The organism is Brevundimonas sp. PAMC22021 (assembly GCF_019443405.1).
Taxonomy (GTDB): Bacteria; Pseudomonadota; Alphaproteobacteria; order Caulobacterales; family Caulobacteraceae; genus Brevundimonas.
In genome coordinates this window covers 901962-1129867 of record NZ_CP080376.1, presented here as the reverse complement: position 1 = coordinate 1129867, position 227906 = coordinate 901962, and the positions used below count along the sequence as shown (strand labels likewise).

Genomic DNA, 227906 nt, shown 5'->3' with positions numbered 1-227906 from the left:
CCTGGAAGAGCGCGGCTTCATCCGCCGGCTGGCGCACCGGGCGCGTGCGCTGGAGGTCACCAAGCTGCCGGAGCAGGCCAGCGCCGCCTCAGGCCGTGCGCGCCAGCCTTTCCGCCCGGACGTCATCGATGGCGGCGGTGTTCGCAGCCCGGCGCCCCAGGCCGCCAACGACACGCGCGAGCTGCCGCTGCTGGGCAAGATCGCCGCCGGCACGCCGATCGCCGCCATCCAGCACGAACGCGAACGCATGCCTGTGCCCGAGTCGATGCTGGGGTCGGGAGACCACTACGTTCTCGAGATCGAAGGGGATTCGATGATCGAGGCCGGCATCCTCGACGGCGACTTGGTGGTGATCCGGCGCGGCGACACCGCCAATAGTGGCGAGATCGTAGTGGCGCTGGTCGAAGGCGAAGAAGCGACGCTGAAGCGCCTCCGTCGTCGCGGCGGCTCCGTGGCGCTTGAGCCCGCAAACCGCAACTACGAGACCCGCATCTTCGGCCCGGATCAGGTGGCGGTTCAGGGCAAGCTGGTCGGCCTCATGCGCCGCTATCACTGAAATCGGGATCGGGGCGGCGGCTCCAGGGCCGGTCGCCTCGAACGTCGCCGCTCCAACGGGCTTTCCAGGCGCCACCGTGGCTGCGCCAGAGCTCCACGGCGCCCCGCTCGAAATCCACGGCGTCCAGCAGCAGCCGATTCTCGCAGGTTCTCGGCAAGGATGTGACGGCAGCGCGCACGCTGACGACCGGAGCCGCCTGACACAGGGCCTCCAGCGCCGCCACATCCGGGGCCTTGCGGCCCCACCATAGGGCGACTGGGGCCTCCGTCGCTGCCTCTGGCCGGCAGGAAAAGCGGGTGCAGACCCATCCCTCCGCCGGCCTGTCGGCAAGAGCCAAGCCGCGTCGTCTGGACCACAGCTCGCTGGCGAAGGCGCCGACGCCCGGACGCAGCGCGACCGCTTCGTCACCCTGGCTGAAGGCCGCGACCGCGCCTCCATCCGCAATCCACAGGTCGGGTGCAGGCGGACGGGGCCAGAGCAGGACGGCGGCGGCGAACGGCAGGCCGATCCAGCGCCACCGTCCTCGCCAAAGGCACAGAAACAGCACCCCGAGGAAGGAGATCGCCAGCACCGCGTCCGGTGCGCTGGCGATGGTTCGCACCGCCCCCGGCAGGCTCGCGGTCCAGGCGCCGATCGCCAGCATGGCGTCCACGCCCCAGCCGGTCACCACAAGGAAGGGCGCGCCCAGACCTACGGGCTCCAGCAGCGCGCCCAACGCCAGAAACGGCATCATCACGAAGTCGGAGATCGGCGCGGTGACCAGATTGGCGAGTAGGCCATAGGTCGCTGTTCGATTGAAGTGCTGGATCGCAAATGGTGCGGTGGCGAGACCCGCGACCAGGCTGGCGGCGACGGCGGCGGTCAGCCAGCCGCCCGCGCGCTGCACGGCCAGGATCGACCAGGGCGCGGAAATCTCCCGCAATCGTCTGGGCCACGCCTCGACCAGAGCGACCAGGGCGGCCGTCGCGGCGAACGACATCTGAAAGCCGGGCGTGACGATCGCCTGCGGGTGCAGCAGCAGGACGATCATGGCCGCGACCGCGAGCGCATGCATGGTGATCGCCTGTCGATCCAGCAGAATGGCGACAAAGGCGATGGAGGCGGTGATCGCCGCCCGCTCTGCCGGAGGCGGCGCGCCCGACACGACCAGATAGGCCGAGACCGCCATCAGGCTCGCCACCGCCGCGACCTTCTTGCCCGAAACCCGCAGCGCCAGCCACGGCCAGGCCGCGACCAGCAGGCGTACGGCGAAAAAGGCGAATCCGCCGACCACGGCCATGTGCAAGCCGGAGATCGACAGGATGTGCGCCAGGCCTGAGGCCCGCATCATCTCCTGGTCCTCGCGCACGATCCACGTCTCGTGCCCCGTGGTCATGGCGGCGGCGACGCCTCCCGTGCGCTCGCCCAGCCGCGCGACGATGCGCTGCGCCAGATCAAAGCGCGCCGCATTGATCGCCATCTCCAGCCGCAGCCGCCATCCGGGCGGCGCCAGTTCGGCCCGACGCGTCTCACCCAGCGCAAACGCCACGCCGCCCAGCCCCTCGAAGAAGGCGTTGCGGCCGAAGTCATAGGCGCCCGGGGCGGCCGGCGCCGGCGGCGGGTTCAGAATGGCGAACAGCCGCACCGCTTCGCCCGGCTCCGGCGGCGAGCCCCGCACCGTTGCGCGAAGCCGAACCGGCGTCTGCTCCGACGCGAGCCCGCGAACGCGCACGGGCGCCACGATCACGCGATGGCCGCGTTCGCCGGGCGTATCGACGTCCACGACCCAGCCCTCGACCACCGTGGCCTCCGACATGGCCGGCGCGATCGGCGCCTCGATGGTCATCGTCTTCAGTCGCGCATTGGCCATGCCCGCGGCCATCACCGCCAGCATCAGCAGGGGCCAGGTCCAGGCGCGGCTTCGCCCCGCTCGTTTCACGATCCCCCAGGCTGCAAACAGCACGGCCGCCGCGATCGCCAGCGGCCACAACGGCGGCTCGAACCTGAGCGCGAAATAGAGGCCGCATCCGCCGCCGAACGCCACCGGCGTCCACATCGCCCATCGACTCTCCTGAGAGGCGACCGCCTGGGCCAGGCTGATCCATAGCCGCGTCCAGGGGCTGGGCTTTGGCGAGGCGGGGCGTATAAGGGCCTCGCTTACGGACCCTCCCCCCATGATCGCCTCTTCCTCGACCGTCGTCACCCGCTTTGCCCCCTCGCCCACCGGCTACCTTCACATTGGAGGGGCGCGGACGGCGCTTTTCAACTGGCTTTACGCCAAGGGCCGCGGCGGCCGCTTCCTGATTCGCATCGAGGATACCGACCGCGAACGCTCTACCGAGGACGCCGTGCAGGCCATCTTCGACGGCCTCAGCTGGCTGGAGCTGTTCGCCGACGAAGAGCCGGTGTTCCAGTTCAGCCGCGCCGACCGCCACCGCGAGGTAGTGGATCAGCTGCTGGAGAAAGGTCACGCCTACCGCGACTTCACCTCTCCACAGGAGACGACGCGGCTGCGCGACGAGGCCAAGGCCGAGAAGCGCACGTTCGAATCGCCCTGGCGCGACCGCGAGCCGACCGTCGATGATCTGGCGCTGGCGCACGTGGTGCGATTCCGCCGCCCGCAGGGCGCGACCGTCACCGTCGATGACGAGGTGCAGGGCGCCGTCAGCTGGTCGACGGCGGATCTCGACGACCTGGTGCTGCTGCGTTCGGACGGCGCCCCGACCTACAATCTGGCCGTGGTGGTGGACGATCACGACATGGGCGTGACCCATGTCATCCGCGGCGACGACCACCTGAACAACGCCGCGCGCCAGAGCCTGATCTATGACGCGCTGGACTGGCTGCGCCCGACATTCGCCCACATCCCGCTGATCCACGGTCCGGACGGGGCCAAGCTGTCCAAGCGCCACGGGGCCCAGGCGGTTCACGAATACGCCGAGATGGGCTATCTGCCCGAGGCGATGCGAAACTATCTCGCCCGCCTCGGCTGGGCGCATGGCGACAACGAGCTGTTCTCCGACGCGCAGGCGCTGGAGTGGTTCGACCTGGGGGGCGTCGGCAAGGCGCCGGCGCGGCTGGATTTCGACAAGCTGGCGCACGTCAACGGCCACTGGCTGCGGCTTGGCGACGACGAGCGTCTTGCCAAGCTGGCGCTCGACGTGCATCTGGCGCGTGGCCGCAGCCTGGCCGAAGACGACGAGGCGCGGCTGCAAAGGGCTATGCCTTTCGTCAAGGATCGCGCCAAGACGGTGCTGGAGCTGGCGGACCAGACCACATTCGTACTGGTGGCCCGCCCGCTGTCGCTGGACGAAAAGGCCAGGAAACCCCTGACCGAAGAGGCCCTGGAGCGGCTCCGACGCCTGCGCGCCCGCCTTGATCTGTTCCAATCCTGGGACGTGTTCGCGCTCGAGGCCGATCTGAAGGCCTTTGCCGAGGAAGAGGGCGTGGGCTTCGGCAAGATCGGCCCCGCTCTGCGGGCGGTCCTGACCGCCGGCCATCCTTCGCCCGACATCGCCCGCATCCTGTCGGCGCTCGGACGCGACGAAAGTCTGGGGCGCTTGGATGATGCGCTGCAAGGGCTTAAGTGATCACCCATAACCACAAGGCGACCGGCGCTCCCCCGCGACCGGCCGTAGATGCAAAGGGGCATTCATGACTGATCAAGGCAAACCCGCCGGCTCGGCGACCTTCACGCTTGGCGAAACCTCCGTCGAGCTTCCGGTCCTCGCCGGTTCGACGGGTCCGGACGTCGTCGACATCCGCAAGCTCTACGGCGCGACTGGCGCCTTCACCTTTGATCCGGGCTTCACCTCGACCGCGTCGTGCGAATCGGGCCTGACCTACATCGACGGCGACGCGGGCGTGCTGCTGCACCGCGGCTATCCGATCGACCAGCTGGCGTCGCAGTCGAACTTCCTGGAAGTCTGCCATCTGCTGCTGCACGGCGAACTGCCCACGGCGGCCGAATACGAGACCTTCGAGCAGAACGTGACGCGGCACACCATGCTGCACGCCCAGTTCGACCGCTTCTTCGAAGGCTTCCGCCGCGACGCCCACCCGATGGCGATCATGGTCGGCACCGTCGGCGCCCTGTCGGCCTTCTACCACGACAGCCTGGACATTCACGATCCGGTGCAGCGCGACATCTCGGCCATCCGCCTGATCGCCAAGATGCCGACCATCGCCGCACGCGCCTATAAGTACCACGTCGGCCAACCGTTCGTGTCGCCGCGCAACGACCTGAGCTACGCCGAGAACTTCCTGCGCATGTGCTTCGCCGTGCCGGCCGAGGACTACCAGGTCGATCCGGCGCTGGTGCGCGCCATGGATCGCATCTTCATCCTGCACGCCGACCACGAGCAGAACGCCTCGACCTCGACCGTCCGCCTGGCCGGTTCGTCGGGCGCCAATCCGTTCGCCTGCATCGCGGCCGGCATCGCCTGCCTGTGGGGCCCGTCGCACGGCGGCGCCAACGAAGAAGCGCTGAACATGCTGCGCGAGATCGGCACGCCCGACCGCATCCCCGAGTTCATCGAGGGCGTGAAGGCCCGCAAGTACAAGCTGATGGGCTTTGGCCATCGCGTGTACAAGAACTACGATCCACGCGCCAAGGTGATGCAGCAGTCGGCCTATGAGGTGCTGGCCGCGACGGGCCGCGAGAACGATCCGCTGTTCCAGGTCGCCAAGGAGCTGGAGGCCGTCGCCCTGAACGACGAGTTCTTCACCTCGCGCAAGCTGTTCCCGAACGTCGACTTCTATTCGGGCATCACCCTGTCGGCGATGGGCTTCCCCACCACCATGTTCACCGTGCTGTTCGCCCTGGCCCGCACCGTCGGCTGGATCGCGCAGTGGCAGGAAATGATGGCCGATCCGTCACAAAAGATCGGCCGCCCGCGCCAGCTGTACACCGGCCCGACCGAGCGCGACTACGTTTCGATCGATCAGCGCGGCTGAGGATAAGGCGCCGTATCGGACCCAGAGCGATGCGGCGCCGTCTTTCTTGCACGACGCTTAGCGCCCTTCAGCGATCACCTTCAGCACCGCGTTCGCCGCGAGTTCCGACGGGTCGTGCGTTCCGCGTCCCATCTTCTCCAGCGCCGCCGTCTGCGCCTCGGCCTGCGACTTCGCCGCCCCTGGATCGGTGAGGAGTCGATGCAGCGCCCGCGCCAGGCGTTCCGGCGTCGCGGCGTCCTGGATGAATTCGGGCGCGATCTCGCGGCCTGCGGCGATGTTGAACAGGGTTATGAAGGGCGCAGTGACGATCCGCCGGGCGATGGCGTAGCTGATCGCGCCGATGCGGTAGGCGATCACCATGGGCGTTTGAGCCAGCGCGACCTCGAGTGTGACCGTGCCGCTGGTCGCCAGTGCCGCTGTGCTCGCCTTCATGGCGTCGTACTTCTCGGCCTCATCGACGAGGTGGACACGGAACGGCCAGGCGGCGACGCGGCTTGCTACGTCCACCGCGACCATGGCGGAGGCTACGACGGCGATCTGGAGATCGGGCATGTCCGCCTTCAGCCGCACCGCCGTCTGCTCGTAGACGGGCGTCATCCGTGCGATCTCGCCCGGCCGGCTTCCCGGCAGGATCAGAAGCAGGGGCGCCGCAGCGCCGATCCCGTAACGCATGCGAAAACCGGCGCCGTCCGCCGCATCCAGATTCAGGTTCAGCGCCTGTGATCCCACGACCGTCGTCGGCAAGCCCTCGTGCTCGAACCAGGGCGCGTCGAAGCTGTAGAGCGCCAGAAGGTGATCGACCGTCCGAGCCAACGTCGCGGCTCGCTTCGGGCGAGACGCCCACACCTGCGGCCCGACGTATTTGATCAGGGGCGTCCTCGGCGACGCCTGCCGGATCGCGCGCGCCACACGGAAGGTGAAGCCCCAGCTGTCGATCAGCACCACGGCGTCGGGTCGCTCCTGCGCCGCCAGATCCGCCGCTTCCCTTACGCGCCGGCGTACCCGGCCATAGGCCGCCAAGGCCTCGGTCACGCCCACGATGGCCAGCTCGGAGATGTCGAAGGGGCTGTTCACCCCTTCCGCCGCCATCTGCGGTCCGCCGACGCCGACAAGGATCAGTTGGTCACCCAGCTTCGCCTTCAGCGCCCGCGCCAGTCCCGCGCCCAAGGCGTCGCCCGACGCCTCGGCCGCGACCAGCATGATCTTCACCGCGCCTGTCCCCAGACAAACAGGCCCAGGCGGTCGGCGGCGGCGATGATGGCCTGCCGGTCGATCAGGATCAGCCGACCTTCGATCCCCGCGACGCCCGCCAGACCGGCCTCGGCCGCGAGTTCGATCGTGCGCGCACCGATCACCGGCATGTCCACGCGCAGGTCCTGGATCGGCTTGGGCGCCTTGGCCAAGACGCCCTTGCGATCGGAATGCGAGCCGCGAAGGTCCGCCGGAAGGCTGGCGACGCGGTGCAACATGGCGTCGGTGCCCTCCTGCGCCTCCACCGCCAGCACAAGACCCTCGCAGACGACGGCCCCCTGCCCGATGTCGAGCTCGCCCGATCGCTCCGCGACATGCAGCCCCTTGATCAGATCCGCGGTCTGCTCCGACGTGGGCTGGACCCGTCCGAGCGCCCCGGCCGACAGCGTCTCGCCGCCGAGGATGTCGTCGGCGCCTTCCACGGCGAATCCTTCGGCCTCGAACACCGACAGGATCTTGCGCAGCAAGGCGTCGTCGCCCTGGCTGGCCGCCTTGATGATGGCCGGCAACAGAGTCGCGCCTTTAAAGTCGGGCTTCAGCGTCTTGAAGTCGGGGCGACTGACGTTGCCGGCGAGGCAGACCGCCGTGCAGCCCTCCCGCTTCATCGCCTTCAGTATGCCGCCGATCTCGGCCATGCCGAAGTCCGCGCCGGGCCAGCGCGCCAGCGCGTGATCGGCGAAGCCCGCCAGCCGGATCACGAACAGTTTGCGCCCCTCGGCCTCGCACCGGTGCGCCACCGCCAGCGGCAGGTCGCCGCCCCCTGCGATCAGGCCCAGCCGGCTCATTCGCCCGGCAGGCACAGCGGCCGCTTGCCGCCCTCGCGGATGAAGGCGACGATCTCCATGATCTCCGGCAGGTCAGCGTAGGCCTCAGCCACGCGGCCGATCCGGCCGGCGAACTCGCCCGCGCCCTCGAACAGGTCGCGATAGGCCGCCAGCAGCCGCCGCAACTGGTCCTTGCCGTAGCCTTTGCGCTTCAGCCCGATCAGGTTGAGCCCATGCAGACGGGCGTGGTTGCCCCAGGCCGAGCCATAGGGGATCACGTCCCGCGTCACCGCCGCCAGCCCGCCGACGATGGCGCCCTGCCCGACCCGGCCGTTCTGGTGCACGGCGCACAGCCCGCCCAGAAAGACGCGGTCGCCGACATGAGCATGCCCGCCCAGAGTGGCGTTGTTGGCCATCACGACATTGTCGCCCACCACGCAGTCATGGCCGACATGCGCGCCCGTCATGAACAGGTTGTTGGAGCCGACGACCGTCACGCCCGTCCCCTGCGGCGTTCCTCGGTTAAAGGTGCAGTGCTCGCGGATCAGATTGTTGATCCCGATCTCCAGCCGCACCGACTCGCCCTTGTAGCCGTTGTGCTGCGGGTCCCCGCCGATCACGGCGAAGGGGTGGATGATCGTGCCCGCGCCGACGTCCGTGTCCTGCTGCACCACCACATGGCTGATCAGCCGCACGCCTGCGGCCAGCACGACGTTCGGACCGACCGTGCACCACGGCCCGATCTCCACGTCCTGAGCGATCCGGGCCGAAGCGTCGAGAATGGCGGTGGGATGGATGGTCATGCGGCGGCCGGCTGATCGACCTCGACCACCATGGCCATGAACTCGGCCTCGGCCGCCAGCTTGCCGTCGATGAAGGTCTCGCCGCGGAACTTGTAGGCGTCGCCGCGCGCCCTGATAACCTTGACCTCCATCCGCAGCTGGTCGCCCGGCCGCGCGGGCTTGCGGAAGCGCACACCGTCGATGGACATGAACATGATGACCTTGTCGGCCACCGCGACGTCCAGGGTCTTCGACATCAGAAGCGCGCCCGTCTGCGCCATTGCCTCCACGATCAGCACGCCGGGCATTACGGGATCGATGGGGAAGTGCCCGGGGAAGAAGGGCTCGTTGTGGGAAACGTTCTTGACGCCGGTGATCGAGGTGGCGGGGACGAAGTCCTCGGCCTTGTCCACCAGGAGGAAGGGATAGCGGTGCGGCAGCCGCCGCATCACTTCGGCGTAATCGATCTTGCCGTCCGCTTCGCTCATGATTCCCTGGGTCCCTTGCGTGAAGAGACCTGTTTGGCGAGCCAGACCGCCTCGCGCAAGGACTGGCGGATCGGCTTGGCGGGATAGCCGGACCAGGTCTCGCCCGGCGGGATATCGGCCAACACGCCGCCGCCGGCCGCCACGCGCGCGCCCTCGCCGATGGTGATGTGATCGCCCACGCCCGCACGGCCGCCGAACATGACGTTGTCACCCGTGGTGACGGAGCCCGCGACGCCCGTATGCGCCGCCATCAGGTTGTTGCGGCCGATGACGCAGTTGTGGGCGATCATCACCAGATTATCGATCTTGGTGTTTTCGCCCACGACAGTGTCGTCAAAGGCGCCGCGATCGATGCAGCTGTTGGCGCCGACCGTCACCCCATCCTGAAGGATGACCCGACCCAGCTGCGGGACGTCCACTGGACCGTTGCGCGAACCTGCCGCGCCGAAGCCCGCTTCGCCAACTCGCGCCCCCGACAGTATCTTCACGCGGTCCCCGATCAGCGCGAAACCGATGGAGACGTTGGAGCCGATCAGGCCATCGCGCCCGATCTGCACGCCGGTCCCGATCACGGTGTTGGCGCCGATCCGCGTGCCGCGCCCGATGCGAACGCCGTGACCCAGGACCACGCCGGGGCCGATCCGGACGCTGTCGTCCTCGGCCGCTTCCTCCGGTGTAATCGCGGCGTCCAGCAGCAGGGGCTGGTGCAGCAGGGCCGAAGCGCGAGCCCAGCTGGCCTGCGGTTCGGCCGAAACGATCACCGCCGCACCGGCAGGCGCCGCATCCGCCGCCGCCGGATGAACGATCACGCAGCCGGCCCGCGTTTCGGCCAACTGCGCGGCGAACTTGCGGTCCGCCAGAAACGCGATCGCGCCCTCGTCCGCCGAGGACAGGGGCGCGACCGATCGGATGATCCGCTCCCCGCCCCTTCCGACCTCGGCCCCGATCCGCGACGCGATGTCCGCGACGGAAAGGGGCTCCAGCGCCTGGAAGAAGCGGGGATCGGGCATGGGCGCTTAGTTGGCGGCGGCCGGAGCGGCCGACTGCTGCGCCGGAACCTGCAGGCGGTTGAAGCTCAGCGTCGGCAGGGCGGTGTTCAGGCGCTGGATGGCCAGGTCGGTGATGTCGTGCGCCGGGTTCATGATGAAGACGCTTTCACGGTCGATCAGCATGCCGCAGCCGCGCTCCTGATAGGCGGCGACCAGGATGGGCGACAGCGCCTGGGTGATGGCCTGGCGCTGGGTGGCCAGGGTGTAGCGCAGTTCGTTCTCGCGGGTGGCTTCCAGCTGCTGGGCTTCCTGAGCGCGCTGTTGCAGCGCCTGGCGACGCTCTTGCAACTGATCGGCCGGCAGGCTGGCGCCCGACGATTGCAGCGACTGCGCCTCGGTCTGGAGTTGCTGGGCGTAGGGCGCGAGCTCGCCCTGAACTTCCTGCGCCAGCTGCTGCATGCGCGTATCGACCGCCTGGCCGACGCTGGACTGTGCCAGCAGGCGGGCGTTGTGGAAGACGCACAGGCCGGGGATCTGCGGACCCGGGTTCTGCGGCTGGGCCGGGGCGGCGGCCTGCTGGGCCGTGGCGGCGGAGGCGAGAAGCGAGGCTGCGGCCGTCGCGGAGATGATCAGAGACTTCATGACGTTTCCTTGGGTGCGAGCCGTTCTGGCCTGCGGTTTAGAACTGGGTGGAGGTCGAGAAGCGGAAGCTCTCGGTCTTGTCGTAGTCTTCCTTGGCGAGAACCTTGGCCAGGTCGAACCTGATCGGACCCATCGGCGAACGCCAGTGGATGCTGATGCCGGCCGAGGCGCGCAGCGAGGCCTCGTCGGCGATGGTGGTGTCGCGCAGGCCCTGATCCGTCAGCTTGTAGCGGTCGTCGAGACCACTCAGCGTGCCGACGTCGGAGAACAGCGAGGTGCGGATGCCATACTGCTCGGGCAGGAAGTTCGGCAGCGTCAGCTCCACCGTGCCGATGGCGTAGAAGTTGCCGCCCAGCGCGTCGGTCGTGGTCAGGTCTCGCGGCCCCATGCCGGCGGTCTCGAAGCCGCGGAAGGTGTTGCCGCCCTTGAAGAAGCGGTCGCTGATCCGGATCGCATCGCCATTCCAGCCCGAGATGTAGCCGGCCTGGCCGCGGACGCTGACCACCCACGATGGCGTGATGCCGTAGTACCAGGTCGCGTCGCCTTCGGTCTTCAGATAGTTCACGTCGCCGCCGAGGCCCGCCAAGTCCTGAACCAGCGTGCCGGACCAGCCGCGCGTCGGCCGGATCGGATCGTTCAGGTAGCTGAGCTGCAGCGTGTAGCCCACCGACGAGTTCAGGAAGGAGCCGATCTGGTCGCACAACGCGGACGAACCAAGGCTGCCCGTGCTCGAACAGAAGTTGTTCGGCACGATGATCTCGTCGTCCTTCAGGAAGTAGCGCGCACTGAACAGGGCGTTCTGGTTCAGCGGATAAGACAGCCGCAGGCCAGCTCCTGTCGAGCGGTAGTCGTATGATGAATATTCGCTGAGATCGTAGCGCGAGTGGAACAGGTCAAAGCCCGCGCGCAGATCGCGGCCCAGGAACTTGGGCTCGGTGAAGCGGAAGTCCACCTGCTGGCGCAGCGAGCCCCACTCCAGGCGCGCCACCACGTTCTGGCCGCGACCGCGGAAGTTGCGCTCGCTGATCCCCAGGTTGACCGTGAAGGAGTCGACCGAGCTGAAGCCCGCGCCGACCGACAGCTCGCCCGTGGGCTGCTCTTCGACGGTGACGTTGACGACCGAGCGGTCCGGCGCCGAGCCTTGCGTCTCCGCGACCGTGACGTCCTTGAAGAAGCCCAGCGCCCGCAGGTTGTTGCGCGACCGCTCCAGCAGGGCGCGGTTGAAGGCGTCGCCTTCCGTCAGCACGATCTCGCGACGGATGACCGGGTCGATGGTGCGCGTGTTTCCGACGACGTTGATCCGCTCGATATAGACGCGCTGGCCTTCGGAGACGTTGAAGGTCACATCGACCGTGTCGGTGTCCGGGTTGGCGCGGTAGGTCGGATTGATGTCGACAAAGGCGTAGCCGGCCGAGCCGGCCGCAAAGGTCAGGGCGTCGACCGCCTGCTCGATCTTGTCGCTCTGATACAGGTCGCCGCTGCGGATCGGCACCAGCGCCTTCAGGAAATCGGCGTTCAGCCGCTCGTTCTCGGTGACGACCTCCACCTCGCCGAAGTTGTAGCGGTCGCCTTCATCCAGCGTCAGCGTCAGCGCGAAGGCCTTGTCGTCCGGCTGCAGCTCGGCCACCGACGAGATGATGCGGAAGTCGTAGAAGCCGCGATTGGTGTAGAATTTGCGCAGCTGCTCCTGGTCGTACTCGAGGCGGTTGGGGTCGTAGTTGTCGTTGTTGGAGAAGAACTTCCACCAGCGCGACCGCTCGGTCACCATCACGTCGCGCACGTCATTGTCCGAAAAGGCGCGGTTGCCCAGGACGTTCACGGCGCTGATACCGGTCTGCGGTCCCTCGTCGATCTCGAAGATCACATCGACGCGGTTCTGCTCCAGTTGCACCAGCTTGGGCGTCACGGTCGCGGAGATGCGGCCTTGCAGGCGATACAGCTCGACGATGGAGCCCACGTCTTCCTGCACCTTGGCGCGGGTGTAGATGCCGCGCGGCTTGAGCGTGACCTCTTCGTTCAGCTTGTCCTCGCGGACCGCGCTGTTCCCCTCGAACACCACCTGGTTGATGATCGGGTTCTCCACGATCTGGACGATCAGGTCGCCGTTCTGCACGCCCAGCTGAACGTCGGCGAACAGGCCGGTGCGGTTCAGGGTGCGCACCGCCACGTCCAGGACGGTGGCGTCGACCGTGTCGCCCGGCTGGATCGGCAGGTAGGACAGGACCGTGGTCTGGTCGATACGCTCGGCGCCGCGCACCAGGATGCGGTTGACCCGCACCTGCTCGACCGCCGCCGTCGCCACGCCCTGGGTCGCGCCCTGCGCGGCTGCCCCCTGTGCTGCAGGCGCTTGCGGCGCAGGCTGGCCCGTCGCCGGAGCGCCCTGTGGCGGCGGAGCGTCTTGCGACGCCGGGACCGAGGGCTGAGGCGCGGCCGTTTGCGCCGTCGTGCCGGAGGAAGGCGTGGGCGCGGGCGGTCCCGGGTTGACGACGGGCGCCGGTGCGGCTGATCCAGCGTTCGAGGGTATGGCGACCGGCGCGGTCTGGGCCAGCGCGGGCGTCGCCAGTCCGGCGGCGATCACAAGCGCGACCATGCTGGAACGAGCGCCGAGGCGGGCGGAGGCGCTGGGGATCATCTGGGTCATTCGGGAAACCATCGGGGGCTGGCGTCGGCTCAACTGACGAGCCCGCCGAGGAATTTGAACAGGTTGAGCTTCTGCAGGTCGTTCCAAGTCGCGAACAACATCAATCCCGCCAGCAACGCAAGACCGACCCGGTAGCCCGCCTCCTGATACCGCGCGGCGACCGGCTGTCGCGCCACGGCTTCGTAGCCGTAGAACAACAGGTGGCCGCCATCCAGGATCGGGATGGGCAGGAGGTTTAGAAAGCCGATTCCGATCGAAAGTATGGCGGCGAAGCTTGTCAGCGTCAGCAGCAGATTGGCCGCGATCGCCCACGGATCGGGATTGGCGTCCACGGCGGCGTTGGTCAGGGCGCCCGACGCCTTGGCGATGCCGAGCGGCCCGCTGAGCTGGTCGCCGGACTCCCGCCCCGTGACGATGCGACCGAGGTAGGTCAGGGTCGTGCCCAGCACCGCGCCCGTCTCCCGGACACCCCTGCCCGCCGCTTCGATTGGATTGTAGCGGACGTGGCGCACATCGCCGCGCGAGGCGCCGAGGCCCAGGCCGATACGGCCGATGCTGACCCGGCCGGCGATGGGGTCCTGCTCCACCCGCCGCTCGGGCGTGGCGACCAGCTGCACCACGGCGCCGCCCCGTTCCACGGTAAAGCGAACCGGATCGCCGCTGGACAGAGAGACGACCCGCGTGACCTCCGAGCCGTCCTCAATGGCGCGACCGTTGACGCCGGTGATCAGGTCGCCGTTGCGGAAACCGGCGGCGGCGGCCGGCGAGTTCGGCTGCACCTGGATCACGCGCGCGGGGGTCATGCTGACGCCCACCACGCTGAACAGCACGGTGAAGATGGCGATAGCCAGAACGAAGTTGGCGGCCGGTCCCGCCGCGACCACCAGCGCGCGCTGCCACACCGGCTTGAAATGGAAATAGTCGCGCTCGGCGCCCGCGCCCTCGCGGGCGATGATGTCGGCCTTCAAGGCGTCCAGCCCGCGCCGATCAGGCACGCTGGAAGCGTCGAGGTCGCCGGAGAATTTGACGTAGCCGCCCAGCGGCAGCCAGCCGACCCGCCATTCGACGCCGTTGCGGTCGGTGCGGCGAAAGACAGCGCGGCCGAACCCGATCGCGAACCGATCGATCTTCACGCTAAAGGCGCGCGCGACCGAGAAGTGGCCCAGCTCGTGGATGGTGACGATGGCCGTCAGCACCAGCAGGAATGGCACGACATAGGTGATGACCTGCGTCAGGGCGCCCAACATGCTCTTGTACGTCTCCCCTGTGGCCGGTCAGGCCGCGATCGCGAGCGTCGACACGACGCCCTCGGCGATCCGCCGCGCCTCCGCATCGACCGACAGGGCCGAGACGCAGGCGTCGCCGGAGCCGAAGGCCAAGCCCTCGCGCATCGAACGATCAAGGGTTTCGGCGACGACTGCGGCAATATTGAGAAAGCCGAGCCGTCCGTCCAGAAAGGCCCAGGCGGCGACCTCGTTGGCGGCGTTGAAGATGGCCGGCGCCGCACCGCCCTCGGTCAACGCCTGGCGCGCCAGAGACAGCGCCGGGAAGCGGGCCTCGTCCGGCGCCTCGAACGTCAGCTTGCCCAGCGAGGCGAGATCAAGCTTCGGCGCCGGCCAGGCGATCCGCTCGGGCCAGGCCAGAGCGCAGGCGATCGGCGTGCGCATGTCCGGCGGACCCAACTGCGCCAAAGTGGAGCCGTCGATGTATTCGACCAGGCTGTGGATGATCGATTCCGGGTGCACCACCACGTCGATCCGCTCGGCCGCCATGCCGAACAGATAGGCGGCCTCGATCATCTCCAGGCCCTTGTTGGCCATGGTGGCGCTGTCGACCGAAATCTTGGCGCCCATCGACCAGTTCGGATGCGCCACCGCCTCGCGCGGCGTCACCGCCGCCATGCGGGAGAGCGGCGTCTGCCGGAACGGCCCCCCAGACGCGGTCAGTATCAGCTTCTCGACCTGGTGCGGCGCGTCGGCGGGAAACACCTGAAAGATGGCGGAATGCTCAGAATCGACGGGGATCAGCCGTCCGCCGGCCGCGCGGACCCGCTGCATCAGCGCCGGCCCGCAGCAGACGAGGCTTTCCTTGTTGGCCAGCGCCAGCACGCCGCCGTTCGCCGCCGCCGCCCACGCGGAACGCAGGCCGGCCGCGCCGACGATCGAGGCCATGATCCATTCCGACGGGCGCGACGCGGCCTCGACGACCGCCTCATCGCCGGCCGCCGCATCGGTATCCGTGCCGGCGAGCGCTTCTCGCAACTCGCCAAGCCGCGCCGGATCGGCCGTCACCGCGATCCTGGGTTTCCAGCGCCGCGCCTGTTCGGCCAGGCGCGCGATGTTGGCGCCGCCGGTCAGGGCCTCGACCTCGAACGCGCCCGTGCCCGTCTCCTCGGCCCGCGCCATCAGGTCCAGCGTCGAAGAGCCCACCGATCCGGTCGAGCCCAGCACGCTCACGCGCCTGCGGATCATGCGCCGCGCTCCAGCATCAGGACGATCAGCCGTCCGGCCGACACGACGACCACGGCGAACATCATGCCGTCGACCCGATCCAGCAGCCCGCCATGGCCGGGGATCAGCGATCCCGCGTCTTTGACCCCAAACCGACGCTTCAGCGCCGATTCCCACAGGTCCCCGCCCATGGTCGCCAACGCCGCAGCCAGCCCCAGAGCCGCGCCCCAGAACACGTTCAGCCGCCCCATTTCCAGCCACGCCGCCATCCCCGCTCCCGCTAGCGTGCCGGCCAGCAGCCCGCCGACAAAGCCGGACCAGGTCTTGTTGGGCGAGAAACGCGGCCACAGCTTGGGCCCGCCCAGCAACGAGCCGACCAGATAGGCCATGATGTCGGAGGCCCAGGCGACGGCGAACACCAGCACCGTCCAATGCAGGCCGATGGGATTGTCGACGTCGCGCAGCCAGATCAACAGCACCGCCGGCCAGCCGAGATAAAGCACGCCATAGGCGGCGTTGACCGCTTCCTGGCCCCGGCTGCGGGCGTAAAGCCCTGCGGCGGCCGCGCCGAACACCAGCATGACGAACGCCACCGACATGACGCCGAAATGCGCGCTGACCACGCCGGCGATCAGGCCCAGCGCCACGGCGGCGGCCACGGCGCGCCAGGCGGCCGGCGCGCTCATCATCGCCCATTCCGCGGCTAGCAGCACACAGGCGAGGACCATCAGGGCCAGGAACCAGACGCCGCCCGCCCAGGTCGCCAGCACGGCCGCCGGGGCCAGCACGACGGCCGAAGCGGTTCTCAGCCCGATGTCCCCGACCTTGATCGCCATCAGCCCGCCACGCGCGCCGGCGCCGCCTGCAGCCCGCCATAACGACGCTCACGCCCGCCGAACTGCGCCACCGCCTCCGCCAGCGCCTGGGGGCCGTAGTCGGGCCACAGGATGTCCTGGAACACCAACTCGGCATAGGCGGCCTCCCACAGGAGGAAGTTCGACAGCCGCTGCTCGCCCGACGTGCGCACGATCAGGTCCAGCGGCGGCGCGGCCGAAGTGGCCAGGTTGCCCTGCAGCGCCTCTTCGGTGATCGGCCCCACCGGCTCGCCCGCCATCAGCCGGTCGATGTGCTTCTGGGCCGCGTCCACCACGTCGGCCCGGGCGCCGTAGTTGAAGGCGACCTGCAACAGGAAGCGGTCGTTGTTCGCCGTCTGGGCTTCGGCCCGCTCGATGATGGCGGCGATGTCGCTCGGGAGTCCACGCCGCCGCCCCAGGATGCGCAGGCGCACCCCTTCGCGATCCAGCCGGTTCAGGTCGCTGGCCACATAGGAGCGCACCAGCCCCATCAGGTCGGACACCTCCTCTTCCGGCCGCGCCCAGTTCTCGGTCGAGAAGCCGAACACCGTCAGACACTCGATGCCGAGATCGGGCGCCGCCTGGATCGTGCGCTTCAGGGCCTGGACGCCCTCGCGGTGCCCCATGGCGCGCGGCAGGCCGCGCTGCTTGGCCCATCGCCCGTTGCCGTCCATGATCAGGGCGACATGGCGCGGACCCGCAGGACGCGAGCCGGCAAGAGGCGCGGCGGTCGTGGCCGTCATCGTGATAAGCGTCCCTTGCCCGGCCTCATTCGCCTCAGACCTGCATGATCTCTTGTTCCTTGGCCTTCAAGGTCTCGTCGATGCGCTTGATGGCGGCGTCGGTGTCCTTCTGGACCTCGGTCTCCATCTTCTTTTGTTCGTCCTGGCTGATCTCGGACGCCTTTTCGGCCTTCTTCAGGTCGTCGTTGGCGTCGCGGCGGACATTGCGCACGGCGATCTTCTGCTGCTCAGCGTACTTGCCGGCCAGCTTGACCAGGTCCTTGCGGCGCTCTTCGGTCAATGGCGGGATCGGGATGCGCAGGGTCTGGCCGTCCACGATCGGGTTCAGGCCCAGGCCCGCCGCGCGGATCGCCTTCTCGACCGAAACCACCATGCCCTTGTCCCAGACGCTGACCGAGATCATGCGCGGCTCCGGCACGCTGATGGCCGCCACCGCGTTCAGCGGCGAGGTCGAGCCATAGGCCTCGACCTGCACGGGATCCAGCAGTCCGGCGTTAGCCCGCCCGGTGCGCAGCCCTGCGAAGTCGTCCTTCAGCGCGGCGACCGACTTGTCCATACGATCGCGATAGGTTTTCAGGTCAGGCTTGGCCATGGCGTAAGCGTCCTCTTCTGGCAGTCTTCCGGCGGTCAGGCCGGCGTATCGGTGATGACCGTGAACGTGCCTTCGCCCGTCAGGGTCCGGCGGATCGCCTTATCCTCACGGATGGAGAAGACCACGATCGGTATGCCCGTGTCGCGCATCATGGCGATGGCCGATGCGTCCATGACCCGCAAGTCCTTGGCCAGCACGTCCTGGTAGGTCAGAGTCTCATAGCGGGTGGCGGACGGGTCCTTCTTGGGATCGGCCGTGTAGACGCCGTCCACGCTGGTGCCCTTCAGCAGCGCGTCGCAGCCCATTTCGGCCGCGCGCAGGGCCGCGCCCGAGTCGGTCGTGAAGAAGGGCGCGCCGACGCCGGCCGCGAAGATCACAACCCTGCCCTTTTCCAGGTGCCTCAGCGCGCGGCGGCGGATGTAGGGCTCGGCGATCGCAGCCATTGGGATGGCGCTCTGGACCCGCGTGGAGACGCCGATCTTCTCCAGCGCCGACTGCATCGCCAGCGCATTCATGATGGTCGCCAGCATGCCCATGTAGTCGGCCTGGGCCCGCTCCATCCCCGCCGCCGCCTTGGACAGACCGCGAAAGATGTTGCCGCCGCCGATCACCAGGCAGATCTCGACGCCCTCGCGGACCACCTCGGCCACAGCCGCAGCCACCACGTCCACCGTCTTCATGTCGACGCCAAAGGACTGATCGCCCATCAGCACCTCGCCGGACACCTTCAGCAGCACGCGCTTGTAGCGGAACTCGGCGGGGGCGTCGGGCATGCAGGATAATCCGTGAACTGCGGCGCCGCGCGGGAATCGGGCGGCTCCATATAAACGAAGGGCGCGCCGGCCTTCAAAGCCGAACGCGCCCGAATGCGTATTTCTCCTCCCTGTTCGCGAAGCGCACGGGGAGGTGGATCGGCGCACAGCGCCGAGACGGAGGGGTTTGTCCGGTTTTGGACCGTCACCCCTCCACCGCTTCGCGGTCCCCTCCCCATCGCAGATGGGGAGGATAATCTGGACCTTACTGACCGCCCATCATCGAGGCGACTTCCGAGGCGAAGTCCGGTCCTTCGACCTTTTCCACGCCCTCGCCCAGAGCCAGGCGAACAAATCCGGCAAGCTTCAGGTTGGCGGAGCCGAGCTCCTTGCCCGAGTTGGCGACCAGCTGCTCGATGGTCACATCCGGGTCCATGACGAACGGCTGCTTGGTCAGCACCACGTCCTTCTGGAACTTGGCGATCTGGCCCGACACGATCTTGTCGATCATGTTTTCCGGACGACCTTCTTCCTTGGCCTTTTCGGTCAGGACCTGGCGTTCCTTCTCGATCGCGGCGGGATCCAGGTCGTCGGTGTTCAGCGACAGCGGCGAGGTGGCGGCCACGTGCATGGCGATCTTGCGGCCCAGCTCACGCAGCGCCGTCTTGTCGCCCGCGCCTTCCAGCGCGACCAGCACACCGATGCGGCCGACGCCCGGCGACACGGCGTTGTGGACGTAGGTCGAGACCACGCCCTCTTCGACCGACAGGCGAGCGGCGCGACGCAGCTGCATGTTCTCGCCGATGGTGGCGATCATGTTGGTCACTTCGTTCTGGACCGTCTTGCCCGTTTCCAGCTCGGCGCCGTGCAGCGCCTCGATGGAGTGATGCTCCAGGCCCAGTTCGGCGAACCGCTTGGCCGCGCCCTGGAACAGGTCGTTGCGCGCGACGAAGTCCGTCTCGGCGTTGAACTCGATGGCGGCGGCGATTTCGCCCTTGCCGTCTTCACGCGAGGCGACGGCGACCAGGCCCTCGGCGGCGACGCGGTCGGCCTTCTTGGCGGCCTTGGACAGCCCCTTGGCGCGCAGCCAGTCGATGGCGGCTTCGATGTTTCCGTCGTTTTCCTGCAAGGCCTTCTTGCAGTCCATCATGCCGACGCCCGAACGCTCGCGAAGCTCCTTCACGAGGGCGGCAGTGATCTCGGCCATGTTCTTCTCCTATGGGATTCGTATGCGGGAACGGCCGGACTGACTTAGCCCGGCCGTGTAACAGTTCAACAGGCGGCGCCGACAGCGCGGGCGCCGCCCGATAAAGGCGATCAGCCCGTGGCCTGCTCGGTCTCGACCGCGTCCAGCGCCTCGGTATTGGCCGCGGCATCCGCGCTGGCCAGCAGTTCGTCGGCGGCGCCTTCGGTACCGGCCGGAGCCGCGTCAGCCTCGACCGGCGCCGAAGCTTCGGCCAGCATCGGCTCGACCGGATTCTCCGACGCGCCCAGGTCGATGCCCTGCGCCGAAGCGCCGGCGGCCAGACCGTCCAGCACGGCGTCGGCGACCAGGTCGCAGTAGGTCTGGATCGCACGGGCGGCGTCGTCGTTGCCCGGCACCGGATAGGTGATGCCGTCCGGATCGGAGTTGGTGTCCAGGATGGCGATGATCGGGATGTTCAGCTTGCGGGCTTCCTGGATCGCGATCGCTTCCTTGTTGGTGTCGATCACGAACATGATGTCCGGGATCGAACCCATGTCCTTGATGCCGCCCAGCGACAGCTCAAGCTTGTCCTTCTCGCGCTGCAGGTTCAACAGCTCCTTCTTGACCCGGCCTTCGCCGCCGTTCTCGAGAATGCCTTCCAGCTCGCGCAGGCGAGCGATCGAGCCCGACACGGTGCGCCAGTTGGTCAGGGTGCCGCCGAGCCAGCGGTTGTTCATGTAGTATTGGGCGCAGCGCTTGGCCGCTTCCGCCACCGGGTCCGAGGCCTGGCGCTTGGTGCCGACGAACAGCACGCGACCGCCCTTGGCCGCCACGTCGCGCACGGCGACCAGCGCCTGGTGCAGCAGAGGCATGGTCTGCGACAGGTCGATGATGTGGATGTTGGAGCGCGATCCGAAGATGTAGCGGTCCATCTTCGGATTCCAGCGGTGCGTCTGGTGACCGAAGTGCGCGCCGGCTTCCAGCAGGGTGCGCATCGAGAATTCAGGCAGAGCCATGATCGTTCAGTCCTTTTTCCGATCAAACGTGGCGCGGACGATTAAAGGTCGAATGGACCCTCGGAATGGTGCGGATCGGGATGTCTCCCCGAGGCGCGCCACGCCCGCGTTGCGAAATGCGGGGCCGATGTAGTCGGGATCGGCCCACAAGGCAAGCTGGATGCGAAAAGGGCGGCTCTTGCGAGCCGCCCTCTTCCTGTAACCGATCGGACGATCAGTTCATGCCGTTGCGCAGTTCCTGCGCGCGTTGCAGGTGCATCTCGATCTTGGGGACCACTTCGCGGGCCAGGGCGGCCAGTTGCGGCGTTTCCGTGTGGTCCGAGAAGCCGCGATGCAGCGTCAGGGCCTCGTTGTGCGCGGCGATCTGCTGATCGAGATAGACGCGGTCGAAGTCCGCCGCCGAGGCCGCGCGCAGGTTGTCCAGCATGCCCATGCGACGCTGGTCCAGCGCCGTCGGCATGGCGACGTTCGGGGCCTCGGCCGGCGCGCGCTGCTTCAGCATGGCGGTGGAGGCGGTGTGATCGGTCGTGATCATGGCCGCCAGCGCCTTCACGTCCGCGTTGGCGGACTTCTCGTTCGCGATCTTGGCGGATTCGAGCTCGAACATGTCGGCCATGGCTGCGGACGGCACGTAGGAGTCCACAGTGTTGGCGCCCAGCGTGGCGGCCGAGGTCTGACCCACGGCGGCGGACGTCGCGTCCTGCACCGCATTGGCCGGCTCGGTCTGACCGGGCGCTTCCGAGTTCTGGTTGCAGGCGGCGAGAAGCGCCAGCGAGGCGACACTGATGATGGCGATCTGTTTCATTGGAACGTCTCCCTATGGTCTAGGCAGAACCCTTCACGCCCCCGTGAAGTTCCGGCTTCAGTCGCTCGTCAGCCGATACTCGAGATCGTACAGGTGCCGGCCGCCCTCGATCTTCAGGTGGAAGACGCCGCTGATGCCGGTCAGGTCGCCGTCTCCGGAGCCCGGAACGATGGTGATCGACAACTCCTGCGCGCCCTTATCCATCAGGCCGCGATGCACCAGCATGAAGCCGCCCGACCGCCCGTCCAGCGTTCCATTCACCCGTTCCAGAGCGACATAGGCGCCGGACTGTTCGGCGTTCATGACGCCCAGCATCTCGCCGGCGCCCGTGGCTTCAAGCCCGCCCCGAAATGTCTTGGCCAGGATCATGCGACCTGGCCCGCCGGCCGATGCGTCGGCGCCGGGTTCCACCGGCGTGATCTTGACGTCGAACTCGCCGGTCGCATGCCGCGCCGTTGCCGCCGATCGAGTCATCTCCGCTCCTCCTCCACCTTCAACGCCCGTCGCGAGCAGCGACAGCGCCATCACCATCCCGGGCATCAGGCGTCCTCCAGCATGACGACGCCTGGCGCGGACTTCAGCGCGCCGCGCAACGCGCCGTCCAGCTTGTAGCGACCCGGCAGCTTCATCTCGACCTCGCGGCCCTTCTCCAGCGAGGCGATCAGAGACACCTCCCCGCCCTTGCCTATGGCGCCCGATCGCGCGCGTTCCAGCCGCGCCCGGAGCGCCGCGGCGTCCGCCGAGCGCGCCGACACATGGATGCGCAGGCCGATGCCGGCGTCGTCCAGCAGCCCCTCCATGCGGGTCGCGTCGTCCCCGAAGAAGCGCACCTCCCCGTCCGAAGCCTTGGCGCGCACCTTGACCATAACGGAGGCGCCCGGCTCCAGCACCTCGCGGCAGCGACGCAGTTGCTCGGGCGGAAACAGGCACTCGAACTCGCCGGTGGGGTCCGAGAAGGTGACAAAGGCGAACTTCTCGCCGGTCCGGGCGCTGGCGCGCTCCTGCTTGCGCCGCACCACTCCGGCCATCTGGAAGGCCTCGTGCCCGGCCTCTGCGCGTTGGGTGGCCTCGGCCACGAAGGTCACGCGCTTGCGACGCAGCGCCGGCTCCATGTCTTCCAGCGGATGGCCGGACAGGTAGAAGCCGACCGCCGCCAGCTCCTGGTCCAACCGCTCGGGCCCGACCCAGGGCTCGACGCTCTTCAGCCGCGGCCTGGCCGCATGCGCCTGATCGCCGCCAAACAGGCTGACCTGCGCCGACGCACGCTCGGCGGCCACGCTCTGGCAATAGGCCATCAGCACGTCGGCCTGTTCGACCAGCTGGCGGCGGTTCTGATGGATGCTGTCGAAGGCGCCGGCCTTGGCCAGTCCTTCCAGCGCCCGCTTGTTGACGCAGCGCGGGTCGACCCGCTCCAGGAAGTCGAAGATGTCGGCGAAGCGCCCGCCCTGTTCGCGCACCTCCACCACGTGGCGCATGGCCTCCAGTCCCACGTTGCGTATGGCGCCCAGGGCATAGAGCACCGCGCCCTGCCCCTTCTCCCACGACACGTCGAAGTCGGCGCTGGAGGCGTTCACGTCCGGCGCCCGCACCGGCACCTCGAACCGCCGTGCGTCCTGGTAGAAGACCGCCAGCTTGTCGGTGTTCGACAGGTCCAGGCTCATGGATGCGGCGAAGAACTCCACCGGATGGTTGGCCTTGAGCCAGCCAGTCTGGAACGAGATCAGCGCATAGGCCGCCGCGTGCGACTTGTTGAAACCGTAGCCCGCGAACTTGGCCACCAGATCGAAGATGCCGCCGGACTGGCTCTCGGACACCGACTTCTCGGATGCGCCCTTGACGAAGCGCGCCCGCTGGAAGTCCATCTCCTCCTTCTTCTTTTTGCCCATGGCGCGACGCAGAAGGTCGGCCTCGCCCAGCGAATAGCCGGCCAGGATTTGGGCGATCTTCATCACCTGTTCCTGGTAGATGATGACGCCGTAGGTCTCGGTCAGCACCTCTGTCAGGCTGGGATGCAGGTAGTCCACCTCGGCCCGGCCGAACTTGCGGTCGATATAGGTGTCGATCATCTCCATCGGCCCCGGTCGATAGAGAGAGATCAGGGCGGTGATCTCCTCGATGGAGCCGCAGCGCATCTTGCGCAGCGTGTCGCGCATGCCCTGGGATTCCAGCTGGAACACGCCCACCGTCTGGCCGGAGGCCATTAGTTCATAGGTGCGCTCGTCGTCCAGCGGCAGCTGGTTCCACGACGGCCCGGCGCCCCGGCGCGTCAGATAGCCATGCGCGCGGTCCAGCACCGTCAGGGTCTTGAGCCCCAGGAAGTCGAACTTCACCAGGCCCGCCGGCTCGACCCACTTCATGTTGAACTGGCTGGCCGGGATGGTGGATCGCGGGTCCTGGTACAGCGGCACAAGCTCGGTCAGCGGCCGGTCGCCGATGACGATGCCGGCCGCGTGGGTCGAAGCGTTGCGATACAGCCCCTCCAGCTCCAGCGCCGTTTCCAGCAGCGCCTTGACGGAGGCTTCCGCGTCGCGCGCCTCCTTCAGCCGGGGCTCCAGATCGATGGCCTGCGCCAGGGTCACCGGATTGGCGGGGTTGGCCGGGACCATCTTGGCCAGCCGGTCCACCTGCCCCAGCGGCATCTGCAGAACGCGGCCGACGTCGCGCAGCACCGCGCGCGCCTGCAGCGTGCCGAAGGTGATGATCTGGGCGACCCGGTCCTTGCCGTAGCGGTCCTGGACGTAGTCGATCACCTCCTCGCGCCGCTCCTGGCAGAAGTCGATGTCGAAGTCGGGCATGGACACCCGCTCGGGGTTCAGGAACCGCTCGAACAGCAGGCCGAATCGCAAGGGATCAAGGTCGGTGATGGTCAGGGCCCAGGCGACCAGCGATCCGGCGCCCGATCCCCGGCCCGGTCCCACGGGGATGCCGTGCTGCTTGGCCCATTTGATGAAGTCGGAGACGATCAGGAAGTAACCGGGAAAGCCCATCTGCTGGATGATGCCGACTTCCCACTCCAGCCGGGCCCAGTACTCCTCTTCCGGAGCCGCCGGCGTGACCTCCGTCAGCCGGACCTTGAGACCCTCGCGCGCCTGGTGCGCCAGCTCGTCCGGCTCGGATCGTCCTGCGCCGGTGTCGAACCGCGGCAGGATTGGCTTGTGCGTCTTGACCAGAAAGGCGCAGCGGCGCGCGATATCCAAGGTGTTGTCGCACGCCTCGGGAAGGTCGGCGAACAGCTGGCGCATCGCCTCCGCCGACTTGAACCAGTGCTCGCCGGTGATCCGCCGGCGCTCCTCCTGGCCGGTGAAGGCGCCGTCGGCGATGCACAGCAGGGCGTCGTGCGATTTCGCCTGCGCCGCCTTGGCATAATAGACATCGTTGGTTGCGACCAGTGGCGCGTCGTTGTCGTAGGCCCAGCCGACCAGCCCCGGCTCGGCGCGACGTTCGTCATCCAGGCCGTGGCGCTGAAGCTCCACGTAGAAGCGATCGCCAAAGGCCGCGCGCATGGCGCTCAGCGCCGCGTGCGCGTCCTCGGCCTTGCCCTGGACGAACAGCGGATCGACCGGCCCGTCGGGTCCGCCCGACAGCAGGATCAGCCCTTCGGATCGCGCTGCGACCATGCTCCAGGGCACGCCGGGCTCGGCCATCTCGCCGGCGTCGAGGTAGGCGGCCGATGACAGGGCGCACAGGTTCAGCCAGCCCGCCTCGTTCTGCGCCAACAGCACGACCGTCGGCGTCTTGGCCCAGCGCGTGCTGACTTGGCCGCCGATGCCCAGCACCGGCAGGGCGCAGGCCACGATCGGCTGAACGCCCGCCTCCTTGGCTGTCTGGCTGAACTCCAGCGCGCCAAACAGATTGGCGCGGTCGGCCACCGCCACCGCCGGCATGCCGGCGTCGGCCGCCATCCGGCCGATCTTGCTCGCCTTGATCGCGCCTTCCAGCAGCGAATAGGCCGAGCGCACCCGCAGATGGACAAAGCCGGATTTGGCGGGATCGGACACGGCTCACCTCATGCGGAGAAGCGACTCAGACCGTCAGCAGAGCCGCTTGCCAGACCATCCAGACAAAGCCGCCGCACGATGCAAGCGACAGCATATCCCTCATCAGACGCGGCATGGCCTTATCCCCAGATCAACCTGTGTGTTCCGGGAATGTTCTATGTTCCGCTTCCGTTCTCGTCAAGTCCTGCATCTTTCATGGGCGCGTCAGCGTATTCTGATCATGCCTCAGTCGAGATTGTAGATGGCCGTGCGATCAGCACCCTATGTGACCAGCGCGCTCGTGTTCGTGCTCACGTGCTCAAGCCAACAACACCGCGCCCAGGCGGCCCCGCCGCCGCCATCGCTTGGGCTTCAGACCGCCGTCTTCGCCGGCGGGTGTTTCTGGTCCACAGAGAAGGCTTTCGACGGCGTCCCGGGCGTGCGCTCGGCCGTGTCCGGCTTCATCGGCGGGCATACGCCCCGTCCTTCCTACAACCAAGTGGTGCGAGGCGGGACCGGCCACCGCGAGGCGGTTCAGGTCACCTTCGATCCACGCGTGGTCAGCTACCGCGCGCTAGTCGACCGCTACTGGCGCACGATCGATCCCACGGACCGACATGGCCAGTTCTGCGATCAAGGCCCGTCCTATCGCACGGCCGTATACGCCACGCCCGCGCAGAAGTCGGCGGCTGACGCCTCACGTCTGGCCGCGACCCGGGCGCTGCCTCGCCGTGTCTTCATCACCCCGGTTCTGGCGAACGCCCGCTTCTGGCCGGCGGGTTCTGAGCACCAGGATTTCGCCCGCCGCAATCCGGCTCGCTACGAAGCCTATCGCATCGGTTGCCGACGCACAGCGCGGCTGACAGCCGTCTGGGGCTCGGCCGCCGTCGGCTGAAGCGCGGTCAGTAGGCGTGACTCTCCGCCGCGCGTTGCTCCAGATGGCCGTCCTTCAGCGCGAACACCCGGTCCATGTGGCCGGCCAGCTCCATATTGTGCGTGGCGATCAGAGCGGCGACGCCGGTGGTCTTGGCAAGGGTGCGTAGCGCCTCGAATACCGCCTGGCTGGTCGCGGGATCGAGGTTGCCGGTCGGCTCGTCGGCCAGCAGCAGGCGCGGCTTGTTGGCCAGCGACCGAGCGATGGCGACGCGCTGCTGCTCCCCGCCCGAAAGCTGGGCCGGTTGGTGCGTCAGGCGTTCGCCGAGGCCGAGCGCGCTCAGCGTCTCCTCCGCGCGCCTGCGCGCCTCGGCCTGGGACAGGCCGGCGATGCGCATCGGCAAGGCCACGTTGTCGCGGGCGTCGAACTCGGGCAGCAGGTGGTGGAACTGGTAGACGAAGCCGATCCGCGACAGGCGCAGGCGCGTGCGCGTCCGCTCGTCCAGCGCGCCGACGTTCTCGCCATCGATCATCACCGTGCCGGCGGTCGGCCGCTCCAAGAGGCCCGCAGCGTGCAGCAGCGACGACTTGCCGGATCCGGAGGGCCCGATCAGCCCGACCAGTTCGCCCGGATGCACGTCGAGGTCTACGCCCTTCAGCACGGTCAGGCCGCCCTGGGCGGTGGGATAGGTGCGGGTCAGGCCCCGCACCGACAGCACCGGCGACTTACTCATAACGCAGGGCCTCCACCGGATCGATGCGCGAGGCGCGCCAGGAGGGCGGCAGGCTGGCGATGCAGCTCATCAGCAGCGCCCAGAACGCCGTCCAGCTCACGTCCACCGGATCGACCAGCGCCGGGATGCTGTCCAGCATGTAGACGTCCGAGTTGAACAGCTGCACGCCCAGCAGGGCCTCCAGGAAGTGCTGGATGGCGGCGATGTTCAGGCAGAACACCAGCCCCAGCACCAGGCCCGCGACCGTGCCCGCAACCCCGATGGCGGCGCCCGCCATGAAGAAGACGCGCAGAATGGATGACGGGCTGGCGCCGATGGTGCGCAGGATGGCGATGTCGCGCCCCTTGTTCTTCACCAGCATGACGATGCCGGAGATGATGTTCATGGCCGCAATGGCGACGACGAGGCCCAGGATGATGCTCATCGCCACCCGCTCGACCCGCAACGCGCCGTAGAAGGCGGCCAGGCGGTCGCGCCAGTCGGTAATGGCGGCGCCCGGCCCTGCGGCTTCACGGATCGGCTGGATCAGCTGGCCGACCTCGTCCGGCTTGGCCACCTTGACCTCCAGCGCATCCCACACGCCCTCCTTGCCGAAGAACAGCTGATGCTGCTCCAGCGGCATGAAGATGAACGCCTGGTCGAACTCGGACGTCCCCGAACTGAAGACGCCGCCGACGATGTAGGTCTTTTCCAGCCCGCCGAGATTTCCGAACGCGCTGTCCGCGCCCGTCGGCGAATACAGGGTGATCGGATCCCCGACCCGCACGCCGTTGGCGTCGGCCATGGCCTTGCCGATCAGCACGCGGTCGCCGCCGTAGGCGCCCTGGCCGAAGCTGCGCCGCGCCTCTTCCGACAGGCTGCGATAGACATAGGTGTTGGCGGGCAGGTCCTGAGGCCGCACGCCCTTGACGATGGCGCCGGTTGTGAAGCCGCCGACGCGCACCAGGCTCTGCGCCTCGTTCAGCACCGACACGCTGACCACGCCGGGGACCTCGGCGATCCGGCGGAGGCGCGCCTCACGATCTTCCGACACCAGCACGGACCCTTGCACATACATGTGCCCGTTGAAGCTCAGCATCCGGTCCAGCAGGGTGGAGCGGAAGCCGGCCATGATGCTCATCACGCTGATCAGCACCGCGACCGCCAGCATGATGCCGATGAAGCTGATCACGGCGATAGTGGCGACGCCGCCTTCCTTGCGCTTGGCGCGCAGGTAGCGGAGCGCCAGCCCGATCTCCCAGGCGGAAAACGCGCCCGCCGGCTTGCCGGACGCTGAAACAGGCCCGCTCAAGCCGAGAGCCTTTGCAGGGCTTCATCCAGCGAAACGGAGACCTTTTCGCCCGTCGCCCGACGCTTCAGCTCGACCAAGCCGTCCGCCAGCCCCTTCGGACCAATGGTCAGCTGCCAGGGCACGCCGATCAGGTCGGCGGTGGCGAACTTGCCGCCCGGACGCTCGTCGGTGTCGTCATAGAGCACGTCCTTGCCGAGCGCCTCCAGACGGGACACCGCGTCCTCGCAGGCGCTCGAGACCGCCGCATCGTTGGCGCGCAGGTTGATGACGACCACGTCGAACGGCGCAACCGAATCCGGCCAGATGATGCCGCCCTCGTCGTGTCCGGCCTCGATGATGGCCCCCAGCAGCCGCGAGACGCCGACGCCATAGCTGCCCATGTGGACCGGCCGGTCCACGCCGTCGGGTCCCGCCACGATGGCCTTCATCGGAGCGGAGTATTTCGTGCCGAAATAGAAGATGTGACCGACCTCGATGCCGCGCGCCGACAGGCGGTCGTCCTCGGCCGTCTCGCCTTCGAAGCGAGCGGCGTCGTGCATTTCCTCGGTCGCGGCGTACAGCGCGGTGCGCTCATCGACGATCGCCTGCAGGTCGTTCCAGTCCACGTCCGCGCCCGGCGCCGGCATTTCCACCAGCTTTCGGTCGCAGAAGACGGCGCTTTCGCCGGTGTCGGCCAGCACGATGAACTCGTGGCTCAAGTCGCCGCCGATCGGGCCGGTGTCGGCGCGCATCGGCACCGCCTTCAGTCCCAGCCGCGCGAAGGTGTTCAGATAGGCCACGAACATGCGGTTGTAGGCCCGGCGCGCCGCCGCCTCGTCGATGTCGAACGAGTAGGCGTCCTTCATCAGAAACTCGCGCCCGCGCATGACGCCAAAGCGCGGCCGGCGCTCGTCGCGGAACTTCCACTGAATGTGAAACAGGTTCAGCGGCAGCGACTTGTAGCTCTTCACATAGGCGCGGAAGATGTCGGTGACCATTTCCTCGTTGGTCGGGCCGTACAGCAACTCCCGCTCATGCCGGTCGGTGATGCGCAGCATCTCGGGGCCGTATGCGTCGTAGCGGCCGCTCTCGCGCCACAGGTCGGCCAGCTGCAAGGTCGGCATCAGCAGCTCGACCGCGCCCGCCCGCTCCTGCTCCTCGCGCACGATCCGCTCGATCTTGCGCAGCACCCGCAGCCCCAGCGGCAGCCAGGCGTAGATGCCGGCGGCCTCCTGCTTGATCATGCCGGCGCGCAGCATCAGCTGGTGCGAAACGATCTGCGCGTCCGAAGGCGCTTCCTTCAGCGTGGGCAGGAAATAGCGCGACAGGCGCATGGGCGGGGAATCCTGAAAGGCGAGATGAACACCGGCTTTAGCCGGTGGTTGGGGGCAAAAGCTAGGCCGCGGCTACAGGTTCGGCGCCACGCGCGAAAAGTCCGGCAGCGGCAGCCAGCCGGTGTAGATCACCACCATCACCACGATCCAGGCGATCGCCGACACCCAGGTGGTGGTGATGAACTTGCGCTTCAGGTTCGGCGTCGCCGGCGCGCCCCATTGTGCGCCGTCCGTCGGCGGCTCGTGCGTCTCACGCGAGGTTCCCAGCGGCAGCACCGCGAAAAGCACGGTCCACCACAGCACCAGATAGACGCCGATCATGGTGACGGGGCCGATGGGCATGGGGGCAACTCCGCTGGCCGGCTTTGACCGCGCCGGTCCCGGCGGTCTAACGGATAGAGCTCCTCCCGACGAGACCTCCGATGCCGCAGATCACCCTGGAATTCTCAAAGTCCCTGGATCATGTCGACTGGCGAGCGGTCGCCCTCGACATCCACAATGCCTGCGTCGACATCGCCGAGACCAAGCTGTCGATGTGCAAGACACGGCTGGTCCGGCTCGAGCACACCGTGATCGCGGACGGTGCGCCCGAGCAGGCGATGGCCCATTGCGAGATCCGCCTGCTGCCAGGACGCACCGCTGATCAGAAGTCGCGTCTCGGCGACGCCGCGCTGGAGCGCCTGCAGGGCGCGTTGTCCGAGCAGCCCGGCCCCCTGTCCATTTCATGCGAAGTGCTGGAGCTGGACGGCGAGACCTATCGAAAGGTCGTGCGCCCCGCCTAGCCGCAGCTGGCGCCAAAGCCGGGTGCGCGCAGGGCCAGCAGAATGGACGATCGCTGCGCCTGGGTGATCGCGCCGGCTGACTGCAGCACACAGCCGACCGCCGTGTTGGAGTTGGGCGCCAGCAGGCCGTAGCGTCGCCGCTCCGCCTCGATGCGCGCCCGCGAGCCTTGCAGCGTCGCCACCGCTCCGGCGATCCGCCCGGGGTCGTCCGTGATCCGCGTCATCTCGTGCAGCGCCTCGCCGGAGCTGGGGAAATCATAGGCGTCCGGCGTGAACGGCGCGACCTCTGCCGCCAGAAGATAGGGATCGAGATCAACGCCGAACTTGGCGTTCTGGCTGGCCGAGAACGAGATCGCAGGCCCGTCCTGCGGCACCACCAGGATGTAGGCGTGGCGTGGAAACAGCAGATAGTGCGCCAGGTACTTGGTGACCTGAACCAGGGGCGAACCATCCGGTCCCAGCGCGTGCACGCCGATGTAGACGCCGGGCGGAATCGCGCGACCGTCGATCCGCCCGTTCATCGCCAGGATACGGTCGGTCATGACGTGGCTGAGCAGGACGACGCCGTCGTCCGCCTCGCGCTCGAAATAGGCGCGGATGGCGTCGGTGGTCGGCTCCGGTCCCAGGTCGCGGCCATAGACGGCGGGGAAGGCCTGCGGCGACATCGGGCGGCCGTCCGGCGGGCTGAACCACAGCACGCGCAGTTCGTGCACCGTCCGCGCCAGCGGGTCCTCGCCGCGAAAGGTCGTCAGGCTGAGGGTCAGATTGACCACGGCGAACAGCGCGATCAGCCCGGCCAGCGCCTGCCCGGCGATCACCGCCCAGCGACGCCATCCATGCAGTGGATGGCGAGCCTGCCGCACACGCCGCAACAGGCGTTCACCACGCCCGGCCCTTTCGCCGCCCATCGTGCCTCCTTGCCGTCACGCCACCGAATGCGACGCAACGGCAAAGGTTGCCGTCAGACGCGCAGGACCACGGTCTCCACGATCGGGCGGCGATCCCAGATCTGCTGGCTCGCCTTCTTCAGGGTGCGCGCCACCGCCTGCTCGATGACGTATTCGTCCTCCAGCGCCTCACCCTTCAGGCTCCGGACCACCTGCTCGACCCGCTCGGCCAGATCATCCAGCGCGTCGCCCAGCGGCGTCGCCGGATCACCGGGAAGGCCCACGCTGCGCACGTCGATGTCACTGACGATGCGACCGCGCTTGTCCAAGGCGAAGCTGACGATCAGCACGCCATTGGTTGAGGCATGACGGCGCTCCTTCAGCGCCTCGCCCTGTTCGGTCACCAGCATGCCGCCGTCGACATAGAGACGGCCGTTCGGCACCTCGTCGATGATGGCGGCGGGACCAGGCGCCAGGCGCACCAGGTCGCCGTTGCGGGGCGTCACCGTCTCCGGCACGCCCAGATCGCTGGCCAGATTGGCGTGCTCCAGCAGGAAGCGCCGAACCCCGTGCGTCGGCACGGCGATCTGCGGGCGCGCCCAGGCGTACATCTGCTTCAACTCGTCCCGGCAGGGGTGGCCGGACACGTGGATGCCGGGGTGATCCTTTTCGGTGTAGAGCCGCACGCCGCGGTCGGCCAGCTTGTCCTGCAACCGCCCGATCTGCAGCTCGTTGCCCGGGATCTGGCGCGACGAGAAGATGCAGTGATCGCCCAGCCCCAGCTTGACGGTCGGGTGGGTGCCCTCCGCCACGCGCGACAAGGCGGCGCGCGGCTCGCCCTGGCTGCCGGTGCACAGATACAGGATCTGGTCGGCCGGCCAGACGCGGGCCTCCTCGTCCGACAGGAAGGGCTTCACGTCCTGCAGAAGGCCGATGTGCTTGGCCGCCGCCGTGATCCGGTGCATCGACCGCCCGGCCAGAGACACCCGGCGTCCCGCGGCCTCTGCCGCCCGGATCACGCTGTCCATGCGCGCGACGTTGGAGGCGAAGCAGCCAACGGCCACCCTGCCCTTCAGCCCGCCTATCAGCCTCGTCAGCGCCTCGCGCACTCCGCCTTCCGAACCCGCCACGCCATCCACGAACACGTTGGTGGAATCGCACACCATGGCCAGCACGCCCTCGTCGCCGAGCGCGGTGATGGCGTCCTGATCGGTGCGCGAGCCGATCACCGGCTCATCGTCGATCTTCCAGTCGCCGGTGTGGAACACGGTGCCCAGAGGCGTGCGGATCGCCAGGCCGTTCGGCTCGGCGATCGAGTGCGTCACCGTCACCATGGTGACCTGGAACGGCCCCAGGTCGATGGTCCCGCCGACCGGCACCTCGTGGATCGTCGTTTGATCCAGAACGCCGGCTTCGCGCAGCTTGTCCTTGATCAGATAGGCGGTGAACGGCGTCGCGTAGATCGGCGCCTTGATGCGCGACCACAGCCAGCCTAGGGCGCCGATATGGTCCTCGTGCGCGTGGGTCAGCACGATGGCGCGGATGTTCTCGCCCTGCAGAAAGGTCGGGTCGGGCACGATCACATCCACGCCCGGCGTCGACAGGTCGCCAAAGGTGACCCCCACGTCGACGATCAGCCATTCGCGGTTCGCCTCTGGCCCATAGCCATAGGCGTTCAGGTTCATTCCCACCTCGTCCGAGCCGCCCAGCGGCAGGAAGACGAGTTCGTCGTTCGTTTGCTTTGTCATTCAGCCGTAAGATGGGTGTTCCGCCGCCAGATTTCGAGAAGGCCGCGGATGGTGAGATCGGAATCGAAATGGTCGATGCTGTCGGTCGCGCCCTCGAACAGGGACGCGACGCCGCCGGTGCCGATCACGGTCATGGGCCTGGCCCACTCCGTCTTGATGCGGGCGACCAGCCCCTCGATCAGCGCGATATAGCCCCAGAACACGCCCGACTGCATGTTGGAGACCGTGTCCTTGCCGATGATGGTCTGCGGCTTCTGGATGGCGATGCGCGGCAGCATGGCCGCTGCCTCGTGCAGCGCCTGTAGGCTCAGATTGATGCCTGGCGCGATGATCCCGCCCTCAAAGGCGCCGTCCGCCGCCACCACGTCAAAGGTGGTCGCCGTGCCGCTGTCGATCACGATCAGGTCGCCGGGATAGCGCATGTGCGCGCCCACCGCGTTGACCAGCCGGTCCGCGCCCGCCTCGCTGGGCTTCAGGATGCGCGGCTGCGGCCCGATGCTGACGTTATCGCCGATCACCAGGGGCTCGACCCGCAGATAGCGGCGCGAGAGGTTGCGCAGGTTGAAGATCGATTGCGGCACCACGCTGGAGATGATGCAACCGGTCAGGGCGTCGAAGCGCATGCCCTTCAGGTCCATCAGCTGGCTCAGCCACACCGCATATTCGTCGGCCGTGCGTCGCGAGTCCGTCGCCGCCCGCCACTGGGCGATCCATTCCGCGCCGTCGTGGATGGCGAACAGCGTGTTGGTGTTGCCCTGCTCGATCGCCAGCAGCATCAGGCCGCCTCGCCAAAGAAGACATCGCCGGCCGAAATCCGTCGCAACGTCCCGTCCGCCAGTCTCAGCCGCAGGGCGCCATCAGCCTCGACGCCGTCCGCCGTGCCTTCCAGCGTCTCGGACCCCAGCCGCGCGACGCAAGGCCCGTTCAGGCCCCTGGTGCGGTCGGTCCAGGCGTCCAACACCGGTTGAAAGCCCATCTGGTCCCAGCGCGCCTGCCAGGCCGAGACGCTGTCCACGAGACGCCCCAGCGCCGCCTCGAAGGCCGGAGCTTCGGTCCCGGCCAAACCGATTGCGGTCGCCGGCCGCTCGGTGCCCTCCGGCGCATGGGCCAGGTTGATCCCGATGCCGACCGCCAGCCACAGCCCGCCCGACGCATGGACGCCGCTTTCGACCAGGATACCGGCGACCTTGACGCCGTCCAGCATCACGTCGTTGGGCCATTTGATGCTGACGCGCTCTCGACCGGCGTAGCCGTCCAGCATCTCGGCCGCCGCCAGCGCCGCCACAAACGTTACCTGCGCCGCCTCCGCAGGCGTTCGCGCCGTTCGCATCAGCAGGGTGGCGGCCAGGTTGCCGCTGTCGCTTTCCCAGCGACGTCCCCGACGCCCCCGGCCCTCGCTCTGGCGACGCGCCGCGATCCACAGGGGACCTGTCTCGCCCGCCTCCGCCCGACGCCGCGCCTCCGCATTGGTCGAGTCGACGGTCTCCAGGATCAGGACGGGCGGCAGGTCGCCCAACTCAGCGCAGGCCGAAGCCGACCGCCGCCGCCCGCGCCGCCGGTTCGATCCACGGCAGGGCGATCAACACGACCGGGAAGGAAACCGCGGCCGCCGCCCAGGCCACCGACTTGGCCTCGACCGGCGACTTGTCGAACGGCACGTCGTCGACAGGCGCATCGAACCACATCAGCTTGATCAGGCGCAGATAGTAGAAGGCGGCCACGACCGAGGCGACCAGGCCGGCCACCGCCACGCCCACCATCACCGGGCTGGCGTCCGCCGCCGCGCCAAAGACGTAGAACTTGCTCCAGAAGCCCGAGAAAGGCGGCATGCCCAGCACCGACAGCGACAGCACGGTCAACGCCACCGCCGTCAGCGGCCGGTCCCGCTTCAGCCCCGCCAGGTCGGCGATGCGCCGCACCGGACGGCCGCTCTTGGACAGCGACAAAAGCACGCCGAAGAAGCCGAACTGGTCGACGACATACAGGGTCATGAAGATCAGCATGGCCTGCACGCCGATCGCCGTGCCCGCCGCGACGCCCAGCAGCGCATAGCCGATGTTGATGATCGACGAATAGGCCAGGAGCCGCTGCAGATCCTTCTGACCCAGCCCGCCGAACGCGCCCACGGCGAACGACAGCACCGAGATGATCAGCAGCACCTGCGACCACTGGTCGTGCGACTGGGCAAAGCCTCCGTCCAGCGCGCGTGCGATCAGGACCATGGCCGCGACCTTGGGTGCAGTGGCGAACAGGGCCACCACGGGGGTCGGCGCGCCCTCGTAGACGTCCGGCGTCCACATGTGGAACGGCGCGGCCGAGACCTTGAACGCCAGGCCGCAAATCAGGAACACCAGGCCGAACACCAGGCCCGGCGACGGGTTGTCGGCGGCGAAGGCGGCGATCTCGTCGAACCGCATGGTGCCGGCGAAGCCGTAGATCAGGCTCGCGCCATACAGCAGCAGACCCGACGACAGCGCGCCCAGCACGAAATACTTCAGGCCCGCCTCGGACGCCCTCAGGTCGTTGCGGTGATAGGCGGCCAGCACATACAGCGCCAGCGAATGCAGCTCGATGCCGACATACATCGAGATCAGGTCGCCCGACGACGCCATCATGCCCATGCCGACGGAGGCCAGCACGATCAGCACCGGATATTCGAACTTGGCGATGCGCGCGCGGTGCATCCAGCCGTCGCCCAGCACGATGGCGACGGCGGCCGCGAGGTAGATCACCACCTTGCCGTACACGGCCAGGCCGTCGGCCACATAGGCCCCGTTGAAGGCGCGACCCAGCGGGCCGGTCGCCGCCAGGATCGCGGCCACGATCAGCAGCGCGATCGACAGCAGCGACACCAGGCGCGCGCTCTTTTCGCCGCCGAACGCGCCGATCATCAGCAGCACCAGGCCGCCGATGGCGAGCGTCAGCTCCGACGAGGCGATGTGAAGGGCGGAGGACAGATCAGGCATTCTTCAGTCTCACCCGCCGATCGCGACGCGATAGGCGTTGGTCAGGGCCTCGACGGCGGGCCCGGTGTAGTCGAGGACGGCGGCGGGATAGACGCCCAGCCAGATCGTGCCGACGATCAGCGGCACGAACAGCAAGAGCTCGCGCTTGTCGATGTCCGTGATGGCCGCGAGCTTCGGATTGGTGATCTCGCCGAACATCACGCTGCGGTACAGCGTCAGGGCGTAGACCGCCGAGAAGATCACGCCCGAGGCCGCCACCAGCGCCGCCCAGGTCGAGGCCTGATAGGCCCCCGTCATGGTCAGCACTTCGCCGATGAAGCCCGAGGTGCCCGGCAGGCCGACGTTGGCCATGGTGAACATCAGGAAGATGGCCGCGAACCACGGCATCCTGGACGTCAGGCCGCCGTAGAAGGCGATCTCGCGGGTGTGCATCCGATCGTAGACCACGCCCACGCACAGGAACAGCGCGCCCGAGATCAGGCCGTGGCTGATCATCTGGAACACCGCACCCTGCATGCCCTGCTCGTTGCCCGAGAAGATGCCAAGCGTCACAAAGCCCATGTGCGCCACCGACGAGTAGGCGATCAGCTTCTTGATGTCGGTCTGCCGCCACGCGACCAGCGAGGTATAGACGATGGCGATCACCGACAGGGTGAAGACCAGCGGCCGGAACGCCTCGGAAGCATCCGGAAACATCGGCACATTGAACAGGATGAAGCCGTAGCCGCCGAGTTTCAGCAGGATGCCGGCCAGGATCACCGAGCCCGCGGTCGGCGCCTGAACGTGGGCGTCGGGCAGCCAGGTATGCACCGGCCACATCGGCATCTTCACCGCGAAGGAGGCGAAGAAGGCCAGCCACAGCAGCGGCTGCACCGCCGGCGAGAAGGCGTAGGTCTTCAGTTCCGGAATGCTGGTGGTGCCCGCCTCGAACGACATCCACAGCATGGCCAGCAGCATGAGCACGCTACCCAGCAGCGTATACAGGAAGAATTTGTACGCCGCGTAGATGCGGTTCTGGCCGCCCCAGATGCCGATGATCAGGAACATCGGCACCAGGGTGCCTTCGAAGAAGATGTAGAACAGGAACAGGTCCAGCGCCGTAAACACGCCGATGACCAGCGTTTCCAGGATCAGGAAGGCGATCATGTATTCGACGACGCGCGTCTCGATCGAGCGCCAGCTGGCCAGGATGCAGATCGGCATCAAAAAGGCGGTCAGCAGCACGAACAGGATCGACACCCCGTCCACGCCCAGGTGGTAGCTGGCCCCCGCGAACCAGGGGACCATCTCCACGAACTGGTATCCAGGGTTTGACGGATTGAAACCGGCGACCAGCACGACGGACACCGCCAGCACGACCAGCGTCGTGATCAGGGCGATCCAGCGCGCGGCGGGCGCGGCGGCCTCCTGCGTCTTCGATCCCAGGCGCGCGGCGAAGATCGCGGCGGCGCCCAGCAGCGGCAGGAATGTAACGAGGCTCAGGATGTAGGGCACGATACTCAGGCTCCCCACGCGAGGATGGCGAAGGTGAGCAGGCCAGCCACCCCGAGCAGCATCACGAAGGCATAGTAGTAGACGAAACCGGACTGGAACTTCGACAGCCAACCGGCGGACTTCAGCGAGGCCCAGGCGGCGCCGTTCGGCCCCAGGCCATCAATGATCTTCACGTCACCGACCTTGTAGAAGACCTCGCCGACGGCGCGCGCGCCGCGCACGAAGATGAAGTCGTAGGCCTCGTCGAACCACCACTTGTTGTAGAGGAAACGATAGACCAGCCCGTTGCGAGCCGCCATGCGCCGGGCCATGCCTTCACGCAGCACGTAGATCCAGATGGCGAAGGCGGCGCCGATCAGCGTCAGGATCAGCGGCGACCACTTTACCCAGGTCGGGACCTCGTGGCTCTCGTGCAGCACGTGGTTGCCCTCGCCGATGAAGATGGCGCCGCGCCAGAACTCGCCCTCGTGGTGGCCGATGAAGTAGGGCGCGAAGACCAGGCCCGCGGCGACCGCGCCGATCGACAGCAGGATCAGCGGCGCCAGCATCACCCACGGGCTTTCGTGCGGATGCAGCGGGCCATGGTGATGATGGTCGTCATGCGCATGATCGGCATGCGTCGAGTGCGTAACGGCGTGGCCGTGATCGTCCGCATCCGGCAGCGGCTCGGAGTGGGTTTCCAGTTGCGCGTGCGTGGCGTGGTCGTCGGCGTGATGCGCCTCGCCCTCTTCCTTCCACACAGGCTTGTTGTGGAAGGTCATGAACACCAGACGCCACGAATAGTAGGACGTCAGGCCCGCCGCGAAGATGCCGATAAAGAAGGCGAACAGGCCGACCGCCGAATGCCCGGTCGTCGCGGCCGCGAAGGCGCTCTCGATGATCGAGTCCTTGGAATAGAAGCCGGCGAAGCCGCCCACGCCCGGGATGCCCAGGCCGGTGATGGCGATCGTGCCGATAGTCATCACCGCATAGGTGACCGGCAGCAGCTTCCACAGCCCGCCCATCTTCCGCATGTCCTGCTCATGGTGCATGCCGTGGATCACCGACCCGGCGCCCAGGAACAGCAGGGCCTTGAAGAAGGCGTGGGTGAACAGGTGGAACATGGCCGCCTGATAGGCGCCGACGCCCGCCGCAAAGAACATGTAGCCCAGCTGCGAACAGGTAGAATAGGCGATGACCCGCTTGATGTCGTTCTGCGTCAGACCGACGGTCGCGGCGAACAGGGCCGTGATCGCGCCGATGATGGCGATGATCTGGCTGGCGCCCGGCGCATATTCATAGATCGGGCTCAGCAGGCAGACCATGTAGACGCCGGCGGTAACCATGGTCGCGGCGTGGATCAGGGCGGACACCGGCGTCGGGCCCTCCATCGCGTCCGGCAGCCAGGTGTGCAGGAAGAACTGCGCCGACTTGCCCATGGCCCCGATGAACAGCAGGAAGCCGGCAAGATCGAGGGCCGACCACTGGACGCCCAGAAACTCCCACGTCGTGCCGGCGCGCTCGCCGATCAGCGGGAACAGCTCGGCGAACTCGATGGTGCCGTACATCCAGAACACGGTCATGATGCCGAGCACGAAGCCGAAGTCGCCGACCCGGTTGACCACGAAGGCCTTGATCGCGGCGGCGCTGGCGGTCGGCTTCTTGAACCAGAAGCCGATCAGCAGATAGGACGCGAGCCCCACCCCTTCCCAGCCGAAGAAGATCTGCATGAAGTCGGCGGCCGTCACCAGCGCCAGCATCATGAAGGTGAACAGGCTCAGATAGGCGAAGAAACGCGGACGGCTGTCGTCCTCGGCCATGTACCCCCAGGAATACAAGTGAACCAGTGACGACACGCTGGTCACCACGATCAGCATGGTGGCCGACAGGGCGTCCACGCGGATCGACCAGGCCGACTGGAAGTCGCCCACGTTGATGAAGGGCAGGAGGCGGACCGTGAAGGCCTCCATGTGCCCCCAGGTCCAGGCGCCGAACACCGTCCAGGCGACGATGCACGAGAAGAACAGGAGGCCGGTCGTGACCGCCTGCGACGGGATGTTCCCGATGCGGCGGCCGAAGAAGCCGGCGATGGCGGCGCCCAGAAGCGGGGCGAAGACGCCGAGGATGACGAGGGTCTGGATAGGCACTTGCAGGTCAGCCCTTCATCACGGAGGCGTCGTCGACCGCGATGTCGCCGCGGTTGCGGAAGAAGGTCACCAGGATCGCCAGGCCCACAGCCGCTTCCGCCGCCGCGACGGTCAGCACGAACATGGCCATGATCTGCCCGGAGATGTCGTTCAGATAGGTCGAGAAGGCGACGAAGTTGATGTTCACCGCCAGCAGGATCAGCTCGATCGACATCAGGATGATGATGATGTTCTTCCTGTTCACGAAGATGCCGAACACGCCAATGGTGAACAGGATGGCGGCGACCGCCAGGTAGTGGGTCAGGCCGATCATCACAGAAGCTCCTCGGCCGAGAGGCCCTGACCCGTCGCGGCCGGCTTGATCTCGACGGACTTGCGGCGGTCGCGATTGACCTGGTCGCCAGGGTTCTGGCGCTTGATGTGCGGCTTGTGGCGCAGCGTCAGGGTGATCGCCCCGATCATGGCGATCAGCAGCACCACGCCCGCCGCCTGGAAGAAGTAGATGTAGTCGGTGTAGAGCACCCGGCCGATCGCCTCGACATTGGTCACGTCAGGCCCCGGCGCGCCGGGCGCGCTCGCGCCGTTCGCCGCGCCGCCCTGCACCACGGCCACCGACACCATGATCATCTCTGCCAGCAGCACCGCGGCGATGATGCCGCCCAGCGGCAGGTAGCGGGCGTAGTCGGCGCGCAGGCGGGCGAAGTCGACGTCCAGCATCATGACCACGAACAGGAACAGCACCGCGACCGCGCCGACGTAGACCACGACCAGCAGCATGGCCAGGAACTCGGCGCCCAGCAGCACGAACAGCCCGGCCGACGAGAAGAAGGACAAGATCAGCCACAGCACGCTGTGAACCGGGTTGCGGGCGCTGACGACCAGCAGGGCCGAAACCACGGCCACCGTCGCCAGCAGATAGAAGGCTAGGCCTTGCATGTCGGGACAGAGCCCCTTTCCGTCTTCATGCCGCCGATCCGTGAATCGCCGGCCGTTCCAAGCGAGGAGCGCCTTAGCGGTAAGGCGCGTCCAGTTCCAGATTCTTCGCGATCACCCGCTCCCAGCGGTCGCCGTTATTCAGCAGCCGCTCCTTGTTGTAGAGCAGCTCCTCGCGCGTCTCGACCGTGAACTCCTGGTTCGGACCCTCGACGATGGCGTCCACCGGGCAGGCTTCCTGGCACAGGCCGCAGTAGATGCATTTCACCATGTCGATGTCGTAGCGCGTGGTGCGGCGGCTGCCGTCGGCGCGCGGCTCGGACTCGATGGTGATGGCCTGTGCCGGGCAGATGGCCTCGCACAGCTTGCAGGCGATGCAGCGTTCCTCGCCGTTCGGATAGCGGCGCAGCGCGTGTTCGCCGCGGAACCGAGGCGACTGCGGATTGCGCTCGAACGGATAGTTCACGGTCGCCTTCGGCCGCGCCATGTACTTCAGCGACAGGCCGACGGCGCCGATGACGTCCAGCATCATCGCGCCCTTGGTCGCCTGGACGATACGGGTGAACATCAGAAACGGTCCTTGGGAGCGGGGGCCGCTCCATTCGTCGGGGTTTGGTCCGGCTTGGGCTGGGCGTCGCGCCACTGACGCTCGATGGCGTCCTGGCGGCGCTGCCACTGATAGCCGGACGTCGGCATGGCTTCGTACGGCTGCGCGCAGGCGGCGGCCAGCGGCGCGAGCAGGCTCGCTATCAGCAGAGCGCGCATCACGATCCCACCACGAACACGCGCCAGGCCGAGACGATGATCACCGCGACCAGCGAGGCCGGCAGGAAGATCTTCCATCCCAGCCGCATCAGCTGATCGTAGCGATAGCGCGGCACGAACGCCTTCACCATCGAGATCATCGCGAACCAGAACACCGTCTTGGCCACGAACGTCAGGAAGTAGATCGTGTACTCGAGCCAGCCCGGCAGCGCGTCCAGCCAACCCTGTGGCACGCCCGGGTTCCAGCCGCCGAAGAACAGCAGGCTGATCATCGCCGACATGAAGACGATGTTGACGTACTCGCCCATCATGAACAGCAGGTACGGCGTCGAGCTGTATTCCACCTGATAGCCGGCCACGAGTTCGGACTCGGCTTCCGGCAGGTCGAACGGCGGCCGGTTCGTCTCGGCCAGCGCCGAGATGAAGAAGATGATCGACATCGGGAACAGGATCACCACCAGCGGCCAGGTGCCCGCCCCGCCGCCGAAGCCGTACCAGTTCCAGAACATGCCCTGCTGGTTCAGCACGATTTGAGACAGGTTCATGGTGCCGGCCAGGATGATCACATTGATGATGATCAGACCCAGCGACACCTCATAGGACACCATCTGCGCCGCCGACCGGAGCGAACCCAGGAACGGATACTTCGAGTTGGACGCCCATCCGCCCATGATGATGCCGTAGACGCCCAGCGACGACACCGCGAAGATGTACAGGATGCCGACGTTCAGGTCGGACACCACCCAGCCGGGCGCGAACGGGATCACCGCCCAGGCCATGAAGGCGAGGATCACGGTGATGATCGGCGCGATGATGAACACCGTCTTGTCCGCGCCAGCCGGGATCACGACCTCCTTCAGCACGAACTTCAGCATGTCGGCGAAGGACTGCAGCAGGCCGAACGGCCCAACCACGTTGGGTCCTTTCCGCATCTGCACGCCGGCCCAGATCTTGCGGTCGGCCAGCAGCAGGAAGGCCACGGCCACCAGCACGCCGACGGTGATCAGCAGCACCTGGCCCAGCGTCATCAGCGTCCAGCCGATCGGCGTGGCCCAGAAGGAAACGGGATCCATGTGTTCTTACTCCGCCGCGATCGCGACCGGCGCCGACCGCTGGGCGGACAGCTCGGCCATGGTCGTGCTGGCGCGCGCGATCGGGTTGGACAGGTAGGGGTCGACGACGATCGAGCGGAAGGCGCGGTCGCCCAGCTCGCCCGCACGGCCAAGCGCGCCAAGGTCGAAGGCTTGCGGCGCGGGCAGATAGTCGATCCGGCCGAACGTCGGATGATCGCCCATCAGCTTGCCGCGAAGCTGCTCCAGCGTGTCGTAAGGCAGGGTGTGGCCGACGCGCGCCGACAGCGCCCGGATGATGGCCCAGTCCTCCTTGGCCTCGCCCTTCGGAAACACCACGCGTTCGGCCATCTGCACCCGGCCCTCGGTGTTGACGTAGAGGCCCGACTTCTCGGTATAGGCCGCGCCCGGCAGGATCACGTCGGCGCCGTGCGCGCCCCGGTCGCCGTGGCTGCCCAGATAGACGCGGAAGGCGTCGGAGCCCGTCGGATCGACCTCGTCTGCACCCAAGAGGAACAGCACGTCCAGCGCGCCCGGCTTCAGCATATCTGCAACCGTCAGCCCGCCGTCGCCGGGCACAAAGCCCATGTCCAAGCCAGCCACGCGCGCCGCCGCGTGATGCAGCACGTTGAAGCCGTTCCATCCATCGGCGATCACGCCGATCTCGCCCGCCAGCTTGCCCAGCTGGGCCAGCACGGCCTCGCCGCCTTCGCCGATCAGGGCCGAGGCGCCGACGATGATCGCCGGACGTTTGGCGTTGGTCAGGAAGTCGCGCGCCGCCTTCGGCAGGTCGGCCAGGGTCCGCGCGCCCGCGCCCAGATAGTGATGATCGAACGTCAGGTCGGCGGCCTCGCCGATCAGGCCGATCTCCATGTCGCCCTTCAGCCATGCCTTGCGCAGGCGGGCGTTCAGCAGCGGCGCCTCCACGCGGGGATTGACGCCGACCAGCAGCACCGCGTCCGCATCTTCGATGCCTTGCAGGCCCGAGTTGAACAGCCAGCCCTCGCGCGGGCCATATCCGAGCGCCGCGCCGTCCTGGCGGCAGTCGGTGTTGGCCGAGCCGAGCGCGCGGAACAGGTCCAGCGTCGCCTTCATCGACTCGGCGTCCTGCAGGTCGCCGGCGATCACGCCGATGCGGTCGGCCGCCGCCGCTTTCAGCCTTTCGGCCACGGCGTTCAGCGCCTCGTCCCAGCTTGCCGGCTGCAGCTTGCCGTCCAGCCGCACCCACGGCCGATCCAGCCGACGCGTCTGCAGGCCGTCGACGACATAGCGGCTCTTGTCAGACAACCACTCCTCGTTGATGCCTTCGTGCACGCGCGGCAGCACCCGCATCACCTCGGCGCCGCGCGCTTGGGCCGAGATGTTGGAGCCAAGCGCGTCCATGACGTCGATGGTCTCGGTCTTCTTCAGTTCCCAGGGACGATAGTGGTACTGCCACGGCCGGTGCGTCAGGGCGCCGACGGGGCACAGGTCGTTGACGTTGCCCGACAGCTCCGACCCGACCGACTTCTCCAGATAGGTCGTGATTTCGGCGTCCTCGCCGCGCGAGATCATGCCGATGTCCGGCACGCCCGCGACCTCGGTGATGAAGCGGACGCAACGCGTGCACTGGATGCAGCGCGTCATATAGGTCTTGATCGTCGGACCCATGTTCTTGTTCTCGACCGCGCGCTTGTTCTCGGCGTAGCGAGAGCCGTCGCGGCCATAGCCCATGGCCTGGTCCTGCAGGTCGCATTCGCCGCCCTGGTCGCAGATCGGGCAGTCCAGCGGGTGGTTGATGAGCAGGAACTCCATCACCCCTTCGCGCGCCTTCTTCACCATCGGCGTGTCGGTGAAGATTTCCTGGCCGTCGGCGGCCGGCAGGGCGCACGACGCCTGCGGCTTGGGCGGGCCGGGCTTCACCTCGACCAGGCACATGCGGCAGTTGCCGGCGATGGACAGTCGTTCGTGGTAGCAGAAACGCGGAATCTCGTGCCCGGCGCGCTCGGCGACCTGCAGCACGGACATGCCGGGCTCGAACTCGGTTTCGACGCCGTTGACCTTGGCGACTGGCATCAGCGGGCCTCTTCTTCAGCGGGAACGGTCAACTCCGACCGATCCGTCGTCCCATCGGGGAGAGTCTGGGTAATGGCGATGCGCGGCCCGTCCAGGGCGTAGCGGATCACCGGATCGCCGGACTGGTTCATCCAGCGAACCAGGGCGGCGTCGGGAAGGTCGAGCGGCTTCCACACGATCAGCTCGCCATCGACGCGGCAGTCGGCGCGCATCCGCCCGCCATCGACCGGGGCGCGCCAGGAGGCGTGAACCACCTCGCCCTCCACACCGTCGATCGCCACCGCAGCAGCGTCCTGCCCGTGGATGGCCGCCAGCCCCGCGCGGCACACGCGGCGCAGATCGACGGCCGACAGAACCGCCGGCGCGGCAGCGGCCGCATCCGAAGCCGGCGGGTTGGCCGACACCTGTTCCGCCGGCGTCGGCGCAGGCTCGCGCTCGCCGCAGGCGGCGAGGACGAACGCTCCGATGACCATGGCGAACGAGAACCGCATCCCTACTCCGCCGCGATCGCGTGGCCGGCGAAGTTGGCGCGACGGCTGCGGTAGGAGGAGATGCGCTCTTCGATCTCGTGGCGGAAATGCCGGATCAGGCCCTGCACCGGCCAGGCGGCGGCGTCGCCGAGCGCGCAGATGGTGTGACCTTCGATTTGGGTCGAGACTTCCAGCAGCAGATCGATCTCCGACGGATCGGCCTCGCCGATGGCCATCCGCTCCAGCACGCGCCACATCCAGCCGGTGCCCTCGCGGCACGGCGTGCACTGGCCGCAGCTCTCGTGCTTGTAGAAGTAGCTGATCCGGGCGATCGCCTTCACCAGGTCGGTGGACTGGTCCATCACGATCACCGCCGCGGTGCCGAGGCCCGAGCGCATGTCGCGCAGGGAATCGAAGTCCATCAGCGCCGTTTCCGACATCTCGCGGGTGATCAGCGGCACCGACGAACCGCCCGGGATCACGGCCTTCAGATTGTCCCAGCCGCCGCGCACGCCGCCGCAGTGCTCTTCCAGCAGCTGCTTCAGCGGGATCGACATGGCCTCCTCGACCACGCAAGGCTGGTTCACATGGCCCGAGATGGCCATCAGCTTGGTGCCGGTGTTGTTCGGCCGGCCGAAGCCCGCGAACCACTGATGACCCCGACGCAAAATCGTGCCGACGACGGCGATGGATTCCACGTTGTTCACCGTGGTCGGGCAGCCGTACAGGCCCGCGCCCGCCGGGAACGGCGGCTTCAGGCGGGGCTGGCCCTTCTTGCCTTCCAGGCTTTCCAGCAGCGCCGTCTCTTCGCCGCAGATGTAGGCGCCCGCGCCGTGGTGGATGTAGACGTCGAAGTCCCAGCCGTGGACGTTGTTCTTGCCGATCAGCCCGGCCTCGTAGGCCTGCTTGACCGCCGCTTCCATGCGCTCGCGCTCGAGCACATATTCGCCGCGCAGATAGATGTAGCAGGCGTGCGCCTGCATGGCGAAGGACGCGATCAGGCAGCCTTCGATCAGCAGTTGGGGATCATGGCGCATGATCTCCCGGTCCTTGCAGGTGCCGGGTTCGGACTCATCGGCATTGACCACCAGATAGTGAGGCCGGTCCTTCACCTCCTTGGGCATGAAGGACCACTTCAGGCCGGTGGAAAAGCCGGCGCCGCCGCGACCGCGCAGGCCGGACGCCTTGACGTTGTTGATGATCCAGTCGCGGCCAAGGTCCAGCATGTCCTTGGTGGCGTTCCAGCAGCCGCGCGCCTTCGCCCCCTCCAGCGTCCAGTCCTGGAAGCCGTACAGGTTGGTGAAGATGCGGTCCTTGTCTTCGAGGATTCCGACCATGGGTCCTTAAAGTCCTTCCGCCATGCGGCGCTTGTGCAGGCGCGTGCGTTGGAACACAGCGACGAGATAGCAGACCCAGCCCGCCGCCAGCAGCGCATAGGCGCCGACGATCGTCTGTCCGGCGAGGGGCGATCCGGCGTCGCGCGCCAGCAGCACCCAGATCGCGCCCAGCACGATCAGGGCCAGTCCGCCCCAGCGGAACTTCCACCCGGTCCGGCGCAGCTCGCGACGATAGTCGGCCCTGCCCTGCTCGCTGTTGAGATCCGGCGCGCTCATCACGCCGGCTCTTTGGCCGGCTCGGGGTCCGAGTTCGGCAGCTTGGCGATCGGCTGGGCCGCGCGACCGTCGTACAGCGTCTCATCCAGCAGGGTCTTGGCGCCGCCCTGCGGCTCGGACGAGCGACGTCCGGCGTAGCTGCCCGGTTGCGGCGTCTTGCCGGCTTTGAAGTCGTCGATGACCTGCGCCATCGTCTCGGCGGTCAGGTCCTCGAAATAGTAGTCGTTGATCTGGGCCATCGGCGCGTTGGAGCAGGCGCCCAGGCACTCGACCTCTTGCCAGGTGAAGCCGCCGTCGGCCGACAGGTGATCCTTGGGACCGATCTTTTCCTTGCAGACGCGCATCAGGTCGCCGGCGCCCCGCAGCATGCATGGCGTGGTCCCGCACACCTGGATCAGGGCCGTCTTCCCGACCGGCTCCAGCATGAACATGGTGTAGAAGGTCGCAACCTCCAGCACCCGGATGAAGGGCATGCCCAGCATCTCGCCGATCGCGCGGATCGCCGGCTCGGAGACCCAGCCTTCCTGCTTCTGCACCAGCCACAGGATCGGGATCACCGCCGACTGGCGGCGCTCGGCCGGATATTTGGCGATCCACCAGTTCGCCTTCTCCATCGTCGCGTCCGCGAACGTGAACGAGGCCGGCTGTTCCTTGGCGAGGCGACGGACGCTCATCGGTCCACTTCTCCGAAAACGATGTCGAGCGAGCCGAGGATGGCGGACACGTCGGCCAGCTGGTGGCCGCGGTTCATCCAGTCCATCGCCTGCAGGTGACGATAGCCGGGCGCCGAGATCTTGACCCGGTACGGCTTGTTGGTGCCGTCCGACACCAGATAGACGCCGAACTCGCCTTTGGGCGCCTCGACCGAGGCGAACACCTCGCCTTCCGGCGTGCGGAAGCCCTCTGTGTAGAGCTTGAAGTGGTGGATCAGCGATTCCATCGACCGCTTCATCTCGCCGCGGCGAGGCGGGGTGATCTTGTTGTCCTCGGCCAGGACCGGCGCGCCGGGGCAGTTGCGCAGCTTGTGGATGCACTGCTCCATGATGCGCACCGACTGCTTCATCTCCTCGACGCGAACCAGATAGCGATCCCAGCAGTCGCCGTTCTTGCCGACCACCACGTCGAATTCCATCTCGGCGTAGCACTCGTAGGGCTGCGACTTGCGCAGGTCCCAGGCGACGTTGGAGCCGCGCAGCATCACGCCGGTGAAGGCCCAGTCCAAGGCGTCCTTCTTGGACACCACGCCGATATCGACGTTGCGCTGCTTGAAGATGCGGTTCTCGGTGACCAGCGCCTCGATGTCCTTCAGCGCAGCCGGGAACTCGGCGCACCAGCGGCCGATGTCGTCGATCAGGTCCGGCGACAGGTCCTGGTGGACCCCGCCCGGGCGGAAATAGTTGGCGTGCAGGCGGGCGCCGGAGGCCCGCTCATAGAACACCATCAGCTTTTCGCGTTCCTCGAAGCCCCAGAGCGGCGGCGTCAGCGCGCCGACGTCCATGGCCTGGGTCGTCACGTTCAGCATGTGCGACAGGATGCGGCCGATCTCAGAATACAGCACCCGGATCAGCTGCGCCCGGTAAGGCACCTCCAGGCCCAGCAGCCGCTCGATCGCCAGGCAGAAGGCGTGCTCCTGGTTCATCGGCGAGACGTAGTCCAGCCGGTCCAGATAGGGCACGTTCTGCAGATAGGTCCGCGACTCCATCAGCTTTTCGGTGCCGCGATGCAGCAGGCCGATGTGCGGGTCGACCCTCTCCACGATCTCGCCGTCCAGCTCCAGCACCAGGCGCAGCACGCCGTGCGCGGCCGGGTGTTGAGGGCCGAAGTTGATGGTGAACTTGCGGTCGTCCATCGCCCGCGCGTGATCGGTCAGGCCGTCGTCGAACACCTGGGTGTCGGTTCCTGCCAGAGGCCGCTCTTGCGGGCGGTTCACGGGATGAAGATCGTCGGCCATCAGCGGGCAGCCTTTTCGTCGCCGGGCAGCACGGGCGCCGGATACTCCGCGCCTTCCCACGGCGACAGGAAGTCGAACTGGCGGAACTCCTGCGTCAGCTTGACGGGTTCGTAGACGACGCGCTTCTGCTCTTCGTCGTAGCGGACCTCGACATAGCCGGTCATGGGGAAGTCCTTGCGCAGCGGATGCCCCTCGAAGCCGTAGTCCGTCAGCAGTCGGCGCATGTCCGGATTGCCCTCGAACAGCATGCCGTACATGTCAAACGCCTCACGCTCGAACCAGCCGGCGGCCGGATACACCTCGACGGCGGTCGGCACGGGCTTCACCTCGTCGGTCGAGACCTTGACCCGCACGCGCGTGTTCCGGGTCATCGACAGCAGATGGTAGACCACCTCGAACCGCTCGCGCCGGTCCGGATAGTCGACGCCGCACAGGTCCAGCAGCTGCTGGAACCCGAAGCGGTCTCGCAGGCCCAGCAGCACCTCGGCGATCCGCTCGCGCGGCGCGACCAGCGTCAGTTCGCCGAACGCCACCTGCGCCTCGACGCCCAGCGCACCCACCAGCTCGGCGCCCAGCGGCGTCAGCAGCGTCTCCTGTTCGGCCTGAACTGCGAGAGAGGTCATCGCTCGATCGTCCCCGTCCGCCGGATCTTCTTCTGCAGCTGCAGCAGCCCGTACAGCAGCCCCTCCGCCGTCGGCGGGCACCCGGGCACGTAGACATCCACCGGCACCACGCGGTCGCAACCGCGAACGACGCTGTAGCTGTAGTGGTAGTACCCGCCGCCGTTGGCGCAGCTGCCCATCGAGACCACGTAGCGCGGGTCCGGCATCTGGTCGTAGACCTTGCGCAGGGGCGCGGCCATCTTGTTGGTCAGGGTGCCGGCGACGATCATCAGGTCCGACTGGCGCGGGCTGGCGCGCGGCGCCATGCCGAACCGCTCCACGTCATAGCGCGGCATCGACATCTGGATCATTTCGACGGCGCAGCACGCCAGGCCGAAGGTCATCCACATCAGCGAACCCGTTCGCGACCAGTTGATCACGTCGTCCAGGCTGGAGACCAGAAAGCCCCGTTCGCCCAGCTCGGTATTCACCTGCTCGAAGAACTTGTCGTGGATGGCGGGGTCGTAACCCTCGACGGTCGACCGTGCGCCGGAACCGGCGGGGATCAGCGGGCTGGAAGGCGCGATCACTCCCATTCCAGGGCTCCCTTCTTCCATTCGTAGATAAAGCCGACCGTCAGGACGCCCAGAAACGCCATCATCGACCAGAAGGCGAAGATCATCTCGCCGCGCGCCAGGTCGAACATCGACACCGCCCATGGGAACAGGAAGGCCACTTCCAGGTCGAAGATGATGAACAGGATCGACACCAGGTAGAAGCGCACGTCGAACTTCATGCGCGCATCGTCAAAGGCGTTGAAGCCGCACTCATAGGCCGACAGCTTCTCGGTGTCCGGGTTCTTCGGCGCCAGCACAAGCGGCAGCACGACGAACAGCACGCCGATCAGCAGCGCCACACCCGCGAAGATGATGGTCGCGAGATATTCGAGGAGAAATTCGTTCATTCCGGAGGCCTCGCCCGCCAGGGGGAGAGGCGGGATTCGGCGCTTCTTAGACCCATCGTTCGCGCGGTTCAAACCCCAGCGAACTAAAGGTTTTTGTTGAGAATGGCTCGCAGCATAGCGCGCCTTTGTCGCAGGGGCGGCGCTTGCCCGCACCCTCCCACTTGCGGCCTATGAACGTGGGGTTTTCACAAGGGATTATCGCTCATGGGGCTGGCCAGCCGCGTCCTGAACGGCATCGAACGGTTCGGCAACCGCCTGCCCGATCCGGTCTTCCTGTTCCTCTGGCTCATCCTGGGGCTGATCGGCCTCAGCCTGGTCGGCGCGGCGCTGGACTGGTCGGCAATCAATCCGGTAACCAACGAGGTGCTGACGGCCCAGAGCCTGTTGTCACCCGAGAACCTGGAGCGGCTGATCATCGGCATGCCGAAGACGCTGGCGGAGTTTCCGCCTCTCGGCATCGTTATCACCATCATCTATGGTGCCTCGGTCGCGGAGCGCACCGGCCTGTTCGCCACCGCCATCCGCGGCGCCCTGCTGAACGCGCCGCGCGCCATCCTTACGCCGGTCGTGGTGATCACCGGCATGGTGTCGCACCACGCGTCCGACGCCTCATACGTAGTGGTGATTCCGTTGGCGGCCGTGATCTTCGCAGCGGCTGGGCGGCATCCGCTGGCGGGGCTGGCCGCCGGTTTCGCGGCGGTTTCGGGCGGATATGCCGGCAACCTGTTCCCGGGCGCCAGCGATGCGCTGATCCTGGGCATCACCGAGCCGGCCGCGCACCTGATCGACCCGTCCTATTCGGTGAACATCGCCGGCAACTGGTTCTTCATCGTCGGCGTCGTGATCGTCTTCACCCCCGTCGTCTGGTTCATCACCGACCGCATCATCGAGCCGCGTCTGGGCCCCTGGTCACCCGCCTCCAGCGCGCCGGCCGAGCCGTCGGAGAAGCAGCCCCTGTCCGCGATGGAGAAGCGAGGCCTGCTTTGGGCCGGTCTGACGATCCTGGCCATGATCGCACTGTGGGCGCTGATCACCGCCCTGCCCGCTTCGCCCTTCGTCGATCCCGAGGCCGAGCCGGCCCAGCGCTTCAACCCGCTGTACCGTTCGCTGGTCGCCTTCTTCGCCATCACCTTCTTCGCCACCGGGGCGGCCTTCGGAGCCGGCTCCGGCTCGATCCGCTCGCACCGCGACCTGGTGCGGATGATGGGCGAAGGCATTTCGCAGCTCGCGCCCTACATCGTGCTGGCCTTCTTCGCCGCGCATTTCGTGGCCATGTTCAACTGGTCGGGATTGGGACCGATCCTGGCGGTGAACGCGGCCGCAGCCCTTCAGCAGGTCGCCCTGCCGACGCCGCTGCTGTTGATCAGCGTGGTTCTGGTCTCCTGCGTCTTCGACCTGTTCATCGGCTCGGCCTCGGCGAAATGGTCGGCGCTGGCGCCCATCGTCGTGCCGATGTTCATGCTGCTGGGCATCTCGCCGGAGATGACCACGGCCGCCTACCGCATGGGTGATTCGGTCACCAACATCGCCACGCCCCTGATGAGCTACTTCCCGCTGATCCTGACCTTCGCCCAGCGGTGGGACCCGCGATTCGGCCTGGGCTCGCTGATGGCGACCATGCTGCCTTACGCCGCCGCCTTCCTGGTCGCCGGCCTGATGATGGTTGCGGCCTGGGTCGCGCTGGACCTGCCGCTGGGGCCGGGCGTGGGCGTGCATTACGAGCCGCCGCCGCCCGCCGTGGCCGGCCAGGCGCCCGCCGACGGCGGACTTCTGGGACCTGACACGCCGCCACAGCCGGCGGCCGTCGCGCCCGTGCGCTGACAACGCCATTTCCGCCGAAAGCCCGCTTGACGCGCCTGACCAGCCGACCTAAACGACGCCCCTCGCCGCGGCGCACCAGCGCAACGGTGTGGGAAATGCGGGTGTAGCTCAGTTGGTTAGAGTGCCGGCCTGTCACGCCGGAGGTCGCGGGTTCGAGCCCCGTCACTCGCGCCACTCTCTCTAGAGATAGAAGAGTGGCGCAACCGCCTTTTCCAAGACAGCTTTCGAAACAGCTCAAAAGTTTCGACCGGGTATGCGGGTGTAGCTCAGTTGGTTAGAGTGCCGGCCTGTCACGCCGGAGGTCGCGGGTTCGAGCCCCGTCACTCGCGCCACTTCTCCTGATTGCGGGAAGAAGTGGCGCAGCCCCTCTCCTTACCTCTCTAATCTGCTGACGGCATACGGGCGTTCAGTGGACCGCCCAGTCGCCGTCCGGCTGCACGAACGCCGCCTCACCCGTCAGGTCGCCGTAGACCATGCACAGGTCCTCGAACACGCGGCTCCAGGCGAACTGTTCAACGGTGTGGATGCGCGCTGCCTGACCGACGGCCTCGATGTCGCGCTGGAACAGGGCCTCGACGGCCTCGGCGTATTGCGCGGGATCGGCGGAGGCGGCCAGCTGCCCGACGTCAGCCGTGACCGTCTCGGCCACGCCGCCGGCGTTGACCCCGACGACGGGCCTTCCGCAGGCCATGGCCTCCAGCACGATCAGGCCGAACGGCTCCTTGTCGTTGGCATGCACGAAGGCGTCGCAGCTGGCGATGATCCGCGCCACCGCCTTGGGGTCTCTCTCGTACGGCAGGGCGATCACCCGATCCTCGGGCGGCATGCCGGTCCCGGCGCCGACCAGCACCAGGTGATAGGGCGCGCCCAGCTTCTGGACCGCCTCGATCAGCACATCGATGTTCTTCTCTTTGGCGGGTCGCCCGGCGAAGCACAGCAGGCGGGCATCCGCGCCCAGCCCAAGCTTCTTCAGCAGCCAGTCGCGGTCGCGTCGGCCGGGGTGGAAGGTGTCGATCTCCACCCCCAGTGGACGGATCACGATGTTCTCGACGCCGGCCTCTTCCAGTCGCTGGGCGATGAATCGGCTCGGCGACACGACACGGTCAAACTGGGAGAACAGCCGCGCCCAGCGCTTCTCGACCGGCTTCTTGGCCCATTCGCCAAAGTGCAGCGCAGCCAAGCCTGCCGGATCGGAATGGCAAAAGCCGACCACGGGACACCCCGCCCTCTGGCCCGCCTCGATCGCGGCCTGACCCGGCGTATAGGGGTCGCCCGCCTCAATGATCGACGGCCGGGTCGAGGCGAGCCACGCGCCCCACCGCTTGACCGAACTGGGCCAGCGATAGCCGTCGCCGAACGGCAGCTTGGTCGCGCGCAGCTTGATGATTCCGTCAGCGCCCGGATCGTGACGCGCGCCCGGGACCACCAGCGAATGAGCCACGCCTGGCCGGTGGTCGGCGAGCCAGGCCTTTTTCGACATCAGATATCGCTTCACCCCTCCGGATCGGGGTGCATACAGCATGGTGGTGTCCACGAGCCGTGGGCGGGGATCGGCGGCCGACGCCTTCACTCGCCTCAGCGTCTCCGACACTTCTTCGTCCAGCCCGGGAATCAGCCGCAGCTCGCTCTCCTGAACGTCGGTGTCGATCATGCTCATCGTCAGGCCCTCGGCGGTCGCGGGCTCAGCAACGTGCTGAGCCGGAATTTGGATGCGTCGGGGGGTGCGTCGAGCCGTCATCTGCAGGCGGATAGGCCGAGCCAGAGCCAAGCTCAAGAGGCGAGACCACGCCTTGCAATCGCCTCAAATTCGAGAAACTTGGGGCATGGCGGACCGGACCCTGTTAGAGGGTCGCCCACGTCCGTGCGCGTCACCAGGGGTTCTGTCCGAATGCGTATCTTGCTTGCGACCGCGGCCGCGATCGCTCCTCTGACCGTCGCCGCCGGCGCTCACGCCCAACAGGTGATCTCGACCGCGCGCACCACGCCCATTGCGACGGCCACGGCCACGGGCACCGCTCCAGATGCAGTGCGCATCGCCAGCGGCGGGTCCGTCGCGGTAACCAGCGGCGCGGCCGTGACGCTGAACTCGAGCCACACGGTCGATATCGACAATGGCGGCTCGGTCACCATGACCAATGCGGCCGACGGCGCGACCGGCGTGCTCGCCAATGGCGGCAACTCGGGCTCGGTGCTGGTCGGCGGCGCGATCAACATCACCGATTCGATCAATCAGGCCGATTACAAGGACACCGACAGCGACGGCGACCTCGACGGACCGTTCGCGGCGGGCACGGACCGTTATGGCGTGCGCGTCGTGGGCGTGGCGCCTCTCACTGGCGACGTTCGGATCGAGACCGGCGCGACCATCTCGGTCGAGGGCAATCAGAGCGGCGGCGTCTATGTCGGTGCGCCGCTGAACGGCTCGTTGCAGAACCTGGGCACCATCACCACGCTCGGCGACGGCAGCTATGGCGTCCGCACCGTCGGCGACGTCAGCGGCAATGTGGACGTTCTCGGCGCCGTCACGGCGACGGGCGGCGGCGCGACGGCCGTGTCGCTGGAAGGCGACACCGGCGGCCAGGTCAAAATTCAGGGCACGATCAGCGCAACGGGCTACCGCTACACGACGCCGCCCCCCGCTAGGCCGACAACCGGCACGGTCACCAACGAGCTTCTGTATCTTGAAGACCTCGACGCCGACGACCTGCTGCAGGGCGGCCCGGCGGTTGCGATCGCCGGCAACGCCGTACGCGGCGTGGTGCTGGACCGCGCCCCGGCTTACGGCACGGGCGGCCTTGAGGGTGACGACGACGGCGACAGCGTCAAGAACGGCGACGAGGACGACGATCGTGATGGCACGATCAACCGCAACGACACCGATCGCGATGGCGACGGCATCTTGGACGCCAGCGAAGGCACGGCGGCGCTGACCTCTCTGGGCGGCGCCCCCGCCCTGCAGATCGGCTCCACCAGCCAGGTCGTCAGCCTCGGCGCGGCGGGCGCTGGCGACAGCGCCTATGGCCTGATAAACCGGGGAACCGTCACCGCCAGCGGCATCTACGCCGATGTGGACGCCCGTGGGATCCAGTTGGGCGTGGCCGGCGGACAGGCTGTCGCCATCGCCGGCGGCGTCCGCAATGAGGGCACCGTCACCGCGTCGGCGCTGAAGGCCGACGCCACAGCCGTTTCGGCCTTGGCCAACGTCACGGCGCCCGCCCTGATCAACACCGGAACGATCCAGTCCGCCGTGACCAGCGACGGCAAAGACACTGCGGCGGGCGTCTTGGTCGGCGCCGGCGCCAACGTCGGCAGCCTGACCAACTCCGGCGCCATCACGGCCGTGGTCGCCGGCAACCACGGCGATTCCGTCGCTGTCCGCGACCTGTCGGGCAGCCTGACCTCTGTCACGAACTCGGGCGCGATCGGCGCGGGCCGCACGGTCAACACCGCCGACACCACGGCGGTCGACGGCCAGCAGATCGCACTCGACCTCGCCGCCAATACCAGCGGCGTCACCGTCCGCCAGTTCGGCGTGCGCGCCGCGACCGGCAGCACCGCGACCGACACCGACGGCGACGGCGTGCCGGACGCCGCCGAACCGACCATCGTCGGTCAGGTCCGTCTCGGCTCAGGCGCTGACACCTTCAACGTCGAGAACGGCACGGTGATCGGCGACATCAGCTTCGGCGCCGGCGCCGATGCGCTGAACATCACTGGCGGCGGGGCCGTGACCGGCGCGATCCGCGATGCCGACGGCGCCCTTGCCCTCAACGTCGCCAACGGAACGCTGCAGGCCAGCCAGACCACGGCGACCAACATCTCCAGCCTGAATGTCGGCGCGGACGGCGCGCTGATCCTGACGGTGGATCCCACCCAGAGCGCCCCCAGCGGTTTCAACGTCAGTGGAAACGCCACCCTGGCAAACGGCGCGGCGCTCGGCGTGCGCTTCTCCTCGCTGCTGCAGGAGCCTGAGCGGTTCACGGTGGTGCAGGCCGGCTCGCTGAACGTCGGCGCGCTGGATCAGTCCGCCCTGACGGACAACTCCCCCTACCTCTATGTTGTCTCGGCCACGGCCGATGCGGCGGCCGGCCGGCTCTATATCGACGCTCGTCGCCGCACCGCCGAAGAGGCTCAGCTCGGCGCGGTCGAGGCCTCCGCCTTCGACGCCGTTTATGGCGCGCTGGGGCAGAACCAGACGCTCCAGGACCTGTTCGTGCGTCAGACCACGCGCGACGGCTTCATCAACGCCTATGAACAACTGCTGCCCGATCACTCGGGCGGTCCGCTGATGTCGCTGGCCAGCGGCGTGGATGCGGTGACCCGCGCCCTGACCGGCCGCAACACTTCGGCTGCGGCGGGCGAAACCAGCGCCTGGGTGCAGGAGATCAACTTCTACGCCGACAAGGACCGCACCGATTCCTACGGCTTCACCTCCGAGGGCTTCGGCGTCGCCGGCGGCGTCGAGCGCGGCACGCGCCTGGGCGCCTTTGGCGTCTCGGCGGCCTTTACCTCTTCGGACATCGAGGACCCCGAGGCTCAGGCCGAGGAAGTCCTCTCGGCCAATCTTCTGGAGCTCGGCCTCTACTGGCGCGCGCAGGGCCAGTACTGGACGACCTGGGCGCGAGCCGCCGGAGGCTACGCCAGCTTTAACGCCGATCGTTCTTTGGTCGCCGACGGCGTTTATCTGAACAACGAGTCCGAGTGGCATGGCTGGTCGGTGGCCGCCGCTGGTGGCGCCTCCTACGAACGTCGTTTCGGTCGCTGGAACATCAGACCCGAGGCCTACGTCGAATACTTCGGCCTGACCGAGGACGCGCGCACCGAGAGCGGCGGCGGCGACGGTTTCGATCTCGATATCGACGAGCGCGACGGCCACATGTTCTCGGCTGTGGCGGCCATGAACGTAGGCTATGGCTTCGGCCGCGACGGCTGGGTGCGCCCGGAACTGCGCGTGGGCTATCGCCAGAACATCTCCTACGACGCCGGCGAGACCATCGCCCGCTTCGCCAGCGGCGGCCCCAGCTTCACTCTCGATCCCGAAGGCATCGAGGGCGGCGGCCTGATCCTCGGATTCCGCCTCAACGTCGGCAACGAGTTGGGCATGCTGTCGTTGACCGGCGACGCCGAGATGCTGGAGGACTACGTCCGCTATTCGCTGCTGCTCCGCGCCAGCTTCCGCTTCTGATCAGACGCCCCGCCAAACAGAAAGGGCCGCCGGAGCGATCCGGCGGCCCTTTTTCTTGTGCGATGGTAGGCGGCGACGGGTTCGAACCGCCGACCCTCTCGGTGTAAACGAGATGCTCTGACCAGCTGAGCTAGCCGCCCTCATCCATCGGTGCTGCGCTTATTGCTCGTCCGGACCTATCCGTTCAAGGCGCTTTTCAAGCCTTCACCGGGGCGAAACCGCGCGGTGCGGGACGCTGGACGGGCGATAGTCTCGCCCGTCTGCGGATTGCGCGCCAAACCCGCCTTGCGCTCGGCCATGACGAAGCTGCCGAAGCCGGTCAGGCGCACGTCGCGGCCGGCGCTGAGCGACTCGGTCACGCCGTCGGTGAAAGCCTCCAGCGCCAGCTTCGCCTGCTCGCGGCTGATGCCCCCCGCCGCCGCCATACGCCCGATCAGCTCCAGCTTGGTCATGTCAGATGTGGATCACACGCCCATAGGCGTCCAGCGCCGCCTCGTGCATGGCCTCCGACATGGTTGGGTGCGGATACACCGTTCCGTGCAGATCCTCTTCCGTCGCCTCCATGGTGATGGCGGTGACATAGCCCTGGATCATCTCGGTCACCTCGGCGCCGATCATGTGCGCGCCGATCAAGGCGCCGGTCTGGGCGTCGAAGATGGTCTTGACGAAGCCGTCAGTGTCGCCCGAGGCGATAGCCTTGCCGTTCACGCGGAAGGGGAAGCGGCCGACCTTGACCTCGCGTCCCGTCGCCTTGGCAGCCTGTTCGGTCAGGCCGACCGAGGCCACCTGCGGCTGGGCATAGGTGCAGCCGGCGATCGGCGACACCACCTGCGGCGTCTTGAAGCCAGCGATATGCTCCGCGCAGTGGATCCCCTCGTGCGAAGCCTTGTGCGCCAGCCACGGGGCGCCCGCGCAGTCGCCGATGGCGTACAGACCCTTCACATTGGTCTCGCAGTGAGGCCCGGCCTTGATGTGGCCGCGGTCCAGTTCGACGCCCAGCGCCTCCAGGCCGATGTCGTCGGTGTTGGCGGTGATGCCGACGGCGGAGATGCACACTTCGGCCGACAGCGTCTCGGCCTTGCCACCGACTTCCACATCGACTTTCACGCCGTTTGCGTCCTTGGACACCTTGGTGACCTTTGCGCCGATGCGAAACTTCATGCCGCGCTTCTCGAACGATTTCTGCGCCGCCTTGGAAACCTCTTCGTCCTCGACCGGCATGATGCGGTCCAAAGCCTCGACCACGGTCACCTCGCAGCCGAGGGCGCGATAGAAGCTGCCGAACTCGATGCCGATGGCGCCCGAGCCGATCACCACGATGGACTTCGGCATGAACTTGGGCGCCATGGCCTCGCGGTAGGCCCAGATGCGTTCGCCGTCGGCCTCAAGTCCGATCTGCGGCAAGGCGCGCGCGCGGGCGCCGACGGCCAGCATGACCGACTTGGCTTCCACCGTGCGCGATCCGCCAGCCTTGAGCGCAATCACCACCTTCGGCGCAGCCGAGCCCTTCTCCAGCTTGGCCGTGCCTTCGATCACCTCGATCTTGTTCTTCTTCATCAAGAAGCCGACGCCCTGATTCAGCTGCTTGGCCACCCCGCGCGACCGCTGGATGATGGCGTCGAAGTCGAAGCCGATCTTTTCCGCCGACAGGCCGTAGTCCTTGAGGTGCGACAGGCTTTCGTACTTTTCGCCCGACTTCAGCAGCGCCTTGGTGGGGATGCAGCCCCAATTCAGGCAGATGCCGCCTAGGTTCTCCCGCTCCACGATGGCGGTCTTCAGGCCCAGCTGTGAGGCGCGGATCGCCGCGACATAGCCGCCGGGACCCGAGCCGATGACGATAAGGTCGAAGGTGTCAGCCATGGTCAGAGCAGTTTCTCGATATCGGCCTGGATGGCCTTCGGTTCGGTCTGGGGCGCGTAGCGGGCGACAACCTGCCCCTCGCGGTCGATCAGGAACTTGGTGAAGTTCCACTTGATGGCTCGGGACCCGAGGAAGCCCCGCTTCTGCTCGGTCAGCCAGGCATAGAGCGGATGGCGGTTCGGCCCGTTCACCTCGACCTTGTCGAACAGCGGAAAGCCTACGTCATAGGTCAGGCTGCAGAAGGCGGCGATCTCGGAGGCGCGGCCCGGCTCCTGGGCACCGAACTGATTGCACGGGAAACCCAGCACCTCGAACGGCTGATCGGCGAAGGCGCGATGCAACGCCTCCAGACCCTCGTACTGCGGCGTGAACCCGCATTTGGACGCCGTGTTGACGATCAGCAGGGCCTGCCCGCGCCACCTGTCCAGCGACACCTCGGCGCCGTCGAGGGCGCGGGCGGAGAAGTCATAGACCGAGGTCATGACCGCTCTCGCCTCACGCCAGCATGGTGACGGGATCTTCGATCAGCGGCTTGAACGCCTGCAGGAGGCGAGCGCCCGTTGCGCCATCGACCACGCGGTGGTCGCAGGTGACGGTGACGGTCATCACGGTGGCCACGGCCAGTTGGCCGTTCTTGACCACAGGCCGTTGCTCGCCAGCGCCCACGCTCATGATCGCGCCCTGCGGCTCGTTGATGATCGAGCTGAACTGCTTGATGCCGAACATGCCCAGGTTCGAGACGGAGAAGGTGCCGCCCTGGAACTCCTCCGGCTTCAGCTTGCGCTCGCGCGCCCGCTTGGCGAGGTCCTTCGACTCCGTGGCGATCTGCGACAGGGTCTTGGTTTCGGCCTTGCGGATGATCGGCGTGATCAGGCCGCCTTCGATGGCGACCGCCATGGCCACGTCCGCATTGTGGTGCAGGGCAATGCCTTCGGGCGAATAGGAGGCGTTGGCCTCGGGCACGGCCTTCAGCGCTATGGCGGCGGCCTTGATGACGAAGTCGTTGACCGAGACCTTGACGCCGGACTTCTCCAGCAGGGCGTTGACGCGAGCGCGCGCGGCCAGAAGCGCATCGATCTCGACATCGATCGTCAGCGGGAAATGCGGCACGGCGTTGACGCTGTCGACCATGCGGCGAGCAATGGCCTTGCGCATGCCGTCCAGCGGGATCAGGTCGTAGCTGCCGTCCGGGATGCCCATCTGCGCAAGCGTCTGCACCTTGCGCGGCTCGGCGGACGGAGCGGAGGTCTGCTGCGCCGCAGCCGGAGCGCCGGTTCCCTGCCCCGCGCCTTCCACGTCGCGCCTGACGATGCGGCCATGAGGGCCGGAGCCCTTGATCGACTTCAGGTCCAGCCCGGCCTGGGCCGCGAGGCGGCGCGCCAGAGGCGAGGCGAAGACGCGCTCGCCCTGCGGCCTGGACAACGTCGAGTCCGATCCGCCCTGAGGCGTCAGCACCTGCTGCGCCGACTTCACCCCGTCGGGGGTAGCCACCGCGTCGCCGCTTTCGTGTCCAGCAGGAGCCGGCTTGGCGTCAGATGACGTCGGCGAGGATGGCGATGGCTCAGGCTTTGCGTCCTCAGCCTTCGGAGCCGGCTTCGGCGCCGCGGCGCCGCCTTCGTCCTTCAGTCGCGCGATGGGCGTGTTGACCTTCACGTTCTCGGCGCCCTCGGCCACGAGGATTTCCAGCACCTCGCCCTCATCGACGGCCTCTACCTCCATGGTCGCCTTGTCGGTCTCGATCTCGGCGATGACGTCGCCGGCGGAGACCACGTCGCCGACCTTGACGTGCCATTTGGCGAGCACGCCCTCCTCCATCGTGGGGGACAGGGCGGGCATCAGGATGTCGGTCATCAGGCTTTTCCCCCAGCTTGAGCGACCGGCTCGGCGACGGTGCGGACATTGTCCGCCTTCACCACCTCGCTGATCCCCTCGAGGATACGATTATAGGCGGCCGTTTCATCATGGCCGTGACGGACGGCATAGCCATGCGCCATGTGACGGGCCGCGTAGGCCAGCAGCCGCCCGAACTGGATGGGATCGTTGAAGGCCGGCTTCACGGACATCACCGGCTCGTTCTTCGACCACCACATGCGCAGCACCTCAATGGCCTGTGGATCGGCCGCGACGCTGTCCGGCGTCGTCATCACAAAGGCCGATGGATCGCCGGCCTCCTGATCGAAGTCGTTGGGTGCGCTCAAGCGACCACCTGCTTCACCGCCTTGATGATCTTGTCGACGCCAGGCAGCGACAGGGCTTCCAGGTTGGCGGCGTAGGGCAGCGGCACGTCTTCCTGGTGCACGCGCAGCGGCGGCGCATCCAGATAGTCGAAGGCGTGCTCGATCACGCGGGCCACCACTTCGGCGCCGACGCCCATCGGCCCCCAGCCTTCCTCGGCCGAGACCAGGCGGTTGGTCTTCTTGACGCTTTCGATGATGGTCTCGTGGTCCAGGGGACGCAGGGTCCGCAAATCCACGACCTCGGCCTCGATGCCCTCCTCCGCCAGCTTCTCGGCGGCGGCGAGCGCAAAGCCGACCATGCGGCTGTGGGCGGTGATGGTGACGTCCTTGCCCTCGCGGCGGACCTTGGCCTTGCCGATCGGGAGGACGTAGTCCTCGACCTCCGGCACGTCGAACTCGAGCCCGTACATCATCTCGTGCTCAAGGAAGACGATGGGGTTCGGATCGCGGATGGCGGCCTTGAGCAGGCCCTTGGCGTCAGCAGCATCGTAGGGCGCGATGACCTTCAGCCCAGGCACCTGGGCGTACCATGCCGAATAATCCTGGCTGTGCTGAGCCCCGACCCGACTGGCCGCGCCATTCGGACCGCGGAAGACGATGGGCGCGCGGATCTGGCCGCCCGACATGTACAGCGTCTTGGCCGCCGAGTTGATGATGTGGTCGATCGCCTGCATGGCGAAGTTGAAGGTCATGAACTCGACGATCGGCTTGAGGCCGCTCATCGCCGCACCCACGCCGAGACCCGCAAAGCCGTGCTCGGTGATCGGGGTGTCCACCACGCGACGATCGCCGAACTCCTGCAGCAGCTCGCGGCTGACCTTGTAAGCGCCCTGGTACTGCGCCACCTCCTCGCCGATCAGGAAGACGTTCTCGTCGCGGCGCATCTCCTCGGCCATGGCGTCGCGCAGGGCGTCGCGGATTGTGGTCTTGACCAGCTTGGCGTCGGCCGGAATCTCCGGGTCCTTCAGCGTCTCCTTCGGGGTCACCGGCGTCGCGCCCTCGCCTTCCGGCTGCGGTTTGGCGGCTTCGGGAGGAGACTTCTCGGGATCGCCCGCCTTTTGCTCGTCGGCGCCGTCCTTGGCCACCGCCGAAGAGGCCGAGGCCGCGTTGGTTGCGGGCGACGCGCCCGCGTCATCGCCCGACAGGCGCGCGATGGGCGTGTTGACCTTTACGTTCTCGGCGCCCTCGGCCACGAGGATTTCCAGCACCTCGCCCTCGTCGACGGCCTCCACCTCCATGGTCGCCTTGTCGGTCTCGATCTCGGCGATCACCTGGCCGGCCGACACGGTGTCGCCCGCCTTGATGTGCCACTTGGTCAGCGTGCCCTCTTCCATCGTGGGGGACAGCGCCGGCATCAGAATGTCGGTCACGGATCAGGCCTCCACGTAGACGTCGGTATAGAGCTCGGACGGGTCCGGCTCCGGGCTCTCTTGAGCGAATTGAACGGATTCCGCCACGATGGCCTTGATCTCGGCGTCGATGGCCTTGAGCTCCTCTTCGGTCGCGTTGGCGGCCTGAAGCAGGGTCTTGATGTGGTCGATGGGGTCGCGGGTCTTCTTGACCTCATCGACCTCTTCCTTGGTCCGGTACTTGGCCGGATCGGACATCGAGTGGCCGCGATAGCGGTAGGTCTTCACTTCCAGGATGTAGGGGCCTTCGCCGTTGCGGGCGCGCTCCACTGCCTTCTTGACCGCGTCGCGCACGGCGATCACGTCCATGCCGTCGACCTGTTCGCCCGGAATGCCGAAGCTGGCGCCCCGCTGCGACAGCTGCGTCGTGGCCGACGAGCGCTCGATGCTCGTGCCCATGGCGTACTGGTTGTTCTCTATGATGTAGATGGCCGGCAGCTTCCACAGCTGCGCCATGTTGAAGCTCTCGTAGACCTGACCCTGGTTGGCCGCGCCGTCGCCGAAGTAGATGAAGGCGACCGAGTCGTCGCCCCGGTACTTGCCGGCGAACGCCAGGCCGGTGCCCAGCGCCACTTGGGCGCCGACGATGCCGTGACCGCCATAGAAGCCGGTCGGCACGTCGAACATGTGCATCGAGCCGCCCTTGCCCTTGGACGAGCCGCCGATACGGCCGGTCAACTCGGCCATCACTTCCTTGGGATCCATGCCGGCGGCCAGCATGTGGCCGTGGTCGCGGTAGCCCGTGATGATCTTGTCGTGGCCCTGCTTGACGCTTTCCTGCACGCCCACCGCCACTGCCTCCTGGCCGATATACAGGTGGCAGAAGCCGCCGATCAGGCCCATGCCGTACAGTTGGCCCGCGCGCTCCTCGAAGCGGCGGATCAGCACCATCTCGCGATAGAAGCGCAGCAGGTCTTCCTTGGACGCGGGCGGCGGCGTGTTGGGGATGGAGTCAGGGGTCTTCTGGGCGGCTTTCGCCATCGGGCGTCTCCCGGCAACGGCCCCGAACCGGGAGGCCTTCTTGTCGTTACGGAAGGGGGCTTTAGCAGCCTTCCTTTGCGGGATGCAAAGGGAAGACGGCCCGGCTGTAACAATAGTTCAAGAGGCGGCGACGGGCGCCGAAACCGGTTTCGGCGCCGAGACGCGGATGACGTAGTCGCGCGGGTCCGAGAAGCCCAGCACGGCGCGCGCGCGCTCCTCCAGCAGGTCGCGCGACAGGCTGTCGGTGCGCAGGTAGCGGACGCGGACCTCCAGGTCCCGGCGCTGCTCGGTCAGCTGGGCCAACTGCTGCTCGCGCTGGCGCAGCAAGGCGTCACGCTCGCCGCCGCTCAGCAGGCCGCGCTCGCCCGTCAGAGCCTGCACGCCCAGGTAGCCGATCAGCAAGGCAAGTACGATGGACAGGCGGTACGGCTTCATCTTGTCGAGCACTACGGACGCTCCTTCTGAGCGCAGAACACAGTCAACGGACTGTGGCCGAAAATGCCTAACGAACCGTAGCTTGACCGTTGAGATCGGCTCCCGTCGCTGATCGCGCCGGGAGCCGAATCATCCTCAGCGCGACAGCAGCATGCCGTCGCCGTAGTAGACGCCTTGATCGCCCAGCATCTCTTCCAGGCGCAGCAGCTGGTTGTACTTGGCCACCCGGTCCGAACGCGCCAGAGAGCCGGTCTTGATCTGTCCGCAGTTGGTGGCGACGGCCAGGTCCGCGATCGTCGAATCCTCGGTCTCGCCTGAACGGTGGCTCATCACGGCGGTGTAGCCGGCGCGGTGCGCCATATCGACCGCATCCAGGGTCTCGGACAGGGTGCCGATCTGGTTGACCTTGATCAGGATGGAGTTCGCCAGGCCCTCGCCGATGCCGGCGGCCAGGCGGGCGGGATTGGTCACGAACAGGTCGTCGCCGACCAGCTGGATGCGGTCCCCCAGGCGCTCGGTCAGCAGCTTCCAGCCTTCGAAATCGTCCTCGGCCATGCCGTCCTCGATCGAGACGATCGGGAAGCGTTCGCACAGATCGACCAGGTAGGCGGCCATGCCGTCGGCATCCAGGGACTTGCCCTCGCCGGTCAAGGCGTACTTGCCTTCCTTGAAGAACTCGGTCGAGGCGACGTCCAGCGCCAGGTGGAAGTCCTCGCCGGCGAGGTAGCCGGCCGCCTGCCCCGCCTTGGTGATGAAGCTCAGCGCCTCCTCGGCCGAGGCGAGGTTCGGGGCGAAACCGCCTTCGTCGCCGACGTTGGTGTTATGGCCGGCGTCCTTCAGCTGCTTCTTCAGCGCGTGGAAGATTTCGGCGCCCATGCGCAGGCCTTCCGAGAAGCTCTCGGCGCCGGTCGGCAGGATCATGAACTCCTGGATGTCGATCGGATTGTCGGCGTGGGCGCCGCCGTTGATGATGTTCATCATCGGCGTCGGCAGAACGCGCGCCGAGACACCGCCGAGGTAGCGATGCAGCGGCAGATCCGACGAGATGGCGCTGGCCTTGGCCACCGCCAGCGACACGCCCAGGATGGCGTTTGCGCCCAGCCGGGCCTTGTTCTCGGTGCCGTCCAGCGCGATCAGCGCCTCGTCGATGCGGCGCTGGTCCTCGGCATCCATGCCGGACAGGGCGTCGAAGATCTCGCCGTTGACCGCGTCCACGGCCTTTTGCACACCCTTGCCGCCCCAGAGGTCCTTGTCGCCGTCGCGCAGTTCCACCGCCTCATGCGCGCCGGTCGAGGCGCCGGACGGCACGGCGGCGCGACCAAACGAGCCGTCGTCCAGGATCACGTCCACTTCCACCGTCGGATTACCGCGGCTGTCGAGGATCTGGCGGGCGACGATGTCGGCGATGTCGGTCATGGCTGTGCTCTGTCGGCAGGGAAGATGCAGCAGGCTTTAGCCGCCGCGCGCCGAATCGCCAACCTAGGCGCAGCCCTCGACATACTGGATGGCGGGTCCGCCGGCGTGGATCATCGAGACCTTGCCGTCCGAACCGATCTCGTAGCGCACGCCGCGCGCCTCCGGATCGGTGACATAGGCGGTGGACGCCCCCTCGCGCCAGGCGAACAGGTCCTCGGCCGGCGCCGACTGGTACTTGTGGGGCTGAGCGATGACGGCGCCGCCGTATGACGCCTTGATCGCCGTGGCCGCGTCGCCGAGGCCAAAGCCGCGGTCGGTCTTCAGCGTCGCGTCGCGCGCCAGGGTGATGCGCGCCAGCCGCCTGTCCACCATCATGACCCGCAGCCCTTCAGGCGCACGGGCGGGGTGGAACTCGTCGCAGGCTTCGGGATCGGCGCCGCCGACGGCGTTCGGCTGCGAATCAGGTCCCACGGCCGCCGTCACCTCCGCCGCCGTCATGCCGACGCGCAGCGGCCCCCAGCCCTCGGCCGAGACCAGGTTCGGGTCAGCCGATACAGGCGTCGCAGGCGCCGTGCTCGCAGGGGGGGCGCCCTGGGTCGCCGCTGTTGGCGCGGGCGGCTGAGCGGCCGGAGTTTCCTGCCGTTCGCAAGCGGCGACGGCGAGCAGGGCCAGCAGGCTGACGGCGACGGGACGAATCATGGAGGCGCGCCTCTTTCCGTTGATCTCGGCAGGCGTAACGCACGAAAACGGCGCGTGGTTGACCCACGCGCCGTCGAAAAGCTCAGCTTCCAGGTGGAAGAGGGCCTAGTCTTCCTTGGGCGTCAGCACCTGACGACCGCGATAGGTGCCGGTCTTCAGGTCAATGTGGTGCGAGCGACGCAGCTCGCCGGTGTCCTTGTCCTCGACGTAGGGGTTGGTTCCCAGGGCGTCGTGGGCGCGGCGCATGTTGCGACGCGAGGGCGATACTTTGCGCTTCGGAACGGCCATGTCCGTCTCATCTCGTGGTCAGGCGCCGTGGCCGAATGGGCGTAAGCGCAGAAAACAGAAGCGGCGGCCCTGGGACAGAGCCGCCACGTGAGCGCGGGCTTATGCCTCAAGCCGCTGGCGATTTCAAGCGGGGCCGATCTGCTTGATCATCCGCGCCGGATTGCCTGCGACCACGACGTCCGCCGGCACGTCCCGGGTCACCACCGCGCCCGCCCCGATCACCGCTCGGTCGCCGACCGTCACGCCGGCCAGCACGATGGCGCCGCCGCCGATCCAGACGTCATCTCCGATCCGGATGGTGCGCGCGGTTTCCAGACCCCGCCGCTCGATGGCGTCCAGCGGATGTTCAGGCGTCAGCAGCTGCACGCCCGGGCCGCACTGGAAATGATCGCCGATGATGATCTCGGCGCAGTCCAGAAAGACGCAGTTGGCGTTGACGAAACCGCTGCGGCCCATGTGGATGTTGAAGCCGTAGTCGCAGAAGAAGCCGGGCATCACCACCGCCTCGCCGTCCGCCGCCTGGATCAGATCGTTGACCAGGGCGCGGCGTGTGTCGCGATCCGGCTCCTGGTTGATGCGGATCGTCAGCCCGACCGCCCTCGCTCGCCCGTCCCGCAGTTCCGGATCGCCCGGATCGTACGGCAGGCCGGCGATCATCTTTTCGCGTTCGGTCATGCGTGCTCCTGCAACATGTCAGCCACAGCCTCTCCAATGGCCAGCGAACTGGTCAAGCCGGGGCTCTCGATGCCGAACAGGACGACCAGACCCGCGATTCCGTGTTGCTCGGCGCCATGCAGCTGGAAGTCCGGCTGCGGCTCGCCGGGGCCATGCAGCTTGGGCCGGATGCCGGCGTAATCCGGCGTCAGCGCGTCGTCCGGCAGTCCCGGCCAGAACCGACGCACATAGGCGGCGAACTCGCCGGCCTTTGCCGGATCGACGGAATAGTCCTCAGCCTCGACATAGGTCAGGTCCGGCCCGAACACCGCCTGCCCGCCCAGATCCTTGCGGTAGTGAGTGCCCAGCGCGCCAGGGATCGGCGGCGGATAGATCAGCCGGTCAAACGGCGCCCGACCCGTCAGGCGGAAGTAGACGCCCTTGCCATAGTGCGCCGCAGGGATGTCCATGATTTGATAGCCGTCGATCCGGGCGGCCGTCGCCTGGGCCTGCAGTCCGGCGGCGGTCACCAGAAGGCGCGTGGTCAGCACGGCTCCGCCCTCTCCGCCCGCAGTGATGCGAAAGCCGCCGCCCGGCAGCGGCTCGGCGCGTTCGAACGGGGTGGAGACCACCACCGATCCGCCCGCGTCCTCGATCTCGCCCTGAAGCGCCAGCATGTAGCCGTGGCTGTCGAAGACGCCGCTTTCCGGCGACAGCAGCGCCGCCTCGACGCGCAACTCGGGCTCAAGCGCCAGAGCCTGAGCCGCCGTCAGCCGCTGCACGCCCTCTACGTCGTTGGCGCCGGCCTGGTCGAAGATGGCGTTCAGTCGTCCAACCTCATCCGATTCGGTGGCCACGATCAGCTTGCCGCACTTCCGGTACTCGACCTTGTGGCTGTCCAGAAAGGCGTAGAGCGTCCGCCGGCCTTCCACGCAGAACCGCGCCTTCAACGAGCCCGTCGGATAGTAGAGGCCGCCGTGAATGACCTCTGAGTTGCGCGAGGACACGCCCTGTCCGATCGCGCCTTCCTTCTCCAACACCAGCACCGACAGTCCCCGCGCCGCCAGCGCCCGGCCGCAGGCCAGACCCACCGCGCCGGCGCCGACCACCGTGGCGTCGAAGTCGAAGCTCAAGCGGTGCGGCTCTCAGGCACGCGGGACACGCCCGCCCCGTAACGCCGCCGCGCCTCGCCCTCGAAACAGCTGATCAGCTTGCCGACCGCCCGCTGGAAGTTGGCGTGCAGCATGGCGTCCAGCATCCGCGATTTGAAGGCGAAGTCGATGGTGAACTCCAGCCGCGTTCCCGCCGGATCGGGATAAAACTCCCAGCGGTTGCGCAGATGCCGGAACGGTCCGTTCAGCAGGCCGACCTCGACCACAGGGCCGCTTCGGTCGTGCCGCACCCACGTCGAGAACCGCTCGCGCAGAAAGGAAAATCCGACCTGCGCCTCGGCGTCCACGACGCTGACGCCCTCGCCCTCCTCGCGCGCGTTCCAAGTGCGCATCGCCGTGACCCAGGGCACGAAGCGCGGATAGGCCTGCACGTCCGCGACCAGGTCGGCGAGCTGCTCAGGGCTGTACGGCAGGTATCGGGTAACGCGGTGAACGGCCATGCTGGGCTTAACGCGCCCGCCCGTTCTGCGCCTCGCGCGCCGCCTTCAGCCGCGCGAAGTCCTCGCCCGCATAGTGCGAAGAGCGGGTCAGCGGCGAGGACGACACCATCAGGAAGCCCTTGGCGCGCGCAATGGCCTCATAGGCCTTGAACTCTTCGGGCGTGACGAAGCGGTCGATGGCGGCGTGCTTGCGCGTCGGCTGCAGGTATTGGCCGATGGTGATGAAATCGACGCCGGCGGAACGCATGTCATCCATCACCTGCATGACCTCTTCCTTGGTCTCGCCCAAACCGACCATGATGCCGGACTTGGTGAACTGGTTTGGGTCGCGCTCCTTGACCATTTGCAGCAGGCGCAGGGAGTGGAAGTAGCGGGCGCCGGGTCGGATCTTCAGATACAGGCGCGGCACGGTCTCCAGGTTGTGGTTGAAGACGTCCGGCTGCGCATCGATCATGACCTCGGCCGCGCCGTCCTTGCGCAGGAAGTCGGGCGTCAGGATCTCGATGGTGGTCCGGGGCGCCTGGATGCGGATCTGGCGCACCACCTCGGCGAAATGGGCGGCGCCGCCGTCCGACACGTCGTCGCGGTCCACCGAGGTGATGACCACGTGGTTCAGGCCCATCTGACTGACGGCCAGACCGACCTTGCCCGGCTCCTCCGGGTCCAGCGGCTGCGGCAGCCCGGTCTTGACATTGCAGAAGGCGCAGGCCCGCGTGCAGGTGTCGCCCATGATCATCAGGGTGGCGTGCTTCTGGCTCCAGCACTCGCCGATGTTGGGGCACGCCGCCTCTTCGCACACGGTGTGCAGGCCCTTGTCGCGCACGATGGCCTTGGTGGCGTTGTACTGGCCCGAGCCGGGCGCTTTCACGCGCAACCAGTCCGGCTTCTTCAGCACGGCGCTTTCGGGGCGGTTCTGCTTTTCCGGGTGACGCAGTTCCGAGGGCTTACGCGTCAGGGTGTCGATCAGGGTGACCATGGCCGGGTATTTCGGACTTTGCGCGCCCCAACGCAAGGCACAGAGGGTAACCGTCGGAACCCTCACGCCCCGTTACGCATCTTTTCAAGATGACGCCGCGTCATTATGGATCGCCGGCTCAACCAAGCGAGGGCGCATCAAGCCCTCCGAAGGAGTGGACGCTTGCGGCAGCCTCTTGATCCCAAGACCTACGACGAACCCATTTTCGATGCGCTGATCACCGCGCGCGAGCGGTTCGGCGACAAGGAAATTCTGGAGGATCAGGATCGCCATCCCCTGACCTACACCGGCCTGATCCGCGCCGCCTTCGTGCTGGGTCGCAAGATCGCCGGCATGACCGAGCCCGAGGAGCGGGTGGCGGTGCTGCTGCCCTCGTCGTCCGGCGTGGTGGTGACCTTTTTCGCACTGCACGCCTTTGGTCGTGTTCCGGTGATGCTGAATTTCACGGCCGGAGAGGCGAACCTCAAGGCCGCGATCAAGACCGCTGGCGTCAAGAAGATCCTGTCCGCCAAACGCTTCATTCAGCAGGCCAAGCTTGACGAACTGGTCGATCAGCTGAAGACCGTGGCCGAGATCGTCTGGCTGGACGACGTGCGCGCCTCGATCAAGCTGCCGGACAAGCTGTACGGCCTGACCGCCGGCGCCGCGCCGCGTCGTTTCCGCAAGAAGACCAGCCCGGACGCGCCCGGCGTCGTCCTGTTCACCTCCGGCAGCTTCGGCGCCCCCAAGGGCGTGGTGCTGAGCCAGAGGAACCTGGTCGCCAATGCCCGCCAGATCTCTACCCACATCCACCTGAAGTCGGAGTGGGTGATGTTCAACCCGCTACCGACTTTCCACTGCTTCGGCCTGACGGGCGGCGTGATCCTGCCGCTGCTGAGCGGGCTGAAGGCGTTTCAGTATCCGTCGCCACTGCACGCCAAGACGATCACGGACCTGTTGCCGCAGGTGAAGGCGTCCGTGCTGTTCGCCACCGACACCTTCCTGAACCAGTACGCCCGCGTGGCCGAGCCGACGGACTTCTCGACGCTGGAGTTCATCGTCGGCGGGGCCGAAAAGGTGCGCGACGAAACGCGCGCCCTGTTTGACAGCAAGTTCGGCGGGCCGGTGATCCTGGAAGGCTATGGCGCGACCGAGGCCGCGCCTGTGGTGGCCGTCAACCATCCCGACCGCAACCAGCCCGGCACGGTCGGTCAGATCCTGCCCGGCATGGACTACCGGCTGGAGCCGGTGCCCGGCATCGACGCGGGCGGACGGCTGCTGTTGCAGGGACCGAATGTGATGAGCGGCTATATCGCCGCGACCGATCCGCGCTCTGTCGATCCCATCGAGGGCGGGTGGCTCGACACTGGCGACATCGTCGATGTGGACGACGAGGGCTACATCACCATCCGCGGTCGGGCCAAGCGCTTCGCCAAGATCGCCGGAGAGATGGTGTCCCTGACGGCGGTCGAAGGCATCGCCGTCGCCGTCTGGCCGGACCAGCGCCACGCCGTCGTCTCCGTGCCCGACAGCCGCAAGGGCGAGCGCCTGGTGCTGGTCACCGACAATGCGGCCGCCGAGGTCTCGCCCATGACGGATTGGGCCCGCGCCAACGGCGTGCCCGAGCTCGCCGTGCCTCGCAAGATCATGAAGGTCGGCGAGGTGCCGGTGCTGGGCACCGGCAAGACCGACTACGTCGCCATCCAGAAGATGGTCGAAGCCGACAAGGCGGCCTGACCGCCGGAGCGTCACCGCTCCGGCGCCGCCCGGCGTCAGCCGTGCAGCTTCTTGGCGGTTTCGGCGACCCAGCGTCCCTGCCAGCGGGCGCCGTCCAGTTCGTTCTCGCTCGGCCGGCGTGAGCCGTCGCTATCGGTGATGGTGGTGGCGCCGTAGGGGCTGCCGCCGGTGATCTCGTCAAGGCGGGACTGGCCAGCCCAGGCATAAGGCAGACCGGCCACGATCATGCCGTGGTGCAGCAGGGTCTGGATCATGCCGATCAACGTCGTCTCCTGCCCGCCGTGCTGAACTGCGGTGGAGCTGAAGGCCGACCCGACCTTACCGGTCAGCGCGCCCCGCGCCCACAGGCCGCCGGTCTGGTCCAGGAAGTTGCGCATCTGCGACGCCGCTGTTCCGAACCGGGTGCCCGCGCCGATGATGATGGCGTCATAGCCTTCCAGCTCTTCCACCTTGGCGACCGGAGCGGCCTGATCCAGTTTGTAGCCTGACTTCCGCGCCAGCTCTTCGGGCACCAGTTCCGGCACGCGCTTGACGTCGACCGTCGCGCCCTCGACCTCGCGTGCACCCTCGGCGACGGCTTGCGCCATGGTCTCAACGTGGCCGTAGGTCGAGTGATAGAGGACGAGGATCTTGGGCATGAAGGGCGCTCCTGTTTCGATAAACCGGACATCCGTAACAGTGTCCGATACGATATGTGAGCTATCAGACGTCCCGGCGCAAGCCCCCGGCTGAACATCCGAACGGACAAACGGCCTGGTAGAAGGCGGCGTCACCCGGTGCGGCGCGGCCATGCGTCAGGCGAAATCGGTGTTCGACCACCATGGCCTGCTGCTCGATGTTCAAAGCTTCCCAGCGCAGCCCGGGTTCCACCGCATAGGCATAGGCGCGAGGGCCGTCGCCGGCCTTCAGCTTGCCCAGCAGCAGGTTGACGCCCCTTTGCGCCTGCCAGACGTGCGTCAGCTCGTGCATCAGCACACCCTGGAGGTGGACCGAGGCGTCGGTGAAATCCGCCGGCAGGCTGCTGGCCGGCCATAGAATCCAGTCTCGCCCGAACCATCTGCCCGGCACAAAGGCGCGTCTGAACGGCCACGGCAGGGCCAGGACACGGATGCTCGGCAGGTGCAGCGCCTCTCCGAACGTCTCCCAGGCCAGGACGGCTTCGCCGGCCGTCAGCGGACGGACGGCGAACGCCCTCATCCGCCGACGTACTCCCAGTGCCAGGGCTCATAGACATAGGGGACAAAGCCGAACCGGCGGGCGTTGGCCGCCAGCCAGCGATAGGTCTGGCCCCGCGTCATCTCCAGCCGGCTCTCGGGCGCGGTGGAATCCACGCCGTAGCCGTTCAGACGCCCGACATACAGATCGACGGCCGTCCCCGTCCGATGCGGCGAGCAGACCGCGCGCCGCAATCCATCGCAGTTGCCCTGTTGAGCGCAGCGTGCGGCGTCCGCCTCCGGATCGCGGAAGCCGGAGAAGATCTGCAGCAGTTCAGGGTCGTCCGCGATCACCTTGACCTCGGCGCGGGCCGCGGCGGCCATGCGGCGATAGGCGTCCAGCACGTCGCGGCGCAGCAGCCGTGTCAGTCGGTCGGCGTGCTCCTCGGCCTCCACCAGATAGGCGAGGTCCGCGATCGGAGGCGGCTCGGGACAGGCTCCGCCGACGCGCGCCATCACGAACGATCGCCGCTCCTGCCACAGGCCGCGCAGCACCTGAAAGGTCGCCTGATCGAACACACCCGTGCCCGGCAGACCCCGCGCGTTCTGGAACGCCGCCAATCGCTGGGCGAAAAAGGATGTGCCGGCGCCGCAGACAGTCTCCAGCTCCTTTTGCACCAGCGGCAGATAGGTCTCCCATCCCCACTCGGCGCGATCGAAGGGCGCCCATTCCAGGGTGTGCAGGGACACGGCGTTCGATCCCGCCTGCGAGGCCCAGACCTCGGCGCCCGCCTGGCAATCCTCGGTCTGCGCGCGCGCGCCGCCGGCGCAAGCCAGGAAGAGCAGGCCGAGCGCGGCGAGAAGGACGCGAAGCAACATGGCCGCAGAGAGCCCGACCTCCATGGCCATAGCAAGGCTTGGCGCGCCCTGCGATGATGCGTCGCCGACTCGCGCCGGCGCCGACCCGAGGGGATCGTCCATGCCGTCCACCGCCATTCAACCCCGGCGCAGCAACGCCACCTTGGCCGCGTTTTCAGGGCCGTGCCTGCCGCTGGCCGCTTTCGGGGTCGCCCTGCCCGTCACCCTGCCCGAGTACTACGCCACCCATGTCGGGCTTTCCATCGGCCTGGTGGGCGTGGTTTTCATGGCGGTGCGACTGATCGACATCGCCTTCGATCCTCTGGTCGGCTGGGGCATGGACCGCACGCGCACGCGGTTCGGCCGTTATCGGCCGTGGATGGCGGCCTCCACGCCGATCCTGATGCTGGCCGCCCTGATGGTGTTCGTCCTCGTACGACCAGGCGCGGGGCCGGTTTATCTGTTCGCCTGGCTGCTGGTGCTCTACGTCGGCTTTTCCATCGGCACCTTGGCGCAGTTGGGCTGGGCCTCGGTGCTGGCGCCGGAATACGACCAGCGCAGCCGCGTCTACGCCTGGTGGCAGGTGTTCAACATCATTGGGGTGATCGCCATTCTGGTCCTGCCGGCGGCGGTGATTCAGCTGGGCTTGGGCGACTACATCGCCGGCGTCCACATCATGGGCTGGGCGATCATCGCGGCCCTGCCGCTGACCATCGGCCTGGCCCTGCTGCGCGCGCCGGAGCCGGTCAATGCGGGCGCCGCGCCGCACGGCGGTTTCGGCGCCTATATCGCCCTGCTGAAGCGCAAGGCGGTGGTAAAGCTGCTGACTTGTGACCTGCTGCTGGGGGTCGCGCCCGGCATCACGGGCTCGCTGCTGTTCTTCTTCTTTGACCAGGTGAAGGGCTACGGCCGGGCCGAAGCGTCGATCTTCATGCTGCTGTATTTCGTGGGCGGCCTGATGGGCGCGCCGATCTGGGCGCGGCTGGCGAACAAGGTCGGAAAGGACAAGGCGCTGGCCATTGCCAGCGTCATCTTCGCCGGCCTGTATTTCGTCGCCACCCTGCTGCCGGGTGGGAACTTCGGCCTGACCGCCGTCGCCATGTTCATCGCGGGCCTGCCCTACGCCGCCGGATTGTTCCTTCTGCGCGCCATGATGGCGGACGCGGGCGACGAGGTGAGGTTGGAAACCGGGGTCGATCGGACCGGCTTGATGTTCTCCATCCTGTCCGCCACCACCAAGATCGGGCACGTGCTGGCGCTGATCCCCTATCTGATCCTCCAGGCGGTCGGCTTTCAGGCGATCGCGCCCGTAGGCGGCAATAGCGGCGCTTCTCTGCTGGTGCTGCAGGTGCTGTTCGTCGCCGCGCCCGCTGTCCTGATCGCGCTGGCGGCGTGGGTGCTGAAGGGCTATCCGCTGACGCCCGCGCGCCACGAGCAGATCCGCCTCGCCCTCGCCGCGCGGGACGGAGCCTCCGCATGACGCCTATCGACCAGTTGAAGGCCATCATGGTCCGCCTGCGCGACCCGGACGGCGGCTGCCCCTGGGACGTGGAGCAGACCTTCGCCACCATCGTGCCCTATACGGTCGAGGAGGCCTATGAGGTCGCGGACGCCATCGAGCGCGGCGACATGGACGACCTGAAGTCCGAACTGGGCGATCTGCTGTTCCAGGTCATCTTCCACGCCCGCATGGCGGAAGAAGCCGGAGACTTCGCTTTCGACGACGTGGTCCAAGCCATCATCGACAAGCTTGTCCGCCGCCACCCGCATGTCTTCGCCGAAGAGGTCGCGCGTGGGACGGCCGGCGCCCAGAAGGCGCGCTGGGAGGACATCAAGGCGGCCGAGCGCAAGGCGCGCGCACAAGGCGGCGTTCTGGACGATGTGCCCGTGGGCCTGCCCGCCCTCACCCGCGCCGCCAAGCTGACCAAGCGCGCCGGCCGTGTCGGCTTCGACTGGCCGTCCACCGACGAGGTCTTCGACAAGCTGGCCGAGGAGGTCCAGGAGCTGCGCGCCGAGATCGCCGCCGGCGACATGGCCAAGGCGCGCGAGGAGACGGGCGACCTGCTGTTCGTCGTCGCCAACCTGGCGCGCAAGCTGGAGGTCGAGCCGGAGGATGCGCTGCGCGCCGCCAACGCCAAGTTCGTGCGCCGCTTCGGCTTCATCGAGGCCGAACTGCGAAAGGTCGGCCGCACGCCCGAGCAGTCGACGCTCGAGGAGATGGATCGCCTCTGGGACGCCGCAAAGGCGGCCGAAAAGCCGGCCGCGTGAGCTACGACCTGATCATCTTCGACTACGACGGCGTGGTGGCGGATTCGGAGGTGCTGAGCAGCACGATCCTGGCCGAACAGCTGACGGCGCTCGGCATGCCGACGACATTCGAAGACGTGCTGACCCGCTATGTCGGCCGCCGCTGGCGAGACAATCGCGCCGATGTCGAGGCCCGGCATGGCCTCGCCTGCCCCGACGACTTCCACATCGGCTTAGGTCAGGCCTGCCATGCGGAGGCCGAACGCTCTCTGCTGCCTATCGCTGGCCTGCACGACTTCCTGGCCGCGCGGCCCGAGCGCCGGTGCGTCGCCTCGTCCAGCAACCTCGAATGGCTTCGGCTCGGGCTCGATCGCTTTGGCCTCAGCGACGATTTCGGCCCTCACCTCTACAGCGCCGCGCACCATGTCCAGCGCGGCAAGCCGCACCCGGACGTGTTCCTGCATGCGGCCAAGGATATGGCCGTCGATCCTTCGCGCGCGCTGGTGATCGAGGACAGCGAAGCGGGCGTGCAGGCCGGCGTCGCGGCCGGGATGACGGTGGTCGGCCTGCTGGCCGGCGGTCACATCCGCGACGGCCACGCCGAGCGCCTGCGGGCGCAGGGCGCGCGCCACGTCGCCGCCGACTACGCGGCCGTTGCGGCCTTCATGGACGCTCAGACGTAGCGGACTTCCTGCAGGTCCACTTCCCGCAGCAGGCGGCGCGCGACGCCTTCGTCGATCTGGCGCGCACGGGCCAGTCGCATCAGCTCCTCGCGTTCGGCGGCGAGGCCGGTCAGCCGCAAGCGGCGCTCGATCTCGTCGATCCGACGCGCCATGGCCGAATCGTCTTCGGCCGCGTGCGAACGGCTGGCGATGCGCTGGCGATAGATTTCCATCAGCCGCGAGGCCGTGTCGGCATAGAGGTCGGGGTTCGGCCGGCCCTCCGCCATGGCGTGCTGGGCGTCTTCGATGGCGCGCAAGGCGGCCTCGGCGGCGGCGACGCGGGACCGGTCCTCTTCGCGCTGATGCGACGGTTCGGGCGGCAGTTCGATGGACTTCAGCAGCGGCGGCAGGGCCACGGTCGCCAGGATCAGCGACACCACGATGACGCCCGCCGCCAGAAAGATCGCCAGACTTCGCGCCGGCATGGGCGAACCGTCCCCGAGGACGAAGGGCAGCGTCAGGATGCCCGCCAGGGTGATCGCGCCGCGCACGCCCGCCAGCGACATCACCGCGACCAGCCGCAGGCCTACGCGCGGCTGAGGTCCCTGCCGGCGCCTGCGAAACAGCGTCAGCTTCAGCGAGGTCCACACCCAGACGAAGCGCAGGGCCGCGAGCGCCGCGACAATGGCCAGGACATAGACCGCAAGCCACCACACCTCGTCTCGCGGCGTGGCGTCGATCACCTCCGCCGCGCGCGACAGGATCGACGGCATCTGCTCGCCCAGGATCACGAAGATCAGGCCGTTGGCGGTGAACTGCACCGCGTCCCACACCGCCGTGCGCCGGATGCGGGTCGAGGCCAGCGCCTGATTGCTGCGCTCGGTGAAGCTCATGGTCACGCCGGCCGCGACCGCCGCGAGGATGCCCGACGCATGCAACTCTTCCGCCGCCAGATAGGCGGCGAACGGGATCAGCAGGCTGACCAGTATCTGCGCCCCGACGTCTTCTCCCCAGCGCCGGCTGACCCACAGCTTGGCGTAGCTGATGGCGAAGGTGACGGCCACGCCGACGGCTATGCCGCCCAGCGCCAGCCAGGCAAAGGTCGCGAGCGCCGAACTCAGTGAAAAGGCGCCGGTGGTGGCGGCGATCACCGCGATGCGCATGCAGGTCAGGCCCGTCGCGTCGTTCAGCAGCGACTCGCCCTCAAGTATGTGCATCAGGCGCTTGGGGATCGGCGCTCGCGCCGCCACCGCCTGCACCGCAATGGGATCGGTCGGCGAAAGGATGGCCGCCAGCGCAAAGGCCACCGCCAGCGGCATGCCGGGGATCATCCAGTGGATCAGGAAGCCCAGCCCCAGCACCGTAAACACCACGAGGCCCAGCGCCAGTTCCAGCACCACGGCCCGATCCCGGAACACCGCCTCCTTGGGAATGCGCCAGCCGTCCAGGAACAGCAGCGGCGGCAGGAACAGCAGAAAGAAGATGTCCGGCTGAAGATCGACCGACTTGCCGCTGATCAGCACGATAACGGCCCCGAGCGCGATCTGCACAAGCGGCAGCGCGATCCGGGTCATGCGCGCGATCGAGCCCGAAACCACCACTGCAAGCAGCAGGAACAGGATCGTCTCGATCAACGCCACGGAGGATCAGCCCGCGAGGTCGGGATACAGCCGCTCGAACCGGCCCAGCGCCGCCGGGTGAAGCCGAACCGCCAGGCAGGTGCGGCCCTCTTCGTCGGTTTCGCGCGAGGTCACGCGACCATGCTCGTACAGCCAGGCCAAGGCTTCGCCGTGGGCAGGGTCCAGCATGATCTCGGTTTCCGGATCGTCGTCGATCAGGCCGGCGATCGCTTCGCGCAACGCCTCCAGCCCCTCGCCGGTCCAGGCTGACACCGCCGCCACCTTGCCTTCCTCGCCAAGGCGCTCGGCCTGGCCGAGCACGGTCTCGCGCGCTTCGGGCTCCAGCAGGTCGATCTTGTTCCAGACTTCCAGCACCCGACGCGTCCGGCCTTCGGGCGTCGGAATCTGCTTCAGCACCGCCTCGACGTCGGCGGCCTGCGCCTCGGTGTCGGGCGAGGCGATATCGCGCACGTGCAGGATCAGGTCGGCCTCGCCCACCTCCTCCAGCGTGGCGCGGAAGCTCTCCACCAATTCGTGCGGCAGATCCGAGACGAAGCCCACGGTGTCGGAGATGATGGCCGGCCGCCCTTGCGGCAGGCGGATGGTGCGCTGGGTGGTGTCCAGGGTGGCGAACAACAGGTCCTTGGCCAAAACCTCCGATCCGGTCAGCCGGTTAAACAGCGTCGATTTGCCGGCGTTGGTGTAGCCGACCAGGGCGACGGTCGGGAACGGCACGCGCTTTCTGGCCGTCCGGTGCAGGCCGCGCGTGCGGCGCACCTCTTCCAATTCAGCCTTCAGCTTGACGATCCGATCGGCGATCAGGCGCCGGTCCAGTTCGATCTGGGTTTCGCCAGGACCGCCGGTCGAGCCGGTGCCGCCGCGCTGACGCTCCAAGTGGGTCCAGGTGCGGACGAGCCGGGAACGCTCGTAGTCGAGCCGAGCCAGCTCGACCTGCAAACGGCCCTCCTTGGTGCGCGCGCGCCGTCCGAAGATTTCCAGGATCAGGCCGGTCCGATCGACGACCTTTACCTCCCAGGCCTTTTCGAGATTGCGCTGCTGAACCGGCGAAAGCTGGTCGTCGATGACGGCGACATCGGCTTCGGCCGCGCGGATCAGGGCGGCGAGTTCCTCCACCTTGCCCGAGCCGAACAGGGTGGCCGGCGCGACCTTGCGCATCCGAACGATCTCTTCGGCGCGGATGTCGAGATCGAGTGCGCGGGCCAGGCCCGTCGCCTCGTCCAGACGCTCCTGCGCCAGGCGAGGCGACTCGGAGCGTCCGTCGGGGTGGATGACAACCGCGCGCTGGATCGGGGCGGCATGATCAATGAGTTTGGAGGTCAATCAGTCTTCTTCGGTTTCCGGCTCGTACAGCTGCACGGGCGCGGACGGCATGATGGTGGAAATGGCGTGCTTGTAGACCAGCTGCGATTGGCCGTCGCGGCGCAGAAGCACGCAGAAGTTGTCGAACCAGGTCACGATGCCCTGCAGCTTGACGCCATTGACCAGAAAGATGGTCAGCGGCGTCTTGGTCTTGCGGACCGAGTTGAGGAAGGTGTCCTGAAGGCTCTGTTTCTTGTCTTGCGACATGGCAGGTTGTTCCTGTTCTTGATTGTTTGTCGCCGGATGCGGCGAGGCGAAGGCAGCAGCAAACCTTAACCGCCGGCGCCGCGAACCCGCAACGCCTAGATGGCCTCGCGGCGGGCTTGTTCAAGGTAGACGTCGCGCAGGCGCGTCGCGATCGGACCCGGCCGGCCATCGCCGATCCGTGCGCCGTCCAGCGACACCAGCGGCATCACAAAGGAGCTTGCGGCGGTGACGAACACCTCGCGCGCGCGCTTGGCCTCCTCCACCGTGAAGGCGCGTTCCTCCAGCTCGATCCCCTCGGACTCGGCCAGCTTCATCAACGCCATGCGGGTGATGCCCTTCAGGATGTTGGCCTGGGCGTCACGCGTGCGCAGCTTGCCGTGCTCGTCCACGATCCAGGCGTTGGTGGACGATCCTTCCGTCACCAGCCCCATCTCGTCGAACATCAGGCACTCATAGGCGCCCTTCTCGCGCGCCGCCTGCTTGGCCAGCACGTTCGGCAGAAGCCCTACCGTCTTGATGTCGCAACGGCCCCAGCGGATGTCCGGCTGGGTCACGCCCGCCGCGCCCGTTCTCGCCAACGCCTCGCCCTTGTTCAGATCGATTGTCCTGGCCGTCACCACGACGCTGGGCGCTACATCTCGCGGGAAGGCGTGATCACGCGACGCCGTGCCGCGTGTGACCTGCAGATAGACGATGCCGGTCCTGACGCGGTTCCTGCGGATCGTCTCGGCCAGCACGCGCGACAGGGCGCCGTCGCTCATCGGGATGTCGATCTTCAGCTCGGTCAGGCTGCGCTTCAGGCGCGTCAGATGCCCGTCGAAGTCGGCCAGGCGACCCTCGAACACCGACCAGACCTCATAGACGCCGTCGGCGAATTGGAAGCCCCGATCCTCGACATGGATCACCGCCTGGCCGTGTGGCTGATAGACTCCGTTGACGTAGGCGACGCGCGACATCAGGCGGCTTCTTCCTCTTCGGGCCCACGGGCGGGCGAAACCCCCAGCGACTTCAATTTCCGGTGCAGGGCCGAGCGTTCCATGCCGATAAAGGCGGCCGTCCGGGAGATATTGCCGCCGAAACGCATGATCTGGGCGGCCAGATACTCGCGCTCGAACACCTCGCGCGCCTCTCGCAGCGGCAGGGCGATGGTGCGTTCGGCCCCTAGTGAGGACGGACTGTTGGAGGTCGCCACCTCCTGCGGCAGCATGTCGGCGGTGATCGGCTGGGCCGGATCGCCGGTCGCCAGGATCAGCAGCCGCTCGACGTTGTTCCTCAGCTGCCGGATGTTGCCGGGCCAGGGGTGGACCTGCAGCACGGCCACGGCGTCGTCGCCGATGGTGCGGCGCGGCAGGCCTTGCGATCCCGCGATGGTGTCGACGAAGAACTCGACCAACTCCGCGATGTCCTCGCGCCGTTCCGACAGGGCGGGCACGCGGATCGGCACCACGTTCAGCCGGTGGAACAGGTCCTCGCGGAACCGGCCCTCGGCGATCTCGGCCTTCAGGTCGCGAGAGGTCGAGGTGACCACGCGCACGTCCACCTGAACGTCCTGCTCGCCGCCGACACGGCGGAACCGCTGGTCCACCAGAACGCGCAGGATGCGGCTCTGGCTCTCGCGCGGCATGTCGCTGATCTCATCGAGATAGAGGGTGCCGTTGTGAGCGCGCTCGAACACGCCGATCTTGCGCGGCCGGCCGTCTTGGCCTTCTTCGCCGAACAACTCCACGTCCAGTCGCTCGGGCGTCATGCCGGCGGCGGAGATGGCGACGAACTCGGCGCGGGCGCGCGGGCTGTTCTCGTGGATCTGGCGCGCGACCAGCTCCTTGCCCGATCCGGCGGGACCGGAGATCAGGACGCGGCTGTTGGCCTGGGCCACCTTGCCGATGGTCGAACGCAGCGCCTGCGCCGCCGCCGAACGTCCGATCAGGCCGCTGGGGACCATGGTCTGGGCGCGCAGCCGCCGGTTCTCCCGCCTCAGCGTCGCGGCCTCGATGGCCCGCTCGACCACCACCACCAGCCTGTCCGACTTGAAGGGCTTTTCGATGAAGTCGTAGGCGCCCCGCTTCAGCGCGCTGACCGCCGTCTCGATGTTGCCGTGGCCCGAGATCATCACCACCGGCAGGTCGGCGTCCAGCGTCCTGATGACGTCCAGCAGCTCCAGCCCGTCCAGCCCGCCGCCCTGCATCCAGATGTCGAGGATGGCCAGCGACGGCCGGCGCGCCCGGATCGCCGCCAGCGCCTCGTCGGAGTTGGAGGCGACGCGCACCGCGTGCCCTTCGTCCTCCAGCAGGCCGGAGACCAGCTCGCGAATGTCGGCTTCGTCATCGACGACCAGAATGTCGGAACCTGTCGATCGCATCGAGCCTCGCTCCTATTCAGCCGGGACCAGAGCGCGGACCGGCGCCGGGTCGCCGGCGACGCCGGTGGGTTGAAGGGGGAAGATCAGGCACACGCGCGCGCCACCGAGGTGTTCGGCGTCGGCCAGCTTCAGCTCGCCGCCATGGTCCTCGCAGATGCGCTTGACGATGGCGAGGCCGAGGCCCGTGCCCTTCTCGCGCGTGGTCACATAGGGCTCGGTCAGGCGATCGCGGTCGCGGGCGGGCAGGCCCACGCCGTCGTCCTCGATCACGAACACCGCCGCGCCGTTCTCGATCGACAGCGACGCGACTACGCCGCCGTCGGCATGGTTGTCGGCCGTGCGTCGGGCCGTCACCGCCTCGCCGGCGTTCTTGAGAATATTGACCAGCGCCTGACCGACCATGCGGCCGTCGCAGTGCAGAACCGCGGCCGGCAAGGGCTCCAGCAGCTGAAGCGCGACATCGGGCGCCGCCACGCGCTGGGCGAACACCGCCTGGCGCAGCAGTTCGGCCGGGTCCTCGCGCGCGAAACGCGGCGCGGGCATGCGGGCGAAGGACGAGAATTCGTCCACCATCCGGCCGATGTCTCCCACCTGGCGGATGATGGTGTCGGTGCAGCGGTCGAACACCTCCACATCGTCTCCGACCTGCGGACGATAGCGCCGCTTCAACCGCTCGGCCGACAGCTGGATGGGCGTCAGCGGGTTCTTGATCTCATGCGCGATCCGCCGCGCCACGTCGCGCCAGGCGGCGTTCCGCTGCGCCGTGACGAGGCGGGTGATGTCGTCGAAGGTGAGCACCATCTCGCCGCCGAAGCCGCCTTCGATGCGCACACGCAGGCGTCGCGTCTCGCCGTCGCGGCTGACGTCGATATCCTCTTCGATATGCGCTTCGACGCGGCCCACCAGATCGCTGAGCTCGGGCGAAAGGGTCGCCAGCGCCTGACCGTGAACATCGCCCTCCGGGATGGCCAGCAGCTGCCGCGCGCTGTCGTTGATGGCCGAGATGCGACCGTGACGGTCCAGGCCGATCACGCCCGCGCTGACGCCGGACAGCACGGTTTCGATGAAACGGCTGCGGTCCTTGGCTTCGTCGCCGGCGGCCTTCAGCGCGCTCTGCTGCGCCTGCAGGTCCTCGGTCATGCGGTTGAAGGCGCGCGACAGGTCGGCGATCTCGGCGGGGGCGCCGCCGTCCTCGACCCGCACGGTCAGGTCGCCGCCCGCCGCCTGGTCGGCCGCCCGCACAAGCCGCCCGATCGGCGCCGAGATGGCGCTGGCGGCCGACATCCCCAGCCACACCGCACCGACCAGAACCAGCAGCGCCGTCTCCAGATAGCTGAGCGCGAATACGGTCTGGATCAGGGCGCGGCTGTCCTGCGCCTCGCGATAGGCTTGGATGGATTGGCTGGAGTTGTTCATTCGCGCGATCAGCCCGTCGCGAAGCGGTCGCACCAGATATAGATAGGCGTCGCCATAAGCCGGAAGCGCGATGATCGAGCGCACCGTGTCGGGGTTCTGCGTCACCTGCTGTGGCGGCTTGCCCCCTTCTGCCGCGGCCTCAAGCTCCGAGCGCGGCGGGGACAGATAGGGCGGCGCTCCCGGCTGCTCGCCTCGCGCCAGCACCTCGCCTTCGCCGTTCAGGATGTAGATCGCCGGATAGCCGAAGATCTGCCCGACCTGCGCCAGGGCGTCCGAGAACTGTATGCGCTGGTCGAACAGCGGCCTGGCGCTTTCGAGCTGGTCCGCGATGGTCACCAGGTCGGCGTCCATCGCCGCCGAGACGTCCCCGATGTAGGCGCGCCCGATCTCGGCTCCGTTCTCGACAGAGGCCTGGACGTTTTGGCTGAACCACTGGTCGACGCCGCGATTGACCAGCAGACCGAAGATCAGGGCGATCAGGATGGCCGGCGCCACAGCCACGGCGGAAAACAGCGCGACGAATCTCAGATGCAGCCGCGCGCCCGCCTCCTGCCGGCTTCTCGCCAGCGCCAGGACGCGACGCCCCAGCAACGCCGCCAGCACGCCGATCAGCAGGAGGTTGGCGAACAGCACATAAAGCACGATGTCGCCGGCCGCCGCCCGCGCGCCGCCCGAGGCGCTGGGGGCCACCGCGAACAGCCAGATGCTGGCGGCGGTCACCACGGCGGCCAAGGCATAGGCCGCGGCAAATGCGTTGCGAGCCCGCCCATGCTGCAATCGACCCCAGAACGACCCGTTCGCCAGATCGGCGTCGGCCTCAGGGGTCAGGACTGCGGGCGTGTCCGTCATGCCATGGCAGTTTCCGACACCTGTTGCCCGTTTTCAACAGCAGAGTTGCGCGTTTGCGCCATTTCTTGCCGCCAGAGCGCCGAAAGCGCGACTTCCACCTCGCCGGGCGTCTCCAGCCGACAGAGCGAGGCCTTGGCCGAGCGACGCTCGCTTGCGTCCGCCGGCCAGGGCGCCTGCTCGATGTACCAGCCGAGGTGCTTGCGGAACATCTTGAGGCCGAGCGGCAGGCCATAAAAGGCGACGGAGGCGCGCAGGTGCTCGATCACTATGTCCAGCCGCTCTTCCCGCCCCGGCTCGCGCAGTCGCGTTCCGTCGGCCAGCGCCCGGTCCAGATGCGACGCCAGCCATGGCCGCCCATAGACCCCGCGCCCCAACATCAGGGCGTCAGCGCCAGAGCGCGCCAAAGCGTCTCGGGCATCCTCGGCGGTCAGGATGTCGCCATTGACGATGACGGGAACAGACACCGCCGCCTTGACCTCGCCCACAGCGTCCCAGTCGGCCTGGCCGGTGTAGAACTGCTTGCGGGTGCGGCCATGCACGGTCACCGCACGAACCCCGACGGTCTCGGCCGTGCGCGCGAGGGCCGGAGCATTTCGGCTATCGTCGTCCCAGCCGAGGCGCATCTTGACCGTCACCGGCCGGGCTGTCGCGCCCACCACCGCCTCCATGATCCGCCGGGCAAGATCGGGCGTGCGCATCAGCGCCGATCCCGAGGCGACGCCGGTCACCTCCTTGGCGGGGCAGCCGAAGTTCAAATCGACGATGTCGGCGCCCGCCGCCTCGGCCATGCGCGCGCCCTCAGCCATCGCCTCGGGATCGCGTCCGACCAGCTGGATCACCGTCAGCGGCAGCCCCTCGCCCACGGCCGCGCGCCGCACGACGTCCGGCCGACCGCGCGCCAGTTCGGCCGAGGCCACCATCTCCGTCGCCACATAGGCCGCGCCCAGCCGCGAGGCGACCTGGCGGAACGGCAGGTCGGTCACGCCGGTCATCGGCGCCATCAGCACGCGGCCGGGGATCGTCACGTCGCCGATCTGAAGGGATGAGGTCATGCGCGCCTCTTCGCCCTCCTTCGCTCCCTCTCGTCAAGCTCGGCCGCGCCGCCTAGAAGGCCGGCATGACCTTTTCAGCCATTGTGGTCGCGGCGGGCTCGGGCTCGCGCGCGGGCGGCGACAAGCAGTATCGGACGCTGGCGGGCAAGCCGGTCGTGCGCTGGTCGGTGGAGGCGCTGCTGAACGCCGGCGCCAGCGAAATCGTGGTCGTTGTCGCGCCGGGCGCCGAGGCGCGCATGGCGCAGGCGCTGGACGGCCTGGCGGGATGGAGAAATGTCGCCGGCGGGGTCGAACGCGCGGATTCCGTACGCGCGGGCCTGGCGTCGCTCGCCTGCGCGCCCGATGCACCCGTGCTGATCCACGATGCGGCGCGCCCGCTTCTGTCCCGGGACATCACCGAGGGTTTGATCGGGGCGCTGGACCACGCCGACGGCGCCCTGCCCGCCCTGCCCGTCGCCGACAGCTTGCGTCGAGCGGACGCGGAGGGGGTGATCGCCGGGGCCGTGGATCGCGCGGGTCTGTGGCGCGCCCAGACGCCCCAGGCGTTCCGACGTGGCGTGATTGAGCGCGCCTACGCCGCCTGGACCTCGTCCGAGCCGCCCACCGACGAAGCCTCCGTGGTCCAGGCCGCGGGCGGAACCGTCCGGCTGATCGACGGCGACCCCCGCCTGCTCAAGCTCACCTATCCCGAGGATTTCGCCATGGCCGAGGCCCTGACCCCCCGCCAGACCCGCGTCGGCTCCGGCTATGACGTGCATCGCTGGGGACCGGGCGGCTCGGTGTGGCTGTGCGGGATCGAGGTGCCGCACGACCAGACGCTGATCGGTCACTCCGACGCCGACGCCGGCCTGCACGCCCTGACCGACGCCATCCTAGGCGCCCTGGCCGAGGGCGACATCGGCGATCACTTCCCGCCCAGCGATCCCAAGTGGAAGGGCGCATCGTCCGACCAGTTCCTGCTGCATGCCGCCGGCATGGTCGCGGATCGCGGCGGCCGCATCGTCAATGTGGACGTGACCCTGATCTGCGAGCAGCCCAAGGTGAAGCCGCACCGCCTCGCCATGCGCGAACGGATCGCTGACCTGCTTCAGCTGCCGCTGGGCGCCGTCAGCGTGAAGGCCACAACCTCAGAAGGGTTAGGCTTCACCGGGCGGAACGAGGGCCTGGCGGCCCAGGCCGTGTGCTCGATCGACCTGCCCGCGCCTCAGCCCGCCGCATAGCGCATCTGGCGCAGCAGCGAACCGAACAGATTGACGTAGTCGTCGGTCCACGGTCGCACCTCGGTCGGCGCCAGCGTCCGCCAGCGCGGATCGGCGCGGAAGGACGCGAGCCCCGCCTCCGTCGGCGCGATCACAAGCGCCTCGGTCGAGGCTTCGGACATGTCGGGGCCGGCCGGGTCCTCGATGAAGACCTGGTGCAGGCTGGGCGCGTTCAGCGCACGCGCCGCCGCCGAGGCCGGTAGCGTGATCTCCAGGTTTCGATTGGACAGGTGCAGCACCACCGCCCCGTCCGGCCGCAGCAGCCGAAGATAACCGGCGATGGCCTCGGTCGTCAGAAGGTGGGTCGGCACGGCGTCCGACGAGAAGGCGTCGATGACCAAGAGGTCGTATGATCCAGCCGGCTCCTGGTTCAGCGTCAGCCTCGCGTCGCCCAGCACCGTGCGCACCGGTCCATCCGCGCAGTCCGAGATAAAGGTGAACCAGCGCGGATCGCGCGACAGTCGGTCCACCATCGGGTCGATCTCGAAGAAGGTCAGCCGATCCTGCTCGCGCTTGTAGGCGGCCATGGCGCCGGAGCCCTGCCCCACCACGCCGATGTTGGCGCCGTTCGGCCGCCGCTCCTGGATCTTCAACGCCGCCTGCCCCAGCGGCGTGCCTGTGGCGTAGTAGAGCGTCGGCGAACACCGCGAGACGGGCGAGGTCGGCTGGGCGCCGTGCAGCGTCGTGCCGTGCATGAGAACGTGAACGTCGCCGCCCAGACGCGCGTCATAGGTCGTCGCCACCCGCATGACGCCAAAGAAGCTGCGCTCAGACAGGTCCCACTCATAGCCGCGCGCGATGTGGTGCGCCGAGGCGGTCAGCATGGCCAGCATCAGGGTGAACACCGGCGCGCGGTCCCGCACCAGAAAGGCGCAGATGGCGCCTAGGCCGAACACCAGCTGCGAGATGTGGATCAGCGCCTGGTTGCTGAGCACCGCCCGGATGTCCGGCTGATAGCGGATGATCTCCAGCGCGATCGGCGGGGTCAGGATGATGACGGCGCCGAGTGCGATCGCACCGATCTCGACGCGGCTGAGCGGTCCCTTCTCCCAGGGCCGCGCCAGGCCCACGAGCACCAGCACCAGCGGATATTCCCATACTGTGTTGAACAAGACCGGCGCCAGCAGGGCGTTGAACGCCCCGCCCACGACGCCGCCCAGCGACAGCAGCAGAAAGAACTCGGTCAGCCGATCCGGCGCGGGTCTCCGCTGCGCCAGACGCTGGTGGCACAGCAGGGCGATGAAGAAGAAGGCCAGCAGGTGCATGCCGAAGAGCACCACCCACTCGCCCGTCTTGAACGCCGCCATGCTGACCACTGCGGCTCCCAGTGCGGCCGAGAGGACCAGAGTCGTCTCAAACGCGATGATCGGCCTGGCTGAAAAGGCGATCACGAAGGTCAGCAGATACAGCGCCAGCGGCGCCACCCACAGGAACGGCGCCGAGGCCACATCCACCGACAGGTGCGCCGTCACCCCGAGCATCAGGCTGGAGGGCGCCGCCGCCAGCAGCACCAGCACGCCCTTATCGCGCCAGGGGATCGGCGCGGTGGACGCCAGACGAGCAGGCTCGGTCGCGGCGATCTCTCGCCGGCGCCAGATCGCCGCGCCCAAGACCCCGACCATGACCACGAACAGGCCATAGCCGCCGCTCCACCCCCACCGCTGGTCCGACAAGGCCGCCAGCGGCTCAATGATGACCGGATAGGCGAGCAGGGCCAGGAAGCTGCCGAGGTTGGAAGCGGCGTAGAGGACGTAAGGGTTGGCCCCGTCCGCATGACCTGCCCGCAGACGCGCGAACCAGGCCTGAAGCAACGGCGCCGTCGCCGACAGAACCGCGAAGGGCGCGCCGACCGACAGCGCCAGCGTCGCCAGCAGCCAGACGATGGGCGCATTCGGATCGGGATCGCCCAGCACGCCGCTGATGCTCAAGGGCAGGAACAGCGCCGCGAGCAGCAGAAGCGCCAGATGCACGCCGGCCTGCACCTTCAGCGAACCGATCCGCTGCAAGGCATGGGCATAGGCATAACCGACCAGCAGCGCCGCCTGGAAGAACACCATGGAGGTGTTCCAGACCGATGGCGACCCGCCCAGCATCGGCAGCACCAGCTTGGTCACCATCGGCTGGACGGTGAAGACCAGAGCCGCCGAGGTGAAGATGGCGACGGCGAACAGGACGCGGGGCCGCGATCCCTGATTGCGCGCCGGTGCTGGAGAAAGGGCCGCGTTGGTCATGAGGCTGGTTAGACCGGATCGGCCCGGATAAGAAAGGCCATGACGCCGCACGACATCGAAGCTCTCGCCCGTCGCGTGATCGAGGCGGCCACGGCCAAGGGCCTGATGCTGGCCACGGCCGAAAGCTGTACCGGCGGCCTGGTCGCGGCGGCGCTGACCGGGGTTCCTGGATCGTCGGCCGTGGTCGATTGCGGCTTCGTCACCTACAGCAACGCCGCGAAGTCCGAGATGCTGGGCGTGCCCGCCGAGCTGATCGAGAGCCAAGGCGCGGTGTCCGAGCCGGTCGCGCGCGCGATGGCCGAGGGCGCGCTTCGGCGCTCGCAGGCCCAGGTTTCGGTCGCCGCGACGGGAATCGCAGGGCCGGGCGGCGGTTCGCCGGACAAGCCGGTGGGACTGGTCCACTTCGCCGCCGCGGGACCGACCGGCGTCGTGCACCATGAGGCGCGGTTCGGCGACATTGGCCGCGAGCGCGTGCGACAGGCCAGCGTCGACCAGGCGCTTCGGATGCTGGCCGAGCGGATCACCGCCTCGTGAGTTCGCCCGTCGTCGTCGACGCACGCGGTCACGCCTGTCCCGTGCCAACGCTGAAGCTGATGAAGGCGATGCGAGACGCCCTTCCCGGCGACCGCCTGGTCCTTTTGGCCACCGATCCGATGGCCAGGGTCGATGCGCCCCACCTGACGGCTCAGCGCGGCGGCCGCACCCTGTCGGTTAAGGAGGATGCAGGCGTCCTGACCATCACGGTCGAGTGCGGCGCTCCCGAGCCTGCGCCAGGTGTTCTCGCGCCGGGAAGCTGACGACGGCGCCTGTGGGATCGCGAGTGTTCCCAGCCGCCCGCGCCTTGGCGATCTCCATCTCGGTGGCGAAGGCGCCGCCGTAGAAGACGGCGTTGACGTTCCACGACAACCAGATCAGCAGCACCACCACCGCGCCGACCGAGCCATAGGTCGCTCCCAGCGGCGCGATCTGCTCCACATAGATGGCGCACAGCCAGGACGACACGACCGACATCAGGGTGGCGACCGAGCCTCCGACCACCGACGGCAGCCAGGCCACCGGGGTCCGGTGGCTCATGGCGTAGCGGTAGAGCAGCGTCAGCCCGATCACGAGCCCCACGGACGGCGCCACGGCGTCGAAGAAGACGCCCAAGCCCAGCAGCGGCCGCTCGCCCGAGGCATGCCCCATGATCCGCAGCGTCACCACCGATCCCGACACCACGGTGAACAGCACAAAGGCGAACACGGCGACAAAAAAGGCCAGAAGGTTGAACTTGAAGAAGCCATGCGGCTCCGTCTCGTCGTGGATCAGGTTCAGCCCAGCCAGCAGCGCCTTGAACCCCCGGTGCGCCGCATAGGCCCCGACCAGCACGGCGAACGCGCTCTGGGCCGACACCGTCCGGGCCGAGGCGTTGGCCAGCCGGCCGATCTCTTCGCGAAAGATTCCCTGCGCGGCGTGCGGCATCAGCTCGGCCAGGGCAAAGGCCTGCTCGCTGACCTGTCCGATCGACAGCACCGCCTTGTAGAAGCCGATCAGAATGGCGACGGCCGGAAACACCGCCAGCAGCGCGAAGAACGACACCCCGCCCGTGTAGAGCATGACGTCCCGACCCCAGCTGCGGGCAAAGGCCCGGCCGGCCAGCCGTGCGGCGTCCCCTAGTCCAAAAAGCAAGCTGGTCCCCGCGAGATGCGCAACAGCCGGACAAACTAGCGCAATTCGGCCCGTCGCAAACCCTTGGGGACATTTTGGCCGCGGGCCGGACGTGGCATTGCTTCGTAAAGGAAGCGCTCGGTATGCTGACGCTCAGATGCCGCCCGCCAAGTCACGGACAACCACCAGATCGATCGAGGCCTCCGACATCGAGAGCCCGCCTGCGAGCGCGCGCGTCCTGGTGCTGACGGCTGCGGATCGCCTGGCCGATCTGGCGCATGGGCTGGACGGCCTCGGCTGGCGCACGCTGATGTCCGACAGCGTGGAAGGCGCCGCCGTCGCGCTCGCCGACCTGCCGCTGGAAGCCGCCATCGTCGATGCGGCGCTGCTGGCGCCAGGCGTGATCGCCACCTTTCGCGCCGCCGCCGAGCCGCGCCGTCTGCCGGTCGTGGTGATCGGGACCTCGGAAGATGCGGCGGTGGACGCCGATCTCGTCATGTCCACCGCGCCGCATCCGGCCCAGGCCGCACTGCGGCTTGAGCAACTCGGCCGCGCCGCCATCGCCGAGGAAGAATTTCATCTGCGCCGGCTGACCTTTGCCGAACGTGGCGAACCGTTGGGCCGGGTCGAAGACGAGGCGACCGGGCCCTTGCGCATCCTGGCGGCCGGCGCCGCGGACCGACGTTTCCTGGCTCTCGCCAATGCGCTCTCGGCCGGCGGCGCCGAGGTGGTGGCGGCCCCCACCCCCTACACCGCCTTCGACTATCTGCACGAAAGCGCGTTCGATGCGGCGGTGCTGTGGGGCGCCGACGATCATGCCCCGGCGTTGTCGATCGCCTCGGGAATGAAGCGCAACACCCGCCTCTATCATATCCCGCTGGTGCTTTACCTGCGCGGCCAGGCCGAGATCGATCTCGGCGAGCTGTATCAGCGGGGCTTCGCCGATGTCGCGGCTTCCGACACGCCGGAGGACGAGACCGCCGGCCGCATCCTCGGCCTGGCCCGCACCCACCGCCGTCAGCAGGTCACGCGGCGCGCGCTGGACGGCGCGCGGGGTTCCGGACTGACCGACGCCTCCACTGGCCTGTTCACGCCGCAACTGTTCGCCGCGCATCTGACACGCGTCGCCCAGGCCGCCCGCCTGCGCCAGCGCCCGCTGTCGGTCTGCGTGCTGCGAGTGCGTCAGAGCGACAGCGTGCTGGCGTCTCGCACCGGCGGCTGGCTCGATCGCGCCCTGCCGCAGATTGGGGCCATGGTGTCGCGACTGGTGCGAGTCGAGGACACCGCCGCCCGCCTCGCGCCCGAGGTCTTCGCTCTCGCCCTGCCCGCCACGCGCGCGGGCGAGGCGCGGCTGGCGGCGGAACGGATCGCGGCGGTGATCGGCTGCACCGCCTTTGACGCCGGTCCCGACCGCTCGCCGTTCGTGGTCGATTTCGACGTCGGCTGCGCCCAGATCGGCGTGGGCGAAAACCCCGCGGCCCTTCTGGAACGCGCCTCGGCCGACCTCTACGCCCGCTCTCCGCGCTAGGCGGACCCGACCCTTAGGCCGAGGCCACCCGCGCCAGGTCCGAAGTAATCCGCTCCGCCACCTTCAACCGCTCTTCGGGCTTGGCCCAGTCGCCGGTGACGACGATCTTCTGGTCCGGCCGAATCTTCCAGAAGGCGTGGTTCTTCTGGATCAGTCCGACCAGCCCCGCCGGATTGGGGAAGCTGTTGTCGCGCAGCGTCAGCACCGCCCCCTTCGGGCCGATGTCGATCTTCTCGATGCAGGCCTTACGGCAGTTGGCCTTGATGCCGACGATCCGCAGCAGCTGCTGCGCCTCGTCCGGCAGAGGTCCGAAGCGGTCGATCAGCTCGGCGGCCAGCGCCTCGCGATCCTCCGCCTGCTCGGCGTCGGACAGCCGGCGATAGAGGCTGAGGCGCACGTTCAGGTCCGGCACGTATTCCTCGGGGATCAGCACCGAGGCGCCGACGTTGATCGACGGCGACCAGCCGCGATCCACCGCGCCCTCGCCCTTTTCCTTCAGCTCTGCGACCGCGTCTTCCAGCATCTGCTGGTAAAGCTCGACGCCCACTTCGCGGATGTGGCCCGACTGCTCGTCGCCCAGGAGGTTGCCGCCGCCGCGCTGGTCCAGGTCGTGGCTGGCCAGCTGGAAGCCGGCGCCGAGGTTGTCCAGCGATTGCAGCACCTGCAGCCGACGCTCGGCCGACAGCGTCATCGGCTTCTTGGGATCGGTAGTCAGATAGGCGAAGGCCCGCGCCTTGGACCGCCCGACCCGTCCCCGGATCTGATACAGCTGCGCCAGGCCGAACATGTCGGCACGGTGCACGACCAGGGTGTTGGCCGTCGGAATATCCAGGCCGCTTTCGACAATGGTGGTCGAGACCAGAACGTCGTATTCGCCGTCGTAGAAGGCGCTCATCACCCCTTCCAGCTGGGTCGCGCTCATCTGGCCGTGACCGACAACGAACTTCACCTCCGGGACCTGCTCGCGCAGGAATCGCTCGATGTCCGGCAGGTCCTTCAGGCGCGGCGCGACATAGTAGGCCTGGCCGCCGCGATACTTCTCCCGCAGCAACGCCTCGCGCACCAGCACCGGGTCCCAGGGCGTCACATAGGTCCGCACCGCCAGACGATCGACCGGCGGCGTCGCGATGATCGACATCTCGCGGATGCCCGTCAGCGCCATCTGCAGGGTACGCGGGATCGGCGTCGCGGTCAGCGTCAGGAGGTGCACGTCGGCGCGCAGCGTCTTCAGCTTCTCCTTGTGCTTGACGCCGAAGTGCTGCTCCTCGTCGACGATCACCAGGCCCAGGTCGCGGAAACCCACCTGTTCGGCCAGCACCGCATGGGTGCCGACCACGATCTCGACCGAGCCGTCCTTGAGACCCGCCCGCGTCTCGTTGGCCTCCTTGCCCGTCACCATGCGCGACAGTTGACGGACCTTGACGGGCCAGCCGGCGAATCGCTCGGTGAAGGTCTTGAAGTGCTGCCGCGCGAGCAGCGTCGTGGGCGCCACGATCGCCACCTGCTGGCCCGTCATGGCGACCACGAATGCGGCGCGCAGCGCCACCTCCGTCTTGCCGAAGCCCACGTCACCGCAGATCAGCCGGTCCATCGGCACGCCCTTGCCGAGATCCTCCAGCACGTCGCCGATGGCGTTCAGCTGGTCGTCGGTCTCTTCATAGGGGAATCGCGCGCAGAACTCGGCGAAGAGACCGGGCGGCGGCGTTACGGCGTCGGTCTGGCGGAGCGCGCGCTTGGCCGCCAGCGCGATCAGGCCCTCGGCCATGGCGCGCAGCCGCTCCTTGGCCTTGGCCTTGCGCGCCTGCCAGCCCGCCCCGCCCAGTCGGTCCAGCTGCACCCCGTCGGCGTCCGTTCCGTAGCGGGTCAGCAGGTCGATGTTCTCGACCGGCAGGTACAACTTGCTTTCACCGGCGTAGAGCAGCTCCAGGCAGTCGTGCGGCGCCTGCTGGATGTCCAGCGTCTTCAGCCCTTCATAGCGCCCGATGCCGTGGTCCAGGTGCACCACCAGGTCGCCGGTGGTCAGGGCCGAGGCCTCGGCGAGGAAGTTCGACGCCCGGCGCTTCTTCCTGGGCCGCGCCAGCCGGTCGCCCAGGATGTCGGTTTCGGAGATGACGGCGATTTCGTCGGTGACAAAGCCATGCTCGACCGGCAGCACGCCGCGCAGATAGATGCCCTCAGGCGCCGCCTGCACGTCCGCCCAGTCCCTTACCGCCACCACATGCTGCAAGCCGTGGTCCGACAGCATGGCTTGAAGCCGTTCGGACGAGCCTTCAGTCCAGGAGGCGAACAGCACCCGCCGCCCGTCAGCCTTGAGAGCTTCTGCGTGCTGGGCCACCGCCTCGAACAGATTGACGCTGTCCTGCGACCGCTCGGCGGCGAAGGTGCGGCCCAGCCGCCCTCCGGCGTCCTCGGCCCCGCCCGCGAAAGGCGTGAACCGCCGGACGTTGCGGCCGGCCAGCGCGCCGTTCCAGTCGCCCTCGCTCAGATAAAGCTCGCCCGGCGGCAAGGCCCGGTTCGCGGCCGCCGCGCCCTTGGTCTTGGCCGCTTCGCTGCGGGCGTCGTAGGCGTCCGCCGTCAGGTCCCACCGCTCGGTGCGCGCCGCCTCGACCTGGTTGTCCAGGAACACCGAGGCATCGTCAGGCAGATAGTCGAACAAGGTGTCCAGCCGGTCGTAAAACAGCGGCAGCCACTGCTCCATGCCCTGACGCCGCGCGCCCTCGCTGATGGTCGCGTACAGCGGATCGTCGCCGGGCGCGCCGAACAGCTTCAGATAGCCGGTACGGAAGCGCGAAATCGCGTCCCGGTCCAGCAAGACCTCCGACACGGGCGCCAGCGACACGGCGGTCATCTGACCCGTCGATCGCTGCGTCTCCGGATCGAATGTGCGGATCGATTCCAACTCGGAGCCGAACATGTCCAGGCGCACCGGCTCGTCGAAGCCCGGGGGGAAGACGTCGATCACCCCGCCGCGCACCGCGAACTCGCCGCGCTCCGAGACGGTGGAGGCCCGCACATAGCCGTTGGCGGCGAAGTAGCGTTCCAGCGCCTGGGTATCGAGATCGCGCCCGACCTTGGTCTCGAAGCCGGCGGCCGTAGTGACGCGCTTCGGAGGCGTGCGCTGGGTCGCGGCGTTGACCGTCGTGACCACCAGCAGCGGGCCGTCTGAGGCCTTGCGCCCGGCCAGGCGGGTCAGGGTCGCCATCCGCTGCGCCGACACGCCCGCGGTGGGGCTCAGCCGGTCGTACGGCAGGCAATCCCACGCCGGATATTCCAGCACTTCAACGTCTTGCGAGAAGAAGCGAAACGCCTGGATAAAGGCGGCCGAACGCCCGTAATCCCGCGCGACGAACAGGCCCACTCCGCCGCCCTTCAACCGGTCGGCGACGATCAGGGCGTCGAGGCCCTCCGGCGCGCCGCCGAGGTCCTGATCCGTGCGATGCTGAACCTGCACGTCCATCAGCCGGCTCCCTTTGCGACTTCCGCCGCCACATGCGCGCGCATGAAGGCGCGGATCTTGGCCATCAGCGCGTGGTCGTGTTCCGCCGGGGTCGGCTCCCGCTCGATGATCCAGCCGTAGAGAAACTGGTCGTCTTCGTTCAGCAGCACCTCGAACGCATCCAGTTCATCGTCGCTCAGGCTAGGGCCCACCTGGTCGGCGAACGGACCCAACACCAGGTCGGCCTCGCGGAAACCGCGCCGCCAGGCGCGAAAGCTGATCCGGCCCAGCCTCTGGCTTTTCAGGTCGTTGGTGTCGGGACGCGCGTCGATGTCGGCCACAAGAATCCTTGCCCGGTCGGGTCTGCAATCTGAAGCGGTCAGATAGCGGCTTGCGATGCGCTTCGCCAGCGCCGCCGGTCTCGCTATGTTCCGCTCACCATGCGCCCCCCGATTCTCTTTCCCCTGTTCGCCGAGGTGACCAGCCTGAAGGGCGTGGGTCCGCGCATGGCGCCCCTGGTGCAGAAGGTCGCCGGGCCGCTGGTGCGCGATCTTCTGTTTCTGTCCCCTACGGGCGTGGTGGTGCGTCGCCCGATGACCGCCGCCGATGCGGTGGAGGGGGAGTACGGCATCTTCGAAGTCACGGCCGATCGCCTGTTCACGCCCGGCCGGCCAGGCGCGCCGCTCAAGGTCCGCACGTCCGACGACACCGGTTTCGTACATCTGATCTGGTTCGGCGGCTCGCCCCAGCACATCGACCGTCTGTTGCCGCGCGGCGAGCGGCGGATCGTCTCCGGCAAGGTCGAACGCTTCAACGGCGAGGTGCAGATCCCGCACCCCGATGTCGCAACCCCGGACAAGGCGAGCGACATACCCGCCGCCGAGCCGACATATCCCGGTACTCAGGGCCTGACCTCGCGTCAGGTGCGCCGACTGATCGGCGGAGCACTCTCGACCGCGCCTGAGCTGCCCGAATGGCAGGACGCCGCCTGGCTGCAGTCGCGCCGCTGGCCCGGCTGGCGCGCGGCGCTGGAGGCGGTGCACGCTCCAACGAGCGAGGCCGACCTGTCGCCGGAGGCGCCCGCCCGCCAGCGGCTCGCCTTTGATGAACTGTTCGCCCATCAGCTGGCGCTGGCTCGCCGCCGCCGCGCCCGCCTGATCCACACGGCGCCTCTGATCACGCCCGGCGAGGCGTCTCGGCGGTTGGAGTCGGCCCTGCCCTTCACGCTCACGAACGCCCAGGCCCAGGCCGTTGCGGAAATCCGCCGCGACCTCGGCTCCGGTCAGCAAATGGGCCGGCTGCTGCAAGGCGATGTCGGCTCGGGCAAGACCGCCGTCGCCGCCCTGGCGCTTGCGGACACGGCGTCCAGCGGCTTTCAGGGCGCGCTTATGGCCCCGACGGAAATCCTGGCCCGTCAGCATTATCAACGACTTGCTCCCATGTTCTCCGACGCGGGCGTCACCGCCGTGCTGCTGACCGGCCGCGACACGGCGGGCGAGCGTCGCGAGCGGCTGGCGGCGCTGGCCAGCGGCGAGGCCCAGGTCGCCATCGGCACCCACGCCCTGTTCCAGGACGCCGTGCGCTTCGATCGGCTCGCCCTGGCGGTGATCGACGAGCAGCATCGCTTCGGCGTCAATGAGCGTCAGAGACTGCAAGCCAAGGGCGATCCGCGCCTCGGCGCCGTCCACCTCCTGACCATGTCCGCCACGCCGATCCCGCGCACACTGGAGTTGACCCAGTACGGCGAGCTGGAGGTCAGCCGCCTGACGGAGAAGCCGCCCGGCCGCACGCCCGTGACCACCGCCGTCCTGCCGCTCGCTCGCATCGGAGAGGTGGCGAAGCGCCTGAAGGCGGCCATAGACGCCGGCGCCCAGGCCTACTGGATCTGCCCGCTGGTCGCGGAGTCGGAGGCGACCGACCTTGCGGCAGCGGAGGCGCGCGCCGCCGACCTGCGCCGCATCCTGGACGTGGAGGTGGGCCTTGCGCACGGCCAGATGCCCGGCGCCGAGCGCGAGGCGGTGATGGCGGATTTCGCCGACGGCCGCCTCCCGCTGCTGGTCGCGACCACCGTGGTCGAGGTCGGCGTGGACGTGCCCAACGCCTCCATTATGGTGATCGAGCACGCCGACCGCTTCGGTCTTGCGCAACTGCACCAGCTGCGCGGTCGGGTCGGCCGCGGCGCCAAGGCCAGTTCCTGCATCCTGCTATACGGCGGCCAGGATGGCGCGCTTGGAGAGACGGCCAAGGAACGGCTGGAAACGCTGCGTCGCTCTGAGGACGGCTTTGAAATCGCGGAGGAAGACTTCCGTCTGCGCGGCGGCGGCGACCCCCTGGGGCTGCGTCAGAGCGGCTTCCCCGCCTATCGCTTCGCCGATCCGGTGCGGCATCGCTCGCTGATGATGGCCGCGGCCGACGACGCTCGTCTGGTGCTTGGCCGCGACCCCGACCTGACGTCCGAACGCGGGCACGCAATCCAGGTGCTGGAAGAGCTCTTCGACTGGAAAGGCCATAAGGCCGGCGCCGACTGATCAGCCGATCGTCAGGCTCCATCCGTCATAGGCGACTTCCACGTTCGCTGGAACGATCGCCGACAAGGCGTTGTAATCCATGTCGATGTGCAGGTTCGTCAGCAGCGCGCGCTCCACGCCCGAACGCGCGATCCAATCCAGCGCGCGATCAAGATGCGCATGTGTGGGATGCGGTGTGTATCGCAGCGCATCGACGATCCACAGCCGGCAGCCCCGCACCGCCTCCAGCGCCGCCTCGTCCAGGTCCGACACGTCGCTGGAATAGGCCACGTCGCCCAGTCGATAACCGACCGAGCGGATCGGACCGTGCCCCTGGTCGAAGGTGACGACCGGAATCGACCCGCCCGCGCCCTCGACGCTCCACGGCTCTCCATGCGGCGGGATCAGGCGCGCATCCAGCAGCGGCGGATAGCCGAACTGGCTCTCGAAGATGTAGTGAAACCGGTGCGTCAGGGCCGTATGGGTCGCCGCATCCATCCAGGCCGGAATGCGGCTCCTCGCGCGTGTGGCGAAGGTGCGCAGGTCGTCGATGCCGTGCGTCTGGTCGGCGTGGTCATGGGTATAGAGCACCCCGTCGATGTGGCGGACGCCCGCGCTCAGCATCTGCTCGCGCAGGTCGGGCGAGGTGTCGACCAGGACGTTGGTGACGCCCTCCCCACCCGTTCGCCGGACAATCATGGAGCAGCGCCGGCGTCGGTTCTTCGGCTCGGCCGGATCGCAGTCGCCCCAGTCGCCGTCGCCGCGCGGCACCCCGCCGGACGATCCGCAGCCCAGGATCACGATCTCCAGCGCGCTCAAGCTCTTCAGGCCTCCGGACGGGGAATGCGGTCGAACAGGGAGAAGAAGGCGTCGGTCGTCCGCCGGTCCGCCTCCTCCAGGCTCCAGCCCCTGATCTCCGCCAGCTTCTGAAGGACAAGGCCGATATAGGCGGGTTCGTTCCGGCGGCCCCGATGCGGCACGGGCGCCAGATACGGGCAGTCCGTCTCCACGATGATCCGATCGCCCGGCATGTCGCGGACCAGCGCCCGCACCTCTTCCGCCGCCTTGAAGGTCGCGATGCCGGAAACCGAGAACCACGCCCCCATATCCGCCGCCTGCTTCGCCAGCTCGGCTCCGCTGGTGTAGCAGTGCATCAGCATCCGGAACGGCCCGTGCGCATGCTCCTCGCGCAGGATGTCGGCCATGGCGGCATCCGCCTCGCGCGTGTGGATGACCAGCGGCAAACCGGTCTCGCGTGCGGCCGCCACGTGTTGGCGAAACACCTCGGCCTGCAGCTTGCGCGGACTAAAGTCGTAGTGGAAATCCAGCCCGCACTCGCCGATCCCCACCACCTTCGGCCGATCCGCCAAGTCGATCAGAGTCCGGGCAGAGAGGTCCGCGTGATCCTTCGCCTCATGCGGATGAACGCCGACCGTGCACCAGATGTCGTCGTGCGCCGCGGCCAGCCCGTGGGTCGCCTCGAAGGTGGAGAGCCGGTCCGAAATCTCGACCATCAGCTTGACGCCCGCCTCGCGCGCGCGGGCGATCACCGCATCGCGGTCCTCGTCGAACTGGGGTGCGTGCAGATTGACGTGACTGTCGATCAGCATCAGCCGAGCGCCTTTGTCTTGCGCAGATCATGCAGGGCGCCGGCCAGCACGTCGGCCCGGTCCAGGTTCAGCCCGGCGGTGCGGTCCGGCAGGACGCTGAGCCGCTCCCACAGCTCGGCCCACCGGTTGGCCGAACCCGCCGGACTGTTCAGGGCGCGCATGCGCACCGCTGCGATCAGCCGATCCATCAGGGTCTCGAACCGTTCGGCGCCGTCCGCGCCGCGGAACTTGTCGGCGATCGCCATGGCCTCGGCGCGATCGGCGTCCGCGCCCTCGACCCAGCCCCGCGCCAGTTGATCCATCTCGAAGGTGGCGCCCGACGCCAGCGCCAGAGCCGCCCCGGGCGAGCCGCCCGCCATGGCGGCGGCGTGTTCCGCGTCCTCCCGGTCTGCGCCGGTCCTGTCGCGCACAAGGCGTTCCAACCGATCCTGCGGCCACGACGGCAGGGTCACGCGCCGACAGCGCGACCGGATGGTGGCCAGCAATCGGCCCGGCGCATGGGTGACCAGGAACAGCACGCCACGCTCAGGCGGCTCCTCAAGAACCTTCAGCAAGGCGTTGGCCGAGTTCAGGTTCAGGTCGTCCGCCGCATCGATGATGGCCACGCGATAGGCGGCCTGCGACGGGCTCTTGGAAAAGAACTCCGGCAGTTCGCGCGCCTGATCGACCGAGATCGACTTCTTCTGCTTGCCGCCCTCGATCGCCCGCTCCAGCACCAGCAGGTCCGGATGCGCCCGGGCCGAGATCAGCCGGCTGACCGGGTCCTGCGGACTGGCGCCCAACGGCCCCCTCGCCGGATCGGCCTGCGCCCCCAGCAGCCGCCGCGCCGCGCGATAGGCGAAAGTCGCCTTGCCCGTCCCTTCGACCCCGCACACCAGCCAGGCGTGATGCAGCCGCCCTCGCGCCAGGGCGTCCAGAAAGGCCTCTTCCGCCGCCGGGTCAGGCAGCAGGTCAAAGCGGTCGCGCGGATGCTCGCTCACAGCAGCCGGCCCTCGACCGCAGCCCACACGCGCGCCTCGACTTCCTCCAGCGTCCCCGCCGCATCGATGCGGACGCAGCGTTGCGGATGCGCCTCGCATATGCGGAGAAAGCCTTCGCGCAGCCGCTGGTGGAACTCCACGCCCTTGGATTCGAAACGCGTCTCGAACAGGCCGCGCCCGAATGCGCGCTCCAGACCCACGTCGACCGGCAGGTCGAACACGAGCGTCAGGTCCGGCTGGTCGTCGCCCACCACGCCCCGGTCCATCTGCTCGATGAAGTCGGGCGCCACGCCGCCGCCCGCGCCTTGATACGCCCGGCTGGAATCGGCGAAGCGATCGCAGACGACCCAGTCGCCGGCCGCCAGCGCCGGGCGGATGGTGTTTTCCAGATGATCCGAGCGAGAGGCGTACATCAGCAGCGTCTCGGTCACCGGCGACCAGTTCTCGGCGTCGGAGGCCACCACCAGATTGCGGATGATCTCGGCGCCCCTGGAGCCGCCGGGTTCTCGCGTGCGGATCACGCCCTGCCCTCGCCCTGCAAGAACCGGCGCGAGCCGCGCCATCAGCCTGCCGACCTGCGTCGACTTGCCGGCGCCCTCGCCGCCTTCAAACGTGATGAACCTGCCCCGAGTCACGCCGGGCACAATGGCGCGTGCGATCAGAAGGGCAAGCCCGACCGTCTGCTTATCGCGTGGATATCAGGGAAGCATCTGCATAGCCGCGCGCCACAACCGACTGGCGGGCAGCCTCGGCGGCGTTGGCGTCCGGCCAGGGTCCGACCAGCACGCGGTACAGCTCGCGGCCGCCGACGTTGGCCGCGCTGACGGAAGCGGGCGCTCCGATGCCCTCGGCCATCAACCGCGCCGGCAGCGGATCGCCGAACGATCCCGCCTGCACCCAGAAGGTCGATGGCGGCTCGGGCAGCGCCGGCGCCGGGCGCGGGATCGACCTCGCCGCGGGCGCCGCCGCCTGCAACAGCGGTCCTCCGCCGAGACGCGGCGCACGGCCCAGGTAGCGCACCCGCACCTCGCCCACGCCCTTGCCGATCAGGTCCAGTTGCTCGGCGGCGCCCCGCGACAGATCGATGATGCGGCTGTCCACGAACGGGCCGCGGTCATTGACGCGCAGGACGACGCGGCGGCCGTTGGTTAGGTTCGTCACCTCCACCAGGCCGGGCAAGGGCAAGGTCTTGTGGGCGGCGGTCAGCGCATGCATGTCGAACCGCTCGCCGGTCGCCGTCGGTCGCCCGTTGAACTGATCGCCGTACCAGGAAGCCAGACCGACCTCGTCGTAGCCGGGCTGCTCCTCCGGCCGATACCACCGCCCCTTGATCTGATACGGCCGCATGGTGCCGGTGACGATCGGCGCGGGATCATCGACGACCGGCGGCGCGGTCGCGGCGATCACCGCCGGCGCGCTCCCGCCCCGCTCCCCGCCCACGCTGGCGCAGGCGGCCAGAAGCGAGAACAGGCCGAGGATCAGCAGCCCGCGCAGGCTCTTGCCGAAGCCGAATCTCGATGTCGGAGCGGTAAGTACGATCGCATTCGCCATGGCCGCCAGCGTGGCCCGCAAACGCTTCCATTCTGGTTAACCGAAACTTGCCGGCGTCAGACCCGGTAGATGCGATCCAGCACGTCGGCGACCTCGACCAGGCTGCGGATCGACGGATCGAACCGCTCGCCCGCCGCCAGCCGGCGGGCCCAGTCGGCGGCGGCGCGTCCGCCCCAATCCTCCGGCGGCGCCGCCAGCACCTCGCGGGCCGTGCCGCGAAACCGTTCGGTCGTGAAGTCGTAGAAGGAGCCGCCGACGTTGCGCATCTCGACCCCGCCGCCCGATCCATAGAGGGCCGCCGAGATCACCGCGTCCTGACCCGCCGGAAGCTTCCACGAACAGGCCAGCCGCACCACCGCTCCACCCTCCAGCACAAGAGTGGCCACCGCATAGTCCTCGGCCTTGTCCCGGCTGGTGAGCGGCTGACCTTCGCTGAACAGGTGCGAGGTCACGTCCACGACCTTTGGCGAACCCAGCAACCACAGCGCCAGATCGACCAGGTGCACCCCCAGGTCCATGACGCAGCCGCCACCCGAGAGCGCCGGATCGTAGAACCACGGCTTGTCCGGGCCATAGGCGTTGTGAAAGGTCAGGTCGACCGCATGGACGTGACCCAGCTCTCCGGCCTGCAGGAGTTCGCGGATTCGCTGCACGCCGTCGGTGAGGCGATAGGACAGATCGACGCCCAGCAGCCGGTCCGCCGCTTGCGCCGCGCCGATGGCGGCCTCCGTCTCCGCCCGGTTGCGACCCAGCGGCTTCTGGCAGAAGACGGCCACGCCCCGCTCCAGCGCCCGGATCGTCTGTTCGGCATGCACCGCGCTGGGCGTGGCGATCACCAGGCCGTCGAGGTCCTGCGCCAGCAGCGCATCGAGATCGGCTACGCGAACCGCATCGGGCGCCAAAGCCTGAGCGTCCGCCACCGCGCCGTCGAAGGGATCGGACACCGCGACGGCGTCGATCAGACCGGTCTTCAGCATGTGCTCCATGCGATGCCGGCCGATCCAGCCGACGCCAAGGAAGCCGATCCGCAGGCGCTGCGTCGTGACCTCGCCAGGCCGTTCGATGGCTGCGTCGGTCACAGTGTCACCAGCGCCTTCAGGAAGCCATCCGGCCGGTCGCGCGTGGCGTCCAGCGCCTCGCCGAGGCGATCCAGCGGGTAGGTGTGGCTAAGCAGCGGCTCGATATCGAGGCGACCCGACGCCACCGCCTCCACCGCCTCGCGCACGCCTTGCGCATAGACCGCAGGGTCTCGCTCATGCGCGCTGGCGATGTCGAAGCCGCGCCAGTTCCACAACTGCATGTTCACCTGGCGCGGGCCGTCCTGATGATAGCCGGCGATGACCAGCCGCCCGCGCTCGCGCGTCAGCTCGGCCGCCAGATCCAGCGGCCACTGCTTGCCGATGGCCTCGATCGTCACGTCGCAGAACACGCCGCCGGTCAGTTCGCTGACCCGATTGATGATGCCGTAGTGATCCTCCAACGGGATCGTCTCGGCCGCGCCCATGCGCTTCGCCAGATCGAGCGAGAACGGACGGCGGGAGATGGCGATGACCCGCGCGCCCGCTTCCGTGGCCAGTCGCGTCAGCACCGCGCCCAGAAAGCCAATCCCGACGATGGCCACCGTCTGACCGGCCTTGATCTCGGCCCGGCGGAAGATGTTCATGGCGCAGCCCAGCGGCTCGCCCGGGAATGGCTTGCCGGCCAGTTCCGGCGGCAGCTTCACCACGGCGGCCTCATCCGCGACGTCGTATTCCGCAAAGCTGCGGTGCGACAGGGCCGCGACACGGTCGCCGACGCTGACCTGCGTTACGCCCTCGCCCACCGCGTCGACCACGCCCCAGCCTTCGTGGCCCAAGCCGCCGGGCTCGGTCGGAAAGGTCATCCACTCCGGCCCCGCCCACGGCGTCAGATTGGAGGCGCAGACGCCGCAGCCTTCCAGACGCACGCGAACCTGCCCGGCGCCGGGCTCGGGCCGCGCGACGTCCCGGACCTCCATCTCGCCGGGGCCCGTCACGACTGCAGCACGCATGGTCGTCGTCCGATCAAGAACATCGGTCATAATCTACGCTTTCCGGTATTGTTCGGCCGAACGCGCCGCCTTGTCGTTTTCAGCTCAGGCGCCGACCGCTTCGGGCAGCGGATCGTTGCGCAGGTGCCCGGCCTCGGCGTCGAACCAACGCGCGGTGAGGCGCAGCCCCTCTTCAAGCGGGGTGGCGGGGCGCCAGTCCAGCACTTCGGCCGCCTTGTCGATGTCCGGGCGGCGACGGCGCGGATCATCGATCGGCAGCGGCCGGCGCACGACCTGAGAGCGCGAGCCGGTCAGCTTCAGCACCGTCTCCACCAGTTCGTTGACGGTCAGCTCCACAGGGTTGCCCAGGTTGATCGGTCCCGGCTGCGCCCCCTCATAGGCCATCAGCGCGATCAGCCCGCCCACCATGTCGTCGACATAACAGAAGGAACGCGTCTGGCTGCCGTCGCCGAAGACGGTGATGTCGCGCTCGCTCAGCGCCTGGCTGACCACGTTCGACACGACGCGCCCGTCGGCGGCGGACAGTCGTGGGCCATAGGTGTTGAAGATGCGGCACACCCGAACCACGGCCTTGCCCATCCGATCATAGTCGAAGGACAGGGTCTCGGCCGCCCGCTTGCCCTCGTCGTAACAGGCCCGCGGGCCGGTCGGATTGACGTTGCCGCGATAGGTTTCCGGCTGCGGATGCACCTCCGGATCGCCATAGATTTCGCTGGTCGACGTCAGCAGGAAGCGCGCGTTCGTCCGCTCGGCCAGCCGCAGCAGGTGCAGGGTGCCCATGACGCTGGTCAGCATCGTATGCTCGGGATCGGCCTGGTACAGCGGCGGCGAGGCCGCGCAGGCCAGATTGTAGATCTCGTCGAACTCGCGCTCGGCCAGGCTGGCGGGCAAAGGTTGGACGATGTCGTGGTGGATGAACTCGAAGTTCGGCCGGTTCCGGGCGTGCTCCAGATTGGCCATGTCGCCGGTCAGCAGGTTATCGACGCAGACGACCCTGTGCCCCTGATCCAGTAGACGGTCGCACAGGTGCGAGCCCAGGAACCCTGCGCCACCGGCGACGAGGATGGTCTTGGCGGCATGCGGGGCGGCGAACGGGGTCTGCATCGGTCGTTCCTGACGGATCATGTCTTTGCGTCGAATGGCGGCGGCCAGTTCACGCTCCAGAGTCTGTGCCCGATGAACGGGCGTATGGGCGGCAAGGATGCGGCGACGTGCGGCCGCACCCATGGCGCGAGCCTGCTCATCTGACGCCGAAAGCGCCGCCTCCACATCTTCAAATGATCGGGCCAGCACGATCTCTTCGCCCGGAGTGAACAGCTGGTCGAGGCCTTTCCAAACGTCGGAGATCACGGGCGTCGCGCAGGCCGCAGCCTCGAACAGGCGGATCGAGGGGCTGTGGCCCGCTTCGATCATGTCGGCGCGCGTGACGTTCAGGGTGAAGCGGCTGGCGTTGTAGAAGGCAGGGTGGTCGGCGGGCGCGAGGTGTTCGATGCGCTCGACGTTCGCCGGCCAGTCGATGTCGGTGGGGTACTGGGGTCCCGCCACCACGAAGCGCCGCTCCGGCATGCGACGCGCCGGTTCGATCAGCAGACGCTCCAGCGTCGGCTGACGGTCTTCGCTATAGGTTCCGAGATAGGACAGGTCCCACCGCTTGGCCGTTTCCAGCGGACGGTACGCTTCCGGATCGGCCGAGCAGAACAGCGCCCGCGCCGCCGGCGATCCGAACTCGCGCTCGAGCCGCTCCAGCGTCGGGCCGCCGGTGAAGGAGAAGTAGACGTCGTATTCCGAGATCTGCTCGGGTCCGAGGTATTCGCGGTCTCCCCTCGCCAGACGCGCCAGGGTGACCGGCGTGTCGATGTCGTAGAAGGCGACGGGTCCGCGCGCCGCCGCCTTTGCCCAGCGCCCGACCGCCACGCCGTCCGGCACATAGGAGCCGATGATCACCGCGTCGGCGCCATGCACCACGCCGGCGAACCGTTTGAGGTCCTGCAGGTCCTGGTAGAAGTGCAGCCTGCAGAAATCAGGCTCCGGCAGGTCGCGATGATCGCCCGCGTACCAGGCAACCTCCCGCTCCAGGAACAGGATGTCGTGCCCGCGCGCCGCCATGGCCTTCAGCAGGGCGCGATAGGTCACCGCATGACCGTTGCCCCAGGAGGAGGCCAGGCTGAGACCGAGGACGACGATCCTCATGCCGCCGATCTCTCGCGCCGCTCGTCCAGAAGCGCGCGGAACAGGGCGTCCGCCTCCTCCGCCCGCTGCGCATAGGTGTGGTCGCGCAGCACGCGCTGGCGCGCCGCCTCGCCAATGGCGCGGGCGCGCTCGGGCGTCAGGCGCTTCAGATGCTCGGCCACTTCGGCGCCGTCGCGGGCGACCAGCACCTCCACGTCGGGCTCCAGGAACTGCTCGATGCCTTCCCACCAGTCGGTGATCAGACAGGCGCCGGCGCCGGTCGCCTCGAACACGCGGGTGGCGGGCGAGAAGCCCACTTCGGCCATGCTGTCGCGCGCCACGTTCAGCACCGCCAGCGGCGAGCCGTTGAAGGCGTTGTGATCGCCCGTGCCGACGTGGCCCAGTGTGCGCACATTGGCCGGCATCGGCTTGTCATGCCAGCCGTTGCCCCCCAGCAGGAAGGTGCGGTCCGGCAGCATGGCCGCGGGCTCCAAGAAGAAGCGCTCGATCCGCGCCTCCCGGTCCGGCAGTCGGTTGGCCAGAAGCGCGAGATCGACGCAGAACCGCGTCTCCTTCTCGACCGGATGGTGGGTCGTGGGATCAAGCGCATTGTAGATCGGCCGGCACGCCCGCGCGCCCACGGCCAGGTACGCCTCGATCACCGGAGGCCCGCCGCCATAGGTCAGCACCTGGTCGATGCCGGGCAGCGCCTTCTTCAACGCGTGCTGCGGATCGGCGCGCATCTCGGCCAAGGTCGCCGGCGCGTCCACGTCCCAGAAGATGGTCAGCGCATCGGGCCGCGCATGGTCGAACACGCCCAGCAGTTCGTCATCGAACACGCCGACGCCCGACGCCTTGACCACCACGTCGGCCTCGGCCGCGCGCGTCATCACCTGACGACAGGCGTCCAGCGAGTTCTCCCACACCACGACCTCCGCCCAGTCCGGGGGATCGATGTCGCGGTGCTGCTGCCGGTCAAAGGCGTCCGGTTCGAAGAAGACGATCTCCCAGCCGCGCTTGGCCAGTTCGCCCAGCATGCCGCGGTAATAGGTGGCCGCGCCGTTCCAGTATGCGCTGAGCAGGCTGGAGCCGTAGAAGGCGATTTTCATCAGGCGGTCTCCAGCGCTGGCTGCGCCGAGACCGAGACGCCGTTCAGCCGCTCGTACACTGCCAACAGCTCATCCACCCTGTGCGTGCAGGTGTGCCGGGCGCGAACGGTCTCGAGCCCCTTCGACGTCAGCGCCTGGCGCAGAGCGGGATCCTTCTTCAGGTCGGTCAGGGCCTGCGTGATCGCCTCACCCGAGCGCGCCATCAGGAAGTCCTCGCCCACGGTGAACAGGCCCTCGCTATCGCTCCACGGCGCGCTGACCAGCGGGATGCCGCAGGCCAACGCCTCGAACACGCGGATGGTCGGAATGCCCGGTAATTGTTCGACATAGAAGCGACGCGGCACGTGCACCGTGGCCAGGTGGCGGGCGAAGGCGGCGGGCGCCGCCGCATTAGCCATCCAGCCATGATAGCGCACGCCGTAGCGGCTAAGCGTCGCCAGCGCCTCGGCCGGATAGCGAACCCCATGGATGTCGAGCATCAGCCCCGCGTCATGGGCCGGCTTGAAAAGATAGGTCTCGAGCTCGCGCGTGCGCTCGCCGTCACCCCAGTTGCCGATCCAGATCAGGCCGTCGCGCGAGCCTTCCTCGCCCGGCGGGTGGAACAGTCGGATGTCCGCCGCCTCGTGCCAAACGAAGACGCGCCCCTCCCAGCCCCAGCGGCGGTAGACCTCCGCCAGCGTCTCTCCGAACGCCAGCACGCCGTCGTAGCCCGACAGGTCGAACGCCTTGATGCCCTCGGGCTCGCTGACGGCGCGGTGGTGGGTGTCGTGGAACAGCAGGGTAAAGCGCCCGCCCCGCGCCCTCGCCTCGCCGACGGCCGCGACCAGGGCCGGATCGTTCCACTCGTGCACCAAGACCAGATCGGCGCCGTCGAGCGCCCGGTCGAGATCGGCTGGCGGATTGAACCTTTGGCTCGTCAGTTCAGGATAGGCGGCGCGATAGGGCTGAAGCCCATCCACGCCATGGTCGCGCACCAGGTTCTCGCGGCTCCAGGCGTCGCGCGGCTCCCACACCGCCGCTTCGTGTCCACGCGCGATCAGGTCGCGCAGGACGCCCCTCAGGAAGTGGGCGTTGCCGTGGTTCCAGCAGGACTCAAGCGAGTGGGTGAAATAGACGACCTTCACGCCGCGACCTCCCGCATCGGGGCGCCGGCCGCCATCGCTTCAATGTAAACGGCCATCGTGCCATCGGCCGACGCTTGTAGCGTGTAGAGCTGCGCCCGCGCCCTCGCCTTTCTGGCCAGTCGAGACCGCTCGGCCGGGTCCGACGCCAAGGCATCCAACACCCGCGCCGCTTCAGCCTCGTCGCGTGGAGACACAAACATTGCCGCACCGTCCCAGAGCTCGCGGAAGGTTGGGATGTCCGACAGCACCAGGGCGCATCCCGCCTGCGCCGCCTCCAAGACGCCCAGTCCGAACGGCTCATAGAGCGCCAGCGAGGCGAAGACCGCCGTCTGGTTCAGCCGCTCCGCGAGCGACGCCGCGCCCAGGTGGCCGAGGCTCTCGATATGCGAAAGCGTGATCGTCTCGCCGTGAGGGCCGGTGACGGCGCCCGCCGCCGCCACGGGCGTGCGCATCCGCGCGGCCGCGCGGTCCAGAGCCGCCACGTTCTTGCCCGAGTCCCACAGCCGTCCGGAGGTGAGCACGCCCGAGCGCCGTCCGCCAGGAGCCAGGCGCGCCGATCCACGACCATTCAGAACGGCCGCGGGATCGACGCCGTAGCGCGCTGAGGTGGCGTCCCGAAAGCTCCGGCTGGGCGCGATCAGGGCGTCGCACGCCGCATAGCCCCGCGACAGCAGCTCGGTCCGCCACAGGAAGTCCGACGGCATCTCCCCACCCTTGACTGCGCTCCACCAGGTGGCGAGGCACGAATGGCACGAGCCGATGACAGGCACGCCGAAATCCGCCTCCGCCGACAATGACGGGGCGTGCAGGTGCGCCACGTCCACGCCGGCCTCGTCGGCGAACCGCGCGATGGCTTGGCCCGAGCGCACGATCTCGGCGGCGCCCACGCCCCACCAGTCGAGCGGGAAGCCCGTTTGGATCATGGTCAGGCCGACCTGGCGAACCTCGGCGCGCTGGGCGGGTCCAGGCTCCGGCCCAATGACGGCCAGGGTCGTGCGCACGCCATGATGCGCCAGGCCTCGCGCGAGATCGAGGGAATAGGTCCAGACCCCTCCGACCGCATCGGTGGTCAACAGGACATGGCCCGGCCGGCGCTTCATGCCGCCGCCGTCTGCTGCGCCGGCGAGGCTCGTTCGGCCCGGAGCCACGTGGCGAGCTCGGCCACACCCTCACGCCAGGCGATGGGCGCATCCAGTCCCAAGGCCTCGTGCGCGGCCGAAGCGTCGGCGACGAAGTATCGCTGGTCGCCGGCGCGCCAGTCCTCGAAGGCGACCGAGACGTCACGGCCGATCAGACCCTGCATGTGCCCCAGCAACTGCCGCAACGACACCGCATTCGACGGCCCGCCGCCCAGGTTGAAGGCCCGTCCGCTGACCTGCTCGATCCGCTCCCAGGCCGAGACATAGGCCTGAACCGCATCGCGGACGTGCATGATGTCGCGCACCTGGCGCCCGTCGCCGTAGAGGGTGATGGTGTCGTTATCCAGCCCGCGGATCAGGAAATGGGCGACCCAGCCCTGGTCCTCGGTCCCCATCTGGCGGGGGCCATAGATGCAGCTCATCCGCAGCACGCAGGCCGGCACGTCGAAGGAACGGGCGTAGTCCAGCACATACTGGTCCGCCGCCCCCTTGGAGCAGCCATAGGGCGTATGGAAATCCAGCGGCCGCCGCTCGTCGACGCCGCGTTCCCGGAACGACTGATCCACCGGCGCCCAGGCGCCGTCGCGGAGTTCAAGCGCGATGTCGGCGAGATCGCCGTAGACCTTGTTGGTGCTGGCGTAGATCACCGGCACGCGCCGACCACGCGCCGCTTCCAGCAGGTTCAGCGTACCGGCCAGGTTGATCTCGAAGTCCTCGCGCGGATCGACCAGGCTGGTGGTCACCGCCACCTGGGCCGCCATGTGGAAGACGACGTCGGCCTCGGCCACGGCTTGAGCAGCCGCGGCCTCGTCGCGGATGTCGGCGTTCAGATGCCGCACCCGATCCCCGTGGCGCGACAGCAGCCAACTCAGATTCCGCTCGACCCCCGGTCGCGCCAGAGTGTCCATCACCGTGACCTGACACCGGTCGCTCGCCAACCGGTCGGCGAGGTTCGAGCCGATGAAGCCGGCCCCGCCGGTGATCAGAACGTGCCCCCCACGAGCCATCAGGCGACCAGACCCCTGGCTTCCAGCTCGCGCCGAGCCTCGTCCACCTTGTCGTGCGACTCCTGTCTGGCCACCCACTCCGCCAGCTCCTCCAGCCCCGCCGAGAAGTCCTGCGTCGCCTCATAGCCCAGCAGATCGCGCGCCTTCGACAGATCAGGGATGTTGTGGCGGATGTCGCCCGCCCTCGCCTGCTGGGTGATCAGCGGCTGAATGTCCGAGCGGCCCATGGAGGCCGCCTGCAATCTGGCTACGTCTTCCACCGTGCGATCGACGCCCGAACCGATGTTGAACACCTCGCCATTGGCTTCCGGCTTGTCCATGGCCAGCAGGAAAGCCTTGGACACGTCCGAAACATGCACGAAGTCGCGGCGTTGCTGCCCGTCCTCGAACACCATCGGCTGCTGGCCGTGCGAGATGCGTGAGGCGAAGATCGCCAGGACTCCGGTATAGGGGTTCGACAGCGCCTGACCCGGTCCATAGATGTTCCACAGCCGGAGAGCACAGCTTTCCATGCCGTACTGCGCCGTCAGCGTCAGGGTCAGGCGTTCCTGCACATACTTGTTGATGGCGTAGACGCTCTTCAGCGCCGGCTGCTTGGTTTCCGGCGTGATCATGGGGATCAACGGACGTCCCTGTGCGTCCTTGGGATCCCAGGTGCCGTCGGCGTTGCGCGGGCCGCGCACCACGTCCTGCATCAGCTCGCCGTCCTGCGTCTCGTACAGGCCCTCGCCGTAGATGCTCATCGACGAGGCGACCACGACCCGCTTCACCGGATTGTCGATCAACTGCTGGAACAGCACCGCCGTGCCGTACTCGTTGACCGAGGTGTAGCGGTCGATCTGGTACATGCTCTGGCCGACGCCGACCTCGGCGGCGAGGTGCAGCACCTTGTCCACGCCCTTCAGCGACTGGCGAACCTTGTCCTCGTCGCGGATGTCGCCGACGATCAGCTCCACCTCAGGGTCGAGGTCGTCCGGCCGTCCGCCGCCGGAGTGGACCTGCTCGATCAGGCTATCGAGAGCACGCACCTTGTGACCCTGCTCCAGCATCGCCCGGGCGACATGCCGGCCGACGAACCCCGCGCCGCCGGTGATAAGAACTGTGTCCGCCACGGGGACCTCCGAAACGTGAATTCGTTGTCGCCTTTCTTTCCGCACGCGTTCGGCCATCGGCCTTGCGCAAGCTCTGGAAATCTGGTGACTTCAGCCATCTGAACGGCTTAGCTTCATCTTAGTTCCGGAAGAAGATGAAGCTCCTCGGCCGAGCGCATCTAACCGTCACGCATCGTTTGTATGCGGATCGATGGAACCAATCGGGCCAGCATCTACTTTCCTCGTCAAGCTGCGCCGTGAGCGATGAGCCGTACGGTCGCATGAAGGGGGCGTGATGAGCAGAAACAAGGTGCGCGTGGGCGTTGTCGGCGTGGGCAACTGCGCCTCTTCGCTGGTGCAGGGCGTCAGCCACTATGCGGCGGCGACCAGCAACGAACCGCCGCCCGGTCTGATGCACGTCGAACTCGGCGGCTATCACGTCGGCGATCTCGAGATCGCCTCCGCCTTCGACATCCATGCGGGCAAGGTCGGGCGGGACGTGTCGGAGGCCATCTTCGCCGCGCCGAACAACACCATCCGCTTCGCCAAGCCCGAAGGCACGGGCGTTCGCGTCTCGCGCGGCCCGACCTTCGACGGCATAGGCCTCTACATGGCCGGCGACATTCAGGAATCGGACGAGGCGCCGGTCGATGTGGCCGAGGTTCTTCGCGAAAGCCGCACGGACGTTCTGGTCTCCTACCTCCCGGTGGGCTCCCAGCAGGCGACGGAATACTATGCCGAACAGGCGCTCAAGGCCGGCTGCGCCTATGTGAACTGCATCCCCGTCTTCATCGCCTCGAACAAGGATTGGGCGCGTCGCTTCGAAGAGCGTGGCCTGCCGATCGTGGGCGACGACATCAAGAGCCAGGTGGGCGCGACCATCGTGCACCGCGTGCTGGCCAATCTGATGCGTGAGCGCGGCGTGCGGCTGGACCGCACCTACCAGCTGAACTTCGGCGGCAACGCCGACTTCAAGAACATGCTGGAGCGCGAGCGCCTGCACTCCAAGAAGATCTCAAAGACCCAGGCGGTGACTAGCCAGCTGGACGTCCCCCTGCCCGCCGACGACGTTCACGTCGGCCCGAGCGACCATGTGCCGTGGCTGACCGACCGCAAATGGGCGCACATCCGGCTGGAGGGCACCACCTTCGGCGACGTGCCGCTGAACATCGAACTGAAGCTCGAGGTCTGGGACAGCCCCAACAGCGCGGGCGTCGTCATTGACGCGATCCGCTGCGCCAAGCTGGCGATGGACCGCGGCGTCTCGGGGCCGCTGGTGGGTCCGTCGGCCTGGTTCATGAAGTCGCCGCCCGAGCAGTTCACCGACGAGGAGGCGCGGCTGCGCACCGAACGCTTCATCGAAGGCGTTGACGTGCCAAGGCCGCCGCGCCTGGTCTCGTGACCACGATTTATCTCGTGCGACACGGCGTTCATGATCAACTTGGCGGCCGGCTCTGCGGACGAACGCCCGGCGTGCTGATGGGCGAAGCCGGCTTGGGCCAAGCCGAAGCGGTCGGCCGCCGTCTCGCGAACAAGGACGTCGAGGCCGTCTACGCCAGCCCGATGGAGCGCACCCGCCAGACGGCCGAGCCGATCGCCCGCGCCTGCGGCGCGCCGCGGATCGAAGAGCCTGCGCTGAACGAGATCGACTTCGGTGATTGGAACGGCGCGACCTTCGCGGACCTCGATCACCAGCCCGGATGGCGCCGCTGGAACGCTGAGCGCGATCAGGCGCGCGCGCCGCGGGGCGAGACGATGCTGGAGGTTCAGCTGCGTCTCTCTTGCTGGCTCGAAGACGTGGCGCGAAGCGGCGCAAGCGCGGTCGTGGCGGTCAGCCATGCCGATGTGATCAAAAGCGTAGTGGCCTTGAGCCTGGGGCTGTCAATGCGCTCGCACGACCGGTTCGAAGTGTCGCCAGGATCGATCACAACGCTCTCGGCGGACGCATGGGGGCTCAAGCTCCAGGGATTGAACGAGACGCCTTGATGACCCTGACCACCGACCAGATTCGCCAGAGGGTCGATGCCCTGTCGCCCTGGTTCCACGACATGGACCTGAACGGCGTGCGCACCGCGCCGGACCATTTTCTGCCCGGCTATCCCGCCAGCAAATTCAGGCGCTTCGCCCATGCCCTGCCTGCCGACATGACCGGCAAGAGCGTGCTGGACATCGGCTGCAACGCCGGCTTCTACTCGCTCGAGATGAAGCGGCGCGGCGCGGCGCGGGTGCTGGGGGTCGATTTCGACGACCGCTATCTGGACCAGGCGCGTCTGGCGGCGGAGGTGGAAGGCGCAGACATCGAGTTCCGCAAGCTGTCGGTCTATGACCTGGCCGCGCTCGGCGAACGCTTCGATCTGGTGATCTTCATGGGGGTGCTTTATCACCTGCGTCATCCGCTTTTGGCGCTCGACTTGATTTTTGAGCATGTGGCGGACGATCTGTTGCTGTTTCAGTCGATGCAGCGAGGTTCAAAGGCCGCCTATCCCGTTCAGGCCGACTACGACTTCAACGAGACGCAGCATTTCGACGAGCCCGGCTACCCCAAGATGCATTTCATCGAGCACGAGTACGCTCACGACTGGACCAACTGGTGGACGCCCAATGCGGCGTGCAGCGCGGCCATGCTGAGAAGTTCCGGCTTTGAAATCGTCGACCATCCCGAAAGCGAAGTCTTTCTGTGCCGCCGCACGACGCGGCCGACCGAAGCCGGCGCCGTCTATCCGGCGCAGGGCGTGATGACCGAGACTGGAGACCTCGCCGGATGATCGAAGCCGTCAAGATCTGGAACGAGCCCAACAACAAGTCGCACTGGGACCCGAACCTCGATCCCGAATGGAGCCTGTTCGCCAACATGACCTGCCTGGCCGGTCAGGCGATCGGAGAGGCCAATCCCGATGTCACGCGCGTGCTGGGCGGCATGTCCCCGATCGATCCCGGCTTTCTCCGCAGGCTGGAAGCTCGCGGCGTGATGGAGGCGGTGGATGTCGTGGCCGTCCACGGCTTCCCGCTGGACTGGAACCTGTGGTCCATCGACGAATGGCCGGCCAAGGTCGGGGAGATCCGGGCCGTCGTCGACAAGCCCGTCTGGGTCACCGAGGTCGGCGTCTCCGCCTTCGGATCGGAAGAGGTGCAGGCCTGGGGCGTCAAGAAAACCGCCGACCTGCTGATCGGCCAGGCGCCGCGCATCTTCTGGTACAGCCTCTATGACCTGCCCCAGGCGTGGGGGGCCACGACGCGGCACAAGGAGGCGGAAGGCTCCTCCTATTACCGCCACTTCCACATGGGGCTGCTGCGCGAGGACGGATCGCCCAAGGCCGCGCTTGAAGCCTATCGACCCTACGCCGCCGACATGGGCCTGTGCCAGTGGTTCCACTATCATGACCACCGCCTGGACGAGGCCGTCGGGATCATGCGCGACCTGGGCGTTCGCCACGTGCGCACGGGCATTTCGTGGGCCGACAGCTTCCGTGAAGGCGCGCTGGAGTGGTTCGACCGCCAGATGGAAGCCTTGGCGCCGTTCGACACGACGGTCACCTTCTGCTTTACGCCCGAGCATCGTGGCGTCGAGCCTCACCACACCAGCCCTCCGCAGGTCGCGGAGGAATACGCCCAGTTCTGCGCCGACATGGTCAGCCGCTACGCGCCTCGCCGCGCCGCGCCCGCCCTGCCGGTCGAAGTTTCGGAGGAAGCCGCATGAAGATCGGGATCATCGGAACGGGTTACGTCGGCCTGGTGACCGGCGCCTGTCTGGCGGAAGTCGGCCATGACGTGGTCTGCATCGACCGCGACGCCAGCAAGATCGCCCTGCTGGAGAACGGCGGCTGCCCGATCTACGAACCCGGCCTGCCCGAGCTGATCGCCCGCAATCGTTCGGCAGGGCGCCTGACCTTCTCGACCCGGATGGCCGACGGCGTGCGAGACGCCGAGGCCGTTTTCATCGCCGTCGGAACGCCGCCGGGCGCCAACGGAGATGCGGACCTGCGCTTTGTTCACGCGGTGGCCGAAGAGATCGCCGACTGCCTGACCGGCTTCACCGTCGTGGTGACCAAGTCGACCGTACCCGTCGGCACCGGCGACCAGGTCGAGCGGCTGATCCAGCATCGTCGCGCGAACGCGGACTTCGCCGTGGTGTCCAATCCGGAGTTCCTGCGCGAAGGCTGCGCCATCGGCGACTTCCTGAAGCCCGACCGCATTGTCGTCGGCGCCGACGAGTCGCGCGCCCGCGAGGTGATGGCGGCCGTCTATCAGCCGTTGACGCGTCAGGGCGCGCCCCTGCTGCTGACCGAACGTCGCACGTCGGAGCTGATCAAATACGCGTCCAACGCCTTTCTGGCGGTGAAGATCAGCTACATCAACGAGATGGCCGACCTGTGCGAGGAAGTGGGCGCCGACGCGCTCAAGGTCGCCGAGGGCATGGGCCTGGACCCGCGCATCGGCGGACGCTTCCTGCAGCCCGGTCCCGGCTATGGCGGTTCGTGCTTCCCCAAGGACACCAAAGCCCTGCTGAGCACCGGCGCCCAGTCTGGCGTGCGCCTGCGGGTCGTGCAGGCGGCGGAAGAGGCCAATGCGGATCGCAAGCGGTGCCTGGCCGCGCGAGTCGCCGCCGTCGCCGGCGACCTGCAGGGCAAGACGATTGCGGTCCTGGGTCTCGCCTTCAAGGCCGGCACCGACGACATGCGCGAGGCCGCGTCGCTGGACCTGATCCCGGAACTGCAGGCGCGCGGAGCCACGGTGCGCGCCTTTGACCCCGAGGCGATGGACGCCGCCGCTCCTATGCTGCCGGGCGCCGTCTTCTGCCGCGACGCCTATCATGCGCTCGACGGGGCCGACGTTATGGTCGTGCTGACGGAATGGGACGACTTCGCCAAGCTGGATCTCGCCCGCGCGGCCGGTCGGATGCGCAGGCGCCTGATGGTGGATTTCCGAAACCTGTATAGCCCCAACGACGTGACCGCCGCCGGCATCGACTATGTGTCGCTGGGTCGACCAGCCGCCTCGGCGGGACGAGAGCGCGGCGCGGTCTTCTCGCACGCGGAGGAAGAGCAATCCCTCCAGCGCGCGGTCGCAGAGTGAACGGACAGGGGCGGCGCTGAAAAGCTCCGCCCCTTCCTTATTCAGCCGTCCAGTCGCCAGCCGAAGACTTCGCCCTTGGTGATCTCCGACACGGATCGTCCGGCGACCCGCGTATCGCCCCACCAAGCGATGCTTGGGTCCGCATCTTTGGCCTGAACGCACGCTTCGGACGCGCGAGTGGCGCAGACCACCAGCAACTCCACGCCTCCGTGACGACGGACAAAGGCCAACGCTTGGTCTGCGCGTGCGCCCTCCAGCGTCAGCGGCTCGTAGTCGCCAGACGCGAACAACTCCGGATGGCGTCTGCGCTCGTGCAGCAGCCTGGCGATCAGCGCCGCCTTGCCCGCCCCGTCGCGCCAGCCTCCCGCGTCGCCTTCTGCGCCCAGCCACGCCTCTCGGGCGGCGTAGTCCACGGGCCGACGGTTGTCCGGATCGACCAGGCTGAAGTCCCAGCCTTCGGTTCCCTGGTAGACGTCCGGCACGCCCGGAACGATCAGCTTCAACAGCGTCTGGGCCAGGCTCTTGGCCACGCCGGCCGGCGCGATCCGCTCGATGAACGGCACGGCCTCCGTCAGGAATGCGCTGCCGGGCGCCAGCAACACGTCCAGGTAGGCGCGGCACGCACCTTCATAGGTCTCGTCCGGCATCGCCCAGGACGACCGCAGCTTGGCTTCCCTAAGCGCCTTCTGCTGCCAGCCCGCCAGCCGATCCCGCAGCGTCGACAGGCCTTCTGCATCGGACGCCGAAAGCTCCAGCGGCCAGGCGCCGACGATGGCCTGATGCAGCTGATAGGCGTCGCCGGGCGAGACACCGTCGAGAGGCGCCGACGCCTGCCAACGCCGCGCAGCCTCCGCCCACAGGTCGGGCAGATCGCTGAGCACGGCCAATCTCGCCCGACCATCCTCGCCGCGCTTGTGATCATGCGTCGCGGTGGCCAGCATGGCGTGAGGGTGGGTCGCCGCCCGCGCCCGAACCGCCGCGTGGAAGTCCTCGGCCGAGGCGCCCAGCCGCGCCGGATCGAACCCGACGTCGGTTCGCGAAAGCAGGCGCCCGAAGCGATAGAAAGCGGTGTCCTCGACGGACTTGGCCGACACGGGCGCGCTCAGCTGCTGAAATCGCCTGACGGCGTCCGCCTTCAGGTCCGCATCGCCGCCGCCCTCGCCCGCCAGCCACTGGGCGATCTGCCGGATGGCCTCGGCGTCCGACGGACCCGCCAGATCGATGGCGGCCGCGACGACACCCTCCCGGATCGCGGCGTCCGAGCCCGGCGCTGCGTCGCCTACGCCATAGGTGCGATAGACCGGAAACACTGTCATCATGGCGCGCGCGGCTCGCCGGAACCCAGCCAGCGTCAGGTCGCGCGTCGCCAGATCGCTGCGCGCCAGCCGCTCGAAAGCGGCGGCGCACGCGTCCAGCTGCCCGGCGAAGCTCCGGTCCAGCGTCTCGCCGCGCGCCAGCCGTTCCTCCGCATGGAAGTCCGCCGTGCGCCCGCTGATCTCCGTCCACAACGCATCCAGGGTCCCGGCGCCGGCGGGATCATGCAGCACCGCCGAGACGTCGTTCATGAAGTCGTAGCCGGTCGTGCCGTCCGTCAGCCAGTCGGAGGCCAGCGGCTCGTCCACCGCCAGAATCTTCTCGATCACCAGATAGGCGGGCCCGCTGGACGCCGTTGCGGGGCGCTGCGCCTCAAGCTCGGTCAGGCGCTGACGCAGCCGGCGGCAATAGGCTGCCGGGTCGGCCAGCCCGTCGACGTGGTCGATGCGCAGGCCGTCGATCAGGCCCTCAGCATAGAGGCGAAGCGGCAGGGCGTGCACCGCCTCGAACACCGCCTTGTCCTCAATCCGCAGGCCTGCCAGCTCCGAGATGTCGAAGAAGCGCCGCCAGTTGATCTGGTCGCCCGCCGTGCGCCAATGCGCCAGGCGATAGTGTTGCCGCTCCAGCAGCTCGTGCAGAGCCGCCTTGCCCGTCTCGCTCTTGCCGTCAAAGGCGCGCGCCAGCGCCTCCGGCGTTGTGTGCTCGAGACGATCCGCACCCGCCGCGCCCAGTACGGCGGCATGGTCTTCGCGCCGGATGGGAAATCTATGGGAGCCGTATGCGACGACCGAGATCCGGTCTCGCTCGGGCTCCGCTTCGACAAAAAGGTCGCCGGACGCCAACACCTCGGCGTAGGGGCCGCCCAGGAACGGCGCCAGCAGCTTGCCCTCCAGCGCAGGATCGCCGCTGTTCCAATCGATGTCGAAGAAGCGGGCGTAGGCGCTGGCCGGACCCTTCGCCAGAACATCAAGCCACCATTCATTGTCGTCGCCGCCGACGGCCACATGGTTCGGCACGATGTCGAGGATGACGCCCAGGTCGTGCCGCCGCAGCGTCTCAACCAGCGAACGGAAGCCCTCCTCGCCGCCCAGCGCCGGATTGATGGTCATGGGATCGACCACGTCGTAGCCGTGGATCGAGCCCTTTCGCGCCGTGGCGATCGGCGACGCATAGACATGGCTGATCCCGAGCCCGGCCCAGTAGGGCGCCAGGCGTTCGGCGTCAGCGAAGGTGAAGTCGGCGTGGAACTGGACGCGATAGGTGGCGCGTGGCGTCATCGGGGTCTTTCGGCGTTCAGGCGCTCGATGCGCGCGGCGACGCGCGGCTGTTCGAGCAGGGTTTCGGTGGCGGTCGGCAGGCGACGACGCCAGTTGGGATGCACCTCGACCACGCCGGGCAGGTTCGGTTGTTCGTCCAGTCCGATCAGGTCCTCGACCGGGATCAGCGCCAGTTCGCAGGCGCTGGCGGCCGCATAGGCGACGGCGGCGTCGACGGCCGTTTGGGGCGCGTTGGCGTCCGGCTGATCGCCGGTGGCGACGCCCGCCTCGACCGCCGCGTCCCAGAAGGCGTCGCGGTAGTCCGCCCGCTCCTCGCGCTCGGCCTGGCGATCGCCGCCGGCGCCGAGCCGCTCGCGCCAGTCGATGTCGCGCCCCTTCCACCATCCGGCGACGGGCGCCAGGTCGTGGGTCGAGGTCATGGCGGCGGCCAGCGGGTCCCAATCGTCAGGGCTCCTGAGTGCGCCGTCTTTTTCGCGCTCGAACGGCAGGACGCGCATGCCGAGCAGGCCGTGCGCCTCCAGCGTGTCGCGCAAGCCGTCGGGCACCACGCCCAGGTCCTCGCCGATGATGACCGAGCCGGCGCGGTGAGACTCCAGCGCGCACAGCCGCAGCAGGTCCTGCAGCGGATTGACCAGATAGGCGCCCTCCAGCGGAGAGGCCCCGTCCGGCAGCACCCACAACCGGTTCAGGCCCAGCGCATGGTCGATCCGCAAGCCGCCGGCGTGCCGCAGCGCCGCACGCACCGTGCGGATGAACGGTTCGAAGCCCGTTCGCTTCAGGGCCGTGGGCGAAAAGCTGGTGATGCCCCATCCCTGCCCCGCCGCCTGAAAGGCGTCCGGCGGCGCGCCAAGCGTCAAGCCATCCAGCAGTTCATCGCGCCGCGCCCAAGCGTGGCTACCGCCAGGATCCAGCCCCACGGCCAGGTCGGCGATCAGGCCCAGACCCATGCCGGCATTTTTCGCCGTCGCTTGCGCCGTTTCCAGCCCAAGATCGGCGAGCCACTGGCAGAATAGGTGAAAGCGCACGTCGTCGGCGTGCTCGCGGGCGAACGCCTGAACGGCCGGGTTGTCGGGCCTCTGGTACTCTAGCGGCCACCCTTGCCAGCCGCCCGCGCCGTGCGAGGCGAAGAAGCGGGCGTGCAGCGCCTCGAACAGCGCATGCTGGCGCAACGGCTCGCCGCCCTCGCGCAGGAAGGCGTCAAAACGGTCGTCGCCGTCGAAGGTCGAGAACCCCTCGCGCAAGGCCGCGACCCGGACCTCGCTGGCCGCGCGCCAGTCGATCAGGTCGCCATCGTGCCTCTCGCGCTCGTGCCCCGGCATCACGGCCGGATCGGCGAAGAGCGGGTTCAGCCAGTCCCGGCTGGAGGGGGAATAGGGGCTGTAGCGATCGGGATCAGCTAGGAACAGGGCGTGGACCGGGCTGATGGCCACGGCGTCCGCGCCTGCTCTCCCCATCCGTGCAGCGAAGTCGGCCAGGGCGCCGAAGTCGCCCGAAGGTGTCGGCCGATCGTCGCGCAAACTGTAGAGCTGCACCGTCGCGCCCCAGCCCTTGCGACCCAGAACATCCCGCGCCGTCAGGCAGCGCGGCGGGCAGACGGCCAGCGTCACTTCGCGGCTGCCCAGATCGAGACGGTGATAGCCGACGGTGTTCGGCGCCTTCATGCCTGGGGCGACGTCCAGGACCTCTCCGCTTTCGAGGATCAGCCGCCCGGACGAGGCGCCGCGCGGCAGCTCCAGCGTCTGTCCCGCGACGGCGGTGATCAGGGCCGGCTCGGCGTCCTGCGCCAACCGCGTTTGGCTCTCTCGACAGTCCCCGGCGCTGTCGCAGGGAAAGCCCATCGCGGTCAGGATGGCGCGCAGCGACGCGTCGGACACGCGCTGGTCCCGCCCTTGCGCGTCCTCCCAGTCTATCACCAGTCCGGCGGCGGTCGCCAGCGCATGCAGGTCCGCCTGGCTCACCCCACCGGCTCCAGCCACGCCAGCAGACAGGCCGGGGCGATCCGGCCATCCGTGGCCGTGTCTCCGATGGAGAATACCGGCTCGACGGCGGGCGCATCGGCGAAGGCGACCGCCTCCTCGCCCAGGTTCAGGGCGAGGCTCAGCCGAAAACCATTGCCCAGCGTCCAGGCGGCCGCGACAGCCTTGTCGCCCAGCACCTGCGCTCCGGCCGATTTCGCGCCTGACAAGCCCGGCGTGATCATCTCGCGGCGCAGGGTAAGAAGCCGGCGATAAAGATCGCGCCAGCCGTCGGCGTCCTCGCCCGGCCGGACCTTGGACATCTCAAAGGTCGACGGCGCGTTCGGATCGGGGATGCGCTCGCGCGCTTCCGAATCGGCAAAGGTCTCGAACTTGGCGAACTCCTTGCGGCGACCTTCCCGGACGGCGTCGGCGAGCTCGTCGTGGAAGTCGGTGAAGAACAGAAAGGGGCTGGTCGAGCCCGTCTCCTCGCCCATGAAGATCAGCGGGATCTGCGGGCACAGCAGCTGCAGCGCCACGGCCGCCTTCAGCCGCTCGTGATCCACCAGGTGGGTCAGCCGCTCGCCCATGGCGCGGTTGCCGATCTGGTCGTGGTTCTGCAGGAACGACACAAAGGCGGTCGGCCGCAGATGCGCGCTCGGCTTACCGCGCGGCGAGCCGTCGTGGTTCGGCGATCCTTCGCCCTGATAGATGAAACCTTCCCCCAGGCAACGGGCCAGCCGCTCTTCGGCGTCGTCGGCGAAATCCTGATAATAGGCGCTGGTTTCGCCCGTCAGCAGCACATGCATGACGTTGTGGAAGTCGTCGTTCCACTGGGCGTCGTAGGCGCGCTCGAGCCGCTCGGCGTCGTTCGCCTCGTTCTCCAGGATCAGGTGGACCCGTCGGTCGCCCGCGCCCTCCCTCACCTCGGTGGCCAGGCGATCCAGAAAGGCATCGTCGCCAATGGCGTGCACGGCGTCCAACCGCAGGCCATCAAAGCGGAATTCCTCGATCCAGTAGCGGGCATTGTCGATGAAGAACCGCGCCACCGGCTCGCGGTCGAAGGCGATGGCGGCGCCCCAGGGGGTTTCTTTTTCTGGATGGAAGAAGCGGCTGGCGTAGGTGTTCAGATAATTCCCGTCCGGCCCGAAGTGGTTGTAGACCACGTCGAGGAAGATCATCATTCCGAGTTCATGCGCCCGGTCGACGAGCGCCTTGAGGTCATCCGGAGAGCCATAGGCCGCATCCGGCGCATAGGGCAGAACCCCGTCGTACCCCCAGTTTCTGTGGCCCGAGAAGTCGTTGACGGGCATCAGTTGCACGGCGGTCACGCCCAGGTCCGCCAGCTGCGGCAGGTAATCGGCCACGCCGGAGAAGCCGCCCAGCACGCCGCAATGCACCTCGCAGATCACGGCCTCTTCCCATGGCCGGCCGGCCCATTCGATCCGCCAGCGATAGGCGTCCGGATCGACCACCAGGCTGGCGTCGTTGACGTCGCCGTCCTGAGCGCGCGAAGCCGGGTCGGGCACGGCGAGGTCGGGCGCCACGCGATAGCGGTAGGCGGCGCCCGCTCGCACTTCGGCCTCGACCTCGAACCAGCCGTCCTCGCCCGCCGTCATCGGCAGCGCCTCGCGGCCTTCAACTTCCAGCGCCGCCTGCGAAAGGTCCGGCGCCCACAGGCGGAATCGCGTGCATTCCGGTGCGATCAGCCGGGCGCCGGCGCGAAGGTTCTGCCCGCTCACGCCGCGCGCTCGCGCGACGTGACGATCACCGCAGCCCCGCTCATGACCCGGTACACGTCGGCCTCGAGTTCGAGGTCGCGCACATCCACATCCGCGCTGTCGATGCGAACCACATGCGACAGGTCCTGCTCGGGAAGCCGGAAATCCAGGTCTTCGTGCGAGCTGTTCAGCAGCAGGCTGACGCTCTCCAGCCGGCCGTCGTCGTCAAGGTGAGAGCGCCGCATGACCAGGGCGCGCCCTTCGGCGTTGCGCCAATCGTCCTCGGACAGCTGCATGCCGCGCTCGTCCCACCATTCGATGTCCTGCACGCCGTCGCGCACCGGCTCGCCATAGAGGAACCGTCCCGAGCGGATGGGCGGCAGGTCGCGGCGAACCTCCGTCAGACGACCAACAAAGGCCGACAGCGCCTGCCCGTCCTCGGAGTTCGCCTGATCCCAGTCGAACCAGCTCAGTTCGTCGTCATGGCAATAGGCGTTGTTGTTGCCGCCCTGGCTGCGGCCGAACTCGTCGCCACCAAGGAGCATCGGCGTGCCCATCGAGCCGAACAGCGTCGTCAGCATCGAACGCTGCAGCCGCTGGCGATAGGCGTTGATGTCGGGATCGTCCGTCGGCCCCTCGACGCCCCAGTTGTGCGACAGGTTTTCGCTGTGACCGTCGCGATTGTCTTCCTTGTTGGCGTCGTTGTGCTTTTCGTCATAGCTGACGACATCGGCCAGGGTCATGCCGTCGTGGGCCGACAGAAAGTTGACGCTGGCCCACGGCCGCCGTGCGCGTCGGTCGAACAGGTCACCCGAGCCCGACAAACGCGCCGCCAGGTCCGGTCTCTGGCTGGAATCGCGCTTCCAGTATTTTCGGGTGGTGTCGCGGTACTTGTCGTTCCATTCGGCGAATGACGGGGGATGGTTGCCCAACTGGTATCCGCCCGGCCCGATGTCCCAGGGCTCGGAAATCAGCTTCAGCTTCTGCAGCACCGGGTCCTGACGCAGCACGTCGAAGAAGGCGGCGCCGGGATCGAAGCCCTTGTTGCCGTCACGCCCTAGGGTCACGCCCAGGTCGAAGCGGAAGCCGTCGATGCGGAAGCTCTCGGCCCAATAGCGCAGGCTGTCGGCGACCATCTGCACCACGCGCGCCTTGGACATGTTCAGGCTGTTGCCCGTGCCCGTGTCGTTGACGCAGTAGCGGGGATTGTCGTCCTGCAGCCGATAATAGGTGGCGTTGTCCAGGCCACGCAGCGACAGGGTTTGACCCATCTCGCTGCCCTCGGCTGTGTGGTTGTAGACCACGTCCAGAATAACCTCGATCCCGGCGGCGTGCAGCCTGCGCACGGCAAGCCGGAACTCGTCGGCGCTGCCGGTCGCCATGTAGCGGGCCTCGGGCGCGAAAAAGGCCAGTGTGTTGTAGCCCCAATAGTTGGCCAGCCCTTTTTCCTGCAGAAAGCGATCCTGCACGAAGGCGTGGATGGGCAGCAGCTCCAGCGCCGTCACGCCCAGCTTGTGCAGGTGGTCGATGACGCGCGGGTGCGACAGGGCCGCAAAGGTGCCGCGCTCGGGCGGGCTGACGTCCTCCAGCAGCTTGGTCAGGCCCTTCACATGGGCCTCGTAGATCACCGTCTTGTCCCACGGCGTGTTCGGCCGCTGATCGCCTGTCCAGTCGAAGGCGTCGATCTTGACCACCGCCTTTGGGACCGCCGGCGCGCTGTCGCGCTTGTCGAAGCTGAGGTCGCCCTTCTGCGATCCGACGCGATAGCCGTGCAGCGCGTCGGTCCAGCGCACCGTGCCGTGCAGCTTCTTGGCGTAGGGGTCGATCAGCAGCTTGTTGGGATTGAAGCGGTGCCCCTTCTCCGGCTCGTATCGCCCATGGGCGCGAAAGCCGTACAGCAGCCCCGGCTTCACCTCGGGCAGGTAGCCGTGCCAGACCTCGTCGGTCCATTCCGGCAACGGATAGCGCGCGATCTCGCGCTTCCCCGACGGATCGAAGATGCACAGGTCGATCTGGTCGGCGTTGGCGGAAAAGACGGCGAAGTTGACGCCCAGCCCGTCGAAGGTGGCGCCAAGCGGAAAGGCGGAGCCCGGCAGAAGCCGGTCAGGCAACAGGTTCAAGCGGCGGTCCTTCGTACTTCAGGAAGACCCCGGCCAGAGGCGGCAGCGTCAGCTCTAGCGACTGCTCCCGACCGTGACAGGGATGAGGCGCCGTCCGAACGGCTCCGGCATTGCCGATGTTCCCACCGCCGTAGATTTCAGCATCGGTGTTCAGGATTTCGCGCCATTCGCCCGCCTCCGGCGCCCCGACGCGGTATCCTCGGCGCACCTCCGGCGTCATGTTCAGCGCCACCATGATCGGCGCCCCGCCATGGAACGACCGGCGCAGGAACACGATCACGCTGCTCGCCGCATCATGCTCGACGATCCATTCGAAGCCGCGAGGATCGGCGTCGGTGTGGTGCAGGGCGCCCTCGCGCGCATAGAGCCGGTTCAGATCGCCGACCAGCCGCTGGACGCCCGCATGCTCGGGCTGTTGCAACAGGCCCCAATCCAGCTCGCGATCGTGGTTCCACTCGCGCGGCTGCGCCAGCTCCCCGCCCATGAACAGCAGCTTCTTGCCGGGATGGCCCCACATGAAGGCGAAGTAGGCGCGCAGATTGGCGAGCTTCTGCCAGGCGTCGCCCGGCATCTTCTCGATCAGCGAGCCTTTGCCGTGCACCACCTCGTCGTGGCTGAGCGGCAGGACGAACCGCTCGCTGAAGGCGTAGACCAGGCCAAAGCCGATGTCGCCGCCGTGCCAGCGTCGATACAGCGGATCGCGCTCCATGTAGCGCAGGGTGTCGTTCATCCACCCCATGTTCCACTTGTAGGAAAAGCCCAGCCCGCCGTTCTCGACCGGCGCGGTCACGCCCGGCCAGGCGGTGGACTCCTCGGCGATGGTCATGGCGCCCGGACAGCGCTCGGCGACGATCGTGTTCAGGCGCTGGAGAAAGGCGACCGACTCCAGGTTCTCGCGCCCGCCGTGGACGTTGGGCGTCCACTGGCCTTCCTTGCGGCTGTAGTCGCGGTACAGCATCGAGGCCACCGCATCGACCCGCAGCGCATCGACATGGAAGGTCTCCAGCCAATACAGCGCCGAGGAGATCAGATAGCCCTGAACCTCGCTGCGCCCCAGGTTGAAGATCAGGGTGTTCCAGTCGGGGTGATAGCCTTCCTTGGGATCGGCGTGCTCGTACAGGGCCGTGCCGTCAAAGAAGGCGAGCCCATGCGCATCGCTGGGGAAGTGCGCGGGCACCCAGTCCAGGATCACTCCGATCCCGGCCTGGTGGCAGCGATCCACGAAACGGGCGAAGCCGTCCACCGGACCGAACCGGGCCGAGGGCGCGAACTGCGACAGCGGCTGGTAGCCCCAGGACCCGCCGAACGGATGCTCGGCGATCGGCATCAGCTCGACGTGGGTGAAGCCCAGGTCCCGCACATAGGGAATCAGTTGTTCGGACAGTTCGTCCCAGCTGTGCGCCTCGGGAAAGTCGCGCCAAGGCTTGCGCCACGAGGCGGCGTGGACCTCGTAGATCGAGATCGGCGCGCCGGGATGATGACGATCCGCCCTGCCCTTCATCCAGGCCTTGTCGCCCCAGCGATGCGCGGGCGGCGCGGCAACGACAGAGGCTGTGGCGGGCGGCGTCTCGGTCGCGCGCGCCAGCGGATCGGCCTTCTCCCGCACCACGCCGTCTGCACCGGTGATCGCGAACTTGTAGCGTTCTCCTGGCTGCAGACGCGGAACGAACAGCTCCCAGACGCCGGATGATCCGCGCGAGCGCATCGGATGGCGCCGCCGGTCCCAGGCGTTGAACTCTCCGATGACGGACACCTGCCGGGCGTTCGGGGCCCAGACGGAGAAGGCCACGCCCTTGCAGCCCTCGTGCGCCACGGGCGCCGCGCCCATGCGGCTCGCAAGTTCGAAGTGCGATCCCTCGCCGAACAGGTGCAAATCCAGTTCGCCCAGCACGGGACCGAAGGCGTAGGCGTCTTCCGTATCCTGCACCCCGCCGGGCCAGATCACCCGCAGGCGATAGGCGATAGGCTTCTTCATCGATCCGACAAAAAGGCCTGGCGAGACCTCTTCAAGCCGGCTGACGACGCGACCGTTTGCGCGGGCGATGACCTCCACCGCAGCCGCGCCCGGCTGGTAGGTCCGCACCGATCCGTCGTGGAAACCGAGAAACGCAAACGGGTCGGAGAGCCAGTCCTCCACGGCTGATCGCTGCAACTTGGCCCCTTCCCGGAAATCTCGCGCGAAAACAGTGAAAGCCGCGCGACGCGTATGGAACCTTAGCCGCTAGGATCGGTTCCGTCCCGCACAGGGAGAAACAACCATATGCCACCCAGCGCGACCCTCCGGGGCCTGATCAGCCGTCAGGCCATGGCCTTTGTTCTGGCCGGGGGTAGAGGCAGCCGATTGCTGGAGCTGACGGACCGTCGCGCCAAGCCGGCGGTCTTCTTTGGCGGCAAGACGCGCATCATCGACTTCGCCCTGTCTAACGCCCTGAACTCTGGCGTGCGCCGCATCTGCGTGGCGACCCAGTACAAGGCGCACAGCCTGATCAAGCACCTGCAATACGGCTGGACCTTCTTCCGGCCCGAGCGGAACGAGAGCTTCGACATCCTGCCGGCCAGCCAGCGCGTGTCCGAAGCCAACTGGTATCTCGGCACCGCCGACGCCGTGTACCAGAACATCGACATCATCCGCAGCTATGCGCCCAAATACATCATCGTCCTGGCCGGCGACCACATCTACAAGCAGGACTACGGCGTGATGCTCGAGGAGCATTGCAACAACAACGCCGAGGTCACCGTCGGCTGCGTCGAGGCCCCTCGCTCGGAAGCCTCCGCCTTTGGCGTGATGCACATCGACGAGAACGACCGCATCATCGACTTCCTTGAAAAGCCCAAGGACCCGCCTTCCATGCCGGGCAAGCCGGACACGGCGCTGGTCAGCATGGGCATCTACATCTTCGACACCGAATTCCTGTTCCAGCGCCTGATCGAGGACGCGGCGAACCCTGCGTCCGAGCACGACTTCGGCAAGAACATCATTCCGGACCTGGTCAAGAACGGCCGCGCCTTCGCTCACCAGCTCGGCCGCTCGGCCATCCGCTCGGGGCCGCGCGCCGAGGCCTACTGGCGCGACGTCGGCACGCTCGACGCCTATTTCGACGCCAACCTCGACTTGACCAACACCACGCCCGATCTCGACCTCTACGACCGCGAGTGGCCGATCTGGACCTACAGCGAGATGACGGCTCCGGCCAAATTCGTCCACAACGACGAGGGACGGCGCGGCATGGCGGTGTCTTCGGTGGTTTCGGGCGACTGCATCGTCTCGGGCGCCTCGCTGGAGCGGTCGCTGCTGTTCACCGGCGTGCGGGTCAACAGCTACTCCCACGTCGAGAACGCGGTGATCATGCCCCGCGTCGAGATCGGTCGGTCGTGCCGCCTGACCAACGTCATCATCGACAAGGAAGTGGTCATTCCCGAAGGCCTGGTTGTCGGAGAGGACCCGGTCATCGACGCCCAGCGCTTCCGCCGGACGGACAAGGGCGTGTGCCTGATCACCCAGCCGATGATCGACGCCCTTGCGCGCTGAGGCGGTCGGCGGCGACACTGGCGTGATGGGCCCGCTTCACATCCTCTCCGTCGCGTCCGAGGTCTTCCCGCTGATCAAGACCGGCGGGCTCGCCGATGTCGCCGGCGCCCTGCCCGCCGCCCTGCGCCCGCACGGCGTCGAGATGCGGACGCTGGTTCCAGGCTACCCCGCCGTGCTGGAGCGGCTGGGAGATCCTCAGACGGTTGCGACCTTTGACGATCTGATGGACGACCGCGCGCGGGTGCTGCAGGGATCGGCCGCGGGCCTCGACCTGCTTGTGCTGGACGCCCCTCACCTGTTCGGACGTCCGGGCAATCCCTACCTGACACCGGACGGCGAGGACTGGCCGGACAACGGGCTGCGTTTCGGCGGCTTGGCCCGCGTCGCGGCCGAGATCGCGCGGGGCCGCATCGACAGCTATCGGCCCGATGTCGTGCACGGCCACGACTGGCAGGCCGCCATGGTCCCCGCCTATCTGCGCCAGGCTTCGGGCGAGGCGCCGCCGTTTGTGCTGACGGTCCACAACCTAGCCTTCCAGGGCCGCTTTCCCCGCGCGCTCCTGCCGGCGCTCGGACTGCCGGATGACGCCTTTGCCTTGGATGGCGTCGAATACTACGGCGACATCGGCTTCCTGAAGGCCGGCGTGCTGATGGCCGACCGCGTGACCACGGTTTCGCCCTCCTATGCGGCCGAGATCGCCAGCGAAGGCGGCGGCATGGGTTTGGGCGGGCTGCTGCAGGGACGCGGAGAGGACCTGATCGGCATCCTGAACGGACTGGACGTCGAGGTCTGGAACCCCGCGACCGACCCCCTGATCGCGCAGACCTACGACGCCGCCACCCCTGCACGTCGCGCTGCGAACAAGGCGGCCTTGCAGGCCCGGTTCGGTCTCGATCCTCGCGCGGACGCGCCGCTTTTCGGCGTGGTCAGCCGTCTGACCAGTCAAAAGGGCTTGGACCTGCTGCTCGCCGCCCTGCCGACGCTGCTGGAGATGGGGGCGCAACTTGCGCTGCTCGGCGCCGGCGAGCCGAGCCTCGAGGCCGGCTTCCGGGCGGCGGCCGAGGTGGCCCCCGGCCATATCGGCTGCGTCATCGGCTATGACGAGGCGCTGGCGCACCAGATTCAGGCGGGGTGCGACGCCCTCTTGGTGCCCTCGCGCTTCGAGCCCTGCGGCCTGACCCAGCTCAGCGCCCTGCGCTACGGCGCGGTGCCGGTGGTGGCGCGCACCGGCGGTCTCGCCGACACCGTGGTCGACGCCAATCCGATGGCGCTGTCGGCGGGCGTGGCCACCGGCGTTCAGTTCTCGCCGGTCGAGCAGGCGCCGTTCGAACGCGCCCTGCACCAGGTCGCCGCCCTGTACCGCGACAAGCCGACCTGGGCGCGTCTTCAGGCCAACGCCATGGCGACGGACGTATCCTGGAACGCCTCGGCCGCGCGCTACGCCGCCCTCTATCGTCAGCTTGCCGCTCAGCCGTAGCGAGCGATCGACAGGTCCGTCGTCTCGATGTCCGGATCGCGCCCGGTGATGATGTCGCTGACCACGCGCGCCGATCCGCACGCCATGGTCCAGCCCAGCGTTCCGTGACCGGTATTCAGATAAAGGTTGGGCACGCGCGTCGCGCCCAAGACGGGCGTGCCGTCAGGCGTCATGGGGCGCAGGCCGGTCCAGAACCTGGCCTGATCCAACGCCCCGGCGTCGGGAAACAGGCTGTTCAACGAATACTTCAACGTCGCCTGCCTGCGAGGCGGCAGGTCGTTGTTGAAGCCCGACAGCTCCGCCATGCCGCCCACGCGAATGCGTGACCCCAGCCGGGTGATGGCGATCTTGAAGGTCTCGTCCATCACCGTGGAGACCGGCGCCGTCTCCTCGCGCGCGAACGGCACGGTGATCGAATAGCCCTTCACCGGATACACCGGCAGATCGATCCGGGTCGGCTTCAGAAGCGCCGGCGTATAGCTGCCCATGGCCGCGACATAGACATCGGCGGTTTGCTCGCCCCGGCTGGTTGAAACCGAGACCACTCGCCCCTGATCCACCCGCAGGCCGCGCACCTCAGTCGCATAAAGAAAGGTGACGCCCGCCGCTTGAGCCATCTCGGCCAGTCGCTGGGTGAACAAGGCCGCGTCGCCCGTTTCGTCGTTCGGCAGGCGCAGGCCGCCCGCGATCTCCGCCTGGGACGCCTTCAACCCAGGCTCTGCGGCCAGGCAGCCCGCGCGGTCCAGCACCTCGCACGGCACGCCTTCGTGACGCAGAACCTTTACGTCCTTGGCCACGTCCTCCAGCTGCTTCTCCGTCCGGAACAGCTGCAGCGTGCCCTGCTGGCGGCCGTCGTACTGGATGCCGGTCTCGGCCCGCAGCAGCTTCAGCTGGTCGCGGCTGTATTCGGCGAGCCGCACCATCCGCTCCTTGTTCAGCGCGTAACGCTCGGACGTGCAGTTCCGCAGCATCTGCAGGCCCCAGCGGATCATCGCCGGATCAAGCGTCGGCCGCAGGATCAGCGGCGCGTGCTTCATCATCAGCCAGCGCGGCGCCTTGCGCGGGATCGACGGCGCGGCCCATGGCGATGAGTACCCCGGCGAAATCTGACCGGCGTTGGCGAAGCTGGTCTCCAACCCCGGGCCCGCCTGGCGTTCGATGACCGTAACCTCGCACCCGGCCTTGGCCAGATAGTAGGCAGTCGTCACGCCGATGACGCCGGCGCCCAGAACGATGCACTTCACGCTCGACCTCCCGCGCGCTTTTGGCCGTAGGATAACGAAGATCGTATCGCCGATCCTGCGCGCCTGTGGCAGGATCGTTCAAGATGCGGCCAGGAACCGCACGATCGATCAATCCAAACGCAAGGATCAGCATGCCGGGTCTCGACGAAGTGGATCGCCGGATCATCCGCCAGCTGAGGGCGAACGCCCGCATCCCCAATTCGACCCTGGCCAAGAGCGTGGGGCTGTCGCCGTCGGCCTGCCTGCGCCGCGTCAAGCTGCTGGAAGATCGCGGCGTCATCCGCGGCTACCAAGCGGTCGTGGCGGAGGGTGACGAGGACAGCGTCGTCGCCATTGTCCTGATCACGCTGGAGAAGCAGACCGGCGACTATATGCGCCGCTTCGAGACGGCGATCCGCGAGCATCCCGAAATCCAGGAATGCTATCTGATGGCGGGCGAGGCTGACTATGTGCTGCGCGCCGCGGCGCCCAGCATCGCGGCCTATGAGGTCATCCACAAGGACGTGCTGTCCTGCCTGCCCGGCGTGTCGCGCATCCACTCCAGCCTGGCGATCCGCAACGTCCTGGCGGGACGAGGCCGGCGCTGAGGCCGGCCTCGCTGTCTAATCAGGCGCTCAGTCCTGCCGCAGCCGCCGTCGACAGATCCGCGCTCGCCACCGGCCGGAGCTTGCGGAACGTCGCCAGCGCCTGCCCAACCACCTGGTCCATGTTGTAGTAGCGGTAGGTCGCCAGCCGCCCGACAAAGGCCACGTCCGGCCGAGCCAGCGCCAGCGCCTCATACTTCTTGAACAGCGCCTGGTTCTCCGCGCGAGGGATCGGATAGTAGGGATCCCCCTCCGCCGCCGGATACTCGTAAGTCACGGTCGTGCGCGGATGCGACTGCCCCGTCAGGTGCTTGTATTCCGTGATGCGCGTATAGGGCGTCGCCTCGTCCGGATAGTTGACCGTGGCCACCGGCTGGAAGTTGGCCTGGTCCAGCGTCTCATGCCGGAACCGCAGGGAGCGGTAGGGCAGCTTGCCGTAGCGATGATCGAAGAACTCGTCGATCGGGCCGGTGAACACCAGCCGGTCGTAGACGACCTCGTCCACGACGTCGCGGTATTCCACGCCGGTCTCCACCCGAATGTTCGGGTGATCCAGCATGTTCTCGAACATCTTGGTGTAGCCGTGCAGCGGCATGGCCTGGAACGCGTCGGTGAAGTAGCGATCGTCGACATTGGTGCGCGTCGGCACCCGCGCCGTGACCGACTTGTCCAGCTCCGACGGATCCAGACCCCACTGCTTGCGCGTGTAGCCGCGGAAGAAGGTCTCGTAGAGTTCGCGACCGACGGCCGAGATCACTACGTCCTCGGACGTGCGGATCTTCTCCACCGGCTCTGCGCGGGAAGCGAGGAACGCCTCGGCCTGCTCGTCCGATTGCAGGTCCACGCCATAAAGCGCGTTCAGCGTCGTCCGGTTGATCGGCATCGGCACCAGCTTGTCGCCGACCCGCGCGAGCACCCGGTGCTCGTAGGGCCGCCATTCGGTGAAGCGCGACAGATAGTCGAACACCTCGGCCGAGTTGGTGTGGAAGATGTGCGGGCCATACTGGTGCATCAGCACGCCGGCCTCATCCATGCGGTCATAGGCATTGCCTGCGATGTGGGGGCGGCGATCCACCACCAGCACCTTCTGCCCGCTCGACGCCAGCCGCTCGGCCAGCACCGAACCCGCGAACCCCGCCCCCACGACCAGAGCGTCGTAGTGCGAGGCGCGTCCGGCCGTGCGGACCGCCGGAGCGGCGATCGGGCTCGACAGCCGTGTGAAACCCCGTCCCAGGCGTTTGCGCACCGCGCCGTCGATCAGCGCCGACATGCGCAGCTGCGTCTGCTCCCATGACAGACTGGCCAGCGCCTCATCGACCTCTTCCAGCCAGGCCGATGTTTCCTTCAGCGCCAGCTGCGCTTCGCAGGCGGCGACGAAAGCCTCGGCCGTCTCGGCGATCTTCACGCCTTCCAGTTCGCCATAGTGCCGCACCACGTCACGGATGGGCGTGGACACCACCGGACGGCCCGCCGCCAGATACTCGGGCGTCTTGGTCGGGCTGATGAAGCGGGTCGATTCATTGATGGCGAAGGGCATAAGCGCCACATCCCAGCCGCTCAAAAAGGCGGGAAGGTCGTCGTAGCTCTGCTGGCCCATGTAGTGGATGTTCGCGCGGCGCGGCAGGTCCTGCTCGGCGATCTTGACCACCGGCCCCACCAGCACCAGCGACCAATCCGGCCGAGCATCCGCCACCGCGGCCAAGAGCTCCAGGTCCATCCGTTCGTCGATGACGCCGTAGAAGCCGAGCTTGGCGCCCGCGACGGCCGCTTGCGCGGCTGGTTCGTTCCGTCCTTGCCGCGCTTGGGCGAAATGGGTCCGCTCCACGCTCGATGGGAAGGGATGGATGTTGTCGTGCCGATGCTGCTTGGCCTCATAGAGGCTGTGCCCTCCGGTGAACACGACGTCCGCCCGGCTCATCAGCTCGGCTTCCAGTTGCGTCAGTTCGGGGGGCGCGAACTTGAAGGCCGAAAGCTCGTCCATGCAGTCGTAGACCACGGCAGACGCCTCGATGTGCCGCGACAAGGGCAGCATCATCGGCGTGTAGTACCAGAGCACGGGGTTCTCGATGCTTTGGCCGGCCAGGACCTCATCCAGCAACTGGCGCAGCACCGCCGTGCGGCAGGCGCCCTCCAGCCCTTCAGGCAGGCGCGGCGTCGCGACAACCACGCCGCTTGTGGCGCATCGACGAAGATCGACGCCCATCGCCATCCCAGCTTGCGCCGGCATGGGCTCTTCGAACACGACCACCGTGCGCGTGCGGGCGAACCGGGTCATCAGGTGCTGCGGTCGTTGAAACACGAAGTCCCAGCGCAGGTGAGAGAAGCAGACGATCGGATCGCCGCGTTCCTGCGGCTTGGCCAGTTCGACGACGTCGGCGCGGATGCTGGTGTCTGTGGTGTTCAAGGCTGGCCCTTCCAGGATTGCAGGCTGAGGCCGCGATGCGGACGAGACCGGGGCGCGGAGTAGGTTGAGGGTTCATGCGCTTTCGCGCTGTCCGGCCACGGCTGGTCCAGCAGCAGGTCAAAGGCTCGCGATAAAGGCGAAGCACGATCGAACGTCCGCACCTCGAGCCAGGGGGCGGCGTCGCCCGGCTCGTCCGGATGAACCACGTGCAGCCCGCGCTGCTCGCATTCGCTCCAGAGTTCGCGCCACTGCTCGCCGATGTCGGCGCTGTTTAGAAGGATCGGCCTGTTGGCGGGTCGCCGCACCGGCGGCGCGCCTTCCTCTGCGACCGGATGCACCGGATAGGCCAGTCGTCCAGGCCTGCGCCACCATCCCGGCTCATGCGCAAAAGGACAGTCGGTGCCGCCTGTGCGGGCGAGGTCGCGCACGATTTGGGCCAGGGCGGTCGGCCGCAGATCGCCGTCCGACAGGTCGAACACGCCGCTTTCGTAGACGCCGTCCGGACGGGTCAGCAGGCTGTTCCAGTCGAACCCGCCCAGCAGGTTCCATACGGTCACGGCTTCGACATCAACGCCGTTCGCTCGCGCCTGCAGTGCGGCGTCCCAGCATTCCGATAGCCATCGGACCTGTTCCTCGCGCGTGCACCCGAGGTGGCATTCGGTGATCGCGATCGGCAGTCGATAACGGCGCCACAAGGCTCGAAGATGCTCGGACCAGCCGACCGGCGCCGGATCGACCACGCGAACCGCTTCCACGTCGGCGTAGGCGACATGCCCGTTGCCGCCATGAAGATGTTGCGGATATCGCTCAAGCCGGTGATCAAGGAAGCGATCGCTGGTGGCGTAGTGGTTCAGGCCGATGACGAAGTCCGTCGGATCTGCGGCCAGAACCTCCAGGCGATCAACCAACCCGAGCCGATCGATGTGGTCAAACAGCGCATGGCCGGACACAACGCGTCCCGCGAGCAGATCCCACGTCGCGAACCGGCGCATATTATCGTGGTCGGCCTGTGCCGCGCACGGCGGCGTGGCGTAGGTCCGACCGAAGTCCTCGGTCTGGATCAGGCGCGCCTCGGGATTGACGGCGCGGATCGCCGCCATCGACAGGCGTATGCCGTCAATCTGGTTCAACACCGCCGTCCAAAACGCGGTCTCGTTTTTCAGATGAGGATGCCAGTGGCCGTAGAGGGCGCTGAAGCGCGCGGTGGTCAGCGGCTCGTTGATCGGCGTCCAGTCTCGCGCCCACGGATACCGCGCCGCCACACGACCGGCGAATACCGCCAAGGCTTCGGGAAACGCAGGATCGAGCAGATTGGTCCAGGCTGGACCGGAGCCATGGTGAAGCAGCCCAAGGATAGGTTGGACCTTCAACTCGCGTAGGCGGCTCAGGCGGGCGTCCGCCCAAGACCAGTCATAAGCGTCGCGCTTGATCTCGGTCCGCTCCCACAGCACCGGATAGCGGAGGGCTTGAAGACCAAGATCGGCGAAGCGGTCGAGGTCCTCGATGCGGTCTTCGTGGCCGGACAGACGCGTCTGATCACGCCAATCATCGCCCACGCGGTTGACGGTGCACTCGTGCCCTCCCCAGAGGGCAAGGTGGCCAGCCGGCAGGCGTCGCGCGCCAGCCGCCGGCGTCAACGCCTCGTCGATCATCGGTGGTTCCTTCCGATGACCAAATGCCGCAGGCGGCCGACAGTTCCGCAGATGGTTGAGGAGTAAGGAAAATCTGCAACGCGCGGCCATCAGCATGGGCGCAGGGCGGCGTCAGCCTGCGTCGGCATCCACGACAAACGCCGGCGCGGGCGAACCGCGCCGGCGTTCAGCCGTCCCCTCCCGACGAGCGGGCGGGCCATCACATCGTCAGGCGACCAGATCCCAGTCGCCGTGAACCTTGGCGCTGAGGTCCGACTTGCCCACGTCGGCGGCGTTCCAGGTCGCGCCGGACGTCGCCACGTCATTGAACCAGTCGCCGCGTAGATCGCGGGCGCCGACGCCTTCCAGCAGGATCGACGATCCGTCCTCGAACGAGATCAGGGTGTTGCGTCCGCTTTGTTCGATGGTGTGCCCGATGCCCGCCGTCGTCATCGCTGACCAGTCGATCACGTCGCCGCTGCGGAAATCGGTGATGCGATCGACCCCCGAGCCGGGGCCGAAGACGAAAGTGTCCGCCCCCGTGCCGCCGGTCAGGACGTCATCGCCCGCCCCGCCGATCAGGATGTCATCGGCGCTTCCGCCGTCGAGCACGTCATTATCGGCGCCGCCGAACAGCGTATCGACGCCGCTGCCGCCGAACAGCTGATCGCTTCCCGCGTCGCCATAGACGAAATCGTCGCCCGCGCCGCCGTCGACGAAATCGTCACCGCCGCCACCTCGCAGCACGTCGTTGCCGGTCAAGCCGCTGAGACGATCCGCGCCGGCGCCGCCCCGTATGACGTTGTCCAGGGCGTTGCCGGTCAGCGATTGGCCGCCACCGGACAGGCCGGTCAGGTTCTCCAGATGCTGCTGCAGCGTATAGGCGCTCAGCGTCGTCCGGACCTCGTCGGTTCCGCTGCTCGCGGCCTCGACGATACGGTCGCCGGCGTTGTCGACGAAGTAGACGTCGTTGCCGATCCCGCCCGTCATCACGTCCGCCCCGACGCCGCCGTCCAGGGTGTCGTTGCCAGCGCCCCCGTTCAGGACGTCGTTGCCGGCGCCCGCCTTGATGACGTTGTCCAGCGCGTTGCCGTTCAGCGTCTGGCCGGTCGAGGCGGCGCCCGTCAGATTCTCGAAATGGTCCTGCAGGCTGAAGGTGTTCAGCGTGGTGCGGACCTCGTCCACGCCGCCGCCGGCCAGTTCCACCAGCTGGTCGCCCGTGCTGTCGACCACATAGATGTCGTTGCCCGAGCCGCCGGTCATCAGGTCGTCGCCGGCGCCGCCATCCAGCGAGTCGGCGCCCGAGCCGCCTTCCAGGATGTCATTGCCTTCGCGGCCCAGAAGCACGTCGTCGCCGGCGTTGCCGACGAGGCGATTGTTGGCCGCATTGCCGATGATGGCGTCGGCGCCCGAGCCGCCGATCGCGTTTTCTATGGTCACGCCATAGGCGATGCCGACATTGTCGGTTAGTCGCCCGACCACAGGGTTGGCGCGCAGGGCGGCGATGTTGGCGTCGTAGGTCGCGCGCGGAACGGGCGGCAGGCCCAGCGCCGCACGATTGGCGTTGGTCTGCTCGAACGACGGGGCCGAGGCCGCCGTCACCCCGCCGATGCTGCTCAGCGAGCCGGGCGTCAGGTCGATCAGCTGGGTCGTGTCATAGCCGGACGCATCGAGCGTATCGATCCCGCCCGCGTCATAGATGGCCATGATCGGCGCAGGCGTCTTGGTGAAGTCGTACGAATCGCGGCCGGCGTTGCTGTTGAAACCGTAGACCGTATCTCCGGTGCGGGTCGTCTTGTCCGCGCCATACATGGCTTGGATCGTGGCGATGTCGTGGATCAACGGCGTCGCGGCATAGACCGTCGTCGAGATGTTGAAGTCGAAATGCCGTGCGCCGCCCAGCGACGAAGCGTTGAAATAGGACATCACCGTGTAGGCCCGGGTGTCCTGCGCATATTCAGCGTTGGCCGGATAGGTGATGCTGAGGCCCGGCGCGGCGTTGTAGGCGCCGGGGTGGCTGAGGCCCAGGGCGTGGCCCGCCTCGTGCACCAGGGTGTGGATGCCATAGCCGCCTTCATCCAGCTGGAAGTTGCTGGCCTGCGAGGCGCTGACCCAGACGTCGCCCGAAATCTCGGCGACCTGGGCGTTCACACTGGGGTTGCTGGACAGCAGCGTCGAGGGCAGGCGCGCATAGGCTTGCGTCGTGGGCGCACTGGCCAGGTTGCCGAAGTTCAAATCGGCGATGTCGGCCGAGGTCTCGACAAAGGTCGGCGCGATCAGGTCGTCCCAGGCCTGCATCGACTCGCGCGTCGCCGCCCGCTGCTCGGGCGTGAAGGCGGCGAAGTTGAAGTACTCGGCCAAGCCGTAGTAGCCGCCATTCAACTCATAGGTGTAGCCGTTCGTCTCGACCTGCTCTAGGGTATCGAAGAAGCCGTAGCGGATTTCGCTTACGCTGCCGCTGGACGGGGTCGGATGGTTAGGGCCCGGCGCCCATGACGCGCCCGTGCGGTTCAGGTTGGCGATGACCTGCTCCAGCGTCCACACCGGCTTTCCGGCAACCGTGCCGCCAGTGCCGTCGATGTTCGCGTCGAGCGGCGAGGTCGAGCTGTCCGGGCCCACGTCCGGATCGTTCATGCAGCCGGCGCAGGGGCAGCCGACCTGGCCCGTGTGCGCGGAGATGCCGTGCAGGGCGTCGATGTTCAGCGTAGACGGTTGGTAGGTGTCCGACGCCCGCGCAGCCGACGCTCCACTTCCTTCGCGCCCCTCGTTTGAAACCAATTTCATCTCGCAGTCCCTCCGTTAGATGATTGATGGATTACCGCCCGGCGCGGCTTTTTCTGTTCGCCGAGGCAGGATCTCTGAAAACGCAGTTGTCTGTAAGCGTTGGCCAACCAGCCGGAGACGATCCGGGATCATGCGCGTCGCTCGCGATCCGCGACGCCGCATCGATCAGGCCCGCTCCACCGCTTGATGGATTCAACATGCATTCCCCCGCATCAGACTGACCGCTTCCCCTGCTTTGTCGCCTGGACACCGCTGCTGTCCCTCTTCACAACGGCGCCCGATCGTCAGAGGACGTGGTAAACGGAAGTCCGTCAATAGCTGTTGGCCAGCATTCGATGTCTGACCGCTTTGTCGATCCTCTTTTGTTAAGCGGTTGATCTTCTTGCGGAACGGTCAAGCTTGCCGGCTGAGGAAGTGCTTGTGTTGCCTGCTCAATGTGGTTTCTTGGTCGGCTATGCGGCCGGAACGCCGCGAGCAGCTCGGGGGAGCGCGGAGTGTTCAAAAGCCTGCTGCCGACCACGCCGGGAACAGAGCCGCTGACGGCCGGCGTGCGCGCGGTGCGGACCTATATGGTCTGGGCGGCGGTGTTCAGCGCCCTGGTCAACCTGCTGTATCTCGCGCCCACCCTGTACATGATGCAGGTCTATGACCGGGTGGTGCCGACCGGCGGCATGCTGACGCTGATGCTGATCAGCGCCGCCGCCCTGTTCGCGCTCGCCACGCTGTCGGGCCTGGATTGGTTGCGCCAGCGGCTGCTGCTGCGGGCGGGGCTGCGACTGGACCGGCTGCTGGCCGCCGACGTGCTCGGCCGGGTGATCGACCTGAAGTCGGGACGGTCGGGCGCACAGGCTCTGCGCGACTTCGACACGGTGCGATCCGGTCTGTCCGGCGCCGGCGCGTTGGCCTTCTTTGACGCCCCGTGGACGCCGATCTATCTGATCTGCTGCTTTCTCCTGCACCCCGCCATCGGCGTTCTGACCCTCTGCGGCGGGGCCGTCCTGCTGATCCTGGCGGTGCTGAACGAGCGCGACAGCCGCCCGCGTACGAACAAGGCCGTCCGTTCAACCAACGCCGCCTACGCGGCCCAGGACGCGGTCGCCGGCCAGGCCGAGGTGCTGCGCGCCCTGGGCATGCGACGCAGCAGCATCGCCCGCCAGCTGGAACAACGCCGGATCGCCACCGCGCAACACGCCGACGCCCAGCTTCATGGCGGCAAATACTCCGGCCTGACCAAATTCCTGCGCCTGGTTCTTCAGTCGGCCGCGCTTGGTCTGGCCGCCTGGCTGGCGGTGCATGGAGACATCTCCATCGGCTCGATCATCGCGGCCTCGGTCCTGCTCAGCCGCGCGGTCGCGCCCATCGAACAGCTGGTCGGCGCCTGGACCGGCATCAACCAGGCCATCGCCGCCTGGAAGTCGCTGATCGTCCTGTTCGCCGCCAGCAAGAGCGAAGATCGCCCGCGCACCGCCCTGCCCGCCCCGTCCGGCAAGGTGCAGACGGAGGGCGTCGCCGTGCGCCTGCCCGACACCGACCAGCCCCAATTGCGCGGCGTGTCCCTGACCTTGGCGCCGGGCCAGATCCTGGGCGTGATCGGCCCCAGCGGATCGGGCAAGACGACGCTGGCGCGTGTCCTTGCCGGCGCGCTGGACCCCACGGTCGGCGTCGTGCGGCTGGACGGCGCGGAATACAGCGCCCGCGACAGCGACGAACTGGCGCGCCACATCGGCTATCTGCCGCAGAACCCAAGCCTCTTCGCCGGCGCGATCACCGACAACATTTCTCGCTTCGCTCGTGGCGCAGGCCCGTCTTCCCCAGAGATCGACGCGAAGGCCGTCGCCGCCGCCCAAGCCGCCGGCGCGCACGAGATGATCCTGCGCCTGCCGCACGGCTACGACACGGTGCTTGGCCCCTCCGGCGCGGGCGTCTCCGCCGGCCAGGCTCAGCGCATCGCCCTGGCGCGCGCCCTCTACGACGACCCGGTGCTGCTGGTGCTGGACGAGCCCAACTCCAACCTGGACAGCGACGGCGAGGCCGCCTTGATGAGCGCCATGCTGGCCGCCGCCGCGCGCGGGGCCGCCGTCGTGATCGTCGCGCACCGGGCCGGCGTGCTGTCTCGAGTCGATCGTCTGCTGACCTTGCGCGACGGTGCGGTGCATCTGGAAGGCCCGCGCGAAGCTGTCCTTGGCCGCATGCGCGCCGAACCCGCCGCCGCCGGAGCTCGCCCGCAATGACCCAGACGCTTGATCCCCCCGGCGGCGTCTCCGCTTCCGACGACCAGCTCGATTCGCCCCGTCGTGACCTGATCATCGGCGGCGTGCTGATCGCCTTGTTCTTTGGCCTGTTCCTGGGCTGGGCGGCGTTCGCGCCGCTGGACGCGGGCGCCTACGCCTCTGGTCAGGTCGCCGTGTCCGGCAATCGCCAGGCCGTTCAGCACCGCGAGGGCGGCACCGTCTCGCGACTGCATGTGGCCGAGGGCGACCGGGTCCAGCGCGGCCAGGTGCTGGTGGAGCTGAACACCGGAGAGCTGCGCGCCGTCGAGCGCGGCCTGACCGGACAGGTCCTGTCCTTGCTGGCCCAGCGCGCCCGCATGATCGCCGAACGCGACCGCCTGGGCGCCATTCCCATTCCGGCAGAGTTCGCCGGCCTTTCCGCCGAAGACCGCGCCCTCGCCGACGAGGCTCTGCGGCTACAGCGCCTCCAGTTCGGCGCCCGCCGCAGCGGCCGCTCGACCGAGACCGGCGTGCTGCAGCAGCGCATCGGCCAGGTCGACCAGCAGATCGAGGGCTATCAGCGCCAGATCGAATCCAACATCGCCCAGCGCCGCCTGATCGAGGAGGAACTGGTCGGCATGCGCGAACTCGCAGCCAAGGGTTTCGCGCCGCAGAACCGCGTGCGCGCGCTCGAGCGCACGGCCGCGTCCCTCGATGGCGAACTCGGCGCCCTGCGCGCCCAGGTCGCCAGTGCGCGCGAGGCCGTGGGCGAAACCCGGCTCGAGATGCTGGGCGTGTCCACCAAGATGAACGAGGATGTCGCCGACACCCTGCGCCAGCTCGAGGTGCAGCTGAACGAACTCCGCCCAAGGCTGGAAGAGGCGCGGCGTCAGATCGCCCGCAGCCAGATCCGCAGCCCCTCGACCGGCCAGGTCGTCGGCCTGACGGTGTTCACGCCCGGCGGCGTGATCCAGCCCGGCCAGACGCTGATGGATGTGGTGCCGGACGAGGCGTCGCAGGTGATCGTCGCCCAGGTCAATCCCGCCGACATCGACAACCTCCGCATCGGCCAGGAGACCGAGGTCAAGTTCCCTGGCCTTCGCGAGCGTTCGATCCCGATCCTGCACGGTCAGGTCACGCGCATCTCGGCCGACAGCTTCGTCGACGAGGCCACCGGCCGCAGTCACTACCGGGCCGAGGTGGTGGTGCCGCCGGCCGAGCTCGAGCGGCTCGGCGCCAAGGCTCGCCAGATCCGGCCCGGCATGCCCGCCGAGGTCGTCGTGCTGCTGCGCAAGCGCACCGCCCTCGCCTATCTGACCGAGCCCCTCACCTCCAGCCTGTGGCGGACGGGCAGCGAGCAGTAGAGCCGGTCAGCGGCCTTCCGAGCTCGACGACATCTCGGCGAGGTCCGCCGTCTCTTCGTGCACCATGCGTTCGCCGTCATAGACGGACAGGGTCACCGCGCCCTGACTGTCGGGCGAGACGGTCACCACGCCCACAGGTCCGGACGACCGGCCATCGGTGGAGCCGCCTTGGCTGACATTGCTGGTCCCGCCGCTTGTGCGCGAGCTGACCACCAGCCGCCAACGCAGCTCGCGCGGCGTGTCGGCGGCGACATAGGCGGACACGGCCACCCCGCGTTCGGACCGAACCATCTCGAAGTGGGCGTCCACGCCATCGGCCGGGATCATCGCGCAGTCCTTCTAGTTCGGCGTGACCGGAGCGCCTGCGCCGATCACCCCTATCACGCCGGCGACGATCGCCTGGGTCGCGGCGTCCAGCGCCGGCGTTTCCGCATCCTCTTCATCCGGCGCGGGCCGGTTCAGGGCCATGGAGGCGACGGCCAGGGCGGCGTTGGAGCCGTCAACCTCGCCATTGGCCAGGCGACGCGCGGCGGCGCCCAGATCGTTCGGCGCCGTCCGTTGCTCGTTCTGCGTCGCCAGCAGTCTTTGTTCCGGCGACAGCGGTTCGGGGTTCGGCGCAGGAAAATCCCCGGCTCGCGTCTCGATCACGCGCGCACATGCCGCGAGGGCCTGGGCGTTCTGCGGATCGCAACGATCCGGGCCGGTTGGAACCACGGTGCTGGTGTTTCGTCCCTCGGCCCGGCGCGCGGGCGACGCCGGCGCCTCGGCGCTGGGCCTGCCTGTGGCCAGGTCCAGCCGCGAATAGGCCTGTCCGCGTTCGCCCGTCACTTGGGTATAGGGCACGGGTCCGTCGGCGGGCGGGGTCGAGCCGGACACGGTGCGGTCGCGCGGTCTCGGCTCTGCCTGCGGCAGAGGCGCGGCGGGCGCGCCCACCTGGGCGGCGCGTGCGGCGTCGGAGGAGCCCGGCCGCGTCGGATTGGTCTGGGTGATGGCCACGCCCGAGCCATCCTGGCCCACGGCGGCGCCGGAGGCGAGCAGGACGGCGGCGAAAACGGCGGCGGAACGGATCATGCGGCGCGGCCTCCTTGACAACGATTGTAGCAGGTCGAGCCCCGAACCTACAGGGCGGACTGGCTGACGCTGGCGACGTTGCCCGTTCCGGACTGGGTGATGACGGATCGATTGCCGCTGCCGGACTGACGCGCTGCGGCCATGTTGGCGGATCCCGACTGGAGGATCTCCGACACATTGTTCAGACCCGCCTGGTACACCTCGGCGACGTTGGCCTCTCCGGACGCCTGGCGCACGATGGAGACCAGCTCCACCCCCGCCTGATCCACCCGCGCCTGACCCAGGTTTCCGTCCTGGATCACGGTGGAGGCGACCCGCTCGCTGCCGTCCCACTGGACCACGGTGGCGAGATTGCGCACGCCGGCCTGGTCGATGTCGGACATGGAGCGCGATCCCGCCTGGAACACCTGGGCGATCGAGCCGGAGGACTGGTCCCACTGGCGCGCTTCGGACAGGCCGTCTTCGCCGACCTGGACCACATTGGCGCGCACCGCGAAGTCGTGCTGCATGATCAGCGAGCCGTTGCGCTCGCCCGCCTGGCTGACAAACACAGAGGCGTCGGCGCCGGACTGGAAGATGCTGGACAGATTGCCCGCGCCGCGCTGCACGACGTCGGCCGTCGCGCCCGTCCCGAACTGGCCGATCAGCGACCGGTTGTTCACCCCCGTCTGATCGATAAAGGCGCGGTTGCCCGAGACCCCACCGAGCGGATCGACCCCCGCGCGACGCCCCGCCAGATCGGTTTCGAATACGGAGGCCGCTCCCGGCGCCCTGCCCTGCTCGACCACGGAAACGAGGCCGTCGCCGTTTTGGCGCACCTGCACTTCGTTGTCAGCGCCGAACTGGGAGACCCGCGACTGAACCGCCCCGGAAGAGAGTATGGCGGCCAGATTGCCCTGGCCGGTCTGGATCAGGACCGACTGCGGACCGGGCGCGGTCGCGTCCGCGCCGTCGGCATCCGCGCCCAGGCCACCGAGCGAGAACAGCTTCGGAGTGTCGCCCATGGACCTGACCACCCGCACGCCCGCATCACCGACCCACACCAGCGACATGACCGCCAGAACGACGGTCGCGGCCAGACGCCGGTTCCGGCCGGCCGGGGCGCCGACCGCGATGTCGCTGTCGGCCACCGCGTCCGTCATTTGGGCGTGACAATGCTGGTCTGGGTGATGGTCAGGGTCTTGCCAACCCCGTCCATGATCACGGCGGGCGCGCTCAGGTTCGATCCGACCTGCGTCCAGTTCAGGGCGTTGCCGGCGCCGGACTGCGCGACGACCATGCCGTTGTCATCGCCGTCCTGCGTCAGGGTGGCCGAGTTGCCTTCGCCCGACTGGTTCAGGGCGATGCTGTTGCGGTCGCCGTCCTGCTGAATGGAGGCGGCGTGCGCCGTGACGCTGGCCATCTGCGTGACCGAGGCCTGGTTGCCGTTGCCGTTCTGGCCCACCGTGGCCCGGCCGCCGGCATCTCCCTGCTGGAGGACACCGGCCCCGTTGCCGTTCCCGAATTGCGCCACGTCGGCATAGGCCGATCCAGCCTCCTGCCGGACGCCGGCCGTGTTGTTGTCGCCGCGCTGCTGGATGCGGGCGGCGGTCGACGCCGAGCCCCGCGCCTGGGTGATCGTGGCGCGGTTGGCGTCGCCGATCTGCTCCACATAGGCGCTGGCCGCGATCTGGGCCTGCGCGCCCGAGGCGGCGGCGGCGGCGAACAGGGCGGAAAGAAGGAGAGTGCGGATCATGGATCCAGCTCCGTTGCAAAAGACCGCCGGCCCAGCCGACTCGTCTTGAAAAACTCGCATCGCGTCAAAGCTTGGAGCTTCTCGCGATCAGCCGTCGAGGCGGACGCATCCCTGCGCCCGCCCCTCCGGTGTCGCGACCGACCCGATCCCGGAGGAAGAGGTCGGTCGCGGGTAGGCCTTAGTTGCCCTGACGCACCGAGGCGACGTTGTTCGAACCACCTTGAGTGATGGTCGAGACGTTGAAGTCGCTCGTTTGCACAACGGTGGCGGTGTTCAGGTTGCCGCCTTGGTTGACCAGCGAGTCGTTGTTCGATCCGCTTTGCGTGACATTCAGGATGCCGTTGTCGCCGGTTTGGAAAGCATCAGACTCATTACCCGTGCCGGATTGCGAGATGCCGCCCGTGCCGAAGAAGAAGTTGTTGTTGTTCCCCGTTTGCGACAGCAGCGAACGGTTGTCGCTGCCCGATTGCTCGATCTCGGCGGTGTTGCCGCTGGCGGCTTGATAAACCACCGAGCGGTTGCCGGAGCCGATTTGGTCAACGATCGCGTCGCCGTACTCACCGACTTGATCGATATCCGAGTTGAGGTTGCTGCCGATCTGCTCGACCATAGCGGCGTTGCGCAGCGCAGCTGACGTGACGACGCCCGCTTGGTCAACGTTCGACACGTTGCCCGTGCCGTTCTGCAACACGCCAGCGGTGCTGAAGGCGCCGCTTTGGATCACGTTAGACAAGTTATCGTCGCCGGTTTGGTTGACGCCAGCGAAGGCGTTCTCGGCTGACTGGCGGATCACCGAGTCGTTGCTCGGAGCAGCCGCCTGACGGCTATCCGAGGATTGATTGACGATGGCTTGCGAACCGTCCGAACCCACGCCTTGCAGAACATAGGAGCGGTTGTCACCGTAGGCGCCGCCTTGAGTCACCGAAGCCGAGGTGTCGGCGTCCTGGTCGATCTCGGAGGTGTTGAACGTGCCGGTTTGCGACACAGTCGCGTCCGAATCCGCGCCTTGATAGATCAGCGACGAGTTCAGAACGCCGTTTTGGGAAACCGTCGCGGCAGCACCCGCGGAACCAGCTTCCTGGAAGATGTTCGAGACGTTGTTCTCACGACCATCGATCGTGCCAAAGCTGTTGAAGCCGCCACCCTGCGTCACCGAGGCGGTGGCGTCGGCGTTCTGAACGATGTTGGAGCGGTTGTCGTCGCTGTTCTGCGCAACGGTAGCCGACGCGCCTTCAGCGAACTGGGACACGAAGGAGTCGTTGCGGTCGCCGTTTTGGAGGACCGTCGAGGATGCCAGATTACCGCTCTGGTCGATAACCGAGGTGTTCGCGTTGCCCAGCTGGCTCACAGCCGCATCTTGTTCTGAACCGGACTGGGTGATGTTCGAGACGTTCGCAGTGCCATTCTGGACCAGTCCGCTCACGCTGTTCGGGTGCAAGCCAATGTTGCCGCGGTCGCCCGTCTGCGAGATGTACGACTGATTGGCGTCGCCCGTCTGCTTGACGTTGGCGTCGTTGTTGAAGTTCTGCTGTGTGATCGACGAGAAGCTGTCGCCGTTCTGATCCACGTCTACGCGGTGCGAGCTTCCGGTCTGAGTGACATCCGACTCGGCGCCCGCGCCCTCCTGGTCCACACGAGCGATGCTGTATTGGCCGTTCTGCGAGACGTAGGAGTCAGCGCGGGAGGAGCCCGTGTATTGAGCCACGATAGCGTAGTTGGAGTTCGAACCGTCTTGCAACACGGCGGAGACGCCATTCGCGCCACGTTGCGTCACGTCAGCGTTCTGGCCATTTCCGGCTTGAGTGACGTTCGAGGTGTTGCTTTGGGCTGAAGCGGCGCCGGCGGCGAGGAGAGCGACGGCCGAGACCGACGCGAGGATGGAGAGTTTCATTGTCGTTTCCTGTTGGATCTATGGTTTGAGAAAAGCCGCGCCCGAAGACGCGGCCTGAGCACTCAGTTGCCTTGACGCACCGAAGCGGTGTTGTTGGCGCCGCTTTGATTGATGATGGAGGTGTCGAAAGAGCCCGACTGCACCACGGTGGCGCTGTTCTGCGTTCCGGTCTGGAACAGGTCGGAGGTGTTGTCCGAGCCCGATTGAGTCACGTCGGCGATCAGCAGGATGCCGTCTTGTCGGACTTCCGAGTCGTTGTTGTCGCCCGACTGACGAACCTGCGCCAGGTTGCTGGAGAAGGCCGACGCGATGGACGTGTTCGTCTGGTCGATTGTGCTGACGTTGTCATTGCCGCTCTGGGTCGAGACGGCGTTCATCAGACGGGCGCTGTTGGTGGCGTTGCCGCCGACCTGGTTAATTGTGCTGCTGTTGAAGCTGCCGCCTTCTTGGCGAATCGAGGCCATCGCAACTGCAGGGTCGGGCGAACCCGCCGGGTTCGGCGCGTTGTTCACGCCTTGATTGACTTCGGCGAAGTTGTCGCTGCTGACTTGCGAGATCAAGACGGTCGAGAGTTGACCCGACTGCGACACAAAGGCGTCGTTGCGAGAGCCGATCTGATCGATACCCACTGAACCGTTCAGGTCACTGTCGCCGATCGAGTTGTCGAAGCCGGATTGCGACGTGTTGGCGTAGTTGCCATCACCATTTTGATAGATGTCGAGATCGCCGGAGCTGCCCGACTGGCTGGCCAACACTTCGTTGTCGTCGCCGTACTGCTGAATGTTGGCTTCTTGACCGTTGGTCTGGAACTGAGATCCAGCCGCGCGGCCTTGCGTCAGGACGATGCTGTTGCCCTCGCCTGCGCCTTGCTCGAGATAGGCTTCCGAGTTGTCCGACGTTTGCGTGACGTTGATGGAGCTGTCGTCACTGTTTTGCACCGTCGTGACGATGCCGCCGGCTTGGTCACGCTGCACCACGTCAACAGTGTTGTCTGAACCTGTTTGGCTCGTAGCCGCGTAGTTGCCGGCGGATTGCTGCGTCACTTCGGCGGAGTTGCCGTCACCATTCTGCATCACGTCCGCGTAGGATCCGGCGCGTTGCGTGATGGTCGCCTCGTTTGCATCGCCGACTTGGTCGATGCCGCCCAGACCGCGGGCGTTCCACTCATCGCCCGCGTCGTTCATGCCGGCATCTTGATCGACTGTTGCGCGGTTGCCCGAGCCGTTCTGGTACACCGAAGCATCCGAACCATCGGCCGTTTCGGTTTGGGTGATGTTTGCGGTGTTGTCGCCGTGCTGCTCCACCCAAGCCATGGCGTTCGTGGGGCTGCCCGGAATGCTGGCGCTGTAGTCGATGCGGCCTGCGTCCTGGTTCACGACCAGATCATTGTCGCCGTGTTGCTTGGCGCTGACCACGCCGTTCGCGCTCTGGTTCACAAGCGACGTGTTGCCACCAACGCCGGCCTCATTGAACTGCTGCACGCGAACAGTGCCGCCCGCTCCGGTTTGGTTGACAATCGACGAGTGGTCGTTTCCGCGCTGCTCAACGCCGATGTCACCAATGTTGGTGCGATTGTTGCTGCCGCTTTGAGTGACGTTCGAGGTGTTGTTGCGACCGTATTGTTCAACTTCAGCTTGCTGATCTGTACCAGACTGGTTGATCGTCGACGTGTTGTTTGTCTGGGCGAAGGCTGAGCCTCCGGCCAGAAGCGCGACGGCGGAAACCGAAGCGAGAATGGTGCGTTTCACGGGTGTTAACTCCCTGGTGACGACCGCCCATGCAGGGTCGCGCCGTCGGGTTGACGACCGCCGGCGTGCAGGCCGGCGCGGTTCTGTTCTGGGTTAAGCCCGCGCGACACTCGCCCGCGCGGAGGCGTTACGCCTACTGGTGTCCGGTTGGGCCCGTGTTCAGAGCGCGGGTCTGGGCGGACGTGGACGCTACACCGCTGGAGGTCGTGTTCCCGATTGGGACGCCGCCTCCCGACGCTGTACTGGGTTGCAAGACCTGCGCCACATTCTGGCCGCCTTCCAGGCGGGCCAGGCGGGGTCTTGATTGAACGGGCGAGGCCTCGGCCATGGCCTGGGCGTGCTGCACCCGGGCGTTGGCGGCGGCGACCTGCTCGGCCGTCATGTGGCCGTCCCGCTCTTGCTGATAGCGGTAGAACAGCGGCCAGCCGGCGTCGGTGTCGGCGAAGTTCCAGAGCTTCAACTCGACGCCTTCCATGACCATGGCGTAGACCGCCTTTTCGATCGCCTGTTGCAGCGCCACCTGGTCCGGCTCGTTGGTGGTCAGACCGGCTTCGGCCTCCAGCAACTCCTTGAAGCCGACATAGCGGAAGGCGCCGCCGCCCACGCTGTAGGAGGCGATGGTCTTGGCCGCGGTGACGGTGGTCAGCACTTCGCCGGTGCGCACCGACACGGCGCGTAGATAGACGGTGACCGTGTCCTGGCGATATTCGCTGCGGGCGCTGATGCCCAGAAAGCCCGCGCCGGCGCCGCCGGTCATGGTGTTGGAGTCATAGCCGATGACCCCGCCCTCCAGGATCACGCCGGCGAACAGCAGGGACGGCAGCGCCTCTGCGTTCAGCGTGGTCTCACCCAGATAGCGTTCGCGCATCTCGCGGATGATCTGGCGCTCGTTCAGCAGATGAGCCAGCTGTTCGCGCTCGATGATGGTGAACCAGCTGCGACGGCCGGCGTCCTGCAGCGCCTTCATCAGGATCGAGGTCGAGCCTTGCGTCACCGCGCGCGACAGCGTCTGGCCGGTCGAGGATGGGCGGAACTGGCCGGTCTGGTCGGTGAAGCTGTAGACGGCGACGGCCACCGGGCGCGCCGGCGACGGAATGCCGAACAGCGCCTTCTGGCTCTCGGTCGCGGACTGATAGGTCGGCAGGGCCGTCGGCGTGATGTCGGCGACCGACTGCACGGCCTGCGCGGCGCAACCCGTCAGGGTCAAGACGGCGGCGATGGCGGAAAGGGCGCGCATCACTGGATGTTCACGAACAGCGGGACGATGATCGTGGTGATCTCGCCCGTGGCGTCATCGGTGATGGTGATGGTGACGTTTTCGAGATCGCGATTGAAATCGATCGTCTGGCCGCCCAGGCTGATGGTGCCGCTTTCCTGCGGGTTCTCGCCGAATATGGCGTCCACCAGCTGCGACGACACCGCCGACAGCAGACGCGATTGCAGCTGGCGAGCGAAGATGTCGCCCTGGCTCGAGCCCGTGGTCGAGTTTGGATCCCGATAGTCGTTCTGCGCATTGGCGATGCCCAAAAGGTGCGCCGAGTTGAACGAGTTGCCGCCGAATGTCGGATTGATCGGCGTATAGACAAGATCCTGCGCCGAGGCGGCGCCGGCTCCCGTGGCGCTCGCGATCACCGCCGCGATGAACAGCGCGCCGCGCTTCAGCGGCCCGCTAGGCGGCTTGCGCCCTGCGGACGCATCCAGAAAAACTCTCATGCTTACCTAGCCCCAGCGGACCCCCGTCCGCGACGCGGCGGAACATGGCCGTTAGTGATTTGGTAAGCATCATCATTATTGAGGAGACAGGGTTCGCCGAGCCGCGCGATCCACAGCGTTCGCGGGCATTAACCTTTTGAAACCCAGAGTTCGTCGGGCTTTTCGCGTCATGGGAGAAAAGGCGAGAAGGCTGGCTTTTTTGCCGTTAAGTTCGAAGCTTAACCTTACCCGTGCACCATGGCCGGCGGAATCGCAACTTTTGCTAAGTTTCGATCGGCACGTCTGGCTACGGGCAATAGCACAGCAACGGCCGCCGTCGAGAGGAAAAATCCCAAAAGTGGGACAATCACGCACACGACCCGAGTTTCCGCAGTCGGCGTCGGACATGCAGCGGATGCAGGAGGCGGCGCAGACCGCCGGGGTGCTCCAGGCGATGGGGCTTGCCGCCTTTGTCTGTGACGCGGAGGGCCGGGTGCTCGCCGCCACTCCGAGCGGTCTGCGCCTGTTCGATGACGGCCTTTATCTGCGTCTGAAGGACGAGCAGCTGGAAATGCGCGCGTCGGGATCACGGACGCTCCGCGCCGCCATCGCCGAGATGGCGTCGGGCCAGCGGATCGGCGCGCGGCTGCTGCCCCTGCCCGGCCCTGACGGCGGCGAGACGGCCTTGGCCGAGATCGTGCGCCTGGGCGTCGGTCACGTGGATTGGACAGGCGTCGTGGTGATCGTGCGCTGGCCCGGCTCCGATCCTGCGGATCGCGCCTCGGCCGCGGGCCGGGCGCTCTATGGCTTTACGGCCGCCGAGGCCGCCGTGGCCGCCCATCTGCTGAACGGTCTGAGCCCGCAAGCCGTGGCCGACCGCATGGAGGTGTCGATCAGCACGGTGCGCAGCCACATCCGCTCGACCTTCCTGAAGGCCGGCGTGAACAGCCAGATCGAGATGCTGGCGGCGATCCGCTGTCGCATCTGACCGCCGGGGCTCAGAGCGGCGCGCACGCCGCCTTTAGCCACGCCCCGACATCGCCATCGAGCAACGGTCCGATCTTGGCCAACGTTTCTGCGTGGTACGCGTCCACATAGGCCCGCTCGGCCGGGCTTAGCAGATCGACGTCGATCAGCCGGCGATCGAGCGGCGCAAACGTCAGTTGCTCGAAACCGTGCATCGGCCGCTCGCCGCCTTGAATGGCGGTCGCGGGCGTCACCACCTGCAGGGTCTCGATGCGGATGCCCCAGTGCCCCTCGCGGTAATAGCCGGGCTCGTTCGACAGGATCATGCCTTCCAGCAGCGGCTGGTCCGTGCCCCATTTGGCGATGCGCTGGGGTCCTTCATGAACGCCCAGATAGCTGCCGACGCCGTGACCGGTGCCGTGGTCGTAGTCGAGACCCGCCGCCCACATCGGCGCGCGCGCCACCGCATCCAGCTGTCGCCCCGACGTGCCTTCGGGAAAGCGCACGGCGGCCATGGCGATGTGGCTTTTCAGAACCAGGGTGAACATGCGGCGCTGGTCGGCCGTAGGCTCCCCCACCGCCACCGTGCGGGTCACGTCGGTGGTGCCGTCGAGGTACTGCCCGCCCCCGTCGACCAGCAGCAGCGACCCACGCTCGGTCCGACGGATCGTGCCGCCGACGGGCTTGTAATGCGGCAAGGCGCCGTTGGGTCCCGCGCCCGCGATGGTGTCGAACGACAGATCCTTCAGCGCGCCGGTCTCTTCGCGGAACCGCTCCAGCGCCTCCACGACCTCCCGCTCGTCCGGCAGGGTTTCCTGAGCCGTCGTATCCACCCAGTGCAGGAAGCGTGCGAGCGCGGCGCCGTCACGGATATGCGCCTGGCGACTGCCCTCGATCTCGACTGGGTTCTTGGCGGCGCGCGTGATGGCGCACGGGTCCTGGCCTCGTACGATGTCGGCGCCGGCCGCCTGCAGCCGCTCAAAGAACCAGGCGGACGAGACCGCCGGATCGACCAGCACCCGCCGGCCGCTCAGCGCATCCAGCGCCTCGGAAAGGGTTTCAGACGCCTCGATCGACACCGCGTCGCCTAGCCAGCCCGGCAGTGCGTTGGTCACCTTGCGCGCATCCAGGAAGAGCCGTGCGCGCCCGTCCGCCTCCAGAATCGCCTGCGCGAGCGGCAACGGTGTGCGGATCACGTCCCCGCCCCGCACATTGAACAGCCAGGCGATGGACGCGGGCGCGGTCAGCAGGACGACGTCGGCGCCAGCTTCCGCCACGGCGCGGCCAATGCGAACGCGCTTGTCCGCATGGCTCTCGCCCGCGTAGCGGTCCTCGTGCGGCACGACGGGCGCCGAGGGCTGCGCCGGCCGATCGTCGCCCCAGGCCCGGTCGAGCGGATTGACGTCAATCGCCTTCAGCTCGCCTCCGGCCTTCAGCACCGCGCGACGCAGCACGGTCAGCGCATCCGGGCTGTGCAGGCGCGGATCGTAACCGATCACCGATCCGGTCGGCGCACGCTCCAGCCACTCAGGCAAAGCCGCCAGATCGACCCGCTCGAACAGGTCGCCGTCCGTCTGAGCCCGCACCTGCACGGTGTAGCGTCCATCGGTGAAGATCGCCGCACGGTCCGTCAGCACCACCGCCGCGCCCGCCGAGCCGGTGAAGCCGCTGATCCAGGCCAGGCGTTCGTTCGCCTCGGGCAGATACTCGTTCTGGTGCTCGTCTTCATGCGGCACGAGAAAGCCGTCCAGTTCCTGCTCGGCCATGCGCGCGCGCAGCAGCGGCAGGTGGCGGGCTCCGAACGCGGGATCGGTGGATTCGTTGAATGTCTGGCGCATCCCTCAGACCTAAGCCGGTCTCTCGCCCGGCTCAAGCGGCGGCTTTCGAGATCAAGGATTGCTGATGGAACGGGCCTTGGCGCGTCTTGTTACCCCTTCAAACCCGAACCGCAGAAGGACATTGCGATGAACCGCTTCGCAGGCAAGACCGTGATCGTGACCGGCGCAGGATCCGGCATAGGCCAGGCGACCGCCCGCCGCTTCGCCCAGGAGGGCGCCAATGTGGTCGCCGCCGACGTCGACGAAGACGGCCTGGCGGAAACGCTGAGGGGCGTGGACGCCTCGCGCGTCGTGACGCGCATCGTCGACGTGTCCGACCAGGCTCAGGTCGAGGCCCTGGTCCAGGCGGCGACCGACCGCTTCGGCCGCCTGGACGTCATGGTCAACAACGCCGGCGTCGGCTGTGATGGCACGGTCACCGAAATGGCGATGGCCGACTATCGCAAGGTGATGGCGATCAACGTCGACGGCGTGCTGTTCGGTAGCCGCGCCGCCTATCCGGAGCTGAAGAAGACCAAGGGCTGCATCGTCAACACCTCCTCGATCTCGGGGCTGGGCGGCGACGGCGCCATGATCGGCTACAACATGGCCAAGGGCGCGGTGTCACAGCTGACGCGGGCCATGGCGCGCGACAGCGGACGCGACGGCGTGCGCGTGAACGCAGTCGCACCGACCCTGGTGCACACCGGCCTGACGGCGGAGATGAAGGACGACAAGGCGTTGATGGACGCCTTCGCCAAGGCCATCCCGCTGGGCCGCGGTGCCCAGCCGGAGGAGATCGCCTCCGTTATCGCCTTTCTGGCCAGCGACGACGCCAGCTTCGTCCATGGTCTGGTGATGTCGGTGGACGGCGGGCTGTTCGCCTCGACCGGCCAGCCCGACTTCAAGGACTTCGACTGATCAGCCGACGCGGCGCAGAACCAGGGCGCTCCAGGCGTCGTGGCGTATGCGCCGCTCCAGCCGGAATCCGCGCGACAGATAGGCGGCGGTGACGCGCCGCTCCTGCGTCCGCAGCAGACCTGACAGGATCGCCACGCCGTCCAGCTTCAGCGCCATGCGGATGTCCTGCGACAGAGCCACCAGGGGCGGCGCCAAGATGTTGGCGAACACCAGATCATAGGGGCCGTGCCGGCGCACGCGCTGGTCGTTCAGCCCCGAGGCATGAACAAAGGTCGCCTTCGCCCGGTTGAGCGCGGCGTTCTCGTTGGCGATGCGGACCGACGGCGCATCGATGTCGGTCCCGACCGCCACACGGCTTCCCGTGCGCGCGGCCGCGATGGCCAGCACGCCCGTGCCGCAGCCAACATCCAGCACCCGCTCGAAGCTTTCGCGCTTCAGCAGTTCGTCGAACGCCTCGAGGCAACCGACCGTGGTGCCGTGATGCCCGGTCCCGAAGGCGGCGCCCGCGTCGATCTTCAGATTGATCGAGTTCGGCGGCACCCGCCCCTCGTCGTGCGCTCCATAGACAAAGAAGCGTCCCGCCGTGACCGGCGGAAGGCCCGACAGCGACATGGCCAGCCAGTCGGCGTCGGCCAGCTTGTCCACCGACACGGTGACCGGATGATCCGCCAGCGCCGCCTTCAGCCCTTCGACTTCCCCGTCGGTGGTCGGAAAGGCGTCGATGCGCCACAGGCCGCGATCCTCGTCCTCCTCCAGGATGGAATAGGTGGCGCCCTCCAGCATGGGATCGGCGTCGATGGCGGCGGCGGCGGCCTCGCAGGCGGCGCGTTCGCCCCGCGCGATCACCTGAACGGCGGCGGTTTCGGACATGTCTCAAACCCGGTTAGGATAGGGAATCAGCGATGGCGCGACAGACGCGCCCACGCGCGTGCTGTCAATCGGAGGGGTGGGTAAATCCATGGCCAAGGCGCCGTCAAACATCGAGACCGGGCCGTCGGAAGAGACGGCCGCAAAGCCGAAGGCGACGCCCAGGCCTCGCACGCCTCGCACCAAAGTCGCCTCGGACATCTCTGACGCGAAGACCACGCCGGCTCCCAAGAAGACCGCTTCCCGCGCCCGGACACCGGCGTCCGGCGTCGTCGGCGCGACCACAGCCCGCGCAGCCAAGCCGAAGGCTCCGGCTGGCGAAGCGACCGCAAAGGCCCCGCCGCGTCCGCGAGCGTCCAAACCCAAAATCCAGCCGGCTCCCGAAGGCGTGGTCGTCGCCCCGATCGTCAATCCGGTTCATGAGGAAGCGCCGACGACCGTCGATCCCGCGCCCGCCGCGGCCGCTTCGACCATCGCGCCGGAAGCCGCCATCCCCGCCGCCGCAGCCAGCGCGGAAGCCGAGGCTGCTTCTTCGCCCGAACCCGCCGCCGCGTCTTCGATCACTGAGGCGACGGCCGAAGTGACGCCGCAGGCGCATCGCCCCGGCTTCTTCGCCAGCCTGGCCAAGATCATCTTCGGCAAGCGCTGACCGCTTCCAGGAAGAAAGCAGAAAAGGCCGGACGGTCACCCGTCCGGCCTTTGATCTTGCCATGTCTGGCGCGGCTCAGTCCTGCAGATCTTCGGCCAGGATCGCCATCTCGAACATGAAGGAGCCGGCTTCGTCCTCGTCTTCGAACACCACGCCGATGAACTCGTCGCCGACATAGACCTCGGCCGAGTCGTTCTGCTTGGGCCGGGCCTTCACGATGATGCCGCCGGTGTTGAAGGTGCGCTTGAGATGGCTCTCGATGCGCTTCAGGTCGGTGTCTTTCATCGGTCCAGCCTTTGTTCGGGGATTGGCGCGGGACCCTAGAGAAGCCCGTCCTTGATGAAAACCCGTCAGATGACGAAGTCGTAGACCACGTCGGCCAGCGTATGGTCCATCGTCCGCGCCGGTTCGGCGTTGGTCGGGCAGTTGACCAGCCGCGCCGGCACGCCCGCGACGGTGCAGCCCGAAGGCACGGCCTTCAGCACCACCGAGCCGGAGGCCACCTTGGCGTAGTCGCCGATCACGATGTTGCCCAGCACCTTGGCGCTGGCGCCCAGCAGCACGCCTCGGCCGATCTTGGGATGGCGATCTCCGCGCTCGGCGCCCGTTCCGCCCAGCGTCACGCCGTGCAGCATGGACACTTCGTCATCGACCACCGCCGTCTCGCCGATGACGATGCCGGTGCCGTGATCCAGAAACAGCCCCTTGCCCATCCGCGCGCCCGGATGGATGTCGACCTGGAACAGCTCGGAGATTCGGCTCTGGAAGTGAAACGCCAGCGTCTCGCGCCCCTGCTCCCACAGCCAGTGCGCCACGCGCCAGCCCTGCAGCGCCTGGAAACCCTTGAAGTAGAGAAACGGCTGCAGCAGCGAGCGGATGGCGGGATCGCGCTCCGCCACCGCCTCCAGATCGGCCTCGGCCGCCTGCACGATGGCCGGATCGGCCGCGAACGCCGACAGGCAGATTTCGCGCACCGACATGGCGCCGAGTTCGTCGTCCCCCAGCTTGCGCGCGACCTGATAGCTCAGCGCGCCCGCCATGCCGTCGTGCGACAGGATCACCGAGTTCATCTGTGAGGCCAGCTGCGGCTCCTCGCGCGTCGCGGCCTCGGCCGAGGCGCGCAGCTGTCGCCAGGGTCCGGCCGTTTCCGCGACCACTTCAAGCTTGGGCATCGCCGTCTCCTCGTGGCGGGGCATCATACGCCCTGCAGCATGGCGTGCGCCAGCGCGGTCGGCAGCAGGCCCTCTCGCGCCATATGGTAGGCCCGGTAGACGGCGGCCACCGTCATCACGTCGCGGATCGCGCCTTGGCCGATGGCCTCCAGCACCTGCCGGAACGGTGCGCGCACCACCGCCAGCACCTCGGTCGCATCCGCCGCCGTCTGCACCGACGGGCGCAGGTCCCAGGCGATCCAGGTGTGCGCCACCTCGTCGGTGATCGAGTTCGACAGCTCCACCACCATCGGCTCGGACCAGCTGTCGGCCACCAAGCCCGCCTCCTCGGCCAGCTCGCGTCGCACGCCTTCGGCCGGGTCCTCTCCGGGCTCGGCGCCGCCCTCCGGCATCTCCCAGGAGTAGTTCATCCGCGCGAACCGCTGCTGGCCCACCAGCACCACCATGCCGTCGTCGTGGATCGGCAGCACCCCCGTGGCTACGTTCTTGGGCCGCATCACCGTGTATTCCGTCTCGGCGCCGCTGGGCGCGACGGCCTGGTAGCGGATCAACCGCATCCACGGGTTCTCGAACACCGGCGTCTCGGCGATTGCGCGCCAGGCAAGGGGCTTGCTCAGGGCGGAGGCCCAACGGGGTTCGGGAGCGGCGTCATCGGTCATGCCCGACCTATGCCGCGCCGTCTCGCCTCGGACCAGTCCCCCAAGAAGCCTCTAGAACAGCCCCTCGCCCTTCGGCAGTTCGGCATAGCGGTGCACCCGCGTCGCCATCACCAGGGCAAAGCCGAACATCACCGTCATCATCGACGATCCGCCATAGGACAAGAGCGGCATCGGCACCCCCACCACCGGCGCCAGCCCCATCACCATGGCGCCGTTGATCATCACGAACAGCGCGAAATAGGCCGTCATGCCGGCCGCGGCGATGCGGCCGAAGTGGCTGTGCGACAAGGAGGCGATCCGCAGCGCGATCAGGATCACCGCGATGTAGCACCCCAGCATGGTGAAGGAGCCCAGGAACCCGAACTCCTCAGACACGGTCGAGAAGATGAAGTCGGTATGCCGCTCGGGCAGAAACTCGAGCTGGCTCTGGCTGCCCAGGCCGTAGCCCTTGCCCAGCAGACCGCCGGCGCCCAGCGCGATCTTGGACTGGATGATGTTGTAGCCCGTCCCCGACGGATCGGAGGCCGGATCAAGAAAGGTCAGCACCCGGTTGCGCTGATAGTCGTGCATCACGAACATCACGAACGGCGGCACGACGGCGACCACGGCGGCGGCGCAGGCCGCGATGATCCGCCAGCTGAGGCCCGCGAGGAACATCACCACCGCACCGGTCAGGCCGATGATCATGGCCGATCCCAGGTCGGGCTGCTTGGCCACCAACAGGAACGGCACACCGATCATGCCGGCGGGAAACAGCAGCTTCCACGACCACCGCGCCTCCTGGGCGCTGTGCTTGTGATACCAGCGCGCCAGCGCCAGAACGAGGCCGATCTTCATGAACTCGGCCGGCTGGATGCGGGTAAAGCCCAGATTCAGCCAGTTGCGCGCGCCCCCGGCCGTATAACCCAGCGGCGTGAACTCGATCATCAGCACCAGCAGCAGCAGCACGCCGTAGATCGGATAGGCCGCGCGGAACCACCATTTCAGGTGCACCAGCGACAGCGCCAGCATCACCGTCAGCAAACCGCCGAAGCGGATCAGGTGGTTGGCCGCCCAGGGCTGCCAGTGGCCGCCGGCGATGGAATACAGCATCGCGGTTCCGGTCCCGGCGATGACGCACAACAGGGCGACCAGGCGCCAGTCGATCTCGGACAGCTTGGTGGAAACGCGCTCGCGCTCGCCCGGGCGGGTCAGGGCCGAGGCGGTCACCGGGGCGGCTCCGTGGGTGCGGGCGCCGGGGCCGCGTCCAAGGGCGCCGCGACCTCGGGCTGAACGGCGTCAGGCGGCGCGCCCTGTTGCACCCCCGCGTCCTCGGTCTCTGCAAAGCCCGACTGCTGGATGCGGGCGCGGATCTCGGGATCCTTCAGCAGGGCCACCTTCATCACTTCACGCGCGCGCGGCGCGCCGGCGGTGCCGCCGCCCATGCCGCCGTGCTGCACGATCACCGACACGGCGTAGCGTGGATTGTCGGTCGGCGCATAGGCGATGAACAGGTTGTGGTCCTTCTGCGCCCAGGGCCGCCCTGCCCCCTTGCGCGATCCCGCGCCATAGTTCTGGGCCTGGGCGGTGCCGGTCTTGCCGGCCATGCGGACCGCGCCCAGTCCCAGCTGACTGTTACGAAAGCCCGTACCGCCCACGTCGGTCACAGCCTCCATGCCGTCGCGCAGCACCTTCAGCGCCTCGGGGTCGTAGGGCAGGTCCGCGAAGTCGGCGCCAGGAGCCTGCTCCACCCCGCCGATCGACTTGATCAGGCGCGGCGTCACCGCCTTGCGCCCATTGGCCAGCCGCGCCGTGTACACCGCCAGCTGCAGCGCGTTGACGTTCAGGGCGCCCTGCCCGATGCCATAGCTCGGCGTCTCGCCCGGATACCACTTGCCGTCGCCGCGCACCGGATTGTCGCGCCGCCACTGCCGGTCGGGCACCAGGCCTCTCTTCTGGCCCGGAATGCCGATGTCGAAGATCTGGCCCAGGCCCATCTCGCGCGCGGTCTCGGCGATGGCGTCCGGCCCCATCTCGACCGCCAGGGTCATGAAGTAGACGTTGCACGAGTTCTTGATCGCGCCCCGCATATCAAGGGCGCCGTGCCGCCCCAGGCAGGCGAAGCGCCGGCCCAGATAATAGGCCCCGTTGCAGACGATGCGGCGGTCAGGATTGGCGCCGCGCTTCATCGCCGCCAGACCCACCACCGGTTTGAAGGTCGAACCCGGCGCAAAGGTGCCCGTCAGCGCCTTGTCCAGCAACGGCCGGCGCTCATAGTCAGCCAGCGCACGATAGATGTTGGACGGCACGCCGCCCACGAACAGGTTGGGATCGAACGACGGCGCCGACACCATGGCCAGGATGTCGCCGTTGCGCACGTCCATGACGACGCAACTGCCCGCCTCTTCGCCGAACACCTCCAGCGCGCGGTTCTGAACATCGGCGTCCAGCGTCAGGACGACCTCCTTGCCGGGCACCGCGGGGCGAGAGCCGCCGACGTCCTCGGCCACCACACGGCCACGCGCATCCACCTCGACCCGGTTGCCGCCGGCCTCGCCGCGCAGATCGGTGTCGAGCGCCTTCTCCACGCCCAGCTTGCCGATGCGAAAGGCCGGGTTGAACAGGATGGCGGGCGGCTCCTCGCCCTTCTCGCGCATCGTCTTGACGTCGCGGTCGGTGACCTTGGCGACATAGCCGATGACGTGGGCGAACGACCCGCCGAAGGGATAGTAGCGGGCGTCGTTCATGTCGGCCATGACGCCCGGCAGCTCGGGGGCGTACAGGTTGACCTTGGCGAACTCTTCCCAGGTCAGGTCGCTCTTGACCGGCACCGGCGAAAAACGCGGCGCGGCGTTGACGTCGCGGATGATGGCGCGGCGCCGCTCCACCGTGTCCGGCAGCAGTTGCCCCAGCAGATCCAGCGTCTGGTCCAGGTCCTTGGTTTCGTCGCGGACCACCAGCACACGGAAGCTCGGCCGGTTGCCGGCGATGACCACGCCGTTGCGGTCCTTGATCACCCCGCGCGGCGGCGGCGCCAGGCGAAAGTTGAACTGATTGTTGGACGCAAGCGTCGCATATTCCTGGGCCTGAACGACCTGAAGCTGTCCCAGTCGTCCGACCAGGGCGGTGACGCCCAGCGCCGACAGACCGCCGAACACCAGCGTCCGCCTGAGGAACGATCCCTGACGCTCGTTGGGATCGGCAAAGAAGATCGACGGTTCGCTGCTCATCGGAACCTCACGTCGCCATCGTCGAACCGGTCCAGCATCCAGGCGGCGATGGGAAACAGGATCAGGGTCGGGATCACCTGGCCGGCGAACGCCACCAGGCTCGGCGCATTGCCCGCGCGCATCGTCACGATCAGATACGCCAGGCCGAAGGCGGCCAGCACGCAGCCGACATAGCCGGCAAACAGGAACAGCATCTGCTGTCCCGCCAGCAGACTGCGCGAGAACAGCACAACCGCGTAGACTCCCATCAGGCTCAGCGGCCACAGCCCCAACACATTGCCCCAGAACAGATCCAGGAACAGGCCCAGGGCGAACAGCACGGCCGGCGCCAGCATCGACGGCCGGATCAGAGGCCAGGCAAAGGCCAGCACAAACGGTGTCACCGGCTCCGGCAGACCGACGCCAGCCAAGCGCAGGGGCGTCCCGAGCACCACGGTGGCGGCGGCCGCCAGCAGCGCCGGATAGACGATCCACTGCATCGGCCCGATCACCCGAACCGCGACAGGGCGTCTCACAGCGCGCCTCCTGGCGCCGGGGTCGTATCGGCCGGTGCGGGCGCGGTCGGCGCCGCAGCCGGTTGTGCGGCAGGCGCCTGTGCTGTTGGCGTCGGCGAAGGCGTGGATCGAGCCGGAGCGACGGCGGCCGGCGCCGGCCGCGTTGTTGCGGCTGAAGAGCCTGTCGGCAGAGGCGATGGCTGGCCGGGCGCGGCCGGGTTGGGCGGCGTCTGGGTCGGCGCTTGAGCCTGAGCTTGGGCCTGGGCCGCCAGCGCCGCGCGGGCGCGCTCGGCGTCGGCCTGCGCCAGCGCCTGGAGCCGCCCCACCGCATCGGCGATGATCGCGGCCTGCTCGGGCGTCGGCGGTGCGGCCGAACGGAGGCCGGACAGGGTCGGCGCGTTCAGCGCCGCCGGGTTCACCAGCTGTGCGAAGTCGCGGAACAGCAGCACTCGGACGTAATCGACAGCGCCTCGATCGCTGAACAGCTTCACCCGCCAGGAGCCGTCCAACCCCTTGGCCGCGACGCCGATCGGGACGCCGCGCGGAATGCCGCCGCCGTCGCCGGACGACAGGATGCGGTCGCCGGCCTTGACCGCGTCGGCCCCGCGCACAAAGGCCAGTCGCGGGTTACCGCTGCCGTCGCCGGTCAGGATGGCGCGAGCGTCGGTGCGGTCGATCAGCACCGGCGTGCGCGAGGCCACGTCGGTCAGCAGCACCATGCGGCTGACGCCGCCGGTCACGCCGGAGATGCGCCCGACCAGGCCATGTTCGTTGACGACGGGATTGCCGACCTGAACACCCTTGTTGGATCCGATATCCAGCAAGCGCGCGTTCTTGAAGGGGCCCCGCGCATCGGAGATCGTCCGCGCCGTCGCCATCGGCACCTCGGGCTCGACGCGCACGCCCAGCATGGTCTCGTAGCGACGGTTGACGTTCTTCAACGCGATCGCGTCGTCGCGCCAGGCGCGCAGGTCCGCCACCTCGCGGCGCAGACGCCGGTTTTCACCGAGCGCGAAGAAGTAGCTGCCGACATAGTCGAAGGCCCCGCCCACCCAGCGCACGGGCGCCGAAAGCGCGCTGCCCGCCGGCGCGGCCGCCGCCTCGAAGCCGCCTCGCGCCACGCCGTAGCTGGTGCTGGTCTGCGGCTCGTTGGTGTCGCTGATCAGCAGCAGGACCGCGACGATCAGGCCGACCACGACGACGACCGCCGCCGTCCAGACCAGCGGCACCTTGATGGTATCGAACGGGCCGTCGCGAAACGCCACGGTCAGCCTTCCTGTAGAAGAGTGCGGTGACGGCAGTCCCCCTGCCGTTCTTCCCGCCTATCGCAAAATCACGGCGGGAATGGAACCACTCGCAACATTGCTGCACAAGATTATGCGGCCAAGCTTAAGCTTGGCCGCAAGGTCTTGCGATCAAAGCGCCGAGTCGAGGACGCCCTTCATCCAGCGCGGATGTTCCAGCACGCGCCCGCAGCCGATGGCCACGCACGACAGAGGATCTTCGGCCACCGAGACCGGCAGACCGGTATGGTCGCGGATCTCGACATCCAGACCGCGCAGCAGGGCGCCGCCGCCCGTCAGCATGATGCCCTTGTCGGCGATGTCGGCGGCCAGTTCAGGCGGCGTGGCTTCCAGCGCCACCTTGACCGCCTCGATGATCTGGGTGACCGGCTCGGCCAGGGCTTCCGCCGCCTGGCGCTCGGAGATGCGAACCTCGCGCGGCACGCCCTGCATCAGGTCGCGGCCCTTGACGTCGATGGTCAGGCCTTCGCCGTCCAGCGGGATGCGCGCGGTGCCGATGTCCTTCTTGATCCGCTCGGCCGTGGTCTCGCCGATCAGGAGGTTATGGTTGCGACGCATGTAGGAGATGATGCTGTCGTCCATCTTGTCGCCGCCGACGCGGACCGAACGCGAATAGACGATGCCCGACAGCGACAGAACGGCCACCTCGGTGGTGCCGCCGCCGATGTCGACGACCATCGATCCGGTCGGCTCGTGGATCGGCAGGCCGGCGCCGATCGCGGCGGCCATGGGCTCGTCGATCAGGCCGACACGACGGGCCGAGGCGTTCAGGCAGCTGTCGTTGATCGCGCGACGCTCCACCGCCGTGGCGCCCGACGGCACGCAGACGATGATCTTGGGGTTCACGAAGCCCTTGCGGTTATGAACCTTGCGGATGAAGTGCTTGATCATTTCCTCGGCGACTTCGAAGTCGGCGATGACTCCGTCGCGCATCGGACGAATGGCTTCCATGTGGCCGGGGGTGCGGCCCAGCATCTGCTTGGCCTCGATGCCCACAGCGTGGACCACCTTGCGGCCGCCGACGTTGCGAAGCGCCACCACCGACGGCTCGTTCAGGACGATGCCCTTGCCCTTCATGTAGATCAGGGTGTTGGCCGTGCCCAGGTCCATGGCGATGTCATTGGAGATCACGCCGAACAGGGATGAAATCATGGGATGCGCTTACCGTTTCTCGGGCCTGAGGACGACTTGATTGCAGTCTGCCTGACGACGCCCGCCGCCTCGCGCATCCCCAGCGCGAGAAGGCTCCTGACAGCTCGCGCCATGCCTACCTGCGGCCCGTTTGCCCGTCCCAAGGGGGGATGGCAAGCCCCTTCGCATCGCTGTGGAGCCGATAAGCGCGGCGGTTCATGACCGCCGCGCCCTGCCGCATTCACGATGCCGTCATGAACCGCGCCAACGCCGGGAGCAGACGGCTCAGACCGCGTCGATTCCCTCGGCTGCGAGGGCGCGCTGAACCGCGGGGCGAGCCTGCACCCGGTCCAGATGGTCGTTCAGCTTCGGATAGCGCGCGGGGTCCAGCAGGCCCGCCTGCCGCGCCCACCGCGTGAACACATACAGATAGCCGTCCGCCACGGTATACGCATCGCCCATGGCCCAAGGCCCCTGCAGCAGGCTGTCCTCCACCAGGGCGTATTTCATCATGCCGGCTTCGATCGCCGCGTCCTTCGCCTCGCCTTCCAGCGGCGGACGGCTGAACAGCGCCCGGCCGATCAGCGGGTGCAGCGACGAGGCCAGAAAGCCGTTGAACGCCTGCATCCGTCCGAACTCGAAGCTCGAGTCGACGTCCGCCAGCTTCGCCTCCGGGTGCGTCTGCGCGATATAGCCCATGATCACCAGGTTCTGCGTCAGTACGCCTTCGTCGGTGCGCAGCGCCGGCGTCACGCCCGCCGGATTGATTGCCAGGTATTCCGGCGTCTTCTGCTGACCCTGCTTCAGGTCGATCTTCTCCAGCTCGAACTCGGCGCCCGCCTCTTCCAGCGCGATGTGCGAGGCCAGGGCGCACGCGCCCGGCGAATAGTAGAGTTTCAGCATCATTTTCTCTCCTGCGGGCTGCATCGCGTTGCCGCCTTTGCGACCCTTGCGTAAACAGACCCGCCTCCCCGGCGCAAATGTTTCAATTCGACGGGTCTTCCATGTCCAGCCTGCAGTCCGCCTCGCTCGCCCGCGTCAAGCCTTCGGCCACCATCGCCGTCAGCGCCCGGGCGCGCGAGCTGAAGCGCGAGGGCCGCGACGTGATCGGACTGGGCGCAGGCGAGCCGGACTTCGACACGCCCGACAACGTCAAGCAGGCGGCCATCGACGCCATCATGCGCGGCGAGACCAAATACACCGACGCCGACGGCATGCCGGAGCTGAAACAGGCCATCTGCAGAAAGTTCGCGCGCGAGAACGGTCTGTCCTACGAACCGGCCCAGATCCACGTCGCGCCCGGCGGCAAGCCGGTGATCTTCAACGCCCTGGTCGCCACCCTGTCGCCCGGCGACGAGGTGATCGTGCCGGCGCCCTACTGGGTGTCCTATCCCGACATGGTGCTGCTGGCGGGCGGCGAGCCGGTGGTCGCGGTCGGCGAGGAAAAGGACGGCTTCAAGCTGCGGCCCGAGACGCTGGACGCGGCCATCACGCCCCGGACCAAGTGGCTGATCCTGAACTCGCCGTCCAACCCGACGGGCGCCGCCTACAGCCGCGCGGAACTGGAGGCTCTGGCCGCCGTGCTGCGTCGCCACCCGCAGGTGTGGGTGCTGACCGACGACATGTACGAGCACCTGGTCTACGGCGACTTTGAATACACCACGATCGCCCAGGTCGCGCCCGACCTGATGGATCGCACCCTGACGGTCAACGGCGTGTCCAAGGCCTATGCGATGACGGGCTGGCGCATCGGCTATGCGGGCGGGCCCAAGCCGCTGATCGACCTGATGCGCAAGGTCGCCAGCCAGACCACTTCCAACCCGACCAGCATCAGCCAGTGGGCCGCGGTCGAGGCGCTGGATGGCCCTCAGGACTTCATCGCCGAGCGCAAGGCGGCGTTCGAGCGCCGGCGCGACCTGGTTGTCTCCATGCTGAACCAGACCTCGGGGATCAGCTGCGCGACGCCCGAGGGCGCCTTCTACGTCTATCCTTCGATCGCCGGCCTGATCGGCAAGACGACAGAGAGCGGCGTGGTGATCGATGGGGACTCGACCTTCACCACCGAATTGCTGAACGCCGAAGGCGTGGCCGTGGTTCAGGGCGAGGCCTTCGGCCTGTCGCCCTACTTCCGCATCAGCTACGCGACATCCGAGGCCGTGCTGGAAGAGGCCTGCGGCCGCATCCAGCGCTTCTGCGCCTCTCTGCGCTAAGCCGCTTGCTCGTCTACGGAGATCACGCCGACGTCGTGGACGGGCCGGCGGTTCTGAAAGGCTTCATCGAAGACGGCGCGGACTTCGGCGCCTTGCAGGGACTGGCGCTGCGCGCGGCGGTGTTCCGGGTCTTTCTGCGCCTTTCGTCTCTGCTTCAGGGCTGGGCCGACGCCGAAAGCGAGGCGGCCGGCGACATCGACGATGTCTCGGACGCGCAGGACCAACTGATGGCGGTCTTGGTCGAGCTTGCGCGCGCCTTTGACGAGGCATGGACGCACCCTGACGAACCCGCGCCTTCCGTCGATTTGGAGCGGCTGCGTCCACTGGTTCGCCTTGCACCGCACCGCCTGACGCTGAAGCATCCGGAAGGCTTCGCCTACTACGCCCTCTATCCCGAGCTTTACCTTCAGGCCGCGCGGGGCTTGCCGAACGGCTGTGTCGTCATCGGTCTGCGCAGCATCGGCGTCGGGCTCGCGGCGTTGGTGGCTGCCGTGGCCGACGCCCGCGCCTGCATCACCGTTCGCCCACGCGGCGAGCCGTTCGCGCGCTCGCTGGACATCAGCTCCGCCCTGCGCGCGCGCATCCTGGACGATCCACAAGCCACGTTCGTCCTTGTCGATGAAGGTCCGGGCCTGTCGGGCTCCTCGCTGGGCGGCGCAGCCGACTGGCTGGAAAGCCAGGGCGTTCCGGCCGAGCGCATCGTCTTCATGCCCAGCCACTCGGGCGACCTCGGTCCGCATGCCCAGCCGCATCATCGTGCGCGCTGGGACACGGCAGAGCGCCGCGTCGCCTCGTTCGAGGCGGTGATTCTCAACGCACCCGGAGCGCCGCTGGCGGCCTGGTTCGAAGACGTGGCCGGCAAGCCGACCCGGCCGTTGAAGGATTTGTCAGGCGGCGCCTGGCGCAAGCTCTCGCCTTGGCCCGATGCGCCCGCCGATCCGTCGCGCGAGGCGCGCAAATACCGGCTGACTACGGAACGAGGCCTGTATCTTCTGAGCTTTGTCGGCCTGGACGCGACCGCCGAGGAGAAGCTGGAGCGAGCGCGAGCCCTCAGCCGCGCCGGCTTTGCGCCCGAGCCGCTCGCGCTACGGCATGGCTTTCTGCTCGAACCCTGGATCGATGGCGGCGCGCCCGAGCGGAGACAGATCGTTCAGGCGCTGGGGCCCTATCTCGCCTTTCGCGCCAGCGCCTTTCCCGCCCCACATCAAGGTGCGACCCTGAACGAGCTTTTCGCCATGGCGCGCCAGAACCTTCGCGAAGCCTTGGGCGACGCGGCGCCGGACCTCGGCGCATGGACAGAACGGCGGCTCGAGCAGCTTCAGGCCGCCAGCCGACCCGTCCACATCGACGGGCGTCTCCACCGCTGGGAGTGGCTGCAAGGACCAGGCGGCGTGCTGAAGACCGACGCTGTGGATCATTCCCAATCGCACGACCTGATCGGCCCGCAGGACATCGCCTGGGATGTGGCCGGCGCGGTCGTCGAGTTCGATCTGTCGGCGGCGGAGCGATCCGTATTGCTGTCCGAAACTAATGCCGCCCCGGAGCTGTGCGACTTCATGACGGTCGCCTACCTCGGCTTTCAAGTCGGCTGGTGGTCGATGGCGCAGGACCCCAGCGCCGCGCGCGAAGTCTCCCGCTACGTCCAAGCGACGCTTCGTCTGTCCTGAAGCAACAAAGGCCGCCGTGCCTTCGCCCGGCGGCCTCGAGTTCGGGTTGCGACCCTGATCAGGGCCGGCTGGCCATGCCCAGCTTCACCGGCTTGGCGTCCTCGACGAGCGCGCCGCGCTTGACGCCCCACAGCAGGATGATCGGCGCGCCGACATAGATCGACGAATAGGTGCCGATGATGATGCCGAACATCAGAGCGATGGAGAAGCCGAACAGCGCCTCGCCCCCGAACACCGCCAGCGCCGCAAGCACCATGACCGCCGTCACGCCGGTGATGATGGTCCGCGACAGGGTCTCGTTCAGCGACAGGTCGATCACGTCGCGCAGGGGCATGGTCTTGTACTTGCGCAGGTTCTCGCGAAGGCGGTCGAACACCACCACCGTGTCGTTCATCGAATAGCCGATCACGGTCAGAATCGCGGCCACCATGTTCAGGCTGAACTCCAGCCGCATCACCACGATCAGGCCGAACGTCAGGATCACGTCGTGCAGCAGGCCGATCACGGCGCCGAAGCCGAACTGCGGCTCGAACCGGAACCAGATGTAGAGGAACATCAGGCCGATCGCGACGCCCAGCGCCAGGAGGCCGGAGGTGAACAACTCGCCCGACACCTTGGAGCCCACGACACTGACGCCGGAATAGGTTACCTCGCCGACCGCGCCGCTGATCGCGCCTTCGACCTGCTGGACGACCTGCGTCTGGTTGCGGCCTTCCGGCACCTGGAAGCGGACAATCGCGGTCGAGCCGTCGTTGGCGTTGCTGTCACGCCGGGCAATGCCCTGCACCTGCACGTCGCCAAGGCTCAGGGTGTTCACCGCCTCGCGCACGCGATCCAGCTCGATCACCTGCCCAGCCGGTTTGGCGACCTCCATCGAGGCGCCGCCCCGGAAATCGATGCCCATGTTCAGGCCGGGATAGAAGCAGCCGACAATGGCGGCGAGACACAGCACGACCGACAGGACGCCGGCCGCTCGCGCATATTTCACGAACTGGAAGTTGGTCTTCTGCGGCAGCAGCTTGATAAAGGGCCATCCACGCATCGTCATCACTCCGCGATCGGCAGTTTCTTGGGTTTGGCCGTCTTCAGCCAGTAGGCCAGCAGCACCTGCGCCACCAGAACCGACGAGAACACCGAGGTGAACACGCCGATCGTCAGCGTCCAGGCAAAGCCGCGCACAGGCCCCGCGCCGAACACAAACATGATGGCGGCCGCGACCAGAGTCGTCAGGTTGGCGTCGATGATGGTGCCCATGGCCTTGTTGAAGCCGGCGTCCATCGAGGCGATGACGCTGCGGCCCGCCCGCGCCTCGTCGCGCATCCGCTCATAGATCAGCACATTGGCGTCCACCGCCACCGCGAACGTCAGGATCAGACCGGCGATGCCCGGCAGCGTCAGGGTGGCCTGCGTCAGCGACATGGCCGCCACGATCAGGATGCCGTTCAGGATCAGACCCAGCACTGACACCCCGCCGAACAGGAAGCCGTAAGCCAGGATCATGAACACCACGATGATGGCGAAGCCGATGGCCGTCGACAGGCCGCCGGCCGCGACGGCGTCGGCGCCTAGTTCGGCCGTGACGACGCGGCGTTCCTCCACGTTCAGCGGCGCGGGCAAGGCGCCGCCGTTCAGCAGGTTCACCAGCGTCGAGGCTTCCTCGATCGAGAACTGACCGGTGATCTGGCCCGTGCCGCCGGTGATGGCGCTCTGAATGGTCGGCGCCGAGATCACCTTGCCGTCCAGGATAATGGCGAAGGGCCGTCCGATGTTCTGCGCCGTCGCCTCGCCGAAGCGCCGCGCACCCGTGCCGTCGAAGCGGAAGTCGATGGCGGGACGACCGCTCTGGTCCGCCCCCACGCCGGCGCGCGTCAGGTTCTCGCCCGACACCAGGATGCGGCGCTTGACCAGATAGGGCGTGCCCTGCTCGTCGGTCAGCAGCTGCGAGTCCGGCGGGACCCGACCGGCGACGGCGTCGTTCACCGAGTTCTCGACGTCCACCATCTGGAAGGTCAGCTGCGCGGTCTGGCCGATCACCCGCTCCAGCTGCGTCGGATCGCTCTCGCCCGGCGCCTGCACCACGATGCGGTCCGCGCCCTGGCGAGTGATGGAGGGCTCGCGCGTGCCGAGGCTGTCGATGCGGCGGCGCACCACCTCGATCGACTGATCGACGGCGGTCGTGCCCATGCCGTTCAGCGCCGTGTCGGTGTAGCCGAAGCGGATGCGGTTGTCGGACAGGCGCGTCGCCGCGCGTTCGACCTCGCCGCTCGGCCCCGTCGCGCCGCCGAGGGTGCGCAGCGCCTGGAAGGCCGCGTCATACTGGCCAGCGTTGGCGATGGTGGCGACCACCCCGCCCTCTTCGCGCTGCAGCTGGTTCACGCCGATCCCAGCCTCGCGCAGGGTGACCCGCACGTCCTCCACCAGGTTGGCGACCCGCGCCTGGCGCATGGCCGGCACATCGACCTCGAGCAGCAGGTAGGAGCCGCCCTGGAGGTCCAGCCCCAGGTTCAGCGCGTTCTTGGGCAGCCAGCCCGGCAGGCTTGCCCGCTGCTGCGGCGACAGGAGGTTCGGAAAGGCCAGCAGCACGCCCACGATCAGGGACAGCACCACCAGCGTGACTTTCCAGCGCGACAGCTGAATCATGGGCGAAGGTCTCGGTTACCGGCCGTCGTGCGGCGCGGAGGGACGCGGATCAGGACTTGGCGAGCGGCTTGGCGTCGTGGGCGGCGATGGCGGTGCGGTTGCGCACCTCGGCCACCATGGCCTTGACCACCCGCACATTGACGCTGGGGGCGATCTCGACGTTGACCTCGGCGTCCTCGACGCGGGTCACCTTGCCGATCATGCCGCTGGACAGAACAACCGTGTCGCCGCGCTTGATGGCGCCGATCGTGTTCGCATGCTCCTTGGCCCGCTTCTGCTGAGGACGGATCAGCAGGAAATAGAACAGGATGAAGATGGCCAGGATTGGCAGGAACTGCATGATCACGGCCATCACGCCGCCGTCGGCTGCTGGGGACATCGGTGAACTCCGGGCAGGGGCAGGCCCTCGTCGGCGCCCCGGTCAAACGAGGCGCGGAACCTAGGGCCGAGGCTTGACGATTGCAACGCGGCGAAAGCGCTACCTTGGCAACACCGTCAATGGATCCACCGCAACGGGATCGTCGCCTTGCATCCGGCGGGTCTCATAGTGAATGGACGGCCGCCCGTCGCCGGCGGTCAGGCCGACCGTGCCGATCTGCTGACCCTGGCGCACATCCTCGCCGTCGCGCACCGTGGCCGAGCCCAGATGGCCATAGACGGTGCGCCAGCCGTTGGCGTGGACGATCAGCACCGTCAGCCCCTGCCCCACCAGGTCGTCGCCGACATAGGCCACCCGGCCTGCGGCCGAGGCGACCACTTCCGCGCCCGCGGAGGCGCCGATGTTGATGCCGTTGTTGCGCTCGCCCATGCCGACCGGGCCGAAGCGGCGCAGGATCTCGCCGCGCACCGGCCAGACCAGCGCCACCTGGGCCGTCCCTGGCGTCGGCGCGCTGGCCAGAGGCGCGCTGGGCCGCGACTGCACCGGCAAGGCGGCGTTGCCGGACGGCGGCGGCGGGGGCGGCGGAACCGCGCCGGCGCTGGGCACCAGCACCCCAACCGGTGAAGGCCCGGTGGCGTAAGGATCACGTCCCGTATCGACGGCCGAGTCGGGCAGCACGATCTGCTGGCCCGGCGTGATCGCCCCGCGCGGCCCCAGGTTGTTCAGGTCGATCAGCGTCTGCACCGGCGTCTGGAAACGTCTTCCGACGCCGGACAGGGTGTCGCCGGGCTGGATCGCATAACCCGCGCCCGCCACGACAGGCGCGCTCGAGATTGGCGGATAGGTCGGCGTGGAGTTCGCCGGCGTCGCATAGGGCTGCGCCGAAGTCGGCGGCAGGGCCCCGCCCTCGACCGGCGCGACGGGCGCCGCCGACGGGGGCGGTGATTCGTAGGACGGGGTCGGCTGGGCGGGCTGCGCACCATAAGGATTATAGGGCTGCCCCGCCGGCGTGCCCGGCGGCGGATAGGCGGACGCCTCTCCCGGCGTCGCCCGCGTCGAATAGCGCGGCTCGGACGGATAGCTGACGCAGGCCGCCAGGCTCGCCGCCGCACCGGCGATCGCCGCCATCCTGATCACGCCCGACCAACTGGCCATTCGTCGCCTCGCCTGCTGCCTGAAGAACTCGCCCGCCCGGTGTGCCCCTTGGCGCGCCCCAAGCCAACCCCGCAAACCGCGCGGAAGTTGGGCGATAAGGTTAAGGCCGCACCTTATCCCTCCTTCGCCAACCCCTCGACCAGCGGCACGAAGCGGACCTCCGTCAGGCTCTCGCGGCGGAAGGAGCCGTCGCCCTGGCCGACGTAGCGGTGCAGCATCTGCACGGACCCTCGGCCGACCGGGGCGACCAGCACGCCCTGGGGCTTCAGCTGCTTCAGCAGTTCGGTCGGCTCTCCGGGCGCGGCGGCGGTGACCATGATGCGGTCGAAGGGCGCCTGTTCGGGCCAGCCGAGGCCGCCGTCGCCGTGCCGGGTGATGACGTTGTCGGCGCCCAGCGCCCGCAGCCGCTCCTCGGCTTCCGACAGCAGGCTGCGATAGCGTTCGACCGAATAGACGTAGCGCGCCAGGCGGCTGAGCACCGCGCACTGGTAGCCGCTGCCGGTGCCGATCTCGAGCACCCGGTGACGCGGCTGCACGTCCAGCGCCTGGGTCATCAGGCCGACGATGAAGGGCTGGCTGATGGTCTGGGCGCAGTCGATCGGCAGGGCCTGGTCTTCCCAGGCCTGGTCCAGGAACTTCTGGTGCACGAACAGCGCGCGGTCCACCGCCTCCATGGCCGCCAGCACCCGGCCGTCGGTGACGCCCTGCTGTCGCAGCGCCAGGATCAGCCGCCCGGCGCGCTCGTCGTCCAGCTTCACGCTCGCTCCACCCGGCGCGGCGGCGCGCCGCCCAGCACCTTCTTCAGGTCGTTGACGCTGGGCATGTGGGTCAGGTCGACATGCAGCGGCGTGACCGAGATGCGGCCCTCGTCGATGGCGCGCAGGTCGGTGCCCTCGGCATGCTCCTGCTTCTTTCCGCGAAAGCTCATCCAGTAGTAATCGCGCCCGCGCAGATCGGTTCGGCGCACCGCGTGCATCTCGCCGATGTCGCGGAATCCTTGCGTCGTCACCTCGACCTCGCTCACCGCCTCGGGCGGGCGGTTGGGGAAGTTCAGGTTCATGATCACGTTCGGCTGCCATTTCTGGTCCAGCAGGCGCGAGACGATGGCGGGCGCGAAAGCCTCGGCCGTTTCCCAGCGCGCGATCACCTCGTCGTGGAAGCGCTCAAGGCTCTGGCTGAGGGCGATGGAGCGGATCCCGAAGGCCATGCCCTGCAACGCGCCCGCGACAGTGCCGGAATAGCTGACGTCCTCGCCGATGTTGTGCCCGCGGTTGACGCCGGACAGCACCAGGTCCGGCTTGTCCGGCATCAGGTCGTTGACGGCCAGGATCACGCAGTCGGTCGGCGTGCCGCTGACGGCGAACCGCTTCTCACCGAGGGAAGCGACGCGCAACGGCTCGGTCAGGGTGATCCCGCGCCCCTTGGCCGACTGCTCGGTCTGGGGCGCGACGGTCCAGACGTCGTCCGACAGCGTCCGCGCGATCCGCTCCAGACAGGCGAGGCCTTCCGCCTCGATCCCGTCGTCGTTGGTCAGGAGGATCTTCACGCAGCCCCGCCCACATGCGTCAGCCCGCCCATGTAGGGCTGAAGCGCGCTCGGCACGGCGATGCGGCCGTCTTCGTCCTGATAGTTCTCCATGATCGCCACCAGGGTGCGGCCGACCGCCAGGCCCGACCCATTCAAGGTGTGCACGAACTCGGTCTTCTTCTCGCCCGCGCGCTTGAACCGCGCCTCCATGCGCCGCGCCTGGAAATCCCCGCAGTTGGAGCAGGAGCTGATCTCGCGATAGGTGTTCTGGCTCGGCAGCCAGACTTCGAGGTCAAAGGTCTTCTTCGCCGAAAAGCCCATGTCGCCCTTGCACAGCAGCATGCGGCGGAACGGCAGCTCCAGCATCTTCAGAATGGTCTCGGCGCAGACCGTCATGCGCTCGTGCTCGGTCTCGGAGTCCTCAGGCCGAGTGATCGACACCATCTCGACCTTTGAGAACTGGTGCTGGCGGATCAGCCCGCGCGTGTCCCGGCCGGCCGACCCGGCCTCCGCGCGGAAGCACGGCGTCAGCGCCGTCAGCCGCATCGGCTCGGCGAGTTCGTCCTCCGACAGGATGCTCTCGCGCACGAGATTGGTCAGTGAGACTTCGGCAGTGGGGATGAGCAGGTAGTCGCCCGTGCGGAACAGGTCCTCTTCGAACTTCGGCAGCTGTCCCGTGCCGAACATCGCTTCGTCGCGCACGAGATACGGCGGGTTCACCTCCAGATAGCCGTGCTGATCGATCTGGATGTTCAGCATGAACTGGCCGATCGCCCGCTCCAGCCGCGCCAGCTGTCCCTTCAGCACCGCGAACCGCGCGCCCGACATCTTGGCCGCCGCCTCGAAGTCCAGCAGGCCCAGCGCTTCGCCCAGATCCGCGTGATCCTTGGCCGGGCCGGTGCGGCGGGGTTCGCCATGACGATGGGTCTCGACGTTGCCCGCCTCGTCCTCGCCGTCCGGCACGTCGTCGGCCGCCAGATTCTTTTGGGCAGCCAGCAGGTCGCGCAGCTCGCCGCCGACCCGCGCCTCGACCTCGGCGGCCGAGGCGATATCGCCCTTCAGCGCCTCGACTTCGGCCTTCAGCCGGTCCGCCTCGGCCATGTCCTTCTTGGCCATCGCCGCGCCGATCAGCTTGGAGGCGGCGTTGCGCTTGGACAGGGCGTCCTGGCCGGTCGTCTGGGCCGTGCGGAGTTCCCGGTCCAACTCCAACGCGCGATCAACGACCTGCTGCGCCTCGGCCACGCCGCGCGACAGCCAGCCGGCCACATAGGCGTCCGGGTTCTCGCGAATGGCTTTGATGTCGTGCATGGCGGCGTCTTTTCGGGCAGGCGGGAGAAGGCAAACGCCTTAACGGCCCAAACGGGCCTGAGCAACGCCGCCGGCCTCGCGTACCGGCCGCAATCGGCCTATCCTTTGCGGACTCATGCCGATCCGCCGCCTCCCGCCCGAGACCGTCAACCGCATCGCCGCCGGCGAGGTGGTCGAGCGCCCCGCCAGCGCCATCAAGGAGCTGGTGGAGAACAGCCTGGACGCCGGCGCCCGCCAGATCGAGATTCAGGCCGACGGCGGCGGACTGTCGCGAATCCTGATCGCCGACGACGGCCGGGGCATCCCCCGGGACGAACTGGCGCTCGCCATCGAACGCCATGCGACCTCCAAGCTCGAGCCAGACGATGCGGGCGACGTGGACCTGCTGCGTATCCACACCCTGGGCTTTCGCGGCGAGGCCTTGCCCTCGATCGGCTCGGTCGCGCGCCTGACCATCGCCAGCCGCGCCCGTGACGCGGCCGAAGCCTGGTCCGTGGTGGTCGAGGGCGGCGACCAGCGCCCGCTGTCACCCACCGGCTTTCCCGGACCGCACGGCGCCCGCGTCGAGGTGCGCGACCTGTTCTACGCCACGCCCGCCCGGCGGAAGTTCATGAAGTCCGAGCGCGCCGAGGCCATGGCGATCTCGGAAGAGATCAAGCGTCAGGCCATGGCGCATGAGGCGACAGCCTTCACCCTGTCGCTGGACGGCAAGACCACCCTGCGCCTGCCGGCCGAACATCCCGGCGACGAGGGTCGGCTGAAGCGCCTGTCCGCCCTGCTCGGCCGCGACTTCGAGGCCAACGCCCTGTTGATCGATCAGGAGCGCGATGGCGTTCGGCTGTCCGGCTATGCGGGTCTGCCGACCTATTCGCGGGGCAATGCGGCGCATCAGTATCTGTTCGTCAACGGCCGGCCGGTCCGCGACCGCCTGCTGCAGGGGGCGCTGCGCGGCGCCTACGCCGACTTCCTGGCGCGCGACCGCCACCCGGCGGCGGCCCTGTTCCTGCAGATCGACCCGCTGCTGGTGGACGTCAACGTCCATCCGGCCAAGGCCGAGGTCCGTTTCCGCGACCCGGCGCTGGTGCGCGGCCTGATCGTCGGCGCCCTGCGTCACGCCCTGCACGCGGCGGGTCACCGCGCCAGCACGACGGTCGCCGCGGATGCGCTGAGCGGCTTTCGCCCGCACAGCGGCCCGACGGGAATAGGGCATGGGGTGTGGGGTGTGGGGGCGCCCGATGGAAGCGTCGCAGATTCGCGAGCGACCGGCTGGTCCGGCTGGCAAGCCTGGGCCGCCCCAGCAACCGCCACGGCGCAGATCATCCCCGGCCTCAACGAACCCAGCGCCCGCGTTGAACCGACCCCACACCCCACACCCCACACCCCACACCCTGACGAAGTCTCCCTCCCCCTGGGCGCCGCGCGGGCGCAGCTCCACGCCAACTACATCGTCGCCCAGACCCGCGACGGCCTGGTCATCGTCGATCAGCACGCCGCCCACGAACGCCTCGTCTACGAACGGATGAAGGCCCAGATGGCCGAGGGCGCCGTGTCGCGTCAGGCCCTCCTGACCCCCGAGGTGGTGGAGCTTGACCCCGCCGAGGCGGAACGTGTGTCCGCCCGCGCCGACGAACTCGCCGAACTGGGCCTGGTGGTCGAAGCCTTCGGCGTCGGCGCCGTGCTGGTGCGCGAGACCCCGGCGCTGCTGGGCGACACCGACGTTCAGGGCCTGGTCCGCGACATCGCCGACGACTTGTCCGAGCACGGCGCGGCGCTGTCGCTGAAGGAGCGGCTGGCCGCCGTCTGCGGGACCATGGCCTGCCACGGTTCGGTCCGTTCCGGCCGCGTCCTGTCCGCACCCGAGATGAACGCGCTTCTGCGCCAGATGGAGGCCACGCCCCATTCCGGACAGTGCAATCACGGTCGTCCGACCTATGTGGAGCTGAAGCTTCACGATATGGAAAAGCTGTTCGGCCGGCGCTGATCCGCGAAATACTTGACTATTTCGCGGGGACTTCTATATCAGCGCCAGCCTCGGGACAGGTCTGCGATCCGCGCCGCCCGCTCGCCCAAGCATCAGGGCGGTTCCGTCGCTTAACGACGCACGCAGACGCTTTTTTCGTCCCCAAGGATACATGACAGAATTCACCACCCTGGGCCTTTCGCCCACGACCCTGCAGGCGGTCGCCGAGACCGGCTACACCACCGCCACCCCGATCCAGGCCTCGGCCATCCCGGTGGCGCTCGCCGGCCGCGATGTTCTGGGCATCGCCCAGACCGGCACGGGCAAGACGGCCGCCTTCACCCTGCCCCTGGTGGATCGCCTGTCCACCGGCCGCGCCCGGGCCCGCATGCCGCGCGCCATTGTCCTGGCGCCGACACGCGAGCTGGCCGATCAGGTGGCCGAAAGCTTCGCCAAATACGCCAAGGGCACCAAGCTTTCGTGGGTGCTGCTGATCGGCGGCGTGTCCATGGGCGACCAGGTCGCCGCCCTGAACAAGGGCGTGGACGTGCTGATCGCCACCCCGGGCCGTCTGCTCGACCTGTTCGAGCGCGGCAAGATGCTGCTGACCGGCGTCGAGATCATGGTGGTCGACGAGGCCGACCGCATGCTCGACATGGGCTTCATCCCCGACATCGAGCGGATCTTCAAGCTGACGCCGCCGCGCCGTCAGACCCTGTTCTTCTCGGCCACCATGCCGCCGGAGATCACGCGCCTGACCACCGCCTTCCTCAAGGATCCGACCCGGATTGAGGCGTCGCGTCCGGCCATGACCGCCGACACCATCACCCAGTATCTGGTCCGCATCCCCTCCAGCGATCCCAAGGCCAAGCGCACGGCTCTGCGCGCCCTGGTCGAGCGGGCGGACGTCAAGAACGGCATCGTCTTCTGCAACCGCAAGTCGGAAGTGGACATCGTCGCCAAGTCGCTGAAGGTCCACGGCTTCGACGCCGCGCCGATCCACGGCGACCTGGATCAGGCCCAGCGCATGAAGACGCTGGCCGACTTCCGCGCCGGCGATCTGAAGATTTTGGTGGCCTCGGATGTCGCCGCTCGCGGCCTCGACATCCCCGACGTCAGCCATGTCTTCAACTACGACGTGTCGCACCACGCCGACGACTACGTCCACCGCATCGGCCGCACCGGTCGCGCGGGACGGCTGGGCCAGGCCTTCATGATCGTCACCCCGGCCGACGACAAGTCGCTCGACAAGGTGCTGAAGCTGATCAAGAAGGAGCCGGAGGAGCTGTCGCTCGACATCGACTTCTCCGCCATCAAGGACGCGCCGCGCCGTGACGAGGGCCGCGGCCAAGGTCGCGGACATGGCCGTGGCGACCGCTCCGAGCGCGGTCGCGCGCGCCGCGAAGAGACGCCCGAGGCCGTTGCGGCGGCGCCCGCCGAAGCGGAAGCCTCCTCCACCCGCTCGCGCGCCCGCCGAGGCCGCAAGCCGGAGGCCGAGGCTGAAACGCAGGTCGCGCCCGCGCCCGAACCCGTTCTGGTCGAGGCTCCCGCAGAGCCGCGCGCCGAGCCCCGCACGCCCCCCCGCTCGGAACCTCAGCTTCGCCAGTCGGACCGTCGCGGCGAGCGCCGGGCGTCCGAACCCGAACGCGGCGGCGTTCGCGGTTTCGGCGACGATATCCCCGCTTTTCTGCGTCGTCCCGTCTCCATCCCCGCCTAGGGGCGGCGCGGACTTAACCCGCCGTTACGGATAATGGCGCTAATGTCTCCATATGAACGGCGAATCGCAATCGCCGCAGTGGGGGATGGGAATGGCGGCTCAGGTTGATCTCGCGATAAGGGGCCCGGCGGCCTATGGCCTGGCCCAACGCGTCATCACCGAGATGGAAGCCGCCGGCGTCTGGCCGACCCCGCTGAACTTCGAGATCTGGCTCAACGCCGTTCACGAGCCGGACGGCGCGCTAGCCACCGAGATCCAGCGTGTGCTGGCGGTCGAGGGCTCCATCTCCGAGGCCGATTCGGAACGCCTCGCCGCCAAGTTCCTGCCGCGCAACAAGCTGAGCGAGCAGATGCGCGACGCCGGCGCAGTGCTGGATCGCGAACTTTCCAGCGTCGCCGACGTGATCGCAGAGGCGCACCGCTCCCAGCACGCCTATGGCCAGACCCTGGCGGGCGCGTCGGAGACCATCAGCCACACCAACGACGGGCAGGCCCTGAAGACGCTGGTGGCCAGCCTGACCTCGGCCACCGCCAAGGCCCAAGCTGAAACCTCCAAGCTGGAGCAGCGGCTGGAAGCCTCGACCGACGAGATCGCCCGGCTCCGCGATAACCTGGATCAGGTCCGGCGCGAGGCGATGACCGACGCCCTGACCGACCTGGCGAACCGCAAGGCCTTTGACGAACAGCTGGCGCGCGCCTGCGCCCACGCCGACGCCACCGGCTCGCCGCTGACGCTGGCCCTGCTCGACATTGACCACTTCAAGCGCTTCAACGACACTTGGGGCCATCAGACGGGCGATCAGGTGCTGCGCTACGTCGCCAGCGTGCTGTCGCGCGTCTGCGGCGAGACGCGCTTCGCGGCCCGCTTCGGCGGCGAAGAGTTCGCCCTAATCTTCCCGGGCGAGGCGTCCGGCGCGGTCGCCTGTGCGCTGGAGGTCATCCGCAAGGAGATCGCCTCCCGCTCGCTGCGTCGTCGTTCGACCAACGATGAACTCGGCGCAGTCACCATCTCCGGCGGCTTTGCCGAGCGCCAGGCGGGCGAGAGCCTGCTGGCCCTGATGGAGCGGGCCGACGCCGCCTTGTATCGCTCAAAGCGCACGGGCCGCAATCTGATCACCGCCGCCGAGACTCGGGCCCGCGCCCACTGACCGAAGACGCGATGCGCAGCCTGGTCTTCAACGTCGCCTACTGGATCCTGTCGATCGGCTATGGCCTGACCGCCGCCTTTGCCGCCCTGGCGCCCGGTCGAGGGCCGACGGGCTGGGTCATTCGCCGGTATGTGAAGCGGATGGTTCAGGCCATGCGCCTGTTCGCCGGCATCCGCCTGCGCGTGCTGGGCAAGGCAAGCCTGCCGGCCGGCGCCTTCATCATCGCTTCGAAGCATCAGAGCTGGGGCGACGGCTTCGTCACCTATGACCAGTTTGACGATCTGGCCTTCGTCACCGGCGATCACCTGGAGAAGTTTCCGCTGCTGGGCGGGGTGCTGAAGAAGCTGGGCGCCATCGTTGTCGCCTCCTGCGGCGGGCACGAGGCGCGAAAGGCGCTGGCGACCCGAGCTGCTGAGGCGCGCGCCGAAAACCGCAGGATCCTGATCTATCCCGAGGGCCATCTGGCCCCCGTCGGCAAGAAGTATCGCTATCGTTCCGGCGTCTGGCACATGTACCGCGACTTCGACATGCCGGTCGTGCCGCTCGCCACCAACCTCGGCCTGTTCTGGCCCGAGGAGCGGTACGAAAAGCACCCGGGCACGGCCACCCTCGACTTCCTGGAGCCGATCCCGACCGGCCTGCCCAAGGACGAATTCCTGGCGCGCCTGGAAGCCGCTATCGAGACCCGCACCGCCGAACTGGTAGCGGAGGCCACGGGCAAGCCCGTCTCCCCCGCCGAGCTCATTGCCACACCGGGGGAAGCGCCGAGGGTCTAGGCGTCCAGCGCCGCCGCCGGCACGATGGTGACGCTCTCTCCGCAACCGCAGGCGTCCGTCTGATTGGGATTGTTGAACACGAACTTGGACGACAGACGCGTGGTCTCGTAGTCGATCTCGGTGCCGATCAGGAACAGCACCGCCTTGGGATCGATCAGGACGGTGACGCCCTTGTCCTCGACCACCTCGTCCAGCAGGCCGGCCTCTTCAGCATAGGCGAAGGTGTACTCCTGCCCGGCGCAGCCGCCGTTCTTCACCCCGACGCGCAGGCCGATATAGGGCTTGTCGGCATGGTCCATGATTTCGCGCACGCGCTCGGCGGCGGCGTCCGTCAAGGTGACGACCTTGGGCCGGGGACGACGGGGACGGGTGGTGGTTTGAAGCTCGGTCATGGTCAGAACATGTTCAGCGCGAGCTTGGCTTCGTCGCTCATTTTCGAAGGGTCCCACGGCGGATCGAACACCAGGTTGGCGTGAGCCGAGCGCACGCCTTCGACCTTCAACACAGCATCCTGCACCCAGCCCGGCATTTCGCCGGCCACCGGGCAACCTGGCGCCGTCAGGGTCATGTCCACCACCACGTCGCGGTCGTCCGACACGTCCACGCGGTAGATCAGTCCCAGCTCATAGATGTCGACTGGGATTTCGGGGTCGAACACCGTCTTCAACGCCTCGATTAGGTCGTCGGTCAGCTTGTCGAGCTCGCCCTGCGACAGGGCGCTCTTCTGCGGCTCGTTCCAGGCCTCGGCAAAGGCGTCGCTGTCGGAAACGGGAGTGTCGGTCATGGCTTACACAAAGAAGTTGCGCGCCTTGATCAGCGCATCGGCGAAGGCGTCCGCGTCCTCCAGCGTGTTATATAGGGCGAACGACGCCCGCGTGCTCGACGTCACGCCCAGTCGCTGCGCCAGCGGCTCGCAGCAGTGCAGCCCCGCCCGGACCGCCACGCCATAGCGGTCCATGATCTGGGCCACGTCGTGCGCGTGCGCGCCCTCGACCGCAAAGGCCAGGATCGCACCCTTGCCTTCCGCCTCGCCGAGCACTCTCAGCCATCCGGCGTCCGTCAGCCGCGCGCGGGCGTGTTCGTACAGCGCGTCCTCGTGCGCCCGCACCGCCGCGCGATCGAAACCCATGAACCAATTCAAAGCGGCGCCCAGGCCGATCGCCTCCAGGATCGGCGGCGTGCCCGCCTCGAACCGGTGCGGCGGCTTGGCGTAGGTGATGCGATCCCGCGTCACCGTCTCGATCATCTCGCCTCCGCCCTGATACGGCGGCAGCGCCTCCAGCGCCTCCGTGGTCCCGTAGAGGACGCCGATCCCGGTCGGCCCATAAAGCTTGTGGCCGGTCAGGACGTAGAAGTCGCAGCCGATAGCCTGCACGTCCGGCTGGGCGTGCACCCCGCCCTGGCAGCCGTCGATCAGCACGCGCGCCCCGACCGCATGCGCCATTTCAGTGATCCGCTTCACCGGATTGATCGTGCCCAGCACATTGGACATGTGCGTCACCGATACAATCCGCGTCCGCTCGCTCAGCAGGCTCGCATAGGCCTGCATGTCCAGCGAGCCGTCGTCCAGGATCGGGATCCATTTCAGCACCGCGCCCCGCCGCTCGCGCAACAGGTGCCAAGGCACGATGTTGGAGTGGTGCTCCATCTCCGAGATGATGATCTCGTCGCCCGGCTGGATCGATTGCCCCAGGCTGGACGCCACCAGGTTCACCGCCTCGGTCCCGCCCTTGGTCCAGACGATGTTGGAAGCCGCCTCGGCGTTCAGGAACCGCGCCGCTGTCTCCCGCGCCGCCTCGAACGCCTCGGTCGTCTCGTTGGCCAGGGTGTGCAGCCCCCGGTGCACATTGGCGTAGGCGCCTTCCATCGCGCCGACCATGGCGTCGATCACCGCCCTTGGCTTCTGCGCCGAGGCGGCATTGTCCAGATAGACCAGCGGCTTGCCGTTCACCGTCCGCGACAGGATCGGGAACTGCGCGCGCGCGGCATAGGGATCGAATCCTCCCTCATTGGGGGAGGGGGACCGCGAAGCGGTGGAGGGGGCCGAACGCAAGGATGGTGTCTGGGGCGCGCCCCCTCCACCATGCTTCGCATGGTCCCCCTCCCCCAAGAGGGGAGGACTTTTCACAGCCTGACCGTCAGCCATTCCCGCACCACTTTCCGAGCCGCCTCGTGCTCGATCCGGTCCACCACCTCGATCAAAAAGGCTTGCGTCAGCAGCGCCTTCGCCTCGTCCGCCGGAATGCCGCGTTGCTGCATGTAGAACAGGGCGCTCTCGTCCAGATTGCCGACCGTGTTGCCGTGCGCGCACTGAACGTCGTCGGCATAGATGATCAGCTCAGGCTTGGCGTCGATCTCGGCCCGCTCGGAGGCGATCAGCGCATGATGGCCCATCCGCGCGTCCGTGCCGTCCGCCCCACGCTGAACCACGATCTTGCCCTGGAAGACGCCGCGCGCGGTGTCTCGCGCCACGCCCTTGGTCAGTTGGCTGGTAGCTCCGTTCGGGGCCACATGATCGGCCACGGTGGTCATGTCCACATGCCGCGAGCCGTTCAGCAGATAAAGCCCATCCATCCGCACCTCGGCGCCCTCGCCGCCATGCGTCAGCTGCGTTTCCAGCCGCTGCAGCCGCGCGCCGGTGGCCACGATCGTCTGGCAATAGACGCCGCCCGCCTCGACCCGAACCCTGGCCTCGGTGACCGACAGCGCAGCCTCAGGCTCTTCGACCAGGACGATGCGCGTCACCTCGGCGCCCGCCGCCACATCCAGCTCCAGCCGATTATGCGCCAGATAGGCCGAACCGCTGCCTTCATGGCTCTCCAGCAGCAGCAGCTTCGCGCCCGGCCGAGCCGAGACCCGAGCCGAGGCGGCGTGCGCCGTTCCGGTCGCATCGGAGATGAAGCGCAGCCGCAGCGTCTGCTCGCCGCCGGCGATGAAGTCCGTTACGCCGACCGGCCGCCCGTTGGCGAAGACAATCGCGTCCCCGCCCAGGTCGTGGAAAGGCCCCGGCCCGCCGACCTCAGCCGGGCCGGAAGGCGGCGGCGCTTCTCTCAGCACCCGCCTCAGGTCACTGTAGCGCCAGGCCTCCACCCGCCGCGAAGGAAAGGTCGAGGCGTCGCGGATATCGAGCGCCGCCGTCATGCCGCGGCCGGAAGATACTTGTCGTAGCCTTCCGCCTCCAGCTGCAGCGCCAGTTCCGGCCCGCCCGAGGCCACGATCCGGCCGGCCGCCAGCACATGCACCCGGTCCGGCTTGATATAGTCCAGAAGCCGCTGATAGTGGGTGATCACCAGCATCGCCCGGTCCGGCGAGCGCAGCGCGTTGACCCCCTCAGACACGATCCGCAGGGCGTCGATGTCGAGGCCCGAATCCGTCTCGTCCAGAATCAGCAGCGACGGCTCCAGCAGCGCCATCTGCAGGATCTCCATCCGCTTCTTCTCGCCGCCCGAGAAGCCGACGTTCAGCGGCCGCTTCAGCATGTCGAAGTCCATCCGCAGGCGCTTGGACGCTTCGCGCACCAGCTTCAGGAACGCCGGCGCCGACACCTCCTCCTCGCCGCGCTGGCGCTTCTGCGCATTCAGCGCCGTACGCACGAACGTCAGCGCCGGCACGCCCGGGATCTCGATCGGATATTGGAATGACAGAAACACGCCCCTGGCCGCCCGCTCGGCCGGCTCCAGCGCCAGCAGGTCCTCGCCATTCCAGGCGGCTGACCCTTCCGTCGCCTCATAGCCCGGCCGCCCCGACAAGGCGTATCCCAGCGTCGACTTCCCCGCCCCGTTCGGCCCCATGACGGCGTGCACCTCGCCAGCGGGCACATCGAGCGTCAGTCCCTTGAGGATCGGCTTGTCGCCAACGGAAACGTGGAGATTGTTGATGTTCAGCATTGTTTTTCTTGTTGTCTAACCAACCGAGCCTTCAAGGCTGATCGCCACCAGCTTTTGCGCCTCGACGGCGAACTCCATCGGCAGTTCCTGCAGCACGTCGCGGACGAAGCCGTTGACCAGAAGCGCAACCGCCTCTTCCTGGCTCAGGCCGCGTTGCTGGGCGTAGAACAGCTGGTCGTCGGACAGGCGGGTCGTCGTGGCCTCGTGCTCCAGCTGGGCCGAGCCGTTGCGCGCCTCGACGTAGGGCACGGTATGCGATCCGCACTCCTTGCCGATCAGCAGGCTGTCGCATTGGGTGAAGTTGCGCACGTTCTCGGCCTTGGGGTGCACCGACACCAGGCCGCGATAGGTCGAATCCGACCGTCCCGCCGACACCGCCTTGGCGATGATGCGCGACTTGGAGTTTCGGCCCAGGTGGATCATCTTGGTGCCGGTGTCTGCCTGCTGATGCCCGTTGGTGATGGCGATCGAATAGAACTCGCCCGAGCTTTCCTCGCCTCGCAGCACGCAGGACGGATACTTCCACGTCACGGCCGAGCCCGTCTCGACCTGCGTCCAGGACACCTTGGACCGATCGCCCCGGCAGTCGGCGCGTTTGGTGACAAAGTTGTAGATGCCGCCCCGCCCTTCCGCGTCGCCCGGATACCAGTTCTGGACGGTCGAATATTTCACCTCGGCGTCGTCCAGCGCCACGATCTCCACCACCGCCGCATGCAGCTGGTTCTCGTCGCGCATCGGCGCCGTGCAGCCCTCCAGATAGGAGACATAGCTGCCCTTGTCGGCGATGATCAGCGTCCGCTCGAACTGGCCCGTCTGAGATGCATTGATGCGGAAATAGGTCGACAGCTCCATCGGGCAGCGCACGCCCGGCGGGATGTAGACGAACGATCCGTCCGAAAACACCGCGCTGTTCAGCGCCGCGAAATAGTTGTCCGAAACCGGCACCACCGACCCCAGATACTGGCGCACCAGCTCGGGGTGTTCGCGCAGCGCCTCTGAGATCGGCATGAAGATCACGCCGGCCTTGGACAGCTCTTCCTTGAAGGTGGTGACCACGCTGACGCTGTCGAACACCGCGTCCACCGCTACCCGAGGCGCGCCTTGCACGCCCGCCAGCACCGCCTGCTCCTTCAGCGGAATGCCGAGTTTCTCGTAGACGGCCAGCAGCTCGGGATCGACCTCGTCCAGCGACTTGGGTCCCTCCTTCTGCTTCGGCGCGGCGTAGTAATACAGGTCCTGATAATCGACAGGCTCGTACTTCACCGCCGCCCAGGTCGGCTCCTCCATCGCCAGCCAGCGTTCATAGGCGGCGAGGCGCCACTCCAGCATCCATTCCGGCTCGCCCTTCTTTTCGGAGATGAAGCGCACGATGTCTGCGCTCAGGCCCTTGGGCGCGAACTCCTGCTCGATATCCGAGGTGAAGCCGTGCTTGTAGCGCTCCAGCTCGGCGACGGCGTCGATGGTTTCCTGAACGGCGGCCATGATTTACGCGACTTCCTTCACGCGCTCTGCCTGGCGCGTCCTGTGCTTCATATAGGCGCCCGACCACGCATCCGCGAACCGGACCCAGTCGGCTTGCGTCGTGCCCCAGCCGCCGGAGACGCGCACGGCCCCGCGAGCCAAGGCGTCCAGCCCCATGGCCGCGATCGTCTTGGACGGTTTCACCTTGCCCGACGAACAGGCCGAGCCGGCCGAGACCATGACGCCGGCGAGATCCAAGGTGATCAGCTGCTGCGGGCTGTCCCAGTCGGAAACCGCCAGGAACAGGGTGTTGGGCAGGCGCGGCGCGCCCTCGCCGATCACCACCGCGCCCGCCGCCTTGACCGCCGTAGCCGCCGCATCGCGCCAGGCGACGTGATCCGCCGCCTGCGACAGGTCGCGCATGGCGCAGCCCGCCGCGACGCCGAGGCCCGCGATTCCCGCGACATTCTCTGTCCCCGCGCGCAGGCCGCGCTCCTGCCCCGCGCCGTGCAGGATGCGCACGCCCGTGCGGCCTTCCTTCAGCACCAGGGCGCCCACGCCCTGCGGCCCGCCCAGCTTGTGTGCTGACAGCGTCAGGCTGTCGGCGTCCAGGTCGCGCATGTTGACCGTGATCTTGCCCGCAGACTGGATCGCATCGACGTGCAGCCAGCCGTCCGCCGCCCGCACCAAGGCGGCCGCTTCGGTGATCGGCTGAATCACGCCGCTTTCGTTGTTGGCGTGGTGGATGGCGACCGCCGCCCGTCCGGGACGCGCCAGCGCCGCCTTCAGCCAGTCCAGATCGACCATGCCGTCCGCATCGACCGGCAGCACCTCGACCGCCGCGCCGGCGTTCGCCGCCGTCTCGGCTACGCAAGGGTGCTCGGTCGCCGAGACGATCAGCCGCTCGCATCCGGCGGCCAGCGCGCTAGCGACGCCTTGCGCATTCGCCTCCGTGCCGCCCGAGTTGAACACCACCGCCGTCGGATCAACGCCGACCAGTTCGGCCACCTGCGCCCGCGCCGTCTCGATCCGCGCGCGTGCGCGTCGGCCCGCCGCATGCACCGCCGATGGATTGCCGTTGTCGGCCAGCGCCGCCGCCGTCGCCGCCTGCACTTCGGGCCGCGTCAGGGCCGAGGCATTGTAGTCCAGATAGACGCCGCTCACGCCGCCACTCCGACGGCTTCGGGCTGAGCCGCCGCAACGTCGCCCCGCCGCCCGGTGCGGTTCATCACCACGTCCTCCAGCGACACGCCCGCCAGATAGCGATGGATTTCCTCGCCCAGATCTTCCCACAGGTTATGGGTGATGCACCGCTCGCCGGCCAGCATGCAGCCCTTGGGCGAGCCGTGCGCCACGCACCGCGTCGCCCGGATCGGCTCGTCCACAGCCAAGACGATCTCGGCCACCACCGTCTGGTCCGCATCCTTAGCCAGCCGATAGCCGCCGCCGGGTCCGCGCACGCTTCTGACCAGCCCGCTCTTGCGCAAACGGGCGAACAACTGCTCCAGATAGCTCAGCGAAATCTCCTGGCGTGCGGCGATCTCGGCCAGGGACACGGCGCGGGTCTGCCCGTCGGCGGCGCGCCCGTTCTTGGCCAGGTCGGCCATCGCCATCACGGCGTATCGTCCCTTGGTCGACAGACGCATTGCGCACCTATGAAAATCCGCGCGCTTTTCGGGGCTCCTGTGCTAGAACCCGCGCCCTCGCCAGGGCGTCGGCGCGCAGGCCGGACTTAGAAAGTCCTACCGATGCGGTCAAGTATTGCCCGGCGGCGAAACGACACTTGAACGGATTCCGGAGCCCTGAATGCCCGAAGTCATCCTGCCCGGCGCCTCCGGCCGCATCGAAGGCCGCTACTCGCCCGGCAAGCGGCCGAACGCCCCGATCGCCCTGATCCTGCACCCGCACCCCAAGGCGGGCGGTCACATGAACAACCCGGTCGCGGTGACCCTGCACCAGCTGTTCGTGCAGCGCGGCTTCGCCACCCTTCGCTACAACTCGCGCGGCGTGGGCAAATCGCAGGGCGAGTTCGATTCGGGCATCGGCGAGCTGGCGGACGCCGCCACCGCCCTGGACTGGCTTCAGGCCAACAATCCGGGCGCCAGCCAGACCTGGGTCGCCGGCTATCAGTTCGGCGCCTACATCGGCATGCAGCTGTTGATGCGCCGGCCCGAAACGGACGGCTTCATCTCGGTCTCGCCGCCGTCCAACATGTACGACTTCAGCTTCCTGGCGCCCTGTCCGGCGTCCGGCCTCTTCCTGCACGGCACCGCCGACACCATCGTGCCGCCGATCGAGGTCGAGCGCGTGGTCAACAAGCTGCGCAGCCAGAAGGGCATCGTCATCGATTACGAGCTGGAGGAAGGCGCCAGCCACTTCTGGCAGGACCACGTCCCCGCCGTCGACCGCCGCGTCGGCGCCTACCTCGACAAGCGCCTGGCCGAGAAGCCGGCCTGAGCCGAACCGGCCGTCCTTAGTAGATCAGGAACGGCCGGCGCGCCTCTTCCCAGGCCTGTTCGTCGGGCTGGGTCACCGCATCCAGATCGGCCGGCGTGGCCGCCGGATCGTCCACCCACTCCCGCAGCAGCGGCGAGCCGTTGATGACGTCGATGGCCAGCTTGCCGAAGGCGTACTCGTACGGGAAATCGCGCCACAGGTCGTAGTCCGGATACAGCCGCCGGATCGCCTTGAACGCCAGCGCCTGCACCCGCCAAGGCCGGAAGGCCGCGTGATCGTAGTGCGGCCCCTCCACGTGGATTTGCACCCCCGAGCACAGCCGCCCCACATGCTTGTGGAAGGTCGGCTCGAACCAGCAGTCGCGCAGCACGCAGCCGGTCAGCCACTCGGGCGCCAGCGCCTGCATCTCTGCGATCACCGCCCGCGCGTCGATGTCCGGCGCGCCGAACAGCTCCAGCGGCCGGGTCGTGCCGCGCCCCTCGGACAGTGTTGTTCCCTCCAGCATCACCGTGCCGGCATAGGCCCGCGCCATCGACAGGTTGGGCGCATTGGGGCTGGGGTTGATCCAGGCCCGGTCCAGCAGCGGCCAGCCGAACCCCGGCCCCTCCCCTGGCCGCCATCCCTCCATGGGGATCACGCGATAATCGACGTCCAGCTTGAGACGGTCGATGAACCACAGGCCTAGTTCGCCCATGGTCAGGCCGTGCCGCATCGGCATCGGCCCGGCGCCGACGAAGCTCTCCCAGCCGGGGCGCAGCGTCAGGCCCTCGACCGGTCGCCCGGCGGGATTGGGTCGATCCAGCACCCACACCGTCTTGCCGTGCTCGGCCGCCGCCTCCAGCACATACAGAAGCGTGGTCACGAAGGTGTAGATGCGGCACCCCAAGTCCTGGAGATCCACCAGCAGCACGTCGAACGTGCCCATCCACTGCCCGCGCGGACGCCGCACCTCGCCATAGAGGCTGAACACCGGAATGCCGTGCACCGGGTCGGTGTAGTCCGGGCTCTCCATCATATTGTCCTGCAGGTCGCCCTTCATCCCGTGCTGGGGACCAAAGGCCGCCGCCAGCGTGATCTCGGGACAGGCGGCCAACGCATCCACCGCATGCGTCAGGTCCTTGGTCACCGACGCCGGATGCGCCAGCAAGGCGACGCGCCGCCCCTTCAGCTCGGCCCGGAGCGTGGAATCGGACAGCAGGCGGTCGAGGCCGAAGTTCATGGAAGGTCCAGCACAAAGGATTCCGGATGGTGGAAGTCCGGCTTATCCGAGGGATGCCTCAGCGCCCAATAGGAAATCCGACCATCCTCCCGTTCGACCACGGCCGACAGCGCCAGAGCCGCCGCGTCCGGCGGCAGGTCGACGAGCCCTTCGAGCGCCACATAGGCTTCCGCGCCATCGAGGCCGGAGACCTCGACCCTTTCCGGCGCCTGGACCATGCCCCTGCGGTAACCGTCAAACCTATAGGACGCCCACGCACCGGACGGCGACAGGTTGAACTCGACATAGCCGCCGCCTGTACGCACAAACGCTTCGAAGCAGGTGTGGCGCCACAGATCGTCCGCTCGTCCCCGCGCCGAAAGCGGCGGCCACGCCACCGCATCCACATCGCCTTCAAGGACGAACCTCAGCCACAGCCCCTGTGCGCGCCGCTCAACTTCGACGGACAACGACAGGCCGCCGGCCATCCCGCCGAAGGGCTTCAGTTCGTGCGCCACCTTTCCGCCTCCACCGCCAAGCCTCCCCCTCGAGGCGACAGCCGTGCTACACGCCCCTTCCCCCTCACGCCAAGCGCCGCAAGCCGACCATGACCGAACACGCCTTTACGTCCGACTTCCTCCAGACCATGCAGGCGCGCGGCTATATCCACCAGATCACCCACCCGGCGGAGCTGGATGCGGCGGCCTCGGCGGGCGTGGTGACCGGCTACATCGGCTTTGACGCCACCGCGCCGTCGCTGCACGTCGGCCACCTGATCCAGATCATGCTGCTGCGTCGGCTTCAGCAGGCGGGGCACAAGCCCATCGTCCTGATGGGCGGCGGCACGACCAAGGTCGGCGATCCCTCATTCAAGGACACCCAGCGCCCCCTGCTGACCGAAGAGCGGATCGCCGAGAACATCGCCGGCATCCGAGGCGTGTTCGAGAAGTTCCTCCACTTCGGCGACGGCCCGACAGACGCGATCATGCTCGACAACGACGAATGGCTGTCGAAACTCGGCTACCTGGAGTTCCTGCGCGACTACGGCACGCACTTCACCGTCAACCGCATGCTGAGCTTCGACTCGGTCAAGCTGCGGCTCGAACGCGAGCAGCCGCTGACGTTTCTCGAGTTCAACTACATGCTGATGCAGGCCACCGACTTCCTGGAGCTGAACCGCCGCTACGGCTGCCAGCTTCAGATGGGCGGCTCGGATCAGTGGGGCAACATCGTCAACGGCGTCGAACTGACCCGGCGGGTCGATCAGAAGGCCGCCTTCGGCCTGACCACCCCGCTGCTGTCCACCGCCTCGGGCCAGAAGATGGGCAAGACGGTGGGCGGCGCGGTCTGGCTGAACGCCGACGCCCTGTCGCCTTACGACTACTGGCAGTACTGGCGTAACACCGAGGACGGCGACGTGGGCCGGTTCATGCGCCTGTTCACCGACCTGTCGGACGCCGAGATCGCCGGCTACGAGGCGCTTGAAGGCGCCGCCATCAACGACGCCAAGAAGGCGCTGGCCGACGCCGCCACCACCATGCTGCACGGCGCAGAGGCCGCCGCTCAGGCCCGCGCCGCCGCCGAAGCCGCGTTTGAGCAGGGCAGATTGTCGGCCGATTTGCCGACCGTCGAACTGCCCGCGTCCGAGGTCTTCGGCGCCATGATCGCCGCCGTCGTCACCAAGGCCGGCCTGACCGCCTCCAACGGCGAAGCCCGCCGCCTGGCCCAGGGTGGCGGCCTCCGCTTGAACGACGTTCCGGTGACCGACGGCGCGCAGCTGCTGGGCGAAGGCGACGTGAGCGACGGCGTGATCAAGCTGGCGGCCGGCAAGAAGAAGATCGTGCTGGTCAAGCCAGTTTAGAGTCCCGCTCATCCCCGCGAAGGCGGGGACCCAGAACAGGCGCACGAACGATGGCCTTCTTCACCTACATCCTGGCCAGCCAGCGGAACGGCACGCTCTATACTGGATCAACCGACGACTTGATCCGTCGGGTGGCCCAGCACCGCGCCAAGACCTTTGGCGGATTCACAGCCAGACACGGCGTGATGCTGCTGGTCTGGTACGAGGCTCATGAAACTCGCGAATCCGCCTTCCTGCGCGAACGGCACATCAAGAAGTGGGACCGTCCCTGGAAGCTGCGACTGATCGAGGCGCAGAACCCGACCTGGCGCGATCTGTACGACGAGTTCCGACTCGGCGGCCTCAGCGATGCGGCGTCCTGGATCCCCGCCTGCGCGGGGATGAGCGGAGAAGAAGCGTGATGAAAGCCCCCGCTCTCGACCTGCCCACAGACGGCGGCGGCCGCGTCGATCTCGCCGCCTTGCTCGGCCGTGCGGTCGTGATCTATTTCTACCCCAAGGACGACACCGCCGGCTGTACGCGCGAGGCGCAGGACTTCACCGCCTTGGCCGGCGAATTCGCCGCATTGGGCGTTGCCGTCATCGGCGTGTCCAGGGACACCGTGGCCAAGCACGGCCGCTTCAAGGCCAAGCACGCATTGGACGTGATCCTGGCTTCCGACGAGGACGGCGCCGCCTGCGAGGCCTGGGGCGTCTGGGTGGAAAAGACCCTCTATGGCCGCAAATACATGGGGATCGAGCGGGCGACCTTCCTTGTGGACGCGGAGGGTCGCATCCGACGCGCCTGGCGCAAGGTCTCGGTCAAGGGCCATGCGCAGGAGGTGCTGGAGGCCGCCCGCGCCCTTTGATCCACTGTCGCGAACGCCTGACCGCGTTCGCCGCTTGCGCGAATCGTCGCCTCAGGGGTGAAGTCGGTAAGGTTACGGCGCAATCCATGTGAAGCTGCCGTGGCGTGAACAGTCGCCGTGCGGAGGTCGCCACCATGTTCAACAAGCCCAAGCCGAAGACACCGGTCGCCGCGTCGGAACCCGCCGCCTCTCCGCCCCCGGCCGGCCGCAGCCCGTCGCGGATCGGCGTCGACCTGCAGGTGCGCGGCTCGGTCGTCGGGGACGGCTGGCTGCAGCTGGAAGGCCAGATCAAGGGCGACGTCCATGTCGGCCGCCTGTTCGTTGAAGAGACGGGCGCGATCGAGGGCGCGGTGTCCGCCGAGTTGGTCCAGGTCGGCGGTCGCATCCAGGGGCCGATCACCGCGCGCGAGGTGCGGGTTGCGGCGACCGGTTACGTCCAGGGCGACATCACCACCGAAAAGCTGTCGATCGACAGCGGCGCCTACTTCCAGGGACGCTGCACCCAGATCCAGCCGCAGGTGAAGCCGATCATGCCGGAAGCGCGCCCCGAGCCGGTCCAGGCCGCTGCGCTGGAAACCGAGGCGGATATGACCCCGGCCGCGCCGGTCGTCGGCGCCTTTTCGGCCGCGCCCGGCCTCGTCTCCGAAAGCCGCCACTAAGAGCGAAAAAGGGCCGGCGCCGCCGCCGGCCCCCTTTGGCTTCACTCGACGGTCGAGCCGCGCGTCTCGCCGACACGCGCCGCCAGCGCTGCGCCCATGAAGGCGTCCAGATCGCCGTCCAGCACGCCTTGCGTGTCCGAGGTCTCGACCTCAGTCCGCAGGTCCTTCACCATCTGATATGGCTGCAGCACATAGGAACGGATCTGGTGGCCCCAGCCGATGTCGGTCTTGGCGTCGGCCAACGCCTGCGCCGCCGCCTCGCGCTTCTGCAGCTCCAGTTCGTACAGACGCGCCCGCAGCATCTTCCACGCCTGTTCGCGGTTCTGGTGCTGCGAGCGGCCGGCTTGGCAGGCCACCACCGTGTTGGTCGGTACGTGCGTCAGGCGCACGGCCGAATCGGTCTTGTTGATGTGCTGGCCGCCCGCGCCGGACGCGCGATAGGTGTCGGTGCGCACGTCCGAAGGGTTGATGTCGATCTCGATGGCGTCGTCCACCACCGGCGACACGCCGATGGAGGCGAACGAGGTGTGCCGCTTGGCCGCCGCGTCATAGGGGCTGATGCGCACCAGCCGGTGCACGCCCGACTCGGACTTCAGCCAGCCATAGGCGTTCGGCCCCGAGATCTGGATCGTGGCCGACTTGATGCCGGCCTGTTCGCCCGATTCTTCCGCCTCGACGGTGACCTCATAGCCGTGAGCGCGGGCCCAGCGGCTGTACATGCGCAACAGCATGCCGGCCCAGTCGTTGGACTCGGTGCCTCCGGCGCCGGAGTTCACTTCCAGATAGGCGTCGTTGCCGTCCGCCTCGCCGGACAGGAGCGCCTCCAGCTCGGCGCGCGCCGCGCGTTCCTTGATGGCCCTCAGCTGGGCGCGCGCGTCTTCCAGAGCCGCCTCGTCGCCCTCTTCGTCGGCCATGTCGGCCAGCATGACGCCGTCCTCGACGCCCTGCTCCATCTCCCGGACGGTGTTGATCTGGGCTTCAAGGCGAGAGCGGTCGCGGCTGACCGCCTGCGCCTCGTCCGGCCTGTCCCACAGGGTCGGGTCCTCGACCCGGGCGTTCAGCTCATCGAGCTTTCGAAGCGCGACATCCCAGTCAAAGACGCCTCCTGAGCAGAGCGACGCTCTGCTCGATGTCGGCCTTCATGGCCTCGACATCCGGTCTCATCGCAATCTCCATGCGACAGCAAAAAAGGAAAGGCGCGCCGGTCGGCCGGCGCGCCTTGGTCTGTTCTATCTAGAGCCTCAGTAGAGCCCGCTCAAGTCCTCGGCCGGCTCGCGTTTGGGTGGCGGAGGCGCGCTCGGCGGCGGCGCGGATGTCGCGGCTTCCGTCTCTCGCCGGATGACGTCGTTGTAGTTCTGAGGTCCCTGCGGTGGGACCGGCGCCCGCACAGGCGCGCGGACCGGCGGCGCGCGTCGCTCGGTGCCCGGCCGGAACGCCTCCTCGATGCCGTTCACGGGCCGGAAGATCGCGTTCCTGGGCCTGACGAACGGCCGCGCCGGCCGCTCCTTCAGCGCGGTCTGCATGAAATCGATGAACACCGGCACCGCCGCCGTCGTCCCCGTCTCGCCGTTGCCCAGCGGCCGGTTGTCGTCGAAGCCGATGAAGACGCCGACGACGATGTCGGTGGTGAAGCCCACGAACCAGGCCGAGCGGTATTCGTTGGTCGTGCCCGTCTTGCCGCCGACCCAGCGACCGAGGCCCCGCGCGCTCGCCGCCGTGCCCCGCTGCACCACGCCCTCCAGCATGGAACTCATCTGATAGGCGGTGATCGGGTCGATCACCTGGGCGCCGCGCGGATCGAGCTTGGGCGATTCCTGGCCGGAGAAACCGCGCCCGCAGTCGCCGCATCGCCGGTCGTCGGCGCGGAAGATGGTCTCGCCGTCGCGGTCCTGCACATAGTCGATGAGATAGGGCGTGATCCGCCGCCCGCCGTTCACGAACGCCGCGTAGGCCGCCGTCAGCTGATACGGCGTCACCTCGCCCGCGCCCAGCGACACCGACAGGTTCGGCGTGAGGCCCGGTATGCCCATCCGGGCGGACTGGTCGACGATCTTCTTCATGCCGACAGCCTGGGCGAGCCGCACCGTCATGACGTTGCGCGACAGCTCCAGCCCCCGCCGCAGCGTCTGCGGCCCATAGTATTCGCGGCTGTAGTTCTCGGGCGTCCACCGCTGCCCGTTCGGCCCGCCGGCGAAGCTGATCGGCGCATCCAGCACGATCGACGCCGGCGTATAGTCGCCCTCCAACGCGGTCGCATAGACGAACGGCTTGAACGCCGAACCTGGCTGTCGCTCCGCCTGGGTCGCCCGGTTGAAGCTGGACAGGGCGTAGGAATAGCCCCCCACCATCGCCAGCACGCGTCCCGACTGCGGCTCGATCGCCACCATGGCCCCGTTCACGCGCGGGATCTGCTTCAGCGCATACTGTCCGCCGCTGCGCTCGACATGGATCAGGTCGCCGCGCTTCAGCGGCCGGTTGGCGTTGGCCCAGGCGGCGTCGGCGGCCAGCAGGCTGCCCGAGCGGTCCTCGCGCGCGGTGCGGACGCGCACATTGTTTCCGCTGACGCTCTCCACCGCTGCCACTTCCCAGGCCCGGCGCTCGGGCGGGATCTTCTGCTCGGCCAGCGCCCGCGCCTGCCAGCCGTCCTCGAAGTCGGTCGCGCCCCACGCCCCGCGCCAGCCGTGCCGGCGGTCATAGTTCTCCAGCCCCTGCATCAGGGCCGACCGCGCCGCCGTCTGCAGCGTCGGGTCCAGCGTCGTGCGCATATAGAAGCCGCCCGCCCTCAGCTGATCGCCGAAGTCCGGATTGGCCGCCGCCTGCCGACGCGCCTCCTCGACAAAGAAGTCGGCGTCGCGATAGGCCGCGCGCTGCGGCGCGTCGCGCGTGTTCAGAGGCCGGGCGCGCGCCTGCTGCAGCTCTGCGGTCGTGATCCAGCCGCTCTGCTCCATCTCGCCCAGCACCCAATCCCGCCGACCCTTGGCCGCGCCGGGATGCCGCTTGGGATGATAGTTGTTCGGCCCCTTGGGCAGCGCCGCCAGAAACGCCGCCTCGTCCGGCGTCAGCTGCTGCAGCGACTTGCCGAAATAGTTGTAGGCGGCCGAAGCGATGCCGAACGATCGATATCCCAGGAAAATCTCGTTCAGATACAGTTCGAGCACCTGCTCCTTGGACAGCGTCGCCTCCAGGCGGCTGGCCAGGATGGCTTCCTTCAGCTTGCGGTTCAGGCTGCTTTCGTTGGTCAGCAGCACGTTCTTGGCCACCTGCTGGGTGATGGTCGAGCCGCCTTCCAGGCGCCGCCCCCGCGCCAGGTTGGCCACGTTCTTCAGCGATGCGCGGCCGATGCCGCCCACGTCGATGCCGCCGTGGTGAAAGAAGTTGCGATCCTCGGCCGCCAGAAAGGCGTGGCGCACCGTGTCCGGGATTTGGTCGTAGGAAACATAGATGCGGCGCTCGTCCGAGAACTCGCCGATCAGGGTGCCGTCTCCGGCATAGACCCGCGTGGCGGTCGGCGGCCGATAGTCGGCCAGCTCCGACGCGTCGGGCAGGTCATAGAACAGCCACGCGGCATAGACGGCCACCACCAGCCCAGCCAGCGCGACCGCGCCCAACAGGGCCATGCCCGCCCAGACGAACCAGCGTTCGGCAACCTTCACCGCCAACTCCGAAAGACGCGCCCCGATTGACTGCTTTAGACCGCGTCGCCCGCAATGCGCCAGTGCGCATCTGCACACGACCGCCCCTTGGTCTTTGACGATTCGCGCCTACCTGCGTTTGGCGAGCACCAGCAAAGGAACCGCACATGGACGTTCTCTACACCGCCCACGCCACCGCATCCGGCGGCGGCCGCGAAGACGGGCGCGCGACCACCGATGACGGCAAGATCGACGTCAAGCTCTCCACCCCGACCGAGATGGGCGGCAAGGGCGGCGACGGCACGAACCCTGAGCAGCTATTCGCCTCGGGCTACGCGGCCTGCTATCTCGGCGCGCTGCGCCTGGTCTCCGGCAAGGCGGGTTCGCCCGTCGGGCCGGACACCAAGGTCGCGGCCGGCGTCGGCTTCGGCAAGAACACGCGCGGCGAGGGCTTCAACCTCGACGTCACGCTCACCGTCACCGACCATGGACTGGAGCAGGCCTTGATCGACGACCTGATCGAAAAGGCGCACCAGGTGTGCCCCTACTCCAACGCGACCCGCAACAACGTCGATGTGAAGCTCAGCGCCGAATAAGCGCCTCTGAGCCCCGCGCGCGTGTTGAGCCGCGCGCGCGGGGTCTCTAGATGAGTCGCATGACCTCGACGCTCGACGCCCTCCCAGATCCGCTGCTGACGCTTGAACCCGCCCGGCGGGTCACCCTGCGCGAGGCCTTTGGCGTCGACAGCGACATGCAGGTCCCGGCCTTTGCCGAGCGCGACGCCCATGTGCCCGAGATCGACGACAGCTATCGTTTCGATCCGCAGACCACGATCGCCATCTGCTCGGGCTTCGCCTACGACCGCCGCGTCATGGTCCAGGGTTATCACGGCACGGGCAAATCGACCCACATCGAGCAGATCGCGGCCCGCCTGAACTGGCCCCTGGTTCGCATCAACCTCGACAGCCACGTCAGCCGCATCGACCTGGTCGGCAAGGATGCCATCGCCCTGCGCGAAGGCAAGCAGATCACCGAGTTCCGCGAGGGCATCCTGCCCTGGTCGCTGCAGCGTCCGATCGCCCTGGTGTTCGACGAATACGACGCGGGCCGCCCGGATGTTATGTTCGTGATCCAGCGGGTCCTGGAGACGCAAGGCCGCCTGACCCTGCTGGACCAGAACCGCGTAATCCGCCCGAACCGCTGGTTCCGCCTGTTCGCCACCACCAACACCATCGGCCTTGGCGACACCACGGGCCTGTATCACGGCGCCCAGCAGATCAATCAGGCCCAGCTTGATCGCTGGAGCGTGGTAACGACGCTGAACTATCTCGACCACGACGTGGAGGCCGAAATCGTCTCGGCCAAGGTGCCCGAGATGGCCGACGCCGAGGGCCGTCGAGCCATCGCCGCCATGGTCCGGGTTGCCGACATGACCCGCAACGCCTTCATGAACGGCGACATCTCCACCGTAATGAGCCCCCGCACGGTGATCACCTGGGCCCAGAACGTCCAGATTTTCGGCGAGATCGGCCAGGCCTTCCGCCTGACCTTCTTGAACAAGTGCGACGAACTGGAACGCCCCACCATCGCCGAGTTCTACCAGCGCGCCTTCGGCGAAGACCTCCCCGAAGCCGCCACCCGCGTGAAGATCGCCTGATCCACCTCTCCTCCCCACGCCGTGGAGAGGTGGACGCACGACGCTCTCCCTCCCCGTTCGGGGAGGGTGGCTGAGCCGCAGGCGAAGCCGGGTGGGGGCGGCCGTGCGACCCATCGACGACCTGTCCGGCTTCAGGCCGGCGCGACCCTGCCGGGCCGCCCCCACCCGGTCGCTGACGCGACCACCCTCCCCGAACGGGAGGGAGAACCGACGCCTCGCCGCCACTTCGTTCCCTTTCCCTTCCCCTCGTCACCCTCGGGCTTGTCCCGAGGGTCCAGACTCCCGGTCTCGGCCGGTTGGCACCGGGAGTCTGGATCCTCGCCACAAGGGCGAGGATGAAGGGAATAGAGGGCCAGCCAGCGCATCAGAGGCAGCAAAGGGCAGCCGAAACGACTCCCTAGCCAATCCTCACCCCAACTTACCCGCCTGAGCTTTGCGGTCGCCGGTGCTGAACACGGTTCAGCGCCGAGAGGGTCGAGGGGATACTCGGCCGGTCCAAGGACAGCCTCGCAGGGCCGCCTGCCCACGTCACACTCGGGCTTGACCCGGGGGCGCAGGCTTATGGGGTTAGGCGATAAGACCGCCACCATCCTCCGTCCCGAGCTTGCAGCCAACCACCCGCGCGGGGCGTCAGCTTTCGTTGAAACGGTACACAACCACCAACACTCCGGGCGAAGGCCCGGCGCCCCGCCCGCCCTCCAACCGGATGCCCAACAGCAGGCCGGGGCTCCGCGCGCCCGGATCAACAAGTCATCTCAATGAGGAGAGAACAACGGCCGTTCGCCGCCGTCGAAGATGGTACCGCCTCTCAGGCTTGAACTGAGGACCTCCGGCTCCACAAACCGGCGCTCTAACCAACTGAGCTAAGGCGGCCCGCTTTCGCGAGAGGCGTTGTCTAACGGCATGGGACGCCAGGATCAAGCACTCCGACAGCATTTCCGTCGAAGCCGCCGCGCCTGCGACAAGCATCGCGGACAAAGAAAAACGCCCCGCGGGGCGAACCCGCGGGGCGTTTCATCCTGATGACGCCAACCCCTACTGGAGTTGGAACCGCACGGTGAACCGCGCCTGTCCGCCTTGCGCCACACCATCGACGGTGCTGGGCGAGAAGCGGGCCGAACGCATCGACCGCAAGGCCTCCTGGCCGAAGCCGGCGCCCGAAGGCGTCTCGGAGACGACGCTGCAGTTCGTCGCCGAGCCGTTCGCGCCGACCGTGCAGAGCAGGGTCACCGATCCGGCCTCGATGCCGCGGTCCTGAGCCCGTTGCGGGAACTCGGGAGCCGGGCGACGTCCCCACGACACATTGGTCGTGACCGCTTGACGCGGCGGAGCCACGGGAGCCGGAGGGGCCGGAGGCGGCGGCGGTCCGGGGACCACGACCGGAGGACCGGTGTACTCCTGACGATCATCCTTCTTCGTCGGTTCGATATAGACCGGCGGAGGCGGATTGGGCGTCGTCACCGGGGCCGGCACGCGCACCTGCAGCTTGGGCGGCGGGGGCGTGTCGGTCGGCGGAGGCGGCGGAGGCGGCGGAGGCGGCGGAGGCGGCGGAAGCTCCACCAGCTCCACGTCCACCGAGTCGTCGACGTAGTTAAACTCCTTCAGCTTGAACTTGTTTTGATACAAGTAGATGCCAACCAGAGCGTGGACCACCACCGAGACGCCGATGCCAATGATGGCGCCGGTGGAGAGGCCCTTCTTCTTCTTGCGCGGGGGATCCAGGATCGGATCCCTGTGCGCGTGGGGTTCGGCTGCTGTCATGCGTTCCCCTTACGAGTTGTCTTCGCCGACCAGGGCGACCTGGTAGAAGCCGTTGTCCTGCAGGGCGTTCATGACCTGCATGAAGTCGCCGTAGCGGGTCTGACGGTCGGCGCGGATGAAGATACGCTCATCCGTGGGGCTGCCGCCGCCGATCTGCGTGCGCAGATCGTCGCCCAGCACGCCCACGTCCGTCCGCGAGTCGCCCACAAAGACGTCGCCGTCGTTCTGGATCGAGATGTAGATCGGCTTGGGCGGGTTCTGGGCGGGCGGCGCGACGGCCGTGGGAAGCGTCACCGGCACCGACACGGAGGCGAGCGGAGCCGCCACCATGAAGATGATGAGGAGAACGAGCATGATGTCGACGAAAGGCGTGACATTGATCTCGGCGTTCGCCTCGACGGTGTACTTGCCGCCGCCGGAACCGGAGAGTTTGGCGGCCATCCCTCTTACGCCCCCCGGTCCAGCTGACGCGAGATGGAGTTGATCAGTTCGGCGTTGAAGCCGTCCGAACGCGTGCCGTAGTTCGAGATGCGGGTGTTGAAGTAGTTATAGAAGATAACCGCCGGGATGGCCGCGAACAGGCCGATGCCGGTGGCCAACAGGGCTTCAGCGATACCCGGGGCGACGACGGCCAGGTTGGTCGTGTTCGATTCCGCGATGCCGATGAAGGAGTTCATGATGCCGTACACGGTGCCGAACAGACCGATGAACGGACCGGTCGATCCCACCGAGGCCAGGAACTGCTGGCCGCCCGACAGGCGCTTGGCCAGACCGGACTGGACGGCGGCCACGGCTTGTTGAGCGCGAAGCAGGGCCGAGTCGCGGTGATCGCCGGTGACCGACAGGCCAGCCTGACGCGACAGTTCGATTTCTTCGGTCGCCGCGGCGGCCATGTCGGCCAGCGGGTTGCCGTCGAACTCGTCCGAGGTGGCGACTGCGCGCATGTCCGAGATCGAACGGGCGCCGCGGAAGCTTTCCAGGAACTGGTCGGTCTTCTTGTTCAGCGCGCCGAACTCGAACAGCTTGATGAGCAGCAGGGTCCACGAGAAGATCGAGGCCAGCAGAAGGGCGATCATGACGACCTTCACGACCACGGTCGCTTCCATGAACATCGAGATCGGGGTGATGCCGCCGCCGTGTCCGCCGCCAACCGATTCACCCACCGAGGCGGGGTCGGCCGGAGCGGCTTCGGGGGTCGCGGCGGGAGCGGCGCCGGAGGGGGCCGGAGCGGCGGCCGGGGTCGGCTCGGCCGGAGCCTGAGCCAGAACCGGCGTGCTCGCCATCAGCACGGCGGCGCCGGCCATGGCGAGAAGGATGTTCGTCTTTTTGCTATCGAGCATAGTTCGCCAGTTCCTGCTTGGTCTGACTCGTGGAACCAAAGGTGCGACCGGTGTCGGCCGGCCGCCCCCCAACCTGAAATTTCCCATTTCGGCCGCGTCGTTTCCGACGCACCGAATGAACCTTTGGCTTCTTCGTCCGGTCGCCCGGTCGTTTCGGCCCTGTGGACCCCTTAACGAATAAGGCGTCCTAACCCCTTTGACGAAGCGACCATGGAGCGTCAAGGCCGAAGCGCCGCTTACCGCCGCTTTGACGCAGGGGCGGCAAACGATTGTGGAGCTGCAAAGGCGGCGATTTCATGATCTGGGACCGCAACACCGAACGACAGGCGTTCAAGGGAGTGGTGCCTGGAGGCGGATTCGAACCACCGACACGCGGATTTTCAATCCGCTGCTCTACCAACTGAGCTATCCAGGCAAGCTTCCGCTCGCGGGAGCGGGGTCTATAGGCGAGCCGAAACGAGGTGTCCAGCGTCTGCGTCAGTCCTTTTCGACATCTTCGCCATCCATCTCCAACGGCTCGGCCGGCACGGCGTAGTCGCCGCCGAACCAGCGGCCGAGATCGATGTCCGCGCACCGCTTGGAGCAGAAGGGCCGGTACTTCGGATCGGCCTCGGCCTTGCGGCAGATCGGGCAGGTCGTCATGGCGTCAGATCTCCTCGAAGCGAACTTCGCTCGCCGCCAGCCCCGGCTGGGGGACGAGGCCGGCGCGTGGCCCCAGGCGAGCGAGATGATGCTGGGCCACGACCGCGACATCGGGCGCGGCATGGGCGACGATGCGCGGCGCCGCCGTGTTGATCAGCAATCGACGCCGCATCTCTCGAATCAGCGTAATGGCCCGACTTTGAAGCGTCAGGGCGCCGCGACCGTCGCAAAGACGCTCAGCGATTGGTCGGCGTCGCCACGGCAGGGCCAGCTGAACCAGGCCAAAGCGGCTGACCGGCCCGAAGGCGACCGACGGGACGCCCGCAAAGGCTTCCCGCGCCTGCCTCAGCATCGCCTCCCCTTCCCGGCCGTCGCCGATCATGTCGATGACGACAAGGCCGCCAAGCTCTTTCAAAGCCAACAAGCGCGCGGTGTGGCGCAAGCCTTCGCCGTTGGCCGCCGCGCGCGCCGCCGCTCCGTCTCGCCCCGCAGGCGGCCTATGGTCGAAATCGACGGACACCAGAGCCCGCGTGCGCTCGAGGGAGAGATCGAGCCCTCCCGCTTGAAACACGAAGTGTTCGGCCAAGGCCTCTTCTTCAACCTCGACGGCGGCGTCGATCGCCTCAACGCCGCTCAGGATCTCAACGTCGGGTGCGGCTCGAATCAGCAGAGTGCGCACGTCGTGCGCCGGCTGCAGCAGCCTGGGTTCGCCGGTTCCGGACCCAAGGCGACGCAGCGTGACCCCCTTGGCCTCGCGCGGTTCGGCCGTCACGACCACCTCGATCCCCTCCCCCTGATGCAGCCGCAATTTCGGCGGCAGAGGGAGGAAGCCCGGCCTGTCGGTCCCCAGATCGACGAAGGCGCCCTTCAGGCCGGGATTGATCTCGATGATTCGCCCGATGCTCCTCGCCTCCAGCCGGTGACTCGGCTCGTCGTCGTCGCGCTGGATAAGGAGACGTTGGTAGCGGCCGTTTCGCCGGATGACGCCGCGCGTCTCGCCCGGCGTTTCGTCGAGGAAGACCTCGACGTCGTCGGTCATGGCCGCAGACCCGCGCCGCGCAGCAGTTGCACTGTTTCGTACAAAGGCAGCCCCATCACCGCCGGGTGGCTGCCGACGATTCGCTGTACGAAGGCGCCGGCTGGTCCCTGGATGCCGTATCCGCCCGCCTTGCCACGCCAGTCACCGGAGGCGACATAGGCGGCGATCTCATCATCCGACAGCGGCTTGAAGCTGACGCGCGTCTCGTTGACGCGAGAGGCGAGCCGTCCGCCGCGCACAACGCCGACGCCCGTAAAGACGCGATGATTGCGGCCCGACAGGAGCTTCAGGAAGCGGGTCGCCTCCGCCTCATCCGCCGCCTTTTCCAGGAAGCGGCGACCGACGGCGACGACGGTATCAGCGGCGATGACCACGGCGTCGGGCCACCGTTCCGCGACCACGCGGGCCTTGGTCGAGGCCAGCCGTTCGGCCAGACGCGGCGGCGTCTCGCCCTTGAGCGGCGTCTCGTCGATGTCGGCAGGATCGATGTGGTCGGGCGTGATGCCGACCTGCGCCAGCAGTTCGATGCGGCGCGGGCTGGCCGAGGCCAGCACCAGTTCAGGACGGCTCATGCAGAGCCCGTCCTTACTTGAAGCGATAGGTGATGCGACCCTTGGTCAGGTCATAGGGCGTCATTTCGACCAGCACCTTGTCGCCGGCCAGCACGCGGATGCGGTTCTTGCGCATCTTGCCGGCGGTGTGGGCGATGATCTCGTGGTCGTTCTCGAGCGTCACGCGGAAGGTGGCGTTCGGCAGCAGTTCGCTGACGGTGCCGGGAAACTCGAGCAGTTCTTCCTTAGCCATGCGGCCTCTCACGCCCGTTCAATACGGCATCGAGCCCGCGCCGGGCGGGCGCGCGGGCTGAAATGATCGGGCCTCATGCCCGAAAATCAACGGATAGTCGAGGTCAGCCGCGCCGGTAGAGGGCGCAGACCAGGGTGAACAGGCGCCGGGCCGTCTCGTGCTCAAGGACGATCTTGCCCTCCAGACGGTCCTGCAGCGCCTTGGCGCCCTCGTTGTGAAGACCGCGCCTGCCCATATCGACCGATTCGATCTGGCTGGGCGACGATCCGCGCAACGCCTCGTAATAGCTGTCGCAGATAAGAAGATAGTCCTTCAGCACGCCTTTCAAAGGGGTCAGGCTGATGGCGTAGGTGCGCGAGAAGCTGGGGCCGGACACGTCGAACACCAGCCGGTTCAACTGCAGCGACAGATAAAGGTCGAACGGGCCGCCTTCCGCCCCCACCGGCTTGAAGCTGTTGCGTTCGATCAGGTCGAAGATGGCGACGCGGCGCGCGTGCTCGATCTCGTCGGTGGCGGCCGGCAGGGTGGCGGCGTCGAGGGTGACGGAGGCCAGCCGATCCGGCGTGCTCACGCGCCGGCCTCGCCCGGGTGCGTCGGCGCGACCTTGGCGGGCCAGCGTTCGGACACGTCCGCGACCACGGCGTCCAGGCACTCGACATCGACCCGAAGATCGCCGCCGCCCGAGAACATCAGGATCACGCGGCCGCCGGGCGCCTCGCCTGGTTCGAAGTCGAGCGCCAGCAACTCCAGGGACGCATCGGGATTGCGCGGCAGCCGACGGCTCTTCACCGCCTGCACGTCTCCGAACTGCATCGCCGACATCACTCGCGTGCCTCCGCACTCCCAGCAGAAGCGGCTGAAGGCGATGGTCAGCTTGCGGCCCGCCTTCTCCCAGACGATGTCGACCGGGCGCAGGATGGCGTCCTGCAGCGCCGCCGAAATGATCTGCAGGTCCGCCGCATCCTCGGCCAGTAGGCGCAGCGGCTCGACCGGGCCGGATGGCGTGGACGGAGCCGCGTCGATCTCAGTGCTCATCACCGCTTCCCTTGATCCGGCGGATGGTCGCTCCGCAGGCGCCGAGCTTTTCCTCCAAACGCTCGAAACCGCGATCCAGATGATAGACGCGTCCGACGGTCGTCTCCCCTTGGGCGACGAGGCCCGCGATGACCAGGCTGACCGAGGCCCGCAGGTCCGTCGCCATGACCGGTGCGCCTCGCAGTTCGGCCACACCGGTCACCTTGGCCTCGCCCGCCTGGACCGAGATGTCGGCCCCGAGACGCGCCAGTTCAGGCGCATGCATGAAGCGGTTCTCGAAGATGTTTTCGTGAATGGTGCTGACGCCCTCGGCTGTGGTCATCAGGGCCATGAACTGCGCCTGCAGATCGGTGGCGAAGCCGGGATAGACCTCCGTCGCCACGTCCACGGCCTTCAGGCGTTGGCTCGGGTCGCGCTTGATGATCACGCCGTCCTCGGTGGGGGCGATCTCGACGCCAGCCTCGACCATCTTGTCCGTCAGCGACGCGATCAGATCGGCGCGCGCCCGCGTGAGGCGCACCTCGCCTCCGGCCATGGCGGCGGCCACGGCGTAGGAGCCCATCTCGATCCGGTCCGGGATCACCGACCAGGTCGCGCCGTTCAGCGAGGTCACGCCCGTGATCGTCAGGGTGTCGGTATCCACGCCCTCGATCCTGGCCCCCATGGCGATCAGGCAGCGGGCCAGATCACCGATCTCGGGCTCACGCGCCGCACGCTTCAGCACGGTTACGCCATCGGCCAGCACGGCCGCCAGCAGGGTGTGTTCGGTCGCCCCGACGGACACGAACGGAAACTCGATCTCGGCGCCTCTCAATCCTTTCGGCGCCATGGCGGAGACATAGCCCTCCTCCAGTTCGATCGAGGCGCCCAGCTTGGACAAGGCGTCCAGGTGCAGGTCCACGGGACGCGCCCCGATGGTGCAGCCGCCCGGCAAGGACACTCGCGCGTGGCCGGTCCTCGCCAGCAGCGGCCCCAGCACGTTGAACGAGGCGCGCATCTGACGCACCAGGTCATAAGGGGCGAAGGTCGAGCGAATCTCGCGGCCGTCGAACAGCGTCTCCTGCCCGTCCGCGCCGTCGCGCTCTGTCACCTCGACGCCGAACTGGCGCAGCAACTGCCCCAGGAATCGCGTATCCGCCAGACGCGGCATATTGGTCAGCAGAAGCGGCTGATCCGTCAGGATCGAGGCGGCCATCAGCTTGATGGCGGAGTTCTTGGCGCCGCTGACCGGAATCGATCCGTTCAGCTGGGCGCCGCCCTGAATGGCGATGCTGTCCATGACGTCCTTGAGGCGAGCGTTCCGAAGCTGACTGCCGCCTCGGAGCCGGCCTCTCTAGCAAGCCGCCTCGCCGTCGCCAAATCCCGGCCGCGACACGGCGATGACTTTCAGTTGCGGCTGGACGGGGGCGCGGGATCGGTCTTCGGGACCTTCCGGCGTCGCAGATTGTCCCTGAGCGCCTTGGCAAGCCGCGCGGCGCGCTCGGCTTTGGCGCGGTCCGCCGGACTGATCTGGACCGGAGGGTCCGCGACCGGATCAGGCGCGGTTTCCGTCGAAAGCCGGTCGTGAGGGGGCTGGGTCATGGAAGGATGATGAGCCCGGCGGAAAGTTTCGATCAAGACGCGATATGGGCTTCCCACGCCGAAATCGTTTGGCTATACGGCCGCTTCCTCAGATCAGGGCCGCCGTAGCTCAGTGGTAGAGCGCATCCTTGGTAAGGCTGAGGTCGGCAGTTCAATCCTGCCCGGCGGCACCATTATCAAGGGGCCAGGTCACCGACCTGGCCCCTTGGCCAATCCCCTTCATCTCTGATCTGATCCCGCTTGGCATCGCCTTGGCGATGCCTCCGACCCGTTACACGGCTTCGGCGTAAGATCGCGCACTGGCCTCATAGCTCGACAGCGATCGCATCCGGTCGGGGCTGAGCAGCACGGCCTTGCCGTCGCGGATGTCGGCCAGTCCCTCGCGGCGCAGCTGCTGCAGCGTGCGGTTCACGTGTACGAGGCTGAGCCCAAGCATCGAGGCGAGTTGCTCGTTCGTCAGCGGCATGTCGAAGGAGTCCGCCTCCGCCATGCCCACCGCGCCGAGACGATCGTGAATTTCGAGCATCAGGGTCGCCAGCCGCTCGACGGCGGTCTGCTGTCCCAGACGCACGACATGATCCAGGAGGCGCATCTCGTCGTGCCGGGACACCAGCGTCAACGCCTCCCACAAAGCCGGATTGACCGCGCCGCCGGCCGTCATGGTTTCAGCCAGGGGCGAGGCGTCGCAGGTCTGGACCGAGGTCACCGCGACGGTGGAAGACAGGGCCCGCGGCTGTGGGCGCCAGCACAACCCGATCAGGTCGCCGGGTAGAACCAGCGCGAAGACCTGGCGCCGGCCGGTCGGCAGGGCCCTGGTTCGCCATGCCCAGCCCGAGGTCAGCAGACGCGGACCCAGCACTTGGTCTCCCTGCTGCAGCAGCACCGAGCCGGCCGCATGCGGAGCTCCGGGTCTGACAAGGTCGTTTACGAGCCGAGCCTCCGCCTCTCCTAGCGGGCATAGCGCCGATAGCCGGCGCACCAGATTCTCGCTCGTGATTTCTTTCATGCCCGTCTCCAGATGGCGTCGCGTCTAATGGCGGCTGGTCGGGGCAGCTACGAAAGGCCGGCGGCTGTGGATGACGAGAGCCGACGATTATCGCAGCCGCTGTTCCAGACAGGGACGTCGAAGCCGCCCCCGCTTCCCGCCCTGCAAATCGCGCGCAAGGGTCCGCTGGCGGGCGACGACGTTCCGGGCGATAAGGCGCGCGTGAACACGGCCCCTCCCATCGACGTGCTGCTGGTCGGCGCAGGTCTGGCGAACAGCCTGATCGCGATCCGCCTGCGCAGCCTCCGACCGAATCTTCGCATCGTGATGATTGAGGCCCGGCCGGCCGCCGACGACGCCCATACCTGGTGCCTGTTCGAAACCGATCTGGCGGATGCGGACCGCGCCTGGGTGCGGCCGATGCTGGATCATCACTGGGACGGCTATGATGTCGCCTTTCCAGACCTCCGGCGGACCCTGTCGACCGGCTACGGCTGCCTGACCAGTCGCACGCTGGCCCGCGAGGTCGAGCGCCTGCTGGGCGCCGACATGCGTTACGGCTGCACGGTCGCGGCGATGGATGCGACATCGGTGACGTTGGCTGACCAGGAACAGATGGAGGCGTCGCTGGTCATCGACGGAAGGGGCGCTCACCGCTCCGACGCCGTCTCCCTAGCCTGGCAGAAGTTCGTCGGTTTGGAGCTGCGCCTCAGCGCGCAGCATGGCCTTGTCCGTCCCATCGTCATGGACGCCACCGTCCCGCAGCGGGACGGCTATCGCTTCATCTATGTCCTGCCCCTGTCGACCGACACCCTGCTGATTGAGGACACGCGCTACAGCGCAGGCGCCGACCTGGATCAGGACGACCTGTCGGACGAAGTCTTGTCCTATGCGGCGGCTCAGGGCTGGGTGGTTGATTCGGTGCTGCGGCGCGAGAGCGGCGTCCTGCCGATCACCCTCGGCGGCGATCCGGATCGCTACTGGTCCGAGATAGCCGAGCCCACGGCGCGGTCGGGCCTGCGCGCCCTGCTCTTTCATCCGGTGACCGGCTATTCGCTGCCGGAAGCGATCGGCCTGGCGTCGGCGATCGCGGCGGCTCCAGCACTGAGCACGCCGGCGATTGAGACGATGGTGCGAGGCCGGTCGGACGCCCTGTGGCGACGCAATGGCTATCTGCGTCTGCTGAACCGCATGATGTTCAAGGCGGCCGAGCCTGGGGAACGCTACAGAGTGCTGCAACGCTTCTATCATCTGCCGCAGCCACTGGTCGAACGCTTCTACGCAGGGCGTCTCACCTGGGGCGACAGGCTGCGCATCCTCAGCGGCAAGCCGCCCGTTCCTGTTCACAAGGCGCTTGGCGCCGTTCGCCTCAAGGAAGATCGCCCACATGGCTGACGCAGTTGTCATCGGCGCCGGCTTCGGCGGTCTGGCCCTCGCCATTCGGCTGCAGTCGGCGGGGCACCAGGTGACGCTGGTCGAAGCGCGCGATCGCCCCGGCGGCCGGGCCTACGTCTACCAGCAGGACGGCTTCACCTTCGACGCCGGCCCGACGGTCATCACCGACCCCTCCTGCCTGGAGGAACTGTTCGCCCTGTCCGGCCGCAAGCTGTCGGACTACGTCGAACTCCTGCCGATCACGCCCTTCTACCGCCTGCTGTGGGACGACGGCGCGTCGTTCGACTACGTCAACGATCAGGCCGAACTGGATCGCCAGATCGCCTCCATGAACCCGGACGACGTGGACGGTTATCGCCGCTTCCTCGACTATTCGACCGCCGTGTTCGAGGAAGGCTATCTGAAGCTCGGCCACGTGCCCTTCATGACCGTCGGCAGCATGATGCGGGCTGCGCCGCAACTGGTCGGCCTTCAGGCCTGGCGCAGCGTCTATTCGATGGTGTCCACCTTCGTGAAGGACGAGCATCTGCGTCAGGCGCTCAGCTTTCACACCCTGCTGGTGGGCGGCAACCCGTTCTCCGCCTCATCCATCTACGCCCTAATCCATGCGCTGGAGCGCAAATGGGGCGTGTGGTTCCCGCGCGGCGGCACCGGCGCCTTGGTGGACGGCATGGCGCGCCTTTTCAGCGACTTGGGCGGCGTTCTTCGCACCTCGAGCCCGGCAGAGCAGATCCTGGTAGAGAACAATCGCGCAGTGGGCGTGCGCCTGGCCGGAGGCGAGGTGCTGCGCGCCGATCTGGTCGCCTCCAACGGCGATGTGGTTCACACCTACGATCGCCTGCTGGGCGAAAGCGGACGGGGCAAGAAGGCGGCGGCCGGACTCAAGAAGCGTCGCTTCTCCATGTCGCTGTTCGTGGTCTATTTCGGCCTGAAGGCGCCCGCGCCCGCGGACATGAAGCACCACACCATCCTGTTCGGACCGGAATACAAGGCGCTGGTCGATTCAATCTGTGGGGCCAAGCCGCTGCGGGAGGACTTCTCGCTCTATCTGCACGCCCCCAGCGTCACCGATCCCTCGCTCGCGCCGGAGGGCTGCAGCGGCTACTACGTCCTGTCGCCGGTGCCGAACCTGACGCAGGATATCGACTGGGCCGTCGAAGGACCCAAATACGCCGACCGCATCCTGGAGGCGCTGGAACGCCGCGCCATTCCGGGGCTGCGCGACAACCTGGTCACAATGCGGACCTTCACGCCCGCCGACTTCAAGACCGAACTCGGCGCGCATCTGGGCTCGGCCTTCTCCCTGGAGCCGATCCTGACGCAGAGCGCCTATTTCCGCGTCCATAATCGCGACGACGTGCTCGGCAACGTCTACTTCGTCGGCGCCGGGACTCATCCGGGCGCGGGCGTGCCCGGGGTGGTGGGATCGGCCAAGGCCACGGCCTCGGTCATCGCCGAGGACTTCCCGGCCGTCGCTCCGGCCGAGGCCGCCTGACCATGGACCAGATCGTCCAGCAAAGCCGCGAGACGATGGCGCAGGGCTCCGCCAGCTTTCGCGCCGCCACCCGCCTGTTCGACCGGCCGCTGCGTGAAGACGTCTGGGCGCTCTACGCCTGGTGCCGCTATTGCGACGACGAGATCGACGGCCAGGAGCTGGGCCACGGCTTCCAGCCGATGACCCGCGACGAACGGCTGGCGCGGCTGCAACGCCTGCGCGTCCTGACCCGCAAGGCCATGGCCGGCGAGCCGACGGCCGAGCCGCCGTTCCAGGCGCTGGAGCGGGTCGCCTCGCACCACGCGCTCGATAACCAGTGGCCGCAGGAACTGCTGGACGGCTTCGCCATGGACGTGGAGGAGCGCCGCTATCGCACCACCGACGAACTGCTGGAGTACTGCTGGGGCGTCGCCGGTGTCGTGGGCGTGATGATGGCCGCGATCATGGGCGCGACCACGACGCCCGTGCTGCGCCGCGCGCAGGACCTCGGCCTCGCCTTCCAGCTGACCAACATCGTGCGCGACATCATGGAGGACGCCGAGGCCGGCCGCCTCTATGTGCCCGAACAGACGCTGGCTCGCGCCGGCGCGCCGGCGAACCCCGCCGCCCTGACGCAGGCGCGGCGCGAGGCGGTGTTCCAGGCGGCGTTGGAGCTTCTGGACCTTGCGGAGGTCTATTACGCCTCCTCCCGCGCAGGCCTTCGCGCCCTGCCCTTCCGTGCGGCCTTGGCGACAGCGGCGGCTCGGGGCGTCTATCGCGAGATCGGCCGCCGCATCCGCCGCGCCGGTCCCCACGCCTTGGACGCCCGCATGACGGTGCCGCGTCGGATCAAGCTGTTCCTGGTGCTGCGGGGGACGCTGGTGGCGCTATGGAGCCGGATGGAGAAGCTGACGCCCCTGCCGCCACGCCAGCCGCTATGGTCGCGGATCTGATCCGGCGCGCTCGACACGTCGCTGACGCAGCTCCGCCGAGAAACGGCGCACATCGCCGGGCAGCAGGAAGCCGAACGAGACGCCGTCCTCCTTGCCCTTGACCGCATGGTGCATCCGGTGCGCCTGCACCAGCCGCTTGAAGTAGCCCTTGCGCGGCGTGTAGCGGAACGGCCATCGCTGGTGCACCAGGCCGTCGTGCACCAGGGCGTAGAGCGCGCCATAGGCGGTGATCCCAGCCGCCGTCCAGAACATCCATGGCTGGTCCATCGCCGACCCCAGCGCGAACAGGCCGATGGCCATGCCGGCGAAGATCACGGCGAACAGGTCGTTCAACTCGAACGCGCCGTGCCTCGGCTCGTGATGCGAACGATGCAGCACCCACAGCGGCCCGTGCATGACGTAGCGGTGGGTCGCCCAGGCCACCCACTCCATGCCCACGAGCGCGCCCAGAAAACAGGCGGTGTTGATCAGCCATTCCGACATGGCGCCAGCTTACGCCATCCGCGGGCATAAACCGAGCGGCGCCGTTCTTGTTGACGCAGCGGCCGCGAACTGGCGTTGAGGTCGCGTGCGCTTTCTTTTCACCACCTTCGAGGGCGGCGGCCATGTCGCCCCGGCCATCAAGTTCGCCACTCTGCTGCGGGCGCGCGGTCACGAGGTGCTGTTCGTCTCGGATCAGGCGAATCGGATGGCGGCGGAGCGCGCGGGACTGACGTTCAGGACGTGGGGTCGCGCGCCGAATCGCTCGGCCGGCGGGCGCGCCGACGACCCGCTGCAGGATTGGCGACACATCTGGCCGCCCGCCGTGGTCAAGGCGGTGTGCAAGGCGGTCATGACCGGCCCGGCGGAGGCCTATGCGCTGGATGCGCAGGACCTGATCGCCGAATTCCAGCCGGACGTAATGGTTTCCAACGAACTGCTGCTGGGCGTAGCCGCCGCCGCCGAAGCCGCCGCAGCACCGCTCGCCTTCTTGTCGGCCAATGTCTGGAGCCTGCCGACACGCGCCGACGTGCCGCCGTTCGGGCCGGGCTTCGCGCCCGCGCGCACGACCTTTGAACAGCGGCGAGAACAGTCGGCGCGAGGCATGATCGCGGGCTTCTACGACGTGGGGCTCGCCGACCTGAACCGGGCGCGCGCCGCGCTGGGCATACCGCCGCTCGCGCATGTGATGGAACAGCTGAAGGCCGCCGACCTGATCGTGCTGGCCACCAGCGCGGCCTTCGACTTCGGCGAAAGCCCACCGCCCGAGCCGTTCGCCTACTGCGGCCCGCTGCTGGATCAGCCGGCGTGGGTCGAGGACGCCTCGATCGAACACCTCGTCAGCAGAACCGCGCCCAACGTGCTGATTTCCTTCAGCACGACCTTCCAGGATCAGCGCAGGATCATGGCGCGCTGCATCAAGGCGCTGTCGAAGCTGCCGGTGCACGGCATCGTCACCACGGGTCCTGCGGTGCGCCCGAGTGATCTGCCGTCGGCCGCCAACGTCACGGTGGTCGAGAGCGCCCCGCATGATCGGCTGGTCCCAAGATGCGCGGCCGTCATCTCGCACGGCGGCCATGGCACGCTGTTGCGGCCGATCCTGCACGGCGTGCCGGTCGTTTGCGTCCCCATGGGCCGGGATCATCCCGAGAACGCCCGGCGCCTGACAGAGCGCGGCGCGGGCGTGCGCGTGTCCCGCTGGTCGTCCACCACAGCGATCCGCCGAGCCGTGGTGCGCGTGCTACAGAACCCGACCTATGCCGAGGCCGCGCAACGCCTGTCCGCGTCCATCAAGGCGCTGGGAGACGAGAGCGGACCCGCAATTCAGCGCCTGGAAGCCCTGGCTCAGCGCAGGCGCAACGTCTGAACGCTGTCGCCGCGCACCTCAAAGGAGGCGGCCTGCCACGACGCCGGGCCGAAACGCCCCCGAGCATTGTTTGAGAAGCCATACGGCTCGCTCGGCATGCCGATCGGCCAGGTGTTCAGGCGGCCGTCGTTGTTCTTGTCGTGAAAGACCATCAGCCCATAGCGGCCAGGCTGCAGGCCCTCGATGCGAAGACGGCTGTTGGGGCCGGCCGCGACCTTCTGGGTGCGAACGGGACGATCGCGCGCCTTCCAGTCGGCTTCCTTGTCGAAGATAGCGACCACCACCGATCCCTCGGCCGTCAGACCCGGCGTTCGCACGTCCAGGCTGGCGGCGCGCGTTTGAGCTACGGCCGCGCCTGCGCCAACGGCAAGCAAAAGGGCCGCGCAGGCCAGCGAAATGGATCGAGACATGTCAGTACTCCCCCGAGCGTGACCTTTGGAATCAGTCGTTCAGCATCGATTCGAGCCGCTGCTCGCGCCAGGGCTCGTCGCGCCGGTCTCGGCTGTTGCTCCAGTCGAGGCCCACGGCGACGCTGCGACTGCGACCGACGCGCTGGTGATCGTATCCGAAGCCACCGTGGCGGCCATAGCCATAGCCATCGAAGCCGCCATAGCCGTAGCCGTACGGCAGGTTTCGACCCTCGCTATAGGCGACCGTGAGGTCCGCCTGATCGCCGATCGGCATCGTCACGGCCGCGCCGAAGCTGCGGTAGCCGCCCGTGCCGATACCGGCCGAGACGACGCCGTGCATCTTTCGCTCTTCCGGCGCGCCGACCAGATCGTCTTCGGCATAGGGCGCAGCGTCGGAAGAGGCTCGGCTGGCCAGCCAGCGGTTGATCTGCTCGTCGGTGGTCAGGTCGTGCGGCGCCGCGTCCTGGCTGGTCGGGGTGGCGGTGACCACCGGTTCGGGCGCGCTCATGGCGCGAGCCAGGGCGGCGGTGTCGTCGCGCGCGGTGGTCACCACGCCTTCGGGGTCGCCGGCGAGGCTCGCCAATGCCGCAAGAACAAGGATCATGACCGTCTCCTTCGCCGACTATCTACCACAGCGAATACGGCCAACATCAGGCCGTTCCGTCGCCCCGCTGCAGAGGGTCAGGCAGGCTTTCGCCCTCCGCCACGAACTCCAGCGCCACCGAGTTGATGCAATAGCGGTCACCCGTCGGCGGCGGACCATCCGGGAAGACGTGGCCCTGGTGGCTGTCGCAGCGCGCGCAGCGCGTCTCGATCCGCACCATGCCGTAGCTGGTGTCGCGGATCGCCAGCACGTGGTCCTCGTCGACCGGTTCGGTAAAGCTGGGCCAGCCGGTGCCGCTTTCGAACTTGGTGCGGCTGCGAAACAGCGGAAGGCCGCACTCGCGGCAGCAGAAGACGCCGGCGCGCTTTTCGCCCAGCAGCGTGCCGCAGAACGGGGCCTCGGTGCCGTGGGCCAACAAGACCCGCTTCTCCTCGGGGCTGAGGGCCGCCTCCAGCCGCGCGCGCTCGTCGTCGCTCGGCGGCGTCAGGTCATAGCCGGCGGCCGAGCGGGTCTTCGTAGGGGATGCAAGATCGGTCATGGCTATGAAATAGGCATGCCGGGCGGGAGTTCCACCGGCGCCGCCTCACCGAACACGCGCCGGAAGCTGGTCCGCAGCGCCTCGTCCGCCTCGTCCATGGTGGCGGGCACGCCCAGGTCCACCAGGCTGGTGACGCCATGCTCCTGGATGCCGCAGGGCACGATCCCGCCGAAGTGATCCAGCTCCGGCTCCACGTTCAGGCTGATGCCGTGAAAGCTGACCCATTTGCGGACCTTGACGCCGATGGCGGCGATCTTGTCCTCGCGCGACCAGCCGGGGCCCTTGCGCTCGACCCAGACGCCGACGCGGCCCTCGCGCACGTCGGCCTCCACGCCGAACTCGGCCAGCGCGCCGATGATCCACTGCTCAAGCCCGCGTACAAAGGCCCGCACGTCGCGCCCGCGCCGATTCAGGTCCAGCATGACATAGGCCACGCGCTGGCCCGGCCCGTGGTAGGTGAACTGCCCGCCGCGCCCTGTCTGGTGCACCTCGAATCGGTCGGGCTGCAGCAGATCGTCGGGTCGCGCCGACACGCCGGCGGTGTAGAGCGGCGGGTGTTCGATCAGCCACACCCGCTCTCGCGCCTCGCCAGCCGCGATCGCGGCGGCCCGCGCCTCCATCTCGGCCACGGCCTCGGGATAGGGAATGCGACCGGGCGACACGACCCATTCGACGGCCTGCCCGTCGTCACGGTGCAGCTTCAGGAGGTCGGGACTTAACGGCTCGGCAAGCATAAACGCTTCAATGTGGATGGAGGGGCGGCGGCGCAAGGTCGCGCGGCATTCGCCTGTCCTTTCGGAAGACCAGTCTCTTGAGCCAGATCAACGCCGTCGACGTGGAGATTTCCGTCGTGCTGGGCCGCTCGGTCCTGCCGATGAGCCAGCTGCTGCGCATGGGGCGCGGCGCGGTGATCGCCCTGGACGCCTCCGAGCAGGACGAGGTCTGGATCCTGGCCAACAACCATCCAGTCGCGCGCGGCGAGATCGAGATTCGCGACGATCGGATCGCCATCACCGTGACGCGGCCCGCCGACGTCTACGACTTCATGGCGGGCGCGGCCTGATCATCGAGTGACGGGTGACGAGTGGCGAGCGGCGAGGACGTCCTTTTTCCCTCGCTGGTGCGGGCTGGCCAACACCACAACCCCATCCACAAAGGCGCTAGCCACTCGCCACTAGACACCCGCCACTCACTCGTCTATTCGCCGCCGCTCCGATGCGAGCGGTCGTGGCGGAATTGGTAGACGCGCAGCGTTGAGGTCGCTGTGGGGCAACCCGTGGAAGTTCGAGTCTTCTCGACCGCACCATCTGATGGAACAGGATAAGCGTTCGGCTCTACCAGGCTGACATTTTCGAGGGAGGTCCACCGCGATGAGCGACGCCGCAGCCCTCGAACCTCCTGTTGATGTCGAGGAGCACACGGCTCTCGACGAGGACTATGTCCTCACCACCGGCTTTGTTGAAAAGGTCGTGGACGCCGCCGATGATGGCGATGGCATGCGGCTTCGCTCGCTGCTGGAAGACCTGCATCCCGCCGACGTCGCCGACCTGATGGGCTTTCTGACGGCCGAGCATCGGGCGGTGGTCGTGCTGTGGCTGCCGCCGGAACTGCTGGCCGAGACCCTGCCCGAGCTGGACGACGGCATCCGCGAGGAGGTGCTGGAGCGGGTTCCGAACGCCACCCTCGCCGAGGCGCTGCAGGAACTGGATTCGGACGACGCCGCCGCCGTCGTCGAAGACCTGGAGGACGACCAGCGCGAGCGCGTGCTGGCCGCCATGCCCGAGGTCGATCGCGCCGCCATCGAAAGCTCTTTGGGCTACGAGGAGGACTCCGCCGGCCGCCTGATGCAGCGCGAGGTCATGGCCGCGCCGCAGTTCTGGCGCGTCGGCGACACCATCGACCACGTCCGGGCCCAGGGCGAGGACCTGCCCGAGCTCTTCTTCGACGTCTATGTGGTCGATCCGCTGAACAAGCCGGTCGGCGGGGTGGCGATCAGCCGCCTGTTGCGCAGCCCGCGCGACACGAACCTGACGGATCTGATGGAGCCGGTGAACGCCATCGCGGTGGACCAGGACCAGGAAGAAGTCGCCTACATCTTCGAAAAGTACCACCTGATCTCGGCGCCGGTGACGGACGCGGCCGGTCGCCTGGTCGGCCAGATCACCGTCGATGACATCGTCAACATCATCCAGCAGGAGAACCGCGAGGACATCCTGCGCCTGGCCGGCGTCGCCGACGAGGACCGGGGCTCGAGTGTCCTGGAGATCGTACGCGGGCGCGTGCCGTGGCTGACCATCAACCTGGCCACCGCGGTCCTCGGGGCCAGCGTGATCGGCTGGTTCGAGGGCACCATCCAGCAGATCGTGGCCTTGGCCGTGCTGATGCCCATCGTCTCGGCCCTGGGCGGCAACGCCGGCACCCAGGCGCTGACCGTCACGGTGCGGGCGCTGGCGACGCGTGAGCTGAACGCCTCCAATGCGGTGCGCACCTTCTGGCGCGAGCTTCTGGTCGGGTGCGCCAACGGTTTGGTGCTGGCGCCGCTGATCGGCGTCGCGGCTGGATTGTGGGCCGGCGACTGGCGCATGGGCGCGGTGATCGGCGCGGCCATGGTGCTGAACCTCCTGGTCGCCGCGACCGTGGGCGTGTTGACGCCGCTGACGCTTTCGAAGCTGAAGTTCGACCCGGCGGTCTCCTCGGCCGTCTTTGTCACGGCGACGACAGATTTCTTTGGCTTCCTGATCTTCCTGGGCCTGGCCACGGTGGTGCTGCTCTGAGCGGGAACCGTCCAGTCGGCTCAGAGCTTGCTACGGGTCCTGAAAGCCGTCCCGCTCGTCTTCAAATGGAACAGATCGTGTCCTCCGACAGGCAGAAACCGACCCGGATTTCCCGCGAAGGCGTGGTGCTCATCAAGAGCTTCGAAGGCTTCCGTTCGCGCGCCGTACAGCGTCCCGACGGCGGCTGGGTCATCGGCTACGGGCACACGGCGTCCGCCAGGGAGGGCCTCACCGTCTCTGAAGCCGACGCCGAACTCCTGCTGCAGTACGACCTGATCCCGGTGGCGCGCGCCCTGCACGAGCAGGTGCAGGTTCCGCTGAACCAGCACCAGTTCGACGCTCTCGCCAGCTTCGCCTTCTCGGTCGGAGTGGAGCGTTTCCTGGCCTCGCGCGTGCTGAACCGCGTCAACGCCGGCGCTCTCGGCGAAGCGGCCGAGGCCCTGACGCAGGAGCCGGACGTGGAGCGGGCGCCGGCCCCGCCACGCCGCCGCACGGCCGAGCGCGCCCTGTTCGTCGCCACGCCTGGCGAGCCGGTGACCCTGTCGGACCTGTTCCTGACCGCCCTGCCCTTCCCCGCTCAGGATGACGGGCTCGCAGCAGACGACGCGTCTGGAGAGTTGGCGCAGACGGCGGACATCCTGCCCTTCCCGTTCGCTGGGCAAGAACCGGAAACCGAGACCCAGGCGGCGCCGGCTGTCTCTCCGGCGGCTGTGGCTCTCCATTCGCCGTACGTCGCCGCGACCGGCCCGCTGCCTGACCTCTCGTCCCAGGATGGCGCAATGGCCGAAGCGACGCCCTTGATCAGCGAAGGCCCGGCCTCGGAAACCGCCATCACGGCGGCCGCCATCACGGCGGCCGCCATAGAACCGGCCATCGAAAACGCCATCGCACTGCAGCCCTCGCCGGAACTGACCGGCGAGTTGCAGCCGCAAGCGGACGCGGCTTCTTCGGCGGAGGCTGCGACGCCTGCCGCCACTGAAGACCCCGGCGCCACAGCCCCTCAGCCCGTCTCCCCCAAGCGCGGCAAGCATCGGTCGGACGCGGGCAAGTTCGACTGGAACGAAACGGGCGCCTTTCTGATCATGGGAGGCATCGGGCTGGTGGCGTTCGGCGCCGCGGCCGCCGCCTTTCGCCGCGCGGGCGCGACGTCCAGCCGGGAAGCCTTTGTCATCGGGTCGGTTTTGGCGGTGATCGCCGTGGTCTGCATCGTCACCTCAAGCTTCAGCCTGTATCGTCGCTGGACCACGCCGGACGCGCGCTGACGCTTTCGCAGGTCGGCGCCCGGTGCTAGGCCAGCGGCCATGAGCACCAACGCGCCCCTGAACTTCGGCCTTGGCGAGACCGCCGACGCCATCCGCGACACCACCGCCCGCTGGGCCGCCGACCGCCTGGCGCCGCTGGCCGCCGAGATCGACGAAAGCAACAGCTTCCGCCGCGAGCTGTGGCCCGAGATGGGCGAACTGGGCCTGCACGGCGTCACGGTCGAAGAAGAGTATGGCGGCCTGGGCCTTGGCTATCTCGAGCATGTGGTGGCGATGGAAGAGGTGTCGCGCGCCTCGGCCTCGATCGGCCTGGCTTACGGGGCCCACTCCAACCTTTGCGTGAACCAGATCCGGCGCTGGGGCACGCCGGAGCAGAAGACGCGCTATCTGCCCAAGCTGATCTCGGGCGAGCATGTCGGCTCGCTGGCCATGTCCGAGGCGGGCGCCGGTTCCGACGTGATGTCGATGCGCACGCGGGCCGAGAAGAAGGGTGACCGCTACGTCCTGAACGGGACCAAGTTCTGGATCACCAACGCTCCGCACGCCGACACCCTGGTGGTCTACGCCCGCACGGGCGAGGGCAACGGCGGCGTCACGGCCTTTCTGATCGAGAAGGGCATGAAGGGCTTCAGCGTCTCCAAGAAGCTGGACAAGATGGGCATGCGCGGCTCGGACACCGCCGAGCTGGTGTTCGAGGACTGCGAGGTCCCGGCCGAGAACATCATGGGCGGCGAAGGCCGCGGCGCGGCCGTGCTGATGAGCGGCCTCGACTACGAGCGGGCGGTGCTGTCGGCCGGGCCGCTCGGCATCATGCAGGCGGCTCTGGACGTGGTCCTGCCCTATGTGCGCGAACGCAAGCAGTTCGGCCGGGCGATCGGCTCGTTCCAGTTGATGCAGGCCAAGGTCGCCGACATGTACGTCGCCCTGAACAGCGCCCGCGCCTACGTCTATGCCGTCGCGCGCGCCTGCGACGCCGGCCAGACCACCCGCTACGACGCCGCCGGCGCCATCCTGCTGGCCAGCGAGAATGCGGTAAAGGTCACGCTTGAGGCCGTTCAAGCGCTGGGCGGCGCCGGCTACACCAAGGAGTGGCCGGTCGAGCGCCTGGTCCGCGACGCAAAGCTCTACGACATCGGCGCGGGCACCAACGAGATCCGCCGCTTCCTGATCGGGCGCGAGCTGCTCGGCGCCTGACGGAACCGGCGTAAGGCAGACCGCTTTCCTCCAATGCGCAGAGGAGAGTTAGCCATGCCCGCCAAATCCGCCGCCCAGCAGAAGGCCGCTGGCGCGGCCCTGTCGGCCAAGCGCGGCGACACGCCCAAGTCGAAGCTGCAGGGCGCGTCCAAGTCGATGGAGAAGTCGATGTCGGAACAGCAGCTGGAGGAGTTGGCGCACACCAGGCGCAAGGGCAAGCCCGAGCACAAGTCGGACAGCTGACTTCGCTTACAAATCGGTCAGCTTCGCCGACGACAGTGGCCACAGACCTCGGCAGCCTTTAAATGGCGCTCACCGACGAGTGAGCCCCGCCATGTCCGAGCCCGATCAGTCCAGCGACGCGCGCCGCTTCTCGGACGTGCTCGAGCAACTGGCCAGCGGCGCCGACGCCAGGCTGTCCTTGCGCGAACTGGTCAACGCCTTCGGCGAGCGGGGCTTTGGCGCCCTGATTCTGGTGCTGTCGCTGCTGGCGCTTCTTCCGTGGCCGCCTGGGGGCAAGGCGGTCTTCGGTATCCCGATAATCCTGCTGTCGATCGAACTGGCGCTGCAGCGGGATCAGGTATGGCTGCCGCGCTGGGTCCTGCGGGCGTCGGTCAGTCGTTCGGCCTTTGGGCGGGGCATCCGCCGTATCATGCGGCCGGTTAGGTTCGTGGAAAACCTGACCCGCCCTCGCCTGCTGTTCATGACGGGCGACGTGGCCGACGTCTTCACCGGCCTGATCTGCGTGCTGCTGGCGATGATGATGGCGCTGCCGATCCCATTCGGAGACATGCTGCCCGGCGTCGCGCTCGCCCTGTTCGCCCTGGGCATGATGCAGCGTGACGGAGTGGCGGTGCTGCTCGGCGTGGTGGGCGCCTGCCTGTGCGGCCTCTACCTGTTTCTGATCTGGACCACCGTGGTGGAGGTCGGCGGGCGCGTCTGGCAGTGGGCGACCGGACTGTTCTGACCCACCCGGAATGACAAAAGGGCCGGCGGATCGCTCCGCCGGCCCTTCATTGTCTGACCGCTATGACGGTCCGACCACGTCGACCTGAAAGGTGATCAGGCCCGAACCTCTCCGAGGCCCAGGGTCGCGGCCGCCACACGCGATTGATGACAATGAGACACTAGATCACCTCCTTTCGACTGTTGAACAGGGAGGGCCAATCTAGGGCGTCGACGCCGCGCCGCAAGCGTGGCGGTGAACATTCTTCAGGCGGCCTCGGCGGTCGCCCCGGCCAAGCCCTGCATCACCATGCGGTTGATGTCGATCAGGGTCGAGAAATCCTCATCCCCGCGCATCACCTCGGACGAGTGCTTGTTGATGAACAGGCTCAGCGAGATGATCGAGGCGCGAAGCGGCTTGGCCATCTGATTGGCCGGGTCGCCGCAGTCGGACGCCAGCGCCGTCCAGACACGACGGTTCCAGTCCAGGGCCTCGATGCGCGTCTTGAAGTCGGAAGGGTCGCTTGTCGACGCCTCGACCAGCGCGCGCGTCACCTGGCCGAACAGCCGGTACTCGGTGTCGCGAGGCGCTTCATTGCGCGCCGCCGCTGTCGTGTAGGCTTGGAACGACATTCAGCACCTTCTCTTCGTAATCAACGATCTTACGGGCGGCCATCAGGGCCTTGTAGTAGTCGCGGTTCAGCACGTGCTTGGACACCGCGACACACTCGGCCAGGATTTCGGGATTGCGGGACGCGCCCATGAACTCAGTGATGCGCAGCGCCATTTCGTCGTACAGTTTGGAGGCGTCGGCCTCGTCCAGGTACATCATCATGACCGGGAAATAGATCCGACGGGCGGGCGTGTTCACGTCCTCGACCTGCATGATGTCCTTTTCGCGCAGGACGCTGGCCTTGTTCTGCAGGATCAGGACGCTGCGGCGGTCACCGTTCTGCACCACGGCGCCGTTCAGCACGAACTTCTCGCCGGGCTTCAGGGACAGTTTCAGCGGCATTGCAGCGGGCTCCAGGACCAACCCGACACCACGCATAGGCGGCCAGGCGCTGATCCTCGCTAAACGATCATGGTTAACCGTCTCTTGTGCCGCTTGGGCCGGAACGCCGGGAAGCAGCGGCGCGTTGATGCGACGAAGAGGAGCCCGCAATGCCCGACTATGACGAACAGGACCAGGCCGAGGTCTATGACGAGACCCATCTCGACGACGAAGGCGACGGCGAGTTCCTGCTCGACGAGGCCGACGGCGTACTCGACGTGACCCAGGCGGACGGCGACGCCGACGAGGACGAGTTCGACGAGGACAACATCGATATCGACGGCGAACTCGCGCTGGACGGCATCGAAGCCGAAGCGGACGCCCTGCTTGGCGTCGATGGCGAAAAGCTGAACCAGTCGGACGCCGGCTCCAACGGATTGCAGGCCGACGACGAGGTCGAGCTGGTCTACGCCGGCCTGATGGAGAACGAGCGCGGGGCCCAGGCCAGCGCCGCCCATTGGGAAGCCAAGAACCTGTCGGACGAAGACATCGCCGATCTGGGCTACGGCCCCGAAGGCGACGCCGCCGCTGACGACCGCACCGCCTGAGGAGACCCGATCATGACCGTGAAGACCAACACCAGCACGCAGAATGAAGACGTCAACACGCCTCACGCGCGCCGCATCGACCCCAACGAGGTCGGCCACGATCAGCTGAAGCAAGGCGGTGAAGACGAGGATCGTCAGGAGGCGCTGCTCGACGAGGGCGTGGAAGAAACCTTCCCCGCCAGCGATCCGGTTTCGGCCAAGCACATCACCTGATCGCTGTTCAGGCTTCGGCCGATCGGCTAACCCGCTTCGTGACCATCACGGAGCGGGTTTTTCATGAGCCGGTTTGAAGGCGCCGAGCGATACGTCGCGACCGAGGACCTGAAGATCGCGGTGAACGCCGCCATCGCTCTGGAACGACCACTGCTGATCAAGGGCGAGCCCGGAACCGGCAAGACGGTGCTGGCCTATGAACTGGCGGCCGCCCTGGAAGCGCCGCTGATCACCTGGCACGTCAAGTCCACGACCAAGGCGCACAACGGCCTCTACGACTACGACGCCGTGTCGCGTCTGCGCGACAGCCAGCTGGGCGATCCGCGAGTGGCCGACGTGCGCAACTATCTGAAGCCCGGCAAGCTGTGGGAGGCCTTCACCTCGCCGGTGCGGCCCGTCCTGCTGATCGACGAGATCGACAAGGCCGACATCGAGTTTCCCAACGACCTGCTGCAGGAACTCGACCGGATGGAGTTCTTTGTCCAGGAAACGGCCGAGACGATCCGCGCGGAGGTGCGGCCGATCGTCATCATCACCTCCAACAATGAAAAGGAGCTGCCGGACGCCTTTCTGCGCCGCTGCTTCTTTCACTACATCCGTTTTCCAGGCGCCGAGACGATGGCGGCGATCGTCGAGACCCATTTTCCCGGCATCAGGCCGCGGCTGGTCGCCCAGGCCCTGCGCGCCTTCTACGACCTGCGCGAGACGCCGGGTCTGAAGAAGAAGCCGTCGACGTCCGAGCTGCTGGACTGGCTGAAGCTGTTGCTGGTGGACGATGTCGACCCGGAGACGCTGCGTCAGACGTCGTCAGACAAGCTGATTCCTCCGCTGCACGGCGCCCTCTTGAAGAACGAGCAGGACGTGCACCTGTTCGAGCGGCTGGCCTTTCTGGGGCGGCGCGGCGGCGGGTGATTACCGCGATTTCACTGGATCGTCGCCATTGCCGGGGCACAATGGCGGTCATGAACCGTCGCCTGCTTCTGCCCCCCCTGCTGCTCACCGCCGCGCTGCTGGCGGCCTGCGACGGCGATGGCGTGCGGATCACGACCAGCACCTCCGACAGCGACGACAAGGGCGTGCTGAAGGTGGTGGATGCGCTGCAATGTCCCGAAAGCCAAGGCGTCCTGACCCGCAAGGGATCCGCGGCGCCCGGCGGCGACATCTGCACCTATGGCGGCGCGCGCGGGGCGGAAGTCACCCTGCATCTCGTTCGACTGGACGGACAGACGCCGAAGGTCGCACTGTCGGCCTTCGAGCAACGCCTGACCGCCTCCATGCCGGAAACGGCGGACCGAGCCGCATCACCGGCGGCCGGTAAAGACACCACCGTCCGCATCAGCGCCAACGATCAGGACGCCTCCGTCGATCTGCCGGGCCTGCGCATCCGCGCGGAAGGCGACGCCGCCGACATCCGCATCGGCGGCTTGCGCATCAACACCAGCGACAGCGAGAACGGCGCGTCCTCGGCCCAGGTGTCGGCTGGCGGCGACCAAGTGGACGTTCAGGCGTCCGGAAACGTGGCCGCCGTGCGGACTTCCGAGGGCGGCGACAGCACACGCGCCACCTATCAGCTGACCGACGACCAGCCGTCGCCCGAGGGTTGGCGCATGGTCGGCTATCAGGCGCGTGGGCCGAAAGGCGGTCCGATCGTGGTGGCGACCGTGCGCTCCAAGGATCGCCGGTCGGACGAGCTGATGGACGCCGCCAGGCAGCTGGTGACCCTGAACGTCGGCCGCTAGCCACCGCTTCGACGCCGGCGTCTTGATCCCCGGGCGGCTTTGCGTCACCAGACGCGCCCAAGATCGATCAGGACGACCCGTTTGGCCGAGCGCCCCCGAAAGCCTGCTGAAGTTCGCGCCTGGCAGCGCATGCTGTCCGGCCGACGCCTGGACCTGCTCGATCCCTCGCCCTTCGACATCGAGGTCGAGGACATCGCTCACGGGCTGGCTCGCGTCGCGCGCTGGAACGGCCAGACGATCGGCGAGCACGCCTTCTCCGTCGCCCAGCACAGTGTCGTGGTCGAGGAGATCGCCGCCCACATCAAGCCGGGCCTGGAACCCAAATGGCGGCTTGCCGCCCTGCTGCATGACGCATCGGAATACGTCATCGGCGACATGATCTCACCCTTCAAGGCGGCGCTGGGCGTGTCCTACAAGGAGTTCGAGACGCGGCTGGAGGCGGCGATCCATGTCCGCTACGGCCTGCCGCCCAAGACGCCGGCGGCGATCAAGACCCTGATCAAGAAGGCGGACAAGGCCTGCGCCTTCTTTGAAGCGACGCAGCTGGCCGGCTTCACCCGCCAGGAGGCGCTGGGCTTCTTCGGGCGTCCGCCCGAGGGTTACGACCTGACCATCGAGCCTCTGCCGGCCGCCCAGGCTCAGGCGCGCTACCTGGAACGGTACCGGGTGCTGGCGGGCGCGGTCGGCATCATCCCCGCCCCCGACGCCTTTCACACCGAGTGACGATGGCCCCGCCCACCGAAGCCGGAGTTCGCATCGGCCTGTCGGCGGTGGTCATGGCGTTGCGCGAGCGTCAGGCGGTGGTGCTGACCACCGCCGCCGACGAAGGCGTACGCGCCCTGCCCTTTGGTCCCTTTGATCCGCTGCGCGATCGCACGTTCGAGCGGGCCCTGCGCGACTTCGTGACGGCGCAGACCGGGTTTCGGCTCGGCTTTGTGGAGCAGCTCTACACCTTTGGCGACGCCGGTCGGGGGTCGCCGCGAGCGGCGCAGGGACCCGAGCGTCAGCGCGAGGTTTCCGTCGGCTACCTGGCTTTGACGCCGGATGCCGGGAGCGAACAGCAGACGCCGCAGGCCCGCTGGGACAGGGTGCTGGACTTCTTCCCCTGGGAGGACAGGCGCGACGCCTCCGCGTCCCTCTCCTCCGTCGTCATCGATCGGCTGCTTCGGTGGAGCGAAAGCGATCCGCGCCGTCGCGCGCGGGCGGACAACCTGTTCGCCCTGTCACCCGGCTATCGCTGGAACGAAGAACGCGTGCTGGAGCGATATGAGCTGCTCTATGAAGCCGGGATCGTGGACGAGGCCGCGCGCGACGCCGATCAGCCGCCGATCCCGCATGCGCCGGGCCTCACCATGGCGTCGGATCACCGCCGCATCCTGGCGACGGCGCTCGGCCGGCTACGGGGCAAGCTGAAGTATCGGCCCGTGCTGTTCGACCTGATGCCGGACGCCTTCACCCTGTCGGAACTCCAGGCGGCGGCCGAGGCGGTGTCGGGACTATCGCTGCACAAGCAGAACTTTCGCCGCGGCGTCGAGCGCACGGGCCTGGTCGCGCCCACCGGACGATTGTCGTCGGCCACCGGCGGCCGGCCGGCCGAACTGTTCCGCTTTCGGGGCGTCGATCCCCAGGATGGATCGGCGCCCGGCCTGTCGCTTCCGGCTCAGCGCTGATCCGCTTCAATTTCTTCGGTCTACCCGCTTGCGGCCCGGCGTCGGGCCGATTACACAGCGCCCTCGCTCAACCATGCCTTTATGGAAACGGCCTCGCGGAGAGGTGGCAGAGTGGTTGAATGTACCGCACTCGAAATGCGGCGTGCCTTGACGGGTACCGGGGGTTCGAATCCCCCCCTCTCCGCCACTTGCCTCTAGGCCTCGGAACGACCGGACCCGGTCAGAACCAGGCGTCCTGCATCGTCAGCGAAGTGTCGTCGCGCGCTTCAAGCAGGTCCAGCATCGGTCCGATCTTGGGCAGCTCCCATCGGAAGAAGTAGCGGGCGGCCTGGCGCTTGCCCTCGTAGAAGTCACCGCTCTGGCCCGAGGCGGCGAGCGCCTGTTCCAGCCAGATCCAGGCGACCACGGCGTGGCCGACCGCCTCCAGATAGACCGAGGCGTTGGCGAGCGCGCGTTCGGCGTCGCCGTCGCGCCAGAGGCCCTGCGTGACCTGGCCGATGCGGGCGACCGTCGCGGCCAGTGCGTCTGCGTGCCCCGAAAGTTCGGGCGTCGCCTGCGCGCGGCCGACTGTAGCGAGGATGGTCTCGGCCAGCAGGCTCAGCCCCGCGCCGCCGTCCATGATCGCCTTGCGGCCGAGCAGGTCGAGCCCCTGAACGCCGTGCGTCCCTTCGTGGATCGGGTTCAGGCGATTGTCACGGTAAAACTGCTCCACCGGGTAGTCGCGCGTGTAGCCGTAGCCGCCGAGCACCTGGATCGCCAGGCTGTTGGCCTCCAGGCACCATTGCGACGGCCAGCTCTTGGCGATCGGCGTCAGCATGTCCAGCAGGCGCGTGGCGCGCGTTCGGTCCGCCTCGTCCTCAGCCGTCTGCTGCTCGTCGGTCAGGCGTGCGCAATAGAGGTTCAGCGCCAGCGCCCCTTCGGCATAGGCCTTTTGCGCCAGAAGCATGCGTCGCACGTCGGCGTGCTCGATGATCGGCACGGGTGGGCTCGCCGCATCCTTGGCGCCGATCCGACGTCCCTGCGGACGGGTTCGGGCATAGTCGAGCGCGTGGAGATAGGCGGTGTAGCCCAGCGCCGCCGCGCCGGCGCCGACGCCGATGCGAGCCTCGTTCATCATGTGGAACATGGCGGTAAGGCCCTGGTTCGGCTGCCCCACCAGCCAGGCCTTGGCGCCCGCCTGACCGTCCGGACGATGTTTGCCTTCGCCGAAGTTCAGCAGGGTGTTGGTCGCGCCGCGATAGCCCATCTTGTGGTTCAGACCGGCGAGCACGACGTCATTTCGCTCGCCGGGCGCGCCGCTGGCGTCCAGCAGGTGCTTGGGTGCGACGAACAGGGAGATGCCCTTGACCCCCGCCGGCGCGCCCTCGATCCGGGCCAGCACCATGTGGACGATGGTCTCCGACAGTTCGTGATCGCCAGCCGATATCCACATCTTGGAGCCAAACAGCCGATAGGAGCCGTCCGACTGAGGCACAGCGCGCGTGCGGATGTCGCCCAGGGACGAGCCCGCCTGCGGCTCCGACAGGCACATAGTCCCGAAGAACCGCCCCTCGAGCATCGGCCGCACATAGGCCTCGACCTGTTCCGGCGACCCGTGCGCGCGCAGCAGGTTGGCCGCGCCGATGGTCAGAAACGGATAAGCCGAAAAGGCGATGTTGGCCGCCTGGAACCAGGCAAATGCGGCGCGCTCCACCACGTTCGGCAGTTGCAAACCGCCGAGATCGTGATCCTGTGACGCCGAGAACAGACCTGCCTCGCGAAAGGCCGCCATCGCCTGCGCGACCTCGGGGATCATGCGCACATGCTCGCCATCGAAGGTGGGCTCGTTGAGGTCGGCCTTGCGGTTGGCCGGCGCGAAATGCTCGGCGGCGATGCGTGCGCAGGTGTCGAGCACGCCGTCGAACGAGGCCCTGTCGTGGTCGCAGAAGCGCGGACGGGTGGTCAGCCGCTCTATGTCCAGCCAGTCGTACAGCAAGAACTGCAGGTCACGCCGGGACAGGATCAGGGATGCATCGACGCCGATCATGGCGTCAGGCGTAGCACTCCACGCCGGCCTGTATAGATCACCTTGCGGAAGGATCCCGCCATAAGACGCGTTAGCCTGTCCGCCACATGTAATGGCTGTGGACGACGGGAACCGTTACCGCAGGTGATGCGCTTGCCGGTCATGAGCAAGTGGATCAACGCCGTCTCGCTTCATCTGTGTGACAGGTGGACCGCCCGCGTCCGTAGCGGCTTCCAGCGCAGCATTGGCTGAGGCTTGAGCCCGTGCGGGCCTAGCGGATCACGCCCGCGACGACGGCGATCACGATCATCATCACGATGATGATGGCGAACAGGCCGATCATGATGCGGGAGGAGCCTTTGCTGGCC

Annotated in this window: 213 protein-coding genes and 8 tRNA genes (2 of these 221 cut by a window edge); 63 read left to right on the top strand and 158 right to left on the bottom strand. The window is 67.7% G+C overall.

The window, feature by feature from the left end; translation table 11 throughout:
* Positions 1 to 556 carry the 3' portion of a transcriptional repressor LexA gene (lexA, locus tag KY493_RS05460; protein WP_219897956.1) on the top strand. The gene continues 140 nt to the left of window position 1, outside the view, so the window shows 556 of its 696 coding nt (coding positions 141-696); its start codon lies off the left edge, out of view; its stop codon occupies positions 554 to 556.
* On the opposite strand, the gene KY493_RS05455 is transcribed toward lexA, so the two are convergent.
* Positions 537 to 2738, bottom strand: a complete 2202-nt coding sequence (locus KY493_RS05455; RefSeq protein ID WP_255568049.1) for a ComEC/Rec2 family competence protein — start codon at positions 2736 to 2738, stop codon at positions 537 to 539. The two genes, lexA and KY493_RS05455, sit on opposite strands and share 20 nt — an antisense overlap.
* Here KY493_RS05455 and gltX point away from each other — a divergent pair.
* Together gltX and gltA are read left to right on the top strand one after the other, a co-directional pair.
* Positions 2710 to 4125, top strand: coding sequence for a glutamate--tRNA ligase (gltX, locus tag KY493_RS05450; protein ID WP_219897955.1), 1416 nt, complete (start codon positions 2710 to 2712; stop codon positions 4123 to 4125). The two genes, KY493_RS05455 and gltX, sit on opposite strands and share 29 nt — an antisense overlap.
* A gap of 64 nt (positions 4126 to 4189) precedes the next feature.
* The gene (gene gltA / locus KY493_RS05445) at positions 4190 to 5491 is read left to right on the top strand and encodes a citrate synthase (RefSeq protein WP_219897954.1); all 1302 of its coding nucleotides are present in this window, start codon (positions 4190 to 4192) and stop codon (positions 5489 to 5491) included.
* 57 nt (positions 5492 to 5548) lie between these two features.
* On the opposite strand, the gene lpxB is transcribed toward gltA, so the two are convergent.
* From lpxB to dnaE, 18 genes are all read right to left on the bottom strand, one after another.
* On the bottom strand, positions 5549 to 6691 hold the full coding sequence (lpxB, locus tag KY493_RS05440) for a lipid-A-disaccharide synthase (RefSeq protein WP_219898356.1): 1143 nt from the start codon (positions 6689 to 6691) through the stop codon (positions 5549 to 5551).
* 5 nt (positions 6692 to 6696) lie between these two features.
* The gene (locus KY493_RS05435) at positions 6697 to 7527 is read right to left on the bottom strand and encodes an LpxI family protein (RefSeq protein ID WP_219897953.1); all 831 of its coding nucleotides are present in this window, start codon (positions 7525 to 7527) and stop codon (positions 6697 to 6699) included.
* Positions 7524 to 8309, bottom strand: a complete 786-nt coding sequence (gene lpxA / locus KY493_RS05430) for an acyl-ACP--UDP-N-acetylglucosamine O-acyltransferase (protein WP_219897952.1) — start codon at positions 8307 to 8309, stop codon at positions 7524 to 7526. The genes KY493_RS05435 and lpxA overlap by 4 nt, the downstream gene beginning before the upstream one ends.
* On the bottom strand, positions 8306 to 8776 hold the full coding sequence (fabZ, locus tag KY493_RS05425) for a 3-hydroxyacyl-ACP dehydratase FabZ (RefSeq protein ID WP_219897951.1): 471 nt from the start codon (positions 8774 to 8776) through the stop codon (positions 8306 to 8308). The genes lpxA and fabZ overlap by 4 nt, the downstream gene beginning before the upstream one ends.
* Complete coding sequence (gene lpxD, locus KY493_RS05420; protein ID WP_219897950.1) at positions 8773 to 9786, bottom strand: UDP-3-O-(3-hydroxymyristoyl)glucosamine N-acyltransferase; 1014 nt, start codon at positions 9784 to 9786, stop codon at positions 8773 to 8775. The genes fabZ and lpxD overlap by 4 nt, the downstream gene beginning before the upstream one ends.
* A gap of 6 nt (positions 9787 to 9792) precedes the next feature.
* The gene (locus KY493_RS05415; protein ID WP_219897949.1) at positions 9793 to 10407 is read right to left on the bottom strand and encodes an OmpH family outer membrane protein; all 615 of its coding nucleotides are present in this window, start codon (positions 10405 to 10407) and stop codon (positions 9793 to 9795) included.
* Positions 10408 to 10444: 37 nt separating this feature from the next.
* Complete coding sequence (bamA, locus tag KY493_RS05410) at positions 10445 to 13048, bottom strand: outer membrane protein assembly factor BamA (protein WP_255568048.1); 2604 nt, start codon at positions 13046 to 13048, stop codon at positions 10445 to 10447.
* 29 nt (positions 13049 to 13077) lie between these two features.
* On the bottom strand, positions 13078 to 14295 hold the full coding sequence (locus KY493_RS05405) for an RIP metalloprotease (RefSeq protein ID WP_219897948.1): 1218 nt from the start codon (positions 14293 to 14295) through the stop codon (positions 13078 to 13080).
* Positions 14296 to 14322: 27 nt separating this feature from the next.
* Positions 14323 to 15519, bottom strand: a complete 1197-nt coding sequence (gene dxr, locus KY493_RS05400; protein ID WP_219897947.1) for a 1-deoxy-D-xylulose-5-phosphate reductoisomerase — start codon at positions 15517 to 15519, stop codon at positions 14323 to 14325.
* The gene (locus KY493_RS05395) at positions 15516 to 16334 is read right to left on the bottom strand and encodes a phosphatidate cytidylyltransferase (protein WP_219897946.1); all 819 of its coding nucleotides are present in this window, start codon (positions 16332 to 16334) and stop codon (positions 15516 to 15518) included. The genes dxr and KY493_RS05395 overlap by 4 nt, the downstream gene beginning before the upstream one ends.
* On the bottom strand, positions 16334 to 17095 hold the full coding sequence (uppS, locus tag KY493_RS05390; RefSeq protein ID WP_219897945.1) for a polyprenyl diphosphate synthase: 762 nt from the start codon (positions 17093 to 17095) through the stop codon (positions 16334 to 16336). Before uppS ends, KY493_RS05395 begins: the two co-directional genes overlap by 1 nt.
* Positions 17096 to 17129: 34 nt before the next feature.
* The gene (gene frr, locus KY493_RS05385; RefSeq protein WP_219897944.1) at positions 17130 to 17687 is read right to left on the bottom strand and encodes a ribosome recycling factor; all 558 of its coding nucleotides are present in this window, start codon (positions 17685 to 17687) and stop codon (positions 17130 to 17132) included.
* A gap of 35 nt (positions 17688 to 17722) precedes the next feature.
* The gene (gene pyrH / locus KY493_RS05380) at positions 17723 to 18460 is read right to left on the bottom strand and encodes a UMP kinase (RefSeq protein ID WP_219897943.1); all 738 of its coding nucleotides are present in this window, start codon (positions 18458 to 18460) and stop codon (positions 17723 to 17725) included.
* Between the two features lie 244 nt (positions 18461 to 18704).
* Entirely contained in the window at positions 18705 to 19646 is a 942-nt protein-coding gene (gene tsf, locus KY493_RS05375) for a translation elongation factor Ts (protein ID WP_219897942.1), read from the bottom strand.
* 110 nt (positions 19647 to 19756) lie between these two features.
* A complete protein-coding gene (gene rpsB / locus KY493_RS05370; protein WP_219897941.1) occupies positions 19757 to 20641 on the bottom strand; it encodes a 30S ribosomal protein S2 in 885 nt (294 codons plus the stop codon).
* A 214-nt stretch (positions 20642 to 20855) separates the two neighbouring features.
* Complete coding sequence (locus KY493_RS05365) at positions 20856 to 21446, bottom strand: DUF4142 domain-containing protein (RefSeq protein ID WP_219897940.1); 591 nt, start codon at positions 21444 to 21446, stop codon at positions 20856 to 20858.
* A 57-nt stretch (positions 21447 to 21503) separates the two neighbouring features.
* Positions 21504 to 21920, bottom strand: a complete 417-nt coding sequence (locus KY493_RS05360; RefSeq protein WP_219897939.1) for a DUF3224 domain-containing protein — start codon at positions 21918 to 21920, stop codon at positions 21504 to 21506.
* A gap of 65 nt (positions 21921 to 21985) precedes the next feature.
* Entirely contained in the window at positions 21986 to 25444 is a 3459-nt protein-coding gene (gene dnaE / locus KY493_RS05355; protein WP_219897938.1) for a DNA polymerase III subunit alpha, read from the bottom strand.
* A 241-nt stretch (positions 25445 to 25685) separates the two neighbouring features.
* Between dnaE and msrA the strand changes: the two genes are divergently transcribed.
* On the top strand, positions 25686 to 26318 hold the full coding sequence (gene msrA / locus KY493_RS05350) for a peptide-methionine (S)-S-oxide reductase MsrA (RefSeq protein WP_219897937.1): 633 nt from the start codon (positions 25686 to 25688) through the stop codon (positions 26316 to 26318).
* A 7-nt stretch (positions 26319 to 26325) separates the two neighbouring features.
* Here the strand turns inward: msrA and KY493_RS05345 are convergent, their stop codons facing one another.
* The 4 genes from KY493_RS05345 to KY493_RS05330 all read right to left on the bottom strand — a co-directional run bounded on the left by KY493_RS05345 (position 26326) and on the right by KY493_RS05330 (position 29976).
* A complete protein-coding gene (locus KY493_RS05345; protein ID WP_219897936.1) occupies positions 26326 to 27030 on the bottom strand; it encodes an ABC transporter ATP-binding protein in 705 nt (234 codons plus the stop codon).
* A complete protein-coding gene (locus KY493_RS05340) occupies positions 27023 to 28321 on the bottom strand; it encodes a lipoprotein-releasing ABC transporter permease subunit (protein WP_219897935.1) in 1299 nt (432 codons plus the stop codon). Before KY493_RS05340 ends, KY493_RS05345 begins: the two co-directional genes overlap by 8 nt.
* Positions 28318 to 29634 carry a proline--tRNA ligase gene (gene proS, locus KY493_RS05335; protein WP_219897934.1) on the bottom strand — a complete coding sequence of 439 codons (1317 nt, stop codon included), beginning with the start codon at positions 29632 to 29634 and terminating at the stop codon, positions 28318 to 28320. The genes KY493_RS05340 and proS overlap by 4 nt, the downstream gene beginning before the upstream one ends.
* Positions 29635 to 29706: 72 nt before the next feature.
* On the bottom strand, positions 29707 to 29976 hold the full coding sequence (locus KY493_RS05330; protein WP_219897933.1) for a DUF1467 family protein: 270 nt from the start codon (positions 29974 to 29976) through the stop codon (positions 29707 to 29709).
* Positions 29977 to 30056: 80 nt separating this feature from the next.
* Here KY493_RS05330 and KY493_RS05325 point away from each other — a divergent pair, with 80 nt between their 5' ends.
* On the top strand, positions 30057 to 30416 hold the full coding sequence (locus KY493_RS05325) for a 5-carboxymethyl-2-hydroxymuconate Delta-isomerase (RefSeq protein WP_219897932.1): 360 nt from the start codon (positions 30057 to 30059) through the stop codon (positions 30414 to 30416).
* Here KY493_RS05325 and KY493_RS05320 read toward each other — a convergent pair.
* The 21 genes from KY493_RS05320 to KY493_RS05220 form a co-directional block, all read right to left on the bottom strand.
* The gene (locus KY493_RS05320) at positions 30413 to 31324 is read right to left on the bottom strand and encodes a hypothetical protein (RefSeq protein ID WP_219897931.1); all 912 of its coding nucleotides are present in this window, start codon (positions 31322 to 31324) and stop codon (positions 30413 to 30415) included. The genes KY493_RS05325 and KY493_RS05320 overlap by 4 nt on opposite strands.
* 53 nt (positions 31325 to 31377) lie before the next feature.
* Positions 31378 to 33051 (bottom strand): ribonuclease J, encoded by a 1674-nt coding sequence (locus tag KY493_RS05315; RefSeq protein ID WP_219897930.1) that lies wholly within the window; start codon positions 33049 to 33051, stop codon positions 31378 to 31380.
* Positions 33048 to 33830: a type III pantothenate kinase gene (locus KY493_RS05310; RefSeq protein WP_219898352.1), complete on the bottom strand. Its 783-nt coding sequence runs from the start codon at positions 33828 to 33830 to the stop codon at positions 33048 to 33050. The genes KY493_RS05315 and KY493_RS05310 overlap by 4 nt, the downstream gene beginning before the upstream one ends.
* The gene (locus KY493_RS05305; RefSeq protein WP_255568047.1) at positions 33827 to 34567 is read right to left on the bottom strand and encodes a biotin--[acetyl-CoA-carboxylase] ligase; all 741 of its coding nucleotides are present in this window, start codon (positions 34565 to 34567) and stop codon (positions 33827 to 33829) included. The genes KY493_RS05310 and KY493_RS05305 overlap by 4 nt, the downstream gene beginning before the upstream one ends.
* Position 34568: 1 nt before the next feature.
* On the bottom strand, positions 34569 to 36017 hold the full coding sequence (gene nuoN, locus KY493_RS05300) for an NADH-quinone oxidoreductase subunit NuoN (RefSeq protein ID WP_219897929.1): 1449 nt from the start codon (positions 36015 to 36017) through the stop codon (positions 34569 to 34571).
* 9 nt (positions 36018 to 36026) lie between these two features.
* Positions 36027 to 37511, bottom strand: coding sequence for an NADH-quinone oxidoreductase subunit M (locus tag KY493_RS05295; RefSeq protein ID WP_219897928.1), 1485 nt, complete (start codon positions 37509 to 37511; stop codon positions 36027 to 36029).
* Positions 37512 to 37516: 5 nt separating this feature from the next.
* Positions 37517 to 39631 carry an NADH-quinone oxidoreductase subunit L gene (gene nuoL / locus KY493_RS05290; protein WP_219898348.1) on the bottom strand — a complete coding sequence of 705 codons (2115 nt, stop codon included), beginning with the start codon at positions 39629 to 39631 and terminating at the stop codon, positions 37517 to 37519.
* A gap of 13 nt (positions 39632 to 39644) precedes the next feature.
* Positions 39645 to 39950 (bottom strand): NADH-quinone oxidoreductase subunit NuoK, encoded by a 306-nt coding sequence (gene nuoK / locus KY493_RS05285; protein ID WP_219897927.1) that lies wholly within the window; start codon positions 39948 to 39950, stop codon positions 39645 to 39647.
* On the bottom strand, positions 39950 to 40573 hold the full coding sequence (locus KY493_RS05280; protein WP_219897926.1) for an NADH-quinone oxidoreductase subunit J: 624 nt from the start codon (positions 40571 to 40573) through the stop codon (positions 39950 to 39952). The genes nuoK and KY493_RS05280 overlap by 1 nt, the downstream gene beginning before the upstream one ends.
* Before the next feature lie 73 nt (positions 40574 to 40646).
* On the bottom strand, positions 40647 to 41138 hold the full coding sequence (gene nuoI, locus KY493_RS05275) for an NADH-quinone oxidoreductase subunit NuoI (RefSeq protein WP_219897925.1): 492 nt from the start codon (positions 41136 to 41138) through the stop codon (positions 40647 to 40649).
* Entirely contained in the window at positions 41138 to 41335 is a 198-nt protein-coding gene (locus tag KY493_RS05270) for a hypothetical protein (protein ID WP_219897924.1), read from the bottom strand. The genes nuoI and KY493_RS05270 overlap by 1 nt, the downstream gene beginning before the upstream one ends.
* Positions 41335 to 42408 carry an NADH-quinone oxidoreductase subunit NuoH gene (gene nuoH / locus KY493_RS05265; protein WP_219897923.1) on the bottom strand — a complete coding sequence of 358 codons (1074 nt, stop codon included), beginning with the start codon at positions 42406 to 42408 and terminating at the stop codon, positions 41335 to 41337. The genes KY493_RS05270 and nuoH overlap by 1 nt, the downstream gene beginning before the upstream one ends.
* A 6-nt stretch (positions 42409 to 42414) precedes the next feature.
* On the bottom strand, positions 42415 to 44460 hold the full coding sequence (nuoG, locus tag KY493_RS05260) for an NADH-quinone oxidoreductase subunit NuoG (RefSeq protein WP_219897922.1): 2046 nt from the start codon (positions 44458 to 44460) through the stop codon (positions 42415 to 42417).
* A complete protein-coding gene (locus tag KY493_RS05255) occupies positions 44460 to 44951 on the bottom strand; it encodes a hypothetical protein (RefSeq protein ID WP_219897921.1) in 492 nt (163 codons plus the stop codon). The genes nuoG and KY493_RS05255 overlap by 1 nt, the downstream gene beginning before the upstream one ends.
* 2 nt (positions 44952 to 44953) lie before the next feature.
* Positions 44954 to 46267: an NADH-quinone oxidoreductase subunit NuoF gene (gene nuoF / locus KY493_RS05250; protein WP_219897920.1), complete on the bottom strand. Its 1314-nt coding sequence runs from the start codon at positions 46265 to 46267 to the stop codon at positions 44954 to 44956.
* A gap of 6 nt (positions 46268 to 46273) precedes the next feature.
* Positions 46274 to 46543 carry a hypothetical protein gene (locus tag KY493_RS05245; RefSeq protein ID WP_219897919.1) on the bottom strand — a complete coding sequence of 90 codons (270 nt, stop codon included), beginning with the start codon at positions 46541 to 46543 and terminating at the stop codon, positions 46274 to 46276.
* Positions 46543 to 47217: an NADH-quinone oxidoreductase subunit NuoE gene (gene nuoE / locus KY493_RS05240; RefSeq protein WP_219897918.1), complete on the bottom strand. Its 675-nt coding sequence runs from the start codon at positions 47215 to 47217 to the stop codon at positions 46543 to 46545. The genes KY493_RS05245 and nuoE overlap by 1 nt, the downstream gene beginning before the upstream one ends.
* Positions 47214 to 48392 (bottom strand): NADH-quinone oxidoreductase subunit D, encoded by a 1179-nt coding sequence (locus KY493_RS05235; protein ID WP_370627369.1) that lies wholly within the window; start codon positions 48390 to 48392, stop codon positions 47214 to 47216. Before KY493_RS05235 ends, nuoE begins: the two co-directional genes overlap by 4 nt.
* A gap of 101 nt (positions 48393 to 48493) precedes the next feature.
* Positions 48494 to 49117: an NADH-quinone oxidoreductase subunit C gene (locus KY493_RS05230; RefSeq protein ID WP_219897916.1), complete on the bottom strand. Its 624-nt coding sequence runs from the start codon at positions 49115 to 49117 to the stop codon at positions 48494 to 48496.
* Entirely contained in the window at positions 49114 to 49713 is a 600-nt protein-coding gene (locus tag KY493_RS05225) for an NADH-quinone oxidoreductase subunit B family protein (protein WP_219897915.1), read from the bottom strand. The genes KY493_RS05230 and KY493_RS05225 overlap by 4 nt, the downstream gene beginning before the upstream one ends.
* Complete coding sequence (locus KY493_RS05220) at positions 49683 to 50060, bottom strand: NADH-quinone oxidoreductase subunit A (protein ID WP_219897914.1); 378 nt, start codon at positions 50058 to 50060, stop codon at positions 49683 to 49685. The genes KY493_RS05225 and KY493_RS05220 overlap by 31 nt, the downstream gene beginning before the upstream one ends.
* Before the next feature lie 204 nt (positions 50061 to 50264).
* Here KY493_RS05220 and KY493_RS05215 point away from each other — a divergent pair, with 204 nt between their 5' ends.
* The 3 genes from KY493_RS05215 to KY493_RS05205 all read left to right on the top strand — a co-directional run bounded on the left by KY493_RS05215 (position 50265) and on the right by KY493_RS05205 (position 52213).
* Entirely contained in the window at positions 50265 to 51881 is a 1617-nt protein-coding gene (locus KY493_RS05215; protein ID WP_219897913.1) for an AbgT family transporter, read from the top strand.
* A 97-nt stretch (positions 51882 to 51978) separates the two neighbouring features.
* Positions 51979 to 52055: transfer RNA gene (locus KY493_RS05210), tRNA-Asp, on the top strand.
* An 81-nt stretch (positions 52056 to 52136) separates the two neighbouring features.
* Positions 52137 to 52213, top strand: a tRNA-Asp gene (locus tag KY493_RS05205).
* A 74-nt stretch (positions 52214 to 52287) separates the two neighbouring features.
* On the opposite strand, the gene KY493_RS05200 is transcribed toward KY493_RS05205, so the two are convergent.
* Positions 52288 to 53538, bottom strand: coding sequence for a glycosyltransferase (locus KY493_RS05200; RefSeq protein ID WP_219897912.1), 1251 nt, complete (start codon positions 53536 to 53538; stop codon positions 52288 to 52290).
* A gap of 231 nt (positions 53539 to 53769) precedes the next feature.
* Between KY493_RS05200 and KY493_RS05195 the strand changes: the two genes are divergently transcribed.
* Positions 53770 to 57066 (top strand): autotransporter domain-containing protein, encoded by a 3297-nt coding sequence (locus tag KY493_RS05195; protein WP_219897911.1) that lies wholly within the window; start codon positions 53770 to 53772, stop codon positions 57064 to 57066.
* A gap of 63 nt (positions 57067 to 57129) precedes the next feature.
* On the opposite strand, the gene KY493_RS05190 is transcribed toward KY493_RS05195, so the two are convergent.
* The 16 genes from KY493_RS05190 to lipA form a co-directional block, all read right to left on the bottom strand.
* Positions 57130 to 57206, bottom strand: a tRNA-Val gene (locus KY493_RS05190).
* Between the two features lie 36 nt (positions 57207 to 57242).
* Positions 57243 to 57518 carry an HU family DNA-binding protein gene (locus tag KY493_RS05185; protein WP_219897910.1) on the bottom strand — a complete coding sequence of 92 codons (276 nt, stop codon included), beginning with the start codon at positions 57516 to 57518 and terminating at the stop codon, positions 57243 to 57245.
* Between the two features lies 1 nt (position 57519).
* Positions 57520 to 58926, bottom strand: coding sequence for a dihydrolipoyl dehydrogenase (lpdA, locus tag KY493_RS05180; RefSeq protein WP_219897909.1), 1407 nt, complete (start codon positions 58924 to 58926; stop codon positions 57520 to 57522).
* A gap of 2 nt (positions 58927 to 58928) precedes the next feature.
* Positions 58929 to 59408: a glutathione peroxidase gene (locus KY493_RS05175; RefSeq protein ID WP_219897908.1), complete on the bottom strand. Its 480-nt coding sequence runs from the start codon at positions 59406 to 59408 to the stop codon at positions 58929 to 58931.
* Positions 59409 to 59421: 13 nt separating this feature from the next.
* On the bottom strand, positions 59422 to 60777 hold the full coding sequence (locus tag KY493_RS05170) for a pyruvate dehydrogenase complex dihydrolipoamide acetyltransferase (protein ID WP_219897907.1): 1356 nt from the start codon (positions 60775 to 60777) through the stop codon (positions 59422 to 59424).
* Positions 60777 to 61124, bottom strand: a complete 348-nt coding sequence (locus KY493_RS05165) for a DUF5076 domain-containing protein (RefSeq protein WP_219897906.1) — start codon at positions 61122 to 61124, stop codon at positions 60777 to 60779. The genes KY493_RS05170 and KY493_RS05165 overlap by 1 nt, the downstream gene beginning before the upstream one ends.
* Complete coding sequence (locus tag KY493_RS05160) at positions 61121 to 62533, bottom strand: pyruvate dehydrogenase complex E1 component subunit beta (protein WP_219897905.1); 1413 nt, start codon at positions 62531 to 62533, stop codon at positions 61121 to 61123. The genes KY493_RS05165 and KY493_RS05160 overlap by 4 nt, the downstream gene beginning before the upstream one ends.
* Before the next feature lie 3 nt (positions 62534 to 62536).
* Positions 62537 to 63553: a pyruvate dehydrogenase (acetyl-transferring) E1 component subunit alpha gene (gene pdhA / locus KY493_RS05155; protein WP_219897904.1), complete on the bottom strand. Its 1017-nt coding sequence runs from the start codon at positions 63551 to 63553 to the stop codon at positions 62537 to 62539.
* A 117-nt stretch (positions 63554 to 63670) separates the two neighbouring features.
* Entirely contained in the window at positions 63671 to 63988 is a 318-nt protein-coding gene (locus KY493_RS05150) for a septum formation initiator family protein (protein WP_219898346.1), read from the bottom strand.
* A gap of 135 nt (positions 63989 to 64123) precedes the next feature.
* Entirely contained in the window at positions 64124 to 65404 is a 1281-nt protein-coding gene (eno, locus tag KY493_RS05145) for a phosphopyruvate hydratase (RefSeq protein WP_219897903.1), read from the bottom strand.
* A gap of 63 nt (positions 65405 to 65467) precedes the next feature.
* On the bottom strand, positions 65468 to 66103 hold the full coding sequence (locus KY493_RS05140) for a hypothetical protein (RefSeq protein WP_219897902.1): 636 nt from the start codon (positions 66101 to 66103) through the stop codon (positions 65468 to 65470).
* Between the two features lie 105 nt (positions 66104 to 66208).
* A complete protein-coding gene (rpmF, locus tag KY493_RS05135; RefSeq protein WP_219897901.1) occupies positions 66209 to 66391 on the bottom strand; it encodes a 50S ribosomal protein L32 in 183 nt (60 codons plus the stop codon).
* Between the two features lie 123 nt (positions 66392 to 66514).
* A complete protein-coding gene (locus KY493_RS14560) occupies positions 66515 to 67066 on the bottom strand; it encodes a sugar O-acetyltransferase (RefSeq protein WP_219897900.1) in 552 nt (183 codons plus the stop codon).
* Positions 67063 to 68178, bottom strand: coding sequence for an NAD(P)/FAD-dependent oxidoreductase (locus KY493_RS05125; protein WP_219897899.1), 1116 nt, complete (start codon positions 68176 to 68178; stop codon positions 67063 to 67065). The genes KY493_RS14560 and KY493_RS05125 overlap by 4 nt, the downstream gene beginning before the upstream one ends.
* The gene (locus tag KY493_RS05120; RefSeq protein WP_219897898.1) at positions 68175 to 68657 is read right to left on the bottom strand and encodes a type II toxin-antitoxin system RatA family toxin; all 483 of its coding nucleotides are present in this window, start codon (positions 68655 to 68657) and stop codon (positions 68175 to 68177) included. Before KY493_RS05120 ends, KY493_RS05125 begins: the two co-directional genes overlap by 4 nt.
* A gap of 7 nt (positions 68658 to 68664) precedes the next feature.
* Positions 68665 to 69633, bottom strand: a complete 969-nt coding sequence (gene lipA / locus KY493_RS05115) for a lipoyl synthase (protein ID WP_219897897.1) — start codon at positions 69631 to 69633, stop codon at positions 68665 to 68667.
* A 162-nt stretch (positions 69634 to 69795) separates the two neighbouring features.
* Between lipA and KY493_RS05110 the strand changes: the two genes are divergently transcribed.
* Entirely contained in the window at positions 69796 to 71349 is a 1554-nt protein-coding gene (locus tag KY493_RS05110; RefSeq protein WP_255568046.1) for an AMP-binding protein, read from the top strand.
* Positions 71350 to 71384: 35 nt separating this feature from the next.
* Here the strand turns inward: KY493_RS05110 and wrbA are convergent, their stop codons facing one another.
* The 3 genes from wrbA to KY493_RS05095 form a co-directional block, all read right to left on the bottom strand.
* On the bottom strand, positions 71385 to 71987 hold the full coding sequence (wrbA, locus tag KY493_RS05105; RefSeq protein ID WP_219897895.1) for an NAD(P)H:quinone oxidoreductase: 603 nt from the start codon (positions 71985 to 71987) through the stop codon (positions 71385 to 71387).
* 64 nt (positions 71988 to 72051) lie between these two features.
* Positions 72052 to 72546, bottom strand: coding sequence for a hypothetical protein (locus tag KY493_RS05100; RefSeq protein WP_219897894.1), 495 nt, complete (start codon positions 72544 to 72546; stop codon positions 72052 to 72054).
* Positions 72543 to 73382, bottom strand: a complete 840-nt coding sequence (locus tag KY493_RS05095; RefSeq protein ID WP_219897893.1) for a M15 family metallopeptidase — start codon at positions 73380 to 73382, stop codon at positions 72543 to 72545. The genes KY493_RS05100 and KY493_RS05095 overlap by 4 nt, the downstream gene beginning before the upstream one ends.
* A 100-nt stretch (positions 73383 to 73482) precedes the next feature.
* Here KY493_RS05095 and KY493_RS05090 point away from each other — a divergent pair, with 100 nt between their 5' ends.
* Genes KY493_RS05090 through KY493_RS05080 form a run of 3 tightly spaced genes read left to right on the top strand, consistent with a single transcriptional unit; the run spans position 73483 to position 76291 of the window.
* On the top strand, positions 73483 to 74841 hold the full coding sequence (locus tag KY493_RS05090; RefSeq protein ID WP_219897892.1) for an MFS transporter: 1359 nt from the start codon (positions 73483 to 73485) through the stop codon (positions 74839 to 74841).
* Positions 74838 to 75629 carry a nucleoside triphosphate pyrophosphohydrolase gene (gene mazG / locus KY493_RS05085; protein WP_219897891.1) on the top strand — a complete coding sequence of 264 codons (792 nt, stop codon included), beginning with the start codon at positions 74838 to 74840 and terminating at the stop codon, positions 75627 to 75629. The genes KY493_RS05090 and mazG overlap by 4 nt, the downstream gene beginning before the upstream one ends.
* Positions 75626 to 76291 carry an HAD family phosphatase gene (locus KY493_RS05080; RefSeq protein WP_219897890.1) on the top strand — a complete coding sequence of 222 codons (666 nt, stop codon included), beginning with the start codon at positions 75626 to 75628 and terminating at the stop codon, positions 76289 to 76291. The genes mazG and KY493_RS05080 overlap by 4 nt, the downstream gene beginning before the upstream one ends.
* Here KY493_RS05080 and KY493_RS05075 read toward each other — a convergent pair.
* From KY493_RS05075 to dusB, 7 genes are all read right to left on the bottom strand, one after another.
* Positions 76282 to 77910, bottom strand: a complete 1629-nt coding sequence (locus tag KY493_RS05075; RefSeq protein WP_219897889.1) for a Na+/H+ antiporter — start codon at positions 77908 to 77910, stop codon at positions 76282 to 76284. The genes KY493_RS05080 and KY493_RS05075 overlap by 10 nt on opposite strands.
* Positions 77911 to 77916: 6 nt before the next feature.
* Positions 77917 to 79230 carry a GTPase HflX gene (gene hflX, locus KY493_RS05070; RefSeq protein ID WP_219897888.1) on the bottom strand — a complete coding sequence of 438 codons (1314 nt, stop codon included), beginning with the start codon at positions 79228 to 79230 and terminating at the stop codon, positions 77917 to 77919.
* A complete protein-coding gene (gene hfq / locus KY493_RS05065) occupies positions 79231 to 79476 on the bottom strand; it encodes an RNA chaperone Hfq (protein ID WP_219897887.1) in 246 nt (81 codons plus the stop codon). It lies immediately after the preceding gene.
* A gap of 95 nt (positions 79477 to 79571) precedes the next feature.
* Positions 79572 to 80432: a D-amino-acid transaminase gene (locus tag KY493_RS05060; RefSeq protein WP_219897886.1), complete on the bottom strand. Its 861-nt coding sequence runs from the start codon at positions 80430 to 80432 to the stop codon at positions 79572 to 79574.
* Complete coding sequence (locus KY493_RS05055) at positions 80432 to 81835, bottom strand: sigma-54 dependent transcriptional regulator (RefSeq protein ID WP_219897885.1); 1404 nt, start codon at positions 81833 to 81835, stop codon at positions 80432 to 80434. The genes KY493_RS05060 and KY493_RS05055 overlap by 1 nt, the downstream gene beginning before the upstream one ends.
* A gap of 12 nt (positions 81836 to 81847) precedes the next feature.
* Positions 81848 to 84100, bottom strand: a complete 2253-nt coding sequence (locus KY493_RS05050) for a PAS domain-containing sensor histidine kinase (protein WP_219897884.1) — start codon at positions 84098 to 84100, stop codon at positions 81848 to 81850.
* Positions 84097 to 85152, bottom strand: a complete 1056-nt coding sequence (gene dusB, locus KY493_RS05045) for a tRNA dihydrouridine synthase DusB (protein WP_219897883.1) — start codon at positions 85150 to 85152, stop codon at positions 84097 to 84099. The genes KY493_RS05050 and dusB overlap by 4 nt, the downstream gene beginning before the upstream one ends.
* Positions 85153 to 85217: 65 nt before the next feature.
* Here dusB and KY493_RS05040 point away from each other — a divergent pair, with 65 nt between their 5' ends.
* Positions 85218 to 86372 carry a bifunctional 2-C-methyl-D-erythritol 4-phosphate cytidylyltransferase/2-C-methyl-D-erythritol 2,4-cyclodiphosphate synthase gene (locus KY493_RS05040; protein ID WP_219897882.1) on the top strand — a complete coding sequence of 385 codons (1155 nt, stop codon included), beginning with the start codon at positions 85218 to 85220 and terminating at the stop codon, positions 86370 to 86372.
* Here the strand turns inward: KY493_RS05040 and KY493_RS05035 are convergent.
* Positions 86357 to 88642, bottom strand: coding sequence for a fused MFS/spermidine synthase (locus KY493_RS05035; protein ID WP_219897881.1), 2286 nt, complete (start codon positions 88640 to 88642; stop codon positions 86357 to 86359). The genes KY493_RS05040 and KY493_RS05035 overlap by 16 nt on opposite strands.
* Positions 88643 to 88681: 39 nt before the next feature.
* On the opposite strand from KY493_RS05035, the gene KY493_RS05030 reads away from it, so the two are divergent.
* Both KY493_RS05030 and KY493_RS05025 read left to right on the top strand, forming a co-directional pair.
* The gene (locus tag KY493_RS05030) at positions 88682 to 89176 is read left to right on the top strand and encodes a CinA family protein (protein WP_219897880.1); all 495 of its coding nucleotides are present in this window, start codon (positions 88682 to 88684) and stop codon (positions 89174 to 89176) included.
* On the top strand, positions 89173 to 89439 hold the full coding sequence (locus KY493_RS05025; RefSeq protein ID WP_219897879.1) for a sulfurtransferase TusA family protein: 267 nt from the start codon (positions 89173 to 89175) through the stop codon (positions 89437 to 89439). Before KY493_RS05030 ends, KY493_RS05025 begins: the two co-directional genes overlap by 4 nt.
* Here KY493_RS05025 and KY493_RS05020 read toward each other — a convergent pair.
* On the bottom strand, positions 89381 to 90310 hold the full coding sequence (locus tag KY493_RS05020) for a YihY/virulence factor BrkB family protein (protein WP_255568045.1): 930 nt from the start codon (positions 90308 to 90310) through the stop codon (positions 89381 to 89383). The two genes, KY493_RS05025 and KY493_RS05020, sit on opposite strands and share 59 nt — an antisense overlap.
* 136 nt (positions 90311 to 90446) lie before the next feature.
* On the opposite strand from KY493_RS05020, the gene KY493_RS05015 reads away from it, so the two are divergent.
* Complete coding sequence (locus KY493_RS05015) at positions 90447 to 91817, top strand: diguanylate cyclase domain-containing protein (RefSeq protein ID WP_219897878.1); 1371 nt, start codon at positions 90447 to 90449, stop codon at positions 91815 to 91817.
* A gap of 13 nt (positions 91818 to 91830) precedes the next feature.
* Here the strand turns inward: KY493_RS05015 and mfd are convergent, their stop codons facing one another.
* Positions 91831 to 95274: a transcription-repair coupling factor gene (gene mfd, locus KY493_RS05010; protein WP_219897877.1), complete on the bottom strand. Its 3444-nt coding sequence runs from the start codon at positions 95272 to 95274 to the stop codon at positions 91831 to 91833.
* Positions 95274 to 95594, bottom strand: a complete 321-nt coding sequence (locus KY493_RS05005) for a succinate dehydrogenase assembly factor 2 (RefSeq protein WP_219897876.1) — start codon at positions 95592 to 95594, stop codon at positions 95274 to 95276. Before KY493_RS05005 ends, mfd begins: the two co-directional genes overlap by 1 nt.
* 99 nt (positions 95595 to 95693) lie before the next feature.
* On the opposite strand from KY493_RS05005, the gene recG reads away from it, so the two are divergent.
* Entirely contained in the window at positions 95694 to 97781 is a 2088-nt protein-coding gene (gene recG, locus KY493_RS05000; RefSeq protein WP_219897875.1) for an ATP-dependent DNA helicase RecG, read from the top strand.
* Here the strand turns inward: recG and KY493_RS04995 are convergent, their stop codons facing one another.
* The 13 genes from KY493_RS04995 to KY493_RS04930 form a co-directional block, all read right to left on the bottom strand.
* Positions 97782 to 98579: an MBL fold metallo-hydrolase gene (locus KY493_RS04995; RefSeq protein ID WP_219897874.1), complete on the bottom strand. Its 798-nt coding sequence runs from the start codon at positions 98577 to 98579 to the stop codon at positions 97782 to 97784. It lies immediately after the preceding gene.
* A gap of 5 nt (positions 98580 to 98584) precedes the next feature.
* Entirely contained in the window at positions 98585 to 99370 is a 786-nt protein-coding gene (locus KY493_RS04990; protein ID WP_219897873.1) for a TatD family hydrolase, read from the bottom strand.
* Complete coding sequence (locus KY493_RS04985) at positions 99370 to 100350, bottom strand: DNA polymerase III subunit delta' (RefSeq protein ID WP_255568044.1); 981 nt, start codon at positions 100348 to 100350, stop codon at positions 99370 to 99372. Before KY493_RS04985 ends, KY493_RS04990 begins: the two co-directional genes overlap by 1 nt.
* A complete protein-coding gene (gene tmk / locus KY493_RS04980) occupies positions 100347 to 100985 on the bottom strand; it encodes a dTMP kinase (protein ID WP_219897871.1) in 639 nt (212 codons plus the stop codon). The genes KY493_RS04985 and tmk overlap by 4 nt, the downstream gene beginning before the upstream one ends.
* A gap of 49 nt (positions 100986 to 101034) precedes the next feature.
* Positions 101035 to 101922 carry a septal ring lytic transglycosylase RlpA family protein gene (locus tag KY493_RS04975; protein ID WP_255568043.1) on the bottom strand — a complete coding sequence of 296 codons (888 nt, stop codon included), beginning with the start codon at positions 101920 to 101922 and terminating at the stop codon, positions 101035 to 101037.
* A 35-nt stretch (positions 101923 to 101957) separates the two neighbouring features.
* Positions 101958 to 102980, bottom strand: a complete 1023-nt coding sequence (locus tag KY493_RS04970) for a Gfo/Idh/MocA family protein (protein ID WP_255568042.1) — start codon at positions 102978 to 102980, stop codon at positions 101958 to 101960.
* Entirely contained in the window at positions 102977 to 103930 is a 954-nt protein-coding gene (locus KY493_RS04965; RefSeq protein ID WP_219897870.1) for a zinc-binding dehydrogenase, read from the bottom strand. The genes KY493_RS04970 and KY493_RS04965 overlap by 4 nt, the downstream gene beginning before the upstream one ends.
* Before the next feature lie 84 nt (positions 103931 to 104014).
* Positions 104015 to 106120 carry a bifunctional glycosyltransferase/UDP-glucuronate decarboxylase gene (locus KY493_RS14455; RefSeq protein WP_255568041.1) on the bottom strand — a complete coding sequence of 702 codons (2106 nt, stop codon included), beginning with the start codon at positions 106118 to 106120 and terminating at the stop codon, positions 104015 to 104017.
* Positions 106117 to 107208, bottom strand: coding sequence for a glycosyltransferase (locus KY493_RS04950; RefSeq protein ID WP_219897869.1), 1092 nt, complete (start codon positions 107206 to 107208; stop codon positions 106117 to 106119). Before KY493_RS04950 ends, KY493_RS14455 begins: the two co-directional genes overlap by 4 nt.
* Positions 107208 to 108332 carry a glycosyltransferase gene (locus KY493_RS04945; protein ID WP_219897868.1) on the bottom strand — a complete coding sequence of 375 codons (1125 nt, stop codon included), beginning with the start codon at positions 108330 to 108332 and terminating at the stop codon, positions 107208 to 107210. The genes KY493_RS04950 and KY493_RS04945 overlap by 1 nt, the downstream gene beginning before the upstream one ends.
* Positions 108329 to 109432 carry a glycosyltransferase family 4 protein gene (locus KY493_RS04940; protein ID WP_219897867.1) on the bottom strand — a complete coding sequence of 368 codons (1104 nt, stop codon included), beginning with the start codon at positions 109430 to 109432 and terminating at the stop codon, positions 108329 to 108331. Before KY493_RS04940 ends, KY493_RS04945 begins: the two co-directional genes overlap by 4 nt.
* Positions 109429 to 110478: an SDR family NAD(P)-dependent oxidoreductase gene (locus tag KY493_RS04935; RefSeq protein WP_219897866.1), complete on the bottom strand. Its 1050-nt coding sequence runs from the start codon at positions 110476 to 110478 to the stop codon at positions 109429 to 109431. The genes KY493_RS04940 and KY493_RS04935 overlap by 4 nt, the downstream gene beginning before the upstream one ends.
* A complete protein-coding gene (locus tag KY493_RS04930) occupies positions 110478 to 111590 on the bottom strand; it encodes an NAD(P)-dependent oxidoreductase (protein WP_219897865.1) in 1113 nt (370 codons plus the stop codon). Before KY493_RS04930 ends, KY493_RS04935 begins: the two co-directional genes overlap by 1 nt.
* A 274-nt stretch (positions 111591 to 111864) precedes the next feature.
* Between KY493_RS04930 and KY493_RS04925 the strand changes: the two genes are divergently transcribed.
* From KY493_RS04925 to KY493_RS04905, 5 genes are read left to right on the top strand one after another with little or no spacing between them, the layout of a single operon-like run.
* Complete coding sequence (locus KY493_RS04925; protein ID WP_219897864.1) at positions 111865 to 112971, top strand: inositol-3-phosphate synthase; 1107 nt, start codon at positions 111865 to 111867, stop codon at positions 112969 to 112971.
* Entirely contained in the window at positions 112968 to 113555 is a 588-nt protein-coding gene (locus KY493_RS04920; protein WP_370627356.1) for a histidine phosphatase family protein, read from the top strand. Before KY493_RS04925 ends, KY493_RS04920 begins: the two co-directional genes overlap by 4 nt.
* Positions 113555 to 114334, top strand: coding sequence for a TIGR04290 family methyltransferase (locus tag KY493_RS04915; protein WP_255568040.1), 780 nt, complete (start codon positions 113555 to 113557; stop codon positions 114332 to 114334). Before KY493_RS04920 ends, KY493_RS04915 begins: the two co-directional genes overlap by 1 nt.
* Positions 114331 to 115266, top strand: coding sequence for a beta-xylosidase (locus KY493_RS04910; RefSeq protein WP_219897861.1), 936 nt, complete (start codon positions 114331 to 114333; stop codon positions 115264 to 115266). Before KY493_RS04915 ends, KY493_RS04910 begins: the two co-directional genes overlap by 4 nt.
* Positions 115263 to 116642, top strand: a complete 1380-nt coding sequence (locus tag KY493_RS04905) for a UDP-glucose/GDP-mannose dehydrogenase family protein (RefSeq protein WP_219897860.1) — start codon at positions 115263 to 115265, stop codon at positions 116640 to 116642. Before KY493_RS04910 ends, KY493_RS04905 begins: the two co-directional genes overlap by 4 nt.
* A gap of 41 nt (positions 116643 to 116683) precedes the next feature.
* On the opposite strand, the gene treY is transcribed toward KY493_RS04905, so the two are convergent.
* Genes treY through glgB form a run of 5 tightly spaced genes read right to left on the bottom strand, consistent with a single transcriptional unit; the run spans position 116684 to position 127181 of the window.
* Complete coding sequence (treY, locus tag KY493_RS04900; RefSeq protein WP_219897859.1) at positions 116684 to 119233, bottom strand: malto-oligosyltrehalose synthase; 2550 nt, start codon at positions 119231 to 119233, stop codon at positions 116684 to 116686.
* On the bottom strand, positions 119230 to 121191 hold the full coding sequence (malQ, locus tag KY493_RS04895) for a 4-alpha-glucanotransferase (RefSeq protein WP_219897858.1): 1962 nt from the start codon (positions 121189 to 121191) through the stop codon (positions 119230 to 119232). Before malQ ends, treY begins: the two co-directional genes overlap by 4 nt.
* On the bottom strand, positions 121188 to 122930 hold the full coding sequence (gene treZ, locus KY493_RS04890) for a malto-oligosyltrehalose trehalohydrolase (protein ID WP_219897857.1): 1743 nt from the start codon (positions 122928 to 122930) through the stop codon (positions 121188 to 121190). Before treZ ends, malQ begins: the two co-directional genes overlap by 4 nt.
* Positions 122927 to 125029 (bottom strand): glycogen debranching protein GlgX, encoded by a 2103-nt coding sequence (gene glgX, locus KY493_RS04885; RefSeq protein ID WP_219897856.1) that lies wholly within the window; start codon positions 125027 to 125029, stop codon positions 122927 to 122929. Before glgX ends, treZ begins: the two co-directional genes overlap by 4 nt.
* Positions 125013 to 127181 (bottom strand): 1,4-alpha-glucan branching protein GlgB, encoded by a 2169-nt coding sequence (glgB, locus tag KY493_RS04880; RefSeq protein ID WP_219897855.1) that lies wholly within the window; start codon positions 127179 to 127181, stop codon positions 125013 to 125015. The genes glgX and glgB overlap by 17 nt, the downstream gene beginning before the upstream one ends.
* Positions 127182 to 127289: 108 nt before the next feature.
* Between glgB and glgC the strand changes: the two genes are divergently transcribed.
* Both glgC and glgA read left to right on the top strand, forming a co-directional pair.
* A complete protein-coding gene (gene glgC / locus KY493_RS04875) occupies positions 127290 to 128558 on the top strand; it encodes a glucose-1-phosphate adenylyltransferase (protein ID WP_219897854.1) in 1269 nt (422 codons plus the stop codon).
* Complete coding sequence (gene glgA / locus KY493_RS04870) at positions 128548 to 130035, top strand: glycogen synthase GlgA (protein WP_219897853.1); 1488 nt, start codon at positions 128548 to 128550, stop codon at positions 130033 to 130035. Before glgC ends, glgA begins: the two co-directional genes overlap by 11 nt.
* On the opposite strand, the gene KY493_RS04865 is transcribed toward glgA, so the two are convergent.
* A complete protein-coding gene (locus tag KY493_RS04865) occupies positions 130026 to 131279 on the bottom strand; it encodes a D-amino acid dehydrogenase (protein WP_219897852.1) in 1254 nt (417 codons plus the stop codon). The two genes, glgA and KY493_RS04865, sit on opposite strands and share 10 nt — an antisense overlap.
* A gap of 131 nt (positions 131280 to 131410) precedes the next feature.
* Between KY493_RS04865 and KY493_RS04860 the strand changes: the two genes are divergently transcribed.
* Positions 131411 to 131866, top strand: a complete 456-nt coding sequence (locus tag KY493_RS04860; protein ID WP_219897851.1) for an Lrp/AsnC family transcriptional regulator — start codon at positions 131411 to 131413, stop codon at positions 131864 to 131866.
* A gap of 19 nt (positions 131867 to 131885) precedes the next feature.
* Here KY493_RS04860 and glf read toward each other — a convergent pair whose 3' ends face one another.
* The 3 genes from glf to KY493_RS14555 all read right to left on the bottom strand — a co-directional run bounded on the left by glf (position 131886) and on the right by KY493_RS14555 (position 138682).
* Positions 131886 to 134267 carry a UDP-galactopyranose mutase gene (gene glf, locus KY493_RS04855; RefSeq protein ID WP_255568037.1) on the bottom strand — a complete coding sequence of 794 codons (2382 nt, stop codon included), beginning with the start codon at positions 134265 to 134267 and terminating at the stop codon, positions 131886 to 131888.
* Positions 134264 to 135919 (bottom strand): hypothetical protein, encoded by a 1656-nt coding sequence (locus KY493_RS04850; RefSeq protein WP_219897850.1) that lies wholly within the window; start codon positions 135917 to 135919, stop codon positions 134264 to 134266. Before KY493_RS04850 ends, glf begins: the two co-directional genes overlap by 4 nt.
* Positions 135920 to 136126: 207 nt before the next feature.
* On the bottom strand, positions 136127 to 138682 hold the full coding sequence (locus tag KY493_RS14555; RefSeq protein ID WP_219897849.1) for a M10 family metallopeptidase C-terminal domain-containing protein: 2556 nt from the start codon (positions 138680 to 138682) through the stop codon (positions 136127 to 136129).
* Between the two features lie 494 nt (positions 138683 to 139176).
* On the opposite strand from KY493_RS14555, the gene KY493_RS04840 reads away from it, so the two are divergent.
* Both KY493_RS04840 and KY493_RS04835 read left to right on the top strand, forming a co-directional pair.
* Positions 139177 to 140913, top strand: coding sequence for a type I secretion system permease/ATPase (locus KY493_RS04840; RefSeq protein ID WP_219897848.1), 1737 nt, complete (start codon positions 139177 to 139179; stop codon positions 140911 to 140913).
* Positions 140910 to 142256, top strand: coding sequence for an HlyD family type I secretion periplasmic adaptor subunit (locus KY493_RS04835; protein ID WP_219897847.1), 1347 nt, complete (start codon positions 140910 to 140912; stop codon positions 142254 to 142256). Before KY493_RS04840 ends, KY493_RS04835 begins: the two co-directional genes overlap by 4 nt.
* A 6-nt stretch (positions 142257 to 142262) precedes the next feature.
* Here KY493_RS04835 and csgH read toward each other — a convergent pair whose 3' ends face one another.
* The 8 genes from csgH to KY493_RS04795 all read right to left on the bottom strand — a co-directional run bounded on the left by csgH (position 142263) and on the right by KY493_RS04795 (position 150414).
* Entirely contained in the window at positions 142263 to 142583 is a 321-nt protein-coding gene (gene csgH, locus KY493_RS04830; protein ID WP_219897846.1) for a curli-like amyloid fiber formation chaperone CsgH, read from the bottom strand.
* 12 nt (positions 142584 to 142595) lie between these two features.
* Positions 142596 to 143327: a hypothetical protein gene (locus tag KY493_RS04825; RefSeq protein ID WP_219897845.1), complete on the bottom strand. Its 732-nt coding sequence runs from the start codon at positions 143325 to 143327 to the stop codon at positions 142596 to 142598.
* A 47-nt stretch (positions 143328 to 143374) separates the two neighbouring features.
* Positions 143375 to 144457, bottom strand: coding sequence for a hypothetical protein (locus tag KY493_RS04820; protein WP_219897844.1), 1083 nt, complete (start codon positions 144455 to 144457; stop codon positions 143375 to 143377).
* A gap of 8 nt (positions 144458 to 144465) precedes the next feature.
* Complete coding sequence (locus tag KY493_RS04815; protein ID WP_219897843.1) at positions 144466 to 145062, bottom strand: hypothetical protein; 597 nt, start codon at positions 145060 to 145062, stop codon at positions 144466 to 144468.
* A 178-nt stretch (positions 145063 to 145240) separates the two neighbouring features.
* The gene (locus tag KY493_RS04810; RefSeq protein ID WP_219897842.1) at positions 145241 to 146953 is read right to left on the bottom strand and encodes a hypothetical protein; all 1713 of its coding nucleotides are present in this window, start codon (positions 146951 to 146953) and stop codon (positions 145241 to 145243) included.
* 62 nt (positions 146954 to 147015) lie between these two features.
* The gene (locus KY493_RS04805; protein ID WP_219897841.1) at positions 147016 to 148701 is read right to left on the bottom strand and encodes a hypothetical protein; all 1686 of its coding nucleotides are present in this window, start codon (positions 148699 to 148701) and stop codon (positions 147016 to 147018) included.
* A gap of 133 nt (positions 148702 to 148834) precedes the next feature.
* Positions 148835 to 149938: a CsgG/HfaB family protein gene (locus tag KY493_RS04800; protein WP_219897840.1), complete on the bottom strand. Its 1104-nt coding sequence runs from the start codon at positions 149936 to 149938 to the stop codon at positions 148835 to 148837.
* The gene (locus tag KY493_RS04795) at positions 149938 to 150414 is read right to left on the bottom strand and encodes a curli assembly protein CsgF (protein WP_219897839.1); all 477 of its coding nucleotides are present in this window, start codon (positions 150412 to 150414) and stop codon (positions 149938 to 149940) included. Before KY493_RS04795 ends, KY493_RS04800 begins: the two co-directional genes overlap by 1 nt.
* A 337-nt stretch (positions 150415 to 150751) precedes the next feature.
* Here KY493_RS04795 and KY493_RS04790 point away from each other — a divergent pair, with 337 nt between their 5' ends.
* On the top strand, positions 150752 to 151381 hold the full coding sequence (locus KY493_RS04790) for a LuxR C-terminal-related transcriptional regulator (RefSeq protein ID WP_219897838.1): 630 nt from the start codon (positions 150752 to 150754) through the stop codon (positions 151379 to 151381).
* Between the two features lie 10 nt (positions 151382 to 151391).
* On the opposite strand, the gene KY493_RS04785 is transcribed toward KY493_RS04790, so the two are convergent.
* Positions 151392 to 153197: an aminopeptidase P family protein gene (locus KY493_RS04785; protein ID WP_219897837.1), complete on the bottom strand. Its 1806-nt coding sequence runs from the start codon at positions 153195 to 153197 to the stop codon at positions 151392 to 151394.
* A gap of 126 nt (positions 153198 to 153323) precedes the next feature.
* On the opposite strand from KY493_RS04785, the gene KY493_RS04780 reads away from it, so the two are divergent.
* Positions 153324 to 154097 carry an SDR family NAD(P)-dependent oxidoreductase gene (locus KY493_RS04780; protein ID WP_219897836.1) on the top strand — a complete coding sequence of 258 codons (774 nt, stop codon included), beginning with the start codon at positions 153324 to 153326 and terminating at the stop codon, positions 154095 to 154097.
* Here KY493_RS04780 and KY493_RS04775 read toward each other — a convergent pair whose 3' ends face one another.
* A complete protein-coding gene (locus KY493_RS04775; RefSeq protein ID WP_219897835.1) occupies positions 154098 to 154967 on the bottom strand; it encodes a 50S ribosomal protein L11 methyltransferase in 870 nt (289 codons plus the stop codon). It lies immediately after the preceding gene.
* Between the two features lie 88 nt (positions 154968 to 155055).
* Between KY493_RS04775 and KY493_RS04770 the strand changes: the two genes are divergently transcribed.
* Entirely contained in the window at positions 155056 to 155613 is a 558-nt protein-coding gene (locus tag KY493_RS04770) for a hypothetical protein (RefSeq protein WP_219897834.1), read from the top strand.
* Positions 155614 to 155688: 75 nt separating this feature from the next.
* On the opposite strand, the gene KY493_RS04765 is transcribed toward KY493_RS04770, so the two are convergent.
* From KY493_RS04765 to KY493_RS04725, 9 genes are all read right to left on the bottom strand, one after another.
* Positions 155689 to 155898 carry a DUF3126 family protein gene (locus KY493_RS04765; RefSeq protein WP_219897833.1) on the bottom strand — a complete coding sequence of 70 codons (210 nt, stop codon included), beginning with the start codon at positions 155896 to 155898 and terminating at the stop codon, positions 155689 to 155691.
* Between the two features lie 65 nt (positions 155899 to 155963).
* Positions 155964 to 156785: a serine O-acetyltransferase gene (gene cysE, locus KY493_RS04760; RefSeq protein ID WP_219897832.1), complete on the bottom strand. Its 822-nt coding sequence runs from the start codon at positions 156783 to 156785 to the stop codon at positions 155964 to 155966.
* Positions 156786 to 156808: 23 nt separating this feature from the next.
* The gene (locus KY493_RS04755) at positions 156809 to 157444 is read right to left on the bottom strand and encodes an NUDIX hydrolase (protein WP_219897831.1); all 636 of its coding nucleotides are present in this window, start codon (positions 157442 to 157444) and stop codon (positions 156809 to 156811) included.
* A gap of 51 nt (positions 157445 to 157495) precedes the next feature.
* On the bottom strand, positions 157496 to 158653 hold the full coding sequence (rodA, locus tag KY493_RS04750; protein WP_219897830.1) for a rod shape-determining protein RodA: 1158 nt from the start codon (positions 158651 to 158653) through the stop codon (positions 157496 to 157498).
* On the bottom strand, positions 158650 to 160653 hold the full coding sequence (gene mrdA, locus KY493_RS04745) for a penicillin-binding protein 2 (protein ID WP_219897829.1): 2004 nt from the start codon (positions 160651 to 160653) through the stop codon (positions 158650 to 158652). The genes rodA and mrdA overlap by 4 nt, the downstream gene beginning before the upstream one ends.
* Positions 160650 to 161168, bottom strand: coding sequence for a hypothetical protein (locus KY493_RS04740; protein ID WP_255568036.1), 519 nt, complete (start codon positions 161166 to 161168; stop codon positions 160650 to 160652). The genes mrdA and KY493_RS04740 overlap by 4 nt, the downstream gene beginning before the upstream one ends.
* Positions 161165 to 162412 (bottom strand): rod shape-determining protein MreC, encoded by a 1248-nt coding sequence (mreC, locus tag KY493_RS04735; protein ID WP_219897828.1) that lies wholly within the window; start codon positions 162410 to 162412, stop codon positions 161165 to 161167. The genes KY493_RS04740 and mreC overlap by 4 nt, the downstream gene beginning before the upstream one ends.
* 150 nt (positions 162413 to 162562) lie before the next feature.
* Positions 162563 to 163603, bottom strand: coding sequence for a rod shape-determining protein (locus KY493_RS04730; protein WP_219897827.1), 1041 nt, complete (start codon positions 163601 to 163603; stop codon positions 162563 to 162565).
* Positions 163604 to 163867: 264 nt separating this feature from the next.
* Positions 163868 to 164488: a glutathione S-transferase family protein gene (locus KY493_RS04725; protein WP_255568035.1), complete on the bottom strand. Its 621-nt coding sequence runs from the start codon at positions 164486 to 164488 to the stop codon at positions 163868 to 163870.
* A gap of 98 nt (positions 164489 to 164586) precedes the next feature.
* Here KY493_RS04725 and KY493_RS04720 point away from each other — a divergent pair, with 98 nt between their 5' ends.
* Both KY493_RS04720 and KY493_RS04715 read left to right on the top strand, forming a co-directional pair.
* The gene (locus KY493_RS04720) at positions 164587 to 165792 is read left to right on the top strand and encodes a pyridoxal phosphate-dependent aminotransferase (RefSeq protein ID WP_219897826.1); all 1206 of its coding nucleotides are present in this window, start codon (positions 164587 to 164589) and stop codon (positions 165790 to 165792) included.
* A gap of 5 nt (positions 165793 to 165797) precedes the next feature.
* Positions 165798 to 167459 carry a hypothetical protein gene (locus KY493_RS04715; RefSeq protein ID WP_219897825.1) on the top strand — a complete coding sequence of 554 codons (1662 nt, stop codon included), beginning with the start codon at positions 165798 to 165800 and terminating at the stop codon, positions 167457 to 167459.
* Between the two features lie 58 nt (positions 167460 to 167517).
* Here KY493_RS04715 and secF read toward each other — a convergent pair whose 3' ends face one another.
* The 7 genes from secF to serS all read right to left on the bottom strand — a co-directional run bounded on the left by secF (position 167518) and on the right by serS (position 174468).
* Positions 167518 to 168507, bottom strand: a complete 990-nt coding sequence (gene secF / locus KY493_RS04710) for a protein translocase subunit SecF (RefSeq protein WP_219897824.1) — start codon at positions 168505 to 168507, stop codon at positions 167518 to 167520.
* Entirely contained in the window at positions 168507 to 170099 is a 1593-nt protein-coding gene (gene secD, locus KY493_RS04705) for a protein translocase subunit SecD (protein WP_219897823.1), read from the bottom strand. Before secD ends, secF begins: the two co-directional genes overlap by 1 nt.
* A 49-nt stretch (positions 170100 to 170148) precedes the next feature.
* Complete coding sequence (gene yajC, locus KY493_RS04700) at positions 170149 to 170478, bottom strand: preprotein translocase subunit YajC (protein ID WP_219897822.1); 330 nt, start codon at positions 170476 to 170478, stop codon at positions 170149 to 170151.
* A 99-nt stretch (positions 170479 to 170577) separates the two neighbouring features.
* Entirely contained in the window at positions 170578 to 171633 is a 1056-nt protein-coding gene (locus KY493_RS04695) for a M23 family metallopeptidase (RefSeq protein WP_255568034.1), read from the bottom strand.
* 113 nt (positions 171634 to 171746) lie between these two features.
* Entirely contained in the window at positions 171747 to 172391 is a 645-nt protein-coding gene (locus KY493_RS04690; protein ID WP_219897821.1) for a protein-L-isoaspartate(D-aspartate) O-methyltransferase, read from the bottom strand.
* Positions 172388 to 173179, bottom strand: a complete 792-nt coding sequence (surE, locus tag KY493_RS04685; protein WP_219897820.1) for a 5'/3'-nucleotidase SurE — start codon at positions 173177 to 173179, stop codon at positions 172388 to 172390. The genes KY493_RS04690 and surE overlap by 4 nt, the downstream gene beginning before the upstream one ends.
* Entirely contained in the window at positions 173176 to 174468 is a 1293-nt protein-coding gene (serS, locus tag KY493_RS04680; RefSeq protein ID WP_219897819.1) for a serine--tRNA ligase, read from the bottom strand. The genes surE and serS overlap by 4 nt, the downstream gene beginning before the upstream one ends.
* Before the next feature lie 115 nt (positions 174469 to 174583).
* Here serS and mutL point away from each other — a divergent pair, with 115 nt between their 5' ends.
* The 4 genes from mutL (at position 174584) to KY493_RS04660 (ending at position 180068) form a co-directional block, all read left to right on the top strand.
* Positions 174584 to 176449, top strand: a complete 1866-nt coding sequence (gene mutL, locus KY493_RS04675; RefSeq protein ID WP_219897818.1) for a DNA mismatch repair endonuclease MutL — start codon at positions 174584 to 174586, stop codon at positions 176447 to 176449.
* Between the two features lie 151 nt (positions 176450 to 176600).
* Positions 176601 to 178145, top strand: coding sequence for a DEAD/DEAH box helicase (locus KY493_RS04670; RefSeq protein ID WP_219897817.1), 1545 nt, complete (start codon positions 176601 to 176603; stop codon positions 178143 to 178145).
* Positions 178146 to 178236: 91 nt separating this feature from the next.
* Entirely contained in the window at positions 178237 to 179292 is a 1056-nt protein-coding gene (locus KY493_RS04665; protein WP_219897816.1) for a diguanylate cyclase, read from the top strand.
* 11 nt (positions 179293 to 179303) lie between these two features.
* Positions 179304 to 180068: a 1-acyl-sn-glycerol-3-phosphate acyltransferase gene (locus KY493_RS04660; protein ID WP_219897815.1), complete on the top strand. Its 765-nt coding sequence runs from the start codon at positions 179304 to 179306 to the stop codon at positions 180066 to 180068.
* On the opposite strand, the gene KY493_RS04655 is transcribed toward KY493_RS04660, so the two are convergent.
* The 8 genes from KY493_RS04655 to KY493_RS04620 form a co-directional block, all read right to left on the bottom strand.
* On the bottom strand, positions 180065 to 180460 hold the full coding sequence (locus KY493_RS04655; RefSeq protein WP_219897814.1) for an iron-sulfur cluster assembly accessory protein: 396 nt from the start codon (positions 180458 to 180460) through the stop codon (positions 180065 to 180067). The two genes, KY493_RS04660 and KY493_RS04655, sit on opposite strands and share 4 nt — an antisense overlap.
* Positions 180461 to 180462: 2 nt before the next feature.
* Positions 180463 to 180852, bottom strand: coding sequence for an SUF system Fe-S cluster assembly protein (locus tag KY493_RS04650; RefSeq protein WP_219897813.1), 390 nt, complete (start codon positions 180850 to 180852; stop codon positions 180463 to 180465).
* A 3-nt stretch (positions 180853 to 180855) separates the two neighbouring features.
* Positions 180856 to 182121, bottom strand: a complete 1266-nt coding sequence (locus KY493_RS04645) for a cysteine desulfurase (protein WP_255568033.1) — start codon at positions 182119 to 182121, stop codon at positions 180856 to 180858.
* A gap of 71 nt (positions 182122 to 182192) precedes the next feature.
* Positions 182193 to 183209 carry a Fe-S cluster assembly protein SufD gene (gene sufD / locus KY493_RS04640; protein ID WP_219897811.1) on the bottom strand — a complete coding sequence of 339 codons (1017 nt, stop codon included), beginning with the start codon at positions 183207 to 183209 and terminating at the stop codon, positions 182193 to 182195.
* A complete protein-coding gene (gene sufC, locus KY493_RS04635; protein ID WP_219897810.1) occupies positions 183206 to 183955 on the bottom strand; it encodes a Fe-S cluster assembly ATPase SufC in 750 nt (249 codons plus the stop codon). Before sufC ends, sufD begins: the two co-directional genes overlap by 4 nt.
* Before the next feature lie 15 nt (positions 183956 to 183970).
* A complete protein-coding gene (gene sufB / locus KY493_RS04630; RefSeq protein ID WP_219897809.1) occupies positions 183971 to 185437 on the bottom strand; it encodes a Fe-S cluster assembly protein SufB in 1467 nt (488 codons plus the stop codon).
* Positions 185438 to 185440: 3 nt separating this feature from the next.
* Positions 185441 to 186580, bottom strand: a complete 1140-nt coding sequence (locus KY493_RS04625; protein ID WP_219897808.1) for a cysteine desulfurase family protein — start codon at positions 186578 to 186580, stop codon at positions 185441 to 185443.
* Entirely contained in the window at positions 186577 to 187062 is a 486-nt protein-coding gene (locus tag KY493_RS04620) for an Rrf2 family transcriptional regulator (protein WP_219897807.1), read from the bottom strand. Before KY493_RS04620 ends, KY493_RS04625 begins: the two co-directional genes overlap by 4 nt.
* A gap of 160 nt (positions 187063 to 187222) precedes the next feature.
* Here KY493_RS04620 and KY493_RS04615 point away from each other — a divergent pair, with 160 nt between their 5' ends.
* Positions 187223 to 187873 (top strand): alpha/beta hydrolase, encoded by a 651-nt coding sequence (locus tag KY493_RS04615; RefSeq protein ID WP_219897806.1) that lies wholly within the window; start codon positions 187223 to 187225, stop codon positions 187871 to 187873.
* Positions 187874 to 187889: 16 nt separating this feature from the next.
* On the opposite strand, the gene KY493_RS04610 is transcribed toward KY493_RS04615, so the two are convergent.
* Together KY493_RS04610 and KY493_RS04605 are read right to left on the bottom strand one after the other, a co-directional pair.
* On the bottom strand, positions 187890 to 189092 hold the full coding sequence (locus KY493_RS04610) for an exo-beta-N-acetylmuramidase NamZ domain-containing protein (RefSeq protein WP_219897805.1): 1203 nt from the start codon (positions 189090 to 189092) through the stop codon (positions 187890 to 187892).
* Entirely contained in the window at positions 189089 to 189589 is a 501-nt protein-coding gene (locus tag KY493_RS04605) for a DOMON-like domain-containing protein (protein WP_255568032.1), read from the bottom strand. Before KY493_RS04605 ends, KY493_RS04610 begins: the two co-directional genes overlap by 4 nt.
* Before the next feature lie 89 nt (positions 189590 to 189678).
* Here KY493_RS04605 and tyrS point away from each other — a divergent pair, with 89 nt between their 5' ends.
* The 4 genes from tyrS (at position 189679) to KY493_RS04585 (ending at position 192438) form a co-directional block, all read left to right on the top strand.
* Positions 189679 to 190932, top strand: coding sequence for a tyrosine--tRNA ligase (gene tyrS, locus KY493_RS04600; RefSeq protein ID WP_219897804.1), 1254 nt, complete (start codon positions 189679 to 189681; stop codon positions 190930 to 190932).
* A gap of 50 nt (positions 190933 to 190982) precedes the next feature.
* Positions 190983 to 191333, top strand: a complete 351-nt coding sequence (locus KY493_RS04595) for a GIY-YIG nuclease family protein (RefSeq protein WP_219897803.1) — start codon at positions 190983 to 190985, stop codon at positions 191331 to 191333.
* Entirely contained in the window at positions 191333 to 191779 is a 447-nt protein-coding gene (locus KY493_RS04590; protein ID WP_219897802.1) for a peroxiredoxin, read from the top strand. The genes KY493_RS04595 and KY493_RS04590 overlap by 1 nt, the downstream gene beginning before the upstream one ends.
* 104 nt (positions 191780 to 191883) lie before the next feature.
* Positions 191884 to 192438, top strand: a complete 555-nt coding sequence (locus KY493_RS04585; RefSeq protein WP_219897801.1) for a polymer-forming cytoskeletal protein — start codon at positions 191884 to 191886, stop codon at positions 192436 to 192438.
* A 41-nt stretch (positions 192439 to 192479) separates the two neighbouring features.
* Here KY493_RS04585 and prfB read toward each other — a convergent pair.
* Together prfB and KY493_RS04575 are read right to left on the bottom strand one after the other, a co-directional pair.
* A protein-coding gene (gene prfB / locus KY493_RS04580) for a peptide chain release factor 2 (RefSeq protein ID WP_219897800.1) occupies positions 192480 to 193602 on the bottom strand; the annotation gives its coding sequence in 2 pieces (ribosomal slippage) (positions 192480 to 193532 and positions 193534 to 193602; 1122 coding nt in all).
* A gap of 77 nt (positions 193603 to 193679) precedes the next feature.
* Positions 193680 to 196091 carry a penicillin-binding protein 1A gene (locus tag KY493_RS04575; RefSeq protein ID WP_370627354.1) on the bottom strand — a complete coding sequence of 804 codons (2412 nt, stop codon included), beginning with the start codon at positions 196089 to 196091 and terminating at the stop codon, positions 193680 to 193682.
* Between the two features lie 146 nt (positions 196092 to 196237).
* On the opposite strand from KY493_RS04575, the gene KY493_RS04570 reads away from it, so the two are divergent.
* Both KY493_RS04570 and cobS read left to right on the top strand, forming a co-directional pair.
* The gene (locus tag KY493_RS04570) at positions 196238 to 196666 is read left to right on the top strand and encodes an organic hydroperoxide resistance protein (RefSeq protein ID WP_219897799.1); all 429 of its coding nucleotides are present in this window, start codon (positions 196238 to 196240) and stop codon (positions 196664 to 196666) included.
* Between the two features lie 59 nt (positions 196667 to 196725).
* Complete coding sequence (gene cobS, locus KY493_RS04565) at positions 196726 to 197727, top strand: cobaltochelatase subunit CobS (RefSeq protein WP_219897798.1); 1002 nt, start codon at positions 196726 to 196728, stop codon at positions 197725 to 197727.
* Between the two features lie 796 nt (positions 197728 to 198523).
* Here cobS and KY493_RS04560 read toward each other — a convergent pair.
* The 13 genes from KY493_RS04560 to KY493_RS04500 form a co-directional block, all read right to left on the bottom strand.
* Positions 198524 to 198600, bottom strand: a tRNA-His gene (locus KY493_RS04560).
* Positions 198601 to 198762: 162 nt separating this feature from the next.
* Positions 198763 to 199488 (bottom strand): energy transducer TonB, encoded by a 726-nt coding sequence (locus KY493_RS04555; RefSeq protein ID WP_219897797.1) that lies wholly within the window; start codon positions 199486 to 199488, stop codon positions 198763 to 198765.
* Positions 199489 to 199497: 9 nt separating this feature from the next.
* The gene (locus KY493_RS04550) at positions 199498 to 199929 is read right to left on the bottom strand and encodes a biopolymer transporter ExbD (protein WP_219897796.1); all 432 of its coding nucleotides are present in this window, start codon (positions 199927 to 199929) and stop codon (positions 199498 to 199500) included.
* Positions 199930 to 199934: 5 nt separating this feature from the next.
* Positions 199935 to 200828, bottom strand: a complete 894-nt coding sequence (locus KY493_RS04545; protein ID WP_219897795.1) for a MotA/TolQ/ExbB proton channel family protein — start codon at positions 200826 to 200828, stop codon at positions 199935 to 199937.
* Between the two features lie 339 nt (positions 200829 to 201167).
* A tRNA-Phe gene (locus tag KY493_RS04540) sits at positions 201168 to 201243 on the bottom strand.
* Positions 201244 to 201305: 62 nt separating this feature from the next.
* Complete coding sequence (locus KY493_RS04535; RefSeq protein WP_219897794.1) at positions 201306 to 201470, bottom strand: DNA gyrase inhibitor YacG; 165 nt, start codon at positions 201468 to 201470, stop codon at positions 201306 to 201308.
* Between the two features lie 4 nt (positions 201471 to 201474).
* A complete protein-coding gene (locus KY493_RS04530; protein WP_219897793.1) occupies positions 201475 to 202509 on the bottom strand; it encodes a ribonuclease E/G in 1035 nt (344 codons plus the stop codon).
* Positions 202506 to 203081, bottom strand: a complete 576-nt coding sequence (locus KY493_RS04525) for a nucleoside triphosphate pyrophosphatase (RefSeq protein WP_219897792.1) — start codon at positions 203079 to 203081, stop codon at positions 202506 to 202508. The genes KY493_RS04530 and KY493_RS04525 overlap by 4 nt, the downstream gene beginning before the upstream one ends.
* Before the next feature lie 13 nt (positions 203082 to 203094).
* A complete protein-coding gene (gene infA, locus KY493_RS04520; RefSeq protein WP_008261544.1) occupies positions 203095 to 203313 on the bottom strand; it encodes a translation initiation factor IF-1 in 219 nt (72 codons plus the stop codon).
* 103 nt (positions 203314 to 203416) lie between these two features.
* Complete coding sequence (locus tag KY493_RS04515; protein ID WP_219897791.1) at positions 203417 to 203884, bottom strand: UPF0262 family protein; 468 nt, start codon at positions 203882 to 203884, stop codon at positions 203417 to 203419.
* Positions 203881 to 204348 carry a DUF2948 family protein gene (locus KY493_RS04510; protein WP_219897790.1) on the bottom strand — a complete coding sequence of 156 codons (468 nt, stop codon included), beginning with the start codon at positions 204346 to 204348 and terminating at the stop codon, positions 203881 to 203883. The genes KY493_RS04515 and KY493_RS04510 overlap by 4 nt, the downstream gene beginning before the upstream one ends.
* Complete coding sequence (gene murA / locus KY493_RS04505) at positions 204338 to 205627, bottom strand: UDP-N-acetylglucosamine 1-carboxyvinyltransferase (protein WP_219897789.1); 1290 nt, start codon at positions 205625 to 205627, stop codon at positions 204338 to 204340. Before murA ends, KY493_RS04510 begins: the two co-directional genes overlap by 11 nt.
* A gap of 107 nt (positions 205628 to 205734) precedes the next feature.
* Positions 205735 to 205929: a hypothetical protein gene (locus tag KY493_RS04500; RefSeq protein WP_219897788.1), complete on the bottom strand. Its 195-nt coding sequence runs from the start codon at positions 205927 to 205929 to the stop codon at positions 205735 to 205737.
* A gap of 98 nt (positions 205930 to 206027) precedes the next feature.
* Here KY493_RS04500 and KY493_RS04495 point away from each other — a divergent pair.
* A tRNA-Thr gene (locus KY493_RS04495) sits at positions 206028 to 206102 on the top strand.
* A gap of 98 nt (positions 206103 to 206200) precedes the next feature.
* Here KY493_RS04495 and KY493_RS04490 read toward each other — a convergent pair.
* A complete protein-coding gene (locus KY493_RS04490) occupies positions 206201 to 206935 on the bottom strand; it encodes a Crp/Fnr family transcriptional regulator (protein ID WP_219897787.1) in 735 nt (244 codons plus the stop codon).
* Between the two features lie 201 nt (positions 206936 to 207136).
* Here KY493_RS04490 and crtY point away from each other — a divergent pair, with 201 nt between their 5' ends.
* Genes crtY through KY493_RS04475 form a run of 3 tightly spaced genes read left to right on the top strand, consistent with a single transcriptional unit; the run spans position 207137 to position 210736 of the window.
* On the top strand, positions 207137 to 208309 hold the full coding sequence (gene crtY / locus KY493_RS04485; protein ID WP_255568031.1) for a lycopene beta-cyclase CrtY: 1173 nt from the start codon (positions 207137 to 207139) through the stop codon (positions 208307 to 208309).
* Positions 208302 to 209804: a phytoene desaturase gene (locus KY493_RS04480; RefSeq protein WP_219897786.1), complete on the top strand. Its 1503-nt coding sequence runs from the start codon at positions 208302 to 208304 to the stop codon at positions 209802 to 209804. Before crtY ends, KY493_RS04480 begins: the two co-directional genes overlap by 8 nt.
* Positions 209805 to 209806: 2 nt before the next feature.
* Entirely contained in the window at positions 209807 to 210736 is a 930-nt protein-coding gene (locus KY493_RS04475; RefSeq protein ID WP_219897785.1) for a phytoene/squalene synthase family protein, read from the top strand.
* Here KY493_RS04475 and KY493_RS04470 read toward each other — a convergent pair.
* Positions 210719 to 211219 (bottom strand): sterol desaturase family protein, encoded by a 501-nt coding sequence (locus tag KY493_RS04470; protein WP_219897784.1) that lies wholly within the window; start codon positions 211217 to 211219, stop codon positions 210719 to 210721. The genes KY493_RS04475 and KY493_RS04470 overlap by 18 nt on opposite strands.
* A gap of 85 nt (positions 211220 to 211304) precedes the next feature.
* Between KY493_RS04470 and KY493_RS04465 the strand changes: the two genes are divergently transcribed.
* Positions 211305 to 212582, top strand: a complete 1278-nt coding sequence (locus KY493_RS04465) for a glycosyltransferase (protein ID WP_219897783.1) — start codon at positions 211305 to 211307, stop codon at positions 212580 to 212582.
* Here KY493_RS04465 and KY493_RS04460 read toward each other — a convergent pair.
* Genes KY493_RS04460 through lipB form a run of 4 tightly spaced genes read right to left on the bottom strand, consistent with a single transcriptional unit; the run spans position 212561 to position 214868 of the window.
* Positions 212561 to 212992 carry a DUF2141 domain-containing protein gene (locus KY493_RS04460; protein ID WP_219897782.1) on the bottom strand — a complete coding sequence of 144 codons (432 nt, stop codon included), beginning with the start codon at positions 212990 to 212992 and terminating at the stop codon, positions 212561 to 212563. The two genes, KY493_RS04465 and KY493_RS04460, sit on opposite strands and share 22 nt — an antisense overlap.
* Before the next feature lie 31 nt (positions 212993 to 213023).
* A complete protein-coding gene (locus KY493_RS04455) occupies positions 213024 to 213596 on the bottom strand; it encodes a hypothetical protein (RefSeq protein ID WP_219897781.1) in 573 nt (190 codons plus the stop codon).
* A 46-nt stretch (positions 213597 to 213642) separates the two neighbouring features.
* Positions 213643 to 214134, bottom strand: coding sequence for a peptide-methionine (R)-S-oxide reductase MsrB (gene msrB / locus KY493_RS04450; RefSeq protein WP_219897780.1), 492 nt, complete (start codon positions 214132 to 214134; stop codon positions 213643 to 213645).
* A 2-nt stretch (positions 214135 to 214136) separates the two neighbouring features.
* The gene (gene lipB / locus KY493_RS04445; protein WP_219897779.1) at positions 214137 to 214868 is read right to left on the bottom strand and encodes a lipoyl(octanoyl) transferase LipB; all 732 of its coding nucleotides are present in this window, start codon (positions 214866 to 214868) and stop codon (positions 214137 to 214139) included.
* Positions 214869 to 214915: 47 nt separating this feature from the next.
* Between lipB and KY493_RS04440 the strand changes: the two genes are divergently transcribed.
* The 7 genes from KY493_RS04440 (at position 214916) to KY493_RS04410 (ending at position 220331) form a co-directional block, all read left to right on the top strand.
* Positions 214916 to 215197 carry a FliM/FliN family flagellar motor switch protein gene (locus KY493_RS04440; protein ID WP_219898326.1) on the top strand — a complete coding sequence of 94 codons (282 nt, stop codon included), beginning with the start codon at positions 214916 to 214918 and terminating at the stop codon, positions 215195 to 215197.
* 158 nt (positions 215198 to 215355) lie between these two features.
* Positions 215356 to 215440, top strand: a tRNA-Leu gene (locus KY493_RS04435).
* Between the two features lie 64 nt (positions 215441 to 215504).
* Positions 215505 to 216908 (top strand): magnesium transporter, encoded by a 1404-nt coding sequence (gene mgtE / locus KY493_RS04430; RefSeq protein ID WP_219897778.1) that lies wholly within the window; start codon positions 215505 to 215507, stop codon positions 216906 to 216908.
* A 77-nt stretch (positions 216909 to 216985) separates the two neighbouring features.
* Positions 216986 to 218170, top strand: coding sequence for a lysozyme (locus KY493_RS04425; RefSeq protein ID WP_219897777.1), 1185 nt, complete (start codon positions 216986 to 216988; stop codon positions 218168 to 218170).
* Positions 218171 to 218209: 39 nt separating this feature from the next.
* Positions 218210 to 219364: an isovaleryl-CoA dehydrogenase gene (locus KY493_RS04420; protein ID WP_219897776.1), complete on the top strand. Its 1155-nt coding sequence runs from the start codon at positions 218210 to 218212 to the stop codon at positions 219362 to 219364.
* Positions 219365 to 219418: 54 nt separating this feature from the next.
* Positions 219419 to 219607 carry a DUF3008 family protein gene (locus KY493_RS04415; protein WP_219897775.1) on the top strand — a complete coding sequence of 63 codons (189 nt, stop codon included), beginning with the start codon at positions 219419 to 219421 and terminating at the stop codon, positions 219605 to 219607.
* A 91-nt stretch (positions 219608 to 219698) separates the two neighbouring features.
* A complete protein-coding gene (locus KY493_RS04410; protein WP_219897774.1) occupies positions 219699 to 220331 on the top strand; it encodes an exopolysaccharide biosynthesis protein in 633 nt (210 codons plus the stop codon).
* Between the two features lie 245 nt (positions 220332 to 220576).
* On the opposite strand, the gene flaF is transcribed toward KY493_RS04410, so the two are convergent.
* The gene (gene flaF / locus KY493_RS04405; RefSeq protein ID WP_219897773.1) at positions 220577 to 220942 is read right to left on the bottom strand and encodes a flagellar biosynthesis regulator FlaF; all 366 of its coding nucleotides are present in this window, start codon (positions 220940 to 220942) and stop codon (positions 220577 to 220579) included.
* On the bottom strand, positions 220902 to 221324 hold the full coding sequence (gene flbT, locus KY493_RS04400; RefSeq protein WP_219897772.1) for a flagellar biosynthesis repressor FlbT: 423 nt from the start codon (positions 221322 to 221324) through the stop codon (positions 220902 to 220904). The genes flaF and flbT overlap by 41 nt, the downstream gene beginning before the upstream one ends.
* A 149-nt stretch (positions 221325 to 221473) precedes the next feature.
* Between flbT and KY493_RS04395 the strand changes: the two genes are divergently transcribed.
* The 7 genes from KY493_RS04395 (at position 221474) to KY493_RS04365 (ending at position 225720) form a co-directional block, all read left to right on the top strand.
* Complete coding sequence (locus KY493_RS04395; protein ID WP_219897771.1) at positions 221474 to 221911, top strand: hypothetical protein; 438 nt, start codon at positions 221474 to 221476, stop codon at positions 221909 to 221911.
* Between the two features lie 12 nt (positions 221912 to 221923).
* The gene (locus tag KY493_RS04390) at positions 221924 to 222124 is read left to right on the top strand and encodes a hypothetical protein (protein WP_219897770.1); all 201 of its coding nucleotides are present in this window, start codon (positions 221924 to 221926) and stop codon (positions 222122 to 222124) included.
* A 63-nt stretch (positions 222125 to 222187) separates the two neighbouring features.
* Positions 222188 to 223036 carry a MoxR family ATPase gene (locus KY493_RS04385; RefSeq protein ID WP_219897769.1) on the top strand — a complete coding sequence of 283 codons (849 nt, stop codon included), beginning with the start codon at positions 222188 to 222190 and terminating at the stop codon, positions 223034 to 223036.
* A gap of 50 nt (positions 223037 to 223086) precedes the next feature.
* The gene (locus tag KY493_RS04380; RefSeq protein ID WP_219897768.1) at positions 223087 to 223863 is read left to right on the top strand and encodes a methyltransferase type 11; all 777 of its coding nucleotides are present in this window, start codon (positions 223087 to 223089) and stop codon (positions 223861 to 223863) included.
* A 129-nt stretch (positions 223864 to 223992) separates the two neighbouring features.
* Complete coding sequence (locus KY493_RS04375) at positions 223993 to 224586, top strand: YfbR-like 5'-deoxynucleotidase (RefSeq protein WP_219898324.1); 594 nt, start codon at positions 223993 to 223995, stop codon at positions 224584 to 224586.
* Between the two features lie 2 nt (positions 224587 to 224588).
* Entirely contained in the window at positions 224589 to 225533 is a 945-nt protein-coding gene (locus tag KY493_RS04370) for an NAD regulator (RefSeq protein WP_219897767.1), read from the top strand.
* 97 nt (positions 225534 to 225630) lie between these two features.
* Positions 225631 to 225720, top strand: a tRNA-Ser gene (locus KY493_RS04365).
* Positions 225721 to 225753: 33 nt separating this feature from the next.
* On the opposite strand, the gene KY493_RS04360 is transcribed toward KY493_RS04365, so the two are convergent.
* A complete protein-coding gene (locus KY493_RS04360; protein ID WP_219897766.1) occupies positions 225754 to 227559 on the bottom strand; it encodes an acyl-CoA dehydrogenase in 1806 nt (601 codons plus the stop codon).
* 250 nt (positions 227560 to 227809) lie between these two features.
* Positions 227810 to 227906, bottom strand: partial view of a hypothetical protein gene (locus KY493_RS04355; protein WP_219897765.1) — the 3' portion only. 41 nt of this gene lie beyond the right edge of the window; only the last 97 of its 138 coding nucleotides appear in the window; its start codon lies off the right edge, out of view — the gene reads right to left on this strand; it ends in the stop codon at positions 227810 to 227812.

Bases quoted from the DNA above. Each gene is read 5' to 3' on its own strand.
- gltX (WP_219897955.1), top strand. From the start codon at position 2,710: ATGATCGCCTCTTCCTCGACCGTCGTCACCCGCTTTGCCCCCTCGCCC.
- gltA (WP_219897954.1), top strand. From the start codon at position 4,190: ATGACTGATCAAGGCAAACCCGCCGGCTCGGCGACCTTCACGCTTGGC.
- lpxB (WP_219898356.1), bottom strand. From the start codon at position 6,691: ATGCTGGTCGCGGCCGAGGCGTCGGGCGACGCCTTGGGCGCGGGACTG.
- KY493_RS05435 (WP_219897953.1), bottom strand. From the start codon at position 7,527: ATGAGCCGGCTGGGCCTGATCGCAGGGGGCGGCGACCTGCCGCTGGCG.
- lpxA (WP_219897952.1), bottom strand. From the start codon at position 8,309: ATGACCATCCATCCCACCGCCATTCTCGACGCTTCGGCCCGGATCGCT.
- fabZ (WP_219897951.1), bottom strand. From the start codon at position 8,776: ATGAGCGAAGCGGACGGCAAGATCGATTACGCCGAAGTGATGCGGCGG.
- lpxD (WP_219897950.1), bottom strand. From the start codon at position 9,786: ATGCCCGATCCCCGCTTCTTCCAGGCGCTGGAGCCCCTTTCCGTCGCG.
- KY493_RS05415 (WP_219897949.1), bottom strand. From the start codon at position 10,407: ATGAAGTCTCTGATCATCTCCGCGACGGCCGCAGCCTCGCTTCTCGCC.
- bamA (WP_255568048.1), bottom strand. From the start codon at position 13,048: ATGACCCAGATGATCCCCAGCGCCTCCGCCCGCCTCGGCGCTCGTTCC.
- KY493_RS05405 (WP_219897948.1), bottom strand. From the start codon at position 14,295: ATGTTGGGCGCCCTGACGCAGGTCATCACCTATGTCGTGCCATTCCTG.
- dxr (WP_219897947.1), bottom strand. From the start codon at position 15,519: ATGATCCGCAGGCGCGTGAGCGTGCTGGGCTCGACCGGATCGGTGGGC.
- KY493_RS05395 (WP_219897946.1), bottom strand. From the start codon at position 16,334: ATGGCGATCAAGGTCGGGGACATCGGGCTGAGAACCGCTTCGGCCGTC.
- uppS (WP_219897945.1), bottom strand. From the start codon at position 17,095: ATGACGGCCACGACCGCCGCGCCTCTTGCCGGCTCGCGTCCTGCGGGT.
- frr (WP_219897944.1), bottom strand. From the start codon at position 17,687: ATGGCCAAGCCTGACCTGAAAACCTATCGCGATCGTATGGACAAGTCG.
- pyrH (WP_219897943.1), bottom strand. From the start codon at position 18,460: ATGCCCGACGCCCCCGCCGAGTTCCGCTACAAGCGCGTGCTGCTGAAG.
- tsf (WP_219897942.1), bottom strand. From the start codon at position 19,646: ATGGCCGAGATCACTGCCGCCCTCGTGAAGGAGCTTCGCGAGCGTTCG.
- rpsB (WP_219897941.1), bottom strand. From the start codon at position 20,641: ATGGCTCTGCCTGAATTCTCGATGCGCACCCTGCTGGAAGCCGGCGCG.
- KY493_RS05365 (WP_219897940.1), bottom strand. From the start codon at position 21,446: ATGAAACAGATCGCCATCATCAGTGTCGCCTCGCTGGCGCTTCTCGCC.
- KY493_RS05360 (WP_219897939.1), bottom strand. From the start codon at position 21,920: ATGACTCGATCGGCGGCAACGGCGCGGCATGCGACCGGCGAGTTCGAC.
- msrA (WP_219897937.1), top strand. From the start codon at position 25,686: ATGGCCGTGCGATCAGCACCCTATGTGACCAGCGCGCTCGTGTTCGTG.
- KY493_RS05345 (WP_219897936.1), bottom strand. From the start codon at position 27,030: ATGAGTAAGTCGCCGGTGCTGTCGGTGCGGGGCCTGACCCGCACCTAT.
- proS (WP_219897934.1), bottom strand. From the start codon at position 29,634: ATGCGCCTGTCGCGCTATTTCCTGCCCACGCTGAAGGAAGCGCCTTCG.
- KY493_RS05330 (WP_219897933.1), bottom strand. From the start codon at position 29,976: ATGCCCATCGGCCCCGTCACCATGATCGGCGTCTATCTGGTGCTGTGG.
- KY493_RS05325 (WP_219897932.1), top strand. From the start codon at position 30,057: ATGCCGCAGATCACCCTGGAATTCTCAAAGTCCCTGGATCATGTCGAC.
- KY493_RS05320 (WP_219897931.1), bottom strand. From the start codon at position 31,324: ATGGGCGGCGAAAGGGCCGGGCGTGGTGAACGCCTGTTGCGGCGTGTG.
- KY493_RS05315 (WP_219897930.1), bottom strand. From the start codon at position 33,051: ATGACAAAGCAAACGAACGACGAACTCGTCTTCCTGCCGCTGGGCGGC.
- nuoN (WP_219897929.1), bottom strand. From the start codon at position 36,017: ATGCCTGATCTGTCCTCCGCCCTTCACATCGCCTCGTCGGAGCTGACG.
- nuoK (WP_219897927.1), bottom strand. From the start codon at position 39,950: ATGATCGGCCTGACCCACTACCTGGCGGTCGCCGCCATCCTGTTCACC.
- KY493_RS05280 (WP_219897926.1), bottom strand. From the start codon at position 40,573: ATGCAAGGCCTAGCCTTCTATCTGCTGGCGACGGTGGCCGTGGTTTCG.
- nuoI (WP_219897925.1), bottom strand. From the start codon at position 41,138: ATGTTCACCCGTATCGTCCAGGCGACCAAGGGCGCGATGATGCTGGAC.
- KY493_RS05270 (WP_219897924.1), bottom strand. From the start codon at position 41,335: ATGCGCGCTCTGCTGATAGCGAGCCTGCTCGCGCCGCTGGCCGCCGCC.
- nuoH (WP_219897923.1), bottom strand. From the start codon at position 42,408: ATGGATCCCGTTTCCTTCTGGGCCACGCCGATCGGCTGGACGCTGATG.
- nuoG (WP_219897922.1), bottom strand. From the start codon at position 44,460: ATGCCAGTCGCCAAGGTCAACGGCGTCGAAACCGAGTTCGAGCCCGGC.
- KY493_RS05255 (WP_219897921.1), bottom strand. From the start codon at position 44,951: ATGCGGTTCTCGTTCGCCATGGTCATCGGAGCGTTCGTCCTCGCCGCC.
- nuoF (WP_219897920.1), bottom strand. From the start codon at position 46,267: ATGGTCGGAATCCTCGAAGACAAGGACCGCATCTTCACCAACCTGTAC.
- KY493_RS05245 (WP_219897919.1), bottom strand. From the start codon at position 46,543: ATGAGCGCGCCGGATCTCAACAGCGAGCAGGGCAGGGCCGACTATCGT.
- nuoE (WP_219897918.1), bottom strand. From the start codon at position 47,217: ATGAGCGTCCGTCGCCTCGCCAAGGAACAGCCGGCCTCGTTCACGTTC.
- KY493_RS05235 (WP_370627369.1), bottom strand. From the start codon at position 48,392: ATGGACGACCGCAAGTTCACCATCAACTTCGGCCCTCAACACCCGGCC.
- KY493_RS05230 (WP_219897916.1), bottom strand. From the start codon at position 49,117: ATGACCTCTCTCGCAGTTCAGGCCGAACAGGAGACGCTGCTGACGCCG.
- KY493_RS05225 (WP_219897915.1), bottom strand. From the start codon at position 49,713: ATGGAAGAAGGGAGCCCTGGAATGGGAGTGATCGCGCCTTCCAGCCCG.
- KY493_RS05220 (WP_219897914.1), bottom strand. From the start codon at position 50,060: ATGAACGAATTTCTCCTCGAATATCTCGCGACCATCATCTTCGCGGGT.
- KY493_RS05215 (WP_219897913.1), top strand. From the start codon at position 50,265: ATGGGGCTGGCCAGCCGCGTCCTGAACGGCATCGAACGGTTCGGCAAC.
- KY493_RS05200 (WP_219897912.1), bottom strand. From the start codon at position 53,538: ATGAGCATGATCGACACCGACGTTCAGGAGAGCGAGCTGCGGCTGATT.
- KY493_RS05195 (WP_219897911.1), top strand. From the start codon at position 53,770: ATGCGTATCTTGCTTGCGACCGCGGCCGCGATCGCTCCTCTGACCGTC.
- KY493_RS05185 (WP_219897910.1), bottom strand. From the start codon at position 57,518: ATGACCAAGCTGGAGCTGATCGGGCGTATGGCGGCGGCGGGGGGCATC.
- lpdA (WP_219897909.1), bottom strand. From the start codon at position 58,926: ATGGCTGACACCTTCGACCTTATCGTCATCGGCTCGGGTCCCGGCGGC.
- KY493_RS05175 (WP_219897908.1), bottom strand. From the start codon at position 59,408: ATGACCTCGGTCTATGACTTCTCCGCCCGCGCCCTCGACGGCGCCGAG.
- KY493_RS05170 (WP_219897907.1), bottom strand. From the start codon at position 60,777: ATGACCGACATCCTGATGCCCGCCCTGTCCCCCACGATGGAGGAGGGC.
- pdhA (WP_219897904.1), bottom strand. From the start codon at position 63,553: ATGGCGAAAGCCGCCCAGAAGACCCCTGACTCCATCCCCAACACGCCG.
- KY493_RS05150 (WP_219898346.1), bottom strand. From the start codon at position 63,988: ATGAAGCCGTACCGCCTGTCCATCGTACTTGCCTTGCTGATCGGCTAC.
- eno (WP_219897903.1), bottom strand. From the start codon at position 65,404: ATGACCGACATCGCCGACATCGTCGCCCGCCAGATCCTCGACAGCCGC.
- KY493_RS05140 (WP_219897902.1), bottom strand. From the start codon at position 66,103: ATGATTCGTCCCGTCGCCGTCAGCCTGCTGGCCCTGCTCGCCGTCGCC.
- rpmF (WP_219897901.1), bottom strand. From the start codon at position 66,391: ATGGCCGTTCCGAAGCGCAAAGTATCGCCCTCGCGTCGCAACATGCGC.
- KY493_RS14560 (WP_219897900.1), bottom strand. From the start codon at position 67,066: ATGACCGAACGCGAAAAGATGATCGCCGGCCTGCCGTACGATCCGGGC.
- KY493_RS05120 (WP_219897898.1), bottom strand. From the start codon at position 68,657: ATGGCCGTTCACCGCGTTACCCGATACCTGCCGTACAGCCCTGAGCAG.
- lipA (WP_219897897.1), bottom strand. From the start codon at position 69,633: ATGGTCACCCTGATCGACACCCTGACGCGTAAGCCCTCGGAACTGCGT.
- wrbA (WP_219897895.1), bottom strand. From the start codon at position 71,987: ATGCCCAAGATCCTCGTCCTCTATCACTCGACCTACGGCCACGTTGAG.
- KY493_RS05100 (WP_219897894.1), bottom strand. From the start codon at position 72,546: ATGAGGGCGTTCGCCGTCCGTCCGCTGACGGCCGGCGAAGCCGTCCTG.
- KY493_RS05095 (WP_219897893.1), bottom strand. From the start codon at position 73,382: ATGTTGCTTCGCGTCCTTCTCGCCGCGCTCGGCCTGCTCTTCCTGGCT.
- KY493_RS05090 (WP_219897892.1), top strand. From the start codon at position 73,483: ATGCCGTCCACCGCCATTCAACCCCGGCGCAGCAACGCCACCTTGGCC.
- mazG (WP_219897891.1), top strand. From the start codon at position 74,838: ATGACGCCTATCGACCAGTTGAAGGCCATCATGGTCCGCCTGCGCGAC.
- hfq (WP_219897887.1), bottom strand. From the start codon at position 79,476: ATGTCGCAAGACAAGAAACAGAGCCTTCAGGACACCTTCCTCAACTCG.
- KY493_RS05060 (WP_219897886.1), bottom strand. From the start codon at position 80,432: ATGTCGCGCGTCGCCTACGTCAACGGAGTCTATCAGCCACACGGCCAG.
- KY493_RS05055 (WP_219897885.1), bottom strand. From the start codon at position 81,835: ATGCGATCGACAGGTTCCGACATTCTGGTCGTCGATGACGAAGCCGAC.
- KY493_RS05050 (WP_219897884.1), bottom strand. From the start codon at position 84,100: ATGACGGACACGCCCGCAGTCCTGACCCCTGAGGCCGACGCCGATCTG.
- dusB (WP_219897883.1), bottom strand. From the start codon at position 85,152: ATGACCTCATCCCTTCAGATCGGCGACGTGACGATCCCCGGCCGCGTG.
- KY493_RS05040 (WP_219897882.1), top strand. From the start codon at position 85,218: ATGACCTTTTCAGCCATTGTGGTCGCGGCGGGCTCGGGCTCGCGCGCG.
- KY493_RS05035 (WP_219897881.1), bottom strand. From the start codon at position 88,642: ATGACCAACGCGGCCCTTTCTCCAGCACCGGCGCGCAATCAGGGATCG.
- KY493_RS05030 (WP_219897880.1), top strand. From the start codon at position 88,682: ATGACGCCGCACGACATCGAAGCTCTCGCCCGTCGCGTGATCGAGGCG.
- KY493_RS05015 (WP_219897878.1), top strand. From the start codon at position 90,447: ATGCCGCCCGCCAAGTCACGGACAACCACCAGATCGATCGAGGCCTCC.
- mfd (WP_219897877.1), bottom strand. From the start codon at position 95,274: ATGGACGTGCAGGTTCAGCATCGCACGGATCAGGACCTCGGCGGCGCG.
- recG (WP_219897875.1), top strand. From the start codon at position 95,694: ATGCGCCCCCCGATTCTCTTTCCCCTGTTCGCCGAGGTGACCAGCCTG.
- KY493_RS04990 (WP_219897873.1), bottom strand. From the start codon at position 99,370: ATGCTGATCGACAGTCACGTCAATCTGCACGCACCCCAGTTCGACGAG.
- KY493_RS04965 (WP_219897870.1), bottom strand. From the start codon at position 103,930: ATGCGTGCTGCAGTCGTGACGGGCCCCGGCGAGATGGAGGTCCGGGAC.
- KY493_RS14455 (WP_255568041.1), bottom strand. From the start codon at position 106,120: ATGAGGATCGTCGTCCTCGGTCTCAGCCTGGCCTCCTCCTGGGGCAAC.
- KY493_RS04950 (WP_219897869.1), bottom strand. From the start codon at position 107,208: ATGAAAATCGCCTTCTACGGCTCCAGCCTGCTCAGCGCATACTGGAAC.
- KY493_RS04940 (WP_219897867.1), bottom strand. From the start codon at position 109,432: ATGAAGCGCCGGCCGGGCCATGTCCTGTTGACCACCGATGCGGTCGGA.
- KY493_RS04935 (WP_219897866.1), bottom strand. From the start codon at position 110,478: ATGGCTCGTGGGGGGCACGTTCTGATCACCGGCGGGGCCGGCTTCATC.
- KY493_RS04925 (WP_219897864.1), top strand. From the start codon at position 111,865: ATGAGCAGAAACAAGGTGCGCGTGGGCGTTGTCGGCGTGGGCAACTGC.
- KY493_RS04915 (WP_255568040.1), top strand. From the start codon at position 113,555: ATGACCCTGACCACCGACCAGATTCGCCAGAGGGTCGATGCCCTGTCG.
- KY493_RS04910 (WP_219897861.1), top strand. From the start codon at position 114,331: ATGATCGAAGCCGTCAAGATCTGGAACGAGCCCAACAACAAGTCGCAC.
- KY493_RS04905 (WP_219897860.1), top strand. From the start codon at position 115,263: ATGAAGATCGGGATCATCGGAACGGGTTACGTCGGCCTGGTGACCGGC.
- treY (WP_219897859.1), bottom strand. From the start codon at position 119,233: ATGACGCCACGCGCCACCTATCGCGTCCAGTTCCACGCCGACTTCACC.
- glgC (WP_219897854.1), top strand. From the start codon at position 127,290: ATGCCACCCAGCGCGACCCTCCGGGGCCTGATCAGCCGTCAGGCCATG.
- KY493_RS04860 (WP_219897851.1), top strand. From the start codon at position 131,411: ATGCCGGGTCTCGACGAAGTGGATCGCCGGATCATCCGCCAGCTGAGG.
- KY493_RS04850 (WP_219897850.1), bottom strand. From the start codon at position 135,919: ATGATCGACGAGGCGTTGACGCCGGCGGCTGGCGCGCGACGCCTGCCG.
- KY493_RS14555 (WP_219897849.1), bottom strand. From the start codon at position 138,682: ATGAAATTGGTTTCAAACGAGGGGCGCGAAGGAAGTGGAGCGTCGGCT.
- KY493_RS04835 (WP_219897847.1), top strand. From the start codon at position 140,910: ATGACCCAGACGCTTGATCCCCCCGGCGGCGTCTCCGCTTCCGACGAC.
- csgH (WP_219897846.1), bottom strand. From the start codon at position 142,583: ATGATCCCGGCCGATGGCGTGGACGCCCACTTCGAGATGGTTCGGTCC.
- KY493_RS04825 (WP_219897845.1), bottom strand. From the start codon at position 143,327: ATGATCCGTTCCGCCGCCGTTTTCGCCGCCGTCCTGCTCGCCTCCGGC.
- KY493_RS04815 (WP_219897843.1), bottom strand. From the start codon at position 145,062: ATGATCCGCACTCTCCTTCTTTCCGCCCTGTTCGCCGCCGCCGCCGCC.
- KY493_RS04810 (WP_219897842.1), bottom strand. From the start codon at position 146,953: ATGAAACTCTCCATCCTCGCGTCGGTCTCGGCCGTCGCTCTCCTCGCC.
- KY493_RS04800 (WP_219897840.1), bottom strand. From the start codon at position 149,938: ATGCGCGCCCTTTCCGCCATCGCCGCCGTCTTGACCCTGACGGGTTGC.
- KY493_RS04795 (WP_219897839.1), bottom strand. From the start codon at position 150,414: ATGAGAGTTTTTCTGGATGCGTCCGCAGGGCGCAAGCCGCCTAGCGGG.
- KY493_RS04785 (WP_219897837.1), bottom strand. From the start codon at position 153,197: ATGCGCCAGACATTCAACGAATCCACCGATCCCGCGTTCGGAGCCCGC.
- KY493_RS04780 (WP_219897836.1), top strand. From the start codon at position 153,324: ATGAACCGCTTCGCAGGCAAGACCGTGATCGTGACCGGCGCAGGATCC.
- KY493_RS04775 (WP_219897835.1), bottom strand. From the start codon at position 154,967: ATGTCCGAAACCGCCGCCGTTCAGGTGATCGCGCGGGGCGAACGCGCC.
- KY493_RS04770 (WP_219897834.1), top strand. From the start codon at position 155,056: ATGGCCAAGGCGCCGTCAAACATCGAGACCGGGCCGTCGGAAGAGACG.
- KY493_RS04765 (WP_219897833.1), bottom strand. From the start codon at position 155,898: ATGAAAGACACCGACCTGAAGCGCATCGAGAGCCATCTCAAGCGCACC.
- cysE (WP_219897832.1), bottom strand. From the start codon at position 156,785: ATGCCCAAGCTTGAAGTGGTCGCGGAAACGGCCGGACCCTGGCGACAG.
- KY493_RS04755 (WP_219897831.1), bottom strand. From the start codon at position 157,444: ATGACCGATGACGCCGCTCCCGAACCCCGTTGGGCCTCCGCCCTGAGC.
- mrdA (WP_219897829.1), bottom strand. From the start codon at position 160,653: ATGAGCAGCGAACCGTCGATCTTCTTTGCCGATCCCAACGAGCGTCAG.
- KY493_RS04730 (WP_219897827.1), bottom strand. From the start codon at position 163,603: ATGATTTCATCCCTGTTCGGCGTGATCTCCAATGACATCGCCATGGAC.
- KY493_RS04725 (WP_255568035.1), bottom strand. From the start codon at position 164,488: ATGATGCTGAAACTCTACTATTCGCCGGGCGCGTGCGCCCTGGCCTCG.
- KY493_RS04720 (WP_219897826.1), top strand. From the start codon at position 164,587: ATGTCCAGCCTGCAGTCCGCCTCGCTCGCCCGCGTCAAGCCTTCGGCC.
- secF (WP_219897824.1), bottom strand. From the start codon at position 168,507: ATGACGATGCGTGGATGGCCCTTTATCAAGCTGCTGCCGCAGAAGACC.
- secD (WP_219897823.1), bottom strand. From the start codon at position 170,099: ATGATTCAGCTGTCGCGCTGGAAAGTCACGCTGGTGGTGCTGTCCCTG.
- yajC (WP_219897822.1), bottom strand. From the start codon at position 170,478: ATGTCCCCAGCAGCCGACGGCGGCGTGATGGCCGTGATCATGCAGTTC.
- KY493_RS04695 (WP_255568034.1), bottom strand. From the start codon at position 171,633: ATGGCCAGTTGGTCGGGCGTGATCAGGATGGCGGCGATCGCCGGTGCG.
- serS (WP_219897819.1), bottom strand. From the start codon at position 174,468: ATGCACGACATCAAAGCCATTCGCGAGAACCCGGACGCCTATGTGGCC.
- mutL (WP_219897818.1), top strand. From the start codon at position 174,584: ATGCCGATCCGCCGCCTCCCGCCCGAGACCGTCAACCGCATCGCCGCC.
- KY493_RS04670 (WP_219897817.1), top strand. From the start codon at position 176,601: ATGACAGAATTCACCACCCTGGGCCTTTCGCCCACGACCCTGCAGGCG.
- KY493_RS04665 (WP_219897816.1), top strand. From the start codon at position 178,237: ATGGCGGCTCAGGTTGATCTCGCGATAAGGGGCCCGGCGGCCTATGGC.
- KY493_RS04660 (WP_219897815.1), top strand. From the start codon at position 179,304: ATGCGCAGCCTGGTCTTCAACGTCGCCTACTGGATCCTGTCGATCGGC.
- KY493_RS04655 (WP_219897814.1), bottom strand. From the start codon at position 180,460: ATGACCGAGCTTCAAACCACCACCCGTCCCCGTCGTCCCCGGCCCAAG.
- KY493_RS04650 (WP_219897813.1), bottom strand. From the start codon at position 180,852: ATGACCGACACTCCCGTTTCCGACAGCGACGCCTTTGCCGAGGCCTGG.
- sufD (WP_219897811.1), bottom strand. From the start codon at position 183,209: ATGACGGCGGCGCTCGATATCCGCGACGCCTCGACCTTTCCTTCGCGG.
- sufC (WP_219897810.1), bottom strand. From the start codon at position 183,955: ATGCTGAACATCAACAATCTCCACGTTTCCGTTGGCGACAAGCCGATC.
- sufB (WP_219897809.1), bottom strand. From the start codon at position 185,437: ATGGCCGCCGTTCAGGAAACCATCGACGCCGTCGCCGAGCTGGAGCGC.
- KY493_RS04620 (WP_219897807.1), bottom strand. From the start codon at position 187,062: ATGCGTCTGTCGACCAAGGGACGATACGCCGTGATGGCGATGGCCGAC.
- KY493_RS04615 (WP_219897806.1), top strand. From the start codon at position 187,223: ATGCCCGAAGTCATCCTGCCCGGCGCCTCCGGCCGCATCGAAGGCCGC.
- KY493_RS04610 (WP_219897805.1), bottom strand. From the start codon at position 189,092: ATGAACTTCGGCCTCGACCGCCTGCTGTCCGATTCCACGCTCCGGGCC.
- tyrS (WP_219897804.1), top strand. From the start codon at position 189,679: ATGACCGAACACGCCTTTACGTCCGACTTCCTCCAGACCATGCAGGCG.
- KY493_RS04595 (WP_219897803.1), top strand. From the start codon at position 190,983: ATGGCCTTCTTCACCTACATCCTGGCCAGCCAGCGGAACGGCACGCTC.
- KY493_RS04590 (WP_219897802.1), top strand. From the start codon at position 191,333: ATGAAAGCCCCCGCTCTCGACCTGCCCACAGACGGCGGCGGCCGCGTC.
- KY493_RS04570 (WP_219897799.1), top strand. From the start codon at position 196,238: ATGGACGTTCTCTACACCGCCCACGCCACCGCATCCGGCGGCGGCCGC.
- cobS (WP_219897798.1), top strand. From the start codon at position 196,726: ATGACCTCGACGCTCGACGCCCTCCCAGATCCGCTGCTGACGCTTGAA.
- KY493_RS04555 (WP_219897797.1), bottom strand. From the start codon at position 199,488: ATGACAGCAGCCGAACCCCACGCGCACAGGGATCCGATCCTGGATCCC.
- KY493_RS04550 (WP_219897796.1), bottom strand. From the start codon at position 199,929: ATGGCCGCCAAACTCTCCGGTTCCGGCGGCGGCAAGTACACCGTCGAG.
- KY493_RS04545 (WP_219897795.1), bottom strand. From the start codon at position 200,828: ATGCTCGATAGCAAAAAGACGAACATCCTTCTCGCCATGGCCGGCGCC.
- KY493_RS04535 (WP_219897794.1), bottom strand. From the start codon at position 201,470: ATGACGACCTGCCCGATCTGCCGCAAGGCCGAGGCCGATCCGAAGTAC.
- KY493_RS04530 (WP_219897793.1), bottom strand. From the start codon at position 202,509: ATGACCGACGACGTCGAGGTCTTCCTCGACGAAACGCCGGGCGAGACG.
- KY493_RS04525 (WP_219897792.1), bottom strand. From the start codon at position 203,081: ATGAGCCGTCCTGAACTGGTGCTGGCCTCGGCCAGCCCGCGCCGCATC.
- infA (WP_008261544.1), bottom strand. From the start codon at position 203,313: ATGGCTAAGGAAGAACTGCTCGAGTTTCCCGGCACCGTCAGCGAACTG.
- KY493_RS04510 (WP_219897790.1), bottom strand. From the start codon at position 204,348: ATGAGCACTGAGATCGACGCGGCTCCGTCCACGCCATCCGGCCCGGTC.
- murA (WP_219897789.1), bottom strand. From the start codon at position 205,627: ATGGACAGCATCGCCATTCAGGGCGGCGCCCAGCTGAACGGATCGATT.
- KY493_RS04500 (WP_219897788.1), bottom strand. From the start codon at position 205,929: ATGACCCAGCCCCCTCACGACCGGCTTTCGACGGAAACCGCGCCTGAT.
- KY493_RS04490 (WP_219897787.1), bottom strand. From the start codon at position 206,935: ATGAAAGAAATCACGAGCGAGAATCTGGTGCGCCGGCTATCGGCGCTA.
- KY493_RS04480 (WP_219897786.1), top strand. From the start codon at position 208,302: ATGGCTGACGCAGTTGTCATCGGCGCCGGCTTCGGCGGTCTGGCCCTC.
- KY493_RS04475 (WP_219897785.1), top strand. From the start codon at position 209,807: ATGGACCAGATCGTCCAGCAAAGCCGCGAGACGATGGCGCAGGGCTCC.
- KY493_RS04470 (WP_219897784.1), bottom strand. From the start codon at position 211,219: ATGTCGGAATGGCTGATCAACACCGCCTGTTTTCTGGGCGCGCTCGTG.
- KY493_RS04460 (WP_219897782.1), bottom strand. From the start codon at position 212,992: ATGTCTCGATCCATTTCGCTGGCCTGCGCGGCCCTTTTGCTTGCCGTT.
- KY493_RS04455 (WP_219897781.1), bottom strand. From the start codon at position 213,596: ATGATCCTTGTTCTTGCGGCATTGGCGAGCCTCGCCGGCGACCCCGAA.
- msrB (WP_219897780.1), bottom strand. From the start codon at position 214,134: ATGACCGATCTTGCATCCCCTACGAAGACCCGCTCGGCCGCCGGCTAT.
- lipB (WP_219897779.1), bottom strand. From the start codon at position 214,868: ATGCTTGCCGAGCCGTTAAGTCCCGACCTCCTGAAGCTGCACCGTGAC.
- mgtE (WP_219897778.1), top strand. From the start codon at position 215,505: ATGAGCGACGCCGCAGCCCTCGAACCTCCTGTTGATGTCGAGGAGCAC.
- KY493_RS04420 (WP_219897776.1), top strand. From the start codon at position 218,210: ATGAGCACCAACGCGCCCCTGAACTTCGGCCTTGGCGAGACCGCCGAC.
- KY493_RS04415 (WP_219897775.1), top strand. From the start codon at position 219,419: ATGCCCGCCAAATCCGCCGCCCAGCAGAAGGCCGCTGGCGCGGCCCTG.
- KY493_RS04410 (WP_219897774.1), top strand. From the start codon at position 219,699: ATGTCCGAGCCCGATCAGTCCAGCGACGCGCGCCGCTTCTCGGACGTG.
- flaF (WP_219897773.1), bottom strand. From the start codon at position 220,942: ATGTCGTTCCAAGCCTACACGACAGCGGCGGCGCGCAATGAAGCGCCT.
- flbT (WP_219897772.1), bottom strand. From the start codon at position 221,324: ATGCCGCTGAAACTGTCCCTGAAGCCCGGCGAGAAGTTCGTGCTGAAC.
- KY493_RS04395 (WP_219897771.1), top strand. From the start codon at position 221,474: ATGCCCGACTATGACGAACAGGACCAGGCCGAGGTCTATGACGAGACC.
- KY493_RS04390 (WP_219897770.1), top strand. From the start codon at position 221,924: ATGACCGTGAAGACCAACACCAGCACGCAGAATGAAGACGTCAACACG.
- KY493_RS04385 (WP_219897769.1), top strand. From the start codon at position 222,188: ATGAGCCGGTTTGAAGGCGCCGAGCGATACGTCGCGACCGAGGACCTG.
- KY493_RS04380 (WP_219897768.1), top strand. From the start codon at position 223,087: ATGAACCGTCGCCTGCTTCTGCCCCCCCTGCTGCTCACCGCCGCGCTG.
- KY493_RS04375 (WP_219898324.1), top strand. From the start codon at position 223,993: ATGCTGTCCGGCCGACGCCTGGACCTGCTCGATCCCTCGCCCTTCGAC.
- KY493_RS04370 (WP_219897767.1), top strand. From the start codon at position 224,589: ATGGCCCCGCCCACCGAAGCCGGAGTTCGCATCGGCCTGTCGGCGGTG.
- KY493_RS04360 (WP_219897766.1), bottom strand. From the start codon at position 227,559: ATGATCGGCGTCGATGCATCCCTGATCCTGTCCCGGCGTGACCTGCAG.